Genomic DNA, 230686 nt, shown 5'->3' with positions numbered 1-230686 from the left:
CGGCCGGGTCGTCCAGATAGCCGGTCATCAGATGGGGGGTGCGCAGGCACAGTTCACCGACGGTGCCGGGAACGGGGGGCCGGGGCGGCCCGTCGCCGGTGGCGATGCGGAACTCCACGCCCGGGCTCGGCCGGCCGATGGTGCCCGCCGCCGTCCCGTACTGGTCGGGGGTGAGGATGAAGTCGGAGGTCGAGGTCTCGCTGAGCCCGTAGACGTCGGCGATGCCCGAGCCGGGCAGTGCGGCTTGCAGCCGGCGGCCGAGCCCGGCGGGCAGTGGCTCCCCGCCGGTGATCCAGGTGCGGGGTCCCCCGGACGCCCTTAGCGCGGCGGACAGTTCCGCTCCCGTGCCGGGTGTGCTCAGCTCCCGGTCGACCAGGCGCAGCATGCTGGGCACCACCGCGATCCGGTCGGCCGGCCGCGCGGCGAGGCGGCGCAGTACGCCCGGTGCGTCGAACCGGGGCAGCAGGTGCAGGGTGCCGCCGGTGGCCAGGGTCAGCAGCGAGGTCCACTGCCCGAAGGTGAAGTTGAGCTGGAGGACCTGTAGGGCCTGGTCGCCGGGCCGGAACGGCAGCACCTCGGCGACGGCCCGCAGCTTGGCAGTCAGCGCCCGGTGTGACAGCACGACCCCCTTGGGCCGTCCCGTGGTTCCGGAGGTGAACGCCACCAGTGCCTGGTCCGCATCGAGTTCCCCGGGGACGCGGGCCCAAGCCGGGCCCAACCCGCGGGTGCGGTCGCCCGCGGTGTGCACGACGTCCAGCACGAGGCGGGCGCCGGTGCGCTCGGCGGTCTCGCTCAGCACCGCGTCCGGAGTGCTCCGGTGGACCGGTACGACGATGCCCCGGGCCTGCCACACGGCGAGCTGGGCGGCGAGGTCGGCGCTCCGGTTGCCCACCCGGACCAGGACGGGATCCGCCGCGCGGTGACCGGCTGACACCAGTTCGGTGCGCAGCGCCGCCGCCTCGGCCGCCAGTTCGGCGTAGGTCAGTGAGCCGGTGTCGTCGGTGAGCGCGGGCCGGTCAGCGAACCGGGTGCAGGCGCTCGTCAGCAGGCTGTCGAGGCGCTGGTGGTCAGTGGCCACTGTGGTGCTCCTTCCTGAACGGGTGTCGGCCGGTGGACGCGGACGGGGCGGACGACGCGGGAGCCGGCCGTGTGATGGGGTGGCACTGGTGGTCGCGCAGGCGTCCTCCGCCGCGCAGCGCGGTGATCAGCCGGTCCACGCCCAGTACGAGGCCGCCCAGGGGCGGCAGCCCGTGTTCCAGGGCCTCCAGGAAGCCCTCGTCGAGGACGGTGGCGCCGAGGCCCTGCTCGGCCCGGGTGGCGGCCTGGGCGGCGAAACGGCGGCGCTGTTCCACCGGGTCGGTCAGCTCGCTGCACCCCTGGCCGACGTCCAGTCCGCCGATCACCAGGCTCCAGCTCTCCACGAGTGCGGGGTCCCGGCGGTGGGGGCGGGCGAGGATCGCGCCCTCGGCCGGGAAGTCGAAGACGAACGTCGGCCGGTGGAGCCGGGGTTCGGCCAGCTTTCGGTAGAGCAGCAGGGCCAGGGCGCCCGGGCCGGCTCCCGCCGGCGCCGCGATGCCGTGCCGCGCGGCGTGGCGGGCCAGGTCCTCGCGCGAGGTCGAACTGTCCACCGCCGCGCCGAGCGCCGAGCCGAGCAGGTCGTGGAAGCGGTGGCGGGCGAAGGACGGGGGCGCCGGATCGGGTCCGGTCAGAGCGCTCGCGACGGCGGCGACCAGCTTCTGGGCCAGCGCCGCGGCATCGCGGTAGTCACTGTGGACGGCGTAGGCCTCGCAGACGGTGAACTCCGGGAAGTGCAGGGCGTCGGCGCCCTCGTTCCGGAAGATCCGACCGATCTCGAAGATCCGGTCCATGCCGCCGACGACGAGTCGCTTGAGGTACATCTCGGCCGTGGCCCGCAGGTGCAACGGCACGCCCCAGGCGTTCATGTGCGCCGTGAACGGGCGGGCCGTCCCGCCGGGCAGCGGGTGCAGCACCGGGGTGTCGGCCTCGGTGAACCCCCGCTCGTACAGGCCTTCGCGCAACGCTCTGAGCGCCGCGCCCCGGGCGTGCGCGCGGGCCGTCTCGGCGGGGTCCAGCAGCATCTGCCGGTAGCGGTCCCGGTGCGCGGCGGGGTGGCCGTCCGTCCTCCCGGCGGCGGGCCTGCCCGGCAGCGGCCGCAGCGCCTTGGCCGCGAGCGCGAACTCCGCCGCGGCCACGGCCAGTGCGCCGCTCCCGGTGGTGACCAGCTCGCCGCCGACCACCACCAGATCCCCCAGGTCCGTCAGCTCCCGCCACGCGGCGCGCGGCCGGCCCGTGTCGCGGTCGCCCGCGAGCAATATCTGGATGTCCTCGGACCCGTCGCGCAAGGTGGCGAACTCGACGTCCCGGTGATCGCGGCGGCTGGTGATCCGGCCGCTCACGGTCACCGCGACGCCGGTCCGGGTGCGCGGCGGCAGTGCGCCGTAGCGCCGGTGGAGCTCGGCGACGCGCGCGCCGGCCGGCCGGGCCGGAGGGTACGGGTCGATCCCCCCGGCCAGCAGCGCGGCGCGCTTCGCCCGCCGGTCCTCAAGCTGGCCGGGGGTCCGGCCGCGCTCTCGGCCGGCGGCCTGCGCACCGGTACCGGCCTCCGTGCCGGTACCCGTGCCCGTGCCGATACCCGTGCCCGTGCCGATACCCGTGCCGGTGCCGGTGCCACTTCCCGCGTCGGTGCCGCTCATGCCGCTGACGCCGCGGAGCCGTCGGCCACCGCACCCGTCCGGATCTGCTCCTCGCGGCGCACGGCGTCCTGGGCGAGCGTACGGATGGGGGTGTTGAGGCCCTGCCGCATGAGCGCGTCCCGGTAGCGCTCGCACTCGGCCCTGGTGCCCACGGCGAGGGTGAAGTCCTGGTGGTGCAGCGCCGAGATGACCAGTTCGAGGGCGTGGCCGAAGTCGATCCCGGGCAGCGCCGTCACCAGGGCCCCCACCAGGTTGTCGAAGGAGAGCTGGTGCGGCGACGCGGCGATGTACAGCGCCCGGTCCTGCGGACCCTGCGGGTCCTCGGCCCGGTAGGGATCCGGGTAGGTCGGGCGCCAGAAGCAGGACGTCGGGTCGTCCCACAGCGGCTGAGCCAGTTCCCTGAGCCGCTCGATGTCGCGCCAGGCCTCGGGCAGCAGCGTGCCGGGCGGGTACGCCTGGGGCACGGCCGAGTAGTCGCCGAAGTCGGTGGACACCGCCTGGGAGCAGGTCGCGCAGTCCCCGGCGAACACCGACAGCTGGAGGTCGAACTCCCCCGTGTGGTCGGGGGTGTGCAATACGTTGGCGAAGGGGCCCAGCCGATATCCGGCCCGCACCGCGGACTTGACCCGCCTCGCGCGGGCGAGCGCGTCGGGGCCGGTCACGAGTAGGACCTCCATCGGACGCCCGCCGTACCAGAGGTCCAGGGACAGGTGCTCCAGCGGGTGTTCCGTGCGGCGCGTGTCCGCCCAGGCCCGGACGATGTCCTCCTCGCCCAGCAGCAGCCGGTGCCGGCAGACGACGGTGAGTCCGGCTTCCTCGGCGGCCTCGACGACGGCCTGCTGGAGCTGCCGCTCGACCCCGTCCGGCTTGATCAGGAACAGGGAGTGGTTGCTGGACACTTGGCTCTCCTTCAAGGAGTCACACGTACGTGGAAGACCTGACCCGGCTGGCCGCGCGAATGGCCGGACAGTGATTTCGATAATGCCGCCGAAAATCCATCCCGGCCATCAACGAATTGGCGCAGCCCGTTCCAGCGTTTACGTGGGCCTGTGAACTCGAATTCGGTGGCGAAGTCACGTGACCCGCGTTTTCGTGAGGGCCCAATTCGCTGGAAATTATTGACAGCCGAATGGATCTGACGCTCAAATGGTTGACGTGCCGCCGGGGAAAACGCTCCCGCCGGGACATTCCAATAATGAGCAGTTCACACAGAGGAGTCATCACCATGAACCGCAACCACGCCGTTTCCATGCGTCCGCGTCTCGACAAGGTCAACGTCCGCACGGGCAAGTAATTCGCATGACCTGAGGGGTGCCGCCGGACTTCGGTCCGGCGGCACCCCTGCCTGTCTCTCCGCCCTCTTCGCACGACGGGAAATCTCTTGACCACATCACCGACGTTCGACGTTCCCGTGGTGGTGCACCACGATCCCTCCCTGCGCACCACCAGCTTGTGTTTCGCGCTCGGATTCGGTGGCCGGCACGATCCTCCGGGCCGTGCCGGCGCCGCCCACATGCTCGAACACCTGCTGATGTCGGCACCCCTCGGGGACGGGCCGTCGCTGAGCGAGCGCATCGAGGACCGGGGCGGCGAGAGCAACGCCATGACCGGCCCCGAGTCACTGGTCATCCATGCGCAGGTGCTCACCGAGGACGCTGCCGACGTGGCCACGTGGATGTGCCGGGCACTGCTGGAACCCCATTGGGACCGGGGGAACTTCGATTCCGAGCGCGACGTGGTGCTCCAGGAGCTGGCGGCTGCCGACTCCGACGACGCCGACGCCGTGCAGGACGCCTTCTTCGCCCGGCTGTTCGACGGGCATCCGCTGGGCTCCCCCGTCGGCGGACGGCCCGAGACCGTGTCCGGGCTGACCCTGGAATCCGTGCGCGACGCGCACGCCCTCGCGCTGCGCACCGCCCCGCTCGCCGTCGCCGTGGCCGGCGGCCTGCCCGAGGACACCCTGCGCGAGGCGCTGCGGCGCGGCGGCCTGGGCCGCGTGGCGTGCAACCCGGTCCCCGATCCACTGCTCGGCTCCCTCGGCGGCGTCCCCGCACCTCCCGTGCCGGGAGCGGTAGAAAAGTGGCCGGACGCATTCTGCTGGCTGCTGGCAGGCGGGCGCGCCCCGCACGCGGGCGACCCCCGCCGGCACGCCTACACGGTCCTCGCGCACCTGCTGGGCGGGAGCCCGGCGTCCCCGCTGTACGCCAGGCTGCGCAACCAGGAAGCGCTGGCCTACGACTTTCGTTCGTGGTCGCGCAGTTACAGCGACTCCGGGGCCTGGCGGATGCTCGCCGGATGCGAGCCGGACAACGCACCCCGGCTGCTCGACGCGTTCCGCGAGGTGCTGCGCGGCGTGGCCGACGACGGTCCCCGCGAGCGTGACTTCGCGGCCGCCGTGCGCCGGGCGACCGTCGAGGCGGTCCGGGAGGCCGAGGCACCGCTGGACCGGACCATCGCCGTCGCCACCCAGCGCATCCTGAGCGATCGGATCTGGGACGCGGAGACGGAGATCGAAGCGCTCGCGCGCGTGTCGGCCGCAGACGTGGCCCTGGCCGCACGCGAACTGAGCGACTCGCTGATCACGGTCGTCCGGCCGGAGCAGCGATGAGCCCCGCTCCTGGCAGTGCGCCGCCGCCCTGCGCGTTCGACGTCAGCGACCTCTATCTGCGGGCCGCCGACGAGGCCGGAGTGCTCAGCCACATCGACGGCCTGCCGGTAGTGGCGGACGAGTACCGGGAGCCGGCCAGCGGCGAGCTCCAGTGCCTGGTGGAATACGCGGACCCAGCGCTCCTCGCCCGGGCGCCCCGTCTGCTCGACGCCCTGTTCCGCCGTCACCCCGGCTGTTCGTCGGCCGTGGTGCGCATCCCGGCGCACCTCCCCGCGCCCAGCGCGCTCCAGCCCCTGCTGAGCTATCTGCGCCATGCCCCGCCGCCGGCGGCCGCCGCACCCGCTGCCGCGCCCGCCGCAGCGTCCGCGCCCTTCGGCATAGCCGAAGCCTCGGACGCCGACGACGAGGCGGTCGGCCGGTGGCTGTCACGGGCGATCCGTGATGCGGCGGCCGACCGCGGGCACACCGAAACCGCACACGGCGCCGCGGAGTCCGTCCGCCGGCTTCTCGAAGCACCCGGCCGGCGCTCCTACCTGGTGCGTGTGCCGGGCAGGCCCGAGCCGATCGGGCACGCCACGCTCCTGACCGACGCCTACGACGACGTCAGCGACAGCCCGTTCGTCGAACTGGTGGACATCCTCATCGACGATGCCGCACTGCGCCGGGCCGCGACCGCCCGCCTGGTCGCGGCCTGCGCCGACACCGCCGCCGCGCTGGGGGCGCCGCTGATCGGCAACGTCACCCATCCCGCGGACCGTGCGGGCCAGGACCGATCCGCCCGGGTCGTGGCCGCCCTGCGCCGACAGGGCTGGACGCCGACGCACGGCTACGCGTACGCCGCCCGCCCCTGACCCACCCCCGGGGGCGACCACCCCCGGCTCCGAGGAGTCCTCTCGTATGACACCGGATCACCGCTCCGACTTCCCGCTCACCCTCGACCTGCTCTACGAACTCCTGGACGTCGCCCCCGAGCTGCCCGTCCGCCGCCTGCTCCAGGCCGCCCGGCAGGTGCGGGGCGTGCTCGCACCGCTCGTCCTGTCACTGGCCGAGCGGGAGGGCATCGCGATGGGCACCGGCGCCCGCGACGAACTCGCCCGCATGCGCCGGCGCGCCGAGACCTACCGGCAGCTGGCCGAAGACACGGCCCGGGTACCCGGCGCCCGCGTGGTCAAGGGCCCGTCGCTCGCCCGCCACTATCCCGAAGGGGCCCTGCGAGCCCTGGGCGACCTCGATGTCGTCGTGCCCGGCGAAGCCGCCCTGTGGCAGGTACTGGCCCTCGCGCTGGACCGGCACGACAGCGACGAGGTGGAACTGACCGAGCTGGGCGCACAGGGCCGGCCACACCTGTTCGCGGCCGTCTGGTGGCTCGGCGAGGACCCGCTGCTCGATCCGGACCACGGCATCGAGGTCACCACCTTCGGGTTCGCCGGCAGGCCCGGATTGGTCCCGCTGCGTGCGTCCCTGCCCGAGGACCAGGTCCTCGCCGATGTGCTCTCCCTCGCGGAGGAGCGCTTCCAGCGCCCCTTCACCGCCAAGGACATCATCGACCTCGTCTGCGTGCTGACCTCCCCGGCGGCACCCGCGCCCCGGACGCTGATCGCCGCCGCCGAAGAGTTCGCCCTCGCCCCCGAGCTGCTCGAACTCTGCGAGCGCGTGCGCGCATACCCGCGGCTGGCCGCCACCGTGCCGGACGAGCTCATCGAGGGACTGCGCGGCCCGGCCGACACGGAACGCGGTCGGCGCGCCGACCCGCAGGCAGCCCCGGTCGAGCAGCGTTACGGGATGCAGCTGACCGTTCCGCTGCGCCGGGGCGAGGGGACCGGCCGCTGCGAACACCGCTGGAACGACGGCGTCATCACGAGGACGCCGGTCGCGGACTTCCTGATGGTCCCGGGAGAGCTGGTCGACCCCGCGCTCCACGCGGCTGCCCTGCAGGAACTGGCCGGGCTGGCCCCCTGGCCGCTGCGGCCGGCCCGCACCACCGCACCGCATCCCGACGGGGAGGTCTGAGAGGCATGGCCGTCATCGAGGTACAGGATCTCACCCGGACCTTCCGGACCCGGCGGGGCCGCGAGGTCACCGCGCTCGACCACGTGGGCTTCCAGGTCGAGCGGGGCGAGGTGCTCGGCCTGTTGGGACCCAACGGAGCGGGCAAGACGACCCTTTCCCGCATTCTCACCACCCTGCTCGTCCCCACCTCCGGCACGGCACGGGTCTCCGGCTTCGACGTCGTGGACCGACCACGTGAGGTCCGCCGCCGCATCGGTCTGGTACTCGGCGGCGACCGGGGGCTCTACGGCCGTCTGACGGCCCGCCAGAACCTGAGGTACTGGGCCGCCCTACAGGGTCTCGACGCGCGGGCCGCCCGCCGGAGCACCGAGGAGGTCCTGGAGCTCCTGGGGCTGGACGGCCGCGGCGACGACCGCGTCGAGACGTTCTCCCGGGGCATGGTGCAGCGGGTCCACCTGGCGCGGGCCCTGCTCGGCGAACCGGACGTACTCGTCATGGACGAGCCGACCAACGGAATGGACCCGCACGCCGGGGCCGGGTTCCGGGAACTGGTCCGCACGCTGCGCGGCGGCGGTACGACCGTCGTCCTCACGACGCACGACATGCAGGAGGCGCAGGCCCTCTGCTCCCGCGTCGCCCTCATCGACCACGGCCGCATCCTGCGGATCGGCTCCACGACGGAACTGCTCGCCGGCATCCGCGCCCCCCGTACCCTCACCGCCGTGGGCGTGCCGCCGGAGACCGCCGCGCGCATCGCCGCACTTCCGGGCAGCGCCACGACCGACGCCGAGGGCAACCTCACGGCCCGCCCGGCCGACGACGAGAGCCTCTCCCAGGCCCTGCTGCTGCTCGCCCAGGCCCGGGCCGAGTCCATCTCGGTCGCCGCCCCCGGCCTGGCCGAGGTCTACCGGACCGTCATCGAGAACCGGGAGTTCGCGCTGTGATGGCCGTGCTGGCCGCCGCCACCCGGGCGCAGGGGGTGATCCTGGCCCGTTCTCCCGGGATGCTGGCCACCCTGGCCGTGATCCCGCTGTACTCGCTGGTCTTCTTCCACTTCCTGCAACGCCACCACCGGGAGGAGCTGGCCACCACGGTGGCGCTCACGGCATTCGTGATGAGCCTGTGGGCGCACGCCGTGTTCGTCGCCTCCGACGTCGTCGACGACGACCGGTCGGACGGCACGCTGGAGCTGTCGCTGCTCACCCCGGACCGCTATCTCGTCGCCCTGGCCGTGCGCACCTTCACCACCACCCTGCTCGCCCTGCCGGTGCTGGCCGAGGTCGTCCTCATCGGCCGGGGCCTGTTCGGCCTGGACGTGACACTGCACAACCCCGCCGTGGCCCTGCCCGTGGCGGTCCTGCTGGTCGCGGGATGCGCGAGCGCCGCCCTGCTGGTCAGCGGGCTGATGATCAAGGTGCGGGGAGCACGCACGCTCCAGAACTCCCTGACCTACCCCTTCTACCTTCTGGGCGGCCTCATCCTCCCCGTCGGCCACCTGCCGGCCCCGTTCGGCACCGTCGCGAAGGGCTTCTTCCTCTCCTGGGCCACCGACCTGCTCAGGGACGCGGCCGCGGGACCGGTCCCCCAACTGGCCCAACGCCTCGCCGTACTGTGCGCCCTGATCCTGGTCCAGACCCTGCTGGGCGTGTTCCTGCTGCGCGGCGTCCTCGGCTCCGTCCGCAACGGAAAGATGGTGCTGCATGACTAGCCACCACGGTCCCGCTCCGGCGAGCCGGCGTTCCGTACGGACACTGCTCCAGCTGATCGGCTACGGCGCCCTCGCCAGCTACCAGGACTACCGGGCCATGTTCACCTGGCGCTCCTGGCTCGGCGGCTGGCTGGTCAGGCTGCTGTGCCAGGTGCTCTTCTTCGCCAACCTCGGAGCGCTCCTCGGCTCGCCCGAACAGCAGGGCTACCTCGCCCTCGGCAACGCCGTCGTGCTCGGCCCGCTCGGCGCGCTCGGCGTGGTCTCCTCGACCGTGGGCGAACGCCGCTCGGGAACCTTGCAGTTCCTGCTGATCAGCCGCACGCCGCCGTTCCTCGCGCTGGCCTCGCGCGGGCTGCACTGGGTCGCCGACGGCCTGCTGACCTCGACCGTCGCGCTGCTCGCCGTGCACCTGCTGCTTCCGGTCCCGCTCCACTGGGCGGCGCTGCCCGCCATCCTGTTCGTGGACGCCCTGATGACCCTGGGCTGTTACTGCCTCGCCCTGTGCCTGTCCGGGATCAGCCTGCGGATGCCCGAGTCCCGGATGTACCTGACGGCCGGCACCACCATCGTGCTGTTGCTGGTGGCCGGGGTGAACACCTCCGTACCGCACAGCGGGGCGCTCGCCTGGGTCGCCCGGGTACTCCCGGTGAGCCACGGGCTGTCCGCCGTCCGGCAGCTGGCGCACGACGGCACCCTGTCGGTGGCGCTCGTACTGCACGAGGCCCTGATCCTCGCGGGCTGGGCCGCGATCGGCTTCCTGGTGCTCACCCACGGCCTGCGGCACACGGTCCGCTCGGGATCCCTCACCCTGCGCTGATGCCGCGCGATCCCGTTTACCGGGGGCGTGGGGGAACCGGGATGCGTTCCGTCCGGTCCGGGCCGGCCGGAGCGTTGCCGGCCGGCCCGGCCGGACCGGCGCGCGCCGCCTCACCGGGCCGCGTCAGGACCGGAAGCCCAGTTGGGACGCGAGCACCGCCAGCTGTGTGCGGTTGGTGGTGCCGGTCTTCCTCCGCAGATGGCGCAGGTAGGTGTCGACCGTGTGCCGGCTGATGCCCAGACGGCTCGCGATGCGGCAGTAGGTCTCCCCTTCTGACAGGAGGACGAGCACCTGCTGTTCGCGGGGCGTGAAGCTGGGCGGTGCATCGGCGATGTCGGCCATGACTGACTCCTGGTATCGGATTGCGCGGATCTACGAAGGGCTGGAGGCGGGCGGGGTCAGCCGCCCCAAGAGGTGTCCTCGGTGCACTTGCCCACCGGCGGACAGGAGGGCTCCGCCACCACCGTCTGCGGAGCGGTGGCGGAGTGCTCGGGCGACTGCGCCACGACCGCCACCGCCGCGGTGGTGGAACACACGGCGGTGATGACGGCAGCCAGTGCGATCCGTACGGGCAGAGAAAGTCGCTTCATGTGGGGGCTCCTGGTATCCCGGCTTCTCAGCCTGGTGGACGTCGAGTTGCTGACAGGGACCAACCTGTCGTGTGCACCCCTTCAGGAGCGACTCGGTAGCCCCTCAGCAAACTACCTGGCAGTTAAGCGCCAGGCGGCATATCGGACTCTTCACGGCATAGCGGACTCAGGAGGTCCGCCCGAGGAGCGAGACCCCGGCCCAACCCGCCGGCGCGCGGAGGGACCGGGGGGCTGAATCCAGACAGTCCGGGGGCCTGATCCGCTCCTACGGCCGCCGCGGATCCGGTCAGGTACCGCGACGGCACCCGGGATGACGCGCGAAGATGGCCGACTTGTGCAGTGCCTCCCGGTGTGTCGGAGTGCTCCGGTACTCCTATTCTGTTCGCCTGGACCAGAGGGCTCGTTTCAAGGGCCTGGCAGATGGTGGGGGCGCAGGGCATTGGGACTGGACGACACGCTGGTGGATGCCAAGGAACTACAGGACTCCGACATGGCCGTGTACGGCTGGGTGGTCGAGCACGGCACGGGTTGCGCGGACGCCGTCGCCGCGGGCACGGGGATGAGTCGCGAGGACGCAGCTGCCGGTGTCGAGCGCCTGCTGCGGCTCCGCCTGCTGCAGGAAAGCTCCGACGAACCCAGCACGGTCTTCGCCGTGGCGCCCGAGACCGCGGCCGCTCAGCTCGCCGCTCCCGTGGAAGCCCGGATCCTGCGGCAACAGCAGCAACTCGCTCGCCTCCGGGAAGAACTCCTGCGTGCCGCCCCGTCCTACGACCGGCGCCGTTCGGCCTCCGGGTCGCTGGAGGTCCTGGAGAACCTCCACATCGTGCGCGACGCCCTCAAGCAGGCCTCCGAACGGTGCCGCACCGAGATCATCGCCAGCCAGCCCGGCGGTGGTGCCCGGGTCTCCGAGGCGATGGAAGAAGCCCTGGTCCGCGACCGGGCCATCCTCGAACGCGGCGTCCGGCTGCGCACCCTCTACCACCACACGGCACGCTTCAACGGGCCCAGTCAGGCCTACGTCGCAGCGGCCTCGGCCCTGGGCGGGGAGTACCGCACCGTGCACGAGCTGTTCGGCCGTCTGATCGTCTTCGACCGCGAGACCGCGTTCATCCCCGTCCAGGACGGCAGTTGGGGAGCCGTGGTGATCCGGCAGCCGTCCACCGTGAACTACCTGTGCGAGATCTTCGAGCAGACCTGGGACCGGGCCACGCCGTTCACCGCCGCGGTCGGCCAGCAACTGGAGACGGTCTCCCGGGAGATCCACGAGACGATCGTGCGACTGCTGGCCGCCGGGCTGAAGGACGAGGCGATCGCCCGCCGCCTGGGTATGTCGCTGCGCACGGCCCGCCGCCACATCGCCGACATCATGGAGGAGCTGGGCGCCGGAAGCCGCTTCCAGGCCGGCGTCCGCGCCGCGGAGCGGGGCTTGCTGGACATCGAGGGACCGACCGAACCGCTCACCGCTTCCTAGAGCCGTGGTTGTGACCGGGGCGCGCGGCGTGTACGAGGCGGGAGATGCGGGAACGGTTTTTCGTGACTGTCCCGGCGGCCCGCGGTGCGGAATGCTCGCCATGACGGAAACAACCGGGTTCCGTGACGTGAGCGGCACGTACGGACACCACACCACAGGAGCCCCATGCACAACGCGCCATCGGCAGACGGGGTGACCTTGCCCCACGTACGGGAACTCGCGCAGTTCCTCGCGTTGTGCCACGGCCAGGGGCCCGCCATCCTGTGGCCTGAGCAGGAACGTGTGGCGCACGAGGGGCAGGACGCCGCAACCGTCCTGGCGGCAGAGGGCCGTGAGCTCGCACGGCTGACGGGCCTTCAGCCGACCATCGAGTGGCACCGCGCGGACGAGGGCGGTGCCCGGCCGCTGTCCACCGGCTCGTCCGGACACCTTCTGGTGCAGCAAGAGGACGGGGCCGGGACTTGGCGGCTGCATGCGGTGCCGGGGGCCGAAGAGTCCTTCTCCTGCCGTCTGAGGTCCGGCGAAGTGCTCTACGTCCCGCCCGGCTGGAGCTGGCGTGCCGACCTCACCCCCGGCGCACGGCTGCTGCTGACCCGCCTCGGCCCGGCAGCCGGTGAGCCCGCAGCCGGCTCCCCCGCGCCGTCGTAGGCCAACCACTGCGGTCGTGCCGGCGACGCCGTCGCGGCCTCGGGGCGGTGGCAGGCGTCGACACGGCGACCGCGAGGTGCTGGCGGCGATCGTGTTCGTCGCGACGCCGGGCTGGCCGTGGCAGCAGCTGCCTGCGGCATCGTTCGGGCCGTCCGGGGCAACGGCCCATCGGCGGTTCTCCGAGTGGACCGAAGGCCGCGCGGGCCGACCTCCACCGCCTGGTGCTCGACGAGCGCGGCGCCCGCGGCGAGCTGGACCGGTCCCGCTGCGCGATCGACTCCGTCAACGCGCGCGCCCTGGAAAACGGGGACCTGACAGGTCCGAATCCTGTCGACAGGGGCAGGTACGCCTCGGAATCTCAGGCACGAACCTGCACGACAGCCAGGCACTCGAACCCCTCGTCCGCTGCATACCGCCCGTCCGGCTCACACCGCGGCCGCCGCCGGCGCAAGCCCGGCAGGGCTGACCTCCGGCTGCCGGGCCGCCCGGGCGGGCCGCCGATATCCTGGGACCGAGATCGGGGGCTTTCCTCATCCGGAAGGCAGCACAATGCGGCGTCGACACCTCATGCTCCTCGCAGCCCCCCTCCTCGCCTCATCGGTGGCCCTCGCCCCCGCCCACGTGGCGCAGGCCGGAACCGCCGGGACGAGCGGGGTCAAGCAGGCGGTGAAGGTCACCAAAGTCGAAGTGGTCACCCTGCTGAAGTCGGGGGAGACCGTCGAGTGCAACGGCACTCCCGTGGACATGGCCTTCGACGGCAAAATCACAGCAACCGGGCCCGGCACGGTCCGCTACCACTGGACCGTGAACACCAGCCGCGCCCGGGTCTCCCCGGGATCCTTCGCCTTCGGCGCGGGCACCTCCACCAAGGTCGTCCTTCAGGTCGTGGACATGCCGGCGCCTAGGAACGCCAAGGCGGTGACCGGGTACGTCACGCTCCACCTACCGGACCAAAAGAAGAGCGTCCGCAGCGAACAGGTGACGTTCCCCTGCAAGAAGTGAGCCCTACTCCCTCTTGCGCTCAGCAACAGCACCGGCAGGCCCGCACGGGCACCGAAACCGATTCCTACCGCCTCGCCAGCACGCGCGCCCGCGCCGAGGAGCCCGGCCTGCTGCCGGAGCGCCGTCCTTCAGAGCCAGCCAACCCGGACGGGTGGCGGGTCCAACCGCGTCCCGGCGGGCGGTACCTCCGGACCCGCCACCGGCCCGGCCGCGGTGACCGTCACCTACGAACAGGCCAGCGGGAACACCGGTGGAGGCACCGGGTCGAGGTCGATCCTGCCCATCAACCTCAGCGGCATCCTCCCGCTGTTCAACAACATCAACGTCAACAACAACGTCAAGAGCCCCGGCGCCAGCAACACCAGCACACAGAACTTCGGCCTGAACACGCCCTGAATCACGCCGCTCCGGAGCGTGGAGTGAAGTGAGCAGGGGCCGTACGCGGCGGTCACGGCGGATGCCGCCGGGACCACCACCGGTCTCTCGCCCTTCCACGGCGCGGTCAGATGCGGCTTGTTCAAGAGAACGGGAGGCACCTCATCGTCGCTCCCGCCGGCCCGGTCGGGATGGACATCGGCTGGACTGTGCGCCGACGTCAACGCGCCCCGTAGGGTGGCCTGATGTTCGATCGTCTGGAGATCGGGGTGTTGCCGCCGGGCCCGCGGTTCGCTGCCCAGTTGCGGTTCTGGGTCAACGGCGAGGACGTGGTCGAGGAGGCGGTCGGCGAAGGTGGCCGTGGACCGTACGCAAGTTGCGCGCTGCCGCCCGGCCGCCCCAGCCCCCTCCGGGCGACCGGCGAGGCACGCCGTCTGGAGCTGGGGGAACCGGACTGCACCGGTGGCTGCTGCGGCTTCTTGACCGTGGTCGTGCAACGGTTCGGAGAGATCGTGCAATGGTCGGACTGGGAGGTTCCCTGGGCGGCGCACACCCCCGTGCCCTACCCCCCGCCGGAGCTCCACTTCGATGCCGTCCAGTACGACGCCGAAGTGGCTCGCGCTGAGGTAGACCGGTGGTGGCAGGTCTACTCGTAGCCCGGCGCGGCGCGCCCTTGCCCGGCTGCGGGCTCTTTTCGCTGCCACGTCGGGCTGTACGTGGCAACAGCTGCCCGCGGCATGGTTCAGGCCGTCGGGGGCAACCGCCCACCGGCGCTTCTCTGACTGGCCCGCAGGATGGGATGACCCCGGGCTGACCACGGTTCGGCACACGTGAGCCGGGTCCGCTCGGGACGGTGCGAAGTGCTGGAAGTTGCGCCAGCGCAGGTGACGGCCGACGCTAGTCGGCAGTGGCCGTCGCCGGCCCGACGAGATGAGGGACAAGCTCGACGGCCGCGCTCAACTGGTTGGAGTCGATACGGCCTGCGGCATCCTCGGCGACCACCCGGACATCCGAGCCGAAGGGCCGACGCCTGATGCGCCGGGGGGCCTGGTTGCTGGAGCAGCTTGGCTGGAAGGGGCCCGGGCGGTACGGAGGGAGCCTCGGCCGGGTGGACGAGTGTCACCGCGGGTGGGCGTTTCTTAGCCGGTCGGGTCGACGGCGGCACTGCTCAGTGGGGAGGTGAGCTCACTGGATCAGGTCGGTGTGCGGGTGCTCCGGGCACTGCGGGCAGACGTAGAGCTGCAGGCGGTTGGCCCTGGAAACCTGGACCTTGGGCGGGTTCGCCGCCCCGGCGTCGTCGAGGGAGTTGAGGGCTTGATCCTCGTACGGGACCCAGCCCGTGTTGCTGCTGTCCCATTCGGTCGAGGCGATGGTCAGGAGGGGGGCCATTTTGGTGCCGCAGGCGGCGCAGAACCGGGCTATGGGATCGGTGAGTCCCCACCGGGGCCAGCCGCCGACCTTCCAGCCCGGGGCGACGGACAGCTCGCTCCCGTAGTACGAATCCGGATAGGGGGCCCAGGAGCTGTCCAGGGCGGCGCCGGCTGCCTGCCAGTTGCCCCAGTCCGCGATCTGCTGCTGTAGTTCCTTGCTGACGTCCATGGGGTGGGGATACTCGGTGATCTGCTCCGGCGCGAGCACGCACGGCTCCGGTCTGTAGCCGTCGTACTCCTCCTCGATCGGCTCGGGGGGCTCGGCGAGGATGTCGGTGACCTCGGCAGCGGATCGCCAGAACAGTGCGGTCGGAGGCTTGTAATCCGGTTCGTGCTCGAAGGGGCACCACAGCACCTGGAGCAGGTCTGCCTGCCCGGGCGGTCGCAGCAGGGGTACGTCGCGCACGTACAGCTGGGCGACGGGCAGCATGGCGTTCGGGCCTTCTTCCAGCCACCCGTGCGGCTCTTCGCAGTACGGCCACGGCTCGTCGGCGGGCCACAGCAGTGGCCCGCCGACCGAACTGTCGTGCGGTGTCGGAGACCCGGGGCGGGGATGCAGCCGGATCGCCGGACGTGCCAGCGGGGCCAGTTGAGGAAAGACCGCGGTGACGTCGACCGGCCGCGGCGGCGTGGTACGGCTCATTCTGGCTCCCGGTGGCACGAATCAGGCGGGTCTAGTTTCCGAGGTTCAGCTGTCCGGTGTTCTTCTGGGTGTTGGTGATGTAGACGTCGGGGAACAGCGGCTGCGACGTTCCGTCCGACCGCTCGACCCTAGCGCTCATCGTGACCGCCTGCGGAATCGTGCTGTCGCTGTTCAGGTAGTCCGGCGTCACCTGATAGAAGATCGCGTCGTTCGGCCCGAGGATGCCGCCGTCCTTGACCTCCCTCGCCGCCCTTTGAGCCACGGCCTCGTAGGTCCGCATGCTGGGCGTTCCGGTGTTCATCCCCGACTGCCAGCAGGGGACGAGGTTGTCCGGTCCGCCGTCGTTCTTTCCACCCTTGCCGCCGAGGACGTTGGGTATCAGATGGCACCGGGCGAGTCCGGCCGTGGTCGAGTTGGCCGTGCGGAACGCGTCGGCGTCCGCCCAGCCGGTGATGTCCCCCTCCGCCTCGGTGCCCTTCGGGGGCGCGATGCCCAGGCAAGCCTGCGCCCTTTCCGCCCGAGTACCCGCCGGACTCAGGGGTACGGTCTTGTTGACGTGCGGGACCGGTGCGGTGGTGTTCTTGATCCACCCGTTGCCGGAAGGGACCGAACCGGCGGGAGCGTTCTGACGGCAGACGGCCTGCGGTTCGGCGATCGAACCGCTGATCTCCACCTTGAACTGGTCGTCTTCCACCACTCGCTGGTTCTCGAAACCTTCGGCGAGCTGCGCCTCGGCTGCCTGCTTGTCCGCGAGCGGGACGTGGGCGCGCGCGCAAGGGCTGCTCGTGCCGCCGTCCAGCACGTCGGTGACCCACCCCCCGCGGGTGCTGTGACGGGGGAGGATCTCGGCGCACTGAGCGCCGTCGGTTCCGCCTTCACGGGTGACCGCGAAGGGGAACTCGCCGCAGCTGTCGTTCGAAACGAGGTCCGTCCGGGCCTGGAAGGTGCCGCAGGTCCGAGCCGTCCGGCCGGCTACGTCACCCTTGGCCCGGGTCAGCGGCTTGGCGCGTCCCCAGCCGTCGGGGAGATTGCTCTGGGCCCACAGGTAGCCGGCCGCCGCGGCTCCCGCGCCCTGCGGGGTCGGCTGGTCGCTCATCTTGACGACCGGCATGTAGCTGGGCACGACGCAGCCGGGGTCGGGAGCGGCGGAGGTGGTCGTGTCCCGGACGGCGTCGTCGCAGCGGATCTTCTCCGGGTTGCTCCAGGAGGCGTTCGGGTCCGTGATCTGGGCGCCGGGAGAGGTCACGAACAACTCGTACGACGTCGTGAAGTCGACCTTCGTGCCGGGAGCCGGGGTGGATTCGTAGACCACGTCTCCGTTGAGGACCTGGTCCTTGATGATGGTCTTACCCGTCCACCGGGGCGACTTGGTGACCTTGCAACCGGCCGAGCAGGCGGGCCTGAACCGCACGCTCAGGGTCGTGACGGCCCCGGTCGCGCCGGTCATGGTCACCCTGACGAATTCGCTCCACGTCGTGCCCTTGGCGGGCAGGACGGCGCTGCTCGAAACGTCCAGCGTGCCGGTGCCGATCTCCTTGTCGTTGCTGTCCTTGAGCGTGTACAGCACGGTCAGGCCGTGGACGCAGTAGGCAAAGCGGTTGTAGTACCACGTCCTGGGGGCTGCGAGCGCACAGCTGCCCGAGTCGGCGGCGGCAGCAGGCGCCGCCTGCGGTGCGGCAGCGAGGGACTTTCGCCCGGCCGGGGCCGCCGGGGTGGCGATCGAGGTGACACAGCCCTTTACGGCGCCCGCCTTGCGCTCGCGGGAGCCGGCTGGCGTGGGCCCGCAGCTCTCTCCGGGAGTCATCGTGGCGGGCCGGGTCTTGCCGGGGGCGGGAACGCCGGTCAGACCGTTCGGGTCGACGCTGCCCGCCTTGCGGGGGGACGCCTGCGCCGTCGGCGCCTGGCCGTCGGCGGCGGCGGCGGTCGCGGTGCCGGTCGCGGTGAGACTCCATGCGAGGAGGAGACCGGGAAGTATTCGTCTCCAGCGTGGTGAAATCATGTCTTCTCTCGGTAGGAAGTCGCCCCGAGCGACATCTGACTGGCTTCGCGATCAGTCGAGCGGAATCGCCTTCTGTCGCCCGGGGCGAGAAAGGGAACTACTGCTGCATTCCGTGCGGAATGCGCCTGTTTTTGACCGTCCGTCACGACCGTCTCGATGGGCGGCGACGTCGTCGTCGCGCCGAGGGATCCGGTTCCCGGAGCGGGTTCGGTACAGCGCTCGCCGGCCGGGGCCGGCCGGCGCGTCATGCCCGCCGTGTCGGGCCCGCCGACCGGCGGAAACGTTTCATCACAGGCCGACCCGCCCCCCGTGGTCGAAGGCCCGAGGCAAAGGGGCCGGCATGGCCAGGGGGTGGTGCTGGATCAGCTGTCAGGAGACGAGGTCGTAGAACATCTTGGATGCGGCCCCGGCGGCCTTTTCCACGGTTCGGACGACCGGCTTGGCCACGGCGGTGGCTGCGCGTCCGCCGCCTCGGGTGACGAGTCCCAGTGCCGCGCGGCCGGCGGATGAAACGAATTCACCGCTGGTGAAGCCGTATTCGATTCCGGTGGCGATTGCGCTGACTCCGGCGGCGACGACGGAAATGCCGAGGCAGACTGCGGCGATGCTGCCGAGGACGGGTGCCGCCGGGAAGAAGACGCAGGAGACGGCGAAGCCTGCTGCCAGGAGCCCTGCGGCCGTGCTCACCTTGTCGGCGGTGTCAGCCCACCATTTGGCGTCGTTCCACCATTCGTCCTTGCCGGGCTGGCTTCCCTTGGGGTTGACCGTGTCGTTGTTCGTCGTGTCCGAGGGGTTGTGGTTGGCGTCCCGGTCCTTCTGCGCCTGCTCGGCGGCGGCGCGTGCGGCTTCCCTCACTTCCGCCGTCCGCTTGTCCGCTGCGATCTGGCGTGCCTCGGCGGCGGCCGTGGCAGCGGTCTTGGCGTCCCGGCCGGCGTCGAGCTCGGACTGGTGGGCATTGGCGGCGGAGGCCTGGGCGCTGTTGGAGGAGGCCAGTGCGCTGCGGGCCGCGTCGATGGCGCGGTTGGCGGAGTGGTTCGCCGCGCGGGAGGCGCTCTGGGCGGTGGCGGCGGCGTCCTTGGCCTTGTTCGCCGAAGCCTGGGCGTCGGCGGCGGACTTGTCCGCGGAGTCCGCGTGCTTGCGGGCCTGCTCCTTGTAGTCATCGGCCAGTTTCGCCGAGTCCAGGGCTTTCTGGGCCCACTCCTGAGCCTTCTGGCCGGCGTCCCGGGCCACTGCCGCGACCTGGGAGGCGAGGGCCGCGTCCTTCTGGGCCTCCTGGGCGGTCTTGGCCGCTGCCGCGATCGCCGCCTGCATGGCGGCGGCGTGGCTGAGGGAGTCGTAGTCGAGCTGGGCGGCTCGGTGCCGGACGGATTCCACGAAGCGCCGGCGCATCCACGCGGGGCCCTCCATGGCCACCTCCGCGTAGGCCTTGGAGTACGCGTCGCCGCTGGCGATGATCGTCATGGTCGTGACGGCGTCGTCCTCTTCGACGGCCTCGGCGAGGTCCTCGTCGAAGAACTTCTGGAGGGCTTCCGGCGTGTTCTTGTTGAGCGCGTCGTTGGCGGCCTTGGTGACGGTCTTGCCGGGCTTCGCGTTCAGGATCTTCAGGATGTTGACCCTGTTGTCCTCGGCGCGCGACTTGATGACGCCGGAGGTGTTGAAGTCCCCTGCCGCGGGGACGCCGCCGGCGAGGGCCTGAGCCGCTGCCTTCGCGACGGCCGGCTCGGAGACCTGGGCGATGAAGAGGATCGTCTCGCGGTCGTCCTGGGACTCGGCGAGCTGCCGGTCGAGGTCGATCCAGGAGTGGACGTCGTAGTCGGATCCGGCGAGTGCGAAGCGGGCGGCCTGACGGGTCCAGATGCCCTTGGAATCCAGCAGTGCGATGGCTGCCTGGCGGCCGAGCGCGGCGGCGGCGGTGAGGTCGTCGTTGCCGAGGGCCTGCTCCGCCTTGGTTATGAGGTCCTTCGTGGCCTGGGCGGTCTGCTGTGCCTGGGTGCGCTTGTTCAGGGCGGCAGCGCGCTCGCTCTTGTCCAGCTGGGCGAGCTGCGCGGCTTCCTTCATGCCTTCCAGCTTGTCGGCCGCCAGCGTGGCCGCCTCGGCTGCGCGGGCGTTCTTCTCCACGGTCAGCGCGTCGGCGATCGCCTGCGTCGCGAGGTTCGCCGCCTTGACCGCCTCGTCGGCGTACGCGGTGGACTTGTTCGCGAAGTCGATGGCCTGGCCGGCGTACTTGACGGCTTCTTCGGCCGCATCGGCAGCCTTCTCGGCGTGCCCGGCGGCGGACTTGGCCGCAGCGTTCGCCCTGCGCGCGGCCTGCGCCGCGGTCGAGGCCAGTGCCTGGGCCGTGGAGGCGGCGTTGGTCGCCTGGTTGGCGGCGTCGGAGGCGATCGCGGCCTGGCGCTTGGCCTCGGCAGCCTCGCCCTGGGCGACGCCGGAGGCGTCAGCCGCCTGGGCGGAGGCCTTGGCGGCGGCCGCGGCGTCACGGGCCGCGTCGGCGGCGGCCAGGCCGGCGCTCGCGGACTGCTCGGAAGCGACGGCTGCGTCGTCGGCCGCCTTGGCAGCGGAGTACGCCTTCGCGGCAGCGTCGCGGGCGGCGACGGCCGCGTCCTTCGCCTCGTTGGTCTTCGTCGCGTCCTTCGACGCGGCGATCGCGGCGTTGTAGGCGCGAGTGGCCGCCGATCCGGCGGCGGCTGCCGCCTGGGAGGCCGCCGTGGCCGCCCAGGACGCCCGCTGGGACGCCTGGACCGCGGCGGAGGAGGCACGGATGGCCGTCCGGGCTGCGGACGCGGCGCCGCTGGCGGCGGTGGCGGCCTGGCGGGCCGCCTCGGCGGACCTGCGGACGTCGTCCCGTGCCTTCTCGGCTTCGGCCGCAGCCGTTTCGGCCTTCTCCTTGGCCTTGCCCGCAGCTGTCGTCGCCCGCTCGGAGGCCTCGACGGCAAGGTCGGTCTGCTCCCGGGCACGCGCGCTCTCGCGCTCGACGATGGCGACCAACTGCGCGATGGTGGCGGCTTCCTGGTCGCGGGCCCGGGCGATGTACTGGCCGGTGTCGAGGTACCACTGCATGTCGTCCGCGGTCCCGCTCAGGGCGCGGTTCGCGTACTTCTTGAGCTCCGGGCCGGCCGTCGCGAGGCTGCGGATGACCTCTACCCGGGTGTCCTCCAGCCTGGCGTTGTACTGGCCGGTGAGCAAGAACTGCTCCAGCGCCTGGTCGGTGCCGGCGGTCAGCGCGGCGTTGCCGTCCCGCTTGACGCTCTTTCCACCGTTGGCCATGACGCTGAGGGTGGTGACCCGCATGTCCTCGGTGACCGAGGAGCGGAAGCCGTCCTTGACGAACGTGGATATCGCCTCGTCGCCACCGGTGAGGGCGGCGCTCGCGTCCCTTCGAACGCTCTTGCCCCCGTTGCCCAGGTAGGTGAACGCGGCGACACGGTTGTCGGTCCGTGTGGCCTTCGGCAGCTGCTCGGTGAGGAAGGTCGTGATCTCCTGGTCGGTGCCGCCGAGTACGTAGGCAGCCGCCTGCTTGACCGAGCGGCCGCCCAGGATCCACGCCTTGACGACCTTGGCCCGATCCGTGTCCGGAAGCGTCAGCGCGTCGCCGGCCGGCGCGGCCGCGCCAGTGGCCGCCCGGACCGGGGTGGTGAACAGCCAGGGGGTGGAGACGGCGGCTGCGCTCGCTGCGAGAGCGGTCGTGAATCGACGCCGACTCCAAAATGTTTCCTGCACGGAAGAACCTCTCTGATTTTGATTCCTCGTCGAGGCCGAGGCTGACACCCGCCCGAGATTCTCCATCGGACGGCGATGACTCGACCATATGCAGCGCTCACGCCCGGAACACACTCGGCCGGAACCCAACTATCGCCGCGCCCGAAGAATGGCTGGATCTCGACTATGGATTTTCGAAAAATCGTCACAACCATTCAATAAGGTGGCGCAAGTCACACGCAGACTCACCGGTATGTCCAGATATGGGACTCATATCCCATTGGCTGGAACGCGAATGTCTTGGTTTCATTCAGAAGATCGCCAGCCACTTGCACACGCTTCGAAGCTATCTCGTTTCAAGTGCGCCATAAATCATGCCCAGCGGAACTCGCAATTCCGGTCGCGCCCCACATGCGGGCGCATCGATCTCACGCACAGAGCACGTGCATACGGCTCGCGAACCCCACCTGGATCGACACTAAGGACGAAAATGAAGGCACGTAGCACAATCCTGCGGATCGTCGGCGCGGCTCTGGGAACCGGCGCTCTGACCTGGGTCGCCGTGGGTGGAGTGACCGGCGGAACCGGTCCGGAGAACCTCGCGACGCAGTCGATCGCCGATGAGGGACCGGGTTATGCCGTCGAGGACTTCTCTTACCCGAACGCCGACAAGATCCTCGCCGAGCAGAAGATCAAGCTGAAGAGCGGAAACGGCCGAATCCTCCTCGCCGAGTGCACCGGCGCACCCGAACTGATGGAGGTCTTCTCCCACCAGAACGAGAAGGTCTGTTTCCGCGTCACCGGGGACAAGGGCTACCTCAGCTTGGAAATCCCGGCCGTCTTCGGAGTCAAGGGAAACAACTACGCGGCGCAGGTGGAAATGTCCGCCGGCACCGAGCAGAAGACGTTCAACGTCGACAGGAACGCCTGGACGGCCGTCGGCGAGACCGCAGATGGGCAGGGTCGCGATTTCATGCTTCTGGAGATCCGGACTTCCAAGTAATGGCCTCGGGGACGCCCTGAGACAGCCGAACGCAGGACCCAACAATCTCGGCTGCTGTTCCCCGCCCCGAAAACCCCGGCTTTCCGGTCTGGTCATTCATGTTCTCCCAGGCCCGGAGCAACTCGATCGCCGGCCGGGGACGCTCCACGCTCCCGACCCGCGTCCAGTGAGTCGATGACTCGCCTGGCCGTCTCCGCACCATGGCCCGGCCGGGCAAGGCCCTGCTTCTTCGCACACCCAAAAAAGGATCTTCATGTCCGTACATGGTTCACGCACCGCGTGGGCTGCCGCCCTGCTTTCCGCCGCAGTGGGGGGTGGACTGCTCACCGCCGGTCCCGCCACGGCCCTCAGCGGCAGCGATGCTCCGGGCAGCGGCTACGCCTTCGCCGCGAAACTCAACGTGGGTGACAAAGCGTCCTGTTCGGGGGCGTTGGTCGATGCCCAGTGGGTGATCACCGCCGCGTCCTGTTTCCGCAACGGCTCCGCCGCGGTCCCGGCCGGCAAGCCCGCCCTGAAGACCACCGTCACCGTGGGACGCACCGATCTCACGCAGTCCACGGGCACCGTGGTCGAAGCGGCGGAGCTCGTTCCGCACGCGGACCGCGACCTGGTGATGGTGAAGCTCGCCTGGCGGGTCGTCGGGGTGGAGCCGGTCAAGGTCGCCACCACCGCCCCGTTGGCGGGCGAGCAACTCACGTCTTTGGGGTTCGGGCGGACGAAGACGGAATGGGTCCCGGACAAGGCGCACACCGGGGTCTTCACCGTGGCCTCCGTCGACGGTGGCACGCTCGGCCTGAACGCATCGGGCGGCGCGGTGGTCTGCAAGGGTGACGCCGGCGGTCCGGCTCTTCGTCAGACGGACGGCGGTCCCGAGCTGGCGGCGGTCAATTCTCGTTCCTGGCAGGGCGGCTGTCTGGGCACGGACGCGGCCGAGACCCGCACCGGGGCGCTCGACGTCCGTGTCGACGACGTGGCGGCCTGGGTGGACCAGGTCCGCAAGACCACTCCCGCGGTGCGTCTGGCGTCCGTGGTGCCCAACGTCACCAAGGTGATGGGGACGGGCGACTTCAACCAGGACGGCCGTACGGACATCGCCGCCGTCACCACTGACGGCAACCTGCACACCTTCGCCGGCCGTCCCGACGGCACCTTCGAGTACGGCCGCCCGCTGTGGCGGGCCGACGGCAGCTGGGGTCCCGCCAAGAAGATCATCGGGGGTGACTTCAACGGCGACGGGTTCACCGACATCGCCTCCGTCTGGAGCAACGGCGCTCTGCGCCTGTACGCGGGCCGGTCCGACGGCAGCCTGGCCGACGGCAAGGCGATGTGGGCGGACGCGAGCACCAACTGGGACGCCATGCGGCAACTCGACCGCTACCGGGCGCCGGGCTCCGACCGCGACGGGCTCATCGCCGTCTGGGGTACGGGTGACGCCAAGGGGTCCCTGCACGCGTACTCCACGACCGCGGACGGCGTGCTGACCAGCCAGAGCCGCAAGATGTGGCCGGACAACACCTGGCTGGGCATCCAGAAGATCACCACCGGCGACTTCAACAACGACGGCCGCGACGACGTCGTGGCCATCGCCTCCGACGGCGCCCTGCGCCGCTACAGCGGCGACGCCGCCGGCGGCCTCGACACCGGCGTCTCCATGTGGCACGACACCGCCTGGAACAACATGCCCGTCCTGTTGTCCGGTGACTTCAACGGCGACGGCAAGACCGACCTCGGCGGTCTGTGGAGCAACCAGCAGCGCTTCAACTTCTACCGGGGCAACGGACAGGGCGCCGTCGCCCCGGGCGCCAACGCCTGGCCCTCTCCCCTCCCCCTGCCCGCAGGCGGTCAGATCCGCAACATGAACAGCGGCAAGTGCCTGGAGATCTCCGACTCCAGCAAGGACGACGACGCCCCCGCCCAGCAGTGGACCTGCGGCGCGCAGGCCGGCGCGAAGTGGGAGCTCCGCCCCACGGCCACCGCAGGTGTCTACCAGATCGTGAACGTGAACAGCGGCAAGTGTCTGGAGATCATCAACTCCATCAAGGACAACGGCGCCCGTGCGCAGCAGTACACCTGCCACGACATCCCCACCATGCTCTGGACGATCAAGCAGGCCGGCAGCACCGTCAGCCTGAACATCAGCAACGTCAACAGCGGCAAGACCCTGGAGATCTCCGACTCCAGCAAGGACAACGGCGCCCCCGCCCAGCAGTGGGAGCACTCCTCCGACCCGTCCTTCGCCACTCAGAGCTGGTACCTGTAACCAGCCTTCTCGGGCGTCGCGGCAGTCCCGGACCGACAGCCCCGGCCCACCCCACTGCTCTAAGGAAAGCCACATGTCTGCACCCCGTCCGCGGACCGCGCGGATGACCGGCCTGCTCGCAGCCGCCACCGCCGTCGCAGCCGGTCTCACCACCGCCGGATCCGCCCAGGCCCTCACGGGCCCCGAGGCCCCGACCGGCCAGTACGCATCCGTCGTCAAGCTGAACATCGGCGACGACGCCAACGGCCGTGCGTGCACCGCGGCGCTCGTCAACGAGTGGTGGGTCGCCACCGCCGCCAGCTGCTTCGCCCCCGCCCCGGGCCAGCAGGTTCCGGCCGGGAAGCCCGCCCTGAAGTCGACGGTCACCCTCGCGGACGGCCGGGCCCTCGAAGTGTCCGAACTCGTCCCGCGCACCGATCGCGACGTGGTCCTCGCCCGTCTGGGGGTGCCCGCCCGAGGCGCGGCCACGGTCAAACCCGCCGCCACCCTCCCTGCCGCCGGCGCGGACCTCACCGCCGCCGGTTTCGGCCGGACGAAGACCGAGTGGGTACCCGACAAGCTCCACACCGGTGCCTTCACGGTCAATGCGACCGACGCCACCACCCTGACCATCACCGGCAAGGGCACCGACGCGATCTGCAAGGGCGACACCGGAGGTCCGCTGCTGAACGCGGCCGGGGAGCTCGTCGGCGTCAACAGCCGGTCCTGGCAGGGCGGCTGCCTCGGCACCAACCCCGCCGAGACCCGTACCGGCGCCGTCTCCGCCCGTACCGACGACCTCGGCGAGTGGATCGCCACGGTCACCGACCCGCTTCTGGTCCGCTCCGGTCAGATCATCGAGTCGGGCACGACCCTCGTCGGCAAGAACCTCAAGCTCTCCATGCAGGCAGACGGCAACCTGGTCATCTACCACAACAGCGGTGGTGAGGGTAAGGGCGCTGCGCTCTGGTCCTCCAACACCTACGGCAACCCGGGCGCGTACGCGATCATGCAGGCCGACGGCAACTTCGCCGTCTACACGAAGACCGGTGGGGACGGCAAGGGCGGTCACCTCTGGTCCACCGCCACCTTCGGCAACGCCGGCGCGTACCTGCGCTTCCAGGACGACGGCAACCTCGTCGTGTACAAGAAGGACGGCGGGGAGGGTACCGGCGGCGGCCTGTGGTCGTCGGAGACCGGGATGCGCCCGAACACCCTGCCCAGCGACGGCCGCTACCCGGCCGGTTTCTGGATGGACAGCCCCGCCAAGATCTTCGTCATGGCCCGCGACGGCCGCCTGTACGTCTGGGACAAGAGCCAGGCCAAGCAGGTGTGGAGTTCCGACGTCGCCGGCGGCGACGGCTCCTACCTCTCCATGCAGCGCGACGGCAACCTCGTCGCCTACCGCAAGGGCGGCGGCGACGGAACAGGCAATTCCTACTGGTCCACCGCCACCTACGGCAACACCGGCGCGTACCTCACCTTCCAGAACGACGGCAACCTCGTCGTCTACCGGAAGGACGGCGGCGAGGGCAAGGGCGGCGCCCTCTGGGCCAGCGGAACCGTCCCCACCGACCCGCGTCCTTCCGCCGCGGTGAACGAGGCCGGCGGCAGTGACCGGGTGCGCTGGGCCGACTTCGACGGCGACCGCAAGCCCGACTACATCACCATCGCCGACAACGGTGCCGTGTCCGTGTGGCTGAACCACGGCGGTGACCCCGCCGGTGCGAACGGCTGGCAGGGCCTGGGCCAGGTCGCGTCCGGTACGACCACCGATCGCTCCCGGGTGCGTCTGGCCGACTTCGACGGGGACGGCAAGGCCGACTACCTCGTCATCAATGCCAACGGCTCCGTGAACGCATGGCTCAACCGCGGGGGCGACAAGGTCGCGCCGTGGAAGGCCCTCGGTCAGGTCGCGACCGGCGTCACCACGGACCAGAGCAAGGTCCGCTTCGCCGACTGGGACGGCGACGGCCGCACCGACTACCTCGTCTTCAACGACACCGGCGCCGTCGACGTCTACCTCAACCGCGGCGGCGACCAGGTCGCCCCCTGGCAGGGCATCGGCCGAGTGACGACGGGTGCCACCACCGACCGCAACCGGGTGCGGTTCGCCGACTCCGACGGCGACGGCAAGGCCGACTACTACGTCGTCAAGCCCGACGGCAAGGTCGACCTCTTCCTCAACCGCGGCGGTGACGTCGTCCCGAACAACGGCTGGAGCGTCGTCGGCCAGGTCACGGGCGGACAGACCACCGACCACACCAAGGTCCAGTTCGTCGACTTCAACTCAGACACCCACGCCGACTACGTCCTCGCCGGTGCCGGCAGCAGCGCCTCCGTCCTCGCATGGAACGGCGGTGACCCGGCCGGCGCCAAGGGCTGGACCGACCTCGGCAAGGTCGCCAGCGGCGCCTGACCGTACCCGTATCACTGCTGCTCTGCTCTGCTCTGATCTGCACTGCACTGCACTGCACTGCACTGCACTGCACTGCGGTTGCACTCGGTCGCACTGCCCGCCGTCCGTTCCCTCGCCCCGCGTGGAGGACGGACGGCGGGCACTTTTGTTTCCGGACTCCGTTCTTTCCCTGAAGGGCCGTCACCCTGATGAAGCGCACCACCCCACTCGGCCTCGTCCTGCTGGCGGGCGTCGCGACCGCACTCGGCCTCGGCGCCTCACCGGCCGCCGCAGCCGTCCAGCCCGCCCCACCCCTGGTGAGGATCATGCCGCTCGGTGACTCGATCACCGCGGGCGCGGGCAGTTCCCACGGCGCCGGATACCGCTCGGAGCTGTGGGGCCTGATCGAGGGCCAGGCACGCTACACACCCGACTTCGTCGGCTCCCGCTCCTTCGGCAACGTCAGCGACCCCGACAACGAGGGTCACAGCGGCTGGACCATCGACGACGTCCGCTCGAACATCGACCGCTGGCAGACCGCAGCCGACCCCGACGTCGTCCTGCTACACCTGGGCATCAACGACCTCAACACCCATCACGCCGACCCTGCGGACGCTGCACGGCGACTGTCCTCACTCGTCGACCGCATCGTCGCCAATCGACCCGGGGTGACCGTCATCGTCCAGGGCCTGCTCACCGACACCCCGGGGCTCGAACCACAGACGCGGGCTTTCAATGCCGCCCTCCGTGGCCAGGAAGCGGCGCGCCGCGCCCGCGGCGAGCGGTTCCGTTTCGTTGAACCGCCCCGCCTGGACGTCGCGGCCGAGTTGCCCGACCACCTGCACCCCAATGACGCCGGCTACCGCAAGATGGCCCTGGCGTACCGCGACGGCCTGGAGCAGTCCGTCACCGACGGCTGGGCCGTGCGGCCGCGCGGGCCGCGGGCCGGTACGGAGACGGGCGGCGCCGGCCCCGTACGGTGGGCGGACTTCGACGGCGACGGACGTCCCGATTACCTCACCATCGCGGACAGCGGTGAGGTGCGGGCCTGGCGCAACGAAGGCGGGAAGCCGGGTGGCGGCTGGAAGGCGCTCGGCGCCGTCGCCACCGGCACGACGAGGGACCGTACGCGGGTGCATCTGGCCGACTTCGACGGAGACGGCAGGAGCGACTACTGGGTCGTCAACTCCGACGGGTCCGTCAACGTGTGGCTCAACCGCGGCGGCGACCCCGCGGGAGCAGGCGGGTGGCAGGGCATCGGCAAGGTGGCCACCGGCACGACGATCCGTCCCGAACAGGTCCGTGTGGCCGACTTCGACGGAGACGGCAGGGCCGACTACCTCACCATCGCCGACAACGGCGCCGTCCACGCGTACCTCAACCGCGGCGGCGACGGGGTGGGCGACACCGGCTGGCGCGACATCGGCCAGGTGGCCACCGGCACCACGACGGACCGGAGCCGGGTGCGGCTGGCCGACTACGACGGCGACGGCAGGGCCGATTACTGGATGATCAGCGCCAGCGGCAGCGTCACCACCTATCTCAACCGCGGCGGGGACAGCCACGGCGGCTGGAAGTACCTCGGGCAGACCGCAACCGGCCTCACCACCGACCACGACAAGGTCCAGCTGTCCGACTTCGACGGGGACAGCCACGCCGACTACCTCCTCACCGGCTCCGACGGCAGCATCGGCATCCACCTCTTCGACGGGGGCGACCCCTCCGGGCCCCACGGCTGGAATCCCATCGGCACCGTCATCGACGCCACGCCCAAGGAAACCCGGACGCTACCCCCTTCAGTCGGATGACGCCGTTTCCTAAGGATCATCTGATCGTCGGTTGATGTGTGTCGTTGACGGACGCGCAGTGGGCGCGGATCGAGCCGTTGCTGCCGGACCGAACGCCTCGGCGGGGTGGGCGGTGGCGGGAACACCACGCCGGGCCAGGCTGGTGACGCACCGATCCGCCGGCATCTGCGGCGGCGCGGGATCCGGGCAGTGATCCCGCGACCGGCGGACCAGACGCGAACCGCAGGCGGCTCGGCAAGCGCGGCGGTCGTCCGCCGGCCGTCGACCGCGAGGCCTACAAACAGCGGAACACCGTCGAGCGGTGCATCTAGCGACCCTGCGCCTGCTTGCCCGCTGGGTGGACACGGCAACTGTGGAGAAGGTCCGATCCCGACGGCCGCCGCCTGGACGGGCGACGGGCCGATGTCTCGCACGCACCTACCGGTTGGCAGCGTTGAACTACCGGCGGCAGGCCGAGGACTCGAAAGTAGCGAGGATCGGCCGTGCCGGCCGGGAACAGCTGGACCAGTCGGAACAGTTGCACCAACCGAGTAGCTGGCGCCGCACGAGCGGGGAGCACGGAGATCACAGAGTCGTCCGCCTCACCAGGATCTGCGGGCCCCAGCGTCGCGGTACCCGCCGCGCACTCAACCAAGACGTACTTCTACAGGAGGACTTTTTCATGACTGACCGGCCCTTGACACTCATGGCAGTACACGCCCACCCCGACGACGAGGCCACCGGAACCGGAGGGGTCCTGGCGCGGTACGCGGCGGAAGGCATCCGCACGGTTTTGGTGACATGTACCGACGGCGGATGCGGTGACGGACCTGGAGGCGTCAAGCCGGGCGATCCCGAGCACGATCCGGCGGCCGTCGCCTTGATGCGCCGTCAAGAACTCAAGGCGAGCTGTGACGTCCTGAACGTCAGCGACCTGGAGTTGCTGGACTATGCCGACTCCGGGATGGTGGGCTGGCCGAGCAACGACGCCCCCGAATCCTTCTGGCAGACCCCCGTGGAGACGGGTGCGGCCCGGCTTGCCGAACTCATGCGGCACTACCGACCCGATGTGGTCGTCACTTACGACGAGAACGGCTTCTACGGCCACCCCGACCACATCCAGGCCCACCGCATCACGATGGCGGCGCTGGAGATGACCGAGCTGACACCGAAGGTGTACTGGACGACGATGCCCCGCTCGGTCATGCGGCGGTTCGGCGAGATCATGCGCGAGTTTCATGAGGACATGCCGGAGCCGGATCCGGCCGAGGCCGCCGCGATGGCCAAGATCGGTCTCCCCGACGATGAGATCACCACGTGGGTGGACACCCTCGCGTTCAGCGGTCAGAAGTTCGATGCGCTGGCAGCGCACGCCAGTCAGGGCGAGAACATCTTCTTCCTCAAGATGGGCAAGGAGAGGTTCGGCCAGTTGATGGGCATGGAGACCTTCGTACGGGTCAAGGACTCCACCGGCGCGGCCGTACCCGAGAACGATCTTTTCGCCGGACTGCGCTGACCTCACCCGTCCAACCGTGGCCCCGGCACGACCAATCCCATCGAGTCGACCTTCGCCACCGTGCGGCTCCGCACCGAGGTCACCAAAGGCGCCGGCTCCCGCGCGGCCGGCCTGGCCATGGTGTTCGAGCTCGTCGAGTCCGTCCAGGCCCGCTGGCGAACCGTCGACGGCGCGCACCTCGTCCTCCTGGTCCGCGCCGGGGCCCGCTTCGAACGTGGACTCCTGGTCGAGCGCGCCGGGGCCCACGCGGCATGACCTGGACGGCCGGCATGCCGCGTCCTGATCGACCTCGCGCTACCGTCCCACCCGGGCCCGCAGAGCCCGATGGAACGCTGGGCACCGGTGCTGGCCCCTGCGTGCTCAGGGGAGGAACGTCACTGCCGGGAAGGCCGGGGACGGCCCGTCGAGTAGGTGGCCCCGCCGGTGGCGCAGGTGCTCGTCGAAGAACGCGAGCGGGTAGGCCTGCTGGATCTTCACCGCCTGGTCGGGATCGAGGGTGCCGATCACGTCCTGGAGCTGCTGCCCGCTCCATCCGAACAGTTTCGCCACCTGTGGGAACAGCGCTTCGTTGTCGCCGTACGAGACGTGGACGGCGCCCTGGGCCTGAATGTTCAGCCGCCAGCCGCGCAGGTGCGACCAGAAGGCGGCGGCCTCGGGAGTCGTTGCCCGGGTGAACACGGCGGACATCATCATGAAGGGCCGGTCCAAGTCGCCAGCCAATGGCGGGTTCATCTGCATCGGGCCGTCGAGGCTGAGCCCGGCCCGGATGCGCTCGTCCGCGAGCGTGGCGCAGGCGGTGGCCGTCCCGCCCTTCGACCAGCCGAACGCGCCCATGCGCTGCGGGTCGAGGGAGCCGAGCAGCCCGGCCGGCAGCTCCCTGTGGTCGACGTCAGGATTGCGCCCGGCGGCGAGCTGCTCGACGCAGTCGAGGACGAAGCGCAAGTCAGCGGCAAAGTCTCCGGGGAGCGTCGGCGCCTGCCTGTCGCGCAGCGGGACGGCGATCCGGCCGTCGGGGAACTCGGTGTACGTGTCGTACTGGTGAGCCACCGTCACAGCCGCGTACCCGTGGCTGGCGAGCTCTTGGACCATGACGGTGTGGTCGCCCTGGTGGCTGTGCGCGCCGTGGGAGAAAACGACGACGGGCAGCCGTTGGGCCGTTCGCCGCACCGGAGCACCTACGTGGCCGGCAGTGAGCGGCCCCAGGGCGGCCAGATCGCTGAACCCGACGTCGGCGAGGAACGCCTGGAATGCGCCGGCCGGCATCCAGGGCGCCACCGGGTACCGCTCGACGTCACGGGCGGGGTACCAGACGGTGGCCATCAGTTCGCGGAAGTGCCCTGGGCCCGCGAGGTCGTCCGGACGCGACCGGTCGACGAGGTGTAGCTGAACCGTGCCCACCGGATGCGGCCCGGTCGGCACGGGCAACATGAGCCGCGCCGGAGCGGGGGCCGGGGCCGGGTCGGGGGCGGCCGGGTCAGCCCACGCGGGGCCGGCAACGGCGGCAAGCGGCACGGCGGCCCCGGCGGCCAGCGCGGCTCCCAGCATGCTGCGGCGCGTCAGGCCCTTCCGGCTGATGAACGGCGTAGTGATCAAGAGCCCTCCCCTAGTGACGGATCGTCAACCATGCCGCAACGGCGAGTCCGTGGGCACAGGGGGAACCCTGTCACGTGCCCCTCCTGCGCAGCATCAGCCCATGGGTTTACGCCCTGGGGCCGATGCGGTCGGAGCTGTCGTCCGGTTGCGAGGCCATCCCGATCGCCTCGGGCCGCAGACCAGGGCCCGCTGGCTCTCACACCGCTGCCACCAAAGCGAGAGATCACACCCCGGCGGCATCTCACCCCGCCGCGGTCTCGGGCACGGCACCTTCGTCGGGGCGCCGCCGTACCTCCGTCGCGGCCGGCACGCTGGCCTCCGGCGCGGCGTAGAAGTCCGGATGCAGGGTGCGGTACGCGGTCTCGTTCGGGAGCCGGTACTCCCAGGCCAGTGCGCGCGTGGCCACGCCCGTGATCGGGTGGTCCCGGTAGTACCGGACCCAATCTGCCCACAGCCAGGTCCGCGTCCCACCGGCCAGTGCTCCCAGCCGCTGCTGCTCCTGCGCCAGGGTCTTGCCAACGTTCTGCGCGTAGCGCCGGACCAACGTCACGCTGTCGGCCCGCATCGGCGTCTTGTACCCGGCCGGGGAACGGAACGGGGCCGTCGTGCGCGTGACGTGGTCACCATCGGCCCAGTCGACGGTGACCTGCCCGGTGTCGTGCAGGGTGACGACCGCGTCGACCGAGGCGTTCCACCACAGCACGCCCTTCCCGAACCAGCCGACCGTCAGAGTCCCGTCGCGCTCCAGCCCGTGCCGCGGCACGGTGCGCTCGGCGAGCTCGTGCGCAGGAACTCCGAGCCGCGCGGCGGCCTTCTTCACGGACTTCGCCAGGACCTTCTGCGGGTGCAGGGCGGGGACGACGTCGTAGTGCAGGGCCCACAGTTCCTCCATCACGTCCGGACCGGGCAGGTCGCCGAGCGCCGCGAAGGCCGCGCCCGCGATGTCGTGGTCCACCCGGTGGTACGTGTCCATGGCCTGGGCGTTCTTACGGGCGACCGCGGCGAGGTCGGCGCTCAGCCCCTCGGTGTCCCGGCGGAGCCAGCCCGCGGCGAGGAGGAAGCCGATCGCGAGGCTGCGCGCCCGCGAGGCAGGCTTGATCATCCCGAGTTCGCGGATCACGTGCTCGGGGTCGTCCATGTCGTGGAACGACCCGCCGCGGGCCAACTCCCGGACCGCGTACCGGACCAGCTCGTCGGCGCCGTCCGCCTTCAGCAGCGCCTTCGCCCGGCGCTTCCAGGCGGCGTCGACCTTGTACCGCCAGTTCCAGAACCCGTCGGACGTCCCGAGGTGCACGACCAACTCACCCAACTCGGGCGACAGGCCGGTGAACCGCTCGCGCGTACGAGTGCTCCAGCTGTTGCCGGGATCAAACAGGTCCGCCACAAGATCATTCATGCCGTGATCCTGCCAAACCACACTGACACCAGCCGCCGGGGGACGGACCGTGCCCGCAGCACTGCGCGACCGCAGTGGCAGCTGCACACTCCCCTGCGCCGTGCCTCGCGGAGGGCGGAGCGCGGATGCCGGCGCCTTCGGCAACGACACGGCCGCGGACTTTGCCGACGTTTTCGACGACACCGAGTCCGAGGCACGAGAAGCCCTGATCCGAGGCGTCCTCATCCCGACGATCGACGCAACTGGCCATCTCCCTGAAGCGGACGAGGCGGTGGCCGCCGCGCTGATCGCGGCGCGATGCCCGGGCGGTGAACCCGTCGACACGCCCTACGGCCCGGAAACTCCTATGCCCCTGTTCCCTTCCGACTTTCGCGCGCTGGCTGACGAAGCCCTCGCCCGCATCGCCGACGACGAGAACGGGCCGGCCTCGAACTGGGTCGGCCCGGAGGACCGGAAGAAGTGGCGGGGCGCCGACCTGGGCTCCCGAGGCCGTCGGCAGTGGCGGATTCGGCTGGCTGATGTCGATGCTCGGACAGAGCTACGGCTTCCCGGTCCCCGGCGGCGGGTCCGGCGCCCTGACCTCGGCGCTGGTAAGCCGCCTGCGGCGCCGCGGGGGCATGAGGCTGCCTGCGCGTTCGCCACGGGCGCGCAGCGCCTCCCCGGCCCCGGACGCGGCGCCCGTATCACCCGAACGGGGCTGCCGGAGGAGGACGAAGACGGTTGCAGGGAGGGAAGCGGACACGCCGAATGGCCCGGACTCGACGAGTCCGGGCCACGGCAGCTGGGGCACTCAGGCAGGACGACCACCGAAGGGGGCGCCGGTGCCGTAGTAGGTGCCCAGCTCCTCGCGATAGCCGCTGTCGCCGAGGTGCTGGTCCCGGTGGAACTCGGGAGCGTCCTTAATCTGGCCGCTGGTGCGGTCGAGGTAGATCTTCCTCTCGTCCGGGTCGACACTCACGACCGTGCTGGCAGGCAGCAGGACTTCCTTCCCGAAGATCCACATGCCGGTGTCGACCACGAGGTAAGCGTCACCCACCTCGTCGGAGTGCTTGTCCACCTTGCCGATGCCACCGTCCGTCGCCTCGACCTTGTAACCGGTGAGGTCGATACCCGCCAGGTATCCCGAGGTCGACTTGTAACTCCACACATGCTCAGTCACGCGAAAACAACTCCTCGGACAACAGAAGACAGCGGGCCCATCCTGCTGCTTTCCTTTCCGTTCGGCAGTGTCGGCAACTCGTCAAACCGCCGGGCTTTCCGCCCGGAGTCAACGAATTGACGGTCAGGCTGATCACCAGCCCGCCACCGAATCCGCTACCAGCGGTACCAGCGGGCGCTGCCGCCACTGGGCCGGGCAACGAAACCGATCAGCCACACCACCAGCACGATGACTGCGACCCACCACAGGGCTTTCAACGCGAACCCCGCGCCGAAAAGGAGCAGGGCCAGCAGAAGAACGAGAAGCAGGGGAACCATATGAATCAACCTCCGAGACACCGGGTGCCCCTGCCCTCCGACTTCAAACGCCGCATCCCACGGACCGCACTCACACACCGCGGGGGACACCGTGAAGGGCTGCGTCCTGACCAACTACTTCGAGGACTGACCCACCTCCTCGCCTCACGTGGTTCAGGGAGACGGCACGTCTGGGCCCGTGATCCAGTGGTGGTTTTGACCGAGCCGATAGACCGTCGCTGAGAGGTCAGCGGGCATGAGGCGGAAGGGGCGGCCGTGGTCGTCGACCGTCACGGTGCCCGCGTCGTGTCCGCTTTCCCAGTCGATGTCCAGGTACCAGGAACACAGGCAATGCTTCGTGGTGCTGACGAACGCGAAGACTTCGGGATCGTTCTCGGACGTCTTGTACGGAAAGTTCGGCGTGTTCTCAAGTGGGCTGATGCGCAACGTGTCGAGGTCGGCGCTGAATGTCCTGATCTGCAGAGTGCCTCCGCAGCCGTACGCGCCGGGTGCGAAGACCGTTCCCTTCACGGGCGAGGACCGTTCGGTAATTCTCAGGCGGGCGTCTTTCAACACGACGCTCGCCGGCGATCTGCCCTGCACGGTCAGGGTGACGGCCTCCTGGTCCATGGCGGTGGCGTCGTATTTGCGTGCCCAGGCTTGGAGACTTTCACCGGCACGCGGGGGCTGAACCCTCGCGCGGTCGCCCTGCACCAGAAAGAGCGGGCAGTCCGCGGCCGTATCCCGTTGCACGTGCAGCGTGAAGGGAAGCTCCTTTCCCTTGATGGCATGTTCCAGACCGGACTTGACCGCATCGATTACGAGCGAAGCGACGGCCGCGAGCACAGCGGCTGAGAAGGCGGCCGTCAGAGCTTTCCAATGCCGGCGCCACCAGGGAACACGGGACCCCGATGACCCCGCTGCTGGCTGCGATCCCGACTTCGGGGGCGGGTCTGCGGTCATTGCCTCCCGCTTTCCGGCGAACCGGCCATGTCTGCGGTACCTCCCGCCGGGCGCACCACGACCGCCCGATCGCCCCGTTGGGTGAGCCGGCGGTCGTCATGTGCGGCCGGACCAGCTCGCGGGCGTCGCTGGAGCCGGCCCCACCCAGTAGCCCGCAGCGACGCCATGGATTCTCCCTCGGCTTTGCCCGCGTTCAACCCGTAGAAGACAGGTTGTTGACCACGCCCTCCGTTTTAGCAACCACGAGCTGCGGGCGGACGGAGAACCAGGCTGGCGCTCGCCCAGGCGGCGGATACGGTTCACTGCAAAAACGATTGCCCGGTTCCCCATGACATGGATGCCCCGGTACCTGTCCGACACCCCAGCGCGAAACCCTCAGCACGACAGCAGGGCAGCGGCAGCGGCAGCGGCCCGAACCGATGTACCGCCTGATCGAGAGAGCAACGGCTCCTCACGCCAGCCCGGACGCAGATCGGGGCCGCGCGGCAAGAGCTGCGCGGCCCCGATCTCGTGCTCCACACCCGCCCGCACTGTGCATGCTCGGTTTGAGCCGTGCGAGCCGCCTTACGCTTCGAGCGCGGTGGCCGTGATTCTGCGGGCGGTGGTGGTGGAGGGGTCAGGCCAGGTTGATGTTCTCCGCCTGCGGGCCCTTCTGGCCCTGGGTGACGTCGAACGTCACGGCCTGGCCTTCCTGGAGCTCACGGAAGCCCGAGGAGTTGATCGCCGAGTAGTGGGCGAAGACGTCCGGGCCGCCACCGTCCTGGGCGATGAAGCCGAAGCCCTTCTCCGCGTTGAACCACTTCACAGTTCCCGTAGCCATATCCATGCCTTCCAGTCGATGAACGCCTCCCGCAACGCGGAAGGCGGAGGTGATCGCCCTGGTCCCTGCGGCACATCACAGCAAAACGCCCACGCCTTCGGCGTGGGCAAAGGGAACTTCCGAACCACGACAGCTGACTTAAACGTTACACGCCCGCACGCCTGTCACCATAGAGAAACGGCCATCGCGTCGCGCCGGTGTACGCCTGCCGCTGGGCCAGGCGGGCGCAGACCGCCTCAGGACGCGGGCGGGGGATCCGCTCTTTCGGCAGCGCGGCGGTATTCGGCGTTGATGCGCTGGGCTTCTTCGAGCTGGTCTTCGAGGATGACGATCCGGCAGGCGGCCTCGACGGGCGTGCCCTGGTCGACGATTTCCCGGGCCCGGGCGGCGATCCGCAGCTGGTAGCGGGAGTAGCGGCGGTGCCCGCCGGCGGAGCGGAGCGGGGTGATCAGGCGGGCTTCGCCGAGGGCACGGAGGAAACCCTGGGTGGTGCCGAGCATTTCGGCGGCCCGGCCCATGGTGTAGGCGGGGTAATCGTCGTCGTCGAGACGGCCGAACGAGTCGTCTGCTGTCATTGAACCCCTCTCGTGGAAACGCATTGAGGGGCCCTGGTGCCGTACGGCACCAGGGCCCCGAAGGAACTGCTACACCATCTGCCGGCCCTAACTCTGCACCAGCCTTTTGTGTCCGCGGGCCCGACCTGGATGCTGTCGGGGCTGCGGGGATCGCGGTTGCTTGACCGGAGACCACCTCACTATCGATGTCCTGCGGTACCCGGGCTCAGGTTTCCGCCCGGGCGATCCTGATGGCGCTCGGCTCCTCCGTTCTTCCCTCGGTGATCAACTGCGTACTGCTGTACTGCGTACCGCTGGTGAAGCGAACTACTGCGCGGCCTGTCCCAGCGCCACACTCCGGCAGCCAGCCCCGTCGCCCATCCTGCGTCTGCTCTGGCTTAGAACCCCACTGCCGAACCTCCCGGTGCGCGCGCCCGCAGCCGACGCCTTCACCGAGGTACTGCTCGTGCTGCTCACTGACTTCACTGCTGGGTACTGCGAACTGCATTTGCGGGTACTGCCACTGCGTCAACTGCGGTACTGCTTGCGGCGGCCCCTGATCACTGCGGGCCACCCGGTCCGGTCGTCAGTCCCGTTGCCGTCCTGCAACCGCTCTGGCTTCGAAACTCCACCACCGCACCGTCCTGCATGCTGCAACTGCGGGTCTTGCCGCCCGGCAGTTCATCTCTGCCAGGCCCTTCGTTCTCTCTGTGCTACGAGAGAAACCATACCCACGCCATCAACCAATGTCTAGCCTGGCCGGCATAGATTTTCGCCTGGCGAGTAGCAAGACAATCGACTCCGGCCGCGTAGTCGCTCCCTGACCCTGCCCGAGCCCGGACAGGGAGCGGCCGTCCAAGCACTGCCACTCCACCGGAAATTTCCCGCCCCGCCGGGCCGAGCTGGGCCACTGCCCCGACGAGCCCCGCGCGTCGCCGCGGCTTGCTCGACTGCCGAAGCCGAGACCCGGTCCTGACGCTTGTCGCCGCGCGTAGCCGGCTCGGTCAGGCGGTGGCGGGCTGGGGTCGGGGCAGTTCTGCCTGGCCGAAGAGGAGGGCGTAGCCGCCGGGGAGCTGGCGCAGGATCTCGGCGAGGAGGTCGGGGCCGGCGAGGCGTGTGACGATGGCGAGGGCGGCGCCGGTGTCCCGGCGGGCGGTGGCCGGGGTGGCACCGGTGCGGGCGGCCAGGTCTTTGACGAAGCCCCAGCCGGTGAGGTGTTCGGTGTCGGGGATCTGGGCGGTCAGGGTGAGGGCCGCCTCGACGGGCAGGCACTGGGCAAGGCGGAAGCGCTCGTCGCCGGTGAGCTGGCGGCCGAGGGCGGCCAGGACGTTGTGGACGGCTTCCGCGGCTCGTTCGCGGGTGGGATAGGCGCCCTCGTAGCGCACGCGTTCCAGCATCTGGTCGAACGTCATGACGGTGCGGGACGGGTTCGCGCGAGGCTGGTCGTACATGGCTGCGGTTGCCTTTCCCTGCGAAGGATCCGACCCTCGGGCCGGTGGTGATCAGGTGGGTCGGGGGTGGCCGAAGAGGAGGTCGTAGCCGGGCGGGAGCTGGAGCAGGACCTCGCGGGTGAGGACGTCTCCCGCAGCGGCGGCCGCGGTGGACAAGACCGCGCCCATGTCCCACAGGGCCGTCTTCTCTGTGGCGCCCTCGATCCAGGCCGCGGTCGCACGGACGAACCGCTCCGGCGAGAGCGGCTCCGCGGCCTGCAGCGGGTTCAGGAGGATCAGGGCGTAGGTCTCGGGGAGCCTGGCGGCGAGCTCGGCCCCGACCGTGCCGACCAGGTGCGCGCCCAGCAGGGCCAAGACGACGCGGGCGACGCGGTCGGCTTCTTCAGCGCTTTCGTACTCGCCTCGTTGCTGGACGTGGGCCAGGAACGACTCCCCGCGCATCGACATCAACATCACCTCCGGGAGGGGGTGATGAACGTCAAAAGAGGGGGTGGCGGAGGGCGGGTGCCAGAGGGGGATCGGCTCCTCCCGCCCTCCGCGGCCGGCTGGTGCGGGAGGCTTCAGCCGGAGATCTGCTTGCGGCCCGCTTCGCCGCCGATGCTGATCTTGCGGGGCTTGGCGCGCTCGGCGATCGGGATGCGCAGGGTCAGGACGCCCGCCTCGTAGTCGGCTTCGATGCGCTCGGTGTCGATGGTGTCGGCCAGGACGAGCTGGCGGGAGAAGACACCGAGGGGCCGCTCGGAGAGCTCCGTCGCGGCAGAAGTCCCGAAGAGCGGGGCGAGCTGGCGCATCGTGAGGTTGGTGCGGTGCTCTGCGCAAGCGACTACATCCTTCGGCCTACTGTGTTTTCGGCCCTGTGGAGGACGATCTTGCGGCACCGCCGCGAGAGAGTTGATCCGTGCGAACAACCATCGGATACACCGTCGAAAGCATCGGCTACGTCGTAGGAGCCCAGGGGGTCGTCAGCTTCGCTTCGCAGACCTTCTTCGGCACGGAGTGGGGCTGGATGCACAAGGTCGTCGACCTTCCGTCCACCGGTTACCTCGGCATCGTCGTCGTGGGGCTAGCGTTCATCGTCAGCGGGGTGAAGATGCGGAAGGCGCCCGGGCGCCAGGAGGTCGCCTGACCGGGGGGCCCTTCAGCCAGCGACTCCCATTTACGTGTCGTAGCCGAGTCCCGCTACGACCATGCCCGGCTCCCTCTCGAACGCGCCGACCAGGCCGCCGAACGGCGAGGAGTTCACGCATGCCGGCACCGCCCGCCGTCGGGTGAACAGCTACTGAGGTTTTCAGGGTGGGGTCGGTGGGTCGATGGTCAGGTTGGTGGCGGTGAGGCAGCCGTCGATCAGGTGGGGCCGGAGCTGGATTCTGCGTAACTCGCGGCGGAATGTGCGGTCGAGGTCGTCGGGTGTGGCGAAAGCGGTGTTGGCCATTGCTCTGCGCACGAGTGACCAGACGGCCTCGACGGGGTTCAAGTCGGGCGCATAGGGCGGGAGGCGGACGGTGGTAAGCCAGTCGTGCTCGGCCTCGTACCGTTTCAGCCCGGCGGCGAGGTGGGTGTTGAGATTGTCCCAGACCACCACAATCGGGCCGTCGAGCTGGATGTGTGCCCGCACCAGCAGGTCGCGGTAGTCCTTCCAGGAGAAGCTCTTGCGTGCGCCCTTGAGCAGGAGATGGGTGCGGGGGCGGTGGATGAGACGGCTCTTCTCACCGGGTTTGTAGCAGCACAACGCGGCGACCGAGGTCCGGCGGCGGGACCTGCCACGGACGCGGATGACGGGAGTCTGCCCGCGCCGGCCCCAGGTGCGGGCACGGGGCGGAGTCATCGAGAAGCCGGCTTCGTCCTCGAAGACGACCCAGGCACCGGACGCCGCCGCGAGCCTTTTACCCGGGGCCACACCTCCTTCTTCCACAGCTCCACCGCGTGCTCGTCACGCTCGAGGGCTCTGCGGGCGGGCGCCTGCCAGGACCAGCCGTGCCGTTTCAGCAGCCGCCATACCGTCGCCACCGACAGGCTCACCCGAAGACGCCGACGGATCAGCGTCTGGACCCGGACCAGAGTCCAGCGTTCGTCTTCGAAGCCGTGCGCCGACGGGCCCTTGCCGAGTTCCTCCTCGAGCACAGCGAACTGGGCATCAGTGACGGTCGGGGAGTTCGCCGGACCCGCCGAGCGCAAGGCCTCCATGCCGCCCTCGCGCCATGCACGACGCCACCGCTCCACCGACCGGACACTCACCCGCAGCTCTTTCGCGATGACCGCGGTCTTCTCACCCGCCGCGAACCTTTCGCCGGCCTGAAGCCGGATCCCCTCACGAAACGCCCGACGCTCAGCGGTCAGGCCCCCACCCTCTGGATACCTCACCTCACCGGCATACCGCAGGGATCATGAACCGTCACTACCCGATGACAACCCGAAAACCTCAGTAATCCGACCGGACGCGGCTCCGGCACGACGACGCTGTTCCCACCCGCGTGCTGTAGCTGGACTCCGGCGAGCTGGCACACATCGGCACGGAGGAGGAGGAGGAGGCCGTCTCCTGGGACTGGGCGGCGGTGGAGACCTTCCGGCACTCCGGTGTCCGCCATGGCTTCTCGCCTTGAGAACGCCGAGGTCAACGGATGGCTCAGCCTTCTGCCTCGGCCTGCGTCCTGCGTTGCAGAGGGTCGGCTCCGAGCTCGGTGAGCCGGGCGAGCATCTTGGGGTGGACATGCAGCATCGGGCAGCGGCTGACCAAGGCTTCCTCGTCGGCCGTGGCGGCAGACGATCGAGGCGATGACGTGGAACAGCTCGGCGGACATCGGGAGTGCGATGACCAGCAGGGCGGGGCTGGAGTCTGGCTGGCCGCGGACACGCCGTCCCCCGGCCAGGCGGGCCAGGCGCCGAGAGCGCGGGCGAGTTTCTCGCTCTGCTCGCGCGTGATGCCTTGCCCCAGCCGGATTCCGCAGCGGGGACTGCGGTGAGCACCGCAGACGAGGATCCCGGCGAAGATCTCGTCGCTTCCTCCGTCCCGCCAGACCTCGTGCTTCGATGGCCGGGACCCTCGCCCACATCAGTGCCTCGGCGACCACGTCGACGGCCTCAGCCGGGGTGTCCTGGTCGCCCAGGAGGTACGGGCGATGTGGATGAGGTCCAGCCATGCCAAGCCGGGACCGGCGAAGTGGCCAGGTACCCATGACGCCCCCGGTCGGCATGGGTCACGAAGTACTCGAAGCTCGCGTCATCGGGATAGTTGGCATGCACCAGTACAGCGGTGTGATCGTCGGCGAACGGTACCCGGAAGGCCGGCCGCGCTTCCTCGTTCATCAGCCCCGGGTAGGTCCATCAGCTCTTCGCCGGCGACAACCGGGCCCTCGTCGTATCCGTTGATCAGCACTCATCAAGGGTGCCAGGGCCCTATTAGTGCTTGGTCAGGTCGGTGTTGGTGTGGGTATGCCGCGGTGGCAGGTGGGGCAGACGCCGGTCCATGTCGCGAGGAGGGTCTGTAGCTCGCGGACGATCCGGTAGAGGCTCAGGCCGGCGCCGTGTCTTTTGGGGCTCTGGCCAGTCGTTGCAAGGTGCAGAAGGCATGCGCGACGGAGACGAGGGTGACGTGGTGGTGCCAGCCGTTCCAGGTGCGGCCCTCGAAGTGGGCAAGTCCCAGGGCCTGTTTCATCTCGCGGTAGTCGTGTTCGATGCGCCAGCGGAGCTTGGCTAGGCGGACCAGTGTGGTCAGTGGGGTGTCGGCGGGCAGGTCGGAGAGCCAGAACTGGACGGGTTCGCCCTGGTCGGCCGGCCACTCGGCCAGGAGCCAGCACTCGGGCAGTTCCGGGCTGTCGGCCGCTTGGCGGACCTCGCGGCCGGCGGGCCGGATCCGCAGGGTCACGAACCGCGAGTACATCCGTTTGAAGCCGCTGCGGCCGGTGCCGGGCCGGGAGCCCTCACGCCATTGCACCGGCTTTGCCGCCTTCCGGCCGGCCGCGATGACCAGCTGTTTCACCGACTGCGGCTTGTCGGGGTACTTCTCCACCGGCCGGCGTCCGATCCCGGAGTACGGCTCGGCGACCGGCACCGCGTGGCCGGGCTGGGCCGAGAGGGTGGTGGAGATTCCCACGACGTAATTGAGGCTGCGGGCCTGCAGGCCGTGCCGGAATGCCGCCGCGTCGCCGTATCCGGCATCCGCGACGGCCACCGGCACTTCGACGCCCCAGGAGCGGGTCTCATCGAGCATGTCGAGTGCGAGTTGCCATTTCTCCACATGCCCGATGTCGTCGGGGATCTGGCAGGCGGTGCGGCGGGCGACCTTGGCCGGGTCCGCCTTCACCGACCCGGGGGCCCAGGTCTCGGGCACGAACAGCCGCCAGTCGACCGCCGCCGAGGCATGATCCGAGGCCAGGTGCAGGGAGACGCCCACCTGGCAGTTGGTGACCTTGCCCGCAGTGCCGGTGTACTGCCGCGACACACACGCCGAGGCATTGCCGTCTTTGAGGAAGCCGGTGTCATCGAAGACCAGCACGGTGGGCCGGATCGCCTTTTCCATCTTCCAGGCCAGCCGGGCCCGCACATGCGCGGGGTCCCACGGGCTGGTGGTGATGAAGTGGGCCAGGGCCTGACGGTTACCGTCCTCGCCCAGCCTGGCGGCCATCGGCTCGACGGACTTGCGCTGCCCGTCCGTGAGCAGGCCCCGCAGGTAAACCCGCCCCCACCGACGCTGATCCTTACGCGCGAACGGCTCGAAAACCTCCGTCGCAAAGTCCTCCAACTCGCCACGTACAGCAGCAATTTCCTCCGGCGTCACACGTCTTGAACGACACACCGAGCCCTTAGGACACGCAACACCAGCCCCAACCTGACCAAGCCCTACTATGACCGTGCGTCCCGTCCCTCCCCCCTCCCCCCCCCATCAAAGGAGCCCTCACTGACGCCGTCACGCGGGAAGCGGGCGCCCAGTGCGCCCCGCCTGAACGTTGCGCAAGCAGGAGGGTCGCGCGATGGGCAGTGGCCGTTGCCCGTCAACTGGCAACGCGGCCCGTTCGGTGTGCCGCCGGGGCGCTGATGGCCACTGAGCACCGCACTCGTCGCATGCCGCCGGCAGCACTGCTCCGTCACAACGTCGAAGTCAGCCAGGTTGGTGGGGGAACGTCAGCGAGCCTCGCACCCGTCCGGGGTAACGCCGCGCCAGGATGGGGAGCCCCGAGGGCCCCGACGCCCCGGGCGGGAGGAGAACGCATTGATCACCACGAACCTTCAGCGTCACGGCACGGTCCTGGTCAGCGTCATTGGGACACTCGACGAGAACGCGGGCCCGGCGCTCCAGAGGGCACTGGACGACGTCACCGCCGGCGAGCGGGACCTCGTGGTCGACCTGCACCGCGCGGAGTCCATGGACGCCAACGGCCTGCTCCACCTGCTGGCCCTGCACCGGCAGGCGGAGAATCTGGGTCTGCGCGTCCAGGTCGTTGGCTGGCAGCCCCAGCCCCAGCAGCTCATGGCCGATGTCGCGGGCATCCGCGGGCGCCACTCGGCCACGGGTGAGCGGTACACCGTGGTGGGCTTTCGCCGGCTGATCGAGCAACGCGCGCAGCGTGCACGGGACCTCTCGGACTTCGGTGCGGGATGGCTGTCCGGCGTATAGCCAGGCGGTCCAGTGTCCAGGCCGTTGACCAGCGCGCGCGTGCTCGGGCTATCCGGCGCGTTCCCTTGCTCGGCCGCCGGCCCGCGCCGTGGAGGGCGCCGTCTGCGACCTCTGGCGGGACGTATTCCGCTTCCCGTACGGCGTCCGGCGCGGCGGCATCTGTTCGCCGGGCCGGCCACACCGAGACGGTCCGGCTGACGGACCGCTCGGTGGAGCAGGCGAAGGCGGGCCTGGCCGCAGCCGTAGCCCGCGAACCCGGTCCGAGCCAACGGCAGCCGAAATTTCGTAGCTTCCACGCGCAGGCCCCGACCTCATGGACTCGACGGATCAGGCTCGGCCCCTTCGACAAGACCTACTGCCTCGGCCCCAGAGGCAAGGAGTACGGCGAACCGCACGCACTGCTGGAACGAGCCCTCGACGAACCAGCGCATGAGAGGGAGGTGGTCTTCATCGTGGGACTTTCTCTGTTGGTGGCGTGGGGGTACCGAAGTCGAGGTCCTCGTCCGGCGGGTTCAGGGACCGGGCGATCGCCTTGTCCTGAGAGGCGATGACGGCACAGACGCACATGGCCGTGCCCAGGATGAGCAAGGGCCCAGTGCTCACCAGCGGCACTGGAGAAATGATGGCGCTACGAACCCGTACCGCGCCGGCGACTGCGGAGGTGTCGATCAGGCTGCGGATCGTGGACATCAGGAGCGGCTCGCGCACGCCTAGGCTGATGCCCAGCAGACTCACACCGATCAGCACGATCCACAGGTGGTAGATGCCCGCGAAGGCCATCGCTGTCAGAGGGCGGTATGAGAGCGTATAGGTGTTTTGTCGTCACCTGAACGTGTGGCGGTGCGGCATCTCGGCCGGTCGGCGGCCATGGGCCGCCGGTAGTGCCCTGGCCGCGATCGAACTCCTCACGCCGGGCCGCGCCGCAGCCCTCACGGGCGCATCGGAGTCGGGGGCGGTGCTCTTCGCCGCACTCGCCTGCGCCGGATTCATCTGCGCGGGTCTCGGCAGCCACCTCGCACCTCTGACCGCCCGGCTAGCAGGAAGCGGCGAGCGTGCCGTCATGGTGAGCCTCGGCACCAGCGCGAGCGGTCTGCTTCTGCTCGGCGCCACCGCAGCGTCCACAGGAGTGGGCTTCATGGTCCTCGCGGCTACCGGCTACGGCCTGGTCTACCTCGGGCTCGGCGCGGCGGGACCGAGTGAGAACGACATCCTGCACCGCCGTGTCACCAGTGAGGGCCGCGCCACCGCGTTGTCCGTCCAGTCTCTCGCTCTGCAGCTGACGGGAGCTCTCACCGGCTTGATCATCGGTGTCCTTCCGCCAAGCCCGCTGCCCTGGCTGCTGGGAGGCAACGTGCTGCTGGCAGGGGCTCTCCTGTGGACTCGCCGCAGCAAGCCCAATCCCCCGAGCCTCGCCGGCTCCAATCTGCACCACACGGATGCCAATCACTCTCACCAGGACGACCTGAAGACCGGGCGAGCCCGGTAGAAGCTGTACGCGAGTGAGCGCCCGAGGCCTCGCCTGTCCGCGAGCCCTCGGGCTGTTGCTCATCTACCGATTGATGAGCAAGATCGGCAAGCGGCTGCCCTCGGCTCGATCGGCGCCGGATCATGCCCATAAAACGGTGTCAGAAAATCGATGTGCTCAAGAACTTGAGGAGCACCGTTTTCTGTACGATCTGACGGGTGCAACGACCCCACGACGACGACACCGCCGATCTCCTCGCCCCCGTTCCGGCCGCACGGACCGGCGACCTCGTGGGATACGCCCGCGTGTCCACCAAGGGACAGTTGCTCGACCGGTAGATCCACGCCCTCACGGAAGCGGGGTGCATCCGGATCTTCGCCGACAAGAAGTCCGGCAAGAACGCTGAACGCGAGGAACTGTGGAAGGCCCTCGACTTCCTGCGCGAGGGCGACACTCTTGTTGTTCCGTCGCTGGACCGGCTCGGCCGCTCCCTCCAGGACCTCATCGCGATCGTGTCCGGCCTGCGTAAGCGTGGCGTCGGCTTCACCTCGCTGCACGAGGCTCTCGACACGACCACGAAGCTCACCGACAACGGCACCTGGAGCCGGCGGCCAGCCGCGGCCGCGACGGTACGCGCGGAGCGGTTACGGCCCTGGAGCGGGCCCCGGACGCGCGTCTTTCGCCGGAGCCTGGTGCGCGCCGAGGTCCTGGTCCATGACGAGCGCTTGCCCGCGGACCGCCGCCTGGCCGTCTCCCGCGATGCCGAGCGGGCCGCGACGGCCGCCGAGCCGGTCCGCCGCATCGCGCACCCGCTCCCCGGCCCGCCCGGCACCGGCTACCACCGGCTCAGCCCGGATCAGCACCGCTTGACCTTCGACGAGCTGATCGCCCCGACCTTCCTGCGCAAGGCCACCTCCCGCCCGGAACCCGCTGGTCGTCTACCTGGTTGGTGAGCCGGGCGCCCGGCAGCTGGAGGCGCGCCGGATGCTGCGCCGGGCGATGCGGCCGCGCACCGTCGTGCTGGACCCAGACCTGTTGCGCGGCCACCACCCGGACCACTTCCAGCTGGTCAACGCCCCCCCTCGCCGACGAGCTAGTGAGGCCGGATACCGAGGGCTGGCAGGGTGCGTACGCGAACGGCGCGGCGACCTGCTCATCGAGGCCGACTTCACCGGCGCCGCCGACTTCACGCTCAGCGCGGGCCGGTTCGCCCGGACCGACTACCGGATCGAGGTCGTGGCCCTGGCCGGGCCGACAGCCGACAGCCGGCAGCGGACCCTCGTCAACTACGCCCGCGCCCTGGAGCTCGACGTCGTCACCGCGCTCCCCGCCCCGGCCGCGCACGCCAGGGCCTGCCAGGTGTCGGCCGACATCGTGGCGGCCGCGGCCGCCGACCCCGCCGTCAGCGCGGTCCAGGTGATCGACGGCGACCACCGGGCCCTGGGCCGGGACCGGTGGTCCGCCTGGGCCCTGGCCGCTGCCCGGCGCCGCCTCTACACCGCAGGAGAGGCCGCCCGCTTCCACTCCGTCCAGCGGGCGCTGCACCAAGTGCTGCCCCGCCTGCGGGAGGAGGCCGACGACGCCGTAGGCCAGGCGTACATCACCGTGCTCGCCGAAACCGTCGATGCCCTCCCTCTCATCACCCCGGCCAGCTACAGGCCCCAGCTGGATGTCCCCAGAGCCCTTGCAGCGCCCGGGCCGGGTAGGGACACCGTTGGTGTATTGGGCGTTTGCGCCAGGGCGCATGCCGGTCACCCAAGTCTCCTTCACCTACGCATGCTTGCGCCGGACCTGAAGCTGCTCGTCTCCTCAGGCCCGCGATCCTGGTCGCTTTTGCTGCCGAATAGTGAGCAGGCGTCAGATGATCACTCTAAAGGGCTAGGCGTCATCAACTCCACATGAATTGCGGTCACTTGACGCCCCATTTGGCGACGCGGGGCGCTCAGGGTACCCCATTCGGCCCTCTGCGCCAAATTTCCGGCATGTCGCGACATGAAAGTCATATGAGTAGTTAGTACTTTTACTCACGTACCGGTCGCACAGCCGGTTCCTCTGAGACAGGAGAAGTCGTATGAAGATCGCCCGCTCCACCGCGGTCACCGCAAGCATCGCGGCCGCCGCAGCCATGGCCGCGATGGGCATCACCTACGCCTCGGCCGCCTCCCAGCCGGAGCGGCCGGCCCCGGTTGTCCAGCAGGCGGCTGTGGCTCAGGCGCCCCTCGGCGGCGACCCGGCCAAGGGCAAGGGCAACGAGGACCGGGAGCGCTTCGAGGGCCGCCACCAGGAGGGCCGGATCAAGATCAACGAGCGGTCGTTCTCGGCCCACCCGGGCGACTGCATCACCGTCATCAGCGGCCTGGGCGCCAAGACCCTGAACATCCGCAACGACACCCGTAACACTGTCGAGGTCTTCGGCGGCGCGGTGTGCGACAACGGCGCGCCCATCGCCACGGTCGGTCCCCAGAGCCAGAGCAACGGCGTGAAGCCGGATTGCCACGAACACGACGGCGTCGAGGTCGAAAACGGCGTCGTGGGCAGCTTCCGGGTGGTCGAGCGTCACGACGCCAAGGACTGATCCTGATTCCGACGGCATAGCAGGGAGTCCCGGCCCGCCGAAATCGGGCCGGGCTCCCAGTCCGGGCACCCACCCGGAGCGTTCTCCGGGCCGGGGCCCGGACTGGAACCATTGTCCGACAGCCCCCGCCCCTGCGCACGCCCCGCCGGAGCCGGAGAGCAGGTGCGGCAACCGCGCCCCAGCAGCCGCCCTCCCCCCTCACCGGCCGGCTCGCCGGGTGATTCCCGCCAGAACACCTCGCGTTGGCGCCCGCCCAAGGGCAACGGCCGCCGACTCCTTCCCGGCGTTCGGGCACACCCGGCCGGGTGACGAAGACGCGAGCCGCGCCCCATGCACCACCGCCTCGCCCCCGCCCGCAACCGAACTGGCGACCAGCCGCCGGAGCAGCACCCGCAGGGCCCTGATCCTGGATCTTGGACACTCGAGACACTCGATCTTGAGGATCCGAGAGCGGATATCTCGTGGTCATGAAGCACTATCCCGCTGAGTTCAAGGCGAACGCGGTCGCTCCGTACACCACTCGGCCCAAAGCGACGATCAGGCAGGCCACGGCCGAACTGGGAGCCAATCCGCAGACGCTGCAGAACTCGATACGCAACCCGGGGACCGGCCGTGGTCGGGACCGGGCCAAGCAGTCCGTACAGCCGCAGTCACCACTGGAGGCCAAGCTCACGGCTACGTGACCCACGACGCGGGCGGCCACTGCGCCGAGATCACCGCCTCGGCCCGGACGCTGACCTTCGAGCGGGACGCGGCCGGCCGTGAATTGACGCGTGCGGATGTACCTCACAGCCGAGCCGAAGCCGGTGATCCGCCGCATGGCCGAGGAGCTCGGCGTGCACCACGAGGCCCTGTGCAACCGGATCCGGCAGGCGGAAGCCGACGCCGGCGAGCGGGACGTGGGCCCGACCCTCATCACTTGCGGACTGCCCGCAGCGCATCCCACCTGAGGCCCAGGGTCGCCGCCTGTGCCACTGCGTGCCAGTCAGGGCGGTGAACAACGGCCATCAGAGTGCGGTACGCGACCTCATGTCGGGCTTGTCGTCGCTCGATAGGGTGATGTTGGGGCATCGTGGCCGGTCAGGCGTTCGGGGTTCGCTCGGGTGGCGGAATGAGTGATCGCAAGCCGTACTCGAGTGTGATGGTCACGGACCTCGATACGGCTGAGGCCCAGGTACTCGCCCTCGGTGCGACGCTGCTGGATGGTTCGGACAAGCCGATCGGTTACCGCGTCTACGAGGACCCCGTCGGCCATCCCTTCTGCCTGATCACTCCCGAGGGAGCCTGACCTTTTCTGTACGATCTGACGGGTGCAACGACCCCACGACGACGACACCGCCGATCTCCTCGCCCCCGTTCCGGCCGCACGGACCGGCGACCTCGTGGGATACGCCCGCGTGTCCACCAAGGGACAGTTGCTCGACCGGTAGATCCACGCCCTCACGGAAGCGGGGTGCATCCGGATCTTCGCCGACAAGAAGTCCGGCAAGAACGCTGAACGCGAGGAACTGTGGAAGGCCCTCGACTTCCTGCGCGAGGGCGACACTCTTGTTGTTCCGTCGCTGGACCGGCTCGGCCGCTCCCTCCAGGACCTCATCGCGATCGTGTCCGGCCTGCGTAAGCGTGGCGTCGGCTTCACCTCGCTGCACGAGGCTCTCGACACGACCACGGCCGGCGGGCGCCTGGTCTTCCACGTGTTCGCGGCTCTCGCCGAGTTCATCCGCGAACTCATCGTGCAAGGCACCAACGAAGGCTTGGACGCCGCCCGCGCCCGCGGCGCCCGGCTCGGCCGCCCGCCGGCGATGACCGAGGAACAGGTACGTCACGCCCGCGATCTGCTCGCCCGTCCGGAGAACACGGTCACCTCGATTGCGAAGCTCCTCGGCGTCTCCCGCAACACCATCTACAACTACGTGCCCGAACTGAGGGGCGGCCGCCTCGCACTCGCCGAGACGACCAGTACGGCGGCACTGCCCCGACCCTCCAGGGCAAAGGACTGATCACCGTCGTTTGCGGCTGGTGACGATCCTGCTGGCCAATTCCGTTGGGGGCGGATCCTTTAAAGGGAAAGGGCCCCTGCTGAGTTGGGCCGTGGCTATGAAGCGTCGGCGTAGGCGAGATGGGTGCCGCAGACCGTGCAGCGGAAGAGCATGGCGCTTGCCCCCTGCCCGAGGTGGGTCAGGAAGGTGTCGAGCTGGGACGCGTCGTGCCAACCGCTCATCCGAAGGTCGAGTCGAAGCTGGTCGAGGGCCTCGGGGTGGGCTGCCAGTTCGGTGTATCCGACCTCGCCGATGAAGGCGGCCGCGTCGTTGCAGTGGACAAGCCAGTGCGGATCCTGCCAGGCGTGGAAACCGGGGGTGCGGCGGGTGACCTGCACCAGGGTCTCCTCGCTGACGCTGTCGAGCCCGTATGCGTCGGTAAATTCACCTTCGAATCGTTCAGCGGCACTGCCGTCGGCGATGCACCAGGGGCAGAACCTCCCGCTGACATCCTGGGCCGTGAAGAAAGTAGCGGTGTAGATCCACCCCGTATTGAGGTTGCAGCAGGCGCAGGTCTCGGCGCTCTCGCGGATGGACTCGCTTGCGACGGGGTCGGGGTGGTAGCGGAAGTAGGGCAGGTTGGTACTCACTGGTGAGCCCGCCGTTGCATGGAGAGGTCCGCTTCGACGCCGGTGGTCTGTGTGTCGACGGGCAAGCCTGTGAACCTCATGAGCCGCAGTCTCTCTGCAAGCAGGCCCGTGATCAACCGGTGAGGTTGAAGTCCTGCTGGTCGAGTCGGGCGAGGTGGCTGGTGCGGGTTCGGTCGAGGGGATGGCCGTTCCACCAGGCGTCGAGGCGGATGAGGTTGAGCGCGACCGCTGAGAACGAGTGTTCCAGGTGAGTCTTCTTCAGGCCGCGGTAGCGGGCGCGTTTCATACCGGTGACGGCCATGGCCTGGTGGATGGTGCCCTCGACGCCGGCGCGGGTGGCGTACTTGGCCCGCCATTCCTGGCTGGTCTGCTGGGCGCGGGCCTCATCGAGGACCTGTTGCTGCTCGCGGGCGCGCAGGGAGAGTGTGCGGCCGCCGTTTTTGGCCCGTGTGCACTTGTCTCGGACCGGGCATGGCTGGCAGGTCTCCTTGTCGAACTTGACCACGATGGCCTTGGTACCGCGTTGGACGGTGGGGCTCCACCAGGTGCTGGTGTGTCCTCGCGGGCAGGTGGCCTGCCGGTTGTCCCAGTCGATGGCGAAGGCGGTGCGACCGAAGCCAGCACCGGAGCGGGCCTGGGGTGAGCTGTCCAACAGGACCGGGGTGACCAGGGTGACGCCAAAGCCCTCCTTCATACCGACGATCAGCTCGGCGGAGGGGTAGCCGGAGTCCAGATAATGCTCGGCGGGCAGCAGGTCGCGGGCGGCGAGCATGCGGTGGATCGACTCGGTCATCTCCGCGTCGGTCACGGTGGCGTCGGTGGTCGCGATGTTGGTAATGATGCGCAGTGGGCTGGCCGCACCCGATCCGGAGGCGAGAGCAGTCCCGCCGACAGCCGGGAGGATCTCCTCCTCCGGGTCGCAGGTCTCGCTGATGTGAACCTTGTAGCCGGTCCACCATGAGCCCTGTTTGAGGCCGTAGCGCGCGTCCAGGTCATACGGTGAGGTCAGACGCAGTCTGCTCGGCGGGAGGTCCTCGCTCTCCCGCCGCTGCACCTTCCGCCCGGTCTCGGTGACCGTTCGCGTGTAGTTCTGCACCCACACCATCCGCAGGATCTGCACTGCGGGAAGTTCTCGCAGCCACACCGGAGCGCCTGCGGTATGCGCAGCTTCCAGAAGCGCGAAGCCGTCCTGGCCGTAGGCCAGTGCCATCTCGGTGCGCTTGGCCTGGGAAGAAGGCAGCTGCCAGGAGTCGATTCGCGGCCCGTACCGCTCTGTCCACTGTGGGATCGGTACCACCTCGGATAGCCAGCCGGGTGCCGCGCAGGCCAGAGCCTCCAGGGCGGCACGTAGGGTTTCGCCGGCCAGCTCCAGGCGGTTCAGGTCGCGCACCGCGGCGAGCACGCGAGTGGAGTCCGTCCGCTGCTGCCCGTCGGCCTTCACCAGGCCCTTGCTCTTCAATGCAGCCAGCAGCAGGTCCAAGGCCCGTTCCTCCAGGTTGTGCGCCACCAGACGAGCGCGGAACTCGGACAGGACCGACGCGTCGAAACCTGGATCGTCCAGGTCCAGGCCCAGCGCGTACTTGAAGTCCATCCCGAACCGCACCCGATGCGCCGCGGCCCGGTCGGTGAGGTTCTCAGCGAACTGCAGCACCGTCACCAGTGCCAGCTGCCCCGGCGACCACCCTTGCCGGCCTCGCACCCCGAACGCCTGGGCGAACTCGACATCCGCGAACAACTCGCCGAGCTCGTCACGGACCCGCATCGCCAACGGATACGGCCCTTTCGCCGCCGCGGCCCGCGCTGCCCTCCCGGTCGTTTCCGGCACCTGCGGCCACGGCCGCGCCCGCATCGACACCCCACACCCCACCCCGCGACCGCAGACGGAAGAACACGACCGCTACATGACCAACGAGCGTCACGACCGACCAGCAACGGAATTGGCCAGCAGGATCGGTGACACGGTTCTTACCGGCACCCCAACTGGGCTTCTCACTCTCCGGCGTGGCTGGCTGCGCGTGCCAGAGGCCGCAATTTGCGGGCGGCGGGCCAGCGGGCAGTACGCTGCGCGATGATTTCCAGACACCGGGTCGCCTGACCGCGGCGGCCGCAGAGCTTCGTGCCCGGTTCGAGCAGTGACTCGTTCGACGGGCAACGGCTCCACCAACTCCTCACGGCCGGCTCCCACCCCGACTCGTCGCCCACGAACTCCTCATCCATTTCGAGATCGACCCTTGTGGTCTGGGTGGGCCACTGGCCGGCGCCGTTGTCCCGGGACGGTTCGGGACTGGTGTCCCTGGTGCCTGGGACACAAGGCGTCCGATGATTCGGCAGGTCCGGAAACACCGGGATGAATCGGATGAAGGAGTAAGGCGATGGCAGTGCAGACCGTGCGGCTTCCGCAATTTTCCCTCGCGGCCCTCAACGAGAGTGAGGTCCCGCAGGTCATGACCGATTCGGCGGCCGAACGAGCGTGGGTCCCCGCCTACAACGCTCAGCTGACTCCCGCGACCGCCGCGTAGCCAGCGCCGAGGCCGTCCCCTCCGGCGGTCTGATCACGGAGTCGATCCCCTCGAACTGAGGGTCAGCACAGCGGTGGTTCGACGTCTCTACGGCGGCCTGCCGCCGTGCGCCTCCGGTGGGGCGTCGCTCACGCTGCACGAACAGAAAGAAGGCTTCGTTGTGGGCATTGGCTCCCCGCGTACTGCGGAGGACGTACTCGCGCGGGACAGTCTCTTCGGAGACTCCACCGCGATCGCAACGAGGAATCTCGCCAGGTATCGTGTCGGCCTCTCGCTCTTGGGCGTCCGCAGTGCACGGCATTCTGACGCTCTGCACGCGCTGTCCGCGGAGCCCGCCGAAGGTCTGTTGCCCCTCCTGGGTGACCCCGTCCTGCGCAATGCCTTCGAGGACGACGTGGCCCGCCTGGAGAACGGCGTGTTCACCGAGAGCTCGCTCGGCGACATTCTCGCGGCCTGGCCAGCCCCGGCAACCGACGGCATCGGTCCGTGCGAGAGCATGATGAAGGTTCCGGCGCGTCCGTGGCCCAACGTCTCCGCAAGCTGGGTGTGGACCGGACTGGAGTCGTCTCAGTCCGGGCAGCCGGTTGCCAGAAGGGTGCGGGTGCTGTGCCGCAACAGCTTCGAAGGCTCCGATCGCGACGAGCCGTTGGAAGCCACACCGGAGATGGTCCACGCTCTGCAGGAGGGCGCGAACCTGCTCACCGCGCTACTGCCCGAGCTGGGGGTGAGTGTGCTGCAGCACGTTTCGCTCATCGGGTTCAGTGACGGTGAATCGCCGGACGGTCCGCTGCAGTCGCTGTCGGGCGGCGACCCGCTCCCGTCCGCCTTGCTGATGTCGCCGAGCCGATTGAGCGACCCTTGGAAGACGGCCGAGACACTGCTGCACGAGGCGGCGCACCTGAAGCTCTTTGACGTGCTGCGCTCGTGTTCGCTGGTCCAGGACGGTTCGGCCCGGGTCGCCATTCCGTGGCGGATGACCTCATGGACCTTCATCCGGGTGCTGGTGGCGCTGCACTTCTACGCCCACCTGACCGTGTTTCAGGCAGCGGCGCGTGGGGCTTCCGCTGAGGTCATCGCCCGTTACGGCCCCCCTCCCACGGCCGAGGAGATCGACGAGCCGACCCCGGGCAGTCAAGCGGCGGCCGCCGGCACGCACCGCACCGGATTCGAGCGCTTGGTCTACCTGGCGGAGCAGGCTCTGTGTGCCGATCACGGGCAGCTGACGAAAGAGGGCCGTCGCTTCGTCCACTGGTTGCTCGACAGCATCGAGTGGGGCGAGCAGTCGGTCCGCTCCCCGGTCCCCGCCGTGACGGGTGCGCGGTCAGCGGAGGTCGCCACCACAGCGAGCGATCGGGCCGTCGTCACCGGCGGCGTCTTCGTACGTTCCGAACCCACGATCCTGTGGGAGCTGCCTGAGCTGCGGCAGCTGTTGGTGGTGCGACCCGACACGGCTGGATTCCACTGGCTCGACGCCCACGCCTGGGTCGTCTACGCCTTGTGCGACGGGGTACCGCTGGCAACCCTCGCAGAACGATACCGATTGGCGGTGGACGGCCCGTTGAGCGAGGAGACCGCCCTCAGGCAGGCCCGGGCATGCCTGAGCCTGCTGATCGGGGCAGGCCTGGTGTCCCAGGTGGACGAGTGATCCACCATGCCGCACTCGGACGAGGCGGCGTCTGTCCGGAACTCAGGCCTCGCTGAGTAGGCGCATCATCTGGAGACCGCGCGGGCTCCGCTGCCCCGTGTTCGAGGAGCGGGGTGGCGGCCTGCTCGGCACGTTCCGCTCCCGGCGGCACGGCAGCCCCCTTCTTCCGGCAGCCGCTACTGGTTCAGACGCAGTTGTGCGGGGCAGATTTTGTGGGCCCACAACAAGGAGCGCCTCGAAGCCCTGGCCGCGTACCTGGGCGCCCGGCTGCGCGAGCGTCATGCCTCCCCGACGAGGGTGATGTTTGCCCGGCTTCCGGTCTGCAAGAAGTCCGCGGAGCACCGTGACGAAGTGCTGGCCGGCCTGGCCACACTGGGAAAACCCGTCCGGCCTGGCCACACAGGGAAAACCCGCTCAGCTCACCACCCCCACCGACCGCTGCGACGCGGCGACCGCCCGCGCTGGCTCGAACGGCGTCGACGGCCTTCCCCTGGTTTCCGTGGTGTGGCCGGGCGCCAGTTCCGTTTCCGGCAGCAGGTTCGCCAGTGGGTGAACGGGCTGCCGGCAGCGTAGGCAGCGGCGACGCACCGGAGGGCGACGTAGACGATTGACGGCAATCGGGCTTGACCGGCCGCAGACCGGTGTTCGTGACGCGCTCGTGGAACCGGACGGTGCGTGTGCCGGACCACGTCGGTCTCGGGCGGCACGAACGGCACGGTGAACATCAGCGGTGACGCGGACGCGAGATGCGGACAGCACTCGGCGCACTGGGACAAGGCCTCTGCAAGCGGTTGCGCGGGAGAACCCTAGTCATACCCGCGACGTACCGTCGTTGCGCGTCGTCTTGCACTCTCACACGGTGTCAGGTGGTGATGTCGGTCCTGCGACCGGCGACCGCCGCGCCAGCCTGAGGAGGAAGGCTTCCCGTGACACGAGCGACGGAACAAGTTCGGGTATTCCTGGTTGAACAGAATCCGATTCTCCGCATCGGCATCGCCACGATACTGACGGACAGCACGGTGCGCCTGGTCGGGGAGGCTCCGGATACGGAAACCTGCCTGGAACGAATTGAAGCAGCCAGCCCGGACGTGGTGCTCCAGGATCTCGACGCAGCGGGAGACTCAGCACCCGTCGCCGTGCGCTCCCTCCTGGAGCAGCGCCCGGGAGTCCGGGTCATCGGGACTGGCACGGCCACCGCGGGCTGCGCCGAACTGGCGCTGGCCATCCTGGTCGCCGGCGCCCACGGGTACCTGTTGAAAAACACAGAGCCGGCCATGCTCCTCGACGCCCTCAGAATCGTCCGTGGCGGCGGCGTCGTCCTCAGCCCCGGTGTTGGTCGCGGGCTTCCATCGCTGCTCAAGCCAATCACCCACACGGCTCGGGCACTTGCGAATCCAGCTCTCTCCACGCTCACGGCCCGTGAGTACGACGTGCTCCGACTTATCGGGCACGGCTACAACAACGGGTACATCGCTCGAAAATTATTACTTTCCGATAAAACCGTACGCAACTATGTCTCAGTCATTCTGGCCAAACTGGGGGCCGGCAGCCGCAGTGAGGCCATCGTGACCGCTCGAACAGCCGGCCTCGTGGCGGCGGCCGGATGAGTGTTCGTCGACCGTCCGGTCCCCCGCCTGACAGGAGGGCGTTCTGCCGTGGTTACTCGAAGGAGAGGGAGCCCTGGCCGGGCTGGCTGAGGTAGTTCTGCCAGCCGGCGGAGAGGGGGAGGTTGGCGCCGAAGCTGGTGCCGGAGCCCAGATGGGTGGCGACGGTGCCGTCAGTACCCTGGATGATCAGGTCGGCCTTGCCGTCACCGTTGATGTCCGCGTAGTAGAGCCGACCCTGGCCGGGCTGGCTGAGGTAGTTCTGCCATCCGGCGGACAGCGGCAAGTTGGCGCCGAAACTCGTGCCCGATCCGAGGTGGGTGGCGATCGTGCCGTCAGTACCCTGGATGACGAGGTCGGCCTTACCGTCACCGTTAATGTCCGGGAACGAGAGACGGCCCTGGCCGGCCTGGCTGAGGTAGTTCTGCCACCCCGACGACAACGGCAAGTTGGCGCCGAAACTCGTGCCCGATCCGAGGTGGGTGGCGATCGTTCCGTCAGTACCCTGGATGACGAGGTCGGCCTTACCGTCACCGTTGATGTCCGGGAACGAGAGACGGCCCTGGCCGGGCTGGCCGAGGTAGTTCTGCCACCCCGAGGAGATCGGCACGTTCGCACCGAAACTGGTACCGGATCCGTTGTTGAAGTGGACGCCGATCGCACCGTCGGTGCCGTGCACGAGCAGGTCTTTCTTGCCGTCACCGTCAATGTCGGCGTAGTACAGCCGTCCCTGACCGGCCCCACCCAGGAAGTTCTGCCAGCCGGCACTGACCGTCGTACTCGCACCGAAGCTCGTCCCGGATCCCCCACGAAGACCGATCGTGCCGTCCGTGCTCAACACCATCAGATCGGCCTTGCCATCACCCGAGATGTCCGCATGGGTGGAGGCGGGAGGGTACGGGTCGGCGTGGTCGTTGCCGAGGCCGGCTTGGGGACCGCAGGTGGGCCATGCACCTTGGCCCTGAGAGGCGAGCACCTTTTCGGCGATGAGGATCTGTTGCTGCTTGGTGGCCAGATCGGCGCGGACGGCGTAGCCCGTTCCGCCGTAGGAGTTCCAGGTGCCGGCGGTGAACTGCAGGCCGCCGTAAAAGCCGTTGCCGCTGTTGATGGACCAGTTGCCGCCGCTCTCACAGTTGGCGACCTTGTCCCATGTGGTGACGGACGCTGCCTGCGCCGCGGTGCCGGAGCCGAGGAGCGGCGGGAGCGCGAGGGGGGCGGCGGCGAGGGCGAGCACGGCCTTGCGGACGCTGGGCGATATTGACACAGGGTTTCTTCCCATCAGGAAACAGGTGCGGCGGGCTGGACAGGGCGGGCAGGCCGGTGCTCCGGGGGGACGGTGCAGTCCCCCCGGAGCACGGGGTCGGCTACTCGAAGGAGAGGGAGCCCTGGCCGGGCTGGCTGAGGTAGTTCTGCCAGCCGGCGGAGAGGGGGAGGTTGGCGCCGAAGCTGGTGCCGGAGCCCAGATGGGTGGCGACGGTGCCGTCAGTACCCTGGATGATCAGGTCGGCCTTGCCGTCACCGTTGATGTCCGCGTAGTAGAGCCGACCCTGGCCGGGCTGGCTGAGGTAGTTCTGCCAGCCGGCGGACAGCGGCAAGTTGGCGCCGAAACTCGTGCCCGATCCGAGGTGGGTGGCGATCGTGCCGTCAGTACCCTGGATGACGAGGTCGGCCTTACCGTCACCGTTGATGTCCGGGAACGAAAGGCGGCCCTGGCCGGCCTGGCTGAGGTAGTTCTGCCACCCCGACGACAACGGCAAGTTGGCGCCGAAACTCGTGCCCGATCCGAGGTGGGTGGCGATCGTGCCGTCAGTGCCCTGGATGACGAGGTCGGCCTTACCGTCACCGTTGATGTCCGGGAACGAGAGACGGCCCTGACCGGGCTGGCCGAGGTAGTTCTGCCACCCCGAGGAGATCGGCACGTTCGCACCGAAACTGGTACCGGATCCGTTGTTGAAGTGGACGCCGATCGCACCGTCGGTGCCGTGCACGAGCAGGTCCTTCCTGCCGTCACCGTCAATGTCGGCGTAGTACAGCCGTCCCTGACCAGCCCCACCCAGGAAGTTCTGCCAGCCGGCACTGACCGTCGTACTCGCACCGAAGCTCGTCCCGGACCCCCCACGAAGACCGATCGTGCCGTCCGTGCTCAACACCATCAGATCGGCCTTGCCATCACCCGAGATGTCCGCATGGGTGTTGGTGTCCTGGATGTTGTCGTAGCGGCGGGGGCTGAAGGTGCCGTGGCCGCTGTAGTAGGGGTAAGGGATGCTGTGATGGATGGCACCGCTACTACCGGACTCCTCCAACGCGTCGTACGTGGAGTGATCGGAGCTGGTCCATCCGTTGAAGATGACGACATGGCCGCTGGCGCCCGAGTCGGGGTTGAGGAGGATGTCGCCCGGCTTGAGGGACTCCTTGGCGATGGAGGAGGTGTAGTTCAGCAGGGTGCCGGTGGTCTCACCCCAGTTGGTCCCGCTGGAGGCGTTCAGGTGCCAGGCCATGGAGACGAAGCCGGAGCAGTCCGTCCGGTACTTGCCGTTGGAGTCCGTGCGGTAGCTGGTCATGCTGTACGGCACACCTGCGTCGACCCATGACTGGGCCCGGTCGATGACCTCTGCCCGGCTGATGCTGCCGCCTGCCGAGGAGTCCGCGGCCAGGGTGGCGAAGGCGCCAACGGCTACGGGTGCCGCGGCCTTCCCCGATCCGGCGGCTGCGGCCAATTGCGCCGCTGAGGCGGTGGTCGGGTTGGGAACCGTCGGGGTGAATTGGGTCAGAAAGCCCGGGTTCGCCGTGCTGGACGCGGCAGCGGCGGACGGCGTCGGAGTATCGGCGGCGGCTTGGCCGAGCGTCGCAACGGTGACCGCACCGACGACCGCTATGGACAGGGCGAGGCGACTAATCATGACCATGTCAGAATCCTTGATGTTCGCAAGCGGCGGAGGATCTCCGGGTACGGAGATCCAAGAGGTGGAACTGCGAAGAGAGTGGGAGGGATCGCTGTCCTGCAGGTGCAGCGATCCGGAGCATCGTGAAGGCCGGGCGAAGGGACGCGCGCCCCCTCCTGGAGCGAGGCCGTGGCGCGGCGGTCCCGGCCTTCGGCTTCAGCCCGCGGGGCGTCAGTCGGAAGCGGAACCGACGAGGTATCCAAGGCGGACGATGGGGGCCACCGCGTTCAACAGGAGACTGCGGGCCCGGTCCGCCGCGACGGCTTCGGTTTCGGCACGGACGAACAGGACGAGCTCGATACCGTGCGGCACGGGGCGGGCGCGGACGTGCTCCAGGGCGTGGTCCGGGTGGGCGTACGCCCACAGGAGGTCCTGCATCAGGTGGGCGTCCCCGTGGGTGCCCGCACTACCGGCCGCGCTGAGAAGGTGAGCTTGGACCAATCGCAACAACCTCAGTCCCAACCGATGCCGTCGCCGAGGGATGCTCCGGTGGGCGCCACGACCGACGCCCCGACGCCGTCCCATCCGATGCCACTGCCGATCGGCCGACCGGTCGCGGACGCGGTCGCCGTCACGGTGGACACCGGCTTGCCATCCCAGCCGATCCCCGTGAGGTCGGCGGCGAGTGCTCCGTTCAGTGCGACGGGTGCCGCGAGTGCGGACAGCGTCAGCGAAAGGGCGGCGGAAGCGAGCGAGCGAGCGATCCAAGACATGGCGGTCCCCCGGGATGGCCGTGCGGCGATTAAGTGGAGTACGACGAGTGACGCGTGCGGATCAGCGGTCCTGCGACCTGGCGGCCCGGCGGGATCCGTGCTCCCCGCCGCCCTTCTGGTGAGCACCATCCTGTTCGAGCGCACCGCCGCCCGGAAGGGGTTCGCCCTGGCACCAAGTGGTCTGACCCCATGGTGCCAAGTCGCCCAGTGGAACTGATGGTTGCGTGTGCTTGTGGTTCGCTTCTCCGCCCTGAGATGATCGCGCGGCAGACGGCACCCTTAGTCTGTTCGACGCAGCTGGGGGGCTGAACGCATGCTGGAGTTCTTGGGTTTGGACAGTCGCACAGAGGCGGTCTACCGAGAGATGCTCGCCAGACCTGCCGGCGGAGTGGCCGAGCTGTGTGAGCTGCTGGGCCTGCCGGAGAGCACGGTCAGGGGGTGCCTGGACCAGCTAGCCGATCTGCAACTACTGCGATCGTCGCGGGACGACCCCGGCGCGCTGCGGGCGGTCAGCCCGGAGCGCGGACTGGAACTGATCCTGCGCCGCCAGGAGGACGAGCTCCTGCGCCGCCAGCAGGAACTGGCGCTCGGCAAGGCGGCCGCGGCGCGGGCCCTGGCCGAGTACGCCTCCTTGCACCCCGACGCGACTGCCGGCGCCACGGAACGACTGGTCGGGCTCGACGCCATCCAGGCGAAGCTCGAAGTGCTCGCGGAGGCGCTCACTCGGGAATGCCTGTCCGTCATGCCGGGTGCCGCCCAGTCCCAGTCCAGCCTCGACGCGTCACGCCCCCTGGACGAAGAGGCGATGGGCCGCGGAGTCAGCATCCTGACGCTCTATCAGGACAGTGCGAGGAACGACCCGGCGACGTACGCCTATGCCCGGTGGATGACGGAGCAGGGCGGAATGGTCCGCACCTGCCCCGTCCTGCCGCCCCGCCTCCTCGTCTTCGACCGCGAAGTCGCCATCGTGCCCATCGATCCGTCCAACAGCCGTCTGGGCGCGCTGTGCACGAGAGAGCCCGGCATCGTGGCCTCCTTGGTCGCCCTCTTCGACCAGACCTGGCACACCGCCGTCCCCCTCGGCACTGCCCAGCCGCAGGGCACCCACACAGGTCTCACCCCCAGCGAGCAGGAACTACTGAGGCTCCTGGCCGCCGGAATGACCGACGAGAACGCCGGGAAACGCCTCGGCATCTCCCTGCGTACCGTCCGCAGACAGATGGCCGCGCTCATGGAACGCCTCAACGCCTCCAGCCGCTTCGAAGCGGGGCTGAAAGCCGCGCAGAGCGGCTGGCTCTGACGGCCTCGTGCAGGACTTGATCAGGGTTGCCCGTTCGATCACTCCGCGGGCGCGGGCGGCGTCCCGATCTTCGCGGTTACCGGAGACGATCAGCTCGCGGATGAACTCGGTGAGCACGGCGAAGACGTGGACGACCAGGCATCCACCCGGTGTCGTGTGTCCGGACGGGCGTCGGAGGAACGTCGGGCAGACCGGCTCTAAGCCGGTCCGGCTTTCGCCTCCGCCCTCGCCCGGCACCTGGACGTCACTGTGAGTGGCCCTGCTCAAACAGGCGGCTGACCTGTACCGTCGATGAAAGCTGCTCGACCGGGACGCACCGTGAAGGGAATCATGAGCGAGTGACGTCGACCGAAGCAGCAGCAATCGCTCTACAGGACCATGCCGCCCTCTGGAGTACGGAGAAGTCCGCGCGAACGAGGTCGTCAATGCCGCCTGTGACGCGCTCGTCGCCGGACTCGACACCCCCGGCCTTCGGATCCTCGCAGCCCGCACGCGCGCCGAGGCGGACTACGACGTCCACGACTTGCTTCCCGCAGCACTCGACGAACTCGGCCTCACCTTCTATCCGATCGCCAGCGTAGCCGGCCAGGAAGCCGCCGCCCGAGCCCTCGCACGCCATTTGCTCGCAGGCGAGCTATCGCCTCGGGAGTTCACTTTCCGGATTCACCAGCGCTACGGACATGAGCTGCCCCTGACGGGGCGGCTCGCTGAACTCGACGACGAGTACGACGTCCTCGAATACGGCGACAGGACCGTGGACCAGGTCGATGCCGAGGTCACGGCCGAAGCCCGCCGCCTCGGGACCCACCCGCTTCTCTGAACCCGCGGGCCTCACGGGGGCTGAGACTGGTGAGCTCGCAAGTTCAGGTGTCGCGTATTCGCGGCCGGGCCCAGATGGGGCTCGCGCTGAGTGATCGGCACGAGCTCGGCGGCAGCCGGCAGCCGGCAGTCTGCTGGTAGGCGATTGACATGATGGGCAGCGGCAAGTCCCAGGTGTCTCTAGAGGAGCGACCATGGCGTTCAAGACCGGAGTCTCCGAACGGGACGAGTGGTCCTATTCGCCGGCTGTCGGCGTCGGACCGCTCCGGTTCGGTATGACCGTCGACGAAGTGGTCGAGGCGGCTGAGGTACTCGGCCTGACGAAGGCCAGCGAGTGTGCACGGGACCACGCGATCTTCTCGCCGACGTGGAAGGTCGAAGTCCACCGTCGCGGGGTGGCTCCTTCACCGCTTGCCGTCACGGCCTACGGGAGCCAAGTCGTGGGGCTGTTCTGCATCGCTGTCGACGCCGTGCAAGGTCCCCAGGTCGCGTACGACGGACTCCCGCTGGTCGGGAGAGACCTGTCAGAGCTGGAGAACGACGCAATCGCGTATGCCGAGGCAATGGACGTGCACCTTCGCTACACGCCCGAGGGCTACGCAGGACCGGATGATTCCGGGGTCGTGATGCGCGGGCAACTAGTAGGGCTTGGTCAGGTTGGGGCTGGTGTTGCGTGTCCTAAGGGCTCGGTGTGTCGTTCAAGACGTGTGACGCCGGAGGAAATTGCTGCTGTACGTGGCGAGTTGGAGGACTTTGCGACGGAGGTTTTCGAGCCGTTCGCGCGTAAGGATCAGCGTCGGTGGGGGCGGGTTTACCTGCGGGGCCTGCTCACGGACGGGCAGCGCAAGTCCGTCGAGCCGATGGCCGCCAGGCTGGGCGAGGACGGTAACCGTCAGGCCCTGGCCCACTTCATCACCACCAGCCCGTGGGACCCCGCGCATGTGCGGGCCCGGCTGGCCTGGAAGATGGAAAAGGCGATCCGGCCCACCGTGCTGGTCTTCGATGACACCGGCTTCCTCAAAGACGGCAATGCCTCGGCGTGTGTGTCGCGGCAGTACACCGGCACTGCGGGCAAGGTCACCAACTGCCAGGTGGGCGTCTCCCTGCACCTGGCCTCGGATCATGCCTCGGCGGCGGTCGACTGGCGGCTGTTCGTGCCCGAGACCTGGGCCCCCGGGTCGGTGAAGGCGGACCCGGCCAAGGTCGCCCGCCGCACCGCCTGCCAGATCCCCGACGACATCGGGCATGTGGAGAAATGGCAACTCGCACTCGACATGCTCGATGAGACCCGCTCCTGGGGCGTCGAAGTGCCGGTGGCCGTCGCGGATGCCGGATACGGCGACGCGGCGGCATTCCGGCACGGCCTGCAGGCCCGCAGCCTCAATTACGTCGTGGGAATCTCCACCACCCTCTCGGCCCAGCCCGGCCACGCGGTGCCGGTCGCCGAGCCGTACTCCGGGATCGGACGCCGGCCGGTGGAGAAGTACCCCGACAAGCCGCAGTCGGTGAAACAGCTGGTCATCGCGGCCGGCCGGAAGGCGGCAAAGCCGGTGCAATGGCGTGAGGGCTCCCGGCCCGGCACCGGCCGCAGCGGCTTCAAACGGATGTACTCGCGGTTCGTGACCCTGCGGATCCGGCCCGCCGGCCGCGAGGTCCGCCAAGCGGCCGACAGCCCGGAACTGCCCGAGTGCTGGCTCCTGGCCGAGTGGCCGGCCGACCAGGGCGAACCCGTCCAGTTCTGGCTCTCCGACCTGCCCGCCGACACCCCACTGACCACACTGGTCCGCCTAGCCAAGCTCCGCTGGCGCATCGAACACGACTACCGCGAGATGAAACAGGCCCTGGGACTTGCCCACTTCGAGGGCCGCACCTGGAACGGCTGGCACCACCACGTCACCCTCGTCTCCGTCGCGCATGCCTTCTGCACCTTGCAACGACTGGCCAGAGCCCCAAAAGACACGGCGCCGGCCTGAGCCTCTACCGGATCGTCCGCGAGCTACAGACCCTCCTCGCGACATGGACCGGCGTCTGCCCCACCTGCCACCGCGGCATACCCACACCAACACCGACCTGACCAAGCACTACTAGTCGGGCGGGGCCTCCGATCGCGTCCGTTGTTCATGGTGACGCGCGACGGTGCGCATACTGAATGGGACTCGATGCCCTCCGAGGAGTACCGCGTCAACGGCCAGTCCACGGCCTGACGTGGTGTGACCCGTGACGCGGGGTGGGGGAGATGCGCCCGCATCCGCCAGCTCAGCAGTCGAAGCCACGTTCAGGGCGCCCGCGCGCACCACGTACGCGTCGCGGTCGACCGACCACGGGGACGGGTCAGCGACGGTACGCGGCGGTCGCGATGTCGGTGAACGACCGGATCAACGGGTTGGTGTCACCCTCGTTCCACACCGCCACCACTCGGCTGGGCGGCATGTCGACCAGTGGCACTGCGGCCAGCTCGGCGGGCAGGCCGTGTCCGAGCGGGGCCAGGCCGACGATGTCGTTCCACAGCACGGCTTGCAAGCATTCCTGGACGGCGCGCACCACTGGGCCCTCGCGTGGCTCACCGCCGTTCCAGTACGACTGCCAGATCGGGTCGGTTCCGTACGGGAACTGGAACCAGCGGCGGTCGCTCAGGTCGGCCAGTTGCAGCTGGCTGCGGCGGGCAAGCGGATCGTCGGCGCGCAGGACCACGCCGACCGGATCGCTGCGCAACTCACGCACCGTCAGGGCGGTTTCGTTGAACGGCGCCCGTGTCAGGGCGACGTCGACCAGTCCGGCGCGTAGCCCGCAGGTCGGGTCGGTCAGGTCGGTGTCGCGGATGCGGATGTCGCGGCCGGGGTGGCTCCGGCGGTAAGCGGCGGCCAGCCTGGTCACACCCGGGTCGGTGCTGTCGCCCAGGATGCCGACGGTGATGGTCGCGGCGCCGGCCGCTGCGGTCACGCGTGCGCGGATGCGGTCGGCCCGGTCGAGCAGGGCCCGTGCCTCGTCGAGCAGCACGGCGCCCGCCGGGGTGAGCGTGACGCCGGCAGGTGAGCGGGCGAACAGCAGGGCACCGACCTCGGTCTCCAGCTGCTTGATCGCCCGGCTCAGCGGCGGCTGGCTCATGTGCAGTCGAGTGGCGGCCCGGCCGAAGTGGCGTTCCTCAGCGACCGCCACGAAGTAGCGCAAGGTCCGTAGCTCCACGCTGCAACAATACCCATGAGGTATCAGGGCTGCGGGATGGGTTCTTGGACACCGGCAGACTCCCGGCGGTGCACTGGTGAGCATGACCGAAGAAGCAAAGACCAGCGAGCCGCAGACCGCCCCGGCCGTATCGGTGGTGGGTCCCGGCGACGGCGAGACGATCATCCTGGGCACCACGCGCATGCGCGTCCTCGAAGACGGCAGCCACACCGGGCACCGCCTCGCGATCGCCGAGTCCGTCCTCGCCCCGCACACCCAGAGACCGCCGCAGCACCGCCACGCCCAGCACGACCAGGGCTTCTACATCGTCTCCGGCACCGTGCGGTTCACCGTCGGGGACGAGGACCACGACGCCACCACGGGCACGCTCGTGATGGTTCCGCCCGGTACCCCGCACACCTTCGCCAACCCGACCGACCAACCCGCCGTCATCCTCAGCACATTCACCCCCGACCTGTACGTGCAGTACTTCCGAGACCTCCAGAGCGTGATCGCCAGTGGCCGGCCGCTGACGCCACAGGCCAGCATCCGGGCGATGAGCCGCTACGCGACCGAGCCCGCCGCCGACCTCCCGCCGAGCCAGCCGGATGACGCCGCCCGGCCGTCCTCCGTCTGACCAGCACGGCCGGGGCGCGCTCGCCCTTCACCTTCCGGGTCGCTCAGACAACAGCCTGGCCTTCTCCAGGGGTTGCCCTGGGATTCGACGGGTCACCAGCAGCAGGTGACCGTGGACGGGACTCATGAACATTGCATTTTGGACGGTCGCAGGGCTCCTCGCCCTCTTCTACCTGTACGCGGGCGCGATGAAAGTGGTCCGCAGCCGCGATCAACTCCGGCCGATGATGGCCTGGGTCGACCGCATGCCCCTGACCGCCGTCAGGGCGCTGGGGACGGTCGAACTACTGGGCTCGGCCGGACTCGTCCTGCCGCCACTGACCGGCGTCGCCCCCTGGCTGGCAGTGGCTGCGGCCATCGGGTTCGTGCTCCTGCAGATCGGCGCGATCGCCGTCCACCTGACCGGCGAAGACCGCCAGGTCACCCTCAACGTCGGGCTCGTCGCCACGACGACCGTACTCATCTGGCTGGCCACCACGCGGCTGTGATCGAGCACGGTTCTCGACCGGTGGGTACCTCCTGCCCGCTGTCGCCCTCCTCCTCGTACGGACCGCTCCGGGTGACGCCCGCGCCCTTGCAGCGGACCACGTCGTGTTCGCCGCCGTCGGCTGGCCCCGAGGCGCGCCGGTCGAGCAATTTTGCTTGCACGGCCGCGACCGTGGAGGCTGTGGGGGGGCGCGCGTGAGCGACCATACGTACGGGGGAGGCTTGTGGTGGCAGCTGTAAGAATTCGGCCGGGGCGGGTGGCCGGGGCGTTATTGGTCGTCTTGTCGCTGATACCCGCGCTGATCAGCGGCTTCCTGTTCGCCGTAGCGCTGCCGGACGACAGCCGGCGGTACGCGGATTACGCGGCCGCCGAGCCCTGTGGCGACGGGACTGACGACTGCCTCCGTACCATCCCCCTCACGGTCGACCACACGGTGGTCAAGAAGGGCCGGAACGGCAAGTTCGAGGCAACTCTCTCCGGCACCGCCTCCAGGAAGGCCGTCGTGAGGTTCGGGGACCCCGGGCCGCTGCTCGCGCGGCTGGAGCCCGGCGACCAGGTGACCGCCACCGTGTGGCGCGGCGCGGTCATGACCGTCGCCAAGGGAGACCTCCGCCAGAGCTCCGCCGACGAGCCCCGCGACGACGCCCAGATGACCGCCGGCCTCGGCACCTTCACCGGCCTGGTCGCGGCTCTCGGGCTCGGCTTCGCGACCGCGTGGCTGGCCGGGTTCGGCGGGCGGGAGCCCTGGACCTGGCGCTCGCTCGGGATGCCCCTGCTCATCGGCGCGGCGATCACCACCCTCGCCGTGGCGCTCACCGCCTTCCTGATCGGCCTGCCCTGGTGGGTCGTGCCCGGCGTCTCGGTGCCGTTCGTGGCGTACGCCGCCCGGCAGCTCCACCGGTACCGGCGGCGATCGGTCCCACCGCGCGGAATGGCAGATTCCTCTCCCGCTGCGTGAATCCCTTCCCGGCCCCTGCCTACGTTGCCCGGCATGGGCCGGAGTAGGAGACCGTCGCGCCGGCAGGTCCAGCGGCAGGTTTGCGGAGGGTCTGGCGGGCCGGCCCCGACGGTCCGGGCGTCTGCCCGCTGCGCTGACCCGGCCGGGGGCGGGGGCCGGTCCCGCCCCGCTTCCCTCCGCCCCTCGGCCCGCTCGTTTGTCCGGCGTGCGCGGCGCGATGCGGCGCGGCCGTTGCCGATGCGCTGCGGGTGTCGAGTCCGTCGAATCCCCCTCTCCGTCGTCGTCCAGTGCGGGTTCGACGCCGGGCTCGGACGTGGCGCATGCGCGGCACGGGTCCGGCCCGTCGACAGATCCGTGCGGGGGCGCTGACAGCCGCTGACGGGGCGCCCGGGAGGCTGTCAGCGGGCTGGCCGGGGGTTGTCAGCCGGGGCCGCGAACCTCAGGTCATCGAGCACGACGAAGACCTGACGAGGGGATGTTCACCATGACGTACGCGATCCGGGCCGAGGGACTGGTCAAGAAGTACGGCGACTTCACCGCCCTGGACGGCGTGGACCTTGAGGTTCCGGCCGGCAAGGTCGTCGGAGTCCTCGGGCCGAACGGCGCCGGCAAGACCACCACCGTGCGCATCCTCGCCACGCTGATGCGCCCCGACGGGGGACGTGCCACCATCGGCGGCCACGACATCGTCAAGGACCCCGTCAAGGTGCGGCAGTTGATCGGGCTGACCGGGCAGTACGCTTCCGTGGACGAGACCCTGTCCGGCACCGAGAACCTGGTGCTCATCGGGAGGCTGCTCGGCCTGGACCGGCGCGGTGCGAAGGCTCGGGCGGCCCAGCTCCTTGAGGACTTCTCGCTCACCGAGGCGGCCCGCAAGCCGATCTCCACCTTCTCCGGCGGTATGCGGCGGAGGCTGGACCTCGCCGCCTCCCTGGTCGGCCGGCCCCAGGTGCTCTTCCTGGACGAGCCCACCACCGGCCTGGACCCGCACGCCCGCCAGGAGGTCTGGGACGTCGTGCGGCAGTTGGTCGCCGACGGCTCCACGGTGCTGCTCACCACCCAGTACCTGGAGGAGGCCGATCAGCTCGCCGACTCCATAACCGTCTTCGACAAGGGTCGCAAGGTCGCCGAAGGCCGGCCCGGTGAGCTCAAGCGCCGCGTCGGCGGCCAGATCCTCCAGATCCGGCCCACGCTGGCCGCCGATGTGCCGTGGGTCGCCGGGATGCTCGCCGAACTGACCGGGCACACGCCCGCGCAGCAGTCCGGGGTGCTCACGGTGCCGGCCGATGAGCCGCTGGTCGTCGCCGCGGTCGCCCGCCGCCTCGACGGCGCCGGCATCACCGCCGACGAGCTCGGCCTGCGACTGCCCAGTCTGGACGAGGTCTTCCTCGCGCTGACCGGACACGCTCCCGCCGTGGGCAGCGACCAGCCCGTCACCGTCTGAGCAGCCCGCTCACGCACCGTGTCGACCGCTCCCGCCCCGCTCCGCCCGTATCGCACAGACTTCTCGGAGGACCCGTCATGACCGCCCAGATCACCAGCCGTACCGGCCTCGCGCAGACCACCCAGCACAGCATCGCCCTCGCCGGCCGCGGCGTCACCAAGTTCATGAAGTCGCCGATGCAGCTGGTCGACGTGGTCCTCACACCGATCATCAGCCTGCTGATGTTCGTCTACCTCTTCGGGGACGCCATGTCGGGCGGCGACACCGACGGCTACCTTCAGCTCGTCGCTCCCGGAGTGATGGTCATGGCCGTCTTCCAGGCCAGCATCGGCGTCGGCGCCTCGCTCAGCACCGACGCCAGCACCGGGATCTTCGACCGGTTCCGCAGCATGCCGATCGCCCGCTCCAGCCCGCTGATCGGCGCCGTCCTCGCCGACATCGTCCGCTACGTGGTCTGCCTGGGGGCCCTGGCCGTCCTCGCCCTGGTCATGGGCTACCGCGTCCAGACCGGGCCGGTGGCCACGCTGGCCGCACTCGCCCTGCTCATCGGCTTCGCCCTCAGCTTCTCGTGGATCTCGGTGTACCTCGGGATGCTGATCAAGAACCCGGCCTCCGTGCACGGCCTGATGACCATCCTGATCCTGCCGCTCACCTTCGCCAGCAACGTCTTCATCCCCCGGGACGGCATGGCCGGCTGGCTGCGGGCCTGGTCCGACGTCAACCCCGTCTCCCTGGTCGCCGAAAGCGTCCGCGGCCTGCTCAACGGCGGCCCGGTCGCCGGCTCCCTGCTCGCCACCCTGGCCTGGATGGCCGGCGTGATCGCGGTCTTCTTCCCGCTCGCCATGCACGCCTACCGCAAGAGCGCCGCCTGACCCGGCGGCGGCACGACCCGCCGGGCGGGGTCCGCACCCACGGTGCGGGCCCCGCCCGGCTTTCGCACGACCCCGCACGTCCATCAGATGCGTGACACCGTCCGCAGGGCCTCCGCCTCCAGCCATCGCAGTGCGTCCTTCCGGGAGTACGAGGCCCCCTCCTCGAACATCCGCGCGAAGCCGTCCTCGCCCAGCACCACCACGATCCGGTCGATCAGCTCGCGCCACTCCGGCTCGCCCCGGTCGAAGGCGCCGCGCATCACCTGGCTCATGCCGAGCGATCTGGCGCCGTCCTCGGGGGACCCCTCCAGCGTGCGGATCCCGCCCAGCAGCTCGGCCACCCAGGCGAGCGCGGCGCCCGCCCCCTGGCCGAGCAGGGCGCCGGCAGCCTCGGGGAGAAGGGCCCTGGCCCGCACCGTGTCCTCCTCGGCCAGCAGGTTCTCGATGCGGGTGCTGATGATCAGGTCGCGGGCCAGCTCCCGCAGGGAGGGACGCCGGACGCTCAGAGCCTCCAGCCGGTCCAGGGTCGCATGGGACCGGGCGAGGTCGCCGGCCCTGCGGTGGACGTTCGCCAGGCCGACGAGGATGTTGGCCTCCATGCGGAGCTGTCCGCGCGAGCGGGCCTGCTCGTACGCGGCGTACAGGTCGCGGAAGGCGCCCTCCAAGTCTCCGCTGCGCCTGCGCTCACGGGCGAGCCTGGCCTTGCTGAGGTACAGGTAGTCCTCGGTGCCGAGTTCGGAACTGAGCACCACGGTCCGCTCGAAGGTGGCGATGGCCTCGGGGTACTCGCCGCGCAGCGAGTGGTCCCGGCCGATCGGGAGCAGGCTCATGACGAGCCCCCAGCGGTCGCCCACCTCCTCGAAGCCGCGCAGCGCCTCGGTACGGGATCGGGCACCGGTGACCATGTCGCCCTGCTCGGTGAGGGCGAAGTCGCGTGCCAGGTGGGCGCTGGCCCGCGTCCACGGATCGGGCGAGTCCAAGGGGTCCTGGTCGGCGGCCGTGCCCGGCCCCGGTACGCCCGCGGGGAGGGAGGCCCGGGACATCCGCAGGAGCAGCTGGGCCGGGTGGAACTCGCGCGCCATCGCCGATTCGCCCGGGGCGTCGCCGTGTTCGCTCCCGGCCCGGGCCGGTACGGGATCCGGCCCGGGCTGCCGTGCCAGGTAGCCGTCGAGTCGGGTGCTCATCCCCCTGATCCCCCAGTACCAGAACATCGCGCTGGTGAAGCGTGCGGCCAGGCCCTCGTCGGGGGCGTCGGCGACCGAGCGCAGCGCGAGCACGAGGTTGTCGTGCTCGGCGTCGAAGACCTCGATCGCGCGCAGCTGTTCGCGGGTGCGCAGGCGCGGTTCGTACGCCTCCGCAAGGGCCAGGAAGTACGCGGCGTAGCGCTGGGTGACGGCGTCCCCGGACTCGGTGTCGGCGAGCTGCCGCGCCGCGTAGGCGCGTACCGTCTCCAACATCCGGTAGCGCGGCTCGCCCGTCCCCTCGTCGGCGGTGTCGACCAGCGACTTCTCGACGAGGGCGTCCAGGACGTACGGAACGTCGGCTGCCGGCAGCGACGCGTCCGCGCAGACCGCTTCGAGGGCGGGGACGGTGGCGCCGCCCGGGAACACGGACATCCTGCGGGCGAGGATCCGCTCGGGTTCGTCGAGCAGGTCCCAGCTCCACTCGACGAGCGCGAGCAGGGTGCGCTGGCGGGGCAGGGCCGTGCGGCTGCCGGAGGCGAGGAGCCGGAAGCGGTCGTCGAGGCGTCGGGCGACCTGCTCGACGCTCATCGAGCGGAGCTTCGCCGCGGCCAGTTCGAGGGCCAGCGGCATCCCGTCGAGGCGTCGGCACACCTCGACCACGGCGTCGAGGGTGAGGTCGTCGAGCGTGAAGTCCGGCCGGACCCCAGCGGCCCGGTCGGTGAAGAGGCGCACGGCGGGCGACTGCGCCGCTTCGGCGGGCTCCGGTGACCCCGTGGGAACGTCGAGGGGACCGAGGTGGCACAGGGACTCGCCGGTGATGGCGAGGGCCTCGCGGCTGGTGGCCAGGATCCGCAGCTCGGGAAGCTGGTGCAGGAGCGCCGTGGCCAGTTCCGCGGCGGCCTCGACGAGGTGCTCGCAGTTGTCGAGGAGGAGCAGGGCGTCACTGCTGCCGAGGAGCCCGGCGATGCGTTCGGCGGGGGTGGTCCGCTGCCCCTGGCCGGCTTCGTAGAGGGCGCCGTCCGTGGAGCCGAGGGCGCCGAGCACCGCGTCGGCCAGCTGGTCCGGTGCGCTGACACCGGCGAGCGGGACGAACCAGACACGGCCGCGCGCGTGGGCGCGGTCCCGGGTGGCGGCCTCCAGGGAGAGCCGGGTCTTGCCGGCGCCTCCGCCGCCGACGATGGTGACGAGCCGGCCCCGGGCAAGGTGTTGTGCGACGAGGTCCAGTTCGCCGTCGCGGCCTACGAAGCTGGTGAGGCGTGCCGGGAGGCGGCTCACGGCCGGCTCGGCGCGCTCGCGGGGCGCCTTCAGCTCGCCCCGCAGCAGCGCGAGGTGCGTCTCGCGCAGCTCGGCCGACGGGTCGACCCCGAGTTCGTCGCCGAGCCGCTCCCGTATCGCCTCGTACACCGCGAGGGCGTCGGACTGGCGGCCAGCCGCGGACAGCGCCCGCATCCGCAGCCCGGCGACCCGCTCGCTCAACGGCCTCTCGGCACCCGCCGCTTCGAGGTCGGGCAACACCTCGCCGTACCGTCCGCGCTGGAGTTCGGAGTCCCAGCGGTCCTCGGCGGCCGCGGTCCGCAGGCTCTGGAGCCGGGTCGCGACGGGCTGCGCGAACGGGGCGTCGAGTACGTCGGCCAGGGCGTCGCCCTGCCACAGGCCGAGCGCCTTCGCGAGCAGCCCGGCCGCCTCGTCGGCGCGACCTGCCGCCAGTTCCCGTCTGCCACGGGCGGCCAGCTCCTCGAAGCGGTGGACGTCCACGTCCTCGGGCCGCAGCGAGAGCCGGTACCCGCCGGACGCGGATTCCACGGCCGCGGACCCCCGTAGCGGTTTGCGCAGGCGGGACGCCAGGGCCTGCAACGCGTTGGCGGCGTCGGCGGGCGGCTCTTGCCCCCACAGCCCGTCGACGAGCGCGTCGGCGGAGACGGCGCGGCCCCCGCCGAGGGCGAGCCTGGCGAGGAGCATGCGCAGCCGCACACCGCCCACTTCGACGGGCGTTGCGTCCTCGTCGTACACCCGAACCGGTCCCAGCAGCTGTACGCGCACCACGGCGGTCTCCCCCTTCGGACCGACCGGGCCCCCGTGTCGATCATTCTTCCAACGCCGCGTCAGCATCACCCACTTGGCCGCTCCGGTAAAGGGCCTCCGGCCTGCGACCTGCGACGTCTTCGTCGGCGTCCGGCGGTGAACGGCTCGGGTGAGGGGTGCGCGTGCGGACCTGCGCGCGTTGAGTGCGCCCCGACGACTACGGTCCGGACCACTTGAGCCGGACGGCGCCGTGCCGCCGAGGCGCGGCCGCCGCGGGGTGGGCAGGTGAAGCGGTGTCGGGGCGCGATCTCGGTCGATCGGGACCGTTGCCGTATGCCTCATCGGCCGCGGAGCTGTCGGGCTTCACGTGCGGCCTGCCCCGCCGGCCGTCGGAGCATCGGGGCCGAGGTGCGGCCGATGCTGGGTGGCTGTGCGGCCGCCGAACGGGGGCGTGGACCGGAAGGTCCGTCGCCGAGCGGGTCGTCGAGCGTGACCGCCGCCGCCGGCAGCGACCCCGCCCACTTCTCTGACAGCCGGTGGTGACCGGCGCGGCATCGGCTCTGTTGCCGGTACAGCCGTCTGAGTGACCCTCAGCGGCGCCGCAACCCCAAGTGCCACACGGAATAGTGGAGTTGAGAACGGTCCACGGGAGCCGTCGTGAGGGGCCGACGGGTGGGACGCGTTCGGCACGATCGGCGCTCCACCATGATCAGACGGCTCTATGCCGCCGGATGACCTGCTGATAGCCTGCCAAAAAATCTTGTTCCTACGAGATCACAGGCGGGCGGCCGATCCATGGTCTGCCTGCGGGAGGTGCCTACGTGGCAGCCAACCATCTGTTAAAGGAGGAGCTGCACGCCAGCGTCTCCGATCCGGTTCTCGACACGATGAACTTCCTCAACGGGATCACGCACCGCTACCCGGAGGCGGTTTCCTTCGCTCCCGGCCGCCCGTACGACGGATTCTTCGACACGGAAGAGATCTTCGAGCACATCCGCCGCTACCTGGACCACCTGGCGAAGACCGGGTACACGCCCGGCGAGATACGCGATGCGGTCTTCCAGTACGGACCGACCCACGGCCAGATCCGGGAACTGATCGCCGACTCGCTCCGCAAGGACGAGGACATCGACGTGCCGCCCGAGGCCATCGTCGTCACCGTCGGCTGCCAGGAGGCCATGCTCCTGACCCTGCGCGCCCTCATGGCGAGCCGGGACGACGTGCTCCTGGTGGCGAGCCCCTGCTACGTGGGCATCACCGGCGCCGCACGGCTGCTCGACATCGCCCTCACTCCCGTGGAGGAGCGGGCCGACGGCCTGCACTGCGACGACGTGGAGGCCGCGATCCGGGCCGAGCGGGCCCGGGGACGGCGCCCGAGGGCGCTCTACGTGGTCCCCGACCATTCGAATCCGTCCGGTGTCACCCTCTCCGCGGAAGCGCGCAGGGGGCTCCTCGAACTCGCCGCCCGAGAAGACTTCCTCCTGCTGGAGGACAGCCCGTACCGGATGGTCAGCCCGGGCCGGCAGCTCCCCACGCTCAAGTCCCTCGACCGTGACCGCCGCGTCGTCCACCTCGGCTCGTACTCCAAGACGCTCTTCCCGGGCGCACGGGTGGGCTTCGCCGTCGCGGACCAGGTCGTCGTCGACCGAGACGGCACCACCGGTCTGCTGGTGGACGAGATCACCAAGATCAAGAGCATGGTGTCGGTGAACACGTCCGCACTCGGCCAGGCTGCCGTGGGCGGGATGCTACTGGCGGCCGACGGCCGCACCGCCGACATCAACGTCGAGACCTCCCGCTACTACGGCGACGCGATGCAGGCCGTCCTGCGGGAACTGGACGAGGCCTTCCCCGAGGAGGAGCGCGCGGCACTCGGCGTGCGCTGGAACCGGCCCACCGGCGGCTTCTTCCTGACCGTGGACGTCCCGTTCCGCGCGGACAACGCCGCGCTGGAACGTTCGGCGGAGGAGTTCGGCGTCATCTGGACGCCCATGTCCTACTTCTATCCCCAGGGCGGCGGAGCCAACAGCATCCGTCTGTCCATCAGCTACCTGACCCGATCCGAGATCGCCGACGGGGTCGGGCGTCTGGCACGTTTCATCAGGGATGAGACCGCTGCCCATGACCCGTCACAGCCCACGAGGAAACCGACACGTTGTTGAACACACAGGCACTGATACGCAGCAAGCCGCGCATGTGGGGGTGGACCTTCCGATGACCACCGCGATGAACCCCCGGTACACCGAACTCCTCGAACCGCCGATACCCTCCCCCGGCCCGGCACTGACCGCCCCGCGGATCGCGGGCGTCGCGACGGCCGTTTCGGGGACGTCGTACACCCAGCAGGAAATCCTCGACCTGTTCGAGATATCGGACCCCAAGGTCCGGTCCGTCTTCCTCAACAGCGCCATCGAAAGACGCTTCCTCTCCCTGCCTCCGCGCGACCCGCACGGCGCGCTCCGCTCCGAGGTCCAGGGTGAACTCCTCGACAAGCACAAGAGGCTCGCCCTCGACATGGGGGCCAGGGCGATCCGCAAGTGCCTGGCCAACACGGGCATCGACCCGCACGACATCGACTACCTGTGCGTGACGACCACCACGGGCTTCCTGACTCCCGGCCTGAGCGCCCTGCTGATCCGCTCCCTGGGGCTGCGCCCGCAGACGAGCCGCGTGGACGTCGTGGGCATGGGCTGCAACGCCGGCCTCAACGCCCTTCAGGCGACGGCTGGTTGGGCCACGGCGCATCCGGGCCAGGTGGCCGTCATGCTGTGCGTGGAGGCCTGCTCCGCCGCCTACGTCATCGACGACACGATGCGGACCGCCGTCGTCAACAGTCTCTTCGGGGACGGCGCCGCCGCCGTCGCCCTGGTCGCCGACCCGTCGCAGCCCCCGCCGCCCGTCGGCGCGCACCGCGGGTTCCACGGTCCGCGGATCCTGGGCTTCTCCAGCCACCTCATCACCGACGCGATCGACGCCATGCGGTACGACTGGAGCGACGCGCAGGGCAAGTTCAGCTTCTACCTGGACCCGCAGGTGCCCTACGTCGTGGGCGCGCACGCGGAGCAAGTGGTCGACCGTCTGCTGGCCCCGGCCGGCCTGCGCCGTTCCGACATCGGCCACTGGCTGGTGCACTCCGGCGGCAAGAAGGTCATCGACGCGGTACGAATCAACCTGGGTCTCACGCGCCACGACGTGCGGCACACGACCGGAGTCCTGCGCGACTACGGCAATCTCTCCAGCGGCTCGTTCCTGTTCTCCTACGAGCGGCTGCTCAGGGAAGGCGTGGCCGCACCCGGCGAGTACGGCGTCCTGATGACGATGGGGCCGGGCTCCACCATCGAAACGGCACTCGTTCAATGGTGAATGAGGAGCAGGTGAAGGAAACCATGACCGAAACAGGCACGATCTCCGCGGCGTACGACGCCGCCACCGCGACCCTGACCCTCGACGGCCGCCTGCCCTTGTCCTCCGCCGCCGTCGCCGCCGTCAACGCGGCCTGCGACGCTGCCGAGGACGGGCGCACCGCCGGCCACCTGACCGTCCGGCTCTCGGGCGTCCCCGCAGTGCCGCAGGCCGACGGGGCGACGGTCTCCCTGGTGAGCAAGTGGGAGCGGGCGCTGCGCCGGTTCGAACGCCTGCCGGCGGCGACCTTCGCGACGGCCGAGGGGCCGTGCGGCGGTCTCGCGCTCGACCTCCTCCTGTGCGCGGACCGCCGCATCGCCGACGGCGCCGCGAGCCTGGTGATGCCGGTCGAGAACGGGACGACCTGGCCGGGCATGACGTTGTACCGGCTCGGCAGGTCCCACGCCGGTGCCGCCGCGGTCCGCCGTGCCGTCCTCTTCGGCACGGCGATCGGTGCGCAGGAGGCCGTGGCCCTCCAGTTGGTCGACGTCGTGGCGGACGACGTCGAAGCGGCGCTGGCGGCGGCCGTCGCGTCGACCGCCTCCGTGCGGGGATCCGAGCTGGCCATCCGACGCCAGCTGCTCTTCGACGCCGCGACGACCAGCTTCGAGGAGGCACTCGGCGCCCATCTCGCCGCGTGCGACCGGGCTTTGCTGCAGTCGGCCGCCGCCGAGGCGGCCGCATGACCGTCGACCACGTCGTGGCCCGCACGCACGCCGGAGCCGCGGCCGCTCCCGCCCTTCCTGCCGATCTCGACTCGGCCCGGCTCGCGCTGGCACGCGCGGCCGCGGCCACCTCGGCCCTGCTCGCCGACCTCGGCGAGCCGGCGGACCGGTCGCCGGAGCAGCGTGCCGAGGCCGCCGCGGCGGTCGACGCCGCCAGGGCCCTGCGTGCGGCGTTCATGGACGCCCACGCGGAGGCGGTGTACGACGAGCTCACGGATCACCGGTCCCGTCACCTGCGGATCGCCGAGCTGGTCCGGGAGGCCGCGGTGCGCTTTCCCGGACTCGTGCCGACCGTGGAGCAGCTGGCCGCCGAGCGCACCCGGGCCCAGTCGCACAAAGAGGGCCACGAGATCGACCAGGGGATCTTCTTCAGCCGTGTGCTGCGCTCCCCCACGGCCGGGGCGCACCTCCTCGACGCGATGCTGCAGCCCACTCCTGCCGCCCTCGCGCTGCTGCCGGAGTTCACCCGCACCGGAACGGTCCGGTTGCGGTCCGTGACGGTGGAACGCCGCGGTGCGGTCACCCATCTGACCATGTGTCGCGAGGACTCCCTGAACGCGGAGGACGACCAGCAGGTCGCCGACATGGACACGGCGGTCGACCTGGTGCTCCTGGACCCGGCCACCGAGGTCGGCGTGCTGCGGGGCGGCGTCATGTCGCATCCCCGCTACCGCGGTCGGCGGGTCTTCAGCGCCGGCATCAACCTCAAGGCGCTGCACGGCGGCGGCATCTCGCTCGTGGACTTCCTGCTGCGGCGTGAGCTGGGCTACCTGCACAAGCTGATCCGGGGTGTGAGGCCGCAAGGCTCTGCGGACTGGCGGCGGCCCACCGTCGACAAGCCGTGGGTCGCCGTCGTGGACGGTTTCGCCATCGGCGGCGGCGCCCAGCTGCTCCTGCTCTTCGACCACGTCATCGCCGCGTCGGACGCCTATGTGAGCCTGCCGGCGGCGCAGGAGGGCATCATCCCGGGCGTGGCCAACTTCCGGCTGACGCGTTCGGTCGGGCCCCGGCTGGCCCGGCAGGTCATCCTGGAGGGGCGGCGCGTCCACGCGAGCGAGCCGGCGGCCCGGCTGCTCGTCGACGAGGTGCACGAGCCGGCCGCGCTGGACGCGGCCGTGGCCGAAAGCGCGGAGCGGCTTCGCGGCACTGCCGTCCTCGCGAACCGGCGCATGCTCAACCTGGCCGAGGAGCCGGTCGAGCAGTTCCGTTCCTACATGGCCGAGTTCGCGCTCCAGCAGGCCCTGCGGCTGTACGACGCCGACGTGCTCGACAAGGTCAGCCGCTTCTCGGGGGCTTCGGTCGAGGAGGCTGCCCCGGCCCGGGGCTGACGCATCCGCGCCCCGCGCGGACGGCTCCCCCGTCCGGGGAGCCGTCCGCGCCGGCGGGTTGCCGTGCCACCGCCGCTCGCCGGGCCGTGGCACGGCCCCCGCCGTCACCGGCCCTCGCAGCAGGGCCCCACGTAGAGAGACATTTCGAGGAATCATGGTTGCCGCCAGCTCGCGGGGCCGCAGGATCGTCCTGTGGCGTCACGGCCAGACCGCCTGGAACCGGGAACAGCGTTTCCAGGGGACCACCGACATCGAACTGAACGCCGAGGGCGTGACGCAGGCGCGGCGCGCCGCACGGGTACTGGCGGCCTTCGCCCCCGATGCCGTCATCACCTCCGATCTGAAGCGGGCCGCCGCCACCGCGCGCCACCTGTCCGTGCTGACGCACCGGGCTGCCACCCCCGAGGAGGGGCTCCGCGAGGCGTACACCGGTCGGTGGCAGGGGCTCACCCACGACGAGATCGTGGCCGGGTACGGCGAGGAGTACGAGGCCTGGAGAAGGGGTGAGCCCGTGCGTCGTGGGGGTGGCGAGCTGGACACCGAGGTGGCCGAGCGGGCGACCGCCGTCGTGGAGCGCCATGCCGAGCGGCTCCCGGACCGCGGGACGCTGGTCGTGGTGAGCCACGGCGGCACCATCCGGGCGACGGCCGGCCGTGTCCTCGGCATGGATCCGGCGGACTGGATGTCCCTGGCCGGCCTGTCGAACTGCCGCTGGCACGTGCTGAGCGAGGAGCCTTCCGGTTGGCGGCTGTCGGTGCGCAACGCCGGGGCTCCGCAGGAGACGGAGTTCGGCGAGGGCTGACGTCGGGGCCGCGCGCGAACGCACGACGTCTCGCGTCCTCGCGTCCTCGCGTCCGGCTATCGGGTCCGGTCGGGGAACAGCCCGGCGATCCGCGCCACGAGGCCTTCCGCCGTGCCGTCCTGCAGATCGGCGACCAGGGCCGGCTCCGCGTCGTACAGGGGATGGTCCTGTGCGAGCCGTGCCCGGCCCCCGCCCGTGATGTTGAGCAGGACGTGCTCCTCCTCGGGGATGCGGCCGTCGAGGACCGCCTTGCGGAGGCCGGCGAGCGCCACCGCGGAGGCCGGCTCGATGTCGACGGATTCGGCCTTCCCGAAGACGTCCCTCTCGTACTCAGCCGCGTCCTGCTCGACGGTGAGAACGTCGCCGGAGCTCTCGGTGAGCACGTCGTAGACGCCGCAGTGGACGGCGTACGGGGGGAAGCGGTTGGTCAGCTCGTCCGCGAAGACGGTTCTCGTCGCGGCCCGCGCGTCGTCCGCTCCGCACGGGGCGAGCTGTCGCGTCCCGGACTTCCAGGAGTCGGCGAGCGGAGCGAACGACGCGTTCTGGCAGAGCAGGAGCCGCGGCAGGTCCGTACCGTAGCGTCCCGTGCCGAGGAGCCTGGTCGCCGCCTCGTGGACGGCGATGGCGCCGGCTCCGCTGCCGACGGCCTGGACGTAGACGCCGGGCATCCTGCCCATGGCTTCCACGCCCGCGTACAGGACCGTCGCGAGTCCGTCGCGCCGGCCGATGTTGCGTACTCCGCCCTCGGCCTGGAAGCCGGGGAGCGCGGCCACCGACTCTGCGAGGGCTATCGCGTCGGAGTAGTCGGCGCCGTCCAGCACCACGAGCCTGACCGCCGGGTCCAGCGGTGCCCGGAACCTCATCCTGTCCAGGCCGCGGCGGGGCACGATCAGGAGGCACGGTCGCCGGTGGCGCGAGCAGATCGAGGCGAAGGCCGCGGCGGTGTTGCCGGCGGAGGCCACGACGAGCACCGGCGGATCCGACGGCAGACGCCCCAGGACCGCGTACGCCTCCAGCTCCTTGAACGTCGCCGTTTCGAGGAACGCCCCGCGCTCGGGCCAGTACCCGTTGAAGGCGATCCAGAGGTTCGGCAGGCCGAGCTGGGCGCAGAGTTCCTCGCTCTGGAACACGGCCGTGCGGGCCGCCGTCGGGAACGTCCTGGTGACCGGGAGCCAGTCCCGGTAGCGGAACAGCCCCTCGGTATCGGGCTGCGGCGCGAATTCCTTCACCGCGTAGTCGGACCGGAGCAGCGCCGGCCCGTGATCGCGGCTGCACGACAGCGTCATGCCGTCGTCCTGGCCGCGCTGTCCGCACAGCGGACAGAACACCGTGTAGTGGCGGCTCACCCTTTTCTCCATTTCCCGTATTTCCTTTCTGAGGGTCAGCATCGGCATGTCGTCCGCAGGCGCATCGGTCCCGTGATCCGTCGTCCCGGCCGCCTCGGGCGCCGGGCTCGCCCGGCGGCCGGCACGCAGGTGGCACGTGCCGGCCGCCGTCAGCCGTCCGCCGGGGCGGCCGGCTAGCCGGCCCTCGTCAAGGTCCGGATCTCCCGGGCGGCCTTCACTCCGTCGCAACCCGCGAGGCCGAGGGCGTCGCGCAGTTCCTCCGCCAGCAGGTCCAGGACGCGGCCGACGCCCCGTTCTCCCGCCGCGGCGAGCCCCCACAGCACCGGGCGCCCCACGAGAACGCCATCGGCTCCCAGTGCGAGGGCGCGCAGTACGTCGGTTCCGCTGCGGATCCCGCTGTCCAGCAGCACCCGGCAAGCGCCACCGACCTCCGTGGCGACCTCCGCGAGGACGTCGACGCCGGCGACCGCGCCGTCCAGCTGCCGGCCGCCGTGGTTGGACACGACGATGCCGTCCGCGCCGACGTCGACGGCACGTCTCGCATCCTGCGGCGCCAGCACCCCTTTGAGAATGATCGGCAGCCTCGTGCGGCGCCGCAGTTCCTCGATGTCCGACCAGGTCAGGGAGGGGGTGAAGGCTGATCCGGTGTGGGAGGCCACCGCGGATCCGGACGTCGGCGCCCGATGGGCCTCGGAGCCCGACCCCCACGTCAGATTGGCAGCCTCCACCCCGGGGGGCAGGGTGAACCGGTTGCGGACGTCCCGTAGCCGACGTCCCATCCAGGGCACGTCGACGGTCGGCATCAGCGCCGCGCACCCAGCGGCCTCCGCGCGTTCGATCAGCTCGAAGGTCTTCTTCCGGTCGCGCAACCAGTACAACTGGAACCAGACGGTGCCGCCGATTCCGGTGATCTCCTCGATCGTGCAGCTGCTCAGGGTGCTGGCGGTGAAGGGCACTCCCGCCGCCTTGGCCGCCCGCGCGCCCGCCAGCTCGCCTTCCGGGTGGACGAGCTTGTGGTACGCGAGGGGGGCGACTGCCACCGGCATGGCCTGCGTCACGCCGAACAGCGACGTCTGCGGGTCGCAGTGCGCCACGTCCCGAAGGACGCGCGGCACGAGGGCGATCCGCCGCAGCGCCGCACGGTTGGCGGCCAGCGTGACCTCGCCGCCACTGCCGCCGGAAACGAAGTCCCACACGTCTGCGGGCAGGGCTTCGCGTGCTGCCCGTTCGACGTCCTCCAGGCAGTGCACGTCCCGGTCTGCGTCCCACGGCCCGGTGGTCGGCACGGTGCGGCTCACAGGGAGTTGCTCTGATTCGCGAGGCGCTCCATCTCCACCGCCTCGTACAGGGCCTTGATGTTGGAACTGCCGAAGGTCTCCGCACCGCACCGCTCGATCACCTCGAAGAAGAGGGTGCGCCTCGGGTGGGTGGAGCGCGCGAATATCTGGAACAACTGTCCGGCGTGGTCCTCGTCGACGAGGACGTTCAGCTCGTGCAGGCTCTCCAGGGAGTGCTTGCTCAGGGAGATGCGCTGCTTGAGGAGGCTGTAGTACGCGTCCGGTGTGGTCAGGAACTCCACTCCGCGACCGGCCAGCGCCCCGACGGACCGCACCACGTCGTCCGCGGCGAAAGCCACGTGCTGCACACCCGACCCGACGTGGTTCTTGAGGAACTCGTCGATCTGACCGGGGTCCGCCTCGGGGTCCGGCTGGAGGATCGTGAAGGTCACCTCGCCCGACTTGCTCTGGACCACCTTGGACAGCATCGCCTGGGCGCCGACCACGATCCGTTCCGCGAAGATCTCGTCGAACCCGAACGACTTCTCGTACAGCTCCACCATCGCGTCCAGCTCACCGACGCTCGCGCACACGGCGAAGTGGTCGATCTCCAGGAGGCGCAGCCCGTCCGCGGCCGCGGGTTCCGTCGGCTCCCCGGCGCCGGGGAGCGGTCGGAACCCGGCGGGCAGTCCGGCTTCCCTGCCCGAACGCCGCTGCACCAGGGTGTGCACGACATCGCCGAATCCTGAGACGGTCGCACTGACCGCGACGTCGTCCCCCGCGTGCTCCACGGGTTCGGCCAGTTCCTGGGCGCCGTTGTCGACGGCCTGGCGGAACGCCCTGCGCACATCCCCCGTGCGCAGAGCGATGTTGGCGATGCCGTCACCGTGGGCGAGTACGTAGTCGGAGGCGGGATGCCGTTCCGCCGTCGCCTCCGTCAGGACGAGCTTCATCGCACCCTGGCTCATCACCGTGGCGCGGAAGCCCTGCTCCGAGGAACCGCCGGCCGCGACCTCCACGAACCCGTAGGAGTCACGCCACAGAGCGACCTGCTCGTCCATGTCGCGGACGTACATCTCCACGTAGTCCAGCTCGAAGTCGTCGACGACTGTGTTGGCCTGGGAAGACGTCATGGAAACTCCAGTTCTCTTGCGTGACGAGAAAGCATTTGAGAGAAGAAGAAGGGACAAAAGCACTCCCGATGTCAGGTGTGCGCCTGCATGCGTACGGCAGCGGCAAGGAGGTGGCGCCGGGCGCAGACGCGCCCGGCCGGGAAGGCCGTACGGGGGACGGGGCGCGGCGCGCGGCCGCACCCCGTCCCCTGCGGCAGGTCAGGGGCTGTCGGCTGGCCTTCCGGGCTTCAACCGGTCCCGGAGCACACGGCCGATGTGCTTGAGCGGCTCGGGCTGCATCATGCCGATGTGATCACATTCAATCACGTGTTCGTCAACTCCGGTCGTGACATGGGGAGTCCACGCCTCACGGCCGGTCATCGGCATGGGGTTGTCGATGCCCGCACGGAAGAAGAGGAGGTCTCCTTCCACCACGCCCGGGGTCAGGGACCGGGCGAGCCTGCGGTTGTTCTCGATCACGTCGATCAGGCCCGCCGCCTGGTCGACGTCGACGTCGAGGCTCCGTGCCACCTCGCCCATCTGGTCGGCTGCGTAGGCTTCGAGCAGGTTCGATACCCCCTCGGCGTCGTCGCCCACGGCAGCGTCGTCGGGAAGGGGGAGACCGGCGGCCTCAGCGAGGGCTCGGATGAGGCTCTGCCGGTCGTCCTCCACGTCGGACGCCTGCGACGACGACGGATAGGCGTCGACGACCGCGAGGAGACCGACGGCCTGCTGCTGCCTCTGGAGCTCTTCGGCCACTGCGTGCGCGACGGTCCCGCCGAAGGACCATCCCAGGAGGCGGTACGGCCCTTCAGGCTGGACGGAGCGGATGATCTGCACGTACTCGGCGGCCATCTCCTCGACCGTGGCCACGGGTTCTCCGCTGCCCACCCCCCGGGACTGCAGGCCGTAGATCGGCACGTCTGCCGGCAACTCCTTGATCAGGCCCGCATAGCACCAGCTCAGACCCGCCACGGGGTGCACGCAGAAGAGGGGGCTGTCCGAGCCCTGCCGGCGCAGGGGGAGGAGGGCGTCGAACGGGTCCGAGACATCGCCTTCGTCGAGTCGCTCCGCGAGCCCGGCGACGGTCGGGGCCTCGAACAGGGACCGGATGCTGACCTCGACCCCGAGGACGGTCCGGATCCGGCTGACGAGGCGGGTCGCGAGTAGCGAATGTCCGCCGAGGTCGAAGAAGCCGTCGTCGATCGACACGGACTCGACGCCGAGGACCTCGGCGAAGAGCCCGCACAGGATCTCCTCGCGCGGCGACCGCGGACCGCGCCCCGACGCGTCCGTGGTGTATTCGGGAGCCGGCAGCGCCCGCCGGTCCAGCTTCCCGTTCGGGGTGAGGGGCAGCTCGTCCACGGTGATGAACGCGGAGGGCACCATGTAGTCCGGCAGCCGCTCCGCCACGTGTCGGCGCAACGGATCGGCCGGTGCCGCTTCGCCCGTGGCGGCCACCACATAGGCGGTGAGGCGCTTGTCGCCCGGCGTGTCCTCGCGCACCACGACCGCGCTCTGCGCAACCAGCTCGTGATCCGCCAGCACCGCTTCGATCTCGCCCGGCTCGATGCGGAAGCCCCGCACCTTCACCTGACCGTCCGCACGCCCGATGAACTCCAGGACCCCGTCCGCGGACCAGCGCACCACATCACCGGTCCGGTACATCCGCGAGCCGGGCACCGTGGCGAACGGGTCCGCGACGAACCGCTCCGCGGTCAGCCCCGCACGCCCCAGATAGCCCCGGGCCAACTGTGCACCGGCCACGTACAGCTCACCCGCAACACCCGCAGGAACCGGCGACAGGGCCGCATCCAGCACATACACCCGGGTGTTCCACATGGGGCGACCGATCGGGACGGTCCCCGCCGAGAGCACCGCATCGGCCGGCACCGGGTAGTCCGTGCATCCCACCGTTGCCTCGGTCGGGCCGTAGTGCGCCACGACCGATACCTGCGGATGTGCCCGACGCCACCGCGTCACCGCGTGAGCGGGGATCTCTTCCCCGCCCAGCATCAACTGGCCGCTGGGCACGAACCCGCGTCCGGCACCCTCCAGGACCGGCAGATGACTGGGAGTCACCTTCAAGAACGACACCGGCAACCCGGCCTGATCGCCCTCCTCGGCAGAGGTGGAGGTCAGCGCTGCCACCACGACGCAGCCGCCGGCGACCAAGGCCCCGTACAGCACGGTGACCCCCGCATCGAACGACACCGACGCATGCCACACCGTCGAACCCGCGAGATCCGGATACGCCTGCGGACACCGCACCACGTAGTTCACCAACGCGGCGTGCGAAACCACCACGCCCTTCGGCCGCCCCGTCGAACCCGACGTGTAGATCACGTACGCGGGGTGAGCGGGCAGTGCCGGAGACGGACGGCCGTCATCGAGGAGATCGGAGGCGCTGAGCCCGGCAATGGCTTCCTGCACAGAACGCTCGTTCAGGAGCACGCGCTTCGCGATCGATGCGTCGTCCTGGGGGAGCAGGGCCGCGGTGGCTGCGTCCGTCAGGACCAGCACGGGTTCGGCGTCCGCGAGCATGTAGGCGATCCGGTCCGCCGGGTACTCCGGGTCCACCGGCACATAACCCGAACCGCTCTTCAGCACCGCGAGCAACGCGACGACCAGGTCGACCGACCGCGGCAGCGCCACCGCCACCAGGCGCTCCGGACCGGCACCGCACGCCACCAGATGACGGGCCAGACGATTCGCCCGGGCGTTCAACTCCGCATAGGACAGCTCGACACCGCCACTGACCACGGCCGGCGCATCCGGAGTCCGCAGCACCTGCGCTTCGAACAGGCCCGGCAGCGTGGCATCCGGAACTTCATGAACCGTGTCGTTCCACTCGACCAGCATCCGCCGACGCTCGTCAGCGGCAAGGACGCTGACGTTACGGATCGGCTGGTCGGGGTCGCCCGTGACCGTTTCGAGGAGCCGGGACAGCCGCTCGCCGAGCTGCTCGACGGTGGTGCGCTCGAACAGATCGGTGCGGTAGTCGAGCCGCCCTGCCAGGCCCGCGGGTACGCCGTCGGCCGCGTGTGTTTCTCCCAGGCTGAACGACAGGTCGAACCTGGCCGCCATCTCGCCGGCGGCTTCGGCTTGCGTCTGGATGCCGGGCAGGTCGAGGTCGGGTTGTGCGTTGTTGTGGAAGGTGAGCATGACTTGGAAGAGGGGGTGGCGGGCCATGGAGCGTGCGGGGTTGAGGATCTCCACCAGTCGCTCGAACGGCACGTCCTGATGGGCGTACGCCGCCAGGTCGGCTTCCCGGACCCGTTCGAGGACCTCGCGGAACGTCGGGTCGCCCGACAGGTCGGTCCGCAGGACCAGCGTGTTCACGAAGAACCCGACGAGATCGTCCAGGGCGTCGTCGGTACGGCCGGCGATCGGCGTCCCGATCGGAATGTCCTCCCCGGCGCCCATCTTCGACAGCAGGACCGCGAGCGCCGCCTGCACCGTCATGAAGACGCTGGCTCCGCTGGAGCGGGACAGCTCCAGAAGCCGCGCGTGCACCTCCGCCGGGACGCGGACGTCCACGGAGTCGCCTTCGTGGGAGGCGATCGGGGGGCGCGGGTGGTCGACCGGGAGCTCCAGCTCTTCCGGGAGGTCGGCCAGGGCCTGCTTCCAGTAGGCGACCTGGGCGGCGATCACGCTCTCCGGGTCGTCCTCGTCACCCAGGACCTCGCGCTGCCACAGCGTGTAATCCGCGTACTGCACCGCAAGGTCTTCCCACACCGGGGCGTGCCCTTGGCAGCGGGCCGCGTACGCCTGCGACAGGTCCCGGGCCAATGGCGCCATCGACCAGCCATCCGCCGCGATGTGGTGGACCACCATGACCAGCACCCACTCGCCGGGGGCGTCGGTGACCTCCAGCAGGCGCACCCGCCACGGCAGGTCCCGCTCCAGGTCGAAGCCCGTGGCAGCCCACCGGCCCACGATCGAGGCGACACCATCGGCAGTCACGCTCTCCACGCTGACCGCGGGTACCCCCGCGGCGCCCTGCCGGATCTCTTGCCGCGGCTCGCCGTCCACCTGCGGGAACACTGTCCGCAGGCTCTCGTGCCGGCCCGCGACGTCCGCCAGCGCGGCCCGCAGCGCTTCTGCGTTCAGCGTGCCGGTCAGGCGGAGTGCGAGCGGAATGTTGTAGGTCGCGGAGACGCCTTCGAGCTGGCCCAGGAACCACAGACGGCGCTGCGCGAACGACACCGGGAGGACCTCCGGCCGCACCCGCTGTGCCAGCGGTTCTCGGACCCGGCCACCTTCGTCGAGCCGGTCCACCAGGCCGGCGACGGTCGGGGCCTCGAACAGGGACCGGATGCTGACCTCGACCCCGAGGACGGTCCGGATCCGACTCACCAGGCGGGTCGCCAGCAGCGAATGCCCGCCGAGGTCGAAGAACCCGTCATCGATCGACACGACGTCCACGCCGAGGATCTCGGCGAAGAGACCGCACAGGATCTCCTCGCGCGGCGACCGCGGACCGCGCCCCGACGCATCCGTGGTGTATTCGGGAGCCGGCAGCGCCTTGCGGTCCAGCTTCCCGTTCGGCGTCAACGGCAGCGCGTCGAGCACGACGAACGCCGACGGCACCATGTAGTCCGGCAGCCGCTCCGCGACGAACCCACGTAGGTCCCGCGCATCAACGTGACGGGACGAAGCCCCCGCGGCCGGCACCACGTAGCCGACGAGGCGCTTGTCGCCGGGCTGGTCCTCCCGCACGACGACAGCCACCTGGCCCACCGAGGCGTGATCCGCCAGGACGGCCTCGATCTCGCCCGGCTCGATGCGGAACCCCCGCACCTTCACCTGGGCATCCGCACGCCCGACGAACTCCAGGACCCCGTCCGCGGACCACCGCACCACGTCACCGGTCCGATACATCCGCGAGCCGGCCACCACCGCAAAGGGATCCGCGACGAACCGCTCCGCGGTCAGCCCCGGACGCCCCAGGTAACCCCGGGCCAACTGTGCACCCGCCACGTACAGCTCGCCCGCCACGCCGACGGGCACCGGCGACAGCCCTGCATCGAGGACGTACACCCGCGTATTGGCGACCGGCCGCCCGATCGGAAGTGCATCCGGCAGTTCGGCATCGGTGTACCACGAGGTTGCATAGACCGTGGCCTCGGTGGGCCCGTAGCAGTTCGCTATGCGGGCTACGGGGAAGGCCGACCGGATCTTCTTGGCAACGATCGGCGAAATCGCCTCACCCGCCATGACGACCGTTGCCGCGTCCACTGCCGGTTCACGGTCCAGGAGGCTTGAAAACACCGAAGGAACGCCGCTCACAAGCGGCCGGTCGGCGTCTCCTGCGGCTTCGTCTCCGAATGCGAGCAGGTCCTGGATCACGTTGACCCGACCGCCGGCAAGCAGCGGAGCGACGATTTCGAACACGGACACGTCGAAGTTGAGAGACGTCGATGCGCAGACCTCCCCCAGTCGGTCCGCGCCGAGACCATCCGCAGCCCAAGAGGCGAGGTTCACCACGCTGCGGTGCTCGACCATCACGCCCTTCGGCCGTCCCGTCGATCCGGACGTGTAGATCACGTACGCCGGATGGGCGGGCAGCGCCGGAGACAGGCGGTCGCTGTCGGACAGGTCTGCGCTGTCCCGGCCGGCAACGGCATGCCGGACTCCGGGCTCGTCGAGCAGCACGTGCGGTGCGGCGTCATCCTGCGGCAGCAGGGCCGCAGTGGCCGCGTCCGTCAGGAGCAGCACGGGTTCGGCGTCCGCGAGCATGTAGGCGATCCGGTCCACCGGGTACTTCGGGTCCACCGGCACGTAACCCGAACCGCTCTTCAGGACGGCGAACAGCGCGACCACCAGTTCGGCCGACCTGGGCAGCGCGACGGCGACGAGCTTCTCCGGACCGGCACCGCACGCCACCAGATGACGGGCCAGACGATTCGCCCGGGCGTTCAACTCCGCATAGCTCAGCTCGACACCTCCACTGACCAGGGCGGCAGCATCGGGAGTACGCGCTACCTGGGCCTGGAAGAGTTCGGCCAGCGTCCCGTGCGGAACGTCACGAGCAGTTGCGTTCCAGTCGGTCAGGACCCGGTGCTGCTCCTCGGCACCGAGCACGCTGACGGAACGGATCGCCGCATCGGGATCGGCGGTGACGGCTTCCAGCACGCGCACCACACGGTCCGCGAGTTCTCGGACCGTGTGCTCCGCGAACAGATCCGTGCGGTAGTCCAGCTGCCCTTGCAGTCCGGCGGGTGCTCCGTCTTCGTCGTGGAATTCACCCAGGCTGACGGACAGGTCGAACTTGGCCACCGCGCCCTGTACCTGTTCCCCGCGAACGCTCAGACCGGGCAGGTCGAGATCCGGGTCGGCAACGTTCTGGAAGGCGAGCATGACTTGGAAGAGGGGGTGGCGGGCCATGGAGCGTGCGGGGTTGAGGATCTCCACGAGCCGCTCGAACGGCACGTCCTGATGGGCGTACGCGGCCAGGTCCGCTTCCCGGACCCGTTCGAGGACCTCGCGGAACGTCGGGTCGCCCGACAGGTCGGTCCGCAGGACCAGCGTGTTCACGAAGAACCCGACGAGATCGTCCAGGGCGTCGTCGGTGCGGCCGGCGATCGGCGTTCCGATCGGGATGTCCTCGCCGGCGCCCATCTTCGACAGCAGGACCGCGAGCGCGGCCTGAACCGTCATGAACACACTCGCCCCGCTGGAGCGCGACAGCTCCACCAGCCGGGCATGCACCTCCGCCGGTACGTGCACGTCCACCGAAGCACCCTCGTGCGAAGCGATCGCGGGGCGCGGGTAGTCGACCGGCAGCTCAAGCTGTGCGGGGAGGTCGGCCAGGGCTTGCTTCCAGTAGGCGACCTGGGCCGCGATGACACTGTCCGGGTCGTCCTCGTCACCCAGGACCTCGCGCTGCCACAGCGTGTAATCCGCGTACTGCACCGGAAGCGGCTGCCACTCCGGGGCGCGCCCTTGGCACCGGGCCGCGTACGCCTGCGAAAGGTCCCGGGCCAGTGGTGCCATCGACGAGCCATCGGCTGCGATGTGGTGCACCACCATGACCAGGACCCACTCACCCGGAGCGTCGGTGACCTCCAGCAGGCGCACCCGCCACGGCAGGTCCCGCTCCAGATCGAACCCGGCCGAAGCCGCCTCGGTCATCGCCGCAGCGACACGGTCCGTGGCCACCGACTCGACGCGGACCTCGGGAGCACCCTCGATCGGGTCGCGGACGAACTGGCTCGGCCGGCCGTCAGGGCTCTGGCGGAACACCGTGCGCAGGCTCTCGTGACGGCCGGCGACATCCGCCAGTGCGGCCCGCAGCGCCTCCACGTCCAGGGGGCCGGTCAGACGCAGAGCGAGCGGAATGTTGTACGTCGCCGACACGCCTTCGAGCTGGCCGAGGAACCACAGGCGGCGCTGCGCGAACGACACCGGAAGGACCTCCGGCCGCACCCGCCGCCCCAACGGCTCACGGACCCGGCCACCCTCATCAAGCTGGTCCACCAGGCCCGCGACGCTCGGGGCCTCGAACAGGGACCGGATGCTCACCTCCACCCCGAGGGCGGACCGGATCCGGCTCACCAGGCGGGTCGCCAGCAGCGAATGCCCACCCCGCTCGAAGAACCCGTCATCGATCGACACGACGTCGACACCGAGGACCTCGGCGAACAGCCCGCACAGGACCTCCTCCCGCGGCGACCGCGGCCCACGACCCGAAGCGCCCGGCGTGTACTCCGGTGCCGGAAGGGCGTCGCGGTCGAGTTTCCCGTTCGGTGTGAGGGGCAGGGCGTCCAGCTGTACGAAAGCGGAGGGCACCATGTAGTCCGGCAGTCGCTCCGCCACGTGTCGGCGCAGGACGGCAGCGTCGAAGTCCGCGGTCGTAGCCACCACGTAGGCGGTGAGGCGCTTGTCGCCCGGCGTGTCCTCGCGCACCACGACCGCGCTCTGCACAACCAGCCCGTGATCCGCCAACACCGCTTCGATCTCGCCCGGCTCGATACGGAAACCCCGCACCTTCACCTGACCGTCAGCACGCCCGATGAACTCCAGAACACCGTCCGCGGACCACCGCACGAGGTCACCGGTCCGGTACATCCGCGACCCGGCCACCGTGGCGAACGGGTCCGCGACGAACCGCTCCGCCGTCAGCCCCGCACGCCCCACATATCCACGAGCCACACCCGTCCCCGCAATGTACAACTCACCCGCCACACCCACTGGAACCGGAGACAGACCCCCGTCCAGCACGTACACCCGCGTGTTGTCCATCGGCCGACCGATCGGCACCGACCCACCCACGACCGAACCCGCCGGAACCTCGAACTGCGTCGCGCACAAGGTGATCTCCGTCGGCCCGTACAGCACCCGCACCACCGTGCCCGGACACGCCTCCACCACCCGCCGCACCGCCACCGGCGACACCACATCGCCACCCGTCAACACCTCACGCAGCTGGGCGAGGCACGTCGGGGTCTCCTCGGCTATGACGCGGAACAGTCCCGCCGTCAGAACGACGCCCGTGATGTCGTGAACCTTGATCAGCTGTTCCAGGGACGGGGCGTCCAGGTTTCCCGGAGGAGCCACGACGATGGTTCCGCCGGCGAGAAGGGGGGCCCACAGCTCGAACGTCGAGGCGTCGAAGGCGTACGGCGAGTGGAAGAGGACACGCTCGTGGTGGTCCGTCTCCCAGCAGCGGTCCAGCACGAGGTCTGCCACGCCGCGGTGGGTGGCGGCCACGCCCTTGGGCTCACCGGTCGAACCGGACGTGTACATCACATAGGCGAGCCCGTCCGCACCACGTGCACCGGCCGGCTTCACCGGTCCCGTCTCGGAAGCCGCCCCGAGGATTTCATCGGCGCAGATGACCTCTGCCGTCCCTGCGAACTCGGCGGCTTCCGTCGGGCGGTCCGTCACCAGCAGTTCGGCTGCGCAGTCCGCCATGACCAGTCGGCGCCGGCTCGGAGGGTGGCCCTCGTGCAGCGGTACGTAGTGGGCGCCGGTCTTGAGTACGGCCAGCAGCGTGGTCACCAGGTCAGCGGACCGCTCCATCCACAGGCCGACCGCGTGCTCGGGGCCGGCGCCCTTGGCGGCCAGATGGCGCGCCAGCCGATCCGCGCGCTCGTTCAGTTGCGCATAGGTGAGCTCCAGCCCGTCGCTCACCACTGCTGTCGCGTCGGGGGTCCGTGCGACGTGGGCTTCGAACAGCTCCGTGAGCGTCGCCCCGGGCGCCCCGGGCGCCCCGGGCGCCCCGGGCCTTTCGCGCGCGGTGTCGTTCCAGGCGCGCAGAACCCTCTCGCGTTCGTCCGTCCCGAGGACGTCGACCTGCCGGACGGGAGCGTCAGGGGCGGTGGCGACGGCGTCGAGGAGCTGGACCAGTCGCCGGGCGAGATGTTCGACGGTAGCCGCGTCGAACAGGTCGATGCGGTAGTCCAGGCGCCCTTCGAGTCCTGCGGGCGTGCTGTCGGTGTGGGTTTCGCCCAGGCTCACGGACAGATCGAACTTCGCGACCGTCCCCTCCATCGGCTCCGGCCGTACGGCCAGGTCGGGCAGTTCGACTCCCGGCTCAGGAGTCGATCCGGCCGTGGCACTGCGGAAGGTGGCGAGGAGCGGTGCATGGTGCTGCACGGCGAGCATGACTTGGAAGAGGGGGTGGCGGGCCATCGAGCGCGCGGGGTTGAGGATCTCCACGAGCCGCTCGAACGGCACGTCCTGATGGGCGTACGCGGCCAGGTCGGCTTCCCGGACCCGTTCGAGGACCTGGCGGAACGTCGGATCGCCCGAGACGTCGGTCCGCAGGACCAGCGTGTTCACGAAGAACCCGACCATGTCATCGAGCGCGTCGTCGGTACGGCCCGCGATCGGCGTCCCGACCGGAATGTCCTCCCCGGCGCCCATCTTCGACAGGAGGACCGCCAGCGCGGCCTGCACGGTCATGAACATGCTCGCGCCACAGGAGCGGGACAGCTCCACCAGACGGGCATGCGTTTCGGCCGAGACCCGTACGCCGACCGATGCACCCTCATGGGAGGCAACGGCAGGACGCGGGTGGTCGACCGGCAGTTCGAGCTGCTCGGGTAGCCCGGCCAGGGCCTGCTTCCAGTAGGCCTCCTGCGAGGCGATCACGCTGTCCGGGTCGTCCTCGTCGCCCAGGACCTCGCGCTGCCACAGTGTGTAGTCCGCGTACTGCACCGGGAGTTCGTCCCATGCCGGGGCTCGCCCCTGGCAGCGGGCCACGTACGCGATGGACAGGTCCCTCACCAGGGGTCCCATCGACCATGCGTCGCTGGCAATGTGATGCACCACCACGACCAGAACCCACTCGTCCGGGGCGGACCGGAGCACCCGGACCCGCCACGGCAGGTCCCGCTCCAGATCGAAGCCGGCAGTCACCACCGCTGAGATCGCGGCCGCCATCCCGGCCTCGGAAACCTGCTCGACGGCGCATGCCGGAACCCCCTCGGCACCTGCCAGGATTTCCTGCCGCGGCTCGCCGTCCACCTGCGGGAACACTGTCCGCAGGCTCTCGTGTCGGCCCGCGACGTCCGCCAGCGCGGCCCGCAGCGCCTCCACGTCCAAGGCGCCGGTCAGGCGGAGTGCGAGGGGGATGTTGTACGTTCCCGAGGTGCCTTCGAGCTGACCGAGGAACCACAGACGGCGCTGGGCGAACGACACCGGGAGGACTTCCGGCCGTATCCGCTGTTCCAGCGGTTCTCGGACCCGGCCACCTTCGTCGAGCCGGTCCACCAGCCCGGCGACGGTCGGGGCCTCGAACAGGGACCGGATGCTGACCTCGACCCCGAGGACGGTCCGGATCCGACTCACCAGGCGGGTCGCCAGCAGCGAATGCCCGCCGAGGTCGAAGAACCCGTCATCGATGGACACCGACTCGACGCCGAGGACCTCGGCGAAGAGACCGCACAGGATCTCCTCCCGCGGCGACCGCGGACCACGGCCCGCGGCGGCCACGACGTACTCCGGCGCCGGCAGGGCCCGCCGGTCCAGCTTGCCGTTCGGCGTCAACGGCAGCGCATCGAGCACGACGAAAGCCGACGGCACCATGTAGTCCGGCACGTGCTCGGACACGTGCTGACGCAGCAGGGACGCGTCCGGATCGGTCGGTCCGGCGTTCGCCACCCCAGCCACGACGTAGGCGACGAGGCGCTTGTCGCCGGGCTGGTCCTCCCGCACGACGACGGCCACCTGGGCAACCTGCTCGTGACCAGCGAGAACGGCCTCGATCTCGCCCAGCTCGATGCGGAACCCCCGCACCTTCACCTGAGCATCCGCACGCCCGACGAACTCCAGGACCCCGTCCGCGGACCACCGCACCACATCACCGGTCCGATACATCCGCGAACCCGCAACCACCGCAAACGGATCCGCGACGAACCGCTCCGCCGTCAGACCCGCACGCCCCAAATAACCCCGCGCCAACTGCGCACCCGCGATATAGAGCTCTCCCGCGACACCCGCAGGAACCGGCGACAGGGCAGCATCCAGCACATACACCCGCGTATTCGCGAACGCATCACCAATCGCCGGCGGCAACAGACCACCAGAACCGCCACCCACCACACACGACGTCGCCCACACCGTCGCCTCCGTCGGCCCGTACAGGTTGACCACCTCACGGCCCAACCCACACATACCCTCCGCCAACACCGAAGGCAGCGCCTCACCACCCACCAACATCCGCAGACCCCCCACCGACCCGGGAACCTCCGCCACCAACGCCTGCCACAACGACGGAGTCGCCTGCATCACCGACACACCCGACCCGCGCACCAACCCACCCAGCACAAACGGATCCCGAACCTCCTCCCGACCCGCAACCACCACACACGCACCACTGACCAACGGCAGATACAACTCCAACGCCGCAATATCGAACGCAACCGTCGTCACCGCCAACAACCGGTCAGACGAATCCAACCCACACCGCAAACCCACCGCCGCCAGAAAACTCACCAACGCCGCATGCGAAACCACCACACCCTTCGGCCGACCCGTCGAACCCGACGTATAAATCACATACGCCGGATGAGCAGGCAACACCGGATACGAGCGATCGCTGTCGGACAGATCGGACGCACTGGCCGTGGCGACCACTTGCGCGACCCCGGCATCGTCCAGCAGCACACGAGGCACGTCACCGTCGGGCAAGCCGGGTGAAGTCTCCGTATCGGTGATCATCAGCACCGGGTCGGCATCAGCCAGCACGTACGCGATGCGGTCGGAGGGGTAGTCCGGATCCAGCGGCACGTACCCGGCACCGCTCTTCAGGACGGCGAGCAGCGCGACCACCAGGTCGGCCGACCTGGGCAGCGCGACGGCAACGAGCTTCTCCGGACCCGCACCGCACGCCACCAGATGCCGGGCCAAACGATTCGCCCGAGCGTTCAACTCCGCATACGACAGCTCGACCCCACCGCTGATCACGCCCGGCGCGTGCGGTGTGCGTGCCGTCTGCGTCTCGAACAGTTCCGGCAGCAGCGCAGCAGGCATCTCGCGGGCCGTGTCGTTCCACTCGGCCAATATGCGGTGCCTCTCCTCTGCACCGAGCAGGTCGAAGCGTCCCACCGCACCATCGAGTCCGGTGGTGGTCGCCTCCAGCACCCGCGCCAGCTGGGACCCGATCTGTTCCACCGTCGCCCGGTCGAACAGGTCGGGCCGGTAGTCGAGTCGCAGCCGGATCTCGTCCCCCGGCATCACGATCAGGCTGAGCGGATAGTGCGTGCTGTTCCGCCCTTCCAGCCGTTCGACGCGGATGGCGTCGGCCGGCTCCGCAGCCTTCGGTGCGGCGCCGATCGGATAGTTCTCGAACACGACGACGGTGTCGAAGAGCTCGTTGGCCGGGGTCAGGTTGTGGATGTCGGTGAGTTTGAGGTGCTGGTGTGCCAGGAGGGCGCTCTGTTCGTCCTGGAGCCGCACGAGTGCATCGGTCAGGGTTTCGGCCGGCTTCAGGCGTACCCGTACCGGCACGGTGTTGATGAACAGGCCGACCATCGATTCGATGCCGGGGATCTGGGCCGGGCGTCCGGCGACCGTCGCACCGAAGACCACGTCGTCCTGACCGGTCATGTGCCCGAGCAACACCGCCCACGCCTGCTGGACCACCGTGTTCAACGTGACCCCGCAGCTGCGGGCCGCAGCCGTCAGCGCAGCCGTCAACTCCTCCGGCACACGCACCATGACGTGCTCGGGAGCCATCTGCGCCGCGCGGGCGTGCACTGGGGCGAGCCGGGTCGCTTCCTCCACACCCGCCAGGGACCGCCGCCACGCCTCCTCGGCCGCACCACGGTCCTGCTGCGCCACCCACGCCAGGTAATCCCGGTAGGGCCTCACCCGCGCCAGGCCGTCGCCCCGGCCGCCCTGCTCGTACGCGGTCATCAGGTCGCGCATCAGGACGGGCAGGGACCAGCCGTCCAGCAGCAGGTGGTGGCTCGTGAACTCCAGCCGGAACCGCCGGTCACCGAGGCGGATCAGCGTGAAACGCAGCAGCGGCGGGGCGGACAGGTCGAAGCGCCGCGTCCGGTCCTGCTCAAGCCATGCCTCGACCGCGGCCTCCTGGGCGCCGGCATCCAAGCCTGAGAAGTCGATCTCCTCCCAGGGGAGCTCCACGTTCCGGGGGATGACCTGGACCGGCTGCCGCAGACCCTCGTGGATGAAGGCGGCGCGCAGATTCTTGTGCCGCTCAAGAACGACTCGGGCGGACGCCTTCAGAGCCGCAACGTTCAGCGGTCCTTCTATGAGGAAAGACATCTGCGTCGTGTAGACGTCCAGCGCCTGCTCGTCGTAGAGAGCGTGGAAGAGCAAACCTTCCTGCAGAGGCGCCAACGGAAGAACGTCTTCCAATTCATTCCGCTTCACTTGTCGTTCCTCCACAGCTGCTCAAGTTGATCAATTTCTGCCTGGTTCAGGGAGACCAGGGGAAGATCGGAGGGTGTGTATCCACCCGCGTCGGGATCGGCCGCATGCCGAGTGATCGCCTTCAGGGCGTCGACGAACAACCCGGACACCTCGACGACATCAGATTCGTCAAGCACACCCGACACCCACGACCAAGACACCTGCAAACACGGACCGGCCGCAGCATCCTGAACCACCGCATTGATCTCCAACGCATGCGGAACCGGCATCCGCGGATCCAACCCACTACCCAACGCCACCGACTCAGGAGCGATCTGCCAAGCACCACCACCCCCCACACTGAACCGGCCCAAATAGTTGAACCCGATCTCCGGCCGCGCCCCCCGCTCCAACACCGCACCCGTCTCGGCATTCAAATACCGCAACAAACCAAAACCCAGACCACGGTCAGGAACCGACCGCACCTGCTCCTTCACCCGCTTCAACACCACACCAGCCTGGGCACCACCAGCCCACACCTCACCCGCATCAAAAACCCCAGGATCAATCCGCAACGGATACGCACTGGTAAACCAACCCAACGTCCGCGACAGATCCACCCCCTCCACCACTTCCTCCCGACCGTGCCCCTCCAACTCCACCAACACCCCACCAGCAGAACCACCACGCCAGCGCGTCACCGCCAACGCAAGTGCCGCCAACAACACGTCCTCAACACCCGCACGGAAAACAGAAGCCACATCACCCAACAACGGACGGGTCTCCTCCGGCGACAACTCCACCACCACACCCCGCACCGCCCCAGCGGTATCCCGCGCCGGATCCAAGCCACGAGACCCCACCCGAACACCAGGAGTCGCCACCATCTCCCGCCACAAACCCAACTCCGCAACCCGCTCCGCCGAACCAGCCAACCGCACCAAATGACCAGCCCAGCCACGGAACGAAGTCCCCACCGGCTCCAACACCACCGAACCACCCACCGAAAGCGCAGCCCACGCCGCCGCGAGATCCGGCAACAACACACGCCAAGAAACCCCGTCAACAACCAAGTGATGCAACACCAACAGCACACGACCCGGCACACCCACACCCGCGTCGAACCACACCACCTGCACCATCACACCCACCAACGGATCCAAACGCTCACGCGCCGAAACCGCCTCCGCCAACACCACCTCCTCCCACCCGACACCCACAACACCCGACACATCCACACGACGCACACACCCCGCCGCATCCACCCCACCCGACGGCAACACCTCCAAACCCCAACCCGAACCCCAACCAGAATCAGAGCCAGAGCGAGAGCCAGAGCCAGAGCCTTGGGTGACCTTCATCCGTAGGCCATCATGCTGATCGAGGACCGACCCCACCATCGCGGTCAGCACCTCCAACGACAGCCCCGCCGGCGCCCCCACCAGCATCGACTGCGAGAACCCCGCCAACGGGCCACCCCGTTCACGAACCTGGTGCATCACCGGCGTCAACGGCACCACACCCACCCCAGCACCCTCGGCCTCCACCACCACCGAGCCCTCGGACACAACAACCACCGAGGCCAAACCCGCCACCGACTTGCGCTCGAACACATCACGCGGCGAAAACACCAGACCAGCAGCCCGCGCCCGCGCCACCAACTGGATCGACAAAATGCTGTCGCCACCCAACTCGAAGAACCCGTCATCGACGGAAACCTCAGAAAGCCCAAGAACCTCGGCGAACAACCCACACAAAACTTCCTCGTGCGGCGTCCGCGGCCCCCTCCCCACTCCCCCGCCAGAAGCAAACTCAGGCACCGGCAACGCCCTACGGTCCAACTTCCCGTTCGGCGTCAACGGCAACGCGTCCAACACCACGAACGCCGACGGCACCATGTAATCCGGCAACCGCTCCCCCACGAACCCACGCAACACGACCGGATCCAGATCGGTCGTGTCCGTGCCTGCTGGCGGAACCACGTAAGCAACGAGGCGCTTGTTGCCCGGACGGTCCTCCCTGACCACCACAGCAGCCTGCCCGACGTGCTCGTGCCCGGTCAGGACGGCCACGATCTCGCCCGGCTCGATGCGGAAGCCCCGCACCTTCACCTGACCATCAGCACGCCCCACGAACTCCAGAACACCCTCCGCAGACCACCGCACCACATCACCGGTCCGATACATCCGCGAACCCGCAACCACCGCGAACGGATCCGCAACGAACCGCTCCGCCGTCAAACCAGGACGACCCACATACCCACGAGCCAACTGCGCACCCGCTATGTACAACTCACCCGCCACACCCACCGGCACCGGCGACAAACCCGCATCCAACACATAGACGCGCGCATTTCCGAGCGGGCGCCCGATCGGCGGAGGCTGGTCCTCGGGCCGGATGGACCTGTCCAGTTCAACGGCCGTGGTGATCACCGTGGCCTCGGTCGGGCCGTAGGTGTTCCACATGCGGGCGCCGGCCGTCCACCGGCTGGCCAGGTCCGCCGTCAGCAGTTCTGCCCCCAGGACCCAGTTCTCCACTGCGGAGAGCGCGGCGGGGTCGAGCACCCCGAGCAGCGAGGGGACCACGCTGGCGACGTTCACACCGGACTTCTTGACCATCTCGGCCAGTGCCTCCGGCTCCGACCGCTCCGTGCTCGACGCGATGGCGAGGGTCGCGCCTGCCGCGAGGGTGACGGCCACGTCGAGTACGGACGCGTCGAAGCTGAAGGAGGCGAACTGCAAGGCCACCGCGCCTTCATGGACGCCGAGGACCGGCCGCATCACCTCGGCGAGATTGGCGACGCCACGGTGAGGAACGGCTACCCCCTTGGGACGTCCCGTCGAGCCGGACGTGTAGATCACGTACGCGAGCTGGTCCGGGTCGACGGCGACGGGGGGCTCTTCGCCGGAGGGGGTGTCGTCCGCGTGGACGAATTCGTCGAGCAGCAAGACGTGCACCGCCTCCGACGGCAGGTCCTTCACCGTGTCGGTGGTCCCCAGGACCACGACCGCGCCGCTGTCCGCCACCATGTAGCCGAGTCGGTCCGACGGATACTCGGGGTCCAGGGGCACGTACGCACCACCTGCCCGCCACACCGCGAGGAGGGACACGACCATGTCCGCCCCTCGGGGAAGGCACAGGCCGACGAGGCGCTCCCGGCCCACACCGAGTGCGATCAGTTCCTGCGCGAGGCGACTCGCGCGCGCATCGAGCTCGGCATAGGTGAGTTCGACGTCGCCGCTGAGTACGGCGAGCGCGTCGGGCGTGCGCGCCACTCTCGCCCGGAACAGGTCGAGCACCGTGCCGTCCGGGATCTCCTGGTCGGTGTCGTTCCACGTGCGCAGAATGCGCTCGCGCTCATCGGTACCGAGCACGTCGACCTCGCGAACCATCCGGTCGGGCTCCGCCACCACGGTCTCCAGTACGCGGACGAGGCGTTCCGCAAAACTCTGGACGGTCTCGGCGGTGAAGAGGTCGGTCCGGTACTCCAGCTGCCCCAGCAGCCCGCCGGGAATCCCCTCCTCGTCGTGGACCTCGGCAAGGCTGACGGACAGGTCGAACTTCGCCGCGGTGTTCCTCAGGGGCTCCGACACGGCCTGGATTCCGGGCAGGTCGAGGTCGGGTTGCGCGTTGTTGTGGAAGGCGAGCATGACTTGGAAGAGGGGGTGGCGGGCCATGGAGCGTGCCGGGTTGAGGATCTCGACGAGCTGCTCGAACGGCACGTCCTGGTGTGCGTACGCCGCGAGGTCCGCTTCCCGGACCCGCTCCACGACCTCGCGGAACGTCGGGTCGCCCGAGACGTCGGTCCGCAGGACCAGCGTGTTCAGGAAGCATCCGACGAGGTCGTCGAGGGCGTCGTCGGTACGGCCTGCGATCGGCGTCCCGATCGGGATGTCCTGCCCGGCGCCCATCTTCGACAGGAGGACCGCCAGCGCTGCCTGAACGGTCATGAACACGCTCGCGCCGCAGGAGCGGGACAGCTCGACCAGACGGGCATGCGTTTCGGCGGACACCTGCACACCGACCGACGCACCGTCGGCGGAGGCGATCGCGGGGCGCGGGTGGTCGACCGGGAGTTCCAGCTGTTCGGGGAGGTCGGCCAGGGTGTGCTTCCAGTAGGCGACCTGGGCGGCGATCACGCTGTCCGGGTCGTCCTCGTCGCCGAGGGCCTCGCGCTGCCACAGCGTGTAGTCCGCGTACTGCACCGGGAGTTCTTCCCATGCCGGGGCGTGTCCTTGGCAGCGGGCCGCGTACGCCAGCGACAGGTCCTTCGCCAGCGGCGCCATCGACCAACCGTCCGACGCGATGTGGTGCACCACCATCACCAGGACCCACTCACCCGGAGCGTCCGTGACCTCCAGGAGCCGTACCCGCCACGGCAAGTCGCGTTCCAGGTCGAACCCGGCACCCACGATTGCGGCCACGGCCGCAGCCACCCCATCCGCGGACACCGCTTCCGCACGGGCCTCGGGAGCACCCTCGATCGGGTCGAGCACGAGCTGGCTCGGCTGGCCGTCAGGGCTCTGGCGGAACACCGTGCGCAGGCTCTCGTGCCGGCCCGCGACGTCCACCAGTGCGGCCCGCAGCGCCTCGACGTCCAAGGCGCCGGTCAGGCGGATCGCGAGGGGGATGTTGTAGGTCGCGGTGACGCCTTCGAGCTGGCCGAGGAACCACAGACGGCGCTGCGCGAACGACACCGGAAGGACCTCCGGCCGCACCCGCCGCCCCAGCGGCTCACGGACCCGGCCACCTTCGTCGAGCCGGTCCACCAGGCCGGCGACGGTCGGGGCCTCGAACAGGGACCGGATGCTGACCTCGACCCCGAGGACGGTCCGGATCCGACTCACCAGGCGGGTCGCGAGTAGCGAGTGCCCGCCGAGGTCGAAGAAGCCGTCGTCGATCGACACGGACTCGACGCCGAGGATCTCGGCGAAGAGACCGCACAGGATCTCCTCGCGCGGCGACCGCGGCGCCCGCCCCGACGCGTCCGTGGTGTATTCGGGAGCCGGCAGCGCCTTGCGGTCCAGCTTGCCGTTCGGTGTGAGGGGCAGCTCGTCCAGCGTGATGAACGCGGAGGGCACCATGTAGTCCGGCAGCCGCTCCTCCACGTGTCGGCGCAGGACGGCAGCGTCGAAGTCCGCGGTCGTAGCCACCACGTAGGCGGTGAGTCGCTTGTCGCCGGGCTGGTCCTCCCTTACGACGACCGCGACTTGGCCCACTGATGCGTGATCCGCCAGGACCGCTTGGATCTCGCCCGGCTCGATGCGGAATCCCCGCACCTTCACCTGACCGTCCGCACGCCCGATGAACTCCAGGACCCCGTCCGCGGACCAGCGCACCACATCACCGGTCCGGTACATCCGCGAGCCGGGCACCGTGGCGAACGGGTCCGCGACGAACCGCTCCGCGGTCAGACCCGCACGCCCCAGATAGCCCCGGGCCAACTGTGCACCGGCCACGTACAGCTCACCCGCGACACCCGCAGGAACCGGCGACAAGGCCGCATCCAGCACATACACCCGGGTGTTCCACATGGGGCGACCGATCGGAACGGTCCCCGCCGAGAGCACCGCATCGGCCGGCACCCGGTAGTCCGTACATCCCACCGTTGCCTCGGTCGGGCCGTAGTGCACCACGACCGGCACCTGCGGATGTGCCCGACGCCACCGCGTCACCGCGTGAGCGGGAACCTCTTCCCCGCCCAGCATCAACTGGCCGCTCGGCACGAACCCGCGTCCGGCACCCTCCAGGACCGGCAGATGACTGGCAGTCGCCTTCAGGAACGACACCGGCAACCCGGCCCGATCGCCCTCCTCGGCAGGGGCAGAGGTCAGCGCTGCCACCACGACACGGCCGCCGGCGACCAAGGCCCCGTACAGACCGGTGATCCCCGCATCGAACGACACCGAGAAGTGCCACACCGTCGAACCCGCGAGATGCGGATACGCCTGCGGACACCGCACCACGTAGTTCACCAACGCGGCGTGCGAAACCACCACGCCCTTCGGCCGACCCGTCGAACCCGACGTGTAGATCACGTACGCCGGATGGGCGGGCAGTGCCGGAGACAGGCGGTCGCTGTCGGGCAGGTCCGCGCTGTCCCGGCTCGCTACGGCGTCCCGGACTCCCGGCGCATCGAGAAGCAGGTGCGGTGCGGTGCTGTCCTGGGGCAGCACGGACGTCGTGTCCGCATCGGTGATCACCATGACCGGTTCGGCGTTCGCGAGCATGTAGGCGATCCGGTCCGCCGGGTACTCCGGGTCCACCGGCACATAACCCGAACCGCTCTTCACCACCGCGAGCAACGCGACGACCAGGTCGACCGACCGCGGCAGCGCCACCGCCACCAGGCGCTCCGGACCGGCACCGCACGCCACCAGATGACGGGCCAGACGATTCGCCCGGGCGTTCAGCTCCGCATAGGACAGCTCGACACCACCACTGGCCACGGCCGGCGCATCCGGAGTCCGCAGCACCTGCGCTTCGAACAGGCCCGGCAGCGTGGCATCCGGAACTTCATGAACCGTGTCGTTCCACTCGACGAGCATCCGCCGACGCTCGTCAGCGGCAAGGACGCTGACGCTCCGGATCGGCTGGTCGGGTGCGGTAGCGAGCGCTTCGAGGACGCGCACCAAACGGTCCGCGAGGCTCTGGGCGGTGCCCTCCGCGAAGAGGTCGGTGCGGTAGTCGAGCCGTCCTCGCAGACCGGTGGGCATGCCGTCCGCTGCATGCGACTCACCAAGGGTGAACGACAGGTCGAACTTGGCCGTCGTTGCCGCCGTGCGCTCGGGGTGGACGCTCAGCCCCGGCAGAGCGAGATCGGGCTCGGCGACGTTCTGGAAGGTGAGCATGACTTGGAACAGGGGGTGGCGGGCCATGGAGCGTACCGGGTTGAGGATCTCCACCAGCCGCTCGAACGGCACGTCCTCGTGCGTGAACGCCGCGAGGTCGGCTTCCCGGACCCGTTCGAGGACCTGACGGAAGGTCGGGTCACCCGAGAGGTCGGTCCGTAGGACCAGCGTGTTCACGAAGAACCCGACGAGGTCGTCCAGGGCGTCGTCGGTACGGCCCGCGGTCGAAGTCCCGATCGGAATGTCCTCGCCGGCGCCCATCTTCGACAGCAGGACGGCGAGCGCGGCCTGCACCGTCATGAACATGCTCGCCCCGCTGGAGCGCGACAGCTCCACCAGGCGCGCGTGCACCTCCGCCGGTACGTGCACGTCCACCGCAGCACCTTCATGTGATGCGACGGCAGGGCGGGGGTAGTCCACCGGGAGCTCCAGCTGCTCCGGGAGGTCAGCCAGGGCCTGCTTCCAGTAGGCGACCTGGGCGGCGATCACGCTGTCCGGGTCGTCCTCGTCGCCGAGGACCTCGCGCTGCCACAGCGTGTAATCCGCGTACTGCACCGCAAGCTCTTCCCACACCGGGGCCTGCCCCTGACGTCGGGCCGCGTACGCCTGCGAAAGGTCCCGGGCCAGCGGCGCCATCGACCAGCCGTCGGCCGCGATGTGGTGGACCACCATGACCAGGACCCACTCGCCGGGAGCGTCGGCGACTTCCAGCAGGCGCACCCGCCACGGCAGGTCCCGCTCCAGGTCGAAGCCGGCACCCGTCACCTGCGCCACCGCTGCGGCAACGCCCCCAGCCGGCACGGACTCCACCACGACATCGGGAACCCCCGCAGCACCCTGCCGGATCTCTTGCCGCGGCTCCCCGTCCACCTGCGGAAACACCGTCCGCAGGCTCTCGTGCCGGCCCGCGACGTCCGCCAGCGAAGCCCGCAGCGCCTCCACGTCCAGCGCACCCGTCAGACGCAGCACGAGCGGAATGTTGTACGTCGCCGACACGCCTTCGAGCTGACCCAGGAACCACAAACGACGCTGCGCGAACGACACCGGAATCACAGGAACGACCTTTCGCTTGCTCCCTCACACAGAGGGGGTACACCGCCCATCCAGGCAGCGGATTACATGAAGAACGTGCGAGCCGGCGGGGCCGGTGGAGCCCTCCTCAGGCCCCGCCACTCTCGCCACTCATGTGGAAAGCGGCGTCATTCGCCGTCTTCCGGAAGGGGGCGCATACGTCGCAGCTTGGGACGCGCCTTCGCCGTCGCTGCTGAAGCGAGTTCCGTCGCCAGGAGAGCCACGGTGGGTGCGCCGAACAGCGACCGGACGGTGACTTCCACTCCCAGTGCCGTGCGGATCCGCCGTACGAGCCGGGTCGCCAGCAAGGAGTGTCCGCCGAGGTCGAAGAAGCTGTCGTCGATCGTCACCGACTCCACGCCGAGGACCTCGGCGAAGAGACCGCACATGATCTCCTCCTGCGGGGTCCGCGGTGCCCGTCCCGAACCGTCCGGCGTGTATTCGGGGGCCGGCAGGGCCCGTCGGTCCAGCTTTCCGTTCGGCGTCAACGGCAGACCGTCCAGCACGACGAAGGCCGACGGCACCATGTAGTCCGGCAGGCTTCGACGGACGTGACTGCGCAGTTCAGCGGTGACGGCGCTCCACGGCACGTCGTGTGCAGAGGCATCGTGTGTCGGTACGACGTAGGCGGTGAGTCGCTTGTCGCCGGGCTGGTCCTCCCGTACGACGACGGCCGCCTGGGCGACCTGCTCGTGACCAGCGAGTACGGCTTCGATCTCGCCCGGCTCGATGCGGAAGCCCCGCACCTTCACCTGAGCATCGGCGCGGCCGACGAACTCCAGGACCCCGTCCGCGGACCACCGCACCACGTCACCCGTCCGGTACATCCGCGAACCCGCAACCACCGCGAACGGGTCCGCGACGAACCGCTCCGCCGTCAGATCAGAACGGCCCACATAACCCCGAGCCAGACCAGCACCCGCAACATACAACTCACCCGCCACACCCACCGGCACCGGCGACAGCGCCGCGTCCAACACATACACCCGCGTGTTCCACACCGGACGCCCGATCGGCACCGTGCCATCGCCCGCCCGACACTCCCACAACGTCACGTCCACCGTGGTCTCCGTCGGACCGAACGAGTTGAACACCCGACGCCCCGAAGCCCACCGCCCAACCAACCCCGCCGACGACGCCTCGCCCGCCAACACCAACGTCAAACCCGCAGGAAGAGCGTCCTCCCCCAACACCTCCAACACCGCCGGCGGCAACGTCGCATGCGTCACCCCATGCCGCACCACGAACCGCGACAACGCCTCACCCGCGACCCGCTCCTCCAACAACGGCACCACCAACACCGCACCCGACAACAACGCCATCCAGATCTCCCAGACCGACGTGTCAAAGCTCACCGAAGCAAACTGAAGAACCCGGGCACCCAACCCCACACCCAGACCCTCAACCTGAGTCCCCGACAAACTCGCCACACCCGCATGCGACACCACCACACCCTTCGGCCGACCCGTCGAACCCGACGTATAAACCACATACGCCGGATGAGCAGGCAACACCGGATACGAGCGATCACTGTCGGACAGATCTGCGCCGTCCCGGCCGGCAACGGCATGCCGGACTCCGGGCTCGTCGAGCAGCAGGCACGGTGCGGCGACGTCCTGGGGCAGCACAGCCGCCGTGTCCGTATCAGTGATCACCAGCACGGGTTCTGCGTCCGCGAGCATGTACGCGATCCGGTCCGCCGGATACTCCGGGTCCACCGGCACATAACCCGCACCGCTCTTCAACACCGCGAGCAACGCCACGAACAGATCCACCGACCGCGGCAAAGCCACCGCCACCAGACGCTCCGGACCCGCACCACACGCCACCAGATGCCGGGCCAAACGATTCGCCCGAGCGTTCAACTCCCCATACGACAGCTCAACCCCACCGCAGACCACGGCAACGGCATCGCGAGTACGCGCCACCTGCGCCTCGAACAGCTCCGGCAACGTGGCATCCGGAACCCCACGAACCGTGTCGTTCCACTCCACCAACACCCGCCGACGCTCCTCGACACCGAGGACGCTGACAGAGCGAATCGCCGCATCGGGATCGGCGGTGACTGCCTTGAGGACCCGCACCAGACGGTCCACGAGTCCTCGGCCCGTCTCCTCCGAGAACAGGTCGGTGCGGTATTCCAGCTGTCCCTCAAGACCTGCGGGCTTCCCGTCGGTGCCGTGGGTCTCCCCCAGGCTGAACGACAGGTCGAACCTGGCGGCCACCCCGTCAGCAGGCTCCGGCTGGGTCTGGATGCCGGGCAGGTCGAGGTCCGGGCGGGTGTTGTTCTGGAAGGCGAGCAAGACCTGGAAGAGGGGGTGGCGGGCCATGGAACGCGCTGGGTTGAGGATCTCCACCAGTCGCTCGAACGGCACGTCCTGATGGGCGTACGCCGCCAGGTCCGCTTCCCGGACCCGTTCAATGACCTCGCGGAACGTCGGGTCGCCCGAGACGTCGGTCCGCAGGACCAGCGTGTTCACGAAGAACCCGACGAGATCGTCCAGGGCGTCGTCGGTGCGGCCGGCGATCGGCGTGCCGATCGGAATGTCCTCCCCGGCGCCCATCTTCGACAGCAGCACCGCGAGCGCCGCCTGCACCGTCATGAAGACACTCGCCCCGCAGGAGCGGGACAGCTCCACCAGCCGGGCATGCACCTCCGCCGGAACACGGACGTCCACCGCAGCACCCTCGTGCGATGCGACGGCGGGACGCGGGTGGTCGACCGGCAGCTCAAGCTGCTCCGGCAGGTCGGCCAGGGCCTGCTTCCAGTAGGCGACCTGGGCCGCGATCACGCTCTCCGGGTCCTCCTCGTCACCCAGGACCTCGCGCTGCCACAACGTGTAATCCGCGTACTGCACGCCAAGCGGCTGCCACACCGGGGCGTGCCCCTGGCAGCGGGCCGCGTACGCCTGCGAAAGGTTGCGGGCCAGTGGTGCCATCGACCAGCCGTCCGCTGCGATGTGGTGCACCACCATGACCAGGACCCACTCGCCGGGCGCGTCGGTGACCTCCAGCAGGCGCACCCGCCACGGCAGGTCCCGCTGCAGATCGAACCCGGCACCCGTCACGTCCGCCACCGCTGCGGCAACGCCACCAGCCGGCACGGACTCCACCACGACATCGGGAACCCCCGCAGCACCCTGCAAGATCTCCTGCCGCGGATCCCCGTCCACCTGCGGGAACATCGTCCGCAGGCTCTCGTGCCGGCCCGCAACGTCCGCCAGCGAAGCCCGCAGCGCCTCCACGTCCAGCGCACCCGTCAGACGCAGCACGAGCGGAATGTTGTACGTCGCGGAGACGCCTTCCAGCTGACCCAGGAACCACAGACGGCGCTGGGCGAACGACACCGGAAGAACCTCCGGCCGCACCCGCTGTTCCAGCGGGTTCCGGACCCGACCACCGTCTTCGAGCCGCTCCACCAACCCCGCGACGGTCGGCGCCTCGAACAACGACCGGATGCTCACCTCGACCCCGAGGACGGACCGGATCCGACTCACCAGGCGGGTCGCCAGCAGCGAATGCCCACCCAACTCGAAGAAACCGTCATCGATCGACACGACGTCCACGCCGAGGACCTCGGCGAACAGCCCGCACAGGATCTCCTCCCGCGGCGACCGCGGCCCACGGCCCATGCCTCCCGCCGCGTACTCCGGGACCGGCAGGGCCCGCCGGTCCAGCTTTCCGTTCGGCGTCAACGGCAGCGCGTCGAGCACGACGAAAGCCGACGGCACCATGTAGTCCGGCAGCCGGTCCGCCACGAACCCACGCAGCACAGCAGGGTCGAGCGCGCCGGTTGCCACGCCGGCACCCGGCACCACGTACGCCACCAGCCGCTTGTCGCCGGGGGTGTCCTCCCGTACGACCACAGCTGCCTGGCTCACGAGGGCGTGCTCCGCCAGGGAGATCTCGATCTCGCCGAGTTCGAGCCGCTGTCCGCGGATCTTGACCTGGTGGTCCCGCCGCTCCACGAACTCCAGGCGGCCGTCCGGGAGGCACCTGACGTAGTCGCCCATGCGGTACATCCGTGCGCCGGGTTCGTCGGAGAAGGGGTCGGCCACGAAGGCGGCGGCCGTGCGGGTCGCGTCCCCGATGTAGCCCTGGCCGACGCCCACGCCGCTGACGTACAGGTCTCCCGGCATGCCCTGGGGGACCGGCTGGAGAGCCTCGTTCAGGATGTACAGCCGTATGTTTCGAATGGGGGTGCCGATGGTGACCTTCTGCTCGGCACCGTACTTCTCGCTCGTGATGACGGCGTGCGAGACGTCGTCCGAGCATTCCGTCGATCCGTAGGCATTGACGAGCGGGATCTCCGGGTACCGCGCGAACCATCGCTCGCACAGGCTGCCCGGAAGCGGCTCACCCGTCACGACCAACCAGCGGAGCCGCGGCAGTTCGAGCTGTACTTCCTCGGCGTCCCACAGGTCGAGGGCGGCCCGGAGGAGCGAGGGAACGACCTCCAGGACGGACACGCCTTCGTCGGTCACGCGCCGGAACAGCTCCCGGGGGTCTGCTGCGACCGTCCGGTCGACGACGCGGATCCGCCCGCCGAGCATCAGCGCGGCGAACATCTGCCAGACCGAAATGTTGAAGGTCAGCGGCGCGTTCTGCATGACGTGGTCCGCTGCGGAAAGGTGCAGGTCCTCGATCTTCGCCAGGAGATGGTTCTCCATGCCGGCCCGGTGGACCATCGCTCCCTTCGGTCGCCCGGTGGAACCCGAAGTGAAGATGGAGTACGCGATGTCGTACGTCCTGGATCGGCTCGGGTACCACTCGGCCCCGTCCTGTTCGTCGCCCATGACCAGGACCTCGACGTTGCCGCCCGACGCAGCCGCGATGGCGTGCGCCTGCTCAAGGTGCTTCTTCTCCGTCAGCAGGCAGTCCGCACCGCTGTCGGTGAGGTACGTCGCGCTCCGCGCATTCGGGGCGTGCGGGTCCAGCGGGATGTAGCCCGCTCGGCTGCCGAACACGCCCAGCACCGACCACACGAACGGCGCGCCGGGGTCGGAGAGGATTCCGACGAGTGCTCCCGCTCCTGTTCCGCGTTCCGCAAGGCGCCTGGACAGTGCGCTCGCTCGGGACATCAGGGCCTCGTAGGTGACGTCTCCGTCATCGTCCGTGACGGCGACCGCGTCCGGCTGCCTGCGGGCGACGTCCCTGATCCTGTCCACGACGTCGCGGAACTCCGCCACGTCACGGCGGCCGTGCAGGGCGGAGAGCACGTGCTCACGCTCTTGTGCGTCGAGGATGTCGACACGGCCCACGGGGGTCCGCGGGGTTTCGGCGATGGCCCGGAGAACGAGGAGGAGCCGACTGCCGAGTTCCTCCACCGCTGCACGGGTGAACAGGTCGGGTCCGTATTCCATGCGGATCTCGACGCTGTCCCCGGGCAGGACGCGCAGATTCATCGGGTAGTGGCTGGCGTCGTGGGCTTCGGCGTGGGTGAGGGTGAGGGCGGACGTCGCCCGTTCGAAGGCTTCGTTCTCGACCGGGTAGTTCTCGAACACGATCACGGTGTCGAAGAGCTCGTTGGCCGGGGTCAGGTTGTGGATGTCGGTGAGTTTGAGGTGCTGGTGTGCCAGGAGGGCGCTCTGTTCGTCCTGGAGTCGCACGAGTGCGTCGGTCAGGGTTTCGGCAGGCTTCAGGCGTACGCGTACCGGCACGGTGTTGATGAACAGGCCGACCATCGATTCGATGCCGGGGATCTGGGCCGGGCGTCCGGCGACCGTCGCGCCGAAGACCACGTCGTCCCGGCCGGTCATGTGCCCGAGCAACACCGCCCACGCCTGCTGGACCACCGTGTTCAACGTGACCCCGCAGCTGCGGGCCGCAGCCGTCAGCGCAGCCGTCAACTCTTCCGGCACACGCACCGTGACCCTCTCGGGAGCCACCGGTACCCGACCCGCACGCACCGGGGCGAGCCGGGTCGCTTCCTCCACACCCGCAAGAGAGCGCCGCCACGCCTCCTCCGCCGCACCACGGTCCTGCTCCGTCACCCACGCCAGGTAATCCCGGTAGGGAGTGACGGGTTCCAAGTCTCCGCCGTGCCCGCCCTGGCCGTAGGCAACGAACAGCTCGCGCATCAGGACGGGCAGGGACCAGCCGTCCAGCAGCAGGTGGTGGCTCGTGAAGACCAGCCGGAACCGCTGGTCACCGAGGCAGATCAGCGTGAAACGCAGCAGCGGCGGGGCGGACAGGTCGAAGCGCCGCGTCCGGTCCTGCGCAAGCCACTGGGCAACAGCGGTCTCCTGACGGCCGGAGTCCAGGCCCGAGAAGTCGATCTCCTCCCAGGGGAGCTCCACGTTCCGGGGAATGACCTGGACCGGCTGCCGCAGACCATCGTGGATGAAGCCCGCGCGCAGATTCGCATGTCGGTCCACGACCACGGACGCAGCAGCCCGCAGCGCCGCACGATCCAAAGGCCCTTCCACCAGCGAAGACAACTGCGTCGTGTAGACGTCCAGCGCCTGCTCGTCGTAGAGAGCGTGGAAGAGCAAACCTTCCTGCAGAGGCGCCAACGGAAGAACGTCCGAGATGTCCTTCCACCGCCCCTCCACCACCCCGATCTCCGCCTGGTTCAGGGAGACCAGGGGAAGGTCGGAGGGTGTGTATCCACCCGCGTCGGGATCGGCCGCATGCCGAGTGATCGCCTTCAGGGCGTCGACGAACAACCCGGACACCTCGACGACATCAGATTCGTCAAGCACACCCGACACCCACGACCAAGACACCTGCAAACACGGACCGGCCGCAGCATCCTGAACCACCGCATTGATCTCCAACGCATGCGGAACCGGCATCCGCGGATCCAACCCACTACCCAACGCCACCGACTCAGGAGCGATCTGCCAAGCACCACCACCCCCCACACTGAACCGGCCCAAATAGTTGAACCCGATCTCCGGCCGCGCCCCCCGCTCCAACACCGCACCCGTCTCGGCATTCAAATACCGCAACAAACCAAAACCCAGACCACGGTCAGGAACCGACCGCACCTGCTCCTTCACCCGCTTCAACACCACACCAGCCTGGGCACCACCAGCCCACACCTCACCCGCATCAAAAACCCCAGGATCAATCCGCAACGGATACGCACTGGTAAACCAACCCAACGTCCGCGACAGATCCACCCCCTCCACCACTTCCTCCCGACCGTGCCCCTCCAACTCCACCAACACCCCACCAGCAGAACCACCACGCCAGCGCGTCACCGCCAACGCAAGTGCCGCCAACAACACGTCCTCAACACCCGCACGGAAAACAGAAGCCACATCACCCAACAACGGACGGGTCTCCTCCGGCGACAACTCCACCACCACACCCCGCACCGCCCCAGCGGTATCCCGCGCCGGATCCAAGCCACGAGACCCCACCCGAACACCAGGAGTCGCCACCATCTCCCGCCACAAACCCAACTCCGCAACCCGCTCCGCCGAACCAGCCAACCGCACCAAATGACCAGCCCAGCCACGGAACGAAGTCCCCACCGGCTCCAACACCACCGAACCACCCACCGAAAGCGCAGCCCACGCCGCCGCGAGATCCGGCAACAACACACGCCAAGAAACCCCGTCAACAACCAAGTGATGCAACACCAACAGCACACGACCCGGTGTGCCAGCGCCCGCGTCGAACCACACCACCTGCACCATCACACCCACCAACGGATCCAAACGCTCACGCGCCGAAACCGCCTCCGCCAACACCACCTCCTCCCACCCGACACCCACAACACCCGACACATCCACACGACGCACACACCCCGCCGCATCCACCCCACCCGACGGCAACACCTCCAAACCCCAACCCGAACCCCAACCAGAATCAGAGCCAGAGCCAGAATCAGAGCCAGAGTGAGAGCCAGAGCCTTGGGTGACCTTCATCCGTAGGCCGTCATGCTGATCGAGGACCGACCCCACCATCGCGGTCAACACCTCCAACGACAGCCCCGCCGGCGCCCCCACCAGCATCGACTGCGAGAACCCCGCCAACGGGCCACCCCGTTCACGAACCTGGTGCATCACCGGCGTCAACGGCACCACACCCACCCCAGCACCCTCGGCCTCCACCACCACCGAACCCTCGGACACAACAACCACCGAGGCCAAACCCGCCACCGACTTGCGCTCAAACACATCACGCGGCGAAAACACCAGACCAGCAGCCCGCGCCCGCGCCACCAACTGGATCGACAAAATGCTGTCGCCACCCAACTCGAAGAACCCGTCATCGACGGAAACCTCAGAAAGCCCAAGAACCTCGGCGAACAACCCACACAAAACTTCCTCGTGCGGCGTCCGCGGCCCCCTACCCACTCCCCCGCCAGAAGCAACCTCAGGCACCGGCAACGCCCTACGGTCCAACTTCCCGTTCGGCGTCAACGGCAACGCGTCCAACACCACGAACGCCGACGGCACCATGTAATCCGGCAACCGCTCCCCCACGAACCCACGCAACACGACCGGATCGAGAGCATCGTCATCCGCCGCCACGGCGTACGCCACCAGTCGCCGGTCGCCGGGACGGTCCTCCCGTACGACGACCACGACTTGGCCCACCGATTCGTGCCCGGTCAGGACGGCCTCGATCTCGCCCGGCTCGATGCGGAAACCCCGCACCTTCACCTGGGCATCCGCACGCCCCACGAACTCCAGAACACCGTCCGCGGACCACCGCACCACATCACCGGTCCGATACATCCGCGACCCAGCCACCACCGCGAACGGATCCGCAACGAACCGCTCCGCCGTCAAACCAGGACGACCCACATACCCACGAGCCAACTGCGCACCCGCTATGTACAACTCACCCGCCACACCCACCGGCACCGGCGACAAACCCGCATCCAACACATAGACGCGCGTGTTCCACACCGGGCGCCCGATCGGCACGGTGTCGTCGGTCGCCTTGCACTCCCAGAACGTGACGTCCACCGCGGCCTCGGTGGGGCCGTAGAGGTTGTGGACGGATCCACCGAGCGTGCGCAGCGCCTGGTTCTTCAACTCCACGGACAGCGCTTCACCACTGCACACGAGGTTCTTCAGCGGTGCGCAGGAGGCTGCGTCGGGATGCTGGAGGAAGGCGCCCAGCATCGACGGCACGAAGTGTGCAGTGGTGACCTTTTCGGTACGGATCAGCTCGGCGAGGGCGGCGGGGTCCTTGTGTTCTCCGCCCGCGGCGACGACCAGTGCGGCGCCGACGACGAGCGGCCAGAAGAACTCCCACACGGATACGTCGAATGCGGACGAGGTCTTCTGGAGGACTCGGTCCGTCGGCTCCAGACCGTATTCGTTCTGCATCCAGAGCAGGCGATTGGTGATCGCGGCATGGGAGACGGCCACGCCCTTGGGCCGTCCGGTGGAACCGGACGTGTAGATCACGTAGGCCGTGTGCTGCGGAAGCAGGCGGTTCGGGCGGCGCTCGTCGGCGGAGGGGTCGCGGGGGTCCTGGCCCTCCAGAAGGGTCCGCGTGGCCGGGTCGTCCAGTACGAGCCGGCTCACGTGGGCCGCGGCCTCCGCAGGCAGCTTCTCCGCCGTTTCCGCCCGGGTGACGACGAGGACCGGGTCGGCGTCCCGGAGCATGTGGGCGATGCGCTCGGTGGGGTATTCCGGGTCGATGGGGACGTAGCCGGCGCCGGTCTTCACTACGGCCAGCAGGGCGACGACGAGGTCGACCGAGCGGGGCGCTGCCACGGCGACGAGGCGTTCGGGGCCGGCGCCCCGGTCGGCGAGGTGCCTGGCGAGTCGGTTCGCTCGCCCATTGAGTTCCGCGTAGGTCAGCCGGGTCCCGCCACCGGTGACGGCCAGGGCGTCGGGCGTCCGTGCGGCCTGCTGCTCGAACAGATCCGGCAGCGTGGTCTCGGGCACGGCATGCGCGGTGTCGTTCCAAGCGGTCAGGATCCGCTCGCGTTCGTCCTGGCTCTGCAGGGGGATTTCTCGGACGAGCTGCCGGGCGTTCGCCGCGACCGCCTTGAGGATCCGGACGAAGCGATCCGCGATGCCTTCCACCGAGGGACGGTCGAACGCATCGGGGCGGTAGTCGAGCCGCAGGTGCATGCCGGCTCCCGGCATCACCATCAGGCTGAGTGGGTAGTGGGTCGCATCCCGTGCTTCGGCGTGGGTGAGGCTGAGGGTGGAAGCCTCCTGTTCCACGGCCGAGTCTTCGACCGGGTAGTTCTCGAACACGACGACGGTGTCGAAGAGCTCGTCGGCCGGGGTCAGGTTGTGGATGTCGGTGAGTTTGAGGTGCTGGTGTGCCAGGAGGGCGCTCTGTTCGTCCTGGAGCCGCACCAGCGCCTCCTGTACCGACTCGGCAGGCTTGAGGCGTACCCGTACCGGCACGGTGTTGATGAACAGGCCGACCATCGATTCGATGCCGGGGATCTGGGCCGGGCGTCCGGCGACCGTCGCACCGAAGACCACGTCGTCCCGGCCGGTCATGTGCCCGAGCAACACCGCCCACGCCTGCTGGACCGCGGTGTTCAACGTGACCCCGCAGCTACGGGCCGCAGCCGTCAGCGCAGCCGTCAACTCCTCCGGCACACGCACCGTGACCCTCTCAGGAGCCACCGGTACCCGACCCGCACGCACCGGGGCGAGCCGGGTCGCTTCCTCCACACCCGCAAGAGAGCGCCGCCACGCCTCCTCCGCCGCACCACGGTCCTGCTGCGCCACCCACGCCAGGTAGTCCCGGTAGGGCGTCACCCGCGCCAGGCCGTCACCGCGGCCGCCCTGTACGTACGCGGTCATCAGCTCGCGCATCAGCACGGGCAGGGACCACCCGTCCAGCAGCAGGTGGTGGCTCGTGAAGACCAGCCGGAACCGCTGGTCACCGAGGCGGATCAGCGTGAACCGCAGCAGCGGCGGGGCGGACAGGTCGAAGCGCCGCGTCCGGTCCTGCTCAAGCCATGCCTCGACCGCGGCTTCCTGGGCGACGACGTCCGCCGCGCGGAAGTCGACCTCTTCCCAGGGCACGTCGACCTGCTTGGGGATGATCTGGACCGGCTGCCGCAGGCCCTCGTACGCGAAGCCCGCGCGCAGATTCGCATGCCGGTCCACGACCACGGACGCAGCGGCCCGCAGCGCCGCACGGTCCAAAGGCCCTTCCACCAGCGAAGACAACTGCGTCGTGTAGACGTCCAGCGCCTGCTCGTCGTAGAGAGCGTGGAAGAGCAAACCTTCCTGCAGAGGCGCCAACGGAAGAACGTCCGAGATGTCCTTCCACCGCCCCTCCACCACCCCGATCTCCGCCTGGTTCAGGGAGACCAGGGGAAGATCTGAAGGAGTGAATCCGCCCGCGCCGGGGTCGGCCGTGTGACGGGAGCGGACGGCAAGGGCGGCCACCGTCTTCCGCTCGAACACGTCCCGTGCGGAGAGGACCAGGCCGGCGGCCCGGGCCCGTGCCACCAGCTGGATCGACAGGATGCTGTCGCCGCCCAGCTCGAAGAAGCCGTCATCGATCGACACGGCGTCGACACCGAGGACCTCGGCGAACAGCTTGCAGAGGATCTCTTCCTGCGGCGTGCGCGGTCCCTTGTACGTGGTGCCGGAAGCGACTTCCGGCGCCGGCAGCGCCCGCCGGTCCAGCTTGCCGTTCGGTGTGAGGGGCAGCTCGTCCAGCGTGATGAACGCGGAGGGCACCATGTAGTCCGGCAGTCGCTCCGCCACGTGCCGACGCAGGACGGCAGCGTCGAAGTCCGCGGTCGTAGCCACCACGTAGGCGGTGAGGCGCTTGTCGCCCGGCGTGTCCTCCCGCACCACGACCGCGCTCTGCACAACCAGCCCGTGATCCGCCAACACCGCTTCGATCTCGCCCGGCTCGATACGGAAACCCCGCACCTTCACCTGACCGTCAGCACGCCCGATGAACTCCAGAACACCGTCCGCGGACCACCGCACGAGGTCACCGGTCCGGTACATCCGCGACCCGGCCACCGTGGCGAACGGGTCCGCGACGAACCGCTCCGCCGTCAGACCCGCACGCCCCACATATCCACGAGCCACACCCGTCCCCGCAATGTACAACTCACCCGCCACACCCACTGGAACCGGAGACAGCCCCCCGTCCAGCACGTACACCCGCGTGTTGTCCATCGGCCGACCGATCGGCACCGACCCACCCACGACCGAACCCACCGGAACCTCGAACTGCGTCGCGCACAAGGTGATCTCCGTCGGCCCGTACAGCACCCGCACCACCGTGCCCGGACACGCCTCCACCACCCGCCGCACCGCCACCGGCGACACCACATCGCCACCCGTCAACACCTCACGGACGCCGGAGAAACAGTCCGCGTCCTGTTCGGCGATCACGCGGAAGAGCCCGGCGGTCAGGTGTACGGAGGTGATCCGTTCCCGGGTGAGGAGCTTCCTCAGGGCCGCCGAGTCGATCGGCTCCGTCGGAGCCACGACCACCCGCGCCCCGGAGAGCAGCGGAACCCACAGCTCGTAGTCGGAGATGTCGAAGGCGTGCGGTGCATGGAAGAGGACGCGGTCTTCGGGGCCGCTCTTCCAGGACGGGTCGAGGGCCAGGTCGACGACGGCCCGGTGCGTGACGGCAACGCCCTTGGGCTCACCCGTGGAGCCGGACGTGTACATCACGTACGCCAGGCCGTCGGCCTCCGCACGAGCGCCAGCACCGGCGGGGGCACCGAAGAGGGGCTCCGAGCCGTTCCGGGCCTCGCCGGCTGCTGCCGCAGTGCCGTCCGCCGCATGGACGACGACCGCCGTGCCCGCAAATGCGGCCGCATCCTCCGGCCGGTCCGTCAGCAGCAGCCGGGCGTGGCTGTCCTCGACGACGAGTCGGCGGCGCTCCGCCGGGTAGCCGTCGTGCAGCGGTACGTAGAACGCGCCGGTCTTGAGCACGGCCAGCAGCGCGACCACGAGGTCGGTGGAGCGTTCCATCCATATCGCGACTGCCTGTTCCGGTCCCGCGCCCAGGGCGACGAGTTCGCGGGCCAGGGCGCCCGCCCGGGCGTCCAGCTCGGCGTACGTGATCTCCGTTCCTCCGCCCGTGAGGGCGACGGCGTCCGGGGTGGCTTGCGCCTGTGCCCGGAAGAGGTCGGGCACGGTGGGGAGCGGGGTCCGGGTGGTGGCTCCGTGGCCCAGGGCGAGGAGCTGCTCCCGTTCGGCCGGGCCGAGCAGGTCGAGGTCACGGATCGCAGTGTCCGGTGCGGCGACGACGGCTTCGAGGAGTCGGACGAGTCGCGCCGCCAGCTGTTCGACGGCCGCCCGGTCGAAGGCGTCCTCGCGGTAGTCGAGGTTCAGGACGAGCTCGCGTCCGGGAAGGACCATGAGGCTCAGCGGATAGTGGGTCGCGTCGTGGCCCGTGACGTCGGCGACCTGGAGGTCCACACCGAGTCCGGCGGACGCGGCCTCGTCCACCGGATAGTTCTCGAATACGACCACGGTGTCGAAGAGGTCGGTCCGTCCCGCGGCCTTCTGGATTTCGGCGAGCCCGAGGTGCTGGTGGGGCATCAGACGTGCCTGCTCGTCCTGAAGCCGCGCGAGGGCCTCGACGACGGTCCGTGCGGGGTCGAGTCGTACCCGGACCGGCAGGGTGTTGATGAACAGCCCGACCATGGTCTCGATGCCGGGGAGCTCCGGGGGGCGTCCGGAGACCGTGGTGCCGAAGACCACGTCCTCCAGACCGGTGAGACGTCCCAGCAGGATGCCCCAGGCGCCCTGCATCAGCGTGTTGAAGGTGAGGTTCCGGGTGCGTGCCAGTTCGGCGAGGGCGCTTGTCAGGCGTTCGTCGACCGTGAAGGTGGCGCGTTGCGGGAACGATTCGGTCGGGCTCGTACCCGGGTTGGGTACGAGGCGGGTGGAGTCCTGGAGTCCGTCGAGTGCGGCCGCCCATTCCTTGCGCGCGCTCTCGCCGTCCTGCCGTGCGGTCCAGGCGAGGTAGTCGCGGTACGGCGTGACCGGCGTGAGGCGGGCTTCGCCTCGGCTCTGGTAGAGCTTGAACAGCTCTTGGAACAGGACCGCGTTCGACCATCCGTCGAGCAGGATGTGGTGGTTGGCCCAGACGAACCGGTAGTCGTCCTCGGCCATCCGGACGAGGGCGCAGCGGATCAGCGGGGCCCGGCCCAGGTCGAACCGGCGCCCGCGGTCCTCCGCGAGGATGCGTTCGAGTTCGGCTGCGCGCTGCTCGTGCGCGAGGTGGGTGAGGTCGATGTCCTGCCAGGGGACCTCGACGTCGCGCATCACCAGCTGTACGGGCTGCCCCGTCTTGCGGTGCTGTACGCCCACCCGGAGGTTGGCGTGACGGGTCAGCACCTCGTTCACTGCCGTGCGCAGTGCAGGTCCGTCGACCGTGCCGCGCAGGGAGATGACGAGCTGGACGACGTACGTGTCTGCGGCTTCGTCGTCGAACTGTGCATGGAAGAGGAGCCCCTCCTGCAGGGGCGACAACGGAAGGATGTCTTCAATTCGCGACCGCTTCATCTCAAATCCTTCCGTTCAGTCTTCGATCTCGGCGAACTCGAACTCATCGATTTCGTCTTGGCTCAGCCCCAGGAGGGGCACGTCGGACGGGGTCAGTCCGCCGATGTCGGGGGAATCGACCAGTGCGGCCATGTCGGCCAGGGCCTGCGCGTACGCGTCGGCGAGTTCCTGCACCTCGCCGGCCGTCGACAGGCGGGCCGGCCAGGCCCAGGTGGTGAGCAGCTCGGGTCCAGAGGCTGCGTCGCGGGCCACGGCGTTGACCGTGAGGGTGTGGGTCATGGGCATGTTCGGGTCGGCGCCGCCGCCGGCTTCTCCGTCGTCGATGACCGACCAGGGCTGTGGCTCCGTGCCGTTGTGGCCGGTCGGCGCCGGGATGCGTCCCAGGTAGTTGAAGAGGACATGGGATGTGGGGAGGGCCGCGAGGCGGTCGGCGGCCGCCGGGTTGAGGTACCTGAGCAGGCCGTAGCCGAAGCCGTTGTCCGGGGCTGCCCGCAGCTGCTCCTTCACGTACTTGAGGCCGTCCTCCGGCCCACGACCGCCACCGACCTCCTGCACGTCGAGGCGGACGGGCGCGACGCTGGTGAACCAGCCGACCGTCCGCGAGACGTCGAGGTCGGGGCTGATCTCCTGCCGCCCGTGGCGCTCCACGTCCACGAGGAACGGCGGCGTGGTTCCGCCGAGCCGTGCCGTGCGACGGTCGACGGCCAGCATGAGGGCTGCGAGCAGGACACTGTCCGGTGCGCAGTTGAAGGCCTCGGGCAGGGTGGTCAGCAGCGGCCGCGCCAGTTCCGCCGGAAGTGTCACGCTGAGGTTCTCGGCGGTGCCCCAGGTGTCGCGTGCGGGTTCGAGGGCGGCGGGCACCTTACTGAAGGGCGGCTCGGTGTCCGCGGTGAGCCGCTCCCAGAAGGGCAGCTCACCGATGCGCCGTTCCGCCTCGGCGGTCGTGTGTTCGGCCCAGCGGCGGAAGGACGTGTAGACGGGCTGGAGGCTCGGCTGCCGACCTGCGGCGACGGCCTTCCAGGCAGAGACGAGGTCGGGCACGAGGATGCGCCAGGACACGGCATCGACGGCCAGGTGGTGGAGCGTGATGACCAGGCTGCCGTACGCGTGAGGTCCCGCGTCGAGCCAGACGACGTCCAGCATCCGGCCGTTCGCCGGGGCCAGGCGGCTGCCCGCCTCGGCCGCCTGCTCGACCGCCAGCTCCCGGAGCCGCGCATCCCCCAGCCCTGCGGCCTCGATGCGGGACAGGGACGATGCGGCGGAGACCGTGCCGGGCGGCAGCACCTCCAGCTGCCACGTTCCGTCGTGGGAGGCAGCGAGCCGGGCCCTGAGGAGGTCGTGGTGGTCGATGACCGCCTGCACCGCGGCCGTGAGGTCCTCGCGGACGAGGCCGCCCGGGGTCACGAGCGTGACCGACTGGCTGAACCGGTCGATGACGTCGCTGCGTTCGCAGAGCTGCCGCATGACCGGTGTCAGCGGCACCATGCCGGTGCCGGAGTCCGCTGCCGCGCCGGTGCGCTCGTCCACCTCGACCGCCACCGCCGCGAGCGCTTCGACGGTCTTCCGCTCGAACACCTGCCGCGGTGTGACGATCAGCCCCGCCGCGCGTGCCCTGGCGACGAGCTGGATGGAGACGATGCTGTCGCCGCCCATCGCGAAGAAACTGTCGTCCGCGGAGACCTCGTCGATTCCCAGTACGTCGGCGAAGACCGCGCAGAGCGTGCGCTCCTTGTCGGTGCGGGGAGCCCGACCGCCCCCGCCCGCATAGTCGGGTGCGGGCAGGGCCGTCCGGTCGAGCTTGCCCGTCGGCCCGAGGGGAAGGGCGTCGAGCTCCACCAGGGCAGCCGGGACCATGTAGTCGGGTACGGCACCGGCAAGGCGGACCCGCAGGTCTTCGGGCTCGACGCGTACGTCAGCGTCGGCGTCGGCAACCAGGTAGGCGACGAGCCGCTTGTCTCCCGGCCGGTCCTCGCGGACGACGACCACGGCCTGGGCCACGTCCGGGAACGACTCCAGCACCGCCTCGATCTCGCCCGGCTCGATGCGGAAGCCGCGCACTTTGACCTGGGTGTCGGTGCGGCCGGCGAATTCCAGGGTGCCCTCGGGCCTCCATTTCACCCGGTCGCCGGTCCGGTACATGCGCGTACCGGAAGGACCGAACGGGTCCGCCACGAACCGCTCCGCCGACAGGTCGGGGCGGTCGACGTAGCCGCGGGCCAGGCCCTCACCGGCGACGTACAGCTCACCGATCACTCCGCAGGGCACGGGCTGCAGCCCCTCGTCGAGCACGTACAGCCGCGTGTTGTCGAGCGGCCGGCCGATCGGAATGGGAGAGGTGTCCTCGCTCCCCGCGGGCAGCGCGTGGTGGGCGACGCACAGGGTCGCTTCGGTCGGCCCGTAGCTGTTGGTGAACCGCATGCCGCGGGCGTGGTCCCGCACCTTCCGCACCGCTGAGGGCGAGACCGTGTCACCGCCGACGTAGACGTCGCGGAGGGTGCCGAAGCTCTGGGGTGCGCTCTCGGCCACGGCCCGGAAGATGCCCTCGTTGAGCAGACCCACGGTGACCCGTTCCGCCGTCATGGTGCGGGCGAGCTCGGGGACGTCCGCGGCCACGGTGCCCGAGGCCACAAGAGTGGCACCGCTGAGGAGCCCGCCCCACACCTCGTAGGTGGAGGCGTCGAACGACGGCGACGAGTGGACGAGGACACGGTCCTCGCCCGTGTGCTGCCAGTACCGGTCGGAGACGAGCGCGACGACGTTGCGGTGGGTGACGGCCACGCCCTTGGGCCGCCCGGTGGAGCCGGAGGTGAACATGACGTACGCCAGGTCGAGCGGCCGCACCGGCGACGCCGGATCGGCCGCCGCCGGCACGCCTGCTGCCGGCACGCCCGATGCGGGCAGCTCCTCGACCTGCAACGCGTCCAGACCGTCGCCGAGGTGCTGGTCCGGGAGCAGGGCGCGGGTCGTGCGGTCCACCACCACGGCGGTGCTCCGGGAATCGCCGAGGATCAGCTCCAGGCGCGCGGCGGGGCTCCGTCGGTCCAGGGGTACGTACGCGGCTCCGACGTGCACGAGGGCGACGGTCAGGGCGATCTGGTCGAGCCAGCTGTCCAGCAGGAGTGCCACGCGGTCGCCCCGCCCGATGCCGCGTGCAGCCAGTCCGTGCACGAGCTGCCGTACGCGCAGGCCCAGCTCGGCGTAGGTGAGCTCGACGCCGCCGCCCACCAGCGCGAGGGCATCGGGCGTACGCGCGACCTGGGCCTGGAACAGCTCCGGCAGAGTCGCCCCGGGAAACGCGTGAGCCGTGTCGTTCCACTCGACGAGCATCCGCCGACGCTCGTCAGCGGCAAGGACGCTGACGTTACGGATCGGCTGGTCGGGGTCGCCCGTGACCGTTTCGAGGAGCCGGGACAGCCGCTCGGCGAGCTGCTCGACGGTGGTGCGCTCGAACAGATCGGTGCGGTAGTCCAACTCGCCCAGAAGGCCGGTCGGAACCCCGTCGAGCCCATGGGTCTCGGCGAGGTTGAGGGACAGGTCGAACCTGGCCGCCGGGATGTGCACCGGCTCGTCCTGCGTCTGGATGCCGGGCAGGTCGAGATCGGGTTGCGCGTTGTTGTGGAAGGCGAGCATGACCTGGAAGAGGGGGTGGCGGGCCATGGAACGCGTGGGGTTGAGGATCTCCACCAGTCGCTCGAACGGCACGTCCTGATGGGCGTACGCCGCCAGGTCGGCTTCCCGCACCCGTTCGAGGACCTCGCGGAACGTCGGATCGCCCGACAGGTCGGTCCGCAGGACCAGCGTGTTCACGAAGAACCCGACGAGATCGTCCAGGGCGTCGTCGGTACGGCCGGCGATCGGCGTCCCGATCGGAATGTCCTCCCCGGCGCCCATCTTCGACAGCAGGACCGCGAGCGCGGCCTGCACCGTCATGAAGACGCTGGCTCCGCTGGAGCGGGACAGCTCCAGCAGCCGCGCGTGCACCTCCGCCGGGACGCGGACGTCCACGGAGTCGCCTTCGTGGGAGGCGATCGGGGGGCGCGGGCGGTCGACCGGGAGCTCCAGCTCTTCCGGGAGGTCGGCCAGGGCCTGCTTCCAGTAGGCGACCTGGGCGGCGATCACGCTGTCCGGGTCGTCCTCGTCACCGAGGACCTCGCGCTGCCACAGCGTGTAATCCGCGTACTGCACCGCAAGGTCTTCCCACACCGGGGCGTGCCCTTGGCAGCGGGCCGCGTACGCCAGCGACAGGTCCTTCGCCAGCGGCGCCATCGACCAGCCATCCGCCGCGATGTGGTGGACCACCATGACCAGGACCCACTCACCAGGGGCGTCGGTGACCTCCAGCAGGCGCACCCGCCACGGCAGGTCCCGCTCCAGATCGAACCCGGCGGTGACTTCTGTTGAGATCGCGGCCGCCATCCCGACCTCGGAAACCTGCTCGACGGCGCATGCCGGAACCCCCGCGACGCCCCGCAGGATTTCCTGCCGCGGCTCGCCGTCCACCTGCGGGAACACCGTCCGCAGGCTCTCGTGCCGGCCCGCGACGTCCGCCAGCGAAACCCGCAGCGCCTCCACATCCAAGGCGCCGGTCAGACGCAGTGCGAGAGGGATGTTGTACGTCGCCGACGCACCTTCGAGTTGGCCCAGGAACCACAGACGGCGCTGGGCGGAGGACACCGGAAGGACCTCGGGCCGCACCCGCTGTTCCAGCGCGTGCCGGACCCGAGCACCGTCTTCGAGCCGGTCCACCAGGCCGGCGACGGTCGGGGCCTCGAACAGGGACCGGATGCTCACCTCCACCCCGAGGACGGACCGGATCCGGCTGACGAGGCGGGTCGCGAGCAGCGAGTGCCCCCCGAGGTCGAAGAAACCATCGTCGATCGACACCGACTCGACACCGAGGACCTCGGCGAAGAGACCGCACAGGATCTCCTCCCGCGGCGACCGCGGCGCCCGCCCCGACGCATCCGTGATGTATTCGGGAGCCGGCAGCGCCTTGCGGTCCAGCTTGCCGTTCGGCGTCAACGGCAGCGCGTCGAGCACGACGAACGCCGACGGCACCATGTAATCCGGCAGCCGCTCCGCCACGTGCCGACGCAGGACGGCAGCGTCGAAGCCCGCGGTCGTAGCCACCACGTAGGCGATGAGCCGCTTGTCCCCGGGCTGGTCCTCCCGCACGACCACGGCCACCTGGCCCACCGAGGCGTGATCCGCCAGGACCGCCTCGATCTCGCCCAGCTCGATGCGGAACCCCCGCACCTTCACCTGAGCATCGGCACGCCCGACGAACTCCAGAACCCCGTCCGCGGACCACCGCACCACATCACCGGTCCGATACATCCGCGAACCCGCAACCACCGCGAACGGATCCGCGACGAACCGCTCCGCCGTCAGACCCGCACGCCCCAAATAACCCCGCGCCAACTGCGCACCCGCGATATAAAGCTCTCCCGCGACACCCGCAGGAACCGGCGACAGGGCAGCATCCAGCACATACACCCGCGTATTCGCGAACGCATCACCAATCGCCGGCGGCAACAGACCACCAGAACCGCCACCCACCACACACGACGTCGCCCACACCGTCGCCTCCGTCGGCCCGTACAGGTTGACCACCTCACGGCCCAACCCACACATACCCTCCGCCAACACCGAAGGCAGCGCCTCACCACCCACCAACATCCGCAGACCCCCCACCGACCCGGGAACCTCCGCCACCAACGCCTGCCACAACGACGGAGTCGCCTGCATCACCGACACACCCGACCCGCGCACCAACCCACCCAGCACAAACGGATCCCGAACCTCCTCCCGACCCGCAACCACCACACACGCACCACTGACCAACGGCAGATACAACTCCAACGCCGCAATATCGAACGCAACCGTCGTCACCGCCAACAACCGGTCAGACGAATCCAACCCACACCGCAAACCCACCGCCGCCAGAAAACTCACCAACGCCGCATGCGAAACCACCACACCCTTCGGCCGACCCGTCGAACCCGACGTATAAATCACATACGCCGGATGAGCAGGCAACACCGGATACGAGCGATCGCTATCGGACAGATCTGCGCTGTCCCGGTCTGCTACGGCGTGCCGGACTCCGGGCTCGTCGAGCACCAGGCGCGGTGCGGCGGCGTCCTGGGGCAGCACAGCCGCCGTGTCCGTATCGGTGACCACCAGTACCGGTTCGGCGTCCGCGAGCATGTACGCGATCCGGTCCGCCGGATACTCCGGGTCCACCGGAACATAGCCCGAACCGCTCTTGACCACCGCGAGCAGCGCGACCAGCAGTTCGGCCGACCTGGGCAGCGCGACGGCAACGAGCTTCTCCGGACCCGCACCGCACGCCACCAGATGCCGGGCCAAACGATTCGCCCGAGCGTTCAACTCCGCATACGACAGCTCGACCCCACCGCAGACCACGGCAACGGCATCGGGAGTGCGCGCCACCTGCGCCTCGAACAGCTCCGGCAACGTGGCATCCGGAACCTCGGTCACATCCCCGTTCCACGTGGTCAGGATGTGCTCGCGTTCGTCGGGCCCCAGCAGTTCGATCTCACTGACGTGCAGGTCAGGATCGGTAACGACCGCTCGCAGTACGCGCGTCAGACGGTCCGCGAGGTGCTGGACAGTGCCCTCGGCGAACAGATCCGTCCGGTAGTCCAGCTGCCCCCGAAGGCCCGCGGGGTTCCCGTCGACGCCGTGGGTCTCCCCCAGGCTGAAGGACAGGTCGAACTTCGCCACTGCCCCCTGGACCTGTTCCGACCGCACGCTCAGGCCGGGCAGCGCGAGATCCGGGTCCGCGACGCTCTGGACCGTGAGCATGACTTGGAAGAGGGGGTGGTGGGCCATGGAACGCGTGGGGTTGAGGATCTCCACGAGCCGCTCGAACGGCACGTCCTGATGGGCGTATGCGCCCAAGTCGGCTTCCCGGACCCGTTCGAGGACCTCGCGGAACGTCGGGTCGCCCGAGACGTCGGTCCGCAGGACCAGCGTGTTCACGAAGAACCCGACGAGGTCGTCGAGCGCGTCGTCGGTACGGCCCGCGAGGGGGGTCCCCATCGGGATGTCCTCGCCGGCGCCCATCTTCGACAGCAGGACGGCGAGCGCGGCCTGAACCGTCATGAACACACTCGCCCCGCACGACCGGGACAGCTCCAGCAGCCGCGCATGCACTTCGGCCGACACTCTCACGTCCACCGAAGCACCCTCGTGCGACGCGATCGCGGGGCGCGGGTGGTCGACCGGGAGCTCCAGCTGCTGGGGAACCTCAGCCAGGGTCTTACGCCAGTAGGCGACCTGGGTGGCGATCACGCTGTCCGGGTCGTCCTCGTCGCCCAGGACCTCGCGCTGCCACAGCGTGTAGTCCGCGTACTGCACCGGAAGCGGCTGCCACTCCGGGGCGCGCCCCTGGCAGCGGGCCGCGTACGCCTGCGAAAGGTCCTTCGCGAGCGGCGCCATGGACGAGCCATCCGCTGCGATGTGGTGCACCACCATGACCAGGACCCACTCACCCGGAGCGTCGGCGACTTCCAGCAGCCGCACCCGCCACGGCAGGTCCCGCTCCAGGTCGAAGCCCGTGGCAACCCACCGGCCCACGATCGAGGCGACACCATCGGCAGTCACGCTCTCCACGCTGACCGCGGGAACCCCCGCGGCGCCCCGCCGGATCTCTTGCCGCGGCTCGCCGTCCACCTGCGGAAATACCGTCCGCAGGCTCTCGTGCCGGCCCGCGACGTCCGCGAGTGCCGCCTGCAGCGCCTCCACATCCAGGGCGCCGGTCAGACGCAGTACGAGAGGGATGTTGTACGTCGCGGAGACGCCTTCGAGCTGGCCCAGGAACCACAGACGGCGCTGGGCGAACGACACCGGGAGAACGTCCGGCCGCACACGCCGTTCCAGCGCATGCCGGACCCGAGCACCTTCATCGAGCCGCTCCACCAACCCCGCGACGGTCGGAGCCTCGAACAGGGACCGGATGCTGACCTCGACCCCGAGGACGGACCGGATCCGGCTGACGAGGCGGGTCGCGAGCAGCGAGTGCCCCCCGAGGTCGAAGAAACCATCGTCGATCGACACCGACTCGACACCGAGGACCTCGGCGAAGAGACCGCACAGGATCTCCTCCCGCGGCGACCGCGGACCGCGCCCCGACGCATCCGTGATGTATTCGGGAGCCGGCAGGGCCCGCCGGTCCAGCTTTCCGTTCGGCGTCAACGGCAGCGCGTCGAGCACGACGAACGCCGACGGCACCATGTAATCCGGCAGCCGGTCCGCCACGTGCCGACGCAGGACGGCAGCGTCGAAGCCCGCGGTCGTAGCCACGACGTAGGCGATGAGCCGCTTGTCCCCGGGCTGGTCCTCCCGCACGACCACAGCCACCTGGCCCACCGAGGCGTGATCCGCCAGGACGGCTTCGATCTCGCCCGGCTCGATGCGGAAGCCCCGCACCTTCACCTGAGCATCCGCACGCCCGACGAACTCCAGGACCCCGTCCGCGGACCACCGCACCACGTCACCCGTCCGGTACATCCGCGAACCCGCAACCACCGCGAACGGGTCCGCGACGAACCGCTCCGCCGTCAGATCAGAACGGCCCACATAACCCCGAGCCAGACCAGCACCCGCAACGTACAACTCACCCGCCACACCCACCGGCACCGGCGACAGCGCCGCGTCCAACACATACACCCGCGTGTTCCACACCGGACGCCCGATCGGCACCGTGCCATCGCCCGCCCGACACTCCCACAACGTCACGTCCACCGTGGTCTCCGTCGGACCGAACGAGTTGAACACCCGACGCCCCGAAGCCCACCGCCCAACCAACCCCGCCGACGACGCCTCACCCGCCAACACCAACGTCAAACCCGCAGGAAGAGCATCCTCCCCCAACACCTCCAACACCGCCGGCGGCAACGTCGCATGCGTCACCCCATGCCGCACCACGAACCGCGACAACGCCTCACCCGCGACCCGCTCCTCCAACAACGGCACCACCAACACCGCACCCGACAACAACGCCATCCAGATCTCCCAGACCGACGTGTCAAAGCTCACCGAAGCAAACTGAAGAACCCGGGCACCCAACCCCACACCCAGACCCTCAACCTGCGTCCCCGACAAACTCGCCACACCCGCATGCGACACCACCACACCCTTCGGCCGACCCGTCGAACCCGACGTATAAACCACATACGCGGGGTGAGCAGGCACCACCGAAGCCAGACGGTCCACATCCACGAGGTCCACCGCGCCCAGCTCCGCAACGGCTTCCTGCACCGAAGGGTCGTCGAGCAGCAGGCACCGTGCGGCGCTGTCATGGGGCAGCAGGCCCACGGTCGCCGTATCCGTCAGGACCAGCACGGGTTCTGCGTCCGCGAGCATGTACGCGATCCGGTCCGCCGGATACTCCGGGTCCACCGGCACATAACCCGCACCGCACTTCAACACCGCGAGCAACGCCACGAACAGATCCACCGACCGCGGCAAAGCCACCGCCACCAGACGCTCCGGACCCGCACCACACGCCACCAGATGCCGGGCCAAACGATTCGCCCGAGCGTTCAACTCCCCATACGACAGCTCAACCCCACCGCAGACCACGGCAACGGCATCGCGAGTACGCGCCACCTGCGCCTCGAACAGCTCCGGCAACGTCGCATCCGGAACCTCACGAACCGTGTCGTTCCACTCCACCAACACCCGCCGACGCTCATCGACACCGAGGACATCGATCTCCCGAACCGACCGACCCGGCTCGGCAACGACGGCGTTCAGCACGTGCAGCAGGCGGTCGGCAAGACCCTGAACGGTGGCCTCGGCGAACAGGTCCGTCCGGTAGTCCAGCTGTCCCTCAAGACCTGCGGGCTTCCCGTCGGTGCCGTGGGTCTCCCCCAGGCTGAACGACAGGTCGAACTTGGCCACCGCACCCTGGAGGGGTTCCGCGTCAGCCCGTACGCCCGGGAGGTCGAGCTCGGGTCGGACGTTGTTCTGGAAGGCGAGCATGACTTGGAAGAGGGGGTGGCGGGCCATGGAGCGTGCCGGGTTGAGGATCTCCACCAGTCGCTCGAACGGGACGTCCTCATGCGTGAACGCAGCCAGGTCGGCTTCCCGGACCCGTTCGACGACGTCCAGGAACGTCGGGTCGCCCGACAGGTCGGTCCGCAGGACCAACGTGTTGACGAAGAACCCGATCATGTCGTCGAGCGCGTCGTCGGTGCGGCCGGCGATCGGCGTTCCGATCGGGATGTCCTCGCCGGCGCCCATCTTCGACAGCAGCACCGCCAGCGCGGCCTGCACCGTCATGAAGACACTCGCCCCGCAGGAGCGGGACAGCTCGACCAGACCCGCATGCACCTCTGCCGGAACACGGACGTCCACCGCAGCACCCTCGTGCGATGCGACGGCGGGACGCGGGTGGTCGACCGGCAGCTCCAGCTGCTCCGGGAGGTCGGCCAGGGCCTGCTTCCAGTAGGCGACCTGGGCCGCGATCACGCTCTCCGGGTCCTCCTCGTCACCCAGGACCTCGCGCTGCCACAACGTGTAATCCGCGTACTGCACCGGAAGCGGCTGCCACGCCGGGGCGTGCCCTTGGCAGCGGGCCGCGTACGCCTGCGAAAGGTCCTTCGCCAGCGGCGCCATCGACCAGCCGTCCGCTGCGATGTGGTGGACCACCGTGACCAGGACCCACTCGCCAGGGGCGTCGGTGACCTCCAGCAGGCGCACCCGCCACGGCAGGTCCCGCTCCAGATCGAACCCGGCCGAAGCCGCCTCGATCGCTGCGGCAGCGACGCGATCGGTGGTCACCGGCTCCACACGGAACTCGGGGCTGCCCGCGTCCGCGTCCAGGACGAGCTGGCTCGGCCGGCCGTCAGCGTCCTGTGGGAACAGGGTGCGCAGGCTTTCGTGCCGGCCCGCGACGTCCGCCAGCGCGGCCCGCAGCGCCTCCACGTCCAGCGCACCCGTCAGACGCAGCACGAGCGGAATGTTGTACGTCGCCGACACGCCTTCGAGCTGACCCAGGAACCACAGACGGCGCTGCGCGAACGACACCGGAAGAACCTCCGGCCGCACCCGCCGCCCCAACGGCTCACGAACCCGACCACCCTCATCGAGCCGCTCCACCAGGCCCGCGACGCTCGGAGCCTCGAACAACGACCGGATACTCACCTCCACCCCGAGCGCGGACCGGATCCGGCTCACCAGCCGGGTCGCCAGCAGCGAATGCCCACCCAACTCGAAGAAGCCGTCATCGATCGACACGACGTCCACGCCGAGGACCTCGGCGAACAGCCCGCACAGGATGGTTTCCTGCGGTGTCCGCGGTCCTCGGCCCGCGCCCACCGCCTCGTACTCCGGGGCCGGCAGGGCCCGCCGGTCCAGCTTTCCGTTCAGGGTCAGGGGGAGGGCGTCCAGTGCCACGAGCGCCGACGGCACCATGTAGTCCGGGAGCCGCTCCGCGACGTACGCACGCAGTGCGGCCGTGTTCACGCCGGTGGGGTCGATGCCTGCGGGCGGCACCACGTAGGCCGTGAGCCGCTTGTCGCCGGGGGTGTCCTCCCGGAGGATCACCGAGGCCTGGCCGACCTGGGCGTGCCCGGCCAGGACCGCTTCGATCTCGCCGGGCTCGATGCGGAAGCCGCGTACCTTCACCTGGTCGTCGACGCGGCCTATGAAGTCCATGGTGCCGTCGGCGAGCCAGCGCACCACGTCCCCGGTGCGGTACATCCTGCCGCCCGGTGTGCCGAAGGGGTTGGCGACGAAGCGGCCGGCGGTCAGTTCGGCGCGGTTGAGGTAGCCGCGGGCCAGGCCGTCGCCGGCGATGTAGAGCTCGCCGCTGACTCCCGGGGCGACGGGGCGCAGCGCCTCGTCCAGGACGTACAGCTGGGTGTTCCAGAGGGGCCGGCCGATGGGGACGGAACCGTCCGGTACCCGGCCGACTTCGCGCAGCGGGTTGACCGCGGAGAAGACGGTGGTTTCGGTGGGGCCGTACTCGTTGGCGACGACCGTGCCGGGGCAGGCTTCGAGGACGCGGCGGACGGCGGTGGGCGAGACGACGTCGCCGCCCGCCCAGATCTCGCGGACGCCCTTGAAGCAGGCGGGGTGCTCTTCCGCGAGGACGCGGAAGAGGCCGGCGCTGACGAACAGGCCGGTCACGTTCTGCTCGGTGATCACCTTGGCGAGGTCGGCGGCGTCCATCAGGCCTGCCGGGGCGACGACGACGGTGCCGCCGGTCAGGAGCGGTGTCCAGATTTCGAAGGTGGACGCGTCGAAGGCGTACGGGGAGTGCATGAGCACGCGTTCGTGCCGGCCGGAGGTCCAGTAGGAGTCGGCCGCCAGGTGGACGACGTTGCGGTGCGTGTTGGCCACGCCCTTGGGCTTGCCGGTGGAGCCGGAGGTGTACATGACGTACACCAGCTGCTCGGAGTGGAACGTGACCTGTGGTGCGAGCGGGGGCGCCGTCCCCCACGTCGTATCCGTGTCGTCCTCACCCGAGGACGTGACGCGGATGACGGGGACGTCCGCGGTGAAACCGATGTCGTGCTGGTCCCGATCGGTCAGTAGGGCCATGGCGGCGGTGTCCTGGAGGATGAACTCGGACCGGCCGGCCGGTTGGTTCGGGTCGATGGGTACGTACGCGCCGCCGGCCTTGAGGACGGCGAGGGACGAGACGACGACGCCGATGGAGCGTTCCTGGAGGACGGCGACCCGGGACTCGGCGGTGACGCCGGCGCGCCGGAGCCGGCGGGCCAGGCGGTTGGCGGCGGCGTCCAGTTCCGCGTAGGTCAAGACGGTGGCGCCGTCGGTGACGGCGTGGGCGTCGGGGGTGCGTGCCGCCTGGGTTTCGAAGAGTTCGTGGACGCAGATGTCGTGCGGGTAGTCGACGTCCGTGTCGTTCCAGGTGTGCACGATCCGCTCGCGCTCGTCCGGTGCGACCATGTCGGCCTGGCGCAGGGGGGCGCCGGGATCCGCGACGAGCTGCTCCAGCAGGCTCAGGTACCTGGTCTGGTGGGAGGAGACTTCCTGCCGGTCGTAGAGGGCGGAGTTGCCGTCGAAGTCGATGGTGGGGCCCCGGCCGTCGTCGGGGTCGCGGACGACGATGGAGAGGTCGGGTACGGGTCCGCTCGACAGGTTGTGGGGGGCGCCGTGGAGGTCGCCCAGGGATATGCCGTCGTTGAACGAGATGATGTTGGCGACGACGTTCCAGATGCGCTGGGTCCGGTTCCCTCCGCGGATCTCCCGGATCAGGTCCTCCGAGCGGAAGCGCTGGTGGCGCAGCGCCTGGTTCACCTCGGTGGTGGCCCGGCCGAGGAGGTCGCTGAAGGATTCCTCGCCGGAGACCGTCAGGCGCAGCGGGAGGACGTCGGAGAGGGTGGTGACGGTGTTCCTGGCGTGCACCGACTTGCGGCCCGTGACGGGAAGGCCGACCAGGACGTCCTGTTCGCCGGTCATGCGGCTGAGGTAGACGAATACGGCCGCGATGAAGACGACCGCGCGTGTCGTCCTGTGCTCGTGGGCGAGGTCTCCGAGCGTGTCGCTGGCGGTCGCGTCCAGCTCCGTGGTCACCCGGGTGACGCGTCCGTTGACGCCGGGCTCGCGTGACGCGAGGGTCGTCGGGTGCGGGCGGTCGGCGAACTTGTCCAGCCAGTAGGCGCGGTCGGCGGTGAACTTCGGCGAAGCGAGGTACTTGCGGTCCTCCTCGCGGAGCGGTTCGAGCCCCCGCGGGACGACTGCTTCGAGCGCGTTGCTGCCCGGCGACCGGAGCGACATGTAGATGTCCCCCAGGCGCTGCTGGAACAGCATGCCGCCGTAGCCGTCCATGAGGAGGTGGTGGAACCTCGCGTACCAGAAGTAGCGCCGGTCGGAGATCCGGAAGAGGGCGAACGACCAGAGCCGGTCGGTGAGGACGTCCACGCGCCGGCGGAGGTCGGCGTGCATCCATTCGCGCGCCGCCGCCTCCGGGTCGGGCCGGCCGGAGACGTCGATGTACCCGACGTCGGGGACGAGGGAGGGGTCGAGCGTCTGCCGTACGCCTTCGGGTCCTTCGCTGAACCGCTGGTGCAGCGCTTCGGACTCGCGGAACGCCTGCCGGCAGGCCTCCTGGAACAGGGCGACCTCGATGTCACCACGGAAGTCGACGTACTCGGCGATGTTGTAGGCGTGGCCCGAGGGGTCCAGCTGGTGGCCGAACCAGATTCCCGTCTGAGCAGTGGACAGTTCCGTGTGCTCGCGCTGCTCCTCGGACACCCTAATCACCTCACGCTTGAAGCCAACAACTGGAACGGGCAGCACGACGGCGCACCGGTGCTCGGTGTGCGGGTGTGCGGGGTGGGCGCCGCCGGGCCCGTGTCTCGCTCTTGGCGGGCCGCCGATCAGCAGGCGTCTCGTCTCGCTTCGAGCACGCTGAAGAACGAGTCCGGGAGCGGGGTGACGTCCGAAAGGTGCAGGCCCGCCCGCCGGAGCAGGGACCGGTACTGGTCCAGGGTGCGCTCGCGGCCGCCGAGGACGACCATCATTCCGAGGTCGCTCCACCAGGCGGGGTGGGCTGCGCCCGATTCGGGAAGGAGCATTTCGCAAATGAGCAGGCGGCCGTCCGCGGGGAGTGCCTCGCGGCTGCGGCGCAGGATGGTGACGGCGTCGTCGTCCTCCCAGTCGTGGAGGACGCTGCACATCAGGTGGGCGTCGGCTCCGGCGGGGATCTCCTGGAAGAAGTCGCCCGATTCGGTCCGGCAGCGGTCTCGCAGTGGAGCGAGTTCGCCGGAGACCTCGGCGCGTTCGACGACGCTGCGGCGGTCGAAGAGAACTCCGCTGACGTGCGGGTTGGCGGTCAGGATGGAGGCGAGGACGGCGCCCTTGCCGCCGCCGATGTCGAGGAGGCAGCGGGTGTCGTTCCATGCGGGGAGGGTGGCGAGGCCCGCGTAGAGACGGCCCGCCCGCTCCCGCATGCGTTCGTCGAAGGTGGCGCCGACCTGGCCGTCGCTGTCCTTGTGGGTGAAGAATCCGGCGCCGAACTGGCTGTCGAAGGCCGGCCGGCCGGTGGCGATGGTGTCGACGGCTCCGAGCCAGGCGCGGTAGGAGTCGACGTTGCTGAGGGTCGCCCGCATCGAGACGGGCGAGTCGGTCTGGAGCAGTTGGCCCAGCCGGGTGAGGGCGAAGCGGCCCTCACCGTGGTCGGTGAAGAATCCGCAGCTGGCAAGGGTCCGCAGGAGCCGTTCCAGGGCTCCTGGCGACAGGTCGAGCGCCCCGGCCAGCTCCTCCACCTTCCGTTCGGAGTCGCTGAATTCGTCCGCGACGCCCAAGTGGGCGGCGACGGACAGCGCGTACGGCAGTACGGCGACGATGCTGTCGTCTGCCATGCGCAGGAATTCGCGGACCACCGGGTCGGTCGCGGTCGCGATGACGTGCTCTCGGTCGGTACTCACCCGGGTGGGCCTTCCGTTCATTGCGTCAGATCGGTGGGCGTCTTCAGGAGCTCGTGTCGCCCATGGCGTCCACCAGGCTCTTCGGGCGCATGTCCACCCAGTTCTCGTTGATGTAGTCGAGGCAGGCCTGTCGGGTGTCCTTGTCGTGGACGACGGTCCACCCTGCGGGCACCACGGCGAATGCGGGCCAGAGGGAGTGCTGTCCTTCGTCGTTGACCAGAACGGTGTAGACGCCCTCGGGGTCCTCGAACGGGTTGGCCATCGGGTCTTCCTTCCTTGCAGAACGGATTCCTCAGTGCCCGGTGCGGCTGTGTGCACCAGGTTGTTCAGCGGCCGGACGACGGCAGGCGCAGGAGCGCGCAGGCCACTGCTCCGTCGGGGTCGACAGCGCTGACCAGCGCCAGGCGGTCGCCGTCGTGGCCGCGGTCGTCGGCGGCGTGCTGTGCGGTGCTCAGCAGCGCCGCGATCTGGAAGAGGGACGCGGCGGCGGAGGTGTCTCCGATCAGCGATCCGATCGCGGGCCGGGAGACCGCCTCCGTGCCGAACGTGTCCTTGAGGAGCCGGGCCTCCCCCGGATCCGGTGTGCCGCCGCAGCTGCTCGGCATGGCGGCCCAGACGTCCCCGGCCGCCACTGCGGCGGCGTCGAGCACGGCGGACAGGCAGGAGCGCAGGGCGGCGACGGGATCGCCGTCCACGTCGATGCACGAGGTGACCGCCAGTACCTCGGCCAGGACGGTGCGCTCGGCGCCGATGCCATCGGGCCGCTCCAGCAGGAGGACGGCGGATCCCTCGCCCAGTGCCGCGTCCGCGTCGCGGGCGTGCCGCCGGTGGTGCTCCAGCCAGGAACGGGCCTGCGAGTACTCCTCGGTGGCGCCGACGACGACGCGGTCGGCGCGGTGCTGCGCGAGCAGGCGACGGCCGTGTTCGAGGGCCATGAGGCCCGATACCCGTCCGGCTGCGAGGGTGCTGTTCGGTCCGCGGAGGCCGTGGAAGATGGCGCTGGCCGAAGTGGCCCTGTTCATCGCCATGTTCGGGATGGCCACGGGCGGGACGTCCTGGGGGCGTCGGCCTTCGAAGGAGGCACGGGTCACGTCTGCGTATCCCTGTGCGCTGCCGGCGGTGGTACCGAGCACGATCCCGGTGGTGAGACCACTGTCGTCGACGATGTCGGGCGCGTGCCGCAGCAGCTCGCGCACCGCAGTGATCGCCAGGCCGGTGGCGCGGTCGAGCCCCCTGGTCCCGGCCTTCCCCAGTACTTGGCGGACCTCGAAGTCCGGTACGAGATGGGCCAGCGGCTCGGCGACGACCCCCCACACGTCGGTGTCGGGGCGCCGGGCGGTCGTGCGGCCGGCCGACAGTCCCCGTTCGAAGGGCTCGCGTCCCACCCCGAACGGCGACACGGCCGACCAGGCGGTGATGACGGGGCGCTGCGGCCGGCCGGCCCCGGTGCTCAGCACGGCTGCTCCTTTTGCGCCGTCGGCTCCTGGTCGGGGTTCTGCACCGCCGGTGGGGTCCGTCGGCCGTCGGGGCTGCCGAGGACGAGGACGGCGTTGTTGCCGCCGAAGGCCAGGGCGCTGTTCTGGACGATCCGCACGTCTGCTTCGACGGACCGGTTGGGTGTGCAGTCGACGGCGCATTCCGGGTCGGTGTGCCGGTGGTTGGCCGTGGGGGGCACGAAGCCGTGGTGGATGGCGAGGGCGCCCGCCACTGCGCCGAGGGCGCTGGCCGCGCCCATGGTGTGCCCGATCATGGACTTGACTGCGGTGGCGCGGGGCAGCTGCTCGCCGAAGACGTCGTGCATGGCCTGCACTTCGGTGATGTCGTTCGTCTGGGTGCCGGTGCCGTGCGCGCAGACGAGGTCGACGTCTTCGGGGCTGATTCCGGCGTCGTCCAGGGCCAGGCGCATGCAGCGGCCCACGCTTTCCCGTTCGGGAGCGACGGGGTGGTGGGCGTCGCAGTTCAGTCCGTAGCCCATGACTTCCGCGTACACGCGGGCGCCGCGGGCGTGCGCGGAGTCGGCGTCCTCCAGCAGGAGCATGCCGGCTCCCTCGCCGAGCAGGAGGCCGTCGCGCTCGGAGTCGAAGGGGCGGCACTCCTCTTCGGCGACGAGGCCGAGCCGGGTGAACCCGGCGAGCGTCTTGCGGCACAGCACGTCCGATCCGCCGACGAGGGCGTAGTCGGCTTCGCCGGACCGTACGGCGTCGAGTCCGGCGCCGATGGCGTAGTTCCCCGCGGCGCAGGCAGTGGCGATCGAGACGGCTTCGACGTTGGGGAGGCCGAGCTCGCGTGCGAGGTGTACCGAGAGCTGCGATGCGGGGACGCGGCGGGCCAGGACGGCCGGCATGTCTTCGAGGCCTCCGGGGAGGACAGCCTCGACGATGCCGTCCAGGTCCGGTACGCCGCCGTCCGTGGTGCCGACGGCGATGAACCCGCGCCGTCGCTCGTGCAACTCCGACGCGCTCAGTCCTGCGTCCGACAGGGCCATGCGGCTTGCCGCAATGGCGAATCCGGCGGCGGGTCCCACGTCTTCCAGGGGAAGGTGGTGAATCCAGTCCCCGGGTTCGAAGTCCGTCACCTGGTGTCCGCGCCGCTGCGGGAAGTCCCGGGTGTCGAACCGGGTGATGTCGGTGGTGCCCGAGCGTCCGGCCCGCAGCGCGTCGGTGAACGGCCCGACGCCGTTGCCGATGCTCGAAAGAACGCCCATGCCGGTGATGACCACTCTCCGGCGGCTGCCGTTCGTACTGTCCCCCGTGCTCGTCATCTACCTTGCCTTGGCCGTTTCGAGGATCTCCAGCACCGTCTTCAGGTCGACCATCCGTTTCAGGTCTTCCCGCGCGATTTCGATGTCGAGGGCCACCTCGATTTGACTCTGGATTTCCACGGCGTTCATGGAGTCCGCACCGTAGTCTTCCCGGAACCGTCCGGCGGGGGTCAGTTCTTCCTCCTCCAGTTCGAGCACTTCGCAGATTATTTCGCGGACTTTCGCCTCGCGCTCGGCAGGAAGCACCGTTGCTCCTTTCCCTCAGGCCGTGACGGCACAGGTAATGCATTCTTGTTCGGGCAGGGTCTGTCGGTCCAGCGATAAATTGTGGATGTCGCCCATGTCACTTGGCGGGGAAAGAGCGTTCGTACGCGTCGCTGTGCAGACCGTGCCGGTAGGTTTCCACCCTGAGCAGCTCTTCCAGTCGCACGTTGCCCAGGGCGACGCCGGCGCCGAAATGGTCGAGCAGTGCGAATTGGCTCGACTTGGTGGGTGCCTCGAATATGAGGCGGTCGAGTCCGAATTCATCCGCGAGCGTGTCGGCGAGTCCGCGGCTCAACTGGCCGTGGGAATCGAAGAGCCCGACGTCGGCGGCGTTCTCACGGCCTTCGACGACAAGGTGGGTGGCGCCTTCGTTGAGCCATTGGCCGCCCTCTGCGATGAGCCGCTTCGTCGTCTCCTCGTCGAACGCCCCGTCGTGCTTCCCGCCTATCTCGTAGGTGACCGTGAGGCCGCGGGCCGTCGCGGCCTCCAGTACGCGTCCGGGGTGGGGGTCGGAGCGGGTGAACCCCTGGCCCGCCTCGATGCCCGTGACGCTCAGCCGCCGGCACAGGTCGAGGTACTCGTCCAGTCGGCCGAGGTCGGCGGCAATCTCGAACATGCCTCCGCCGACCGTCACCGCAAGGCCGTGGTCCCGGGCGGCCCGGATCTTCTGCTGCAGGCTGCTGTCCTCGATGAGCAGCCACGTCGCCATGGAGAGCTTGAGACCCGCCATCAGGGAGTGGCTCTGGGCGATGTGGGAGACCACCGTCGCGACGTCGTAGCCGGGGTCGAAGGGGTAGGTCCGGGGCGTCCGACGGACGACGCCGAGTGATGCGAGGAAAGCCCGTTGCGGGGATTGCGCGCCGTTCGCTTCGGACACGATTGCTCTTTCTTTCACTGAAAGGGGTTACCTTTCCAGTCGAGTGCCCACGCCGTTCTCGACGGCCCGTCTGTAGACGGCGGCCGAGCAGGCGATGTCTCCGACGGCCTGTCCGATGGGGTTGAAGAAGATGGTCTCCTCGGGCTTCTCGCGGCCCGGACGTGCGCCGGTGACGAGCTGCGAGAGGTCCGCATGGCAGCGTTCGGGACCGAAGGTGCCCTGCTGCGCCATGGTGTGGAGAAGTTTCCCGGGACGCATGACCTGCTCGTAGCAGTCGACGACGACCTTGTCGCTGGCGAGGACGACGTCCGGCATGGGGTCTGCGAGCGAAACGTTCAGGAACAGGGAGCCGCGCGGCACCCACTCGGCGGGGATCCACGGCCCGGGGGCGGTGGTGACCACGAGGATGACGTCCGCGTTGCGCAGGCATCCGGCGGCGTCGTCGTGAACGGTGACGGTCACCCCGTGCTCCTCGCGGGCCCAGCGCGCGAAGGACTCCGCCTGCCGGGGGGAGACGTCATGGACCTCCACCGCCTCGGGCCTGCCCCACGTTTGGCACAGGAGGGACAGGTGCGTCCTGGCGAGGAGACCGGTTCCCAGGATCGCGAGGCGCCTGCCCTCGGGCGCCAGGTGCCGGCAGGCCAGGGCGGAGACCGCAGCGGTCCGCCATGCGCTCACGACGGAGCCGTCCATGACGGCGACGGGGTAGGCGCTGTCCGCGTCGTTGAGGACGATCACCGCGGAGGCCCGCGGTAGGCCTCGGACCTCCTGGTTGTCGTGGGCGCTGCCGATCCATTTGATGCCGGAGAGGTGGACCTCGCCTCCCACGTAGGCGGGCATGGCGATGATGCGGTCGGTCGGGTGCGGGCGGTCGGGCCGGCGCAGGTAGGGCTTGAGCGGTTGCACCACGTCGTCGGCGGCCTGGGCGCGCAGTGCGGCCTCCACGGCTTCCACGAAGAGGGTGCGTTCGGAGCCGACGGCGCGTTCCACGTCGGCGGCCGACAGGTAGAGCAGCCCATCACGTGCGATGGGGTCCAACGCGTTCAAGATTCCCCCTGTGTCCCGTTCACTGCCGATCCGATTGCTCAGCTGTCGGCATGCTGACCGGTGTGTGAATACGTCGCGCTGTTGCCCGCCATCCGGCGGATGGCGCGGTTCACCTGCTGTGCGAATTCCTGCTCTTGTTCCAGCAGGTAGAAGTGACCGCCCGGGAAGGTGTGGCTGGTGAAGGTCCCCGTTGTGGCGTCCTGCCACTCGGCCACCCTATTCCAGGGAACTCCCGCATCGTCAACTCCGGCAAATGCGGTTATGGATGTGGAGATCCTGCGGAGGGGTTGCGGCGAATATTCCTGCACGAGTCGGAAATCTGCACGGACGGCGGGCAGCACCAACTCGCGGAGTCCGGGCTGGAGCATCGGATCGGTGTACGTGCCTCCGGTCCTGCGGAGTTCGGCGATCAGCTCTTCGTCGCTCTCTCCGGGCCATTCACGTTCCGAAGGCAGGTGGGGCGGAATCTGGGCGGACACGATGAGTCCGGCCGGGCGGCGGGCGTATGACATCTCAAGGATTCGTGCCACTTCGAACGCGACCCAGGCGCCCATGCTGTGCCCGAAGAGGACAAGGGGGGAATCGTCATCGAGGTGCGGTTGCAGGGCCTGGACCACTTGGGGTGCCAGGTCTTCCATGGTGGACGCGCACGGCTCGGATATCCGGTCCTGTCGGCCCGGGTACTGGACGGACAGCAGCTCTGTTCCGTCGGGTAGCCACGAGGCCCAGGAATGGTAGAAGGAGGCGGTGCCGCCGGCGTGCGGCAGGCAGAGGAGGCGTATCCGTGCATCACGACATCGCCGGTTGCGCCGGATCCAGGACGCTCCGGCGGCAGGACGGTCAGAGGGCATACCCGCCTCCGCGCCCGTCGAGCGGGCTTCCCTGTCCGTCGGGAACGCCTTCCGTAGCTCCGGAAGCACCTGCACCTAATGCCGCGAAACACGACACGCCGACACCCACACAGCGACGAACCATGCCATTCACCCCCGTGTGAGTCAGCATATGTGATGTTGCAGCTGTGAACAGGCCAAGATCATAGGGGAGTTGGGGGCCGAAGGCAACGAAGCTCGGCCCGTGAACGCCTGGTCACGCGGCGTGGTTGCGGCGTGACGCGGACGCCCCGACGGCCGGCGTTTCCGCAGGCAGAAACACCGGCCGGCCAAAGGTCACCCGGGCGTTCCGGGGCCCGTCAGGCCCTCCTCCCCGACCCCGCCCGCCGGACGCGCTCAAGCACGCGCACAGCGTCTTCGAGGGGGCTTTCCGGACTCAGCTTCTCGGCCAGCCGCTGGGCGTTCCGTGCGATGGCCGGGTCGGTCGTCGCCGTGACGATGCCCGAGCGGAGCGCCTCGGCCGTCAGTTCCCTGAACTTCACGGGCGGAGCCGACACGCCGAGGCCGTGGACGTGGTCCGCCCACATCTGCTGTTCGTTGTGGAACGGACAGGCCATCTGCGGGAGGCCCGCCACCAGGGCGGCGTTGTAGGTCCCGGTGCCCCCGGCGTGCACGGCGGCACGGACCCGGGGAAAGAGCCAGTCGTAGGGGACGTCCCTGACCACCATGACGTTCTCGGGCGGGTCGACCACCCGTATTCCGCCCCAGCCCTCCACGACGACCGCCCGCTCCCCGGCGGCGCTCACCGCCTCGACGACCAGTTCGCCGGTCGCCTCGGGATCTCCGCCGAACATGCTGCCGAAGCCCACGGAGATGGGCGTCGGGCCCTGCTCCAGGAAGCGCACCAGCTCGGCGGGCGGCTGCCAGTCCGGGCGGCGGGGCAGCGTCCAGAACCCGGTGGTGTGCACCCACTCGGGCCAGTCGGCGGCAGGCTTCAGGACGTGCGGGCTGAATCCGTGGAGCACGGGTGTCGGGTTGCCGTGGACGTCGGTCCGGAAGTCCGTGTAGTCGTCCCGGGGCGCCAGCCCGAGGACGTCCGTACGCCACTGCCCCACCCAGTCCGACAGCGGTGGTTCGAGGGGCCTGTTGACGCGGGCGTGGTCCTCCAGGTTCGTGGCCGTGGGCTGCAGGCCGGGGCCCGGCGAGTACTCCCGGGAGACGACGTGGTGCGGGTAGAGGGAGGCGAGGACGTGCGGGACGCCGAGCCGCTCGGCGATCTGGTGCGTCACCTGCCGGGAGGACGGCGAATAGACGATGAGGTCGGCCCCGTCCGAAGCCGCGTCCCACATTTCCCGCATCATCAGCGGGAACACCCGTGGGAAGAGCGCGATCGTGGACTCCCGCAGCCGGCGCTGCACCTGTGGGTCGTCGTTGTTCAGGTACAGCCCGCGGACCTCGGGGCTTGACTGGAGCCGGACCAGTTCGTCATTGAGCGGAGCGAACGGAACATCGAATTCCGCGGCGAAGTCCCCGTAGAGACGCGGTCCGACGAGGGTGGCGGTGTGTCCTGCCCGGTTGAGGGCGTACGCCAGGGCCAAGTACGGCTGTACGTCGCCACGGCTCCCGTCCGTCACATAGACCAGAACCTTCAATTCCGTTCCTTTCTCGGGACCGGACCGGGAGCCGCTCTCGACACGGAGCTCTGGCGGCGGAATCGACGCGGCTCGCAACCGGCGGACGTACGTGATGGGGGGGAACGGCGGGGGCGCCGCGCATCCGTGTGCCGCAGCCGTGCCCCGCTCGGGGACCGTCCCGGCCGTGCCTCGGGCGGGATCGTGTCGATCATACAGACAGCACATCGATGGACCGCGCCCCGCACCTCAACTCCAGCTCGTCCAAGGCCCCTTGTCGCGCTGCGCGCGAGGCCCGACGCTGCCGAGCGCCGGAGGCGTCGGCAGGCGGTTCCCACTCCGGCTGTGTCAGCGATCACTTGCAAAATGCCTCGGCCGCAGGTCAAATCAAGGGGTTACGGTGCGATCGGCCACGGGGGCATCCGAGGGTGCAGGCCATTTCCCGCCGCAGGCATCGCCGTGTTCCGGCACTCGTTCCCCCTGCTGCTCCGCCTGTCAAGCGCCCCGATCCGGAGCGGCTCCGAGCATGGATGTGACGACCCGTCGAAGTAGCAGAGGAAGCCAGGGAACAGGTGGATCAGAGCAGAGGGCGGATGGGTGAGGCGTCGGCCCCGATACACCACGGCGAGGTGCTCCAGGGGGTGTTCCGCGACCGGGGCACGGCGCGGCGCGGCCTCGTCACCCTCCCCTGCCCCCTGTACTGCGTGCGTGCACGCTTCGCGTCGGACGGCGGGACCGACGTCACCGTCTCCCCCGGCTGGCGCACCAAGGCCCGCACGGCCGCGCGGCTGACCGTGGCCGCCTACGGCCTGCCCGCGGGCGGACACCTGGAGATAACCAGTGACGTGCCGCTCGGGCGCGGGTTCGGATCGTCCACCAGTGACGTCCTCGCGGCGATCGGGGCGGTCCAGGACAGGTACGCGCTGCGCCTGACCCCGGAGGAGAAGGCCCGGCTCGCGGTGCGCGCCGAGATCGCGTCCGACTCGTTGATGTTCGACTCGACGGCCGTCCTCTTCGCCCAGCGGGAGGGCGAGGTCATCGAAGACTTCGGGCACCCCCTTCCGGCGGTGTTCGTCCTCGGCTTCGGGTCCAGGCCGGCACAGGGGGGCCGCGGAGTCGAGACCCTGTCCCTGCCGCCCGCCCGCTACACCGATGACGACGTCCTGGAGTTCGCGGAGCTGCGCGCCATGCTCCGCGAGGCCGTACTCGCCAAGGACGTGGCCCTGCTCGGCCGCGTGGCCACCGCCAGCACCCGGCTCAACCAGCGCCACCTCCCGGTCCCGCAGTTGGACCGCATCCTCAAGATCGCCGAGGAAACCCGGGCGTTGGGCCTCCAGATCTCGCACAGCGGGGATGTCGCCGGGCTGCTCTTCGACCGCGACGACCCCGCGCTCACCGTCCGCTCCACGCGCGCCGAGGGGTTACTGCGCGACATCGGCATCGTCGAGTCATGGAAGTTCACGACGAACGGATGAATGAGTTCATGACAATGCATCAGTCAGCCGTCTACCCCTCGGTGATCGAGGCGGTCGAACTACCCAAGATCATCCATATAGGCGGCAACCTCTACGCCGCCGCGTTCACCCTGATGAAGCTCCTCCCCGCCCGCCACATCATCGACAGGGCCATCGCCGCCGGGGACCTCGCACCGGGCACGCCGGTCATCGAGACGTCCTCCGGCACCTTCGCCCTCGGACTCGCCCTGGTCTGCCGGCAGCGGGGCCTCCCGCTCACCATCGTCGGCGACCACTCCATCGACGACGACCTGCGCAACCGCCTGGAAATGCTCGGAGCCGAGGTCGAACTCGTCGAGGACCACGGGCAGCCCGGCGGCATCCAGGGGGCGCGGCTGGCCCGAGTGGAGGAGCTGCGCCGGGCCAGGCCGGAAAGCTTCGTGCCGCAGCAGTACACCAACCCCGAGAATCCGGCCGCCTACGCCTCGGTGGGCCGACTCGTCTCCCGCACCCTGGGAGCCGTCGACACCCTCGTCGGGCCCGTCGGCTCGGGGGGATCCACGTGCGGCATCGCCTCGACCCTGCGCGCGGACACGCCGGCGCTGCACCTGATCGGCGTCGACACGCACGGCTCCGTCATCTTCAAGGCACCGGAGGGCCCTCGGCTGCTGCGGGGCCTCGGCAGCAGCATCGTCCCGGGCAACGTCGTGCACGCCGCGTACGACGAGGTCCATTGGGTGGGCCCCGGCGAGGTCTTCCACGCCACCCGCGAGCTCTACCGCCGCCACGGCCTGTTCATGGGTCCGACCAGCGGTGCCGCGTTCCTCGTGGCCTCGTGGTGGGCGGAGCGCAATCGCGACTCAACGGTCCTCGCGGTACTCCCGGACGAGGGGTACCGCTACCAGTCCACCGTCTACAACGACGCCTGGCTGCGCGGCCAGAACGCCCTGCCCGCGCGGCCCGCCGGCGGTCCCCGCCTCGTGGAGCGGCCGGGTGAGGGCGACGGGAGCTGGTCCAGGCTCCTGTGGAACCGCCGCACGTACGACGACGTCGCCGGCGCCTCCACCGGCCTCCAGACACAAGGGAGCTCCACGTGACACAGCCCGTGCTGCTGCTCGTCGAAAGCAACACGACGGGAACGGGACGCCAGTTCGCTCGGCAGGCGAGGGCACTGGGCCTCCAGCCCGTCCTGCTCTGCACGGACCCCGGACGCTACCCGTACGTGGCCGAAGACGACGTGCGCGCGCTCGTCGTCGACACGGCGGACGACGCCGCCGTCCTCACCGCCGCCCGACACCTGTTGGAGCAAGCTCGAATAGCCGGGGTCACGTCCAGCTCCGAGTACTACGTGGCCACGGCCGCCGCCACCGCGCGCGCCCTCGGCCTGCCCGGCCCGGACGCCGACGCCGTACGGGAATGCCGCGACAAGGCACGGCAGCGACAGCGGCTGCACGAGGCGGGCGTGGCCGTCCCGCGCCACGAGCGGGTGCGCAGTGCAGACGGGGCGCGGGCCGCCGCTCACCGCATCGGGTACCCCGTCGTGCTGAAGCCCGTCCAGGGTTCCGGCAGCCTCGGCGTGCGGCTGTGCGCGGACGCCGAGGAGGTGTCGGCCCACGCCGCGACCCTGACGGCCGCCGCCGTGAACGAGCGCGGCGTCGCCGTGCCCCGGGACGTCCTCGTCGAGGAGTACCTGCGCGGCGCCGAGTACTCCGTCGAAGTGTTCGGACACACGGCCGTGGTCGTCGTCGCGAAGCACCTGGGCCCGCTGCCGGACTTCGTCGAGCTGGGTCACGACGTCCCGGCCCCGATTCCGGCAGACGCTGCGGCACTGCTCCGGGACCAGGCCGTGCGCGCGGTGAAGGCCCTCGGACTCGGCTGGGGAGCCGCACACGTCGAGCTGCGCATGGACGGCGACGACGTCCGCGTCGTCGAGGTCAATCCGCGGCTGGCCGGCGGCATGATCCCGGAGCTGGTCCGCCACGCCCTCGGCATCGATCTGGTGGCCCGCCAGATCGGGGCCGCCGCCGGCGCTGACGTGAGCGACACCCCGCCGGCCGCGGGCAGGACGGCCGCGATCCGCTTCCTCACCTCAGACCGCCCGGGCTTCATCGCCGACCGCACCCGGACCGAGCGGGCCCTGGAGACGGCCCGTTCGGCACCACACACCGAGACCGCCGTGCTCTACCGCGCTCCCGACGATCCGATCGAGCCCGCCCGCGACTTCCGGGGCCGGCTCGGCCACGTCATCGCCTCCGCCGCCGACGCGGCCCTCGCCGGGGCGTCCGCCGACGAAGCACTGCGCGAACTGGCCGGCGCGCTCCGCCCGGCGCCCGAGGGGGCACGGGGATGAGCGCCGAACGCACCACAGACGCACCAGCCGCGGCGGCGCGACCCGGCGTGGACACCGGAAGGCTGAGCACCGGGCTGAACGACGAGGCCCACGCGATCGTCTACGACCAGTACCTCTCCCCCGACGACGTGGCCGACGGGCTCGGCGAGGAGCTCCGCCTCATCAGTGAGGTAGACCGCGCCCACCTGGTGATGCTCACCGAGCGCGGGATCGTCGAGCCGGCCCACGCGTCCGCCCTGCTGCAGGCCATCGACGACCTGCGCCGCTCCGACTTCGCCGCGGTACGGGCCAGGCCCATGCCCCGGGGCGTCTACCTCGCGTACGAGGGCCTGCTGACCGAGCGGCTCGGCGAGGGGATCGGCGGCGTGATGCACACCGGCCGCTCCAGGAACGACCTCAACGCGACGACGGCCCGGCTGCGCGGCCGTCGGCACTTCCTGCGCCTGGTGGACGCGACCGAGGCGTTCGCGGAGACCCTTCTGGACAAGGCCGAGGAGCACGGGGCCGTCGTCATGCCCGCGTACACCCACGGGCAGCCCGCAGTCCCCATCACCTACGGGCACTACCTGGCCGGCGTGGGCTGTTCCGTGCTCCGCGCGCTCGAAGACCTGCTCCACGCCGGGCGGGAGCTCGACGTCAACCCGCTCGGCGCCGGAGCCGTCGGCGGCACGTCCGTGTCCATCGACCCGGAGCGCACGAGCGTCCTGCTCGGGTTCGCGGGCCCGGCCCGCAACTCGGTCGATGCCGTTGCCTCCCGGGACTTCGCGCTCAGGCTGCTGGCCGCGGCCTCGGGGCTGGGCGTCACCGTCGCTCGTGTCGCCCGGGACCTTTCGGCCTGGACCTCCGAAGAGGCCGGCCTCGTCCACCTCGCGGACGACCTGGTGGGCTCCAGCTCGATGATGCCGCAGAAACGGAACCCGTTCCTCCTGGAGCACGTCCAGGGCCGCGCGACCGCGAGCCTCGGCGCGTTCACGGCGGCCGCCTCCTCGATGACCACCGCCTCCTACACCAACGCCATCGCCGTGGGCACGGAGGCACTGCGGCACACATGGCCCGGGCTGGGGAACGCGACGGACGCCGTGACCCTGCTGCGGCTCGTCGTGCACGGCGCCGAACCGGATGCGGAGCGCATGCTGCGGCGCGCCGTCGAAGGCTTCACTCCCGCCACCTACCTGGCCGAGCGCCTGGTCGCCACGGGGATGCCGTTCCGCAGTGCACACCACCTGGTGGGCAAGACGGTCGTGCGCGCCCTGGACACGTCCCGGTCCTTCGCCGAGGCCGCCCGTGACGTTCCGGAGATCGCCCGGCTGGCGTCCCGCCACGGGGTGGACGACTGGCTGCATCCGGCAGCTGTCGCGCGGGCCTGCGCGTACGGCGGGGGACCCGGCGGCGACTCTACGGCCCGCGCCGTGGCAGGACTCCGCGCCGATCTGGAGAAGGCTCGGGCCGGGTCCGAGGAGCGCCGGACACGATGGGCCGCCGGCGCGGCCGCGCTCGACGAAGCGGTCGCGGGACTGGTGTCACCACTGCCGGGCGCGCCCGTCCCGCCGTGAGGCGCCCGGTCGGCGCCCGCCGTTGCCGCGGGTCGGGCGACACCGGCCGAGGACCGGCTCGGTGCTCCCGACCACGGGCGCGCGGCCGCCCGGTCAGTGGCCGGCGGCCTTGACCAGGGCCACCGCCGTACCGATGGCTGCGTCGACGGCTCCGCCCAGCAGTGACACCACCAGCCCGCTGCCCATCCGTACCCCGCCGAACCAGCCCCAGGTGAACAGCGAGGCCACGTTCACCCAGGCCGCGGTGAGCAACGCGGTGTGCAGCGACATGACCACGAGCGCCGCGAGCAGGATCAGGAACAGGGGTCCGGCGGCCGAGAGCAGGAGCGGGCTGGACACGTACAGCATCTCCAGCAGGTCCCGCCCGTCGCTGCCCCGCCGGTGCACCACGCGGTGGGCCTGGCCATCGGCGACGAGGGAGGCCAGCCAGAGGCCGAGCGCCGTCACGGCGACCGACAGGGCGACGTCCCCCGGCTGCGCGTGCGCCGAGTACGCCAGCCCCACCACGACCGCGATCATGGTGATGGTGGCGTACAGGCGTTCCTTCAGCCGTGCCGCGGACAGTCGGACGTGGTCCGGGTCCTCGCCGTCCCAGGCGGGTGGGCAGCCGTGGGGTCCGTGCGGCCGCGGTAGGGCGCGCGGTCACGGCCGTGGCCCTGCCGGGCCAGGGACGTCCTTCGCCCGGACCGGGCCCGGCCCCGGTGCGCCCCGCCCGGCATCGACGCAGGTCGGGACGAGCCGGACCCACCGGGCGCTGGTCACCCCTTCCGGCTCCGCTTCCGGAACCGGGACCGCCTCGGCGAGGGGACGCAGTGCTGACTCCGCGACGTCGTACCGTCAGCGGCCATCGGACTGCGCGGTCGGCCGGCCCGCTCGGTCAGCTTCTACGCGCAGCTTGAGAGCTCGCTCGGCCGGGTCGTAGCTCGGTCCGACACCCTCGATCAGCAGCAAGTCGCCTTCGACGTGGTCGGTACGCAAGTGCAGGATGGCCCTGTAGGCCGGAGAGTCGTACCAGGCACGGGCTTCGGTCAGGCTGGGGAACTCGATCAGCACCATGCTGCCGGGCCACGTCCCCTCCACGACTTCGGCCGGCGGACCGTGGATGACGAAGCGGCCGGCGAAGGGGCCGAGGGTTGCCCGGATGCGCTCCAGGTACTCGATGACGTCGGAGTGGTACCGGCGGCTGCGGAGATGGGCGAAACCGTAAGCGGGCATCACGGGGCTCCTTCGTTCCGGGGGGGATGACCTCGAACGTAGCCGGGGCGGCTGGGCGTTGCGATGACCCCGGAGGTAATTGCCACCACCCCGAGGAGACCTCTCGGCGGGTACGGGGGGTGCCGCGCCGTTCACGAGGCAGAGATCAGGGACTGGCTGGTGACCAGCTCCCGGTAGGGGGCGCACCCGTCCATGAGGGCGCCGTGCGTTCCTGCGTCCACGAGGGTTCCGGCGGCGAGCATGATGACGTGGTCGGCGTTCTGCACGGTCGAGAGGCGGTGGGTGACGACCAGGACGGCCCGGGTCGCTGCCATGTCGTCCACGACCTGGCGGAAGCGCTCCTCGTTGATGCTGTCCATCTGGGACGTGGGCTCGTCCATCAGGACGATCTCCGCGTCGGTGAGCAGGATGCGTGCGAGGGCCAGGCGCTGCCGCTGGCCGCCGGATAGGTCGTTCTCGCGGCCCAGCACGGTGTCCAGGCCGTCCGGCAGGGCCTCGATGTCCTCCCGCAGTCCCACGGCGGCCAGGGCCTCGGCCAGTTCGGTGTCGGAGGCGGTACGGCCGCGCCCGAGCTGAAGGTTGTCGCGGACCGAGCCCTCCAGCAGGGTGAACTGCTGGTCCACGTATGCGATGCGGCGGCGCAGGTCGTCGAGGGGCCAGTCCCCCACGGGGTGTCCGAGGACGGATATCCGGCCCTCGTCCGCGTGTACGAAGCGGTCGATGAGGTTGAGGGCCGTCGTCTTTCCCGCTCCGGAGGGACCGACGAAGGCCGTCAGGCCGGTACGCGGCGCGCTGAATCCGAGCCCGTGGAGGGTCGTCGTACCGGTGTAGGAGAACGACACGGAGTCGAAGACGACCGCCGGTGCACCCGGTACCGGCTCGGGGCGGGGCGTTCCCGGGGCCCTGTCGTCCGATTCCTGGGGCAGGGAGAGCAGTTCCTCGAAGCGCACCCGGGCGGCGAGGCCGGCCTGCAGGCGGCCGATGCCGGTGGCGACCACCGTAACCGGCCCGACCAATTGCAAGAGGTAGAGGAGGAACGCCGCGAAGTCCGGCGCGGACAGCTTGCCGTCGGCCATCCGGGCACCTCCGCCGATGATCACCGAGACCAGGGCGACCTGCTGTCCCAGCCCCATGACGGGAGCGATGAACGACTGGAGCCGGGCTCCGGTCATGGAGGTCGAGGTGAGCTGCCGGGCGTCTTCGCCCAACCGGTCGGCCGCGCCCTGCTCGAAGCGGTAGGCCTTGATGGTGGTGAGTGCGGAGAGGTAGGTGGTGAAGCGCTGGGCGAGTTCGCCCATGGCGCCCTGCTGTTCGACGACGTTGCGCTTGACGCGGACCAGGACGAAGCCGATGGCGATGCCGGCGACGGCGAAGGACGCGATGCTGATGAGCACCAGCGCCCAGTCCAGGAACGCCATGACCGCCAGGGTGGCGACGACCGTCAGGACGGCGAGCGGCAGCTGTACGACTCCGACGTCGATGACGGCCCGCAGCAGGATGGCGTCCGAGGTGATGCGGGCCACGAGGTTGCCGACGCCCTGGGCCCGGAGCGTGGCCAGGGGCAGCCGCAGCGCGTGCGCCATGACACGGCGCCGCAGTCGGAGGATCATGTGCTCGCCGACCCTGGCCAGGAGGTAGCCCGAGACCGCCAGCGTCACCGCTGCGGCGAGCGCCGCACCCGCCATCACCAGGATGGGGTGGACGATGGCTTCGTCCTTGGCGAACGCGTCGATGACGTCCTTGACGATCAGCGGCACGGCCAGGGTGCCGGCCGTGGAGACCAGGGCCAGCAGCAGCGCCACGGCGAGCATGCCCCGACCCGAGGCGAGGATGTCGGCGCCGATGCGGACCTTCGCCTCGGTCCGGCTCGTGGACCGCCGCACCTCAGCGCTCCGCCGCGAGCGTGACCAGGGTGACCGCCTCGCCGAGGCCCAGACCCGGAACGGCCTGGCGCAGCTTCTTGATGGTGCGGGCGCTCGTGTCCCCGGCAGGGACGCCGGCTTCGTCGAGGTACTGGCGTGCCCAGCGGACCTTGATGTCGGTGTCGCTGCGGCGGTGCTCGTCCAGCAAGGACAGGGCACGGCGCAGCCCGGGGGCTTCGGACGCGTCCGCGGTGGCGACGGCCTGCTCGATGGCCGCCCGCACGGGGTCGAGGTCGTGGAGGACGACGAGGTTGATGCCGTGGGTTTTCACAGGAGGCTCCTTCGGGAGGTGAGTGGCAAGGACAGCGGGGGCGGGGTGCCGTGCGGGCGGGGTGCCGTGCGGGCGGGGTGCCGTGCGGGCGGCCCGCCGGCTCAGACGCCACCGTCGAGTGCGGCCAGCCCGTCGGTGTCGATGTAGCGGGCCGCGGTCCGCGCGTAGAGTTCCAGCTCGGGGTGCCAGCCCACGTACGCGGCGAAGTCGTGGGCGTGGGTGAGCATGCGCAGTGTCGCCGCCCGCCCCGTGACGACGGGGTCGACGGGGACGCCGTAGCCGGCGAGCAGCGCCGCCGGCAGCTCGGAGAGGATCGGCCGTGGCACGAGGCGGTGGACGGCCGTCATCCGCAGTTCCAGCAACTCGCCGAGCATCCATCCGAGATCGAATCCGGACGGACCCAGGGCCAGTTCCTCCCCGGTGAGCAGGGCCCCGCCGATCGGTCGCGGGGCGCCCCCGGCCGGGTGTCCCTCCTCGTCCGTGGAGTGCGGGGCCGGGTCCGCCGGGAGGACGAGGGAGCCGGTGCTCGGGGCGCCGTGCAGGAGCGTCGCGTCCGGACCGGGTCGGCCGAGGTCGTGGCACCAGTCGCGGACCGCGGCCCAGCGTGTCGCGCCGACGCTGTCACGCAGCAGTGCGTGCATGCGGGCGGCGGCGCGGGGGCCGCGCCCGCTGTCCATCCAGGCGGCCAGGCGGGCCGGTCCGATCGGGCCGCCGGTGGCGCTACCGGGCGGTGCGGGGTGGGAGTGCAGCAGCCCGAGCACCTTGCCCACGGACCGGAAGGCCCCGGCCAGGCGCTCGCTGCTGGCCGGTGAGGGCTCCGACCACAGCACCTTGGCCGCCGTGATCGAGCCCGGGACCGCGTAGCGCAGTCCGATGTCGGCCACGGTCGGCAGGCTGAGGGTGAGGAGGTCCGGGCGGGGCAGGGACGCCAGGTGGCTCCGGGCCTGAGCGGACGGCGCCGTGAGGGGCGTCGGCCGGTCCGGACCGGCGCCGCGCGTCCACACGAACGTGCCGTCGCCGAGGCGGTGGATCGTGGTGCGCTGGAATCCGGTCGCGAACATGTCCACGAGGACGGGCTCTGTCACGGGGTCGACTCCGTCCGCTTGCTCCGCTCGGTGACGTCCGTAGCGTCCGTGCCGTCCGAGGCGTTCGCGCCGTCCGAGGCCCCGCCCGCGGCGACGGCCCGTAGCCGTTCCGCGGCCAGCAGGACCTCGGGGAGTGGCGCTGCGGTCGCCGCGTCGGGCTTGCCGGTGGTGATGCTCACCCCGGGATGGGGAGGGACGACATGGACGTTGGGCCGCCGTTCGAGGGCCGCCATGTGGGACTCCCACGCGGCTGAGGCCAGGGCTCCGGGCGGCAGGGCCGGGGCCAGCACGATGGGCGCGCGGGTGCACTGCAGCGCAAGGAGTACCGGGGTGTCGGCCACTCCGAGCGCCAGGCGGCTGGTGAAGTGGAACGTGGCGGGATGCACGATGACGGTGTCCGCCCACTCGGCCATCTCGACGTGGGCCGCGGACGTCTCCGGTTCCTCGCCCCAGGAGTCGAGTTGTGGAGTGTGCCCGGCGAACACCGAGAGGGCGGTCGGCGTGACGAACTTGGTCGCGGACCGGGTGATGACGGTGCGTACGGCCAGTTCGGGGTAGGCGGAGCGGAGCCAGTGCACCCACATGGGCATGAACATCACCCCGAGGGAGCCCGTACCCACGTAGAGCAGCCGTCGGGCGGTGAACCGCGGTGCCGCGGCGGGGTTCTCATGCACGGCGGCCGTCCACCGCGGCGAGGATCTGCTGCATGTCCGTCATGGCCGCCCCCATGCCGAGGGCGGTGTAGACACCACAGACGTTGAGGATGACCTCGCCCACGCCCGCCGCTCGGTACTGGTCGAGGCCGTCCGCGATCTCCTCGGGGGTGCCGGCGACGAACGTGCCGGAGGAGACGAGCAGCGCCGCGCCGCCCTTGGTGTCCGCCGGGTCGGCCGGGACGCCCGCTTGGCGGAGCATGTCGGTGTAGTGCGGGCTGCCCAGGTGGGCGTAGGCCGCGGAGTGGGCTATGGCCTCGATGTCACGGCCGGGGCGGCGCACCGCCACGTGGACGACGGTCGCAACACGGGGAACGGGGCGCTCGGCCTGCGTCGCCCCCTGCTCCAGGGCGGGAACCAGTGCCTCCTCGATGAACCGTGGTGGGGTCAGCCAGGTGATGGCGACATCGGCGACCCGACCGGCCGCGCGGGCCATGGCCGGCCGCAGGACCCCGAGCCCCAGCTCGACCGGGGGCGCGTCCATGAGCGGCAGCGCTCCGTGCGTGCTGTGCTCCAAGCCGTCGGTGTCGGCGCCGACCCGGCTCTCGATCAATTCCCGCATCGTGGTGATGTACTGGCTGCTGACGGTGACGGGCTTCGGCATGGGGGCGGAGCGGACCATGCGCTGGAATCCCTCCCCGCCCGGGCCGATGCCCGCCACGAACGGCAGCCCAGACAGTTGGGCGACGGAGCGGGCCTGCACCGCCGCGTCGTACGGATGGCGCAGACCCGCCAAGGCCACCGAGGTACCGAAGGGGATGCGGATCCCCGCTCCCGCGAGGGCGGCGAAGACGTGGTGCGTCTCGACGCCCAGGGACTGCCCGAGCCACAGTCGTCCCGAGCCGCGCCGTTGAAGCAGCTGGGCGAAGGGGATGACCTGTGCGACCTGTGTGGGCTGGACGGGAAAGACGATGCTCGTGGTGTGCGGGGAAATCACAGGACCGTCTCCGTCTTCGAGGGGATGGGGGTGTCGCCGAGGACGACACCGTGGAAGTCGTCGGGATCGAAGAAGCGGCCGGCCGCGGCGGCCACGTCGTCTTCGGTCACCGCGGTGAAGTCGTCCAGGATGCGGCTGATGCGCTCGGGCTGTTGCCCGGTGGCCAGGGCTAGCATCAGGCTGCCGGCCCAGCCCTGCTGGGAGGAGGTCGCCAGTGCGGTCATCCCGGTGACGAAGCGCCGGGCCGCCTCGATCTCGGCCGGGGTCGGCGGTTCCTGGGACATGCGCCGCAGCTGCGCCCGCAGGTGGTCGAGGGTCCTGCTGCCGTGCTCCGTGGCGGTGTCGGCCTCCACCGCCACGACCAGCTGGTCGAGGTGGTCGCGGAAGACCGACTCGCACCGGTAGGCCAGCCCGTGCCGTTCGCGCACCTCAGCGACCAGGCGCGAGGAGAAGTACCCGCCGAAGACGATGTTGGCGAGGGTCAAGGCCGCGAACCCGGGGTCGGTGCGGGCGAGTCCGGGGCGGACCAGGCGGATCTGGGTCTGTGTCGCGCCCGGTCGGGGCACCCGGGCGATGGTGCGGTCGCGCAGGTGTGGGAGCAGCGGCCCCGTTGCCTCCTGCGTCGTCGTGCCGACCGCTTCCCACTCCGCGAAGGCTCGCGCCGCCTGCTCCACGGCCCGGTCGGGGTCGAGATCGCCCACCAGGATCAGCGCCGCCCGGTCGGGGCGTACGCACCGGTGGTGGGCCAGGCGCACCTGCTCGGGGCCGACCGCGGCGAGGTCCGCCTCACGCGGCACGTCCTGCATCTGCGGCAGCGGCCCGTAGAGGTGTTCCACCAACGCCTCGGAGGCGATGAGTTGGGGCTGTGCACGCGTGGCGGCGAGCTGGCCCCGGGCGCGCACCGTGACCGCGCGGACCACTTCGTCGGTGAATCGGGGACGTGTCAGGGACCGGGCCAGGACGTCCAGTTGCAGCGGGAGGACCGAGCTGGGGCCGGAGCCGGCGACGCCGAGCCACCGCGCGGAGCGGGAGGCGGACAGAATGCTTCCGGACGCGGCCAGACCGTCGTCGGCCCGGCCGTGCTCCCCGGGCGCGGTGTGCCCGAGCAGCGACGCGGCCAGCACTTCCTGGACGGCCGCATCGGCGAACGATTCCACGTGGAGCGGGATCGCCAGCCGCAGCTCCGTCATGGGGGTGGAGGCGTGGCGGGCGGCTATGACGCGCAGCCCGTTGTCCAGGCGTACGTCGGCCAGCGGGGGCAGGGCGACCGGGACGGGGGGTCCGATCGGGGGGAGCACGCTGTTGCGGTTCACCGGTGGACTCCCGTGGAGGTGATGAGGGACAGCACGGCGCGCTTGCCCCTCGTGAGGTGCGCTGCGGCGGAGCGGATGTCGTCGGCGGTGACGGCCGCGAGCAGCGGGGCCAGGTCGTCGACGAGTTCCGGGGCCCCGAAGAGCAGCTCGTAGGTGCCGAGGGCGCGGGTCCGTACGCCGAGGTTGTCGAACCCCCGCCAGGTTCCGGCGGAGGCCAGCGCCCTGCCCTCCGCGAGCTCCTGCTCGGTGGGGCCGTTCGCTGCCAGGTCGGCGAGTTCGGTGTCGAGGACGTCGAGGACCGTGTCGACGGGTGTGGTGCGCGGGTGCATGGCCAGGACCACCAGGGTCTCGGGGGACCGGGCGCGCAGCGGGCCGAACAGTCCGCAACTGCTGCTGATGTCCGTGATCAGCCCGGTCCGGTGGGCGGTGTGCCGTTTCAGGCGGGCGGAGTCCCGTCCGGTGAGCAACTGGGACAGCACCATGTGACTCAGGTACCGGGGCAGCGAAGCCGCCGGATCGGGCAGGCGGTAGCCGAGGGCGGTGGCGGCGAGCACCGCATGCGGGTCGTAGTGTTCGCCCCACAGCTCCCCGGCCGGCTCGGGCTCGTCGAGGGCGGGCGGCGCGGGGCGGGGGCGGGCCGGGATGCGTCCGAAGTGCCGGTCCGCGAGGTCCAGGGCTTGCCGCGGATCGACGTTCCCGCAGATGGTCAGGACCGCGTTGGCCGGGGAGTAGTACGTTTCGTAGAACGCCTGGCACTCCTCCAGTGAGGCGGCCTCCAGGTCTGCGAACGTGCCGTAGCCGTTGTGGGCGTTGCGGAACTCCCGGTAGAGGACCCCCGGCAGCACGGTCCAGGGGAAGCCGCCGTAGGGCTTGTCCGTGACCGACTGGCGGATCTCCTCCTTGACCACGGCGATCTGGGTGCGCAGCGTCTCCTCGGTGATGCGCAGGGCCCTCATCCGGTCGGCTTCCAGGAACAGCAGCCGGTCCAGCGCCGATGCGGGCAGCACCTGGTAGAAGTCGGTGTAGTCCTGGTGGGTGGAGCCGTTGGCGGTCCCGCCCGAGGCCTGGACGTGGCGGAAATGATCGGCCGGCCCGACGTGTTCGCTGCCCTGGAACATCACGTGCTCGAAGAGGTGCGCGAATCCGCTCCGGCCCGGGAGTTCGGACCGGAATCCGACGTCGTAGTGGACGGCGACGCCTACGGACGGCATGCCGGTCAACGGCTGCACCACGATGCGCAGGCCGTTGGACAGTGTTGAGCGGATCACAGGGGCGCGGGACATGTCGGCACTCTAGGAATACGCGCCGGGGGCAAAGTAATGCCGTCCGGTGCGTTACTTTCCCCGGGAGAAGCGGGCGCGGCCGACGGCGGTGCGGCTGGCGAATTGCCGTACGGACACGGCGCACGCACGGGAAAACTTACTCCGATACTTTGCCCTTGCCGGGATCCGTGGAAAGTGCCTACCGTGCCGCCGCGTGACAACAATCCAAGGAGCTCCCATCAAGGAATCCGCGCCGACCCGGTCCCGTTACGCCCCCGCCGATCTCGCCGGTGTCCCGGAAGTCGCGGCGCTGCTCGGCACGCTCGGTCTGGGCGCGTTCGACCCGGACGACGTGACGGCCCGGGTGGGCCGCAACGACAACTGGGCCGGTACGACGACGACGGGCGCACGCGTCTTCGTCAAGCGGCTCAGGGGCCCGGAGCCGGCCGAGGCGCGCAGCCGGTACGACCGCATCCTGGCCTACGAAGCCCTGGCCGCCCGCCACCCCGGATCGGCCCTCATCGGTCCGTCCCTGCTCGGCTCGGACGCCGACGCGATGGTCGTCGTCTTCGAGCTCCTGGAGGACGCCCGTTCCGGGTCCGAGCTCAACGCCGACGACGCGTTCGACGAGGAGTTGAGCCACCGGGCCGGACGGCTCACCGGCGAGCTGCACGAACTGCCCGCGGACGCGGACCTGCTGGACACGACGCCCCATCCGATGCCCCCGCTCCATCCGCACAATGCCGTGTCCCTGCGGGGCCTGGTCTCCTCCACGTTCGGCGAACTGGAGACCTGGAGGCTGATCCAGTCCGACCGGAAGGTCGTCGACGCCCTGCACCGGCTGCGCGCCGCCGAGGCCGCCGTGGAGGACCTCCGGCCGATCCACGGGGACCTGAGGCTCGACCAGTTCCTGCTGACCCCGCAAAGGCTGCTCCTGACGGACTGGGAGGAGTTCCGCCTCGGCGACCCCGCGCGGGACCTCGGCGCCGTCATCGGCGAGTGGCTCTACACCGCCATCCACGGCATTCCCCGCTCCATCGGGGACATGCCCGGGTTCACCTTCGACCAGCAGACCTCCCACGACGAGATCCTCGAACACGGGGTACGGGAACTCGACCGGCTACGGCCCCGGATGCGTGCCTTCTGGGACGGATACCGCTCCGTGCGCGGCGCGGCTGCGGACGACGGGCTGAGGATCCGTGCCGCCTCGTACGCCGGATGGCACATGTTCGACCGCATGCTCGCCACCGCGATGGTCGGTGGACGCGTGATCGCCGCCGACCGGGCCAGTGCGGGCATCGGGCGGACCATCCTGCTGGCGCCCGAGAGCAGCACCGACATCCTGGGACTGGGAGATTCACTGTGATAACGACGACCACCGACGCCCTCGCGCCCGCTCTCGTACGGACCGCCCAGGACATCTCCGTCTCCTCCGACGGACTGAGCGCGACGGTCGGATCGGAGTCCCTGGAGGCGGACACGCCCGGCAAGCTGGCGGGCAAGCTGTCGCAGACCCTGTACCAGTTGGTGCACACGGGCAAGGACAGGGCGGACACGACCCGTCCACGGAGCCTGCGCGATCCGGAGTTCGACCGCCTGCTGACCGAGGCCATGCCGCACTCCCACACGCTCGCCGAAGCGGTCGTCCGGGAACGGACCGATGACGGCATGCTCGTGGCGGAGCTGGGCGGACTGCGCGTCCTCTTGCCCGCGGACACGCTCGTGGGCGAGCCTCCCGCGAAGCTGCCGGGCGCCGCGGCGGTACGGCTGCCCGCGGCACGGCCGGCCCTGTCCACCGGGTTCTTCCTGACCGACGGCTCGGCCGGCACGGGTGTCGGCCGAGGGACACAGACCCTTCGCGTCTACGTCCACGTCACCTCGGCCGAGGCGGCGCCCCGGGTGTGGAACGCGGTGCTGACGTACCTGGAGGAGAGGCGGCTGGTGTATCGGGCGAAGATCACCTCCAGTCCCCAGCTGTTCCCGCGGCGCGACGCCCTCGTCGTCTACCTGCCCCCGCAGAGCTGGTCGGCCGTCCGGGGGATCGGGGCGTGCGTGTCCGGTCTCGACGGGGTGGGTCCGGACACCTCGCCGTTCGCCCACCAGGTGGTGCCCGGCGTCGCCGTCGCATGGGAGCCCCAGGACTCCCGTCCCGGGATGCAGGGCCTGAGCTTCGGTGAACACCGCAGCGGTGCGCTGGCCCAGGCCATGGTCAAGCACCGGGTGCGGCCCGACGGCATCGGACTGGAGGACACGATGCAGGAGGTGTTCTGGGACGCCGGGATCGACCCGCTGGCGCCGGCCCGCAACCTGGCCTCGCCGCCGCTGCCCGACCTCGGGCTGCTGTAGGCCGCCGCGTGCTGCGGTGTCCGACCGCGCCGGCAGCCCTGCGGATCCAGGCGGTCCTGAGCCTGCTGTCCCGTACGGAGCCCGCCGAGGCGCTCTGCCGGCGGTTGCGCGTGTGCTCCCCGTGTCTGGAGAAGTGGGCCGATGCGTTCTTGGCCCACGCCCTCCAGGGCCTGACGTCTGCGGGCGCTCCGGTGGACCGGTACGAGGTGCTGGCCAAGGAGGCTGACGCCCTGGCCCGAGGGCTCGACGAGACACGGACAGAACTAGAGGTGTGGGAAAGGCTGGTCCGCCGCGCGGCGAGCAATTGAGACGATCACGAATATCGATGAAAGGGACCCGTGGGCACGGGTCCCTTTCTCGTGTCCGGGAATGGCGGTGGCACCGGGCGCATCGAAAGTCGTGTCGGACGTGATTTGTTGTGGCGTCCGGAAGAACGTGCAGCTCAGGGCTTTGCGGAGAGAACCAAGCGATAAGTTTCCGGCTTCTTTGCGAGGGGCTCGCGTGGTCAACTGATTCCGCAAAGCCCATTCCGATGCACATACGAGAGAGGCCAGACATGAACGCCACTCAGCTGATCGCCGGTTACACCGCTTACACCACCGCCGAGGAGTTCGGCGCCACCGCGCAGGGCGACGCCCCGGCGACCACCCCGTCGATCCTCAGCTTCATCGACATTTCGAGCGCCGCGTGCGGTGCCGCCGTCAGCGCCGTCAGCGCCGCCTCCGTGGGTGCTACGGCCCACGTCGGCTGCTGACCAACCACCCCACTCACACCTCAGGAGCAGTTTCATGAACGCCACTCAGCTGATCGCCGGCTACACCGCTTACACCACCGCCGAGGAGTTCGGCGCCACCGCGCAGGGCGACGCCCCGGCGACCACCCCGCTGACGGTCACCACGGTCTCCTCGCCCGAGTGCACCGCGTTCTCGGTCAGCGCCGCGAGCGGTGTCCTGACCAGTGTCTCCATCACGCACGCGGCGGGCTGCTGACCCACCGGGTACGGGGTGGAGCCGCCGAGGGCCATTCGGCGGCTCCACCCCGCCGTCCCAGACCGTGTTCTCCGGAGCCGCCGTGCTCCCCACGCGAGAGGATCGCGTGGGGGCACGGCGGCTTCGGCGCGTCCGGTCCCGGGCACCAGAGCGAGCGTACGGTCCCGATGCCCGGTCCGGGTACCCGGTCCGCAGCACCCGGTTCAGCCGAGGTCGGCGCCACGCCCCCTGGCCTGATCGGCGATCTGCTGCAAGGCCGAGAGATGGCCGGCGAGGTTGCGTCGGCCGGTACTGGTCAACGTCAGCCAGGTGCGGGGGCGTTTGCCCACGTACCCCTTCCGCACCTCGACGTACCCGGCGGCCTCCAGCGCCGTCACGATCTTGCTCAGGGCCGAGTCGGACAGGTCCAGCCCGTCGCGCACCGCCTTGAACTCGGCCTCCGTACAACTGGACAGGAAGGCGGTGACGGCGAGCTTGCTGGGGTGCTGGACGACCGCGTCCAGTTTCGGCAGCGGATCCGGTCTGGTCACGCCGCGGCGCCGTTCCTCAAGCGCGCCAGCTGGAGCCAGGCAAGTGCTCCCAGACCGAGCCCGGCGACCGCCAGGCAGCCCACGACGCCGGCGAACAGCGCCCCGACGCCACCTGCGACGAACGGCAGCAGCGCCGGAAGCTGACGCAGCGTCCGCTCGCGCGGGGTCCCCGCGGGAGCGGGCACCACACCGCCGGCACGGACCGTCGAAGCAACGGCGAGAAGGGCGAGAACAAGGCAGATGACGGCTGCGGCGACGAAGGCCGGTTCATCCCGATATTCGTACGCGAGACCGAAATTGACGAACCCTCCGGCGAGCAGCAGGCCTGCTACCGGGGGTAGCCAAGAGGGCATCGGGCGGGGGGCGCGAGCTGCGCGCCTTGCCGAACCGGCCACGGTCAGAGCCGAGTTCGCCTCGTCTGGAGTGGGAAGCTTTTCCATGCTTCCACTCTCGCATCTACTTTCCAGGCAGGCAAGTTGTTTCTCGGACGTGTTGGTTTGCAGTCGGGACGGGCGCTCCATAGGCTTGAACTTGATCAACAAGGGCGACGACCACCTGCGCTCCGGGCACGTCCCGACGCGGGCGCCCGGACGGACCGCGCGATGGGGGATCTTTCATGGACGGGGCCTGGAGCCTCGGGGAATCCGCGGGCGAGCACCCCTCGCCGGCACGGGCCGCGAACGGCCACCCGCCCTCCAGGAGAACAGCCATCCGGGGTCGCTCCCCTACGGGCGACCCTGCGAGGTTTTGACCAAAACTGCGATGCAGTGACAGCAGCCCGCGGCGCCTTCTTTCAGACTCGGCGCAGCGGGCCGTTCACCCTGTTTGAAATCAGACACGCGCCCTGCAGGGCCCTTTCGATTCTTCCTCAGATCTTCCTCAACGCACTTGCAGGCGGGGGGAGAACGTAAACAAGATGTGTCGCACATGATTCGTTGTCGGGTCCGCGGCACCCGCAGGCGGACGGCACTTCACGACAACGACGCAGACCGGGGGAGACGATTTCTTCGTGCCAAGGCCACCCGTAATACCTCCAGAGGAGAAGGCCAAGCTTGTCCTGACCGTTCTATCCGGCGGCCTCTCCGTGTCGCAGGCAGCCAGCAGTGTCGGGGTCTCGGAACAGGCCGTCGGCAACTGGAAGCGGCAGTTCATCAGCTCCGGAACTCAGGGACTCGAAGGCGGAGTCAGCCAGAGCAGCGAGCGGGAGCGCCGCCTGCTCGCCCAGATCACGGAGCTGAAGACGGCGCTCGGCGAGGTGTACATCCAGCTCAGGGCCAGGCGGAACGCAGTGGACCACCACGCGGTCCCTTCCCGGACCTCGACGCCGTACGGAGCGAATGCGGGCTCAGCGTTTCGAGGTTCTGCCAGATCATCGGCATAGCCCGCAGCACCTATGCACAAAGGCGTCTGACCCACGCCAACAGCACATCAGCACGAAATTTCTCCACGGGGGACACGTGAAAGCCCACCAAGCATTGCTTGAGTTAGAAGGAATCTCGAAGCGTTACGGCGACCACGCCGCGCTCGAAAAAATGGAATTCAGCGTTGGAGCCGGGGAAGTATTCGGCTTCGTCGGCGGCAACGGCGCCGGCAAGACCACGACCATGCGCATCATCATCGGGGTACTGGAAAAGGACGCCGGAGACGTCCGATGGAGCGGACGCCCCATCGACGCACGGACCCGGACCTCATTCGGCTACATGCCGGAAGAACGCGGTCTCTATCCCAGGATGACCGTCGGCAACCACCTCGAATACCTCGCGCGGCTGCACGGGATGGACCGGCACGCCGCCCGCACGGCCATGCGCACGTGGACCGAACGGCTCGACATCGCCCAGCACCGCGACCGCGCGGTCGACTGCCTCAGCCTCGGCAACCAGCAGCGCGTGCAGCTGGCCGCCGCCCTGGTGCACGACCCTCAGTTCCTGCTCCTCGACGAACCGTTCTCCGGCCTCGACCCACTGGCCGTCGACACCATGAGCAGCGTCCTGCGGAGCAAAGCGGACGAGGGCGTCCCCGTACTCTTCTCCAGCCATCAGCTCGACCTCGTCGAGCGGCTCTGCGACCGCGTCGGCATCGCGAGCAAGGGCACGATGGTGGCCTGCGGCACCGTGGAGGAACTCCGCGCCGGGGCCGACAACAGCATCTACATCGAGGTCGACGACGCCCCCCGCGACTGGCCCGCCTCCCTCCCGGGCGCCGGTGACCTCGCCACTCACCGGCAGGGTGCAGGAATCGTCCTCGGTCTGCCACGCGGCTTCGACGAGAACCGACTGCTGCACCACGCAATGACCCTGGGACGCGTCGTGGCCTTCCACCGCCAACGGCCTTCCCTCACGGAGCTCTTCCGCTCCGCCGTCACCGACGAGCCGGAGGAGGCGGCATGAGCCAGGCAGTGAAAACGCCGGGCACGGCATCGGCGCGCACCGCGGTGTGGCTGGTGACCTGCCGGGAGATCGCCGCCCGTGTCGGCACCCGCTCCTTCGTGGTGGGAACCCTGGTGAACATCGGAGTCATCCTCGGGCTCCTCTTCGCCTTCGGCTCCCCGGACGGCGAGGACCCGCCCGTCATCGTGGTCGCGGGCGCGCCGGTGGCGGCCTTCGCAACGGGAGCGCCGAGCAGCGGCGCACCACGGTGGGAGAACGCCTCGGACGCCGCCGACGCCCGCCGGAAGGTCACCGACAAGGACGCCGACGCCGCCCTGGTCACCGACGGCGACCACACGCAGCTGGTCCTCCGTCACAACACCCCGTCCGCAGCCCGCGACGCAGCGGCCGCGGCAGCGGAGCGCTGGGCCACCTCCCGCGCACTCCAGCGGCAGAACGTCGACGAGGGACGGATGCGCGGTCTCGTGGCCGAGGCCCTTCCGGCCGCCGAACTCGTCGGCGACCCGGTGCCGGGCGGAGCGGGGCTCGGTGCAGCCCTCGGCGTCGTGACCATCTTGTTCTTCCAGCTCTTCGGCTACGGAATGACGGTCGCCCAGGGCGTGGTCGAGGAGAAGTCGACCCGCGTCGTCGAGGTCCTGCTCGCCACGCTCACCCCGTTCCGCCTCATGACGGGCAAGGTGCTCGGCATCGGCGCGGCGGCGCTCCTCCAGACCGCGCTGTTCGGAGCGTCAGTGATCGTCGCGGTCCGCTTCGGGCACGTCCTGCCCGCGACGTTCCCCGCGACGGTGACGATGGCTGCCGCCGTGGCCTGGTTCGTGCTGGGGTTCGCCTTCTTCGCGTTCCTCTTCGCCGCAGCCGGCTCCCTCGTCTCGCGTGCGGAGGAGGTCTCGGGCGCCGTGATGCCGGTCCTGATGGCGACGATGGTGCCGTACGGTGTCGCGGTCGCCGCTGCGATGGACCTGACGGCCCCGTGGGTGGGCGTCGTCCAGTACGTTCCGCCGTTCTCGATGCTGATCATGCCGTTGCAGGTGAGCGCGCACGCCGCGGGGTGGACGGAGAACCTGGCCGCGGCCGCCTTGATGGTCGTTGCGGCGGCCGGCCTCGCGGTCGGCGCGGCGCGTGTCTACGAGCGGTCGATCCTGAGGATGGGATCGGCCATCCGCTGGCGCGTCGCCCTGCGCGGCCACCGGGAGCCCGTAGCCGATTGACGCAGTGCAGGTGCCGTACTGCACCGGGCCGGTGGCCCGGGGCAGTACGGCGTCCCACGCCGACCGGTCGGGATCGAGGCCGGCTTGCGCCGCACACCCCCTGGGGCGTGCGGCGCTAATGCCCTTTCATCGGTCACCCGGACTTCGCACATGACGTGGGGCAGGGCGGCGAGCGCCGCCGCACGCCACATCGCGGCGATCTCCCAGAGATGGACGTGATTCACGACCGCTTCGACCCCTTCGCCGTCGCCGCTCGTCACCGAGACGAACGGTGTGGAATCAGGGAACGGCCAGGTGCAGATCACGTGCACACGCCGCAGAAAGCTTGTGGCCATGGCCACAAGCACGACTGGTTCCCTCGTTGGTGGTGACGGCTGCGAGCCCTGCTGCCGCTGCGGCCCGGTCGGCGATCCGCCGCTGGACCTCCTGACGGCAGGGCGCGTTCGACCTGTACGCCAAGCTCTGTGCGCGGCTCACGCCCAGGGCAGGGTGCGCCAGGGGCTGGCGGGGGCGGTGGTCAGGACGCGGTGGGTGGCGAGCACCGTCTCGTACCACTCGCCGAACTCCTCCTCGTCGAAGTGGAGGCAGCGGCCGAGGACGTACGCGGCGGAGAAGTCCTCCCACGAGCGGTAATTGGCGTGGACGAGGCGTCCGGCGTGGACCACCGCCGTCTGCGCCTCCGCCGGCGTGCACAGGCGGGCGCCGAGGCCCCAGCGAGCCATGCCGGAGGCGCGGCCGTAGTCCCACGCCTCGACGCTGCGGACGTAGCCGTCCTCGGGCAGCAGCCCGTCGGCGCGGAAACGAGCTTCGTAGCGGGTGATGCGGCCGATCAATCGGTGCACCCCCGCCACCTGGCCCTCAAGCTCGGAGGAGGACACGGGGCTGCCCTGGGTGACGCCGTCCGGGGTCAGGCGGGGGTCCGCCGCCGCCTCGGCGCGGCGGCGCACCACGTTCTCGGCAGTCCGGCGCCAATGGTCGACCTCGACCGGGCCGGCGAAGTCCAGGGCCATGCCGCGGCGCAGTTGCAGGACGAACTCCCAGACCCCGCTGACCATGTCGGCCGCGAGTAGCCTGCGCTGACTGTCCTGCCACTGCTCGCGGGTGGTGACGCCCCACCACCGCTCCAGGGTCCGCTTCTCGTCGCTGTAGCCGCAGCCGTGGTAGGCGATGGAGTTCCAGAAACGGCCGTTGGCCACGGCGATGTGCGCGCCGGCCGCCAGGCCGAACGCGACCTGGCCCGTGAGGGGTCCGCCCTGCTCCAGGGTGTGGATGGTGTCCCGGGCCAGGCCGTGGCTCTCCACCGCGTCGTAGTGCCGCTGCCACAGCTGCCGGCCTTCCGGCCCGGCGGGCAGCACGCCCTCGCAGGGGCTGCCGGGGTTGACGACGAGGTACGGGGGGTCGTGCGGCTCCCACACCTGGGCGAACCAGCCCAGGGTGTAGCCGTTGTAGACCGGGTCGGGCAGCGGCTCCGGCAGCATGCCGGCCGTGTAGACGGCCAGGCACATCGTCTGCGTCTGGGGGTTCCAGTACGGGTGGAAGCGGCTGCTGCCGGAGGCGGCGTCGACGTAGGCCCGGGACTGCATCATGTACAGGTCCGCGTGGGCCACGAGATCGTAGTAGGCGGGCCAGTCACCGCGCGCCTTCGCCTCGTACAGCCCCCGCTCGATCGCGCTCGGCGCCCGCCAGGCCTGCTCGCTCTGCCAGACCGGCAGGGCTCCTCCCCCGTGACCCGTTGTCAACCCCATGGGAAAACCCTAACCGGCGGGCACCCCTGCAACGGACCGGGCCGCGGCGGACGGCGCGCAGCGCCCGTAGACCTCGGTGCGGGACGGCAGCGCGGTCAGGCGTCGGGGTGACTGCCCGCCCATACGGCGGGGGTCCGCTGCGCCCAGGGAGCGGCCTGTTCCAGTTGTCCGGCGAGGCGGAAGAGGACGTCCTCGCGGCCGTATCCCGCGGCGAACTGAATGCCGATGGGCAGTCCGGTGGCCGGGTCGGTCTCCAGGGGGACGGACATGGCGGGGGTGCCCGCGACGTTGAACGCGGCGGTGAAGGGCGAGCGGTGGAAGAGCAGCCCCAGCCAGCCGAGACCGTCGGCGCCCTCGGCACCCTCGGCGTACGTGCCCAGGGGGACGGGCAGTTCGGGCAGGGTCGGGGTGAGCAGCAGGTCGTAGTGGGCGAAGTACCGGCCGATCGCGCGCGCGACCGTGTTGCGCATCGCGAGTGCGTGGACGAACTCGGCGCCGCTGACCTGCTGTCCGTAGGCGTAACTGGCCAGCATCTCGGGTTCGAGAGTGGTGGAGTCGACGGGTCGCTCGAAAGCCGCGGCGAAGCCGTCGATCCACGTCACCAGATTGGCGCTCCACAAGCGGGCATTGGCCAGGGTGAATTCCTCCCAGCCGACGCCGAGGTCGACCTGGACCTCTTCCACCCGGTGCCCCAGGGACTCGGCGAGTCGTGCGCAGCGGAGCGTGGCGTCGACGACGGTGGCGTCGACGGCCCGGCCGCCCCAGGGCCGCGTGAGGAGGCCGATCCTCAGGCTGCCCGGGGAGCGGGTGATCTCCTGCGCATAGGGCCGCTGCGGCTGCGGGGCGACATAGGGGTCACCGGCCTCGGGGCCGTGGACGAGGTCCAGCAGCGTGGCGCTGTCGCGTACCGAGCGGCTGAGGACGCCGTGGACGGCGAGCCCGTTGAAGACCTCGTCCGCGTCGGGGCCCATGGAGATCCGGCCGCGGGTCGGCTTCAGCCCGAACAGACCGTTGGCGGCGGCGGGGACGCGTATGGAGCCCGCCGCGTCGGTGGCATGGGCGATCGGGACGATGCCCGCGGCGACGGCGGCTCCCGAGCCGCCGCTGGAGCCGCCGGGGCTACGGGTCGGGTCCCAGGGGTTGCGGGTGGCGCCGTACAGGACGCCTTCCGTGGTGGTGCTGTAGGCGAACTCCGGAGTCGCCGTGCGTCCGAGCGTCACCAGCCCGGCGCGACGGAAGCGCGCCATGAGCGATGAATCGGCCCCTGCGACGTTTCCTGCGGCGATACGGCTGCCCAGCTCCATCCGCTTGCCGGACATCGCGACGGCGAGGTCCTTGATCAGGAAGGGCACCCCCGCCAGCGGCGTGCTGCCCGGAGCCGGTGCGTCCTGTGCGGGCCAGGTCTCGACGACGGCGTTGATCTGCGGATCCACCGCCTCGGACGCCAGTTGGGCGGTCGAGGCGAGTTCCGCGGCAGTCACCTGGCCGCGAGCCACCAGGTCGGCCAGGCCGACGCCGTCGTAGTTCACGTACTCGGAGAGCTTCATTTCCGTCCGTTCAGGAGAGTCGACACCGGGCACCAATACCGCTCGGTACCTCACGAGACCGATCGGTATCACGCAGGACTGATCGGTACCGTAACATTGCGGCCAGGCGGTGCGACGCCCCACCGCACCGACGAGGGGCCGGATGGCGAGCATGGACAGAGTCAGCAGGCAGAGCAGGGTGGCCAAGCTGCCGCCCCGGGAGCGGATCCTCGACGCGGCGGAGGAGCTCTTCTCACGCGAGGGGATCAAGGCGGTGGGCGTCCAGGCGATCGCCGACCGGGCCGAGACCACCAAGATGGCGCTGTACCGCCACTTCGAGACCAAGGACGCGCTGGTCGAGGAATGGCTCCGCATCGTCGCAGCCGACTACACCGCCGTCTTCGACCGGTTGGAGGAAGCACAACCCGACGACCCCCGCGCACAGATCCTCGGGATGGCCCGGTTCATCACCGACGGACTTCCCGAGATCTCCCACCGGGGGTGCCCGTTCATCAACTCCATGGCGGAACTGCCCGACCGCACCCACCCGGCGCGCCGGCTGATCGAAGCCCACAAGGCCGGCCAGGTGCGCCGGCTCACCGACCTGTGCGCCCGGGCCGGGCTGCCCGATCCGCAAGAGGCGGCCGCGGAGATCACCTTCGTCCTCGAAGGAGCCCAGGTGAGCGTCCAGAACGGAAGCATCGAGCACGCGGGTGAGCGGCTCATGAGGATCGTCGCGGCCGTCCTGGACCGCCACCCGGCCCCCGGGGTTTGAGCCCGTGGGCCGGCCGTCCTGGACCGCCACCCGGCCCCCGGGGTTTGAGCCCGTGGGCCGTGGGTGATCGCACGCGCCGCAGCGCTGCCGCGTCAGCGTGAGCCGTACAGGTCCGCCGCCGCGAGCAGGAACAACTGCGCGTCCGTCCACGGGTCCACGGCGGTGTCCGCGCCGCCGCCGGTGAGGGCCGCAGGTACGGCTCGCACCCGGCCGGCGGCCGTGGTGAGACCCGTCCGGTCCAGGGCGGCCGCCGCCCCTCGAAGCCGGTCCAAGCCGGCCCGGTCGAAGTGGCGCAGGCCCCGGTGGGCGGCGTCGGCGAGCGCGGCGAGCGCCTCGGCCAGCGCCCCCGCGACCGGGTCCGGCTCGGGGTGCGCCGCCGGAGCCGCACTGGTGGACGGTCCGGCGGGCGCCAGGTCGGGCACCGTGACGGCCGACCCGGCGAGCACCGCGACGGGCTCCACCACGAGCCCCGTGGATCCCGTGGATCCCGTAGGTCCGGATCTGGCGGCCGCCCGGACGAACCCGCTGATGTGGCAAGGACCGCCGCCGAGGCCGTCGAGGGCCGCGGCCAGGGCGTCCGTGGCTCCGGGCGCGTACGGGTTGTAGGGCGCCGCCAGCAGGGCGAGGTTGCCGTCGGCGTCCCGCAGCACCGCCTCCAGGCGCTGCTCGGCCGGGTCGTAGCCGAGGCCCTCGACGGCGTGCACGGCCAGTACGTGGACGTCGTCCGCCGCCACCCGCGCCCGCACCTGCCGGGGCGGGCGGGCCCGCACCCGTTCCGCGAGCGCGGCGAAGTCCCGTACGAGGAGGGGTTCGGGGAGGTCGGTCCAGGAGCCCGCGACCGGCGTGACACCGGTGCCGCCGGTGCGCGGGGCACCGAACGCGACGACGTGCCCGGGGGTACGGGACGCGGTCTCGCTGACCACGTTCCCGGCCGCCAGCGCACCGAACGTGCTGCCGGCGGTGCGCCGTCGCGCGAAGTCCGGCCCCGTCGGCGCCGGCTGGTCCCCGGTGACCTGGTCCCCGGTCAACTCCCACCGGCGACGCATGACGAGGACGATGCCCGCGCCGGCGTGGGCGAAGTACACCTCGGCGGTGCGGGATCCGGGGTTCCCGGTCACCCGGCAGCCGAGCCCGGTGAGCCGGACCCGGCGCAGCGCGGTGGTTCCGGGCTCGCCGGTGCCGTGGCGACCGGTGCGGTGCCGGGCGGCCACCTCGGCGAGGAGCTCCGCGAACCGCTCGGGCCGGTGCCGGGCGCCGCGCGAGGCGTGCTCCGCGAGCTGCTCGGCGAGGTCGGCGGTGGTGTCGGCCGTCCAGTGCATCCCGTGGTCCGCGAGTTCGCGGCCGACCCGGTGCAGGCCCGCGGTGATGACCGGCCCGGCGTGGGCGGCCCCGTCCAGCAGCAGTTCGGTCGCGATCCCGGCGGCTGCCCCGGCCGCCTCGTCGCGGGTCCGGGCCGGCCGCAGCGGCCCGCCGGCCCGGACATCGGTCGGCGGGTCCTGCGGGTCGGCCGCGAGCGCGGCGCGGAAAGCCCACACGGCGAGGGCCACGGCCGGGCCGCGGTGCTCGGGGCGGGCGTCGGTGAGGGCGTACCCGAGCGCGGCCGGGACGGCGAACCGCACGGTCGCGGTGGCCAGTTCGGCGCGCGCCTCGGGGGCCCCCGGAGCGGGGTGGGTGAGCCGCGCGGCGTAGCCGCGGGCCAGGGTGCGGCGCGCGGCGGTGACGGCCCGCGCACCGAGTGCCGCGGTCAGCTCCTCGTCGGTGACGCTGCCGGGGGACCATACCGGAGCCCCGCCCGGACCGGTGACCGGGCCCGTGTCCGAGCCCGTGTCCGGACCGGTGTCCGGGTTCTGCCGCGCCGGTTCGGGCGCGCGGGGCGCAGGCCCTTCCGCGCTGGTCCGCTCGGAGGTGTCGGACCCGCCGGTGGTCCCGGGCGCCGTCGGCTCCCCCTCGGCCTGCCGCCGGTAGGCCAGGATCAGTCCGATCAGGTGGCGGCACACGCCCGTGGCGGCGCAGCCGCACCTCCCGACGTCGAGTCCTGCGCCGGGAGGCAGTACGGATTCGGTGCCGTCGGGGTAGCGTCCGCTGAGGCTGCCGTCCGGAGCCACGCGGACCGCGGCTCCGGCCCCTGCGGCGAGTTCCCTCGCGGCGCGTTTGACCAAGCCCCGGTTGGCGAGCGCGGCGAGGGTGTCCTCGGTGAGGGCCAGCAGGTCGGGGCGGGACACGGTGGCGGCGGTCAACGGCCGAGCCGTTCGGCGACGAAGGCGGCGAGCATGCCGGGGGTCATGGCGCCGACGTGGGCGCCGGCGTCGGCGATCTCCTGGGCGAGGTCCCGGTCGTAGGCGGGTGCGGCGTCCTCGTCGAGGGCGGCCAGGCCGAGTACGGTGCTGCCCTGCCCGACGAGCCGGCGCACGGTACGGACCAGCCGGTAACGGTCCCCGCCCTCGTAGAAGTCGGTGACCAGGACCACGATGGCCCGGCGCGGGTTGTCGATCAGTTCGGCGCCGTAGTCGACGGCGCGGGCGATGTCCGTGCCGCCGCCCAGCTGGACCCGCATCAACAACTCCACCGGGTCGGTGACGTCGGAGGTGAGGTCGATCACGGAGGTGTCGAAGGCCACCAGGTGGGTGCGCAGCCCCGGCAGCCCCCACAGGGCGGCCGCCGTGACCGCCGAGTGGATGACGGATCCGGTCATGGAGCCGGACTGGTCCACGAGCAGGATCAGCTGCCACTGCTCCAGGTGCGGTCCGGTCCGGGAGGAGAACCGCGGCCGCTCGATCAACAGCCGCCGGTGCTCGGGCTGGTAGTGGGCCAGGTTGGCGCGGACCGTCGCATGGAAGTCGAAGTTCCGTGAGTACGCGACGGGGCTGGGGCGCCGGGAGCGGGTTCCGGTGAAGGAGCGCCGGAGCTCCGGGGTGAGGCGGGCCATCAGCTCCCGGACCACGGCCTCGACGAGCCGCCGTGCCAGCCGCAGGACCTGCGGGTTCATCAGGTGTTTGGTGCGCAGGACGGCTCGCAGCAACGCGGGGCTCGGCCGGACGCGTTCCAGCACGGCCGGGTCGGTGACGATCTCGTGGATGCCGTACCGCTCGACGGCGTCCCGTTCGAGGCGTTCGATGGTCTCCCGGGGGAAGAGGCGGTGGACGTCGTCGAGCCAGTCGACCGCGGTCACCGCGGAGGGGTCGTCGCCGGCTCGGCGGATTCCCCGCTCGCCCTGTTCGGGGTCGCGGCCGTACAGCCATTCCAGGGCGCGGTCACGGGCCGCGCCGTCCGCGGCGAGGGCGCCGGTGTGACGTTCGGCGGGGCTGCCAAGGACGAGCCGCCACCGCTCCAGCCCGGGGTCGGTGGAGGGCGCGGACGCGCGGGCGGGGTCGGTGGCGGTCACGGGGCGGCTCCCAGGCCGTGGCGTTCGAGCAGGCGGGACACGTCGTCTTCCAGGCGCCGGGCCCGGCCGATGAGCAGCGGGTCGGCCGGTGTCCGCAGCAGGCCGCGGGCGGAGCCGCGCAGGCCACGGCGTTCGATGAGGCGGGCGGCGATGCGTTCGCGCTCGCGGGGCGGAAAGTAGGCGAAGGCCTGCCGCAGGGCGGGGAGGCCTGCGAGGAACTCGTCCTCCGGCTGCTCGCTGACCAGGGCGTCGAGTACGCCGAGCAGGCCATCGTCCTGGCCTGCGGCCCCGCAGGTGGTGTTCCCGGCGGCCGGCGCGGTCAGCTCCTCGCGGGCCAGCGCGAACAGGCCGCCCAGCCAGTCGCCGAGGGCTGCGGTGCCGGCGACGGCCCGCACCGCGGCCACCGGATCGCCGACCCCGTCGACCCGGGGGCCGTCTTCGCCCGGGCGGTGCGCGAGGGCGCGGCACAGACCGTACGCGGCGCCGCGCAGATCGGCGGGGGCGGCCGGGTCGGTGCTGATCCGGGCGCACACCGCGGTCACCGCCGCCCGGTCCAAGGACAGCAGCGGTGCGGCGTGCAGCACGGCGTCCCGTACGGCGGTGAGGGCGCCCACCCTGCCCCGGTCCACGCCGCCGGCGCCGTGCAGCCCCTCGGCCAGCCACAGCACCCGGGCGACGGCGGCGTCGACGAAGCCGGCCAGCAGCGGGTCCCCTGCGACCCCGTACACCCGGTCGTGCCGCCACAGCCCGAGGGCGGTGTGCAGCGCTTCGCCGAGCGGACCGGGGTCGCCGGCCCGGTCGACGGCGGCCCGGAGTTCGGTGAGCAGCGGGCCGAGCATCCCGGTCGCGCCGCAGGCCACCGCGTCGAACAGGATCCGCGCGAGGGCGTCGGGGGCGGCCGCGGCGGCCCGGACCCGCTCGCCGAGAGCGGTGGCGGTCGCGTCCGCCAGGGTCATGCCGTGACCGGAAGCCTCGATCAGCGCGGCTTCCCGGGCACCCGCGGCCGACGCGGCATGCGGCTCCCAGCGCTCGGTGGCCTCGGGGTCGGCGCCGTCGACGGGCCCGCGGGTACGGGCGTAGCAGGGGACGTCGAGGATCCGCAGGCAGTGCAGGACGCGGCTGGCGTCCAGGCCGGCGGGCTCGGTGAGTCGCAGCGTGACGGGGCGGGTGCCGTCCAGGCCGAGGACGGCGAGGCGGGCGGTGACGTCGTGCACGATCGGCGGGAGCGGGGTGTCCGGGTGGAGCGCGCCGGTCCGCTGGCCACAGCCGGCGGCCACCATCTCGACGAGGACCGGGTGGGTGCCGGGACGCAGCGGGCCGCGCCGGGTCCACGGCAGGGGTTCGTCGACGGCCTCGTCGAGGAGTGCGCCGGCGAGGCCGTCGAGCAGGTCCAGGCGGGCGGGCCGATGGTGTCCGCGGAGTGCGGCCAGGCCCTGGGCGGCGGCCCGGGCGGCGATGAGGGAAGCCGTGGAGACGTGCCGGCCTCGGCCGCGCAGCCGTTCGGTGATGTCCCGCACCAGCAGCTCCCCGGCGGCGGCCGGGCCGTGCTCCCACACGTGCTGGTGGAAGCCGGGGGACGGCATGCCGGACTGGTAGCCGGTGAAGGCGTCGAGCTGGTGGAAGGAGTACGGGACGAGGTGGCTGCCGGCGAGGGCGTCCGTGGCGGGCCGTGGCACCGCCGGAGGACCGTGCGCCGCCCCGGTGTCGGCGCCACGGCCCGCGGCTTCGGTGAGGGCGACGAGCGCGGGCCGGTGGAAACCACCGGTGACGACCAGGACCGGGCCCGCGCCCGGTTCGGCCAGGGCGGCTCGGACCCAGGAGGCCATGTACTCCTCGCGGGCCCGGTCCGAGGCGTCGGCCTCGGTGTCGCCGCGGACCACGTCGAAGTAGAGGGCGAGCCGTTCGGCGAGGGAACGGTAGCCCAGACCGCCGGACCCCGGCCGGTCGCCACCCAGCCGGTCGCCACCCAGCCGGTCGCCACCCAGCACGTTGGGCCCCAGGCCGCCGGCCGGCCCGTCGGACCCCAGACCGCCGCCACCCAGGTCGCCGCCCAGACCACCGTCGGCCAGCCGGTCGCTGCCCAGCCCGTCGGACCCCAAGCCGCCGGCCGGCCCGTCGGACCCCAGACCGCCGCCACCCAGGTCGCCGCCCAGACCGCCGCCACCCAGCCGGTCGCCGCCCAGACCACCGCCGCCCAGCCGGTCGCCGCCCAGACCACCGCCGCCCGGCCGGTCGTTGCCCAGACCGCCCTCGCCCGGTCCGTCGGACTCGGCCGCCTCGAACATCCGGTCCCACAGGGCGTCGGCCGAGTCCACGCCGAAGCGGGCGCACAGCCGGGCGGTCGCCCGCTCGTAGCGGACCTCGGCGTCCGCGTAGCGGTTGCTGCGGCCGGCGAACGCCGGATGCCAGGCGGGCAGGTCGATGAAGCGGACCTGTGCGCCGGCGGCGCGGCCCTCGCTGAGCGCCACCCACTCGGGGGAGTAGTCGCAGAACGGCGTCCACGAGGTCGTGGAGCGTTCGTCGTCGCGGTAGTGGCTGAACACCGCGATCGGCAGCCGGTGGCCGAGCAGCAGTTCGCCGAGCCGGTCGTTGAGGTCGGACGGCCCCTCCACCAGCACGTGGCTGGGCCGCAGCGCGGCGATGGTGCGGGAGACCAGCCGCGCACAGGCCGGCGAGTGGTGGCGGACGCCGAGGAAGTGGGCCGTCAGGGTGCTCACCGCGCCAGCAGGTGCCGGGCGGCGTGCAGTTCCCGCCAGGCCGGTCCGGTGTGCCGGTCGGCTCGCTGTTCCAGGTAGCGGCGCAGCCGTGCCAGGTCCTCCGGGTTGTCCTTGGCCGCCGTGCCGGCCAAGCAGGTGACCAGGTCGGCGGCGTTGCCCGGTTCGCCGCGCAGGTACCAGCCGCGGACGCCGACCGCGTGGGCGACGGCGACCGCCTCGGCGGTGCTCATGACCGCGCCCATCCGGTCGGACCCGCCGTGCCCCGCGTACCCGCCCGGTGTGCCGTGCGGCGGGCCGTCCCCGCCCGCGCCCCGCAGTTCCCGGAACGTGGTGACGAGGACGTCCACGATGTCCGGATCCGGGGCGACGGCCACCCCCGAGGCGCGCAGCAGGGCGGTGGCCTCGGCCTCGACGAGGGCGGCTTCGGCGTCGCGGTCGGCGATGGGGAACACCGTCTCGAAGTTGAAGCGGCGCTTGAGGGCCGCGCTCATCTCGTTGACGCCGCGGTCCCGGGTGTTGGCCGTGGCGATCACGTTGAACCCGTGGGCGGCGAAGGCCATTCCCGCGTCCCCGGGGAGTTCGGGGATGGTGACGACCCGCTCGGAGAGCAGGGACAGCAGGCAGTCCTGCACTTCGAGGGGGCAGCGGGTGATCTCCTCGAAGCGGACCAGCCGGCCCTCCCGCATGCCGCGCAGCACCGGGGCGGGCACCAGGGAGCGCTCGGAGGGGCCCTCGGAAACCAGCAGCGCGTAGTTCCAGGAGTATTTGATCTGGTCCTCGGTGGTCGCGGCGCCGCCCTGGACCACCAGCGTGGAGTCACCGCTGACCGCGGCGGCGATCAGCTCGGACAGCAGGGACTTGGCGGTGCCGGGTTCTCCGACGAGCAGCAGGCCCCGGTTGGTGGCCAGGGCGACCAACGCCCGTTCGACGAGGGAGTTGTCGCCGACGAACTTGCGGCTCACACCGGTCTGCGGGTCCCCGGTGATGAACCGGAAGGCGGCGCGCAGGCTGAGCTGCCAGCCCGGCGGGCGGGGTGCGTCGTCGGCGGCCCTGAGCGCGGCCAGCTCCTCGGCGTACCTGATCTCGGCGGGCGGCCGCTGGACGGGCCTGCGCCCCGCACCGTCGTGCGTGCCGGGGGCACCGGCAGTACCGGGATCGTCCCCAAAAGTGTCCCGCGGACGTGGGGTGCGGGCGCCGGTCATGCCGTCAGCTCCGTGAGGTCGGCGAGCACTTCGGAGGCCACGACCGCGTCGAGGTCGGCGAACGTCAGCGGGTGGCTGCGGCTGAACCAGTAGTCGCCGGGCGTCGTGTCGAGCCAGACGGTCTCCAGCACCTGGTCGGGGAACTCGCCCACCATGCCGACCGCGATGCCCTCGTCGGGCGCGATGACCAGGTAACAGTGACGGCCCAGGCGGCGGGAGAGCCACCGCTCCACCCCGTTGTCCTCGGGAGTGCCGCGCTCCCAGCCGCGCTTGGTGAGGCCGAGGAGCCGGCCCACGGGGACGGTGAAACCCTCGAAGCGGGTCAGCCGGTGCCCTGCCGCCTCCTCCTCGGTGACCGCGTACACGGCCCGGCCTAGCTGCGCGAACGGCTGGACGATCTCGTAGTCGGCGAACACCTCCGACCAGGCGGCGACCGCGTCGACTCCGAGGCGCAGCGGGTGCGGCAGGCTGACGACGGCGTCCGCGCCGAATTCGTACGCCTCGTCGTCGGCGTCGGCGAGGCTGCGGTCCTCGGCGATCCGGAACTCGACGGTCGAATCGCCGTCGACGGCCCGCCACACCAGGCGGCGGGCCAGGTGCCACACCAGCGGGTGCTCGGCGAAGAGCTTGCCGAACTCCTCGGCCGTCCAGGTGCGGCCGTCGACCATGGCGGCCTCCAGTCGTCGTACCTGGTCGGCGGCGACGGCGCGCACGTCCTTCTTCAGGGCGGCGAACCGCTTGCGCTCGGCCGGGGCGAGCTCCGGGTCGTCCTTCGCGCCGGGCTTGGGCAGGTCCTTCAGCCGCTTGCCGTCGGCGTCGGCCACGTACGGCCTCAGTTGCTCGTCGAAGCCGACGGTGAAGCGGCGGCTGCCGTAGTCGACGGTGGTGGTGCCGTCCGCGTCGAGGCCGAAGTCGGGCACCAGGCGGTCGGCCAGCTGCTCGCGGGTCAGGCCCAGACCCGCGGCCACCTCGGCGATCTTCTCGCCGGCGCGGGCCTTGAGGGCCTTGAACTTCGCCCGCTGCGCGATGCCGTGCAGGCTGAGCAGGGCGGCGTCGGTGCCGATCGCGGCAAGCACCTCCAGGCCGTCGACGGCCCGGTGGTGCGCGCCCTCCCCGGGCCAGTTCCGGATGATCGGGCTGAGCAGCCGGACGGTGTCGTCGTCGCCGAAGGCGCCGAGCTGGTGCAGCGCCCAGGCGTCCTTGGGGGGCATGCCCCCCATCTGCCACTCCTCGAACACGGCCCAGGCGAACTCGGTGAACGAGGCGGGGTCGGCGACCTCCCGCACCAGTTCCACGCCCGGATACGGGTTGCCGGGCGCGCCGAAGGCCATCATGCGGAGCAGGTGCCCGGTCGCTTCGGCGGGCAGCGCCTCGCCGGTGCGCAGCTTCAGCTGCGGCAGGGCGGCCGCATCGGCCCACGCAGGGGGCTCGACCGTCTTGGCGGGCAGCGCGGTCACCAGCGGGTCGGCGTCGAGGAGTTCGGCGATCGCCCCGACCGCTTGCGGGCCGTGGACGGCGGCGGCTTCCCGCACCGTGTCCGGGCCGTGGGCGGCCGCGATGGTCCGGAGCGCGGCCTCGGCGGCCGTGCGGGGCTTGCCGGGCTTGCCGAGGGCGTCGGGGACGAGCAGGGTGGCGGCGTCCCCTGCGTGCCGGACCAGCCAGGCGCGGGCGGTGCGGGCAGCGGCCTTGAGGCGGACCAGCCAGTCGGCCATGAGCCGGGCTATGCGCAGGTTCACGTACGGCATGAGCAGCACGCCCATGGTGGCGGGGAGCCGGAGCGCGGTGCCGAAGGCCATCGCCAGGGCGGTGCTCTCGTAGCGGGCGATCAGCGGCATGAAGGTGTTGGTGCCCTCGTAGGTCCATTCGGGGCCGTCCCACGCGTCGAGGAGCGGGCGGACGACTTCGGCGGGGCCCATGGTGAACAGCACGAGCCGCTGGTGGTCCTGGCGCAGCAGCCCGGCGCGTCCGGCGGCGACGAGCGCGTCCAGGTCCTGGTTCACGGCCCAGGCCGGGATGCTGTTCTCGGCGGAGGCCCATTCCTCCTGCTCTCCGGGCAGCCAAGCCATACGGGTGTCTTCGGGGGCGCTGAGCCCGCTGACCGTACGGGGCTTGGTGCGGGGGCGCACGCGCGTCCACGGCGGGCTGGTGAGGACTGCGGGCAGGGCGGCGGCGTCCGCCTCGGGGAGCTGCCCTTCGAGGCGGGCCAGCGGGCCGACGAGGTCGGCGGCGCGGGCGGGCAGTTCGGGCAGGACCTCCAGGGCGAGTTCGCGGTGCGCGGCCACGTGCGCCTTCAGCAGGCGGCCGGCCATGGCCGCGTCGGCGGCGGCTCCGTCGGCGCGCTCGGCGAGCAGGCGCATGGCGCGTACCGGGTAGCGACGGGCCGCGGCCAGCAGGGCGGGCCGGACGGTCCTGTCGTCGATCCGGGTCAGGAGCGTGTGGAAGGCCGGGTCACCGGGGAGTTCGGCGAGGGCTTCGGAAAGGGTGCGCAGGGTGTCGGCGTCGGCCCAGGCCCCCTTGAACGGTTCGGCGAGGAGCGGTGCGAGGGCCGCGCCGAGGCCATCGGCGCACGTCGCGATGAGCTGCGCGCTCCAGCCGTGCCAGCCGAGGTCGAAGCCGGCGGCGCGGACCGCGGCGACGTGCTCGGCGGTGCCCAGGGAGGCGGCGAGCAGGAAGAGCTCGGTCGAGGAGCCGTTGCGGATGGGGAGCGGGTCGGCGCAGCATTCGCCGACCCAGTCCAGCTCGTCGGGGACGAGGAAGCTGACGTTGACGCGGCGGCGGGGGGTGTCGCGGTGCCCGGCCAGCACCTCGACGGCGGCCCGGTATTCGGCCTCCGGGGCGCTCGCGAGGAGCCGGCGGGCGCGCTCGGCGATGGGGACCTGGCTGTTGCGCCAGCCGTTGGCGGCGGTGACCCAGCGGACGCCGTTGACGACCGCCCCGGAGCGATCGGCTTGCCAACCGGGTGTGACCTGCCCGTACTCGACGGTCGCTCGGGCGGCGAACGGCAGGCCGTACCGGACGGCCCAGGCGTCCACGAACAACTCGCGGTTGCCGTCGCCGTGATCGGCGTGCACCAGGTGCGCCAGGACGGCCGCGCCCAGCGGGTCGGGCGTCCCGGCCAGGTGGGTGCGGGCCGCGGCGACGAGCGCGGGCTCGCTCTGCGGGAAGTCCAGTACCCGGGCTACGCGTTCGGCGTCCTGGTCGAGCCAGCCGTCGACCTGCGCGGGCGCCGACGCCACCGCCGCGGAGGCCGGCCGCGGCACCCCGCCGCGCCGCGGGCTCACATTCCGCTTCCATGCGGTGGGGAACACGAAGACGTCCTCGTCGACCCGGACCGCAGCCGGCGGCGCCACGTCGAGGGGCGGGGCGTCGACCCGGCTCTCGCCGACCGGCGCGTAGCCCTTCTTCTCACGGGTGGCGACGGCTTTGGCGAAGTACAGGCGGGCTTCCTCCGCCGTGCCGAAGTCCTTGACCTGGGTCTGCCCGGTCGTGCCGACGCGACCGAAACGGAGGGTCACCGAGGCCCCGTCCGCTTCGCCCTCCCAGAACTTGGCCGACCCGTCCCCGACGTACTCCCAGCGCTGCACGAGCCCTCCGCTTTCCCACGTGATCAGTTGCCGGAACAGTAACGGCGAGCACTGACAACGCTTGTTGCGGGGCCAGGGGAACCGAACGGGGACCTCGTGTCGTCGTCACCGCCGCCGGCGTGGTCCTGGTCCCGGTCCGCTGGCATCATCTTCTGCGAACAGGCGAACGGGAACGGGGGCGAGCGGCGCATCCGCACCATCCGCCCGGAACCGGATCGGTACTGATGGCCACCACCTCGTCCTCCCCCGCCACGAGCGACGGCACGGCGCGCCCGCGTGCCGTCACGCCGGGCACCGTGACGGCGGGGCTGTTGGTGCCGCTCCTGATCGTCGCCGGTGTGGCCGCTTCCCTGCACACGCAGGAGATCGGGTACGACTGGGCCGACCGGCAGATCGCCGCCTGCCGGCACCTGCCCTTCCCTATGACGGAGTACGCCGCCGCGTGGACCGGTCTGGGACTCGGCCTGGCCGCGGTGGCGGTGTGTGTGTTGCTCGCACGGCGGCTCCGCGGGCGGTACGGCGTTCGGCTCGGGGAGACCTGGCCGGGCCTTCTCGCCGGTACCACCGTGTGGTTCAGCGTTCTGGCGGTCCCGCTGGAACTGATCCAGCTGTACGCCGTCTACTCGGCCGCCGCGGCGGGAATCAACCTCGGCGACGGGTGCTGATCAAGGGGTACGAAGACGGTCCGCTGGCGCCGGGCGGGTCACGGTCGCCCGCCCCGGGCTTCTGGGCGGAGCGGTCTCGGGGTACGGCCCGGGATCGGCGAACCGGCGGATCCGGTCCTGCTCGGCCGAGCAGGGACCGCACGGCGAAGGCGGGCTACACGGTCAGCCGCGCGAAGGTACCGCGTCGGGCAGCCGAACCCCGAACGCCGATAATCCCGTAGGACAACTGCCGCTGACTCCGCGACCATCAGCCGATGACCACAGAACCGCATGCGCATCCGCATCTGCTGTCCCTCCGCATCGCCGTGCCACCGCTCGGCGATTGACAAGGCTCCGTGGAATGCCGACCGTTCATCAACGGGCTGGACGTCCTGGCCGACGTGTTCACCGAGGGCCCGGCAGTCGACCCTCGGTACCTCTTGGGGCCGGATGCGCCGCTCCGCGCGGCGGCCACCCCACGCGAGGTTCGGCTCGCCGAGGCCGGGTGCACGGAAGGATGCTGCGGCGCCGTCTACGTGACCATCAGGCGCGAAGGTCAGTACGTGATCTGGAGCGACTGGCGCAACCCGGACGACGAAGACCTCGATCTCCCAGAGCTTCGGTTCGAGGTCGACCCGTACGAGGCGGAGGTCCGGCGGGCTTCGACGGACCACGGCTGGGAGTGGCCGGCCCGAACGGTCGCCAGGCTTCTGGAGGAGAGGCTCCGGGAGGACGTCGGCCGGCTGACGACCTGGGAGTGCGAACTGGGAGCCGTCTCGGCCTGGCACTGGGAACCGGACCGGATCAACGTCTTCCTGTTCCATCCCGGCCGTTCCGCGATCCGGGAGGACCGTCCCTGGCTCCAGTTCCACATGACCCTTCCGATCTCCGGGGATGACCCGGCCGATCAAGCAGAGCGCCTTGAGGCGCGTCTCACGGCGGAGGACCCGCGCGAGGTCGCCCGGGTCTGCGGCGGTTCGACGGAGTTCGCCGAGCAGCTCGGCTACCCCTGGCCGGGACCCCGCCGACGCACGTGAGGCGGTGGCGGGGGCGCCCGAAGTAGCCGAGTCCATCGGGTTGGTGAGCCGGCCATCGGGCGGGCCGTGCCGCCGGTGCTTGCCTGGTGAGACCCCGGTTCCCCAGCCACGCCCGCTGATCTACGCTCGCACGCATGCCACAGCCCGTACGACTTCACATACTGATCACCACCCTTGCGGGCCGCGGCCAGGAACAGGTCGATGCCTTCGAGCGACTCGCGCCGCTCGTGCGGGCCGAGCAGGGGTGCCTGCAGTACGACCTGCACCGGGTGGTCGACGATCCGGACCGGTTCGTCCTCGCCGAGCTCTGGGCGTCGCGGGATGCATTGGCCGCCCACGACGTCACCGCGCACATGGTTGCCGCTGACGCCGCCAGCCCGGCGTTCAGGGCGGGGCCGGCACGGGTGATCGAGATCGAGGCCGAACCGGTGACCTGAGTCGCGCGGTGCCGGCCGGACAGCGACAGGTCGTGCTGCGCACCCGGCCTGGGCCGCACCTCGACCTCGATCAGGTCAACAGTCCGCCTTACCACTCGTTCAGTAAATGATCACTTCTGCTGATGACGACACGTGTCCAGGATGGGGGGCATGCAAAGGATCTGCGTCATCGGCGGAAGCCGGTACTTCGGAAAGCTCCTGGTGGAACGCCTGCACGCGGCGGGCCACCAGGTCACTGTGATCAACCGCGGCTCCACCCCGCCGCCTGCCGGTGTGGAGCACCTCGTCGTCGACCGCAATGACGAGGCCGCCCTGTCGGCCGCGCTCGGCTCCCGCGCCTTCGACGTGGTGGTCGATCAGATCTGCTACACCCCCGTGCAAGCCGCCATCGCCGCCCGAGCCTTCGCCGGCCGCACCCGGCGCTACGTCATGACGTCGACGATCGAGGTCTACGACCCGGCGACCGCAGCACTGCCGGCCGTACCGCCGGGCACTGCGGCGGCGGAGGAGACCGTCGACCCGGCCGCCTGGGTGGTGGCCACGGACCTTCCCTGGCACGACGACGCGTACCTGGAGGCGCACTACGCCGAAGGCAAGCGCCAAGCAGAGGCCGTCCTCACCCGCGCCGGCGGCTTCGCGTTCGCCTCGGTACGCAGCGCGCACGTACTCGGCGGCGGCGCGCATGAATTCACCGGCCGGCTCGCGCACTACGTCGAGCGCATCCGCCGGGGCGAAGAGATCACTGTGCACGCGAGGGCCCTGCCCACGGTGTTCATCCACTACGAAGAGCTGGCGGGCCTGCTGCTGTGGGCGGCCACGGCCGACTTCACCGGTCCGCTCAACGCCTGTTCCGACGGCCCGCTCGACGTACACGGCCTCACCGCGATCATCGGCGCGTCGGCCGGACGGGAGCCCGTCCACCGGACCGTCCCGGCAGGCGCGGAGGCTTCGCCGTTCTCCTTCGACCGCCATTACGCCATGAGCAACACCCGCGCCAGGGAACTGGGCTTCGCCTTCTCCCGTACCACCGACTGGCTGCCCGGCGCCGTTGCCGAAGCGCTCGGCGCCGAAGTCCTGGACACCGAAGTCCTGGACACCGAACCGACACCGACGCCGGCACCCACACCCGTTCCCACACCTACCGCCTGACGAACGGATCCGCCATGCAGTACCGCACCATCGCAGGCACCGCCGTCAGCGCCATCGGCCTGGGCGCCATGCCCCTGTCCATCGAACGACGTCCGGACGAGACTCGGGCCATCACCACCCTCCACGCCGCCCTCGACGCGGGCGTCACGCTCATCGACACCGCCGACAGCTACCACTGGCACGCCGGCGAGGCCGGCCACAACGAGCTGCTGATCGCCCGCGCCCTGGCCCGCTACGGCGGCGACACCTCCGGCATCGTGGTCGCCACCAAGGGCGGCCGCGGCCGACCCGGCGACGGCAGTTGGACCGTCAACGCCACCCCGGAGCATCTCAGGCGAGCTGCCGAGGCCTCCGCCAAGCGCCTGGCCCTCGACGCGATCGGCCTCTACCAGTTGCACAAGCCGGACCCCGCCGTGCCCTGGGCGGAGTCCGTCGGCGCGCTGCGCGAGCTGCTCGACGCCGGCACGATCCGCGCCGCCGGCATCTCCAACGTCACCACCGCCCAGATCCGCGAAGCACACGCGATCCTGGGCGACGGGCTCGCCTCCGTACAGAACCAGTACTCGCCGGCAGTCCGCGACAGCGAAGCCGAGCTGCAGCTGAGCACACGGCTGGGCCTGGCCTTCCTGCCGTGGAGCCCGCTGGGCGGCATCGCGCGCAGCTCCCTCGACGGCCCCTGCGGCCCCACCTCGGTCGGCACCCCCTTCCACCGCGTCGCGGACGACCGTGGCGTCAGTCCGCAGCAGATCGCCCTGGCATGGCTGCTCGCCCGCTCCCCCGCGGTGATCCCGGTACCGGGAGCCAGCCGCCCGGCCTCCATCACCGACTCCGCAGGGGCAGCGGACCTCAAGCTGAGCACGGAGGAACTGACGCGGCTCGATGCCGCGCTGCCGGATCGAAGCGGGGCGGGATCCGCTGGCCCGTCCCGGGAGGGGACACCGCGCCCGTCGGCTACAGGGTGAGCGTCAGCAGGATCACGACCACGGGCGGGAGCAGCGCGGCGCGCCCGGCCCAACGGCGCCCTCTGGCCAGTGCGGGGCGGCCGGGGAACAGCCGGGAGACCACCACGAGCAGCGGGGTGGCCGTCCAGGACGCCCACCAGAAGGCCGTGGTGACCGCAACGGTCCGGGGGTGGGCGTCCGTCGCCATCGCGGCGAGGGCGCCGAAGAAGAAGGCCACGAGGATCAGAGCCACCGTCGATGCCGTCGTCCACACCGACACCCCTTCTGCGCCCAAGGCCTCGGTGGGGCGGGCGGCGGTCGGGGCTGTGATCGTTTCGCGCACGGGCACAGCCAAGCAGCCCCGGACCCCGGCCCGCCTGCGCGGACGTACTCAAGGCACCTCGTCCTCGTACTCATCGAGCCGGGGCGTACCGCAGAATTTCGGGTGGGAGAACCGGCCCGTCTGCGGATCCGTACCGGGCAACCCGAATCGGAGGATCCCATGGCCGTACCCCAGCGCTGGCGCATGCAGGGCCACGCATCTGACGGCTACTCCGGTGCGCAAGCCCGGTCGTTGCTCATCCGTAGGCTGGACTGGGCGAGCCAGGAGACGTGGTTCGAGGACGGCCGGGGCCGCCTCCTCTCCGTGGTGACCAATGGTGAGCGCGCGATGGTCGCCCTGACGGACGGTGCAGGCGGCCCCGGGGAGCACCTGGTCGATCCGCGCGGCGAGGGCGTCTCTGGCGGATACCTTCGCTCCAGCGGGCAGATCGACACGTACTCCGACAGGGAAACCGTCCCCTTCCCCGTCGCCTGCCGGGCCGTGGAGCACTTCTTCGAGCACGGCACCTGGCCCCACGACGTGCTGGTGGAGATGACACGCCCCTGGAACCCACGCTGAGGGGCTTCGGCAACCGCCGTGCATATGATCAGATTCCGCGAGGGTGTTGACCGTTCAAGAGGTCGAAGTGGAACGGTCTGTAGGGGGCTGCGGTGCTGAAGTACGACAAAGCCATGACCACCGATCTGGGTGTGCTGACGACCGCCGCGTCCAAGTGGGAGGAGATGGCGGGTGAGCTGAACAAGGTCGAGACCCGCTACGGGGAAAGCGTCCAGAAGATCACCACGGGCGGGAACTGGGCGGGTGTCAGCTCCGGGGTTGCCCACTCGACTTTCGCGGGAACCCGCTACGAGTTCTCCGCCGCACAGATCCAGGCCAAGGCCATCGCCAGTCTGCTGCGGGGGGCCCACGAGAAGTTCACTGAGCTCAGGAAGAAGCTCGAAAGCGCCCGGGACGACGCGATGGCCGCCGGCATGACCGTCTCCGCGCAGGGCCAAGTCGCCTTCGACTACGCCAAACTCACGCCTGCCGAGCGCAGCGCCTACCACCACGATCCCGATGGTGAAGCATCCATACGCACCGCCGTCACCAAGTGGCAGAACCACATCGACGACCGTGTGAAGGCCATCGCCGAGCTCGATGAGGGCGTCAAGACCGCCCTCGGGCGGGCCAGTGCCGACAGCAACAAGGACGCTTTCGGCAAGGGCGCCGACGAGACCCTCAGCGGGTTCAACGCCGGCGCTGAAGGCGACCTGGCCAAGGCCATGAAGCCCGACCGATCCAGCGCCGGGACGAAAGAGGACAAGACCGGCCACACCTTCAGCGGGCCCAAGTACGGTAAGGAGGCCTCGGCCAAGGCGTACGCAGACGTCTTCCACGAAACCGCGCAGGGATCGATGTCCGAGGGGGACCTGAAGCTCTCCGGGGTCGCCGACGCCTACGGCGGGGGCCGAGCCACCGCGAACTTCGGATTCACCGACCAGGGGTTCGTCTCCAAGGCCGAGGCGTCCGCGGGAGTACGGGCACTGGCCGAGGGTCGGGCCGAGTACGGCTACGTCGGGCAGTACGCGCGGGCGGAGGGGTTCGCGGGCATCGAGGGCAGCCTCACCGCCAAGGCGACCAAGGAGGAGGTTACCGTCGGCGCGAAGGGGTTCGTGGGCGCCAAGGGGACCCTCGCCGGCGGTGCCGAGGCTTTCGGATTGGGCGTCGGTGTGAACGCCGAAGGATGGGCGGGCCCCGGTGCGGAAGCCTGGTGGGGTTACAAGAAGGACAAGGAAACCGGCGTGTGGAAGCTCGGCGGCGACGCGGGTCTCTCCCCCCTCGTCGGCGGCAAGGTGGGACTCGAAATCACCATCGATCCGCACAAGGTTTCTGAGGCCGTCGGCGACGCCGCTGACGCCTTGGCCGGCTTGTTCGACTGATGTACGTTTCCGTGGAAAGGGGGCTCTGAAATGCCCGCAGAACTGCCCGTGCCCATCGAATTCCGGTTGCCGGAAGGTTGGCTCCCGGCCAAGCCGAACGAGGTCGACGCCGAGGGTGTGGCCTTCGCCGCGGTACACCCCCGTCCGGATGCCGGGTTCGCCGCCAGCATCGCCGTCGACGGCGGTTTCCTGACGGAGACCGACACTCTGGCCGGGCTCGCCGACGAGTCGGCGGAGCGACTGCGCCGTGCCGCCGACTCGGCGGAGGTGACCGACCGCCACGAGGTCGGCTCCCCGGACGCACCGGCCCTGACCCAGCGCGTGGCCCTCTCGGCCGTCGTCGGCGACGCTCGCCGCGACCTCGTCCAGTCCCAGGTGTACCTGTCCCTGCAGGACGTCGCGGATCCGCGCAAGCGTGCGGTGGTCCGGCTGGCCTTGACCGCCACCGCTGCTCAACACGACGCGGTCCTGGGCGAGTTCCAGGAATTCGTCCGCAGCGTGCGCCCGGACTCCGCGGCGGGGGCCTAGCCATGGGCCGCCTCACGGACAGGTGGACCGGGACCAGGTACCCGCGCCACGGTGTCGGCGCACGGCCCGCCCCGGAGGTCCGGGCTGCGCTGCTCGCGCTCAACGGCCCGGGCGTACGGTTCGTCGTGCGCGAGGGCACCCCGAAGGAAGGCGCCGACCTGGTGGCGGAATTCGAATATCCGGCGCTGGACCTGACCCTCAAGACCCGGATGCGCCTGGACCCTGCGGCGCACGAGGTGCGCGTCCTGGAGGAGCAATGGGAACCCACGGCCGACAGCGCCCGTAGGCAGTACGGCCGCGGACCGGCCAACAAGGTGTTCAGGCAGTGGGAGACCACCAAGGGGCCGGACGGCCGCCGACACAAAGCCGAGACGTTCCGCTTCAGCTCGCAGGACATGAGGAACCCCCTGCAGCGAGTCGTCCTCGGCGCGGGCTGGACCTGGCGGGGAGTGCTGTTCAAGCTGTGACGGCGGCGCAGGTGGGCCGGGCCGGCTGGGCCCGAATGGCCGTTGATCATCGGCGGCTCGTTCGCGGCCCGGTGCGCGCCGGCTTTCGCCGTCGTCCGCCGACGCGGCGTACGGGGCTGGAAGGCGAGGGAGCGGGCACACATCGCGACCTTCGGCCGGGCCCAGTGGCTCTGACCCACCCGTGTCGAGAGGGGGTCACTCGCGCGCGCAGGCCCCGTCGCCGTGCAGGACACGCCAAGGGGTTCCGAATCAGGCGCCCGCGTCGGGCCGCCGTGGCGGCGGCCAGTCGGGGGCGGGGTCCTCGGCGAGCAGCGGTCGGAGGGCGCCGAGGACCGCGCCGATGCACACGTCGCGCAACTGGGTGCGGGTACAGGTCTCGTGGGTGAGCCAGTCGATGCAGAGGACCTGGACGAAGACCAGCCAGCTCTTCAGGACGCCGGACACGGCCTCGCGGCCGCCCTCGTCCGTGAGTGGGAGTACGGCCAGTAGCCGCGTACGGAGTGCGTCCAGCTCGTTCGTCATGATCGTCTGGATCACGGGATCGCCCGCCAGGACCCGGTTCGCGGCGAGGACGGCATGCCGGTTCGCCACGAAGTAGTCGAGATGGACCTCCATCCCCTGGACGAGCTGCTCGACCAAGGAGTCGGCGGGGTCGAGCCGGGTCTCGGCGAGCAACTGGTCCGCCGCTTGTTGGTAAACGGCCGCGAAGAGGTCCTGTTTGCTGGAGAAGTGACGGTAGAGCAGGGCTCGTGAGACGCCGGCCTCTTCGGCCACCTCCTCCATCAGGACACCGTCGTACGGGCGCGCGGCGAAGAGCCGTGCTCCGACGGCGAGGAGCTGGGCGCGGCGGTCGGCGGGGCTGAGTCGTTGGCGGGACGGCACGAGCGAACACTACTTGACATGTGTCTACTAGTGCGTCCAGCCTAGTAGACACATGTCAACTAGGCTCCACCGAGAAGGCTCGGAGGGATCATGGCAAGGACCCTGCGCACACTCACACAGCTGATGGGCTGGTCCAGCGTGGCGATCGGCCTGTACCACGTGCTCCTCGGCAACGCGGCGATCCCCGGAGCCGGTTCCGCCGGCACGACGGTCGACAGCTGGGGCCGGTTCATGGGAGCCAGCTTCGTCGGCTACGGGCTGGCGTGGCTGTGGGCCGCGCGGCAGCGGCCGATCCCGGCTCAGGCGGTGCGCTGGCTGGCCGGCGTTTTCCTGCTGGGCGGCATGGGCCGGCTACTCTCGCTCGCCGTGGACGGCTGGCCGCACTGGTTCCAGATCGTGCTGACGGCGATCGAACTCGGCCTGCCCCCGGTCTTCTTCTGGCTGGCCGCCGCCGACGAGCGCGCCGCGCGCAGCAACAAGGAGAACGTGGCCGCCGCGCAGTGAACGCACCTCGGTGAACGCGCCTCGACGGGGCGCGGCCCGGAGGCCGGCGTGGCTCGTCAGGAATCAGGGGCCCACGGCAGCGCCGGGGCAGGCAAGTGCCGGGAAAGGCAAGGCGCCGGGGAATGCGGCCTGCCCGCCCCACCGCGCCGCCGGGACCGCGGGGTCCGTCCGGTGAGGCTCCGCCGGTCCGCGCCGCGGGTCTGGCCGAGTCAGCCTTCGAACCACACGACCAGGCGGACGCCCTCGTCGCCGTGCAGGCTCGCCAGCCTGCGCATCACCGACCAGACGGCGCCCCACTCGCTGTCGGGCACGGCATCCTTCCTCCTCAGGCGGCCGACACGGAAGAGGCGATCGCCGTCGGGCCACTCGGTGCCCTCGGGGTAGATGCGTCCTGCTCGGTACAGAGCCTCGGGGTCACTGGGGCCGGCGAGCTCTGCGAAGCGGGCGAGGCTGCTGTTCCGGCCGTGCAGCGCCCAGGTCCCGTCCGGGCTGCGGCGGTACTCGTGGAGGCAGTGGTCGACCTCGTTCGCGGCCTCGTCCCAGTCCGTGGCCGCCAGCTCCGCCCAAGTGATCCACGAGGCAGCGGTCGCGTCCGAGCTCCAGGACTCGAAGTCGGCGAGGGTCTCCGGCGAGACGTCGGGGGGCAGGCCGCGGTCATGCGCGAGGGGGCGGAACCGTGTGGTGTCGCGTACGCCGAACAGGGCCCCGAAGGCCGCGTACGAACGCCCGTTGTAGAGGTGTGCGATGTCGATCGCGCCGCTCCAGCTACGGTCGTCCTCATCGAGCCAGCGATCCCAGCGGCATTCGACGAACCCGTGTATGTCTGTCCCCATGGCCTGGATTGTTCTGCGTCGAGGTAAGACGTGCACGGGGTTTCCGGCGTACCGGGCCGGCCCGCGGATCAGCCCGCGTAGTCCCGGATGACCCGGCCGGCCAGTGCCGTACGGGCCGGGGCCAGTTCCTGTGCCACCGCCGCCGCGCAGGCCTCGGTGTACGTGACCTGCGCCGCGTACGGGCCGCCCGTCGCGGCACACCGGCGGCGCAGGTGGGTCGGCGGGTGGGTGCTGTCCACGCTGTGCCCGCGCCGGGCCGCGACCCGGCGCAGCCGCTCGTACTCGTGCTCCGGTACGGCGGCCATGCGCAGGGCCAACCGCTCCCACAGTCCCCGCTCCGCCTGCTCGCGGGCCTCGCGCCCGGCCGAGCCACCCCGTACGTGGGCCGCCACCGACTCCCGGCGCAGCTCCGGACCGACCGCCGGACTGATCAGCAGGCGGTCCATCAACCCGACGGCCGCCTCCGTGGACCCGGCCTTGGCCGCGCTGACGTCGGCCAGGTACTCGGCGCGTTGCGAGGCCCGCAGCGTCAGGTGGTCGAGGAGTACGACCAGCCCGCAGACCGCCCACCGGGGCAGGAACGTCACGGCGTTCACGAACCGGTCGAGCAGGCCGCGCGGAGGGGTCGGCGCCAGCACGTAGGACCAGGTGGCCAGCGCCCGCAGTGCGCCTCCCGTGACGATGCCGCGCCGGGTGTCCCCATGGGCGAAGTGCCCCAGCTCGTGCCCCAGCAGCGCCACCCGCTCCTGGGGCGGGAGTATCTCCCACAGCCCGAGGCCCAGGAGCATCATCCGGCGTGCCCGCCAGCCGTACGTGGTCACCGCCGCGTTGGACTCGGTGGTCACCACCACGGCATGCACCCCGGCCGTCCCGACCGCGGCCCCCACCTCGTCGATCAGCTCGAACAACTTCGGCGCATCGGCGCGGTACAGCACCGGCGCGTCCTTCGGCAGCCGCTCCGGCCGGGGCCGCAGCACCGCGGCGAGGCCCAGCAGCAGCGCGCCCAACACGGGCTGTACGCCGGTGTCCCAGCCCAGCACCACGAGAAGGATCCCCGTCACCGCGAGCACCACGGTCACCCCGTGCACCACCAGGGAGAGCGCGAGCGCCGACAGGGTCGCGGCATCGCGCCCCACCGGCTCGCTCCGGCCCCCGCCCTGCTCCATCTCGGCCGCGAGCTGCTCCCCGTACGCGTGTGCCAGCCTGCGCCGCGCGGCAGGGATCCGGCCCGGCTCGGGGTCCGGTGCGCCCGGATCCACGTTCCAGTCGCATGCCGCGCACCAGTCGACGTGCCTCGCGTCCACCGGGACCGGAGCCCCGCACTCCGGGCACTCCCGAACGGACGTCACCTCTTCGGTACTTCTGCTTTCCATGATTCCCTCCCCGCCGCGGACCGGAGGCCCGCGGCCCGGGCAGGATAGGGCGCCCGCCCCCAGCCCACGAAACTCGGGCTGACCTGCACCGTTTCACATACGCACGCGTCGTGGTCTCGTGCCGTCGTCCTTCCGTCGGCGGGGACCACAGCCGGTAGGCCCCGGGCCCGACAGCACGTGGAGCGTGCACCTACAGGGCGAATTCGAGGTAGGCGGCGCGCTTGTCCTCACGTGCCGCGAGGGCCTTGCGCCATATGCCGAGGGCGAAGGGCGGAATCATGCTGGGAGGAATGTCTTCGGGCAGGCAGAAACGGATCTCACCGATCTCCGACTCCTGGAGGGTGATGGCCCGCTGCTGCTCCGGGCTCAGCTGGGGGCCGTCGAAGACGTAGAAGACGTGAGACCCTTCCGCCCTGGTCACCCAGGCGGACACGAGCAGGTCCCCGATTTCGAGGTCCAGGCCGATTTCCTCACGGACCTCGCGGCGCGCGGCGGCGGTGGGGAGCTCACCCTCCTCAAGGTGACCGCCCGGCAGGTTCCACCGCTCCTTGTAGACGGGGTTGACGATGAGCACCCTGCCCTGCTCGTCCCTGACGATGACGGCGGCGGATGCGGTGGCCCTCGTGCGGCCGGCGGACGTGGTCATGGATGACTCCTGTAGTGGGTGAAGAGAAAGACCGGGTCGTTACGCGCAGGCGCCGCGATCCTCCGGGACTTCGCCGATACGCCCGGTTCGCGGACCGGAGCCCACATGTCCAAGCACGCTGCCATGATCCAGTACACCTACGCACCCGGCTCTCCGCGCCGTGCTGGGCCCTGCCGGCAGCGGGTCTGCTCGCCGCCGGGTACGCCGTACCGGTGATCGTGTCGCGCGAGTCCTCGGCCCGCACGGGGACGACACCCGGGGGTCCCAGTGAGCGGTACGCGCCACTAGATGAATGAGTCCAAGGGGTGTCGTTGCGGTCAGTGATCGTAGGCAGTGAGTGATCGCTTGATGGGCTGTCCAGTCAGGTCGTTGTGCCAGATCGCCGCTGTGAGTGCCTCGATGACCTGCCGCAGCGGCTTGAACAGGTGTGACCCGGCCAGCTCGGCTTCCCCCTTGCGGGCGGGCCGCAGCAACTTCAGGTGACGCTCGTCCGACGGCAGGCCGCCACGGCGCCAGCCACGGCGAAGCCTTCGACTCGTCGTCAATCCGGGCACAGAGTGCCGTTGCGAGGGTGTCCAGGTCGTTAGTCACACATCGACGTGGGATGCCCTCGTCTCATGCCCGCAGGCGATCACTTGGACTCATCCAGGGATCCGGGGCGGCGCCCACTGCGCTGACTACGCGTCACGATCATTTCGCAGGGCCTGGATGAGCCAGGGGTACACCGGGATCAGGTTCGGTACGACCTGCCAGCCGTTGACGATCCACACCAGCCGCCAGTATCGGTCCACCCGGGGATCGTGCGCCTCTTTGAACTGCTGGGCCATCCAGTCCCGGAATTCCGAGTCAGGGGTGCGCGCGAACACCTCGGCGAAGCGGTGCACGAGGTCGTCGATGACGGGTGCACCCCTGTCGCTGAGCGGGTCGATGCCCGACTCCATGGCCTCGACCACCTTCTGACGGGTGAACTCCATCAGTTCATCGCCGGCATCGCTCTCGATGTCGAGCGTGCGCCCGGCGGCCTGGCACCTGGCCGTCCGACGCATCCGGGCCCGGAAGTCCTCGTCGCCGACCAGCTCGGCGAGTTCCACCCACGCGGAGACCTGCTCGCTGGACGGATCATCGGGGAGGTCGGGAGTGGCAGCGCGAACCATGGCCACTGCGGCCGGGTCGGCATCCACTGTGCCGAAGGTGCCATCCACGAAATCGTCGATCAACCGTCGGCGTTCCTCGCCGGACAACTGCGTGAGCCTGTGCATGAGCTTGGTCTCCTCGGGGTTGGACCCGCTTCTGGCCACGACTCGCAGAACGCTCCGACGCAGTTGCAGCACCCGGATCTGGACGTCCGTGGCGTCAGCGTGCGCCGCGGCGACTTCCGCCACCGAGAGCTCGCGGTCCAGCACCCGCTGAATCGTGGCCAGGTCCATGCCCAGCTCGCGCAGTGTGCGCAGGAGTTCCAGACGAAGCAGTGCGTCGTGGTCGTAGAGCCGATAGCCGGCGGGACTTCGGGTGGTCGGCGCTACCACCCCCGAATCGGAGTAGAACCGGATGGTCCTCACGGGCAAGCCGGTCCGCCGGGAAAGCTCCCCGATCGAGTAGAGGGTCGTCACGTCCATGTCCCCCACTCTGTTGTCTCCAGTCACTGGAGACTCAAGGCTATTCCCCAGCCGGGCCTCGACTGAGACGTTCTCCGAGTTGCTGAAGCATGCATCGCGGGCTCTCCGCTGACCGCCAGGACGACGGGCACGCCTTGCACGCGCTGTGCGAGCGATGACAGCGACATGCGTCACCGCTCGCTGGCGGCCCATGGCTACGAGCCCTTGGACTCAATCATCTAGGGTGGAGCGATGTCGACGATCAAGCAGTTCCAAGTCACTTTCGACTGCGCAGAACCTGAGCGCGTCGCTCGTTTCTGGTGCGAGGTGTTGGGGTACGTCGTACCGCCGCCGCCGGCGGAGTTCGCCACGTGGGACGACTTCGATCGCTCGCTGCCGGCCGAGCGGCAGGGTTCGAAGTTCGTGTGCAGGGATCCCTCGGGTGTGGGCCCGCGACTGTTCTTCCAGCACGTCCCCGAGGGCAAGGTCGTCAAGAATCGGGTGCATCTTGACGTGCGGGTCGCCACCGGACTCGTGGGTGAGGAGCGCCTGGCCGCGCTTGAGGCCGAATGCACACGGCTGGTCGCGCTCGGCGCGGTGCGCGTGCGACTCCTGACTGCCGATGGTTACGACGAGTCGTGCATCGTGATGCAGGACGTCGAGGGCAACGAGTTCTGTCTCGACTGAGCGACCGAGAGCGTTTGTCCCCTACCCCTCGCCGACATTCTGCCCGGGCCGGTCGGCGACACACCGCCCGACACCTCGCCGTCGGCGCGGGGCGCGGGGCGCTCGGTGGCCGGTGACGCTGGGGCCAGGTGCTCCGGCGGCGCCGCCGGACTGCCGGAGCACCGCGGACCAGCCCCGGTGTGCGCTCAGCGAGCGGCGGCGAGCGCGGCCACGTCCACCTTGTACGGGGCGAAGCCCGCGTTGTCCTTGCAGCCGAGCTCCTCCCAGGTGCTGACCTTGGTGTCCGGGTCGGTGCCGGTCAGGTGGTACTTGCAGGCGCCCTTGATGTACTGGCCCTTGACGCCTCCGGGGAAGTCGATCTCCTTGTTCCAGAGGTACGGCGAGTTGTAGTTGTTCAAGCGCGCCGTGGCGTTCACGTCGATGCCGCCGGGTGCGTAGATCTCGTAGACCCAGCCCGTCTTTTCGGTCCCGTAGGTGGCGAACTTCTGGGCCACCCACTTCTCGCAGCTGGTGCTCAGGTGCGCGCTGCTCTGCCCGCCACCCTTGACGATGTACTCGGCCAGCGGGGTCACCTGGTCGCCGCGGGGCGTGAACCCGGTGCGGAAGATCTCGTCGACGGTTTCGCGGGTGTCCCCGCGCCACAGGGTGTTCACGTCGCTGCGCCACTGCCAGCGCTCGTCGGCCGCGCTGGACGCGACGTCCAGGTCGATCTCCTTGTTGGTCGTCGTGCGGTACCAGTCCCAGGGGCGGTATTCGACGGTCGGACCACAGGGTGCAGTCAGGTCGTCGGCGAGCGCGGCGGGAGCGGCGGTCGCCGGGGTGACGGCGGCGGCCGAGATGAGGGAGACCGCGGCGAGGACCCGCAGGGCTGTCTGCAACATGGTGAAGACCCATCAGTTGATCAACATGACGGCCCTGTTATAGGTGGATGCCCCGCACCCGACGACCCTGGCGCCAGACCGTCCACCCACCCGGGTGTAACAGTCGTACCGGGTAAAGGATTCGCCGACGGCCACACGCGCACCGGGCCGCTGCCCCCTCGCGCACGGGAACCACACGATGTCGGGGCGGCGTCTGCCGGGGAGCGAGCCGATGCATCACGACAGAAATCTGGAGGCGGAGTGCAGCCGGAACGTGGACCAGGTGTCGGTCCCAGCCCGAGGGAGGCGGCCGCCTTTCTCCTGGACAGGATCCGGCAGGGCAACGACTACGCCCGCGGCAAGAAGAAGCGATTCGGTCGAGGTGCCTCCGTCACCAAGGTGGCGACGCTGCTCCTGTCCGCCGCGTCCACCGTCATCCTGGGCCTACAGAACCTCGACGCGTGGGCCGGTCTGGCCTTGGCGTGCGTGGCGCTGGTGACGTTGCTCGGAGCCGTCGAGCCGTTCTTCAACTGGCGCTCCCGGTCGGTTCTGATGGAGGAAGCCCAGTACCGGTTCCAGCGACTTGCCGATGACCTCGAATACCTCGTGGCGTCCACGGCCACCCACGAGCTCACCTTCGACCAGCTGGACGTGATCTTCGGTCGGTACCAGACGATCTGGGAAGACCTGAGCCGCACCTGGCTGGAGCACCGCCGGGAACCCGCGCCCTCGGCCCCCGTGTAGGGCGTGCCTCACGAGGCCCTAGCATCGGCCCATGTCCCCTACCTCGTCCCGGGTCGAACTGTGCCCGCTCACCCTCGCCGACCAGGACGAGTTCTGCTCGCTCGTGAGGGCCAGCGCCGAGCTCCACTTCCCTTGGATGCAGCTGCCCGCGACCGCGCAGGAGTTCCAGGCCTGGATGCGCCGCTTCAACGACGGAACCAACCTGGGCTTCCTGATCCGCGTCCTGGAGACCGGCGAGGCCGCCGGCATGGTCAACATCAACTCGATCATCCGGGGCCGCTACCAGGGCGCGTCCCTCGGCTACGCGGCTTTCGCCCCGTCCGCGGGCCGGGGGTACATGGCCGAAGGGCTCACCGCCGCCCTGAAGCACGCCTTCGACGAGCTGCGGCTCCACCGACTGGAGGCGAACATCCAGCCGGCGAACAAGGCGTCCTTGGCCCTGGTCCAGCGCCTGGGCTTCGGCTACGAAGGCCTCTCCCCCGCGTACCTCTACATCGACGGGGCCTGGCGCGACCACGAACGTTGGTCCGTCACCGCACCCTCTTCATGGACGCCCGACCCTTCCCTCCCCGAGGTCTAGGCACCACCGGGCGGGTCGGCCTCCTGGTTGCGGTGCAGGGCGTCGCGGAGGCGGGCCGCCTGGGTGACCAGCCGGGAACGGCCGGGGCGGGCTGCGGTGTCGTCCAGTCCGGCGGGACACGGCGACGCGGCCCCGCACTGCTCCACGCACTCGGCGGCCGTCTCCAACAGCTCTCCCGTGCCGCGCGGTTCGGCGGAGCCGGTGAGCAGGGCGGGGAGGAGTCCGGCGAGGACGGCCCAGGTCGTGCCGTGGGCGCCGGTCGCAGCCGTGGTGCGCAGCGCGTCGGCGAGGCGGCTGGGCTTGACCGTGCCCAGGTCCAGCAGTTCGGTGAGGTCGGCGCCGAGGCGTGCGGTGTCCAGCTCGCCGCGGCCCGCGAGGGTGAGCAGGCTGTCGACCGCGCGGAGCCGGTCCTCGGCGTGCCGGGCGCCGAGCCCGGTGGCGACGGCGAGGTGCAGGGCCGGTCCGGCCGGGCCTCCGGCGGCGGCGAGCCCCGGCAGGACGTCCGTGCCGCGGCGTTCGTCGTCGAGGGCGCAGGAGGTGACGGCCGGGAGGGACCACGCCGCCAGGGTCTCGCGGTCCTCGGGCAGCAGCGCGATCAGGGTCTCGGGGGCCCCGCCGTCCCAGCAGCGGCCGGACACCGTCCGATGACGTCCCAAGGCCCGGAACTGCTCCGGGAACTCCGCGACCACGGTGGCCCGTTCGCCGGTGTCCAGGACATGGCGGTCGGGTGCGCCACCGTACCGGTGGTACTCGGCCGGCGCGGTGTGGCGGGTGACGGCCGCGGGCCGGCCGCCCTCGCCGAGCCAGTCCGCCAGCCGGTCGCCTTCGGGCGTGCCCAGGGCGGCCGCTTCCGGTAGGGCGGAGACGTCACGGCGGACGCGGAGCAGGGCCTGTGCGAAGTCCGCCGGGGCGGGGGTCTCACCGAGGCGGGCGTATGCGGTGAGCCGTGCGACGAGCACGTGCGGGTCCAGGGTGCCGGTGCTCAGCGTGGGCGTGGCGAGCAGGAAGGGCAGGGGGCGGGTGGCGATGCGCTGCGCGGCCTCTGCCAGGCGAGCGTGACGAGCGACGGCCGCATCGGTGTGGTGGCAGTCGCTGCGCCAGCTGACGAGGGCCTGCCGGGGTGGCCCGGCAGGGCGGACGTCCAGGACGGCGGCGGCTACGTGCTCCAGGCCGGACAGTTCGTCGGTGTAGAGGTGGCGGCGTTCCGGGTCGAGCCAGTAGCGGTCGGCGAGCGCGGGCCGCAGGGACTCGGCCAGGGCTGCGCGGTTGCGGTGTGCGTGGCGGACCAGACCGTCCAGGGCCCGCTCAAACTCCTCGACGGTCTCGGTACGGGAGTTGACCACGGCCGCGACGAGCTCCACGGTCTCCGTGATCGTCTCCGGGGCCGGGGCGAACGGTACGGGGAGCGGGGGCGGCGGCAGGAGCTCCTGGTACGGGCCGGTGTCCTCGTCGGGGGCGGCGTCCGCGCCGAAGGCCTCCACCGCCCGCGCACGGTGGACCGGACTCAGGAGGTGGGCGCGGTCGGCGAATTCGGCGCGCAGCGCATGGTCGTCCCCGCCGAGATGTGCGGCGGCCAGTTTCAGTGCCCGCTCCTGGATGTCGGTGTCCGCGTGGCCGAAGGCCTCGCCGAGCACCGGCAGCAACTCGGGCGCGGCGGACCGGTCACGGGCGAGCGTCTTGCCGAGGAGCACCAGCTGCGCCCGTACGAGCTGCCGCTCGGGGCGGAAGAGCACGGCGGCCGACATCTCGGCCAGCAGGCCGGGGGTGACGTGGCCGGCCGCGGCGAGCCGGGCCACCACCTGCTGCGCGTGCCCGGCCACGGCGGACGGAGCGTCGGCGGCGATCGCGATCCAGTCGGCGGTCCGCTCCCGTTCCTCCTCCACGGTGGGCTGCAGGGCCCGCAGGACGGCCCGGTAGGGCTTGAGCACGAGGGCAGTGCCGCCGCGGAGCAGGCGGGCGGTGCATCCGTCGAGGAGGGCGGCGCGGTCGAGCAGTCCCTCCGCGGCGAGGGTGGCCAACGCGGTGGGCCACTGGTGGGGGTCGTCGGGCTCGCACGCCCAGGCCAGGGGGGTGACCGGTTCGGGGGTGTCGAACAGGCGCGGGACGAAGGCGGTGAGATGGGGGTCCCGGCGCAGGGCGTGGGTGAGGGAGCCGCGGGAGTCCCTTACGGCCGTCGCCCAGCCCTCGACGCAGCCGTCGGTGGTGGGCACGGGGCAGCCGGCCCGGCGGACGAGCTCGCCGATCAGCGGGTAGTCGTCCCGGACGGTGGAGGGGCGCGCCGCGAGCCGGTGGGCGAGGTCGCCGAGCCACTTGGCGTCCCGGTCGGCCAGCGCCTCGACGAGGGCGTCGTGGGGCCGTCTGCGCCAGCGGCGCATGTCGCGGCCGCCGATCCAGGAGGCAGCGGCGGCGGCCCCGGTCTGGCAGGCGGCGCCGGCGACCAGCAGGGCCGGGCTGATGCGGTCCCGTTCCTCCCAGCGGGCCCAGCCGTCGGCCCGCAGTTCGCCGCGCAGCTCCTTCAGCGTGGCCAGCAGGTCCCGGCGCTGGGCGCGGTCCAGTGGCGCCAGCAGGGCGGGCAGCGTACGGGTGCGGCCCGCCCGGACGGCGGCGAGGACGTCGAGCTGGGTGGTCATCGAGCATCTCCGGAAGTGGTGGCGGGGGCCGGGGTGACGGCGGTCGGGGAGACGGCGGCCGGGGTGACGGCGGTGGCGGCGCGCAGGGCCATGCGGGTGGCGAGGGCGTGCTTGCAGGGGCCGCGGCGGCCCCGGTAGTCGGCCCACCACTGGCAGGTGCAGCTGAGGGCGCCACCGGACTCGCGCACCCGGTAGCGGCGTTCGCCGGACGCCACCACGGCCGTGCCAGGACCGTCGAGGGTGACGGCATCCTGCTCCAGGAGGGCGCGGGCGGCGACCAGCCGCGGGTTGTGGCGCTCGGCGCGCCGGGCGTCGTACGGCAGTTCGCGGTGGAAGTACGCGGCTTCGGCGAGGTCGTAGCCGACCCGGCCGGCCGTGCCGAGACGGGTGAGGGCGGCCCGCACCCGCTCCGCGGAAAGGCCCGACTGGTCGGCGAGGTCGGCCACGTCGATACGGGGTTCCCACGCGAGCAGGACGGACACCAGCTCGGCGTCCTCGCCCGCCGTGTCGGAGGCGAGGGCCTCCAGGACGCTGCCCTCACCGGAGAAGCCGCGGTCCGCCTCCGGGGAGAGGGTGAGCGTGAGCCGCATGCCGGGCAGGGCGACCTCCCAGGCGGAGGCGGTGGGCGCGCCGTCGTCGCCCTGGGGCCCGGGCCCGTACACACGCAGGCCGGTGGCCTGTCGCAGCACGCGCTGGAGGGCGGCGAGGCGCTCCGGTCCGGGCAGGCAGACCGCTCCGGGCACGGGGCGCGTGGAGGGCCGCAGCGTCCGGCCCGCGGGGACCACCCACAGCGGCCCGCCCGCCGCCCCACTTCCGGAGGGGGTTCGCGGAAGCGCCCGCAGGTAGCGGACCGCCTCGGCGGCGGTCAGCTCGGCGCGCAGGTCGAACCCGGCGGTGATGGCCTGGGATTCGGCGAAGCCGCGCAGCCAGCGGTCGGGCAGCGGGACCTTCTTCTCGACGACCGGCCCGTCGAGGGTGGTGACCGCGAGCTCGTCGGGGCCGACCCGCAGGTACAGCGGGTCGTCACCGGTGAGTCGGGACAGTGCCTCCCGCAGTGGGTTGTTGACGTCGACGTTCGTGGTGCCGTGGCCGGTGTCGGCATCGAGGAGGGCTTCGGGCAGGACGTCGAGGCGGGCGTAGACCCCGCAGCATCCGGAGAACGACTCGAAGCGCAGCCGGTCGCCGTTGGCCGTGACCACGGGGTCGAGCGAGGCCCGCTCGGTCCGCCGGAAGTAGCGGGCCCCGGCCACGTCCGCGACGGCCAACAGCGCTCGCGCGGCGGCCTGGGGCTCGCCCAGGAAGCCGGCGAAGAACCGGGGGTGGGCTTCGGCCCCGGCGGGCGTCAGGCCGCCCGCCGTCTCCAGGCCGAGGAGCCGGTCCGTACCGTCTCCGGTCAGTGCGGAGGAAGCCGCGTAGGCGAAGGTGTGTGCGGTTCGCGTCATGTCCCCGACGCTACGAGGGGCCACTGACAACGCCGTTGGTGAAGCCGCCGGCCACGCGGGGCGGGTCGGGGCGGGTCCGGCGGGCACACCGCCGGGCTTCGGACGGGTCCGGCGGGCACACCGCCGGGCTGCGGGCGGCCGCGCCGTGGTCTCAGCGACCGGGCCTTCACCCGGTGCCGGGTGCTCCCCGCCCGGCGGTGATGCGCCGCAGTTCCGGGACGGCGTGCGCCGGCGCAGGCCGCACCAGGGTCAGCCGCCGGATGTCACCGGATCCCCTTACCGGCGCGTGCGGCGGGGTGCCGTGCCCTGGGCGGAGGCGTCCTTGGATTCGACGCGTCCCACCGGGTCGGGGCCGGTCGTCAGGGCCTCGCTCGCGGTCTGCCACGTGGGGGCGCCGGGGTGGAGCTGGGTGTGGAGGTAGGCCGCGGCGAGCCGGGCGAGGGCGGCGACCCGCTCCGGGTTCTCGTCCGTGGTCTCGGCGGCGTCGTATCCGGCGATGCCGCCGAGACCGTGCTCCGCATCGAACAGGGTGAGCAGGGTCTTGGGGCCGGGGGCGAGGGTGTAGGGGTCCGCGTGCCACTGCGGCCCCATGTCCGTGAAGTGCCGGGGGTCGTCCTTGTCTCCGGCGACGACCAGTGCGGGTGCGGTCATGGTGGAGAAGTCGACGGCCCCGATGATCGGCCACTGCTCGGCCACGGGCCCGTTGAGGACTTCGCCGCCCCTGCCGGGAGCGGCGAGCAGTACGCCGGCCTTGATCCGGGGCTCGACGAGGTGCACCACGTCCCCGGTGTCGGGATCGGTGAGCCCGGCGCCCAGCAGGAGGGCGGCGGTGAAGCCGCCGAGCGAGTGCCCGACGAGGGCGACCTTGGTGGGGTCGATCCGTCCCGCGAGCTGTGGCACGGCGTTCTCGATCACGTCGAGCCGGTCGAGGACGTGGGTCATGTCCTCGGCGCGGGAGCGCCAGAAGTCGGGTGCGCCGGGTGCGTCGGCGACCAGGTGGCTCAGTGTCCGGGAGGTGAGGTGGGTGGGCTGGACGACGACGAACCCGTGGGCGGCCCAGAAGTTCGCGAGCGGCGCGTAGCCGTTGAGCGAGGAGAGGTGGTTCGAGGGACCGTGGCCGTGGGAGAGCAGGATGACGGGGAGGTCGGTTCCCGTCATGGGTGCGGAGACGCGTACCTGGAGGTCCACGGGACGTCCGGGCACGGAGAGGACCACGGGGCTGAGGGACAGGACCGGGACGGGTGTGCCCAAGGCGTCGGCGCTGGTGGCAGTGGAAGTGCTCACGATGCTGGTTCCCTTTGGGTGGCGCCTGCCGTCCGTCGACCTCCTGTGACCGGCGGACGGGCGTGGCGGGCGTGCGGGCATGGCGGACGGGGCCATGGCAGGCATGGCAGGCAGCGGCCCGTTTCGGCTAAGCTGAAACGGAGCGTCGCTCCATTTAGTATTCGGAGCGCTGCTCCGCTTTGTCAATCGGTAGGGGAGGACTACGTGATGGCCACCGATCGCCCGGCAGGTCAGTTGCCGTCCCGGGGCAAGCGGGCCGACGCCCAGCGCAACCGGCAGACGGTGCTCGATGCCGCCGCCGAGGTGTTCGTCACCTCCGGCGTCGATGCGCCGATCCGCCAGATCGCGGCCCGGGCGGGCGTCGGGATGGCCACGATCTACCGCCACTTCCCGACCCGGGCGGACCTCGTCACCGCGGTCTACCACCACCAGATCGAGGCGTGCGCCGAGGCCGGCCCCAACCTGCTGGCCGACGCCGACTCCCCATTCGACGCGCTACGCCAGTGGATCGACCTCTTCGTCGACTTCCTGGTCACCAAACACGGCCTCGCCGACGCCCTGCAGTCCGACAGCGACCGCTTCGCCGCGCTGCACGCCTACTTCCTCGACCGCCTGCTGCCCGTCTGCGCCCAACTGCTCGACGCCGCGGTCGAAGCCGGCGACATCAGCCCCGGCACGCAGCCGTACGAGCTGATGCGCGGCATCGGCAACCTCTGCGTCGGACGCGACAACGACCCCCGCTACGACCCCCGACACCTGATCGCCCTCCTCCTCCAAGGACTCCGGCGGCCCCACGCGTCCTGACGCCGCGGACCTGGTGGCGGCCTGTGCCAGGGCCTGCGTCACGGCCTGTGTCACCCCGCCGAACCCGCTCGCCCCGGGGGCGGTTGCGGCAGGGACGGCGCGGACGGCCGCGTCGGGCCGGAGAGTGCCGCGGCGAGGACGCGCCCGAAGCCGACCAGGTGGAAGGGCAGCGTCATCGCGGTGAGGACATGGGCGGCCCTGTAGGTCCCGACGGCGGATAACCAGCGAGCGCGTCGGCCGTCCTCATCGAAGTCGACCGGAAGCGGCGCAGGCCGTCCCCGTCCTGCTTCAGTCGCCGCGCCCGACACCGCGGTCGGGTGCGCTCATGTCCCCCGTCCCGGGCGTGCCGTCCGCGAGTCCGTAGCGCAGGTACACGGTGCCCTTCGGGCCTGCTACCGGGGGTTCGAGGAGGGTGACGTTGGTGGGCACCGCACCGTCGCTGAAGACCTTCTTCCCGACTCCGAGCACGATCGGGTGCACCCACAGGTCGAGCCGGTCGAAGAGCTTCTCGCGCAGGAGGCTCTGCACCAGGTTCAGGCTCCCGACGACCTTCACGTGCTCGTGCCGGTCCCGGATCTCGCGCACCGCACTGGCCAGGTCCGGGCCGAGTTGGGTGGATCCGGCCCACGAGAGGTCGGGCCTGCCGCGGGAGGCCACGTATTTCGGAACGCTGTTGAAGAGCGTGGCGATCTCGTTGTCCTCGCCGCCCTCCTGGTGGGGCCAGTAGGCGGCGAAGATGTCGTACGTCCGCCGGCCGAGCAGGAGGGCGTCCGTGCCCTCGTACGCGGCACCGACCTGTGCCCCGGTGACCTCGTCCAGCAGGGGTGCCTGCCAGCCGCCGAACGGGAACCCCACCGGGTCCTCGTCGGGGCCGCCGGGCGCCTGCCCGACGAGGTCGAGGGTCGCGAACATCTCGATGTGGATGAGGCCCATTCCGTGCTCCCGATGAGTCGGTTGTCTCCGTCAAGAGATAGACCTGCGGGCGCCCGCAAACTCATCGCCGCGCCGGAACCCGGCCCCACCACGCGGCACGACAGGTCCGGGGTGCTCACCGAACACGTCCGGGCCGAACCCGGCTGCCGCCCGGTCCCCCTGCGTTCACACCGTCCAGAACTTCGACCCCGCCGGGGGCGCGGGGCGCGTCGTCCACCCCGACCGGTCGGCCGTCGGGCTCCAGTCCGCGACCTCGCCGCCGAAGTAGATCGAGAGCCCCCAGTAGTACCCGTCCTCGTGAAGGATGAGTTCGTTCTCCTGCGACAGATCGATCCCGCACCACTGGGCGTTGATCCTCGCCACGGCTTCGCCCCGGGTGATCGAGAACAGCTCGACCATCTCCGCGGCAATCGCGTCCAGGAGGTCCAAGCTGTCGGCCGAAGTGGCCATCAGGTACTCGCTCGTCGCGTTCGGCTCCGTTGCTCCCATGTCGTCATTCTCCCCTCACCCCGCCGAAGCCTCGAACGGCCCCTCGCAGCACACGGGTGGGGCGGCGGCCCGGCGGTGGGAGCTACGGAGGACGGCGACCAGGGTTGCCAGGTCTGCGCCGGCCACCGGGTCGTGCACGTGACACGCTGCCGCCTTTGGCGAAGGCACCGCCGTCCCGGAAGGTGGAAGGTGGTCTCGGGTCCGCCGAGGACGAGCCGCTGCCAGCCGGCGAGACCGTACCGGCTGTCCTGGGCGCGCGTTCGGACCACGGCCAGGTTCACCAGACGCGTCGCCGCGCGCTACACGTGCCCGCGGGCGCTCCTGCGCATCCGCGTCGGCCGCGGGGCCGAGCCCGGCGAAGCGCTCGGCCAGCTCTCCAGCCAGGCAACGACGACGGCGGCCGTGGCCCCGGGGCCGGGCGGGGCCGACGGCCGACCACGGCCGCTGGACCTGACGGAGGCGGCCGAGGACGCCGTCGCCCGCACGCCCGCACGGCCGCCCGGCCGCCCATGGGGGCGCGGTCGTGGGCCTGTGCCTGCCGGCCGGGCCCGGGAAGGCCTGATCCCGCGGGGCACGGACGGGCAGCGCCCACCGCGCCGTCCGGAAGACCCCGGACGGCGCGGTGGGCCGCCGGTCGGCCCCGCCATGTTCGTCGACGGCGCCGGGGAGCTCTCCGCCGTCCGGCCCATCAAGGGCACCGGACACGACGCCGAAAAAGGATCAAGTGGAGTCGTGCCAACCCCCGCGTTCCGGTACGCCTCCGCGCTCCGCGCCGCCCCCGACGGCGGTGGACCCGTACCCCGGCCGCCGAGGCCCGGAGGAGATCCCGCATGCGCGCCTTCCTGCCCTTGACCGCTGTCGCCACCGCCACGCTGCTGCTCACCACGGTCACCGGCGCGGCTCCCGCGGCGGCGGACCGGAGCCCCGACGGCGCGCCGCTGACCAAGGTGTCCCACGGTGACCCGTACGCGGACTGCACCATCGGCGCGAGGTCCCCCGACAGCGTCGTCTATCCGAGCACCGAGGTCGAGCCGTACCTGTCCGTCGATCCGCGCGACCCCAAGCGCGTGGTCACCGTGTTCCAGCAGGACCGGTGGAACGACGGCGGCGCCCGTGGCCTGGCGGCCGCCTGGACCACGGACGGCCGCACCTTCCGCCGGAGCACGCTGCCGTTCAGCCTGTGCGCCCCGGGCGGCGCGGACTTCGAACGGGCCTCCGACCCCTGGGTGAGCACCGGCCCGGACGGCACCGTCTACGCCGGCGGGGAGGGCATCGACTTCACGCGGAGCACGCGCAGCGCCCTCCTGGCCGCCACGTCCCGTGACGGCGGCCGCACCTGGCACGACCTCACCACCACGCACGTCGACGAGGAGCCGTTCTTCAACGACAAGCCCTCGCTCACCGCCGACCCGATCCGCAAGGGCACCGCCTACCAGGTCTGGGACCGCCTCGACAACGACCCACCCGGTCCCAGCTCCCTCGACGGTCCGGGCTACATCTCCCTCACCCGCGACGGCGGCCGCACCTGGAGCCGGGCCCGGCCGTTCGTCGACACCAGCGCCGTGCCCAACACGCAGACCATCGGCCATCTGATCGTCGTCGACCGGCGCACCGGCACCCTGTACGACTTCTTCGACCAGATCACCTACGCCGACGACCTGAGCACCGTCGTCGAGGCGCACTACGCGGTGGTCACCTCGACCGACGCCGGAGAGACCTGGAGCTCTCCGGTCACCGTGGCCCGCGACTCCTCCGTACCGGAGGTCGACCCGAACGACCCCAGCAAGCTGTTGCGCTCCGCGGCCACCCTGCCCAGCCCGGCCGTCGACCCGAAGACGGGCGCGCTGTACATGGCCTACGAGGGCTCGGACTTCTCCGGTGGCAAGTTCGACGCCGTCCAGTTGGTGCGCTCCACCGACGGCGGACGCACCTGGGGGGCCCCGGAGTTGATCAGCCCGGAGGGCGTGCCGGCCTTCTCCCCGTCGATCGCGGTCGACGAGCACGGCACGGTCGCGCTCACCTACCACGACCTTCGCTTCCTCAAGCCGGGCGACACCACCACCCTGCCCACCGCGTACCAGCTGGCCACGCTGGCGCACGGTGACCCGGAGCGCCGGACCGAACGACGGATCTCGCGGGTCTTCGACTGGCTGCAGGCGCCGTACGCCGGGGGCTACTTCCTCGGCGACTACCAGGGCCTGGTGGCGGACGGCAAGGGAGTGCGGGCGGTGCTGACCGAGACCAACTCCGGTGCACCACAGAACCGTACGGACGTGTACAGCGGCAGCTTCCGCACCCGGTGACCGTCGGGCGCTCGGCTGAGCGGTCGGCCGGCTGAGGTTTCACGCGGGGGCCGCGGCCGACAGTCGGCCGCCGGTCATCCAGATGCGCGACATCGCGTCGGCCAGGGCGGGGAACCGGGCGGCTTCGCAGAGCATTTCCGAGAGCACGAGCATGCCGTGTGCGGTGCACTTCGGATCGCGGTTCCGGTGCAGCCAGATCACCGCGTTGCCCAGGGGCCGGCGCCCCAGGGAGATCCCCAACCGCCGTACGGCGGCGGCCGTCTCCAGGTCGGAGCGGTCTCCGCCGAACGGCAGGACTTCGGTTCTGCGGATCCCCGGTGGCGCGAGGGAGTCCCGCACGTGGCGGACGCACGCTTCCGGCGGGGCCTGTCCGTTCTCGAAGGTGTTGCGGAATCCGACGACGCGCATGCCGGCATTGTGGAGGCGGAGCTCGATGTAGAGCTCGATGGACAAACCCCGAAGCTGAATGCGCAGGGGCAGGTAAGCCATTTCCCCCGGACTCCGCGAGGCCCCGCCGAAAAAGCCTTGAGCATCCGTCGCCCTCGACCGGATGGTCGACGTCAGGAGCTGATACTCGTCCACCGATGCGTGCTCCGGGGAGAACGACACGGGCTTCAGCACGGCCGTCTTCATCAGGGGAGACCTCCGGAAGTCGGCCTTCGCTGAATTAATCTGACCGCGATCGGTTCGATCCTTCTGCATTCACGCATGCGCATCCACCGCCTTCGACGTCATCCCCATCGCAGGGTTTCGGACCGGTCCGTTCCTTTGTAGTCGTCCTGGTGAGGGTCGAGTGAATTGTTGGCCTCTGATGCTAAGAAATCGGCGCCCCGTCAGCGGGCGGTCGGCGGCCGCGGCGGGCCGCCGTCATCAGGGCCATGACCGTTCGCGCCATGACCGTTCGAGCCATCACCGTTCGCGCCGCCGCTGCCGCGCCATGCGGCGTAGAGGCCGGAGACGGCGACGGCAATCGTGGCCAGCGACTCGGGTGCCACCCCGCGCAGGACGAGCACCATTGCGGTGCCCAGCACGGCGAGAAAGACGATGAGGTCCTGGACTCGGCTGGCGCGCTGCCTCATTGCGGTGTCCCCGTTTCTGGTTCGGGCTGTGTCCGTGCCGTTCTGCGGACACACTGGCCGTGATGCGGGGTGCTGCAGAAGGTGCAGCAGTGCTGCCGGGAAACCGGCAACACGCAACGAGTACGGAAGTGGGGAACGGATCGTGGCGAACGAACTCAAACCGGTCCACGACGGACTGCCCCCCGAGAGAACCGCCCTCGCACAGGCGCTGCGTGACCTCTTCGCAGGCCTGGGGGTCACGAGCCGTCGCTACGCGGCCCGCCGGTCGTACGACTCCTCCAGCGTCTCCCGTTACCTCAGCGGACAGCGGCTACCCCGGTGGGAATTCGTCCTCAACCTGCTGAACGATGTCGCCGAGGCGCGGGGCACCACCCCCACCGAGGAGACCGTCGGCATGCTCCGCACGCTGCACGCCGCGGCCTGGCAGACCGGCAACAGCCCGGTCCACCGGGTGGAGCTGCTGGAGCGACAGCTCGCCGAGGCCGACCGCAAGGCCCAGGGGGCGGCCGCCCGGGAACGCTGGCTGCAAGACACCCTCGAAGACCGCGAACACCGGATCAGGGACCTCGGGATGCGCTACCGCGAGCTTCAGGCCGGAGCGGCCTTGACGGATCCGGTCGGCACCGACGGCGAGTCGGCGAACGAGCAGGCTTGGCTGCGTGCGGAGATCCGCGACTTGAAGGAAGAGCTGACCCGCGTACGGGCCCTGCACCGCGAAGCGGAGGACCGGTGCGAGCGGCTGGAGCGGGAGCTGGCGGAGGCCGAGAAGACGGCCGCGCGCGACGGAGCACCGCCGCTGCCCGCGGCACGAGAACTCCTCGACGGCGGCCTGCGCCTCCAGGGCACGGCGGCCGGGCGTGACACGTACCCCACCGTGAACATCGGGCACAGCACCGGCGACATCACCGTGTTCACCGACAGTTGGCAGGTGGACGAGGAATTCGTCTCCTCGGTGAGCGTCCGGCTGCAGGGCGCCGAGGGAGACATCGGCAACGGCCTGCTCTTCGACGCCGAAACGGTGATCACCCTCGGCTCGTCCCTGGCCAGGAGCGAGGCGCGGAACTCACTGGGGCAGGTGAAAGTCGTCCTCGGCACGAAGTCGGTATGGGGCACGCCGGTCGAGGAGCGGACGGTTGCCAGGCCCGACATCCGGGAGTCGATGCCCTTGCGGGTCCTGCGTCTGAGCGAGCCGGTCGCCGTTCCGGATCGGCCGCTGACGTACGACTCGCGCGTCATGCCCGGCACACGGCTCGTCGTGAGCGCGCACACCCCGGAGTTCGGTTCCTACTCCTGCGTTCTCGATGTCAAGGGTCGCTCGGGGGGCTGGTTGCGCGCGTCAGGTGAGGTGATCTCCGGGCTGTCCGGAGCCCCGGCCTTCTCCAGCTCGGGTTCGCTGGTCGGTCTGGTCGCGCTCCGTGCCAGGGACGGGAACGGGGGATTGATCCTGCCCGTCACGGCGCTGCGCGCCCTGACCACGCTCAAGCTGGACTTATAGGTTCCGGCGGGGTCAGGGGCGAGGCGCCGCTTCCCAGGGGTCCGCACACAGGTCGGCCGTGCTGCGGCGCTGCCGTATGCGTGCGGGCTCGTCCGCGGACTTTCCCACCGCGACCATCGAGACGATCGCCCATCCGGGGCCGGGCCGGAGTTCGGCCGTGAGGCCTTCGAGGTCGAAGGCCCTGAACTGGTGCGCTGCCAGGCCCATGGCCTGGGCCTGGATGCTGAGATGGGCCACGGCCTGACCGAGGTCGTAGTCGGCGAACTCGGAGTACACCGTCGTCGATTCGTCCGCGTAGCGGCGGGCCGAAGCGACGATGAGGAGACCCGCGTCCGTGGCCCAGCGGGCGGAACTGGGCGCCAGATGGGGCACCAGCCTGTCGTGGTCCGGCTCACCCGGCCGGGCCACGAAGAAGCCCCACGGCTGGGAGTTCCCGGCGGACGGCGACCACCTGGCCGCTTCCAGGAGCAACCCCACGGCGTCGTCGTCCACGGCGCCCGACGCATCGAACGCGTACGGGCTGAACCGGCCGGCCAGCAGGGGATGGACCCGACGGGGACCCTCAAGATCATCAGACACAGTCAGCGCCAACCATCCGACCGGCCGATCCATTCCGCGCGAGGTCCAGGGCCTCCCCGGGCAGGCTCGCCTCCTGCCCCTCCTGCCCCTCCTGCCCCTCCTGCCCCTCACGCTCCGGCAGGTCCGTCCTGGCTCTGGCGCAAGGGAGCCGGCGTGAGCGAGGATCACGCCCTCATCACGCCACCACTTCCTTACAGGAGGACGTCTATGGCTCGCCGCATACCCCGCGGCCTCGTCTGTGCGGGCACCGCCGCCGCGGCGCTGTTCGCCCTGGCCGGTCCCGTCTCGGCCCTGCCCTCGGCGAACCCCGCCGGGACGCAGGTCCCCCGGGCGCGCGTCTTCATGGTCAACCCCGTCCAGTCCTCGGGCGACCAGACGCTGACCGACGGCAAGGACGGCGCCGACGCCGTACCCGCCTCCGCCTACGCCGTGGCCGCGTTGCGCAATCTGGACGACAGCGGCTCGCTGTCCGGGAAGTGGGCCTACGTACGGTCCGAGACCGGCGGCGCCGCGAAGACCTCGGAAGCCGCCGGATACGACCGCGCCGATGACCAGTTCGAGCAGGTCATGGCGTACTTCTGGGTGAACGAGGCGCAGGAGTACCTCCAGGGCCTCGGCTTCGGGAGCGAACTGCCGGGAGCCAACGACCGTGCACAGCCGGTACGGATCAACCAGTGGGGCGCCGACAACTCCTTCTTCTCGGACAAGAAGGCCGAGATCCGCTTCGGCAAGGGCGGTGTGGACGACGCCGAGGACGCCGAGGTGATCGTCCACGAGTACGGCCACGCGGTGCACGCCGCGCAGGTCCCCGGCTTCGGCAGCTCCCCGGAAGCGGGTGCGATCGGCGAGGCGTTCGGCGACTACCTCGCGGTCGAGGTCGGTGCACACGCGGACGAGGCCTACGGCTGGCCGCGCAAGACGGATCTGGCGTGCGTCGGCGACTGGGACTCGACCGGCTACAGCGCCGCCCCGCACTGCTTGCGGCGGATCGACGGCTCCAAGGTGTACGCCGACCGGGTCGGGGAGGTGCACGCGGACGGGGAGATCTGGTCGCGCGCGCTCTTCGACATCCGCGGCGCGCTGGGTGCCCGGACGGCCGACCGGATCATCGTCAACGCGCAGTTCGGCTTCCGTGCCGACACCGACTTCGCGGACGCCGCGCAGGTGACCGTCACGACGGCGCAGCGCATGTACGGCAACAGCGCGGCGGACGCCGTGCGCGCCGCGTTCAAGGCGCGGCAGATCCCCGGGATCGGGTAACCGCCGCAGTCACCGTCGCACCACGTGCGCAACGCTGCCGCCCCGGGCCGTCGTCCCGGGTTCGTCTCGGACTTCCTCCCGGGGCGGTAGCGGACCAACTCCTTCCGATACCGGGCGCATTCACCGCCGAGCGGACACCGCCGTGCGCTCTCCGGACAACGAGAAGGTCAAATTCTTGTTGCGCACCTGCCAATCAGGGATGACTTGCTGGCACTGTCTCCACCACTGCCCCTTCCCCCACTGGCAAGCCAAGGAGCAACGAGTGACTCACCCCACGTCCTCAACCCCCACCTCCCGCGGCCGTGTTCACGCCCTGCGCGCCGCCGCTCTCGTCGCCTCGGCCGCGATGGTGGCCCTCGCCGTCCAGAGCGGTCCCGCCAACGCCGCCGCCGAGCGCGAGGCCGGCGCCACGGCCGTCTCGCTGACCGGGACGGCGCGTGCCTCCGCGATCGCCGAGGCGCAGTCCGACGCCCCGTCCACCGCCAAGGCCATCGGCCTCGGCGACCAGGAAGGGCTCGTGGCCCGCGACGTCGTCAAGGACGCGGACGGCACCGTCCACACGCGCTACGAACGCACCTACGCCGGCCTGCCGGTGCTCGGCGGCGACCTGGTCGTGCACGCCGCCAAGAACGGCGCGCGCTCCACCACCAAGGCCTCCGAGGCCCGGATATCCGTCGACACCAAGGTCGCTTCCCTCGCGGCCCCCAAGGGTGCCCGCAAGGTCGTCTGGGCCGCCGGCGGAGCGCCGGTACTGGCCTGGGAGGGCGTCACCGAAGGCGTCGGGGCCGACGGTACGCCGAGCAAGCTGCACACCATCACCGATGCCCGCAGCGGCAAGGTGCTCTACTCGTACGACGACATCGAGACGGGCATCGGCGCCAGCGAGTACAGCGGCTCGGTCACCCTCGGCACGAAGGCCAACGGCTCGCAGTTCGAGCTGAACGACACCTCCCGCGGCGGCCACAAGACCTACGACCTGGCCGGCGGCACCAACGGAACCGGGTCCCTGTTCACCGACGCCGACGACACCTGGGGCGACGGCACCCCCGCCAACCGGCAGACCGCCGCCGCCGACGCCCACTACGGTGCCGCCGTGACCTGGGACTTCTACAAGAACGAGCTGGGCCGCCTGGGCATCCGCGGCGACGGCGTCGCCGCGTACTCCCGCGTCCACTACGGAAACGCCTACGTCAACGCCTTCTGGGACGACAGCTGCTTCTGCATGACCTACGGAGACGGCGCGAACAACACCAAGCCGCTCACCTCGCTCGACGTCGCCGGCCACGAGATGTCGCACGGCCTGACCGCCTCGACGGCGGGGCTGCGCTACACCCGGGAGTCCGGCGGTCTCAACGAGGCCACCTCCGACATCTTCGGCACCGCGGTCGAGTTCTACGCCGCCAACGCCTCCGACCCCGGTGACTACCTCATCGGCGAGAAGATCGACATCCGCGGAAACGGTACGCCGCTGCGGTACATGGACAAGCCGAGCCGCGACGGCGCCTCCGCGGACTACTGGGACAAGAACGTCGGCCGCCTCGACGTCCACAACTCCTCCGGTGTCGCCAACCACTTCTTCTACCTGCTGTCCGAGGGCAGCGGAGCGAAGACCATCAACGGCGTCAGCTACGACTCGCCGACCGCCAACGGCTCCACCGTGGCCGGCATCGGCCGGACCAAGGCGTACAAGATCTGGTACAAGGCCCTGTCGGTGTACATGACCTCCTCGACGGACTACGCGGGGGCGCGGACGGCGACCCTCAAGGCCGCGGCCGACCTGTACGGAACGGGCGGCGCCGAGTACCAGGCGGTGGCCGCCGCCTGGACCGGGGTCAACGTGAAGTAGCCCCCTCCCGGCGGGGCTGGCCGCCCCCTCCGCCCGCGAGTGGAGCCCGAGGCCCCCACGACGACCCCGACCCGGACGCGCTACGCCGGTCGGGGCCGTCGCGTCGGCGGCCGGGCGGACCGCCGCGGGTCCCGGGCCCCGCGCCGAACGGGGTGCTTTCCGGTGAAGGGCACGCCGCCGCCAGTGAGCCTCACCGCGGCCGCCCGCACCATTGCCGATGCTCCTGTCGTGGACACCACGGACGCTACCGAGCGCTAGGCGGGCAGCATGGCGGAGGCGGGAATCAACTACGCGGCAGCGTTCGAGGCGCTGCCCGGCATGGTCGCGCTCCTGACTCCCGACCTCAAGTACGCGGACGTGAACGCGGACTTCGTGCGCCTGTCGGGGCGCACGCGCGAGCAGCTGGTGGGCCGCCACCTGTTCGACGTGTTTCCCGACAATCCGAACGACGCCTCCGCGTCCGGCGCGCGCAACCTGGAGGCGTCACTCAAGCGGGTGCTCACCACCGGGGAGCGGGACACCATGGCACTGCAACGCTACGACGTGGAGTCCGCGGAACGGCCCGGCGAGTGGGAGGAGCGGTACTGGAGCCCGGTCAACGCCCCCGTCCTCGACGCGGACGGCCAGGTGGTGCTGCTGGTCCATCGCGTCGAAGAGGTCACGGCGCTGATCAAGGCCCGCGGGGGCCCGGGAGGCGGCCACACCCGCGTGCTGGAAGCCGAGCTCTACACCCGCGCCCGGGAGCTGCAGGAAGTCAACGAACGGCTGCGTCAGGCCCACGCCCGCGAGCGGGAGGTCGCCCTCGCCCTCCAGGAATCGATGCTGCCCACTCCCGGGCCGGTGGGTCACCACCGTGCCGCCGTGCGCTACCGGCCGGCGGTCGGCTCGCTCAACGTCTGCGGCGACTGGTACGACCTCGTCGACCTGTCCGGCGACCGCATCGGCGTCGCCGTCGGGGACGTCGTCGGCCACGGCCTGCCCGCAGCCGGCGTCATGGGCCTGCTCCGCAGCGCCCTCAGCGCCGCCTCCCGCGTCGCCGAGGGCCCCGCCCAGGCCCTGGAGGTCCTCGGCCTGTACGCCCGTTCCGTCGAAGGCGCCGAGAACACCACCGCCGTCGAAACCTACATCGACTGGGACACCCACACCATCACCTACAGCAGCGCCGGCCACCCGCCGCCGGCGCTGCTCCGCACCGACGGCACCGTCGAATTCCTCGACCAGGCCACCGATCCGCCGCTCGGCGCCCGCCCCGACCACGCCCCCCGGCCCCAGGCGACCGTCGCCTTCACCGCGGGCGACACCCTCGTCCTCTACACCGATGGCCTGATCGAGCGCCGCAGCGAGGACATCGACACCGGTCTCGCCCGCCTCGCCGACTCGCTCACCCGCCACCGTACGGCCGTCCCCGAACGCCTTGCCGACGCCGTCCTGATGGAACTGCTCCCGGCGGGAGGCGCGACCGACGACGCCGCCCTCGTCATCGTCCGGCTCTGACGGGTCATGACCGTGGTCGCCTTCGCGGGCGACTACGATGCCCGGGTTCGGCAGGGCGGGACGGCGGGGGTGCGTGGCATGAGCGGTCAAGGCGGGGACGGGTACGCGGGCGCGGGTCCGGGAGCCGGTGCGGGCGCTCCGCCGCCGGCGGGCCGGACCGGCCCGGGCTCTCAGGTCCCGCCACAGGGAGCCCCGTACCCGCAGCAGCCCGGATACCCGTACGCACAGCAGCCCGGATACCCGTACGCACAGCCGGTTCCGCCGCAGGGGTACCCGTACGGGTGGGGCCATCCGCCGGTTCCACCACCGCGCGTCGAGCCCTCGCGGGGCCGGAAGATCCTGCGCGGCCTCTACAACCCGTTCTACGCCTCCCAGTCGGCCTTCCGTCCGTCGCGTCCCGGGATCGTGCACGATCCGCAGGTGCGCAAGCTCCAGCTGTGGCGGACCGTGTTGGGGCTGGCGGCCTGGGTGGGCCTGATGGTCGCGTACAAGGCGGTCGTCAGCGCCGACGACGTCAAGGCCGCGGCGGACGACCGCCTGAACCAGAGCTGGTCCAGCGTCCTGGTGCTGGTCTGCACCTTCCCGGTGGTGGTCGGCGCGTTCGTGGCGGTCGCGCGGGGCGGATTGCGGCGCGTCTACCTGCGACGCGCCCTGCGCTCCCTCGGCGCGGTGGTGGCCATCATGGCCTCCATGGGCACCTCGGCGCTCGCGATGGCGCCGGAGTTGGCGGGCTTCCGGGACGCCGTCGGCCTGCCGGGGAAGATCGTCATCGGGGTGCTGTGCGCGTGGTCGATCGGCTTCGCCCTCTACGGCATCGGCCTGTCGCTCGTCCACGTCTTCCGGACCGCCGACATCCACGAGGTGGTGCCGCCGGTCCTCGCCGGCATCCTGGTGTGGGAGATGGCGGTCCTGGACGTGGTCACGGGCGCCTACCCGCAGGTCCCGGCGGGCGCCCGGGCGGTCTTCATCCTCGGTGCACCCGTCACCGTCACGGCCCTGTCCTGGTGGGAGATGCACCGGCTGCGCCGCCACCACGGGCTGACGGTCCGCAACGCGCTGGGGCGCTGACGGGCCGGCCGAGCGGCTAACGGCAGTAGTTCGGGGCGCACAGGTGCGAGCCGCCCTTGGTGACTCGGCGGGTGAAGCGCTCTGCGGCCGCGTTCCCGTGGTCCGGGAGGCCGACGCGGGCGTTGCGCGGAGGGTTGCGCGGCGGGTTGCCCGGAGCGCAGCAGGCCTGCGGCGCGGGATCGGGATGCCGCTGCGGCTCGGCGTAGTGGTCGGACGTCCACTCCCACACGTTCCCCGCCATGCCGTGGAGCCCGTACGCGTTCGGGGTGTACGTGCGCACCGGAGTCGTGCCCGGGGAGGGGTGCGCCTTGGAGGCCGGCAGGTACTGCCAGGGGAACTCACCGTGCCAGGTGTTGGCCATGCGCCTGCCCCTCGGGGCGAGTGGGTCCTCGGCCAGATGGACGACGTGCGCGAGCGCGTCCTCGTACACGGGTCGGGGGAAGACGAACGGCCCGATGGCGAGTTAGCCCCGGGCCGGACGGTGGGGCTGGCGGAACGCGGACCACGTGACGCTCCCGGGGGCGGCGGTGATGCGGGTGAACAGCGGCCAGCATTCCCAGATGCCGCAGAGGCAGCCCAGCACCGCGGTCGCGTCGTTCGGCGCGTGCCGGAGCTCCGGGGCGGCGTTGCCGAGGAAGTGGGGTGCGGGATCGCCGAGGTCGGACGGTGCCAGTCCGCCGTACTGGTGGAACAGGAAGTCCTCCACGTCCTCCGGCGTCCTCTCGTACGGACCCTCCTCCTGCGGCCACAGGGGACGTGTGGCATCGGCGGCACGGACGCGGAGGTCGGCGCCGTCGACGCGGATGCCCCACAGGCGGGCGGACCAGCTGCCCGTCGTCCGGCATGGCGGTGAACGTGCCGTAGTTGCTGCGTTGTTCGTCGATCAGGAACGCCACCGGCCCTGCCCCTCCCCCCCCCCTGCTGCCCTTGCTGTGACGGCGCTCGCTCCTCGCCACCTCAGCTCTTTCGAGGACGTCTGCAAGAGGCCACTTGGACAGGGAAAATGCAACTTAGACAAGGCCTGCAGTGGGGGCTATCTTCTCCTGACATCGGCGCCGCCCACAGTCGCACAGGGGTTCCATCAGCCTGAGTCACCCGCAAGGGGACGTGCCGATCACGACCACGGCTCCCGCCCCCACGCGCAAGCCGCCGAATCGAGTCCGCTCCCGGACAACGAGACCGTCAGGGACTTCCACACCAGGCCCCTCAGCCATGGAGAAACGCATGCCCCATCTTGCTCTGTACACGTTCGGCGTCCTGCAGTCACCCGTCGCCGATCCCGCACGTCTTACGCGGGAGTTCAACGAAAGCGGTGACGCCGTCTACCGGGAGATCGGCCAGCACCCCGGATATATCGCTCGTGCTGAAGCGGCAGACCGTAGCCGGGGCATGTTCGACTCGGACTGGGGTGACTGGGGAGAGTTTGCCGTTCCGGCCTGGTACGAGAAAGGCCGCACTGTGGAAACCACCGCCCTGGCAGCGACCCTCTCCCTCTGGACCGACCTGGGATCCGCCTTCGACTCCATCTACACCGGTCTGCACCGCGTGGCGCTCAACAGGCGTTACGACTGGTTCGAGAAGACGGGACACCCAAATTACGTGTTCTGGTGGGTCACCGACGGCGCGATACCCACCTGGCAGGACGGGGTTACCAGGCTGGAACATCTCCACGACCACGGCTACGCACCGCACGCCTTCACCTTCCACCACTCCTTCGATCCAGCCGGAACGCCGACCAGGCTCAAGGGCATCGGACCGAAGGGCTGACATCGGAACGAAAACCGGCGCCAAGCCTTGATCGCAGCTGGTGGGCGGCTGACTGGTCGTCAGTGCCGGGGTGGTGGGGTGTGCGATGGGCATCGTGGGTGTCCTCGTCGTGTACGGGGGTCCGGGTCCGTCCCGGAGGCCGGGTGTCGGCGCGCGCCCGCTCAGGCGGTGGGGGCGCCGAACCAGCGGGTGGCGGTGCGCCGGAACGCCTCGGGGTCGGGGTCGGGGCCGTCGGCCCAGGCCACGACGCCGTCGGGCCGGATCAGCAGGGCGCCGAGTCCGAGGTCGTTGGCGACCGGGCCGGGGGCGTAGCGGATGCGGTCCTGCCAGTGGGTCGCGGTCTCCCGCAGGGTCTGTGCGGCGGTGAGGTCGAGGGCGACGCCCCGTCCTTCGCGCAGCAGGTCCCCGAGGCGGGTGCCGTCGCCGAAGCGGAAGTCCGGGGCGGTGAAGCCGACGGTCGGCTGGTCGTCGCCCAGGTCGTAGTGGTGGGCGAGCCCGGAGGTGGTGCGGAAGACGTGGGTGGTGCCGTCGATGGTGCGCAGCAGGTCGTGGACGAGCTGGCGCAGGGCTGGGGTGTTGGGGCCGGGGTTCATCGTGGCGACCTGGGCGCGCGACCAGTCGAGGATGGCGGCGCCGACGGGGTGGCGTTCGGCTGTGTAGGTGTCGAGCAGGTTTGCGGGGGCGGTGCCGTGGAGGGTGGCGGCGAGCTTCCAGCCGAGGTTCATGGCGTCGCCGATGCCGAGGTTGAGCCCTTGGCCGCCGAGCGGGGAGTGGATGTGGGCGGCGTCGCCGGCGAGCAGGACGCGGCCGTTGCGGTAGGTGCTGGTCTGCATGGCGCGGTCGGTGAAGCTGGAGGCGAGGTGGACCTCGTTGATCGTCACGTCGGTGCCGGAGATGCGGCGCAGGACCGTCTGGACGTGGTCGCGCGTCAGCGGCTGGGAGCGGTCGAAGGCGCCGCCGTCGAAGTCCATCATGCCCAGGTGCCCTTCGAAGGGCGTGCGCAGGTACATGCCGGTCGACGTCGAGTTGAAGCCCAGGTGCAGCTCGGCCGGGTCCTCGAAGACGACGCGGGCGACGTAGCCGGTGAACAGCGGCTCGGTGCCGACGAAGTCGAAGCCCGCCAGGCGGCGCACCGTGCTGCGTCCGCCGTCGCATCCCACGAGCCAGCGCGCCCGGTACTCGCGGCCGCCGGCCCGGGCCAGGACGCCGTCGCCGTCCTGGTCGACGGCTTCGAGCGGGGCGTCGCGCACGATCCGCGCGCCGAGCGCGACCGCCCGCTCCTCCAGGACGCCGGTGACCGCTTCGAGGCTGGTCATGATCCCTTCCATCGCCGGGCCGGGCAGCCGGGGCGGGAGGGCGCCGGTATCGATGTCGGCGGCGTCCAGGCGCAGGCCCGCGAAGTGGCTCACGTCGCGCGGGGCGGGCGCCTCGTGCGCGTCGGGGTGCGCGCCGACCTGCTGCGCGTCGGCGCGTGAGGCGTCCAGGAGGGCCGTGAGCATCCCGCGGCGGTAGAACGCCTCGACGGACCCGGCGTTCAGGCCCCGCATCCCCAGCGGGAGCGCCCAGAACGGCGAGGCCGCCTGCGGGTTCTTCTCCAGTACCAGGACCGAGCAGTTGGCCAGGGCGAGTTCGCCGGCGAGGAACAGGCCCACCGGCCCGGCTCCCACGATCACCACGTCGTGCATGTCGGTTCTCCTCCAGTCGCGAGTCCCCGGGCCGGCCAGGGCTCTGGGGCTCGGGCTCTGGGGCTCGTCGGGGCGGGACCGTGCTCCGTGAAGCGCGAAGCCACAGCCTTGGAGCATTGCTCCAATATTGGAACCGTACTCCATGTTTGGAGCGGTGCACCAAACCTGGCAGGATGAGGGCATGACCACACCGACACCCCAGTCACGAAGGCGCAGGCAGGTGCTCTCGCGCGAGCGCATCATCGAGGCGGCGGTCGGTCTGCTGGACACGGCGGGGGCGGAAGCTCTGACGGTCCGCGCGCTGTCGGACCGCCTCTCCACCGGGTCCGGGGCCATCTACCACCACGTCGGAAACATGGGCGAGCTGCTGCAGGCCGCGACCGAGAGCGTCGTCGCCGCCGCCCTTCCCGCCTTCCCCGCCCCGCAGGAGCCCGCAACGGCTCCCGGGGCCGAGGACACCGGCCGCGACCAGATCCGCGCCGCCGCCCTCGGCCTGTACGACGCGGTCGCCGAACACCCCTGGCTCGCCACCCAGCTCGCCGTGCAGGTCACCCGCAGCCCCTGGGGAGCGGTGACACCACGTGTCTTCGAGAGCATCGGCGGGCGCGTGCGCACGCTGGGCATTCCACGGAGCGACTGGTTCGCCACGACCTCGACGCTGGTGCATTACATCCTTGGCGCCACCAGCCAGAACGCCCAGCCCACCGACACTGCGGACGACATCGCGGCCCCGCGGGCCGGTGCGCAGCGCGCCGAATTCCTCGACTCCGCGTCCAAGGCGTGGAAGAGCCTCGACGCCGGCGACTACCCGTTCCTCCACGCCATCGCCGACCAGATGCGCCAGCACGACGACCGGGAGCAGTTCCTCACGGGCATCGACCTCATCCTCGCCGGCATCACCGCCATCAGCCGCCCTTCCTGAACCCGCGCCCACCGGAAAGCCGGCCGACCCGGCCCTTCCCGCCTGCGGGCCCCACTACATCCGCCCGGCTGCGTGAGGGCGGCATCCACGTAGCAGGTGTTGAACAGCACCGGGGCGTTGAGGACCCGGCCGAGCGCGCTGATCTGGTCCTCGATGCTTCGGGTTCGGCCTGGCGTACACCGAGGGCACCGGCACGACGAAGCGCATGCCGTCCATGGAGGCGACCAGGCCGCCGCCCCACGCCCGGGCGAGCGGGATCGACGCCTGGGCGTCGATCAGGGCGGCGTTCGCGGCCCGGTAGGTCTCCATCCGCAGGTAGATCTGGTCGACGTGGGACAGCTGCCCGTACCGCAGGGCGTCCGCGCCGCCGACCACCGGGGTGTAGCCCGTTGCAGCCGTGCGCGACCAGCAGCGTCACCGAGGGCGTGGCCCGCTACGTGCAGTGGCTACGGAACACCCCGGCCGCCGCCCCGGACCGGCTGCGGCGGGAAATCGCCGCAGCCTAGATGACCGGCGGTCGCCCCAGGCGGGTCAGCCGCCAGACGGTCCGCCAGCGCATCGGGCGCCGGGGCCCGCCGGACGTACTGACGCCCTCGGCGAACCCGCCGAACCAGGCCCGCAGCCCCGCCGCGGAACGGATGCGGGCCACGGTCAGCGCCACCCACACGCCGAGGTAGACCGGCACCAGCGGCGCGGGCAGATGGCGCTTGGCCAGCCAGACCCGGTTGCGGGCCGTCATCCGGTAGTAGACCGCGTGGCGGGCCGGCGACGTCTTCGGGTGCTGGAGCACCAGCGCCGGTTCGTACAGGACGTCCCAGCCCCGGTCGACCGCCCGCCAGGCCAGGTCCGTCTCCTCGTGCGTGAAGAAGAAGGCGTCCGGCCAGCCCCCGGTCTCCTCCAACATCGGCATCGACAGGGCGTGCCCACCGCCCAGGAACGTCGTCACCGGGCCCCGCCGCATCGGGTCACCCGCCCGCAGACGCGGCACGTGCCGCCGCTGGGTCCGGCCGGTCTCGTCCGCAATCCGAAAGGACACGATGCCCAGCCGGCGGTCCGCCGCGTACAGGTCGGCGATCCGCCGGAAGACGTCGGTCTCGATGAGCAGGCCGTCGTCGTCCAGGTCCACCAGGACGTCGACGTCCCCGAAGTCCCGCAGGCGGTGCCAGGCGACGTTCCGGCCGCCGGACACCCCCAGGTTCTCCTCCAACTCCACCCCGGTCACGCCCTCGGGCAGTCCCTGCAAGGCCGTGCCGTTGCCGACCACCACGACCCGGGCCGCCGGTTCGTCCTGCTCGGCCACCGAAGCCAGCAAGGCCAACAGAGCGGGCATCCGGTCGCCCATCGTCAGCACGGCGACACCCACGCGCGGCCGGACCACGACCACCACCACTTCCTCCCGGGACCAGCTGAACGGCGAGCCTATCCCCCGCCGCCCCGCCCTTGTCCCGTACGCCCGCAAGGCCGTGCTGCTGCGCCCCGGGGCGGGTGAGCCGTCGCCGTACGCCGGTCATGTCGGTGGTCCGCTGCTGTGGCCGGACGACGAGGAGTGGCCCCGGTGTCAGGGGCCGCACATGGTCGAGGTGCGGGTGAAAGCTCTCCGGTGCCGACGTGCTCGACAAGGTCACGTGGGAGCGGATCCGCCGGGTGCCGGTGTCCAACGTCCCCGGCGTACCGCTGATCGGGGTCGCGCGACTCCTCAAGCAGGACGTACCCCTGGCCGACTGGCCGGAGGGCGCAGGCCGACCTGCTGCACGAGCGCCGGCATCGGGTCTTCCTCCAGCGCCTTGAGCGACAGCGGCACCCGCTGCCGGACCAGGTCGACGTCGAGGATCTCGGCCGTGACCTCTTGGCCCACCGTCAGTACGTCGGAGGGGTGGTCGATGTGACGCCAGGACACCTCGGGAAGGTTGATCATCGCGGTGAAACCACCGATGTCGACGAAGGTGACGCCGAAATCGGGCATGGCGATGACGGTGCCGGTGCAGATCTGTCCTCGCTGCAGGGTGGTGAGGAACGCCCAGTCGCGGTCGTCGGCAGTCGGCTCGGTCCTCCAGCGCGCCCGCAGGACGCCGTCCTCGTCGGGCAGGACGGCCGTCATGAGCGGTTGCCGTTCGTCGACGTAGGGGGACAGGGCGGATGCGGCGCGGGCACCGGAGACGTACGCCGCGAGTTCTGCGAACTCGCTCTCGTCGGCGACGACGCTCGCGATCCGGCCGTCCTCGTCCTCCCAGACGAACTCGATCAGGCCTTCCTCCGGCAGATCGGCGAGGACGGCGCCTACGTCGGGGGAAAGGTCAGGCCAGAGGGCCAAGCGGGAGCGAGGAGCCAGCCGAGCTCGAACGTCGTCCAGGGAGTCGGCATCGAGCCGGTGCCAGCGCGCGGCGTTGCCGACGTGGTTCTCTTCGAGGAGCGCCGCCTGGCGCGTCGCGACGCACCAACGGACTCGGGCCCAGAAGTCGTCATCAGCGGGCCGCTGTACGCCCGACTCGTCGACCTCGGCGTCGTAGGGGGAGGCTTCCAGACGCTCGGGGAACAATCCGAGTGCGCGGGTGCGGGCCACCGCCGCCGCGCAGGGGGCGACACTGGCGACGTAGACGTACTGGTCCCATCCGACGTGGATCGTGAACCTGCCCTCCACCTCCAGGCGGCACCAGGCACCACTGCCCCGGAGCATCGCCCGCACCAGTTCCAGAGCGAGGGCGAGCGAGACCTGCGCGCCGTCGTGGTAGCCCGCGCGGCCGGGCGGGAAGAGCCGGTCCAGGCCGTGGCTCTCGACGGCCGGTTCGCCCGCGCCGAACCCGGCGAAACCCGCCCCGAGCTGCGGCTCGCGTACGGTCAGGCAGTCGATGCCGGTTTCCGCCGCGAAAGCGGCGACGGCCTCCAGATAAGCGGCTTCGACCGGCCCGTGGTCGCTGAGCGCCTCTTCGGTGCCCGTGTAGTGACCGTGCCGATCACGGTCGGTGGGATCGTACTTGGTGACGCGGTAGACGTGGGCCAGCACGTCACTGCCTGCCGACGGGCGCGTAGGAATGGTGCATGTCCGGATCATGTCGCTCGCGGAAAGCCTCCTGCCACCTGATTTCGGCGGCCCGGCCCCGGTGCGCGGCCGGGGCGCCGCGCTCACCACCCCCATCGTGCAGCGGTGCGTGGCCCGGCTTCGGGCTCCGGTCAGGCTTTGCAGCGGCCGGCTGGACCACCGCGCACAGGACAGAAGATCCCGACGCATGCTGCGGGTTCATCCCCGCGGGTACGGGGAGCAGTCTTGCTGGCCGGGGACTCTACGCGGCCGATGGGCCGTTCTTGGGTACTCTGAATCCGGCGATCGGCGCATACCGCTCCCGAGAACGGTCGGACACGACAGGTGCCGTAGTCGGCGCCGCGATCAGCGTGTACCGCTCCCCCGCCAGGTGCCCGGTTTGGGCAGCGCAACCGCCCGACCGGTCGGCAGCATGGGCTCGCACATCTTCGGCCCTTCTCCCTGCTGGCCTGCGCCGCCACAGCCTGCCCGCTTCCGCCATTTTGGCGTAGACTCTGCTACGGGCGACGACCGTTCGTAGCGAGCTTCCGCCCGCCTGACCTCCTGAGGAGGAACACGATGGCCCGGGCCGGACGCCATACCCTCAAGCTCGACGGCGACATCTGGCTCAGCGGCACCGCCCGGGCAAAGCGCGACGGATTGGCTGCCACCCGCGCCGTCCAGCACCTCCTCGCGGGATTCGCGACGGGCACGATCACCATCGCTCGTGTCACCAGCGCCACCCTCGGCACCTACCGCGCCAACATCGAGATCCCCGACACCGTCTGGAACCGCGCCCTGGAACGCGCCGGTCTTGCCCGGGCACAGGGATCCGGGCCGGTGCCCGCGGTGGTGGCGGACACCGCCCTCGCCCCCGACGTCTCTACCCTGTGCGAGGTCCTCATCCAGGGCTACGCCGACGGCAGGATCACCCTGATCGCTCCCTCGGGCACCCTCTCCACCGAACCCCAACGGAAGGCAGCGGCATGAGTACGGCACCCGAGTCCGGCCCGGAGGCAGTCCCCCAGCCGGCCGCCAGGCCCGAGGACCTGCGGACCGCCCTCGCCCGCCTGGCTCCCTCCCGCCTGCCGGAGTTCGACGCGGAACGCGCAGCGGCGGTCGCCCAGGCGCGCGCCGAGGTCTCCCCCGCCCCCCTCCACCGCCTCGTCTCGTACTGGGCCGTGGAGGTCGCGCACGCCCGCAACCCCGAGCGGCTGTCCCGCCTGCGGGACCTGGAGCACCGGGCGCAGAGCGCCGACGACGCGGACCTTCCGGGTGTCCTTGCGCAGATCCGCGCGATCCTCCTCGACGTTCACGCCGAGGCCGGGTTCACGCGCCAGGGCGACGGCCGGTGAGCGACCTCGACTGGAGCTGGGAGTACGAACCGGACGAAGCCCACGTCACCACCGGGCTGGCGGTCTCCGTCGTCGCCGAGGCCGAGCAGGTGATGGCGGACCTGGTCGAGCTCGCCGCGATGGGCGTGGACCCGACCACGACGGGCCGCGGCCCGGCCGACGGCGGGGTCCGCCGCATCGACCTCCCCGGCGGAGGTTGGATGTACGTCCTGCCCATCCCGCGCCGACGCACCTTGTACGTCACTGCCGTCATGCCGCCCTTCCACCTCCTGTGACCTGCACACCCGCACCCGGTCACCGCGGCACGAACAGGCCCCACCACCACGCCCGCGGCGCGCGGGCATACGGTCGGCTGTTCGACGGCAGTCTGGACGAAGCGGGGAGAGCGTTGTGGTGAACGAGACGAGGAAGGTGACCCGGCGGCGCCCCGGAGTCGACTCACGCGGGACGGGTGCCGTCGTATGCGCCCTCTCCCTTGCGGTGGGCAACCTGGCGACCGGCTACCTCGCGATGCTCACCTATGCGGCTCGGCCGCGCGGCCCCTGGGACGATGAGGCCGTCGCCCACTCCCACATCGCAGCCGGCTCGGCCCTGGCCCTGGCGTGCGTGACGGCACTGCTCACCTGGGTGTTCGTGAAGGCCGAGTGGCTGCGCAAGGGGTGGTTCGCCCTACCGGCGGGGCTGGCCCTTCTCGCGATCCTGCGCCTGACCCTCCTCGCACCCACCTCTGAGTTCTCGCGGAGCGAAGACCGCCCCTGGGCACGAGCCCCGCGCCCAGGCCGCGGGGAGTTCGTCCCCGCGGCCGCGGGGAGCAGCCCGGTTTCCCGTGCTTCCGGCGAGTCCGGCCATCACCGCGAACCCGGGGCAGCAGCCAGTCCAGCCGCAGGTCAGTCCTTGCAGCCCGGCGAAGCAGCGAGCTCGTGCAGGTGTTGCTCCAGGACGGCCAGTTTGCCGGCCAATTGCTCGGGTTCGGCCCCGAGCGCGACCATGCGCTGGGACTGGTCCAGGAACTCCACCACGTGATCGGTGCGCATGAAGAGGAGTGCCGTCCCGTCCGGCGAGGTGAGCCGGAGGTAGGTACGCCGGCGGCCGGGTTCGGTCGGCTGCGTCGGGCCTTCGCTCCACACTTGGACGTCTCCCCCGCCCGCCGTGCCGCGAAGGCCGTCCCACAGCAGCTCTCGTGCCAGTACCCAGGTGACTCCGTCGTCATGGCCCGGCAGTTTGAACACCGCCTCCACCGCATAGGGATCCGTACGCCGGTACGTCAGCCGCGCGTCGAACCGGAACTGGGCATCACCTCCCGGTTGCTCGCACAGATGAATGATCAGCTGCGCGCGCAGCACCTCGTCCTCATCCTCGAACTCCCGCCAGCTCCTCAACGGATGCGGGCCCTCGACCCGAGAAGCGGATGGTGGCACAGCACGCTCCGCCGACGGAGCCGGGTTTCGCACGACCGGAAAGCTGCGCACGCGTTCGAGCCCACCGAGCGCGGCGAGGTCCGCCATCGCGCCCGTCCGTCGGTGTGCTCCCAACACATGCCGGTACACCGCTTCCTCCAGCCCGGTACGCCCGCGAGGCGAGCCGAGCTCCTCCCAGTCCCCCGGAATCTCCCGCCCATCGAGCATCGCGGCCAGACAAGCCCACGCCGTCGTCCAGCCCGTGTCCGTCCGCATGAGTGACGGATGACCATCGGCGGCGTTCAGTAGCTCCCGCACACGCCGATCCAGCGCATCGTCAGCGGACCGAGCGGACCGCATCGCCATCAGCACACCGATCCCGCACCCGCCCCCCGCCGGCCGCCGGGGATCAGTATCTGCACGCAGTCCGACATACTCGGCCAGAGCGCTGTGGAAGAAGGCGTACCGGTCGGCATCCTGCAGTTCAGGGAACTCATCGTCGAAGGCGATCGGCACGCCGAAGCCCCGAATGACGAGCGGCCGGCCACCGCGCACCGGGCCGTTCGGCGTTGCCAGCTCCCCGGAACCGATCCGGCCGGCGAGGGTCGTCTGGACCCCGCGGCGCAGGAGGTGCTCGGCAAGGGCACCGCGCTCGCCCGGCGGGCCGACCGTCACCGTCGGGTCCGCCGTCCGGCTGACGACCGACCTGATGCTCTGTGAGGTGCTGATCAGCAGCATTCGGCCCGCGTCGTGCACCGTACGGCTCATGAGTTCGAGGGCGAGCAGAGCCATGAACGTCGACTTCCCCACTCCGGCTGGACCGTGGAGCACGAGGTGGGAGGCTTCCTGCACCCCGTTCAGCAGCAGAGTCCGCTCGGCCTCGGCCGTCGCTGGAGGTGCTGGTAGATCGCCGTCCGTCTGCACGAGCGCTCGCGCCCGACCACCCTCCTCCGTCTCACCACCCCGGTCTGCCGGATCGGGCTCCTCCGGCACGGCTGCCGAAGCCGAGGAGACGGAGCACGGTGCACCGACCGCCTCCCGGATGCGCCGCCGCACCGGGTCGGGTACGTACCCCAGCGCAGCCATCACGTGGGGCGCCCCGAGGCTGGAGGCGTCGAGGAGGGAATCGAAGTCGACGTCGTCTACGGTGTCCGTCTCGGCGAGGTCCTCCAGGAACCCCTCACGCCGAACGCTCATCGTGCTTCCCCCTCCCCCGGCTCAAGCCGGCGTACTCCGCTTTCGTTGATCCGGTTCCTCAGTCGATGGGTCCGGCGCTCCAGGGCCTTGCGGGTCAGGCCGGCGCGTTGGGCAGCCTGTTCCTGGGTGCAGCCGACGGCGTACCAGCCCAGGCCCTCCAGGACCTTGGGGTCCTTCACCATCGGAAGGATCCGGCGGATCTCGTCGTTGGTCGCAGCCACCTGGTACGGGTCCGGAGCGCGCTGGTCGGGGATCGCGGCCATCGGGTCGGCCTCCTCGTCCGTGCCGGAGCGGCGGAGCTCGGCCTGCCCGGTCCTGCGCGCCTCGTGCCAGGCTTTGTAGACGGGGACGAAGGCGCGGATCACGGCGCCCATGCAATAGGTGGTGAGGTTCGCGCCTCCTCCGGCGTGCCACCGCCCCTCGACCAGCCCGTACGTACGGAAGACCGCCATCCCGTTGATCACGCTGTCCGTGGAGATCTCAAGGCGGTCGTCCTGCGACCAGTCGGCGACGATCAGGTGGCGGGGCACCGGGCGCCCTGCCGCGGCGGTCCGGCGGAAGATCTCGCCGGTACCGCACCACTTGACCATGGTGGGCCAGGCGTAGCCGGTCAACCGCTCGACGACCTTGTCGTAGCGGGGTCCCTCGAAGCCGTCTGCCCGCAGGATCTCGACGATCTTCGCGTCGCTCTGTAAGCGCTGCGCGCGCTCTGCCTCGTCCTCACTGCTGACCGGCTCGACGAGAGGGTTGTCCGGGGCGGACTGCCCCGCGTGCAGCGGGTCGCGGACGGCGATGCCATCGCCCTCAAGCTCAGTCGGCACATCCGCTCCCTTGCGTCCGGGCTCCCCTGACGGTCCCTCTGTCTGGCCTCACGCCCTACGTCTTAGGTCCGGGCCTCCCGTCTCCCCCCTCCCGCACCATGTGATTCAGTTCACACGTGCTCCGGCGGGGGAGGCGGGCCGGGCGCGAGCTACACCACCAGCACCCGGCCCGCCGCGGATACGGACGGGCTCACTCGACGTACCTGGAGCTGATGTTGTCCCAGAACACCCCGCCGCCCTCCCTGCTGTCGCAGCGGTCGGCCGTGATCCTGCTGCTCGGCGTACTGACCGCCGTGGCCGCTGCCGTACTCACCGTGCTGGCGGGCGGCACGCTGGCCGCTGGCCTGCTCGCGGGTGGTGCGGCGTTTGCCGCGGGGGTCCTGTTCTTCAACACGATCATCTCGTGAGGGGGCGGCCCGGCGGGATGCCATGAGTAGCCGCGTCCGTGCGACGGTCGTCAGCCGCGCGCTGCCGGCTGCCGGCTGCCGGCCAGGACGATGGACGTACCCGGGCGGTGCGGTGCGCCGTGAAGGGGGTCGGCAGTCTTCGCCCGCGGGCGGGACCACCTCGTCCGTCGCACCACCCGCCTCGCCGCCGTCAGCGCGCCCGGCCCCACCCCGACCGACACGGTGGGCCGACCGCAAGCGGGGTGACGGCGGCCCCGGCGGTGTCGGGTGACTTGTGCCGGCGTGGGACGACCGGACCGGCTCGCTCACTGTCCCCCGAGATGGACCCGGGTGTGGCCGTCTCCTAGGTCCTGGAGGGTGATGCCGATGCTCTGGAGCGAGGACCTGCGCTTGTCCCCCAGGCGCGGTGGGCAGACGCTGCCCGCTCCCGCGTTCGGCACGGTGCCAGGGCTGGGCAGGCCCAGGTGCGCGAACGACGCCGCGGACGGGTGGTCCTTCGGAGGCAGCGGAGGACGGGGCGCCGGTGGCTGGTCGAGGCGCAGGTCCTCGGTGATCGCCTCGGCTTCGGCGTGCTGCACGGTGAAGGACGGGAGGTGGCTGTCGGCGTCCCAGCCGACCGTGCCCGGTGGGGGTCTCGGCGGGTCACTTGGCCGCCAGGTCGCTCCTGATCATGGCCACGGCGGATGACAGTCGGCTGATGCCCGTCTGTACCTCGCGTATGCCGGCGGAGGCCTGGGCCTCGTCCTTCTTGCCGGCTCCGGCGACGCACTCGTCGCCTCCGTGTTCGAACGCGGTCAGGGCTTCCTTCCAGAAGCCCTGGGCGTTCTCGCTCGGAACGGTGGCGAGATTCTTGGCCTTCGCCACTTCGGTCAACAGCTCCTGGCAGGCGGGGCCCCAGGTGTCCATCGGGCGCATGCTCACGTCGTTGACCCGGCCCGAAGTGTCGGACAGCCCCTTGACCCTGCCTTCGCCGCCGGAGGACCACCAGTCCTTCAGTTCCCCGGCCGGGGTCGAGCTACAGCCGGCGAGCAGCGCCGCGGTGGCGACGGCGGTGGTGGAGACGGTGAGCATGCGGACGCGGAAAGACATGGGCCCCCCTTGTTCGTTCGGTTGTGCCGATGCTTTCAGCAACCCCCGGCCTCGGTGGGGCCAATGCCGGATCTCCGGTCCGCCCGCGCGGCCCGGCCCCGTCCGGGCGGGTTGCGGGGGGGGCCGGTCGTCGGGATGTCCGGGGGGGGTCAGGCGCGGCAGCGGAGCATCTCCAGTGGGGGGTTGGTGTGGAAGTCCGCCCAGAACTCGGCTCCGAACTTGTGCACGCCGGCCTCCGACACCGGGATCGGGACCCAGGTCAGGTCCTTGAATCCGGCCGCCCGCAGGGAGTCCTCGTACACCTCGCGGCGCGGGCGGTTCGCGATGAACGAGACCGGCGGGTCGAGCAGCGCGGTGGTCCGGACCTGCGGGCCGGTCTCGGCCTCCTCGCCGGTCAGCTCGCTGAGGAAGCCGTACTTCTCGGGGGTCGGCCCGTCGAATCCGAAGTCGGGCGACTGGTTGAGCGCGAAGAGCTCGCCGCCCGGCTTCAGGCTCCGGTGGATGGTGCGGCACATCCGCTCCGTGGTGGCGATGTCCGGCGCGTAGTTGAGCAGCTGGACCGCCAGGGCGATGTCGAACCGCTCCTCGAAGGACCGGAGTTCGGACGCGTCGCCTACCTCGTAGCGCACCCCCAGCGGCTCGCGCTCCTCCAGCGCCTGCGCCACGGAGACCATCTCGCCGGAGATGTCGATGCCGAGCACGTCCGTGGCGCCGCGCCGCTTGAACTCGCGGCTGTAGAAGCCGGTGCCGGAAGCCAGGTCGAGGATCGACCTGCCGGTCACGTCCCCGACCAGGGCCAGGAAGCCGGGCACCACCGCGTACTGTTCCAGCGGCAGTGCCTTGAAGCCCTCGTACGCCTCACCGATTTCGTCGTACTGCTGCGCGCTCATCGTGCGGTCCTCCCCGTGTGCGGTCATGCCGTCGGCCGCGGGCGGACCCGTTCCTCGGGACGCGCCGCGGCTCTGACTGGCAGTCTCTCCACACGACGGCAGGCGTCCGTACTGGCAGAACCCACAAAGATCCGGGCCCCGTCCCGGCCTCCCGTACGGGTCAACGGCGGGTCAGCAGTGCTGTGGCGATGGCCACTTGCGCGGGATCCAGCGAGGTCTCGCCGTCTTCGACGTCCCACAGCGCATTCTGCAGGACCCGGCCGAGCGTCCACCCGGCGGCGCGCTGCCGGTCGAGGCCGAGGACCTCGGTCATCAGGTCGAAGCGCCGCAGGACCGCCCGTGCGGCATCCCCTGAGGCCACCACCTCGTCCCAACGGTTCCGCAGGGCGGGCAGCAGGTCGAAACCCGGGTCCCCGGCGAGGGGTTTGGGATCGATGGCCAGCCAGGGCTCCCGCTCTGCGGCGGCGGGAAGGGGAGCCAGGACGTTGTCGTAGTGCAGGTCCCAGTGCAGGAGGCGATCACCCGGCTCGTCGCAGAGCTCCCGCATCGCCGCCGCGCAGGTCTGCGCCAGTCGGCGGTCGGCGGGACGTGCGAGGCGCGTCAGTGCGACGGGCGCCGCGTCCAGCATGGCCGCCGCGATGTCGGCCAGGCGGCGCACTCCTTCGGGGGCCGGGCGGGCAACCAGGCGGGACAGGACCTCGGACAGGATCTGCAAGGCGGTCGTGTCGTCGCCGACGGCGGCCAGCGAACGTCCGGCGTCCAGGCGCTCCAGCAGCATGGCGCCGCTAACGGGAGCGGTTTCGAGGAGCAGGACCGCGCCCCTTCCCGCCCATGCGGTCAGCGCCAGGGGTTCGCACCGTGTCTCGTCGTCCACTGGTTGGAGCTTGAGCACCGCCAAGGCGCCGTCGGCGCGCACCACCGCAAGCACGAGAGCGACCGCGCCGTGGCTCGGCGCCCCGTCGAGACGCAGCTCCCAGCGGTCCAGACAGTCCGAGGCGAGCGCCGGGAGCCCGGCGATCCACGCTTCCCCGCAAGTCCCGGAACGCGCACGGTGGGAGGCGGCGAGAGCCTCTGGGACGTGGATTCGGGAGACGATCACAGGGGCATGCTGTCAGCGGCAGGGCCGCCGCACCAGCGATCCCCTCTTGCGCCGGATCGGGGTCAGCCGATGGCGCGCAGGGTGCGGTGGGCCGTGGCGTCGAGGTGGCTGAAGACCTCCGGGTCGGCGTCGAGGGTGTAGTCGGCGCCCAGGGCCGCGAGGGTTTGCGCGATGCGGGTCAGGGAGTCGTCGGAGGCGTCGACGAGGCAGGTGTCGTCGTCGGACCCGGCACGGATACGGGTGGCCAGGCCCCGGGTTTCGGCGCGTACGCGAGCGGCGGACGCGTGGACGGTGGCGATGGCGCGGTACCGGGTGGGGGCGGCCGAGAGCCGCTCGGCGACGAAGGCCGCGGGGTCACCGCCGGGCACGGGGCGCGCCGGGACGCGGCGGCCGGTCGGGGTGGGGCCGGACATGCGGTCGAGGCGGAAGACGCGCCAGTCGTCCTTGGCGACGTCGTGCGCGAGGAAGTACCAGAGGCTGCCCGAGGCGACCAGGTGGCAGGGTTCCGCGCGGCGGGACGCGGTCGCGCCGTGGCGGGTGGTGTAGTCGAAGGTGAGGACCTCGTGGTCGCGGCAGGCGACGGCGAGCGCGGCGAGGAGGGCCGGGGCGGTGCGCGGCCCGCGGTCCTCCCAGGTGATGCCGGCGACGGCGCCCTGGAGGGCGGTGACCTGGCCGCGCAGGCGGCGCGGCAGGACCTGTTCGAGTTTGGCCAGCGCGCGCAGGGCCGTCTCCTCGATCCCGGACAGTCCCCCTGCGGCGGTGCGCAGGGCTACGGCGACCGCGACGGCCTCGTCGTCGTCCAGGAGGAGCGGCGGCAGGTCCGTACCGGAGGCGAGGCGGTAGCCGCCTCCGTGGCCGCGGGCACTGTCGACGGGGTAGCCGAGCCCGCGCAGCCGGTCGATGTCGCGGCGTACGGTGCGCACGGTCACACCGAGCCGGTCGGCCAGGTCGAGGCCGGCCCACTCCCGGCGGGTCTGCAGCAGGGACAGCAGACGCAGCATCCGGGCGGTCGTGTCACTCGTCATGCATTCCACTATGCCCGTGTCAAAGGACAAGTCTTGTCCTGAAAGACTCCTAGGGTTGGGCCTGCCCATTACGGTGGCCGCGCGCACGCCGCCAAGCTCGTAGAACTCGGTCACGAGGTGGGCACCATGTTCGTCGCCGGCGACCACGAGGACGCGAGGCAGCAGGTCGCGGGGCTGCT

At 70.6% G+C, this 230686-nt stretch carries 171 protein-coding genes and 8 pseudogenes (2 of these 179 only partly in view); 86 read left to right on the top strand and 93 right to left on the bottom strand.

All coding sequences use genetic code 11. The features are described 5' to 3' along the window. The 3 genes in view from OHA65_RS38085 to OHA65_RS38075 are tightly spaced (each overlapping or abutting the next) and all read right to left on the bottom strand, a layout consistent with a single transcriptional unit that may run on beyond the window. Positions 1-1078 carry the 5' portion of a long-chain fatty acid--CoA ligase gene (locus tag OHA65_RS38085; protein ID WP_331736406.1) on the bottom strand. The gene continues 449 nt to the left of window position 1, outside the view, so only the first 1078 of its 1527 coding nucleotides appear in the window; its start codon is at positions 1076-1078; its stop codon lies off the left edge, out of view. Continuing rightward, on the bottom strand, positions 1068-2714 hold the full coding sequence (locus OHA65_RS38080; protein WP_331736404.1) for an amino acid--tRNA ligase-related protein: 1647 nt from the start codon (positions 2712-2714) through the stop codon (positions 1068-1070). Before OHA65_RS38080 ends, OHA65_RS38085 begins: the two co-directional genes overlap by 11 nt. Continuing rightward, positions 2711-3613 (bottom strand): hypothetical protein, encoded by a 903-nt coding sequence (locus OHA65_RS38075; protein WP_331730171.1) that lies wholly within the window; start codon positions 3611-3613, stop codon positions 2711-2713. Before OHA65_RS38075 ends, OHA65_RS38080 begins: the two co-directional genes overlap by 4 nt. Before the next feature lie 482 nt (positions 3614-4095). On the opposite strand from OHA65_RS38075, the gene OHA65_RS38070 reads away from it, so the two are divergent. Genes OHA65_RS38070 through OHA65_RS38045 form a run of 6 tightly spaced genes read left to right on the top strand, consistent with a single transcriptional unit; the run spans position 4096 to position 9857 of the window. Then, on the top strand, positions 4096-5322 hold the full coding sequence (locus OHA65_RS38070) for a pitrilysin family protein (RefSeq protein WP_331730169.1): 1227 nt from the start codon (positions 4096-4098) through the stop codon (positions 5320-5322). After that, positions 5319-6173, top strand: a complete 855-nt coding sequence (locus OHA65_RS38065; protein ID WP_327286415.1) for a hypothetical protein — start codon at positions 5319-5321, stop codon at positions 6171-6173. The genes OHA65_RS38070 and OHA65_RS38065 overlap by 4 nt, the downstream gene beginning before the upstream one ends. Before the next feature lie 46 nt (positions 6174-6219). Continuing rightward, a complete protein-coding gene (locus tag OHA65_RS38060; RefSeq protein ID WP_331735317.1) occupies positions 6220-7332 on the top strand; it encodes a hypothetical protein in 1113 nt (370 codons plus the stop codon). A 5-nt stretch (positions 7333-7337) separates the two neighbouring features. After that, positions 7338-8276, top strand: a complete 939-nt coding sequence (locus OHA65_RS38055) for an ABC transporter ATP-binding protein (RefSeq protein WP_327286413.1) — start codon at positions 7338-7340, stop codon at positions 8274-8276. After that, positions 8276-9040 (top strand): ABC transporter permease, encoded by a 765-nt coding sequence (locus OHA65_RS38050; protein WP_327286412.1) that lies wholly within the window; start codon positions 8276-8278, stop codon positions 9038-9040. The genes OHA65_RS38055 and OHA65_RS38050 overlap by 1 nt, the downstream gene beginning before the upstream one ends. Beyond that, entirely contained in the window at positions 9033-9857 is an 825-nt protein-coding gene (locus OHA65_RS38045) for an ABC transporter permease (RefSeq protein ID WP_327286411.1), read from the top strand. Before OHA65_RS38050 ends, OHA65_RS38045 begins: the two co-directional genes overlap by 8 nt. 123 nt (positions 9858-9980) lie before the next feature. Here the strand turns inward: OHA65_RS38045 and OHA65_RS38040 are convergent, their stop codons facing one another. Further along, a complete protein-coding gene (locus OHA65_RS38040; protein WP_327286410.1) occupies positions 9981-10199 on the bottom strand; it encodes a helix-turn-helix transcriptional regulator in 219 nt (72 codons plus the stop codon). 56 nt (positions 10200-10255) lie between these two features. Continuing rightward, positions 10256-10447: a hypothetical protein gene (locus OHA65_RS38035; protein WP_327286409.1), complete on the bottom strand. Its 192-nt coding sequence runs from the start codon at positions 10445-10447 to the stop codon at positions 10256-10258. A gap of 439 nt (positions 10448-10886) precedes the next feature. On the opposite strand from OHA65_RS38035, the gene OHA65_RS38030 reads away from it, so the two are divergent. The 6 genes and pseudogenes from OHA65_RS38030 to OHA65_RS38005 all read left to right on the top strand — a co-directional run bounded on the left by OHA65_RS38030 (position 10887) and on the right by OHA65_RS38005 (position 14599). Next, the gene (locus OHA65_RS38030) at positions 10887-11918 is read left to right on the top strand and encodes a helix-turn-helix transcriptional regulator (protein WP_331736402.1); all 1032 of its coding nucleotides are present in this window, start codon (positions 10887-10889) and stop codon (positions 11916-11918) included. 165 nt (positions 11919-12083) lie between these two features. Continuing rightward, positions 12084-12566, top strand: a complete 483-nt coding sequence (locus OHA65_RS38025) for a hypothetical protein (protein ID WP_331736400.1) — start codon at positions 12084-12086, stop codon at positions 12564-12566. Next, positions 12532-13027, top strand: a pseudogene (locus tag OHA65_RS38020) (transposase); the annotation flags it as partial. The gene OHA65_RS38025 and the pseudogene OHA65_RS38020, both read left to right, overlap by 35 nt. An 88-nt stretch (positions 13028-13115) precedes the next feature. Continuing rightward, the gene (locus tag OHA65_RS38015) at positions 13116-13568 is read left to right on the top strand and encodes a hypothetical protein (protein ID WP_329316927.1); all 453 of its coding nucleotides are present in this window, start codon (positions 13116-13118) and stop codon (positions 13566-13568) included. Positions 13569-13781: 213 nt separating this feature from the next. Then, positions 13782-13964 carry a hypothetical protein gene (locus OHA65_RS38010; RefSeq protein ID WP_331735302.1) on the top strand — a complete coding sequence of 61 codons (183 nt, stop codon included), beginning with the start codon at positions 13782-13784 and terminating at the stop codon, positions 13962-13964. Positions 13965-14188: 224 nt separating this feature from the next. Next, positions 14189-14599 carry a hypothetical protein gene (locus tag OHA65_RS38005; RefSeq protein ID WP_327286405.1) on the top strand — a complete coding sequence of 137 codons (411 nt, stop codon included), beginning with the start codon at positions 14189-14191 and terminating at the stop codon, positions 14597-14599. Between the two features lie 529 nt (positions 14600-15128). Here the strand turns inward: OHA65_RS38005 and OHA65_RS38000 are convergent. From OHA65_RS38000 to OHA65_RS37990, 3 genes are all read right to left on the bottom strand, one after another. Further along, positions 15129-16016, bottom strand: a complete 888-nt coding sequence (locus tag OHA65_RS38000) for a hypothetical protein (protein ID WP_331735299.1) — start codon at positions 16014-16016, stop codon at positions 15129-15131. Between the two features lie 31 nt (positions 16017-16047). Further along, positions 16048-18015 (bottom strand): DNA/RNA non-specific endonuclease, encoded by a 1968-nt coding sequence (locus OHA65_RS37995; protein WP_327286403.1) that lies wholly within the window; start codon positions 18013-18015, stop codon positions 16048-16050. Positions 18016-18384: 369 nt separating this feature from the next. After that, positions 18385-21732: an ALF repeat-containing protein gene (locus OHA65_RS37990; RefSeq protein WP_331736398.1), complete on the bottom strand. Its 3348-nt coding sequence runs from the start codon at positions 21730-21732 to the stop codon at positions 18385-18387. Between the two features lie 469 nt (positions 21733-22201). Here OHA65_RS37990 and OHA65_RS37985 point away from each other — a divergent pair, with 469 nt between their 5' ends. From OHA65_RS37985 to OHA65_RS37955, 7 genes and pseudogenes are all read left to right on the top strand, one after another. Further along, positions 22202-22714 carry a hypothetical protein gene (locus OHA65_RS37985; protein ID WP_327286401.1) on the top strand — a complete coding sequence of 171 codons (513 nt, stop codon included), beginning with the start codon at positions 22202-22204 and terminating at the stop codon, positions 22712-22714. A 253-nt stretch (positions 22715-22967) separates the two neighbouring features. Further along, positions 22968-24974, top strand: coding sequence for an RICIN domain-containing protein (locus OHA65_RS37980; protein WP_331736396.1), 2007 nt, complete (start codon positions 22968-22970; stop codon positions 24972-24974). 73 nt (positions 24975-25047) lie between these two features. Further along, positions 25048-27372, top strand: coding sequence for an FG-GAP-like repeat-containing protein (locus tag OHA65_RS37975; RefSeq protein WP_331736394.1), 2325 nt, complete (start codon positions 25048-25050; stop codon positions 27370-27372). Between the two features lie 188 nt (positions 27373-27560). Then, complete coding sequence (locus tag OHA65_RS37970) at positions 27561-29159, top strand: FG-GAP-like repeat-containing protein (RefSeq protein WP_331736392.1); 1599 nt, start codon at positions 27561-27563, stop codon at positions 29157-29159. Positions 29160-29312: 153 nt separating this feature from the next. Continuing rightward, a pseudogene (locus OHA65_RS37965) lies at positions 29313-29467 on the top strand (IS5/IS1182 family transposase); the annotation flags it as partial. A 353-nt stretch (positions 29468-29820) separates the two neighbouring features. Next, entirely contained in the window at positions 29821-30654 is an 834-nt protein-coding gene (locus OHA65_RS37960) for a PIG-L family deacetylase (protein WP_327286397.1), read from the top strand. 27 nt (positions 30655-30681) lie between these two features. Then, positions 30682-30909: pseudogene (locus OHA65_RS37955) on the top strand (IS256 family transposase); the annotation flags it as partial. A 105-nt stretch (positions 30910-31014) separates the two neighbouring features. On the opposite strand, the gene OHA65_RS37950 reads toward OHA65_RS37955, so the two are convergent. Beyond that, a complete protein-coding gene (locus tag OHA65_RS37950) occupies positions 31015-32247 on the bottom strand; it encodes an acetylhydrolase (protein WP_327286396.1) in 1233 nt (410 codons plus the stop codon). Between the two features lie 241 nt (positions 32248-32488). Further along, the gene (locus OHA65_RS37945) at positions 32489-33643 is read right to left on the bottom strand and encodes a hypothetical protein (RefSeq protein WP_327286395.1); all 1155 of its coding nucleotides are present in this window, start codon (positions 33641-33643) and stop codon (positions 32489-32491) included. 49 nt (positions 33644-33692) lie between these two features. On the opposite strand from OHA65_RS37945, the pseudogene OHA65_RS37940 reads away from it, so the two are divergent. Next, positions 33693-34049 (top strand): annotated as a pseudogene (locus tag OHA65_RS37940) (DUF4259 domain-containing protein); the annotation flags it as partial. A gap of 384 nt (positions 34050-34433) precedes the next feature. Here OHA65_RS37940 and OHA65_RS37935 read toward each other — a convergent pair. From OHA65_RS37935 to OHA65_RS37900, 8 genes are all read right to left on the bottom strand, one after another. After that, complete coding sequence (locus OHA65_RS37935; protein WP_327286393.1) at positions 34434-34802, bottom strand: PRC-barrel domain-containing protein; 369 nt, start codon at positions 34800-34802, stop codon at positions 34434-34436. A 155-nt stretch (positions 34803-34957) separates the two neighbouring features. Further along, a complete protein-coding gene (locus OHA65_RS37930) occupies positions 34958-35119 on the bottom strand; it encodes a hydrophobic protein (RefSeq protein WP_327286392.1) in 162 nt (53 codons plus the stop codon). Positions 35120-35272: 153 nt separating this feature from the next. Then, positions 35273-35944 (bottom strand): hypothetical protein, encoded by a 672-nt coding sequence (locus OHA65_RS37925; RefSeq protein WP_329316911.1) that lies wholly within the window; start codon positions 35942-35944, stop codon positions 35273-35275. Positions 35945-36677: 733 nt separating this feature from the next. Beyond that, positions 36678-36881 carry a cold-shock protein gene (locus OHA65_RS37920; protein ID WP_065965692.1) on the bottom strand — a complete coding sequence of 68 codons (204 nt, stop codon included), beginning with the start codon at positions 36879-36881 and terminating at the stop codon, positions 36678-36680. A 236-nt stretch (positions 36882-37117) separates the two neighbouring features. Next, positions 37118-37456, bottom strand: a complete 339-nt coding sequence (locus OHA65_RS37915; RefSeq protein WP_327286389.1) for a MerR family transcriptional regulator — start codon at positions 37454-37456, stop codon at positions 37118-37120. Between the two features lie 983 nt (positions 37457-38439). Then, complete coding sequence (locus OHA65_RS37910) at positions 38440-38886, bottom strand: DUF2267 domain-containing protein (protein WP_327286388.1); 447 nt, start codon at positions 38884-38886, stop codon at positions 38440-38442. 51 nt (positions 38887-38937) lie between these two features. After that, entirely contained in the window at positions 38938-39333 is a 396-nt protein-coding gene (locus OHA65_RS37905; RefSeq protein ID WP_331736390.1) for a DUF2267 domain-containing protein, read from the bottom strand. A 113-nt stretch (positions 39334-39446) separates the two neighbouring features. Then, complete coding sequence (locus tag OHA65_RS37900) at positions 39447-39803, bottom strand: Hsp20/alpha crystallin family protein (RefSeq protein WP_405763665.1); 357 nt, start codon at positions 39801-39803, stop codon at positions 39447-39449. Between OHA65_RS37900 and OHA65_RS37895 the strand changes: the two genes are divergently transcribed. Further along, positions 39785-40012: a hypothetical protein gene (locus OHA65_RS37895; protein ID WP_327286386.1), complete on the top strand. Its 228-nt coding sequence runs from the start codon at positions 39785-39787 to the stop codon at positions 40010-40012. The two genes, OHA65_RS37900 and OHA65_RS37895, sit on opposite strands and share 19 nt — an antisense overlap. 162 nt (positions 40013-40174) lie before the next feature. Here the strand turns inward: OHA65_RS37895 and OHA65_RS37890 are convergent, their stop codons facing one another. The 3 genes from OHA65_RS37890 to OHA65_RS37880 all read right to left on the bottom strand — a co-directional run bounded on the left by OHA65_RS37890 (position 40175) and on the right by OHA65_RS37880 (position 43660). Then, positions 40175-40711 (bottom strand): transposase, encoded by a 537-nt coding sequence (locus OHA65_RS37890; RefSeq protein ID WP_327286689.1) that lies wholly within the window; start codon positions 40709-40711, stop codon positions 40175-40177. Then, entirely contained in the window at positions 40708-41247 is a 540-nt protein-coding gene (locus OHA65_RS37885) for a winged helix-turn-helix domain-containing protein (RefSeq protein WP_327286688.1), read from the bottom strand. The genes OHA65_RS37890 and OHA65_RS37885 overlap by 4 nt, the downstream gene beginning before the upstream one ends. A gap of 1147 nt (positions 41248-42394) precedes the next feature. After that, entirely contained in the window at positions 42395-43660 is a 1266-nt protein-coding gene (locus OHA65_RS37880; RefSeq protein WP_327281052.1) for an IS701 family transposase, read from the bottom strand. Between the two features lie 432 nt (positions 43661-44092). Between OHA65_RS37880 and OHA65_RS37875 the strand changes: the two genes are divergently transcribed. Continuing rightward, complete coding sequence (locus OHA65_RS37875; protein ID WP_327286385.1) at positions 44093-44497, top strand: STAS domain-containing protein; 405 nt, start codon at positions 44093-44095, stop codon at positions 44495-44497. Positions 44498-44944: 447 nt separating this feature from the next. On the opposite strand, the gene OHA65_RS37870 is transcribed toward OHA65_RS37875, so the two are convergent. Continuing rightward, entirely contained in the window at positions 44945-45277 is a 333-nt protein-coding gene (locus OHA65_RS37870; RefSeq protein ID WP_327286384.1) for a hypothetical protein, read from the bottom strand. A gap of 31 nt (positions 45278-45308) precedes the next feature. Between OHA65_RS37870 and OHA65_RS37865 the strand changes: the two genes are divergently transcribed. The 8 genes and pseudogenes from OHA65_RS37865 (at position 45309) to OHA65_RS37830 (ending at position 50537) form a co-directional block, all read left to right on the top strand. After that, the gene (locus OHA65_RS37865) at positions 45309-45983 is read left to right on the top strand and encodes a hypothetical protein (protein ID WP_329316907.1); all 675 of its coding nucleotides are present in this window, start codon (positions 45309-45311) and stop codon (positions 45981-45983) included. 317 nt (positions 45984-46300) lie between these two features. Next, positions 46301-46540 (top strand): annotated as a pseudogene (locus tag OHA65_RS37860) (recombinase family protein); the annotation flags it as partial. A gap of 352 nt (positions 46541-46892) precedes the next feature. Then, on the top strand, positions 46893-47864 hold the full coding sequence (locus OHA65_RS37855; protein WP_331736572.1) for a zeta toxin family protein: 972 nt from the start codon (positions 46893-46895) through the stop codon (positions 47862-47864). 169 nt (positions 47865-48033) lie between these two features. Continuing rightward, entirely contained in the window at positions 48034-48537 is a 504-nt protein-coding gene (locus tag OHA65_RS37850) for a hypothetical protein (protein WP_327286381.1), read from the top strand. A 467-nt stretch (positions 48538-49004) separates the two neighbouring features. Further along, positions 49005-49220 carry a hypothetical protein gene (locus OHA65_RS37845; RefSeq protein ID WP_266636490.1) on the top strand — a complete coding sequence of 72 codons (216 nt, stop codon included), beginning with the start codon at positions 49005-49007 and terminating at the stop codon, positions 49218-49220. A gap of 90 nt (positions 49221-49310) precedes the next feature. Continuing rightward, positions 49311-49487 carry a hypothetical protein gene (locus tag OHA65_RS37840; RefSeq protein WP_405763585.1) on the top strand — a complete coding sequence of 59 codons (177 nt, stop codon included), beginning with the start codon at positions 49311-49313 and terminating at the stop codon, positions 49485-49487. A 161-nt stretch (positions 49488-49648) separates the two neighbouring features. Beyond that, positions 49649-49825, top strand: coding sequence for a VOC family protein (locus OHA65_RS37835; RefSeq protein ID WP_266636486.1), 177 nt, complete (start codon positions 49649-49651; stop codon positions 49823-49825). Between the two features lie 142 nt (positions 49826-49967). Beyond that, a complete protein-coding gene (locus OHA65_RS37830) occupies positions 49968-50537 on the top strand; it encodes a recombinase family protein (RefSeq protein WP_327286560.1) in 570 nt (189 codons plus the stop codon). 95 nt (positions 50538-50632) lie between these two features. On the opposite strand, the gene OHA65_RS37825 is transcribed toward OHA65_RS37830, so the two are convergent. Together OHA65_RS37825 and OHA65_RS37820 are read right to left on the bottom strand one after the other, a co-directional pair. Continuing rightward, on the bottom strand, positions 50633-51166 hold the full coding sequence (locus OHA65_RS37825; RefSeq protein WP_331730105.1) for a CbrC family protein: 534 nt from the start codon (positions 51164-51166) through the stop codon (positions 50633-50635). A 112-nt stretch (positions 51167-51278) separates the two neighbouring features. Beyond that, on the bottom strand, positions 51279-53015 hold the full coding sequence (locus OHA65_RS37820; RefSeq protein ID WP_405763663.1) for an IS1182 family transposase: 1737 nt from the start codon (positions 53013-53015) through the stop codon (positions 51279-51281). A gap of 523 nt (positions 53016-53538) precedes the next feature. Here OHA65_RS37820 and OHA65_RS37815 point away from each other — a divergent pair. The 3 genes from OHA65_RS37815 to OHA65_RS37805 all read left to right on the top strand — a co-directional run bounded on the left by OHA65_RS37815 (position 53539) and on the right by OHA65_RS37805 (position 56937). Beyond that, on the top strand, positions 53539-53685 hold the full coding sequence (locus tag OHA65_RS37815; protein ID WP_327286377.1) for a hypothetical protein: 147 nt from the start codon (positions 53539-53541) through the stop codon (positions 53683-53685). A gap of 73 nt (positions 53686-53758) precedes the next feature. Continuing rightward, positions 53759-55330, top strand: coding sequence for an aKG-HExxH-type peptide beta-hydroxylase (locus OHA65_RS37810; protein ID WP_327286376.1), 1572 nt, complete (start codon positions 53759-53761; stop codon positions 55328-55330). Between the two features lie 926 nt (positions 55331-56256). Beyond that, positions 56257-56937: a response regulator transcription factor gene (locus tag OHA65_RS37805; RefSeq protein ID WP_329316898.1), complete on the top strand. Its 681-nt coding sequence runs from the start codon at positions 56257-56259 to the stop codon at positions 56935-56937. A gap of 52 nt (positions 56938-56989) precedes the next feature. Here the strand turns inward: OHA65_RS37805 and OHA65_RS37800 are convergent, their stop codons facing one another. The 4 genes from OHA65_RS37800 to OHA65_RS37785 form a co-directional block, all read right to left on the bottom strand. After that, entirely contained in the window at positions 56990-58168 is a 1179-nt protein-coding gene (locus tag OHA65_RS37800; RefSeq protein ID WP_405763583.1) for a transglycosylase family protein, read from the bottom strand. 130 nt (positions 58169-58298) lie between these two features. Further along, complete coding sequence (locus tag OHA65_RS37795; protein ID WP_327286373.1) at positions 58299-59840, bottom strand: FG-GAP-like repeat-containing protein; 1542 nt, start codon at positions 59838-59840, stop codon at positions 58299-58301. A gap of 207 nt (positions 59841-60047) precedes the next feature. Beyond that, entirely contained in the window at positions 60048-60254 is a 207-nt protein-coding gene (locus tag OHA65_RS37790; RefSeq protein ID WP_327286372.1) for a hypothetical protein, read from the bottom strand. Positions 60255-60328: 74 nt separating this feature from the next. Then, the gene (locus OHA65_RS37785) at positions 60329-60589 is read right to left on the bottom strand and encodes a hypothetical protein (RefSeq protein WP_327286371.1); all 261 of its coding nucleotides are present in this window, start codon (positions 60587-60589) and stop codon (positions 60329-60331) included. A gap of 313 nt (positions 60590-60902) precedes the next feature. On the opposite strand from OHA65_RS37785, the gene OHA65_RS37780 reads away from it, so the two are divergent. The 3 genes from OHA65_RS37780 to OHA65_RS37770 all read left to right on the top strand — a co-directional run bounded on the left by OHA65_RS37780 (position 60903) and on the right by OHA65_RS37770 (position 64681). Beyond that, positions 60903-61889, top strand: coding sequence for a LuxR C-terminal-related transcriptional regulator (locus tag OHA65_RS37780; RefSeq protein WP_327286370.1), 987 nt, complete (start codon positions 60903-60905; stop codon positions 61887-61889). Between the two features lie 523 nt (positions 61890-62412). Continuing rightward, positions 62413-62709: a hypothetical protein gene (locus tag OHA65_RS37775; RefSeq protein WP_329316892.1), complete on the top strand. Its 297-nt coding sequence runs from the start codon at positions 62413-62415 to the stop codon at positions 62707-62709. 706 nt (positions 62710-63415) lie between these two features. Further along, a complete protein-coding gene (locus OHA65_RS37770) occupies positions 63416-64681 on the top strand; it encodes an IS701 family transposase (protein ID WP_327281052.1) in 1266 nt (421 codons plus the stop codon). A gap of 358 nt (positions 64682-65039) precedes the next feature. On the opposite strand, the gene OHA65_RS37765 is transcribed toward OHA65_RS37770, so the two are convergent. After that, positions 65040-65876: a LysR family transcriptional regulator gene (locus tag OHA65_RS37765; protein WP_329317119.1), complete on the bottom strand. Its 837-nt coding sequence runs from the start codon at positions 65874-65876 to the stop codon at positions 65040-65042. Between the two features lie 97 nt (positions 65877-65973). Between OHA65_RS37765 and OHA65_RS37760 the strand changes: the two genes are divergently transcribed. The 5 genes from OHA65_RS37760 (at position 65974) to OHA65_RS37740 (ending at position 70267) form a co-directional block, all read left to right on the top strand. Continuing rightward, positions 65974-66507 carry a cupin domain-containing protein gene (locus tag OHA65_RS37760; protein WP_327286367.1) on the top strand — a complete coding sequence of 178 codons (534 nt, stop codon included), beginning with the start codon at positions 65974-65976 and terminating at the stop codon, positions 66505-66507. Positions 66508-66631: 124 nt separating this feature from the next. Further along, on the top strand, positions 66632-66994 hold the full coding sequence (locus OHA65_RS37755) for a DoxX family protein (protein WP_327286366.1): 363 nt from the start codon (positions 66632-66634) through the stop codon (positions 66992-66994). Between the two features lie 279 nt (positions 66995-67273). Then, positions 67274-67951, top strand: a complete 678-nt coding sequence (locus OHA65_RS37750; RefSeq protein WP_405763581.1) for a hypothetical protein — start codon at positions 67274-67276, stop codon at positions 67949-67951. A 484-nt stretch (positions 67952-68435) separates the two neighbouring features. After that, positions 68436-69395 carry an ATP-binding cassette domain-containing protein gene (locus tag OHA65_RS37745; protein ID WP_329316890.1) on the top strand — a complete coding sequence of 320 codons (960 nt, stop codon included), beginning with the start codon at positions 68436-68438 and terminating at the stop codon, positions 69393-69395. A 77-nt stretch (positions 69396-69472) separates the two neighbouring features. After that, positions 69473-70267: an ABC transporter permease gene (locus OHA65_RS37740; protein ID WP_329316888.1), complete on the top strand. Its 795-nt coding sequence runs from the start codon at positions 69473-69475 to the stop codon at positions 70265-70267. Positions 70268-70350: 83 nt separating this feature from the next. Here OHA65_RS37740 and OHA65_RS37735 read toward each other — a convergent pair whose 3' ends face one another. Continuing rightward, positions 70351-73491 (bottom strand): BTAD domain-containing putative transcriptional regulator, encoded by a 3141-nt coding sequence (locus OHA65_RS37735; RefSeq protein ID WP_327286558.1) that lies wholly within the window; start codon positions 73489-73491, stop codon positions 70351-70353. A gap of 803 nt (positions 73492-74294) precedes the next feature. On the opposite strand from OHA65_RS37735, the gene OHA65_RS37730 reads away from it, so the two are divergent. The 5 genes from OHA65_RS37730 (at position 74295) to OHA65_RS37710 (ending at position 79730) form a co-directional block, all read left to right on the top strand. Further along, positions 74295-75635: a PLP-dependent aminotransferase family protein gene (locus OHA65_RS37730; RefSeq protein ID WP_331736384.1), complete on the top strand. Its 1341-nt coding sequence runs from the start codon at positions 74295-74297 to the stop codon at positions 75633-75635. 52 nt (positions 75636-75687) lie between these two features. Beyond that, positions 75688-76836 (top strand): 3,5-dihydroxyphenylacetyl-CoA synthase DpgA, encoded by a 1149-nt coding sequence (gene dpgA / locus OHA65_RS37725; RefSeq protein ID WP_327286361.1) that lies wholly within the window; start codon positions 75688-75690, stop codon positions 76834-76836. A gap of 23 nt (positions 76837-76859) precedes the next feature. Then, positions 76860-77561: an enoyl-CoA-hydratase DpgB gene (dpgB, locus tag OHA65_RS37720; protein WP_327286360.1), complete on the top strand. Its 702-nt coding sequence runs from the start codon at positions 76860-76862 to the stop codon at positions 77559-77561. After that, positions 77558-78928 (top strand): (3,5-dihydroxyphenyl)acetyl-CoA 1,2-dioxygenase DpgC, encoded by a 1371-nt coding sequence (dpgC, locus tag OHA65_RS37715; protein WP_327286359.1) that lies wholly within the window; start codon positions 77558-77560, stop codon positions 78926-78928. The genes dpgB and dpgC overlap by 4 nt, the downstream gene beginning before the upstream one ends. 154 nt (positions 78929-79082) lie before the next feature. Further along, complete coding sequence (locus OHA65_RS37710; RefSeq protein WP_327286358.1) at positions 79083-79730, top strand: histidine phosphatase family protein; 648 nt, start codon at positions 79083-79085, stop codon at positions 79728-79730. Positions 79731-79786: 56 nt separating this feature from the next. Here the strand turns inward: OHA65_RS37710 and OHA65_RS37705 are convergent, their stop codons facing one another. From OHA65_RS37705 to OHA65_RS37630, 16 genes and pseudogenes are all read right to left on the bottom strand, one after another. Further along, on the bottom strand, positions 79787-81088 hold the full coding sequence (locus OHA65_RS37705) for a cysteate synthase (RefSeq protein ID WP_331730051.1): 1302 nt from the start codon (positions 81086-81088) through the stop codon (positions 79787-79789). Between the two features lie 161 nt (positions 81089-81249). Beyond that, complete coding sequence (locus OHA65_RS37700) at positions 81250-82374, bottom strand: alpha-hydroxy acid oxidase (RefSeq protein WP_331730048.1); 1125 nt, start codon at positions 82372-82374, stop codon at positions 81250-81252. Next, positions 82371-83486, bottom strand: coding sequence for a 4-hydroxyphenylpyruvate dioxygenase (gene hppD / locus OHA65_RS37695; protein WP_327286355.1), 1116 nt, complete (start codon positions 83484-83486; stop codon positions 82371-82373). Before hppD ends, OHA65_RS37700 begins: the two co-directional genes overlap by 4 nt. A gap of 198 nt (positions 83487-83684) precedes the next feature. Beyond that, the gene (locus OHA65_RS37690; RefSeq protein ID WP_331736382.1) at positions 83685-97313 is read right to left on the bottom strand and encodes an amino acid adenylation domain-containing protein; all 13629 of its coding nucleotides are present in this window, start codon (positions 97311-97313) and stop codon (positions 83685-83687) included. Continuing rightward, positions 97310-105193 (bottom strand): annotated as a pseudogene (locus OHA65_RS37685) (amino acid adenylation domain-containing protein); the annotation flags it as partial. The pseudogene OHA65_RS37685 and the gene OHA65_RS37690, both read right to left, overlap by 4 nt. A gap of 149 nt (positions 105194-105342) precedes the next feature. Continuing rightward, entirely contained in the window at positions 105343-119655 is a 14313-nt protein-coding gene (locus OHA65_RS37680; RefSeq protein ID WP_331736380.1) for an amino acid adenylation domain-containing protein, read from the bottom strand. A gap of 15 nt (positions 119656-119670) precedes the next feature. Then, positions 119671-133911: an amino acid adenylation domain-containing protein gene (locus OHA65_RS37675; protein WP_405763577.1), complete on the bottom strand. Its 14241-nt coding sequence runs from the start codon at positions 133909-133911 to the stop codon at positions 119671-119673. A gap of 125 nt (positions 133912-134036) precedes the next feature. Next, complete coding sequence (locus OHA65_RS37670; RefSeq protein ID WP_327286350.1) at positions 134037-135086, bottom strand: methyltransferase; 1050 nt, start codon at positions 135084-135086, stop codon at positions 134037-134039. A 43-nt stretch (positions 135087-135129) separates the two neighbouring features. Further along, the gene (locus OHA65_RS37665; protein WP_327286349.1) at positions 135130-135348 is read right to left on the bottom strand and encodes an MbtH family protein; all 219 of its coding nucleotides are present in this window, start codon (positions 135346-135348) and stop codon (positions 135130-135132) included. A gap of 64 nt (positions 135349-135412) precedes the next feature. Next, positions 135413-136543 (bottom strand): beta-ketoacyl synthase N-terminal-like domain-containing protein, encoded by a 1131-nt coding sequence (locus OHA65_RS37660; protein WP_327286348.1) that lies wholly within the window; start codon positions 136541-136543, stop codon positions 135413-135415. Next, on the bottom strand, positions 136537-137847 hold the full coding sequence (locus OHA65_RS37655; protein WP_327286347.1) for a beta-ketoacyl-[acyl-carrier-protein] synthase family protein: 1311 nt from the start codon (positions 137845-137847) through the stop codon (positions 136537-136539). The genes OHA65_RS37660 and OHA65_RS37655 overlap by 7 nt, the downstream gene beginning before the upstream one ends. After that, positions 137848-138093, bottom strand: a complete 246-nt coding sequence (locus OHA65_RS37650) for an acyl carrier protein (RefSeq protein ID WP_327286346.1) — start codon at positions 138091-138093, stop codon at positions 137848-137850. Between the two features lie 97 nt (positions 138094-138190). Continuing rightward, the gene (locus OHA65_RS37645) at positions 138191-138988 is read right to left on the bottom strand and encodes a phosphosulfolactate synthase (protein ID WP_327286345.1); all 798 of its coding nucleotides are present in this window, start codon (positions 138986-138988) and stop codon (positions 138191-138193) included. Positions 138989-139015: 27 nt separating this feature from the next. After that, positions 139016-140035: a 2,3-diaminopropionate biosynthesis protein SbnB gene (sbnB, locus tag OHA65_RS37640; RefSeq protein WP_331736378.1), complete on the bottom strand. Its 1020-nt coding sequence runs from the start codon at positions 140033-140035 to the stop codon at positions 139016-139018. 38 nt (positions 140036-140073) lie between these two features. Beyond that, a complete protein-coding gene (locus OHA65_RS37635; RefSeq protein ID WP_331736377.1) occupies positions 140074-140886 on the bottom strand; it encodes an alpha/beta fold hydrolase in 813 nt (270 codons plus the stop codon). Between the two features lie 338 nt (positions 140887-141224). Beyond that, positions 141225-142517 carry a glycosyltransferase gene (locus OHA65_RS37630; RefSeq protein WP_331730020.1) on the bottom strand — a complete coding sequence of 431 codons (1293 nt, stop codon included), beginning with the start codon at positions 142515-142517 and terminating at the stop codon, positions 141225-141227. A gap of 572 nt (positions 142518-143089) precedes the next feature. On the opposite strand from OHA65_RS37630, the gene OHA65_RS37625 reads away from it, so the two are divergent. Genes OHA65_RS37625 through argH form a run of 4 tightly spaced genes read left to right on the top strand, consistent with a single transcriptional unit; the run spans position 143090 to position 147853 of the window. Then, a complete protein-coding gene (locus OHA65_RS37625; RefSeq protein ID WP_331735211.1) occupies positions 143090-143971 on the top strand; it encodes a kinase in 882 nt (293 codons plus the stop codon). A gap of 8 nt (positions 143972-143979) precedes the next feature. Next, positions 143980-145047 carry a cysteine synthase family protein gene (locus OHA65_RS37620; protein ID WP_327286340.1) on the top strand — a complete coding sequence of 356 codons (1068 nt, stop codon included), beginning with the start codon at positions 143980-143982 and terminating at the stop codon, positions 145045-145047. Further along, positions 145044-146300 carry an ATP-grasp domain-containing protein gene (locus OHA65_RS37615; protein ID WP_329316860.1) on the top strand — a complete coding sequence of 419 codons (1257 nt, stop codon included), beginning with the start codon at positions 145044-145046 and terminating at the stop codon, positions 146298-146300. Before OHA65_RS37620 ends, OHA65_RS37615 begins: the two co-directional genes overlap by 4 nt. Next, a complete protein-coding gene (gene argH, locus OHA65_RS37610) occupies positions 146297-147853 on the top strand; it encodes an argininosuccinate lyase (RefSeq protein WP_329316858.1) in 1557 nt (518 codons plus the stop codon). The genes OHA65_RS37615 and argH overlap by 4 nt, the downstream gene beginning before the upstream one ends. A gap of 93 nt (positions 147854-147946) precedes the next feature. Here argH and OHA65_RS37605 read toward each other — a convergent pair whose 3' ends face one another. The 9 genes from OHA65_RS37605 to OHA65_RS37565 form a co-directional block, all read right to left on the bottom strand. Next, the gene (locus OHA65_RS37605; protein ID WP_329316856.1) at positions 147947-148372 is read right to left on the bottom strand and encodes a hypothetical protein; all 426 of its coding nucleotides are present in this window, start codon (positions 148370-148372) and stop codon (positions 147947-147949) included. Positions 148373-148690: 318 nt separating this feature from the next. Then, complete coding sequence (locus tag OHA65_RS37600) at positions 148691-149068, bottom strand: DUF1330 domain-containing protein (RefSeq protein WP_327286336.1); 378 nt, start codon at positions 149066-149068, stop codon at positions 148691-148693. A gap of 131 nt (positions 149069-149199) precedes the next feature. Further along, a complete protein-coding gene (locus tag OHA65_RS37595; RefSeq protein WP_331730010.1) occupies positions 149200-150951 on the bottom strand; it encodes an ABC transporter ATP-binding protein in 1752 nt (583 codons plus the stop codon). 1 nt (position 150952) lies between these two features. Further along, on the bottom strand, positions 150953-151261 hold the full coding sequence (locus OHA65_RS37590; RefSeq protein ID WP_327286334.1) for a hypothetical protein: 309 nt from the start codon (positions 151259-151261) through the stop codon (positions 150953-150955). Positions 151262-151362: 101 nt separating this feature from the next. Then, positions 151363-152346 carry a hypothetical protein gene (locus OHA65_RS37585; protein ID WP_329316852.1) on the bottom strand — a complete coding sequence of 328 codons (984 nt, stop codon included), beginning with the start codon at positions 152344-152346 and terminating at the stop codon, positions 151363-151365. After that, positions 152343-153020: a flavoprotein gene (locus OHA65_RS37580; protein WP_327286332.1), complete on the bottom strand. Its 678-nt coding sequence runs from the start codon at positions 153018-153020 to the stop codon at positions 152343-152345. The genes OHA65_RS37585 and OHA65_RS37580 overlap by 4 nt, the downstream gene beginning before the upstream one ends. Continuing rightward, positions 153013-153996, bottom strand: a complete 984-nt coding sequence (locus OHA65_RS37575) for an LLM class flavin-dependent oxidoreductase (RefSeq protein ID WP_327286331.1) — start codon at positions 153994-153996, stop codon at positions 153013-153015. Before OHA65_RS37575 ends, OHA65_RS37580 begins: the two co-directional genes overlap by 8 nt. Next, a complete protein-coding gene (locus tag OHA65_RS37570) occupies positions 153993-155309 on the bottom strand; it encodes a pitrilysin family protein (protein ID WP_331736376.1) in 1317 nt (438 codons plus the stop codon). Before OHA65_RS37570 ends, OHA65_RS37575 begins: the two co-directional genes overlap by 4 nt. Beyond that, a complete protein-coding gene (locus tag OHA65_RS37565) occupies positions 155306-156592 on the bottom strand; it encodes a pitrilysin family protein (protein ID WP_331735206.1) in 1287 nt (428 codons plus the stop codon). Before OHA65_RS37565 ends, OHA65_RS37570 begins: the two co-directional genes overlap by 4 nt. Before the next feature lie 193 nt (positions 156593-156785). Between OHA65_RS37565 and lxmK the strand changes: the two genes are divergently transcribed. From lxmK to OHA65_RS37540, 5 genes are all read left to right on the top strand, one after another. After that, the gene (lxmK, locus tag OHA65_RS37560) at positions 156786-157937 is read left to right on the top strand and encodes a class V lanthionine synthetase subunit LxmK (RefSeq protein ID WP_331736374.1); all 1152 of its coding nucleotides are present in this window, start codon (positions 156786-156788) and stop codon (positions 157935-157937) included. Beyond that, the gene (locus OHA65_RS37555; protein WP_327286327.1) at positions 157934-158917 is read left to right on the top strand and encodes a T3SS effector HopA1 family protein; all 984 of its coding nucleotides are present in this window, start codon (positions 157934-157936) and stop codon (positions 158915-158917) included. The genes lxmK and OHA65_RS37555 overlap by 4 nt, the downstream gene beginning before the upstream one ends. 8 nt (positions 158918-158925) lie before the next feature. Next, positions 158926-159225: a hypothetical protein gene (locus OHA65_RS37550; RefSeq protein WP_327286326.1), complete on the top strand. Its 300-nt coding sequence runs from the start codon at positions 158926-158928 to the stop codon at positions 159223-159225. 248 nt (positions 159226-159473) lie between these two features. Beyond that, positions 159474-159671: an LxmA leader domain family RiPP gene (locus OHA65_RS37545; protein WP_327286325.1), complete on the top strand. Its 198-nt coding sequence runs from the start codon at positions 159474-159476 to the stop codon at positions 159669-159671. Between the two features lie 34 nt (positions 159672-159705). Beyond that, entirely contained in the window at positions 159706-159906 is a 201-nt protein-coding gene (locus OHA65_RS37540) for an LxmA leader domain family RiPP (RefSeq protein ID WP_327286324.1), read from the top strand. A 203-nt stretch (positions 159907-160109) separates the two neighbouring features. On the opposite strand, the gene OHA65_RS37535 is transcribed toward OHA65_RS37540, so the two are convergent. Together OHA65_RS37535 and OHA65_RS37530 are read right to left on the bottom strand one after the other, a co-directional pair. Next, the gene (locus tag OHA65_RS37535) at positions 160110-160436 is read right to left on the bottom strand and encodes a transcriptional regulator (protein WP_327286323.1); all 327 of its coding nucleotides are present in this window, start codon (positions 160434-160436) and stop codon (positions 160110-160112) included. After that, entirely contained in the window at positions 160433-160978 is a 546-nt protein-coding gene (locus tag OHA65_RS37530; RefSeq protein ID WP_327286322.1) for a hypothetical protein, read from the bottom strand. Before OHA65_RS37530 ends, OHA65_RS37535 begins: the two co-directional genes overlap by 4 nt. Positions 160979-161445: 467 nt before the next feature. On the opposite strand from OHA65_RS37530, the gene OHA65_RS37525 reads away from it, so the two are divergent. The 3 genes from OHA65_RS37525 to OHA65_RS37515 all read left to right on the top strand — a co-directional run bounded on the left by OHA65_RS37525 (position 161446) and on the right by OHA65_RS37515 (position 164031). After that, positions 161446-161817 carry a transposase gene (locus tag OHA65_RS37525; RefSeq protein ID WP_327286321.1) on the top strand — a complete coding sequence of 124 codons (372 nt, stop codon included), beginning with the start codon at positions 161446-161448 and terminating at the stop codon, positions 161815-161817. A gap of 151 nt (positions 161818-161968) precedes the next feature. Beyond that, on the top strand, positions 161969-162823 hold the full coding sequence (locus OHA65_RS37520) for an ATP-binding cassette domain-containing protein (protein ID WP_327286320.1): 855 nt from the start codon (positions 161969-161971) through the stop codon (positions 162821-162823). Then, complete coding sequence (locus tag OHA65_RS37515) at positions 162820-164031, top strand: ABC transporter permease (RefSeq protein ID WP_327286319.1); 1212 nt, start codon at positions 162820-162822, stop codon at positions 164029-164031. The genes OHA65_RS37520 and OHA65_RS37515 overlap by 4 nt, the downstream gene beginning before the upstream one ends. A gap of 473 nt (positions 164032-164504) precedes the next feature. On the opposite strand, the gene OHA65_RS37510 is transcribed toward OHA65_RS37515, so the two are convergent. Together OHA65_RS37510 and OHA65_RS37505 are read right to left on the bottom strand one after the other, a co-directional pair. Then, positions 164505-165776 carry a DUF1266 domain-containing protein gene (locus OHA65_RS37510; RefSeq protein WP_327286318.1) on the bottom strand — a complete coding sequence of 424 codons (1272 nt, stop codon included), beginning with the start codon at positions 165774-165776 and terminating at the stop codon, positions 164505-164507. Between the two features lie 95 nt (positions 165777-165871). Then, positions 165872-167323 (bottom strand): amidase, encoded by a 1452-nt coding sequence (locus OHA65_RS37505; protein WP_329316840.1) that lies wholly within the window; start codon positions 167321-167323, stop codon positions 165872-165874. A gap of 151 nt (positions 167324-167474) precedes the next feature. Here OHA65_RS37505 and OHA65_RS37500 point away from each other — a divergent pair, with 151 nt between their 5' ends. Next, on the top strand, positions 167475-168077 hold the full coding sequence (locus tag OHA65_RS37500; protein ID WP_331729976.1) for a helix-turn-helix domain-containing protein: 603 nt from the start codon (positions 167475-167477) through the stop codon (positions 168075-168077). Positions 168078-168169: 92 nt separating this feature from the next. Here the strand turns inward: OHA65_RS37500 and OHA65_RS37495 are convergent, their stop codons facing one another. From OHA65_RS37495 to OHA65_RS37475, 5 genes are read right to left on the bottom strand one after another with little or no spacing between them, the layout of a single operon-like run. Continuing rightward, positions 168170-170314 (bottom strand): hypothetical protein, encoded by a 2145-nt coding sequence (locus OHA65_RS37495; protein WP_331736372.1) that lies wholly within the window; start codon positions 170312-170314, stop codon positions 168170-168172. After that, positions 170311-171459, bottom strand: a complete 1149-nt coding sequence (locus OHA65_RS37490; protein ID WP_327286314.1) for a VWA domain-containing protein — start codon at positions 171457-171459, stop codon at positions 170311-170313. The genes OHA65_RS37495 and OHA65_RS37490 overlap by 4 nt, the downstream gene beginning before the upstream one ends. Then, positions 171456-174167, bottom strand: coding sequence for a DUF5682 family protein (locus OHA65_RS37485; RefSeq protein ID WP_331736568.1), 2712 nt, complete (start codon positions 174165-174167; stop codon positions 171456-171458). The genes OHA65_RS37490 and OHA65_RS37485 overlap by 4 nt, the downstream gene beginning before the upstream one ends. A 5-nt stretch (positions 174168-174172) precedes the next feature. After that, on the bottom strand, positions 174173-175378 hold the full coding sequence (locus tag OHA65_RS37480) for an AAA family ATPase (RefSeq protein ID WP_329316834.1): 1206 nt from the start codon (positions 175376-175378) through the stop codon (positions 174173-174175). After that, positions 175375-178962, bottom strand: coding sequence for a DUF4132 domain-containing protein (locus OHA65_RS37475; protein WP_327286312.1), 3588 nt, complete (start codon positions 178960-178962; stop codon positions 175375-175377). The genes OHA65_RS37480 and OHA65_RS37475 overlap by 4 nt, the downstream gene beginning before the upstream one ends. A gap of 224 nt (positions 178963-179186) precedes the next feature. Between OHA65_RS37475 and OHA65_RS37470 the strand changes: the two genes are divergently transcribed. From OHA65_RS37470 to OHA65_RS37450, 5 genes are all read left to right on the top strand, one after another. Then, on the top strand, positions 179187-179627 hold the full coding sequence (locus OHA65_RS37470) for a hypothetical protein (protein ID WP_329316832.1): 441 nt from the start codon (positions 179187-179189) through the stop codon (positions 179625-179627). A 335-nt stretch (positions 179628-179962) separates the two neighbouring features. Beyond that, a complete protein-coding gene (locus OHA65_RS37465) occupies positions 179963-180643 on the top strand; it encodes a hypothetical protein (protein ID WP_331729967.1) in 681 nt (226 codons plus the stop codon). A 134-nt stretch (positions 180644-180777) separates the two neighbouring features. Beyond that, positions 180778-181080: a putative quinol monooxygenase gene (locus tag OHA65_RS37460; protein WP_331729965.1), complete on the top strand. Its 303-nt coding sequence runs from the start codon at positions 180778-180780 to the stop codon at positions 181078-181080. 150 nt (positions 181081-181230) lie between these two features. Then, the gene (locus tag OHA65_RS37455; protein WP_327286308.1) at positions 181231-182229 is read left to right on the top strand and encodes an NAD-dependent epimerase/dehydratase family protein; all 999 of its coding nucleotides are present in this window, start codon (positions 181231-181233) and stop codon (positions 182227-182229) included. A 14-nt stretch (positions 182230-182243) separates the two neighbouring features. Beyond that, positions 182244-183191: an aldo/keto reductase gene (locus OHA65_RS37450; RefSeq protein ID WP_327286307.1), complete on the top strand. Its 948-nt coding sequence runs from the start codon at positions 182244-182246 to the stop codon at positions 183189-183191. Here the strand turns inward: OHA65_RS37450 and OHA65_RS37445 are convergent. Next, entirely contained in the window at positions 183181-183513 is a 333-nt protein-coding gene (locus OHA65_RS37445) for a hypothetical protein (RefSeq protein ID WP_329316829.1), read from the bottom strand. The two genes, OHA65_RS37450 and OHA65_RS37445, sit on opposite strands and share 11 nt — an antisense overlap. Before the next feature lie 159 nt (positions 183514-183672). Between OHA65_RS37445 and OHA65_RS37440 the strand changes: the two genes are divergently transcribed. From OHA65_RS37440 to OHA65_RS37425, 4 genes are all read left to right on the top strand, one after another. Continuing rightward, positions 183673-184071 carry a hypothetical protein gene (locus OHA65_RS37440; protein ID WP_327286305.1) on the top strand — a complete coding sequence of 133 codons (399 nt, stop codon included), beginning with the start codon at positions 183673-183675 and terminating at the stop codon, positions 184069-184071. A 113-nt stretch (positions 184072-184184) separates the two neighbouring features. Beyond that, positions 184185-185432, top strand: coding sequence for a hypothetical protein (locus OHA65_RS37435; RefSeq protein ID WP_405763571.1), 1248 nt, complete (start codon positions 184185-184187; stop codon positions 185430-185432). Positions 185433-185462: 30 nt separating this feature from the next. Next, the gene (locus OHA65_RS37430) at positions 185463-185960 is read left to right on the top strand and encodes a hypothetical protein (protein ID WP_329316825.1); all 498 of its coding nucleotides are present in this window, start codon (positions 185463-185465) and stop codon (positions 185958-185960) included. Between the two features lie 2 nt (positions 185961-185962). After that, on the top strand, positions 185963-186427 hold the full coding sequence (locus tag OHA65_RS37425) for a hypothetical protein (RefSeq protein WP_327286302.1): 465 nt from the start codon (positions 185963-185965) through the stop codon (positions 186425-186427). A gap of 249 nt (positions 186428-186676) precedes the next feature. Here the strand turns inward: OHA65_RS37425 and OHA65_RS37420 are convergent, their stop codons facing one another. Continuing rightward, positions 186677-187309: a helix-turn-helix domain-containing protein gene (locus tag OHA65_RS37420; protein WP_327286301.1), complete on the bottom strand. Its 633-nt coding sequence runs from the start codon at positions 187307-187309 to the stop codon at positions 186677-186679. A 90-nt stretch (positions 187310-187399) separates the two neighbouring features. On the opposite strand from OHA65_RS37420, the gene OHA65_RS37415 reads away from it, so the two are divergent. Continuing rightward, the gene (locus tag OHA65_RS37415) at positions 187400-187813 is read left to right on the top strand and encodes a DUF4345 domain-containing protein (protein WP_327286300.1); all 414 of its coding nucleotides are present in this window, start codon (positions 187400-187402) and stop codon (positions 187811-187813) included. A gap of 209 nt (positions 187814-188022) precedes the next feature. On the opposite strand, the gene OHA65_RS37410 is transcribed toward OHA65_RS37415, so the two are convergent. From OHA65_RS37410 to OHA65_RS37390, 5 genes and pseudogenes are all read right to left on the bottom strand, one after another. After that, on the bottom strand, positions 188023-188646 hold the full coding sequence (locus OHA65_RS37410; RefSeq protein ID WP_327286299.1) for a hypothetical protein: 624 nt from the start codon (positions 188644-188646) through the stop codon (positions 188023-188025). A gap of 68 nt (positions 188647-188714) precedes the next feature. After that, a complete protein-coding gene (locus OHA65_RS37405; RefSeq protein ID WP_327286298.1) occupies positions 188715-190019 on the bottom strand; it encodes a M48 family metallopeptidase in 1305 nt (434 codons plus the stop codon). Between the two features lie 190 nt (positions 190020-190209). Next, the gene (locus tag OHA65_RS37400) at positions 190210-190665 is read right to left on the bottom strand and encodes an NUDIX hydrolase (RefSeq protein WP_327286297.1); all 456 of its coding nucleotides are present in this window, start codon (positions 190663-190665) and stop codon (positions 190210-190212) included. Between the two features lie 317 nt (positions 190666-190982). Further along, positions 190983-191144, bottom strand: a pseudogene (locus tag OHA65_RS37395) (IS982 family transposase); the annotation flags it as partial. A 198-nt stretch (positions 191145-191342) separates the two neighbouring features. Next, positions 191343-192281: a MerR family transcriptional regulator gene (locus OHA65_RS37390; RefSeq protein ID WP_331736367.1), complete on the bottom strand. Its 939-nt coding sequence runs from the start codon at positions 192279-192281 to the stop codon at positions 191343-191345. Positions 192282-192512: 231 nt separating this feature from the next. Here OHA65_RS37390 and OHA65_RS37385 point away from each other — a divergent pair, with 231 nt between their 5' ends. Next, positions 192513-192947, top strand: coding sequence for a VOC family protein (locus tag OHA65_RS37385; RefSeq protein WP_327286295.1), 435 nt, complete (start codon positions 192513-192515; stop codon positions 192945-192947). Between the two features lie 185 nt (positions 192948-193132). Here the strand turns inward: OHA65_RS37385 and OHA65_RS37380 are convergent, their stop codons facing one another. Next, positions 193133-193828 carry a hypothetical protein gene (locus OHA65_RS37380; protein ID WP_328765573.1) on the bottom strand — a complete coding sequence of 232 codons (696 nt, stop codon included), beginning with the start codon at positions 193826-193828 and terminating at the stop codon, positions 193133-193135. A gap of 240 nt (positions 193829-194068) precedes the next feature. Between OHA65_RS37380 and OHA65_RS37375 the strand changes: the two genes are divergently transcribed. Next, on the top strand, positions 194069-194551 hold the full coding sequence (locus OHA65_RS37375; protein WP_331736365.1) for an SLATT domain-containing protein: 483 nt from the start codon (positions 194069-194071) through the stop codon (positions 194549-194551). Between the two features lie 31 nt (positions 194552-194582). Further along, positions 194583-195131, top strand: coding sequence for a GNAT family N-acetyltransferase (locus tag OHA65_RS37370; protein WP_327286292.1), 549 nt, complete (start codon positions 194583-194585; stop codon positions 195129-195131). Here the strand turns inward: OHA65_RS37370 and OHA65_RS37365 are convergent. The 3 genes from OHA65_RS37365 to OHA65_RS37355 all read right to left on the bottom strand — a co-directional run bounded on the left by OHA65_RS37365 (position 195128) and on the right by OHA65_RS37355 (position 200487). After that, positions 195128-197761, bottom strand: a complete 2634-nt coding sequence (locus OHA65_RS37365; protein WP_331736363.1) for a DUF6493 family protein — start codon at positions 197759-197761, stop codon at positions 195128-195130. The two genes, OHA65_RS37370 and OHA65_RS37365, sit on opposite strands and share 4 nt — an antisense overlap. After that, positions 197758-199203, bottom strand: coding sequence for an SWIM zinc finger family protein (locus tag OHA65_RS37360; protein WP_331736361.1), 1446 nt, complete (start codon positions 199201-199203; stop codon positions 197758-197760). The genes OHA65_RS37365 and OHA65_RS37360 overlap by 4 nt, the downstream gene beginning before the upstream one ends. 276 nt (positions 199204-199479) lie before the next feature. Continuing rightward, positions 199480-200487, bottom strand: a complete 1008-nt coding sequence (locus tag OHA65_RS37355; RefSeq protein WP_331735184.1) for a chlorophyllase — start codon at positions 200485-200487, stop codon at positions 199480-199482. A 207-nt stretch (positions 200488-200694) separates the two neighbouring features. Between OHA65_RS37355 and OHA65_RS37350 the strand changes: the two genes are divergently transcribed. Continuing rightward, positions 200695-201291, top strand: a complete 597-nt coding sequence (locus OHA65_RS37350) for a TetR/AcrR family transcriptional regulator (RefSeq protein ID WP_328765567.1) — start codon at positions 200695-200697, stop codon at positions 201289-201291. Between the two features lie 288 nt (positions 201292-201579). Here OHA65_RS37350 and OHA65_RS37345 read toward each other — a convergent pair whose 3' ends face one another. Together OHA65_RS37345 and OHA65_RS37340 are read right to left on the bottom strand one after the other, a co-directional pair. Then, the gene (locus OHA65_RS37345) at positions 201580-202224 is read right to left on the bottom strand and encodes a dihydrofolate reductase family protein (RefSeq protein ID WP_327286287.1); all 645 of its coding nucleotides are present in this window, start codon (positions 202222-202224) and stop codon (positions 201580-201582) included. A gap of 165 nt (positions 202225-202389) precedes the next feature. Then, positions 202390-202713, bottom strand: coding sequence for a hypothetical protein (locus OHA65_RS37340; protein ID WP_327286286.1), 324 nt, complete (start codon positions 202711-202713; stop codon positions 202390-202392). Between the two features lie 830 nt (positions 202714-203543). Here OHA65_RS37340 and OHA65_RS37335 point away from each other — a divergent pair. Continuing rightward, positions 203544-205016: a neuraminidase (sialidase) gene (locus tag OHA65_RS37335; RefSeq protein ID WP_327286285.1), complete on the top strand. Its 1473-nt coding sequence runs from the start codon at positions 203544-203546 to the stop codon at positions 205014-205016. Positions 205017-205055: 39 nt separating this feature from the next. Here OHA65_RS37335 and OHA65_RS37330 read toward each other — a convergent pair whose 3' ends face one another. Both OHA65_RS37330 and OHA65_RS37325 read right to left on the bottom strand, forming a co-directional pair. After that, a complete protein-coding gene (locus tag OHA65_RS37330; protein ID WP_331736801.1) occupies positions 205056-205505 on the bottom strand; it encodes a ribosome-inactivating family protein in 450 nt (149 codons plus the stop codon). Positions 205506-205849: 344 nt separating this feature from the next. Then, complete coding sequence (locus OHA65_RS37325) at positions 205850-206095, bottom strand: hypothetical protein (RefSeq protein WP_328765564.1); 246 nt, start codon at positions 206093-206095, stop codon at positions 205850-205852. A 142-nt stretch (positions 206096-206237) separates the two neighbouring features. Between OHA65_RS37325 and OHA65_RS37320 the strand changes: the two genes are divergently transcribed. After that, on the top strand, positions 206238-207590 hold the full coding sequence (locus OHA65_RS37320) for a hypothetical protein (protein ID WP_331736358.1): 1353 nt from the start codon (positions 206238-206240) through the stop codon (positions 207588-207590). A gap of 12 nt (positions 207591-207602) precedes the next feature. Here the strand turns inward: OHA65_RS37320 and OHA65_RS37315 are convergent, their stop codons facing one another. Beyond that, positions 207603-208169, bottom strand: coding sequence for a nitroreductase family protein (locus OHA65_RS37315; protein ID WP_329316813.1), 567 nt, complete (start codon positions 208167-208169; stop codon positions 207603-207605). A gap of 207 nt (positions 208170-208376) precedes the next feature. On the opposite strand from OHA65_RS37315, the gene OHA65_RS37310 reads away from it, so the two are divergent. The 4 genes from OHA65_RS37310 to OHA65_RS37295 all read left to right on the top strand — a co-directional run bounded on the left by OHA65_RS37310 (position 208377) and on the right by OHA65_RS37295 (position 213837). Beyond that, positions 208377-209429, top strand: coding sequence for a M4 family metallopeptidase (locus OHA65_RS37310; RefSeq protein ID WP_327286280.1), 1053 nt, complete (start codon positions 208377-208379; stop codon positions 209427-209429). A gap of 346 nt (positions 209430-209775) precedes the next feature. Further along, a complete protein-coding gene (locus OHA65_RS37305; RefSeq protein ID WP_327286556.1) occupies positions 209776-211275 on the top strand; it encodes a M4 family metallopeptidase in 1500 nt (499 codons plus the stop codon). 267 nt (positions 211276-211542) lie between these two features. Beyond that, the gene (locus OHA65_RS37300; protein ID WP_327286279.1) at positions 211543-212769 is read left to right on the top strand and encodes a SpoIIE family protein phosphatase; all 1227 of its coding nucleotides are present in this window, start codon (positions 211543-211545) and stop codon (positions 212767-212769) included. A gap of 78 nt (positions 212770-212847) precedes the next feature. Next, the gene (locus OHA65_RS37295; protein WP_405763566.1) at positions 212848-213837 is read left to right on the top strand and encodes a hypothetical protein; all 990 of its coding nucleotides are present in this window, start codon (positions 212848-212850) and stop codon (positions 213835-213837) included. A gap of 16 nt (positions 213838-213853) precedes the next feature. Here OHA65_RS37295 and OHA65_RS37290 read toward each other — a convergent pair whose 3' ends face one another. After that, positions 213854-214198, bottom strand: a complete 345-nt coding sequence (locus OHA65_RS37290; protein WP_331736352.1) for an SUMF1/EgtB/PvdO family nonheme iron enzyme — start codon at positions 214196-214198, stop codon at positions 213854-213856. Positions 214199-214300: 102 nt separating this feature from the next. Next, entirely contained in the window at positions 214301-214543 is a 243-nt protein-coding gene (locus OHA65_RS37285; protein WP_331736349.1) for a hypothetical protein, read from the bottom strand. A 518-nt stretch (positions 214544-215061) separates the two neighbouring features. Between OHA65_RS37285 and OHA65_RS37280 the strand changes: the two genes are divergently transcribed. Continuing rightward, a complete protein-coding gene (locus OHA65_RS37280) occupies positions 215062-215604 on the top strand; it encodes a DUF3291 domain-containing protein (RefSeq protein ID WP_328765558.1) in 543 nt (180 codons plus the stop codon). Between the two features lie 161 nt (positions 215605-215765). On the opposite strand, the gene OHA65_RS37275 is transcribed toward OHA65_RS37280, so the two are convergent. Beyond that, on the bottom strand, positions 215766-217289 hold the full coding sequence (locus OHA65_RS37275) for an FAD-dependent oxidoreductase (RefSeq protein WP_328765557.1): 1524 nt from the start codon (positions 217287-217289) through the stop codon (positions 215766-215768). Between the two features lie 181 nt (positions 217290-217470). Here OHA65_RS37275 and OHA65_RS37270 point away from each other — a divergent pair, with 181 nt between their 5' ends. Then, complete coding sequence (locus OHA65_RS37270) at positions 217471-218211, top strand: TetR/AcrR family transcriptional regulator (RefSeq protein WP_327286274.1); 741 nt, start codon at positions 217471-217473, stop codon at positions 218209-218211. A 147-nt stretch (positions 218212-218358) separates the two neighbouring features. Here OHA65_RS37270 and OHA65_RS37265 read toward each other — a convergent pair. The 3 genes and pseudogenes from OHA65_RS37265 to OHA65_RS37255 all read right to left on the bottom strand — a co-directional run. Beyond that, positions 218359-218623: pseudogene (locus tag OHA65_RS37265) on the bottom strand (Tn3 family transposase); the annotation flags it as partial. Positions 218624-218713: 90 nt separating this feature from the next. Beyond that, on the bottom strand, positions 218714-219553 hold the full coding sequence (locus OHA65_RS37260) for a glycosyltransferase family 2 protein (RefSeq protein ID WP_405759550.1): 840 nt from the start codon (positions 219551-219553) through the stop codon (positions 218714-218716). 354 nt (positions 219554-219907) lie between these two features. After that, positions 219908-221212, bottom strand: coding sequence for a S1 RNA-binding domain-containing protein (locus OHA65_RS37255; RefSeq protein ID WP_331736566.1), 1305 nt, complete (start codon positions 221210-221212; stop codon positions 219908-219910). A 594-nt stretch (positions 221213-221806) separates the two neighbouring features. Between OHA65_RS37255 and OHA65_RS37250 the strand changes: the two genes are divergently transcribed. Genes OHA65_RS37250 through OHA65_RS37240 form a run of 3 tightly spaced genes read left to right on the top strand, consistent with a single transcriptional unit; the run spans position 221807 to position 222857 of the window. Then, entirely contained in the window at positions 221807-222217 is a 411-nt protein-coding gene (locus tag OHA65_RS37250) for a hypothetical protein (RefSeq protein ID WP_329316803.1), read from the top strand. Further along, positions 222214-222582: a hypothetical protein gene (locus OHA65_RS37245; protein ID WP_327286271.1), complete on the top strand. Its 369-nt coding sequence runs from the start codon at positions 222214-222216 to the stop codon at positions 222580-222582. The genes OHA65_RS37250 and OHA65_RS37245 overlap by 4 nt, the downstream gene beginning before the upstream one ends. Continuing rightward, a complete protein-coding gene (locus OHA65_RS37240) occupies positions 222579-222857 on the top strand; it encodes a hypothetical protein (RefSeq protein WP_327286270.1) in 279 nt (92 codons plus the stop codon). The genes OHA65_RS37245 and OHA65_RS37240 overlap by 4 nt, the downstream gene beginning before the upstream one ends. A 612-nt stretch (positions 222858-223469) precedes the next feature. On the opposite strand, the gene OHA65_RS37235 is transcribed toward OHA65_RS37240, so the two are convergent. Then, complete coding sequence (locus tag OHA65_RS37235) at positions 223470-224771, bottom strand: SsgA family sporulation/cell division regulator (protein ID WP_405763563.1); 1302 nt, start codon at positions 224769-224771, stop codon at positions 223470-223472. Positions 224772-225172: 401 nt separating this feature from the next. Next, positions 225173-225997 (bottom strand): hypothetical protein, encoded by an 825-nt coding sequence (locus OHA65_RS37230; RefSeq protein WP_327286267.1) that lies wholly within the window; start codon positions 225995-225997, stop codon positions 225173-225175. A 212-nt stretch (positions 225998-226209) separates the two neighbouring features. On the opposite strand from OHA65_RS37230, the gene OHA65_RS37225 reads away from it, so the two are divergent. Continuing rightward, positions 226210-226404 (top strand): hypothetical protein, encoded by a 195-nt coding sequence (locus OHA65_RS37225; protein ID WP_331736344.1) that lies wholly within the window; start codon positions 226210-226212, stop codon positions 226402-226404. Between the two features lie 305 nt (positions 226405-226709). Here OHA65_RS37225 and OHA65_RS37220 read toward each other — a convergent pair whose 3' ends face one another. From OHA65_RS37220 to OHA65_RS37200, 5 genes are all read right to left on the bottom strand, one after another. Further along, the gene (locus OHA65_RS37220) at positions 226710-226982 is read right to left on the bottom strand and encodes a hypothetical protein (protein ID WP_328765551.1); all 273 of its coding nucleotides are present in this window, start codon (positions 226980-226982) and stop codon (positions 226710-226712) included. Between the two features lie 64 nt (positions 226983-227046). Further along, positions 227047-227493 (bottom strand): hypothetical protein, encoded by a 447-nt coding sequence (locus OHA65_RS37215; RefSeq protein WP_329316794.1) that lies wholly within the window; start codon positions 227491-227493, stop codon positions 227047-227049. A gap of 149 nt (positions 227494-227642) precedes the next feature. Beyond that, a complete protein-coding gene (locus OHA65_RS37210; RefSeq protein WP_327286263.1) occupies positions 227643-228383 on the bottom strand; it encodes a class I SAM-dependent methyltransferase in 741 nt (246 codons plus the stop codon). 160 nt (positions 228384-228543) lie between these two features. Continuing rightward, the gene (locus OHA65_RS37205) at positions 228544-229482 is read right to left on the bottom strand and encodes an aminoglycoside phosphotransferase family protein (protein ID WP_328765549.1); all 939 of its coding nucleotides are present in this window, start codon (positions 229480-229482) and stop codon (positions 228544-228546) included. Between the two features lie 62 nt (positions 229483-229544). Continuing rightward, the gene (locus OHA65_RS37200) at positions 229545-230507 is read right to left on the bottom strand and encodes a WYL domain-containing protein (RefSeq protein WP_328765548.1); all 963 of its coding nucleotides are present in this window, start codon (positions 230505-230507) and stop codon (positions 229545-229547) included. 126 nt (positions 230508-230633) lie between these two features. Between OHA65_RS37200 and OHA65_RS37195 the strand changes: the two genes are divergently transcribed. Next, positions 230634-230686 carry the beginning of a hypothetical protein gene (locus tag OHA65_RS37195; RefSeq protein ID WP_327286261.1) on the top strand. Its footprint extends 85 nt past the window's final position, so the window shows 53 of its 138 coding nt (coding positions 1-53); the start codon lies at positions 230634-230636; the stop codon falls past the right edge of the window.

This window comes from Streptomyces sp. NBC_00045 (assembly GCF_045041095.1).
GTDB lineage: Bacteria > Actinomycetota > Actinomycetes > Streptomycetales > Streptomycetaceae > Streptomyces.
This window is presented reverse-complemented; position numbering and strand designations above follow the sequence as displayed.

Bases quoted from the DNA above. Each gene is read 5' to 3' on its own strand.
- OHA65_RS38080 (WP_331736404.1), bottom strand. From the start codon at position 2,714: ATGAGCGGCACCGACGCGGGAAGTGGCACCGGCACCGGCACGGGTATC.
- OHA65_RS38065 (WP_327286415.1), top strand. From the start codon at position 5,319: ATGAGCCCCGCTCCTGGCAGTGCGCCGCCGCCCTGCGCGTTCGACGTC.
- OHA65_RS38060 (WP_331735317.1), top strand. From the start codon at position 6,220: ATGACACCGGATCACCGCTCCGACTTCCCGCTCACCCTCGACCTGCTC.
- OHA65_RS38055 (WP_327286413.1), top strand. From the start codon at position 7,338: ATGGCCGTCATCGAGGTACAGGATCTCACCCGGACCTTCCGGACCCGG.
- OHA65_RS38050 (WP_327286412.1), top strand. From the start codon at position 8,276: ATGGCCGTGCTGGCCGCCGCCACCCGGGCGCAGGGGGTGATCCTGGCC.
- OHA65_RS38045 (WP_327286411.1), top strand. From the start codon at position 9,033: ATGACTAGCCACCACGGTCCCGCTCCGGCGAGCCGGCGTTCCGTACGG.
- OHA65_RS38040 (WP_327286410.1), bottom strand. From the start codon at position 10,199: ATGGCCGACATCGCCGATGCACCGCCCAGCTTCACGCCCCGCGAACAG.
- OHA65_RS38035 (WP_327286409.1), bottom strand. From the start codon at position 10,447: ATGAAGCGACTTTCTCTGCCCGTACGGATCGCACTGGCTGCCGTCATC.
- OHA65_RS38025 (WP_331736400.1), top strand. From the start codon at position 12,084: ATGCACAACGCGCCATCGGCAGACGGGGTGACCTTGCCCCACGTACGG.
- OHA65_RS38015 (WP_329316927.1), top strand. From the start codon at position 13,116: ATGCGGCGTCGACACCTCATGCTCCTCGCAGCCCCCCTCCTCGCCTCA.
- OHA65_RS38005 (WP_327286405.1), top strand. From the start codon at position 14,189: ATGTTCGATCGTCTGGAGATCGGGGTGTTGCCGCCGGGCCCGCGGTTC.
- OHA65_RS38000 (WP_331735299.1), bottom strand. From the start codon at position 16,016: ATGAGCCGTACCACGCCGCCGCGGCCGGTCGACGTCACCGCGGTCTTT.
- OHA65_RS37995 (WP_327286403.1), bottom strand. From the start codon at position 18,015: ATGATTTCACCACGCTGGAGACGAATACTTCCCGGTCTCCTCCTCGCA.
- OHA65_RS37985 (WP_327286401.1), top strand. From the start codon at position 22,202: ATGAAGGCACGTAGCACAATCCTGCGGATCGTCGGCGCGGCTCTGGGA.
- OHA65_RS37980 (WP_331736396.1), top strand. From the start codon at position 22,968: ATGTCCGTACATGGTTCACGCACCGCGTGGGCTGCCGCCCTGCTTTCC.
- OHA65_RS37975 (WP_331736394.1), top strand. From the start codon at position 25,048: ATGTCTGCACCCCGTCCGCGGACCGCGCGGATGACCGGCCTGCTCGCA.
- OHA65_RS37970 (WP_331736392.1), top strand. From the start codon at position 27,561: ATGAAGCGCACCACCCCACTCGGCCTCGTCCTGCTGGCGGGCGTCGCG.
- OHA65_RS37960 (WP_327286397.1), top strand. From the start codon at position 29,821: ATGACTGACCGGCCCTTGACACTCATGGCAGTACACGCCCACCCCGAC.
- OHA65_RS37945 (WP_327286395.1), bottom strand. From the start codon at position 33,643: ATGAATGATCTTGTGGCGGACCTGTTTGATCCCGGCAACAGCTGGAGC.
- OHA65_RS37930 (WP_327286392.1), bottom strand. From the start codon at position 35,119: ATGGTTCCCCTGCTTCTCGTTCTTCTGCTGGCCCTGCTCCTTTTCGGC.
- OHA65_RS37920 (WP_065965692.1), bottom strand. From the start codon at position 36,881: ATGGCTACGGGAACTGTGAAGTGGTTCAACGCGGAGAAGGGCTTCGGC.
- OHA65_RS37915 (WP_327286389.1), bottom strand. From the start codon at position 37,456: ATGACAGCAGACGACTCGTTCGGCCGTCTCGACGACGACGATTACCCC.
- OHA65_RS37910 (WP_327286388.1), bottom strand. From the start codon at position 38,886: ATGTACGACCAGCCTCGCGCGAACCCGTCCCGCACCGTCATGACGTTC.
- OHA65_RS37905 (WP_331736390.1), bottom strand. From the start codon at position 39,333: ATGTCGATGCGCGGGGAGTCGTTCCTGGCCCACGTCCAGCAACGAGGC.
- OHA65_RS37890 (WP_327286689.1), bottom strand. From the start codon at position 40,711: ATGACTCCGCCCCGTGCCCGCACCTGGGGCCGGCGCGGGCAGACTCCC.
- OHA65_RS37870 (WP_327286384.1), bottom strand. From the start codon at position 45,277: ATGGCCTTCGCGGGCATCTACCACCTGTGGATCGTGCTGATCGGTGTG.
- OHA65_RS37850 (WP_327286381.1), top strand. From the start codon at position 48,034: ATGAAGATCGCCCGCTCCACCGCGGTCACCGCAAGCATCGCGGCCGCC.
- OHA65_RS37845 (WP_266636490.1), top strand. From the start codon at position 49,005: ATGAAGCACTATCCCGCTGAGTTCAAGGCGAACGCGGTCGCTCCGTAC.
- OHA65_RS37835 (WP_266636486.1), top strand. From the start codon at position 49,649: ATGAGTGATCGCAAGCCGTACTCGAGTGTGATGGTCACGGACCTCGAT.
- OHA65_RS37820 (WP_405763663.1), bottom strand. From the start codon at position 53,015: ATGCGGGCGCGGCCGTGGCCGCAGGTGCCGGAAACGACCGGGAGGGCA.
- OHA65_RS37815 (WP_327286377.1), top strand. From the start codon at position 53,539: ATGGCAGTGCAGACCGTGCGGCTTCCGCAATTTTCCCTCGCGGCCCTC.
- OHA65_RS37795 (WP_327286373.1), bottom strand. From the start codon at position 59,840: ATGGTCATGATTAGTCGCCTCGCCCTGTCCATAGCGGTCGTCGGTGCG.
- OHA65_RS37790 (WP_327286372.1), bottom strand. From the start codon at position 60,254: ATGCAGGACCTCCTGTGGGCGTACGCCCACCCGGACCACGCCCTGGAG.
- OHA65_RS37785 (WP_327286371.1), bottom strand. From the start codon at position 60,589: ATGTCTTGGATCGCTCGCTCGCTCGCTTCCGCCGCCCTTTCGCTGACG.
- OHA65_RS37780 (WP_327286370.1), top strand. From the start codon at position 60,903: ATGCTGGAGTTCTTGGGTTTGGACAGTCGCACAGAGGCGGTCTACCGA.
- OHA65_RS37760 (WP_327286367.1), top strand. From the start codon at position 65,974: ATGACCGAAGAAGCAAAGACCAGCGAGCCGCAGACCGCCCCGGCCGTA.
- OHA65_RS37755 (WP_327286366.1), top strand. From the start codon at position 66,632: ATGAACATTGCATTTTGGACGGTCGCAGGGCTCCTCGCCCTCTTCTAC.
- OHA65_RS37745 (WP_329316890.1), top strand. From the start codon at position 68,436: ATGACGTACGCGATCCGGGCCGAGGGACTGGTCAAGAAGTACGGCGAC.
- OHA65_RS37740 (WP_329316888.1), top strand. From the start codon at position 69,473: ATGACCGCCCAGATCACCAGCCGTACCGGCCTCGCGCAGACCACCCAG.
- dpgA (WP_327286361.1), top strand. From the start codon at position 75,688: ATGACCACCGCGATGAACCCCCGGTACACCGAACTCCTCGAACCGCCG.
- dpgB (WP_327286360.1), top strand. From the start codon at position 76,860: ATGACCGAAACAGGCACGATCTCCGCGGCGTACGACGCCGCCACCGCG.
- dpgC (WP_327286359.1), top strand. From the start codon at position 77,558: ATGACCGTCGACCACGTCGTGGCCCGCACGCACGCCGGAGCCGCGGCC.
- OHA65_RS37710 (WP_327286358.1), top strand. From the start codon at position 79,083: ATGGTTGCCGCCAGCTCGCGGGGCCGCAGGATCGTCCTGTGGCGTCAC.
- OHA65_RS37705 (WP_331730051.1), bottom strand. From the start codon at position 81,088: ATGGAGAAAAGGGTGAGCCGCCACTACACGGTGTTCTGTCCGCTGTGC.
- hppD (WP_327286355.1), bottom strand. From the start codon at position 83,486: ATGACGTCTTCCCAGGCCAACACAGTCGTCGACGACTTCGAGCTGGAC.
- OHA65_RS37680 (WP_331736380.1), bottom strand. From the start codon at position 119,655: ATGAAGCGGTCGCGAATTGAAGACATCCTTCCGTTGTCGCCCCTGCAG.
- OHA65_RS37665 (WP_327286349.1), bottom strand. From the start codon at position 135,348: ATGGCCAACCCGTTCGAGGACCCCGAGGGCGTCTACACCGTTCTGGTC.
- OHA65_RS37655 (WP_327286347.1), bottom strand. From the start codon at position 137,847: ATGACGAGCACGGGGGACAGTACGAACGGCAGCCGCCGGAGAGTGGTC.
- OHA65_RS37635 (WP_331736377.1), bottom strand. From the start codon at position 140,886: ATGCCCTCTGACCGTCCTGCCGCCGGAGCGTCCTGGATCCGGCGCAAC.
- OHA65_RS37625 (WP_331735211.1), top strand. From the start codon at position 143,090: ATGGGTGAGGCGTCGGCCCCGATACACCACGGCGAGGTGCTCCAGGGG.
- OHA65_RS37620 (WP_327286340.1), top strand. From the start codon at position 143,980: ATGACAATGCATCAGTCAGCCGTCTACCCCTCGGTGATCGAGGCGGTC.
- argH (WP_329316858.1), top strand. From the start codon at position 146,297: ATGAGCGCCGAACGCACCACAGACGCACCAGCCGCGGCGGCGCGACCC.
- OHA65_RS37605 (WP_329316856.1), bottom strand. From the start codon at position 148,372: ATGATCGCGGTCGTGGTGGGGCTGGCGTACTCGGCGCACGCGCAGCCG.
- OHA65_RS37600 (WP_327286336.1), bottom strand. From the start codon at position 149,068: ATGCCCGCTTACGGTTTCGCCCATCTCCGCAGCCGCCGGTACCACTCC.
- OHA65_RS37565 (WP_331735206.1), bottom strand. From the start codon at position 156,592: ATGTCCCGCGCCCCTGTGATCCGCTCAACACTGTCCAACGGCCTGCGC.
- OHA65_RS37545 (WP_327286325.1), top strand. From the start codon at position 159,474: ATGAACGCCACTCAGCTGATCGCCGGTTACACCGCTTACACCACCGCC.
- OHA65_RS37540 (WP_327286324.1), top strand. From the start codon at position 159,706: ATGAACGCCACTCAGCTGATCGCCGGCTACACCGCTTACACCACCGCC.
- OHA65_RS37520 (WP_327286320.1), top strand. From the start codon at position 161,969: ATGGAATTCAGCGTTGGAGCCGGGGAAGTATTCGGCTTCGTCGGCGGC.
- OHA65_RS37515 (WP_327286319.1), top strand. From the start codon at position 162,820: ATGAGCCAGGCAGTGAAAACGCCGGGCACGGCATCGGCGCGCACCGCG.
- OHA65_RS37510 (WP_327286318.1), bottom strand. From the start codon at position 165,776: ATGGGGTTGACAACGGGTCACGGGGGAGGAGCCCTGCCGGTCTGGCAG.
- OHA65_RS37505 (WP_329316840.1), bottom strand. From the start codon at position 167,323: ATGAAGCTCTCCGAGTACGTGAACTACGACGGCGTCGGCCTGGCCGAC.
- OHA65_RS37500 (WP_331729976.1), top strand. From the start codon at position 167,475: ATGGACAGAGTCAGCAGGCAGAGCAGGGTGGCCAAGCTGCCGCCCCGG.
- OHA65_RS37480 (WP_329316834.1), bottom strand. From the start codon at position 175,378: ATGACCGGCGCCCGCACCCCACGTCCGCGGGACACTTTTGGGGACGAT.
- OHA65_RS37470 (WP_329316832.1), top strand. From the start codon at position 179,187: ATGGCCACCACCTCGTCCTCCCCCGCCACGAGCGACGGCACGGCGCGC.
- OHA65_RS37460 (WP_331729965.1), top strand. From the start codon at position 180,778: ATGCCACAGCCCGTACGACTTCACATACTGATCACCACCCTTGCGGGC.
- OHA65_RS37455 (WP_327286308.1), top strand. From the start codon at position 181,231: ATGCAAAGGATCTGCGTCATCGGCGGAAGCCGGTACTTCGGAAAGCTC.
- OHA65_RS37450 (WP_327286307.1), top strand. From the start codon at position 182,244: ATGCAGTACCGCACCATCGCAGGCACCGCCGTCAGCGCCATCGGCCTG.
- OHA65_RS37440 (WP_327286305.1), top strand. From the start codon at position 183,673: ATGGCCGTACCCCAGCGCTGGCGCATGCAGGGCCACGCATCTGACGGC.
- OHA65_RS37435 (WP_405763571.1), top strand. From the start codon at position 184,185: ATGACCACCGATCTGGGTGTGCTGACGACCGCCGCGTCCAAGTGGGAG.
- OHA65_RS37430 (WP_329316825.1), top strand. From the start codon at position 185,463: ATGCCCGCAGAACTGCCCGTGCCCATCGAATTCCGGTTGCCGGAAGGT.
- OHA65_RS37425 (WP_327286302.1), top strand. From the start codon at position 185,963: ATGGGCCGCCTCACGGACAGGTGGACCGGGACCAGGTACCCGCGCCAC.
- OHA65_RS37415 (WP_327286300.1), top strand. From the start codon at position 187,400: ATGGCAAGGACCCTGCGCACACTCACACAGCTGATGGGCTGGTCCAGC.
- OHA65_RS37410 (WP_327286299.1), bottom strand. From the start codon at position 188,646: ATGGGGACAGACATACACGGGTTCGTCGAATGCCGCTGGGATCGCTGG.
- OHA65_RS37405 (WP_327286298.1), bottom strand. From the start codon at position 190,019: ATGGAAAGCAGAAGTACCGAAGAGGTGACGTCCGTTCGGGAGTGCCCG.
- OHA65_RS37400 (WP_327286297.1), bottom strand. From the start codon at position 190,665: ATGACCACGTCCGCCGGCCGCACGAGGGCCACCGCATCCGCCGCCGTC.
- OHA65_RS37390 (WP_331736367.1), bottom strand. From the start codon at position 192,281: ATGGACGTGACGACCCTCTACTCGATCGGGGAGCTTTCCCGGCGGACC.
- OHA65_RS37385 (WP_327286295.1), top strand. From the start codon at position 192,513: ATGTCGACGATCAAGCAGTTCCAAGTCACTTTCGACTGCGCAGAACCT.
- OHA65_RS37380 (WP_328765573.1), bottom strand. From the start codon at position 193,828: ATGTTGCAGACAGCCCTGCGGGTCCTCGCCGCGGTCTCCCTCATCTCG.
- OHA65_RS37370 (WP_327286292.1), top strand. From the start codon at position 194,583: ATGTCCCCTACCTCGTCCCGGGTCGAACTGTGCCCGCTCACCCTCGCC.
- OHA65_RS37365 (WP_331736363.1), bottom strand. From the start codon at position 197,761: ATGACCACCCAGCTCGACGTCCTCGCCGCCGTCCGGGCGGGCCGCACC.
- OHA65_RS37360 (WP_331736361.1), bottom strand. From the start codon at position 199,203: ATGACGCGAACCGCACACACCTTCGCCTACGCGGCTTCCTCCGCACTG.
- OHA65_RS37350 (WP_328765567.1), top strand. From the start codon at position 200,695: ATGGCCACCGATCGCCCGGCAGGTCAGTTGCCGTCCCGGGGCAAGCGG.
- OHA65_RS37345 (WP_327286287.1), bottom strand. From the start codon at position 202,224: ATGGGCCTCATCCACATCGAGATGTTCGCGACCCTCGACCTCGTCGGG.
- OHA65_RS37340 (WP_327286286.1), bottom strand. From the start codon at position 202,713: ATGGGAGCAACGGAGCCGAACGCGACGAGCGAGTACCTGATGGCCACT.
- OHA65_RS37335 (WP_327286285.1), top strand. From the start codon at position 203,544: ATGCGCGCCTTCCTGCCCTTGACCGCTGTCGCCACCGCCACGCTGCTG.
- OHA65_RS37330 (WP_331736801.1), bottom strand. From the start codon at position 205,505: ATGGCTTACCTGCCCCTGCGCATTCAGCTTCGGGGTTTGTCCATCGAG.
- OHA65_RS37325 (WP_328765564.1), bottom strand. From the start codon at position 206,095: ATGAGGCAGCGCGCCAGCCGAGTCCAGGACCTCATCGTCTTTCTCGCC.
- OHA65_RS37310 (WP_327286280.1), top strand. From the start codon at position 208,377: ATGGCTCGCCGCATACCCCGCGGCCTCGTCTGTGCGGGCACCGCCGCC.
- OHA65_RS37305 (WP_327286556.1), top strand. From the start codon at position 209,776: ATGGTGGCCCTCGCCGTCCAGAGCGGTCCCGCCAACGCCGCCGCCGAG.
- OHA65_RS37300 (WP_327286279.1), top strand. From the start codon at position 211,543: ATGGCGGAGGCGGGAATCAACTACGCGGCAGCGTTCGAGGCGCTGCCC.
- OHA65_RS37295 (WP_405763566.1), top strand. From the start codon at position 212,848: ATGAGCGGTCAAGGCGGGGACGGGTACGCGGGCGCGGGTCCGGGAGCC.
- OHA65_RS37290 (WP_331736352.1), bottom strand. From the start codon at position 214,198: ATGGCCAACACCTGGCACGGTGAGTTCCCCTGGCAGTACCTGCCGGCC.
- OHA65_RS37280 (WP_328765558.1), top strand. From the start codon at position 215,062: ATGCCCCATCTTGCTCTGTACACGTTCGGCGTCCTGCAGTCACCCGTC.
- OHA65_RS37275 (WP_328765557.1), bottom strand. From the start codon at position 217,289: ATGCACGACGTGGTGATCGTGGGAGCCGGGCCGGTGGGCCTGTTCCTC.
- OHA65_RS37270 (WP_327286274.1), top strand. From the start codon at position 217,471: ATGACCACACCGACACCCCAGTCACGAAGGCGCAGGCAGGTGCTCTCG.
- OHA65_RS37260 (WP_405759550.1), bottom strand. From the start codon at position 219,553: ATGGGCGACCGGATGCCCGCTCTGTTGGCCTTGCTGGCTTCGGTGGCC.
- OHA65_RS37250 (WP_329316803.1), top strand. From the start codon at position 221,807: ATGGCCCGGGCCGGACGCCATACCCTCAAGCTCGACGGCGACATCTGG.
- OHA65_RS37245 (WP_327286271.1), top strand. From the start codon at position 222,214: ATGAGTACGGCACCCGAGTCCGGCCCGGAGGCAGTCCCCCAGCCGGCC.
- OHA65_RS37235 (WP_405763563.1), bottom strand. From the start codon at position 224,771: ATGGCTCTGCTCGCCCTCGAACTCATGAGCCGTACGGTGCACGACGCG.
- OHA65_RS37225 (WP_331736344.1), top strand. From the start codon at position 226,210: ATGTTGTCCCAGAACACCCCGCCGCCCTCCCTGCTGTCGCAGCGGTCG.
- OHA65_RS37215 (WP_329316794.1), bottom strand. From the start codon at position 227,493: ATGTCTTTCCGCGTCCGCATGCTCACCGTCTCCACCACCGCCGTCGCC.
- OHA65_RS37210 (WP_327286263.1), bottom strand. From the start codon at position 228,383: ATGAGCGCGCAGCAGTACGACGAAATCGGTGAGGCGTACGAGGGCTTC.
- OHA65_RS37200 (WP_328765548.1), bottom strand. From the start codon at position 230,507: ATGACGAGTGACACGACCGCCCGGATGCTGCGTCTGCTGTCCCTGCTG.